The 221816-nt window shown below is 62.6% G+C and carries 228 protein-coding genes, 1 tRNA gene and 3 pseudogenes (1 of these 232 running past the window's edge); 116 read left to right on the forward strand and 116 right to left on the reverse strand.

Annotated elements, in window-relative coordinates; translation table 11 throughout:
* From OHD62_RS09410 to OHD62_RS09430, 5 genes are all read left to right on the forward strand, one after another.
* On the forward strand, positions 1-235 hold a 235-nt coding region (locus OHD62_RS09410; protein WP_412177363.1), incomplete at its 5' end, for a peptidylprolyl isomerase.
* 47 nt (positions 236-282) lie between these two features.
* Entirely contained in the window at positions 283-1275 is a 993-nt protein-coding gene (locus OHD62_RS09415; protein WP_263783837.1) for a HupE/UreJ family protein, read from the forward strand.
* A gap of 22 nt (positions 1276-1297) precedes the next feature.
* Positions 1298-2416 (forward strand): hypothetical protein, encoded by a 1119-nt coding sequence (locus OHD62_RS09420; RefSeq protein ID WP_263782348.1) that lies wholly within the window; start codon positions 1298-1300, stop codon positions 2414-2416.
* Positions 2417-2535: 119 nt separating this feature from the next.
* Positions 2536-4437: a DUF3604 domain-containing protein gene (locus OHD62_RS09425; protein ID WP_263783838.1), complete on the forward strand. Its 1902-nt coding sequence runs from the start codon at positions 2536-2538 to the stop codon at positions 4435-4437.
* Between the two features lie 164 nt (positions 4438-4601).
* Positions 4602-5390, forward strand: coding sequence for a hypothetical protein (locus tag OHD62_RS09430; protein WP_263782349.1), 789 nt, complete (start codon positions 4602-4604; stop codon positions 5388-5390).
* 404 nt (positions 5391-5794) lie between these two features.
* Here the strand turns inward: OHD62_RS09430 and OHD62_RS09435 are convergent.
* Positions 5795-5870: transfer RNA gene (locus OHD62_RS09435), tRNA-Ile, on the reverse strand.
* Between the two features lie 134 nt (positions 5871-6004).
* Between OHD62_RS09435 and OHD62_RS09440 the strand changes: the two genes are divergently transcribed.
* Entirely contained in the window at positions 6005-6715 is a 711-nt protein-coding gene (locus OHD62_RS09440) for an SIMPL domain-containing protein (protein WP_263782350.1), read from the forward strand.
* Positions 6716-6902: 187 nt separating this feature from the next.
* Here OHD62_RS09440 and OHD62_RS09445 read toward each other — a convergent pair whose 3' ends face one another.
* Both OHD62_RS09445 and OHD62_RS09450 read right to left on the reverse strand, forming a co-directional pair.
* Complete coding sequence (locus OHD62_RS09445) at positions 6903-7277, reverse strand: hypothetical protein (protein ID WP_263782352.1); 375 nt, start codon at positions 7275-7277, stop codon at positions 6903-6905.
* Positions 7278-7489: 212 nt separating this feature from the next.
* Complete coding sequence (locus tag OHD62_RS09450; RefSeq protein ID WP_263783839.1) at positions 7490-7936, reverse strand: YcgN family cysteine cluster protein; 447 nt, start codon at positions 7934-7936, stop codon at positions 7490-7492.
* Between the two features lie 198 nt (positions 7937-8134).
* On the opposite strand from OHD62_RS09450, the gene OHD62_RS09455 reads away from it, so the two are divergent.
* Positions 8135-10315 carry an OmpA family protein gene (locus OHD62_RS09455; RefSeq protein WP_263782353.1) on the forward strand — a complete coding sequence of 727 codons (2181 nt, stop codon included), beginning with the start codon at positions 8135-8137 and terminating at the stop codon, positions 10313-10315.
* Positions 10316-10630: 315 nt separating this feature from the next.
* Here OHD62_RS09455 and OHD62_RS09460 read toward each other — a convergent pair whose 3' ends face one another.
* Positions 10631-11497, reverse strand: coding sequence for an SDR family oxidoreductase (locus tag OHD62_RS09460; protein WP_263782354.1), 867 nt, complete (start codon positions 11495-11497; stop codon positions 10631-10633).
* Positions 11498-11681: 184 nt separating this feature from the next.
* Between OHD62_RS09460 and OHD62_RS09465 the strand changes: the two genes are divergently transcribed.
* Positions 11682-11948 carry a type II toxin-antitoxin system VapB family antitoxin gene (locus tag OHD62_RS09465; RefSeq protein ID WP_263782355.1) on the forward strand — a complete coding sequence of 89 codons (267 nt, stop codon included), beginning with the start codon at positions 11682-11684 and terminating at the stop codon, positions 11946-11948.
* Positions 11945-12334 carry a type II toxin-antitoxin system VapC family toxin gene (locus tag OHD62_RS09470; RefSeq protein ID WP_263782356.1) on the forward strand — a complete coding sequence of 130 codons (390 nt, stop codon included), beginning with the start codon at positions 11945-11947 and terminating at the stop codon, positions 12332-12334. Before OHD62_RS09465 ends, OHD62_RS09470 begins: the two co-directional genes overlap by 4 nt.
* 1 nt (position 12335) lies before the next feature.
* On the opposite strand, the gene OHD62_RS09475 is transcribed toward OHD62_RS09470, so the two are convergent.
* Positions 12336-13001 (reverse strand): helix-turn-helix transcriptional regulator, encoded by a 666-nt coding sequence (locus OHD62_RS09475; protein WP_263782357.1) that lies wholly within the window; start codon positions 12999-13001, stop codon positions 12336-12338.
* A gap of 7 nt (positions 13002-13008) precedes the next feature.
* Positions 13009-13881 (reverse strand): S1C family serine protease, encoded by an 873-nt coding sequence (locus OHD62_RS09480; protein WP_263782358.1) that lies wholly within the window; start codon positions 13879-13881, stop codon positions 13009-13011.
* A gap of 170 nt (positions 13882-14051) precedes the next feature.
* Between OHD62_RS09480 and OHD62_RS09485 the strand changes: the two genes are divergently transcribed.
* The gene (locus tag OHD62_RS09485; protein ID WP_263782359.1) at positions 14052-14999 is read left to right on the forward strand and encodes a S1C family serine protease; all 948 of its coding nucleotides are present in this window, start codon (positions 14052-14054) and stop codon (positions 14997-14999) included.
* On the opposite strand, the gene OHD62_RS09490 is transcribed toward OHD62_RS09485, so the two are convergent.
* Together OHD62_RS09490 and OHD62_RS09495 are read right to left on the reverse strand one after the other, a co-directional pair.
* Positions 14996-15907, reverse strand: a complete 912-nt coding sequence (locus tag OHD62_RS09490) for an arginase family protein (protein ID WP_263782360.1) — start codon at positions 15905-15907, stop codon at positions 14996-14998. The two genes, OHD62_RS09485 and OHD62_RS09490, sit on opposite strands and share 4 nt — an antisense overlap.
* Positions 15908-16016: 109 nt before the next feature.
* Positions 16017-16442, reverse strand: a complete 426-nt coding sequence (locus OHD62_RS09495) for a VOC family protein (protein WP_263782361.1) — start codon at positions 16440-16442, stop codon at positions 16017-16019.
* 66 nt (positions 16443-16508) lie between these two features.
* Here OHD62_RS09495 and OHD62_RS09500 point away from each other — a divergent pair, with 66 nt between their 5' ends.
* Entirely contained in the window at positions 16509-17135 is a 627-nt protein-coding gene (locus tag OHD62_RS09500) for a TetR/AcrR family transcriptional regulator (RefSeq protein WP_263782362.1), read from the forward strand.
* Here OHD62_RS09500 and OHD62_RS09505 read toward each other — a convergent pair.
* Positions 17068-18024: a LysR family transcriptional regulator gene (locus OHD62_RS09505; protein WP_263782363.1), complete on the reverse strand. Its 957-nt coding sequence runs from the start codon at positions 18022-18024 to the stop codon at positions 17068-17070. The genes OHD62_RS09500 and OHD62_RS09505 overlap by 68 nt on opposite strands.
* A 108-nt stretch (positions 18025-18132) precedes the next feature.
* Between OHD62_RS09505 and OHD62_RS09510 the strand changes: the two genes are divergently transcribed.
* Entirely contained in the window at positions 18133-18774 is a 642-nt protein-coding gene (locus OHD62_RS09510) for an FMN-dependent NADH-azoreductase (RefSeq protein WP_263782364.1), read from the forward strand.
* Positions 18775-18841: 67 nt separating this feature from the next.
* On the opposite strand, the gene OHD62_RS09515 is transcribed toward OHD62_RS09510, so the two are convergent.
* The 3 genes from OHD62_RS09515 to OHD62_RS09525 all read right to left on the reverse strand — a co-directional run bounded on the left by OHD62_RS09515 (position 18842) and on the right by OHD62_RS09525 (position 22097).
* The gene (locus OHD62_RS09515) at positions 18842-20023 is read right to left on the reverse strand and encodes an ROK family transcriptional regulator (protein WP_263782365.1); all 1182 of its coding nucleotides are present in this window, start codon (positions 20021-20023) and stop codon (positions 18842-18844) included.
* A 118-nt stretch (positions 20024-20141) separates the two neighbouring features.
* Positions 20142-21167 carry an SIS domain-containing protein gene (locus tag OHD62_RS09520; protein ID WP_263782366.1) on the reverse strand — a complete coding sequence of 342 codons (1026 nt, stop codon included), beginning with the start codon at positions 21165-21167 and terminating at the stop codon, positions 20142-20144.
* Between the two features lie 3 nt (positions 21168-21170).
* Complete coding sequence (locus OHD62_RS09525) at positions 21171-22097, reverse strand: BadF/BadG/BcrA/BcrD ATPase family protein (protein ID WP_263782367.1); 927 nt, start codon at positions 22095-22097, stop codon at positions 21171-21173.
* Positions 22098-22239: 142 nt separating this feature from the next.
* Between OHD62_RS09525 and OHD62_RS09530 the strand changes: the two genes are divergently transcribed.
* Genes OHD62_RS09530 through OHD62_RS09545 form a run of 4 tightly spaced genes read left to right on the forward strand, consistent with a single transcriptional unit; the run spans position 22240 to position 26272 of the window.
* Entirely contained in the window at positions 22240-23490 is a 1251-nt protein-coding gene (locus tag OHD62_RS09530) for an extracellular solute-binding protein (protein WP_263782368.1), read from the forward strand.
* 1 nt (position 23491) lies between these two features.
* Positions 23492-24427: a carbohydrate ABC transporter permease gene (locus OHD62_RS09535; RefSeq protein WP_263782369.1), complete on the forward strand. Its 936-nt coding sequence runs from the start codon at positions 23492-23494 to the stop codon at positions 24425-24427.
* A gap of 34 nt (positions 24428-24461) precedes the next feature.
* The gene (locus tag OHD62_RS09540; RefSeq protein WP_263782370.1) at positions 24462-25292 is read left to right on the forward strand and encodes a carbohydrate ABC transporter permease; all 831 of its coding nucleotides are present in this window, start codon (positions 24462-24464) and stop codon (positions 25290-25292) included.
* Positions 25293-25339: 47 nt separating this feature from the next.
* On the forward strand, positions 25340-26272 hold the full coding sequence (locus tag OHD62_RS09545) for a 3-keto-5-aminohexanoate cleavage protein (RefSeq protein WP_263782371.1): 933 nt from the start codon (positions 25340-25342) through the stop codon (positions 26270-26272).
* A 7-nt stretch (positions 26273-26279) separates the two neighbouring features.
* On the opposite strand, the gene OHD62_RS09550 is transcribed toward OHD62_RS09545, so the two are convergent.
* Complete coding sequence (locus tag OHD62_RS09550; protein ID WP_263782372.1) at positions 26280-26576, reverse strand: HlyU family transcriptional regulator; 297 nt, start codon at positions 26574-26576, stop codon at positions 26280-26282.
* Positions 26577-26779: 203 nt separating this feature from the next.
* Positions 26780-27466 carry a PadR family transcriptional regulator gene (locus tag OHD62_RS09555; RefSeq protein ID WP_263782373.1) on the reverse strand — a complete coding sequence of 229 codons (687 nt, stop codon included), beginning with the start codon at positions 27464-27466 and terminating at the stop codon, positions 26780-26782.
* A gap of 272 nt (positions 27467-27738) precedes the next feature.
* On the opposite strand from OHD62_RS09555, the gene OHD62_RS09560 reads away from it, so the two are divergent.
* Complete coding sequence (locus OHD62_RS09560) at positions 27739-27996, forward strand: DUF2798 domain-containing protein (protein ID WP_263782374.1); 258 nt, start codon at positions 27739-27741, stop codon at positions 27994-27996.
* Between the two features lie 11 nt (positions 27997-28007).
* On the opposite strand, the gene OHD62_RS09565 is transcribed toward OHD62_RS09560, so the two are convergent.
* From OHD62_RS09565 to OHD62_RS09595, 7 genes are all read right to left on the reverse strand, one after another.
* Complete coding sequence (locus OHD62_RS09565; protein ID WP_263782375.1) at positions 28008-28388, reverse strand: thiol-disulfide oxidoreductase DCC family protein; 381 nt, start codon at positions 28386-28388, stop codon at positions 28008-28010.
* Between the two features lie 188 nt (positions 28389-28576).
* Positions 28577-29212, reverse strand: coding sequence for a sulfotransferase family protein (locus OHD62_RS09570; protein WP_263782376.1), 636 nt, complete (start codon positions 29210-29212; stop codon positions 28577-28579).
* A 305-nt stretch (positions 29213-29517) separates the two neighbouring features.
* Positions 29518-29811, reverse strand: coding sequence for a GYD domain-containing protein (locus OHD62_RS09575; protein ID WP_008877544.1), 294 nt, complete (start codon positions 29809-29811; stop codon positions 29518-29520).
* Between the two features lie 42 nt (positions 29812-29853).
* Positions 29854-29994 (reverse strand): hypothetical protein, encoded by a 141-nt coding sequence (locus OHD62_RS09580; RefSeq protein WP_263782377.1) that lies wholly within the window; start codon positions 29992-29994, stop codon positions 29854-29856.
* 36 nt (positions 29995-30030) lie between these two features.
* The gene (gene rpoD / locus OHD62_RS09585; protein WP_263782378.1) at positions 30031-32058 is read right to left on the reverse strand and encodes an RNA polymerase sigma factor RpoD; all 2028 of its coding nucleotides are present in this window, start codon (positions 32056-32058) and stop codon (positions 30031-30033) included.
* 418 nt (positions 32059-32476) lie between these two features.
* A complete protein-coding gene (dnaG, locus tag OHD62_RS09590; protein WP_263782379.1) occupies positions 32477-34411 on the reverse strand; it encodes a DNA primase in 1935 nt (644 codons plus the stop codon).
* Between the two features lie 148 nt (positions 34412-34559).
* The gene (locus OHD62_RS09595) at positions 34560-34928 is read right to left on the reverse strand and encodes an RcnB family protein (RefSeq protein ID WP_263782380.1); all 369 of its coding nucleotides are present in this window, start codon (positions 34926-34928) and stop codon (positions 34560-34562) included.
* A gap of 389 nt (positions 34929-35317) precedes the next feature.
* Between OHD62_RS09595 and OHD62_RS09600 the strand changes: the two genes are divergently transcribed.
* Positions 35318-36982 carry a Na/Pi cotransporter family protein gene (locus OHD62_RS09600; RefSeq protein ID WP_263782381.1) on the forward strand — a complete coding sequence of 555 codons (1665 nt, stop codon included), beginning with the start codon at positions 35318-35320 and terminating at the stop codon, positions 36980-36982.
* Between the two features lie 97 nt (positions 36983-37079).
* Positions 37080-38261 (forward strand): MFS transporter, encoded by a 1182-nt coding sequence (locus OHD62_RS09605; protein WP_263782382.1) that lies wholly within the window; start codon positions 37080-37082, stop codon positions 38259-38261.
* 1 nt (position 38262) lies between these two features.
* Here OHD62_RS09605 and OHD62_RS35610 read toward each other — a convergent pair.
* Both OHD62_RS35610 and OHD62_RS09615 read right to left on the reverse strand, forming a co-directional pair.
* Positions 38263-38500 (reverse strand): annotated as a pseudogene (locus OHD62_RS35610) (heavy metal translocating P-type ATPase); the annotation flags it as partial.
* Positions 38501-38613: 113 nt separating this feature from the next.
* Entirely contained in the window at positions 38614-39063 is a 450-nt protein-coding gene (locus OHD62_RS09615; RefSeq protein WP_263782383.1) for a GatB/YqeY domain-containing protein, read from the reverse strand.
* Positions 39064-39317: 254 nt separating this feature from the next.
* Between OHD62_RS09615 and carA the strand changes: the two genes are divergently transcribed.
* Entirely contained in the window at positions 39318-40523 is a 1206-nt protein-coding gene (carA, locus tag OHD62_RS09620; protein ID WP_263782384.1) for a glutamine-hydrolyzing carbamoyl-phosphate synthase small subunit, read from the forward strand.
* A gap of 63 nt (positions 40524-40586) precedes the next feature.
* On the opposite strand, the gene OHD62_RS09625 is transcribed toward carA, so the two are convergent.
* From OHD62_RS09625 to mntR, 4 genes are all read right to left on the reverse strand, one after another.
* On the reverse strand, positions 40587-41855 hold the full coding sequence (locus tag OHD62_RS09625) for a TCR/Tet family MFS transporter (protein WP_263782385.1): 1269 nt from the start codon (positions 41853-41855) through the stop codon (positions 40587-40589).
* 164 nt (positions 41856-42019) lie between these two features.
* Positions 42020-42952: a neutral zinc metallopeptidase gene (locus tag OHD62_RS09630; protein ID WP_263782386.1), complete on the reverse strand. Its 933-nt coding sequence runs from the start codon at positions 42950-42952 to the stop codon at positions 42020-42022.
* Between the two features lie 193 nt (positions 42953-43145).
* Positions 43146-43334 (reverse strand): hypothetical protein, encoded by a 189-nt coding sequence (locus OHD62_RS09635; RefSeq protein ID WP_097572777.1) that lies wholly within the window; start codon positions 43332-43334, stop codon positions 43146-43148.
* A gap of 105 nt (positions 43335-43439) precedes the next feature.
* Positions 43440-43892, reverse strand: a complete 453-nt coding sequence (mntR, locus tag OHD62_RS09640; RefSeq protein ID WP_263782387.1) for a manganese-binding transcriptional regulator MntR — start codon at positions 43890-43892, stop codon at positions 43440-43442.
* Between the two features lie 245 nt (positions 43893-44137).
* On the opposite strand from mntR, the gene OHD62_RS09645 reads away from it, so the two are divergent.
* The 3 genes and pseudogenes from OHD62_RS09645 to OHD62_RS09655 all read left to right on the forward strand — a co-directional run bounded on the left by OHD62_RS09645 (position 44138) and on the right by OHD62_RS09655 (position 47203).
* Positions 44138-45505, forward strand: coding sequence for an Nramp family divalent metal transporter (locus OHD62_RS09645; protein ID WP_263782388.1), 1368 nt, complete (start codon positions 44138-44140; stop codon positions 45503-45505).
* A 60-nt stretch (positions 45506-45565) separates the two neighbouring features.
* Entirely contained in the window at positions 45566-46405 is an 840-nt protein-coding gene (locus OHD62_RS09650) for a protein-L-isoaspartate O-methyltransferase family protein (protein WP_263782389.1), read from the forward strand.
* Between the two features lie 145 nt (positions 46406-46550).
* Positions 46551-47203: pseudogene (locus OHD62_RS09655) on the forward strand (dihydrofolate reductase family protein).
* 18 nt (positions 47204-47221) lie between these two features.
* Here the strand turns inward: OHD62_RS09655 and OHD62_RS09660 are convergent.
* A complete protein-coding gene (locus tag OHD62_RS09660; protein WP_263782390.1) occupies positions 47222-48088 on the reverse strand; it encodes a LysR substrate-binding domain-containing protein in 867 nt (288 codons plus the stop codon).
* A 96-nt stretch (positions 48089-48184) separates the two neighbouring features.
* Here OHD62_RS09660 and OHD62_RS09665 point away from each other — a divergent pair, with 96 nt between their 5' ends.
* Positions 48185-48784 carry a LysE family translocator gene (locus OHD62_RS09665; RefSeq protein WP_263782391.1) on the forward strand — a complete coding sequence of 200 codons (600 nt, stop codon included), beginning with the start codon at positions 48185-48187 and terminating at the stop codon, positions 48782-48784.
* Between the two features lie 62 nt (positions 48785-48846).
* Here OHD62_RS09665 and OHD62_RS09670 read toward each other — a convergent pair whose 3' ends face one another.
* Positions 48847-49638 (reverse strand): SDR family NAD(P)-dependent oxidoreductase, encoded by a 792-nt coding sequence (locus tag OHD62_RS09670; protein ID WP_263782392.1) that lies wholly within the window; start codon positions 49636-49638, stop codon positions 48847-48849.
* Positions 49639-49839: 201 nt separating this feature from the next.
* Between OHD62_RS09670 and OHD62_RS09675 the strand changes: the two genes are divergently transcribed.
* On the forward strand, positions 49840-50304 hold the full coding sequence (locus OHD62_RS09675; RefSeq protein ID WP_263782393.1) for a MarR family winged helix-turn-helix transcriptional regulator: 465 nt from the start codon (positions 49840-49842) through the stop codon (positions 50302-50304).
* Positions 50305-50338: 34 nt separating this feature from the next.
* On the opposite strand, the gene OHD62_RS09680 is transcribed toward OHD62_RS09675, so the two are convergent.
* Entirely contained in the window at positions 50339-51517 is a 1179-nt protein-coding gene (locus OHD62_RS09680) for an MFS transporter (protein WP_263782394.1), read from the reverse strand.
* A 193-nt stretch (positions 51518-51710) separates the two neighbouring features.
* On the opposite strand from OHD62_RS09680, the gene OHD62_RS09685 reads away from it, so the two are divergent.
* The 4 genes from OHD62_RS09685 (at position 51711) to carB (ending at position 57789) form a co-directional block, all read left to right on the forward strand.
* Positions 51711-52067, forward strand: coding sequence for an ArsR/SmtB family transcription factor (locus OHD62_RS09685; RefSeq protein ID WP_263782395.1), 357 nt, complete (start codon positions 51711-51713; stop codon positions 52065-52067).
* Positions 52068-52153: 86 nt separating this feature from the next.
* Positions 52154-52912 (forward strand): metallophosphoesterase family protein, encoded by a 759-nt coding sequence (locus tag OHD62_RS09690; RefSeq protein ID WP_263782396.1) that lies wholly within the window; start codon positions 52154-52156, stop codon positions 52910-52912.
* 236 nt (positions 52913-53148) lie between these two features.
* Positions 53149-54069, forward strand: a complete 921-nt coding sequence (locus OHD62_RS09695) for an SH3 domain-containing protein (protein ID WP_263782397.1) — start codon at positions 53149-53151, stop codon at positions 54067-54069.
* 216 nt (positions 54070-54285) lie between these two features.
* Positions 54286-57789 (forward strand): carbamoyl-phosphate synthase large subunit, encoded by a 3504-nt coding sequence (gene carB / locus OHD62_RS09700; protein WP_263782398.1) that lies wholly within the window; start codon positions 54286-54288, stop codon positions 57787-57789.
* Positions 57790-57878: 89 nt separating this feature from the next.
* Here the strand turns inward: carB and OHD62_RS09705 are convergent, their stop codons facing one another.
* A complete protein-coding gene (locus OHD62_RS09705; RefSeq protein WP_263782399.1) occupies positions 57879-58838 on the reverse strand; it encodes a DUF4238 domain-containing protein in 960 nt (319 codons plus the stop codon).
* A 210-nt stretch (positions 58839-59048) separates the two neighbouring features.
* Between OHD62_RS09705 and OHD62_RS09710 the strand changes: the two genes are divergently transcribed.
* Positions 59049-60815 carry a hypothetical protein gene (locus tag OHD62_RS09710; protein ID WP_263782400.1) on the forward strand — a complete coding sequence of 589 codons (1767 nt, stop codon included), beginning with the start codon at positions 59049-59051 and terminating at the stop codon, positions 60813-60815.
* Between the two features lie 75 nt (positions 60816-60890).
* On the opposite strand, the pseudogene OHD62_RS09715 reads toward OHD62_RS09710, so the two are convergent.
* From OHD62_RS09715 to OHD62_RS09725, 3 genes and pseudogenes are all read right to left on the reverse strand, one after another.
* A pseudogene (locus tag OHD62_RS09715) lies at positions 60891-61049 on the reverse strand (RidA family protein); the annotation flags it as partial.
* Positions 61050-61088: 39 nt separating this feature from the next.
* Positions 61089-61550, reverse strand: coding sequence for a DUF6644 family protein (locus OHD62_RS09720; RefSeq protein WP_263782402.1), 462 nt, complete (start codon positions 61548-61550; stop codon positions 61089-61091).
* Positions 61551-61940, reverse strand: a complete 390-nt coding sequence (locus OHD62_RS09725) for a DUF6152 family protein (protein ID WP_263782403.1) — start codon at positions 61938-61940, stop codon at positions 61551-61553.
* Between the two features lie 198 nt (positions 61941-62138).
* Between OHD62_RS09725 and OHD62_RS09730 the strand changes: the two genes are divergently transcribed.
* A complete protein-coding gene (locus OHD62_RS09730; RefSeq protein WP_263782404.1) occupies positions 62139-62459 on the forward strand; it encodes a DUF1476 domain-containing protein in 321 nt (106 codons plus the stop codon).
* A 60-nt stretch (positions 62460-62519) separates the two neighbouring features.
* On the opposite strand, the gene OHD62_RS09735 is transcribed toward OHD62_RS09730, so the two are convergent.
* On the reverse strand, positions 62520-63266 hold the full coding sequence (locus OHD62_RS09735) for a DUF899 family protein (RefSeq protein WP_263782405.1): 747 nt from the start codon (positions 63264-63266) through the stop codon (positions 62520-62522).
* Between the two features lie 113 nt (positions 63267-63379).
* On the reverse strand, positions 63380-63799 hold the full coding sequence (locus OHD62_RS09740; RefSeq protein WP_263782406.1) for a lysozyme inhibitor LprI family protein: 420 nt from the start codon (positions 63797-63799) through the stop codon (positions 63380-63382).
* 198 nt (positions 63800-63997) lie between these two features.
* Between OHD62_RS09740 and OHD62_RS09745 the strand changes: the two genes are divergently transcribed.
* Complete coding sequence (locus OHD62_RS09745; protein ID WP_263782407.1) at positions 63998-64342, forward strand: hypothetical protein; 345 nt, start codon at positions 63998-64000, stop codon at positions 64340-64342.
* A gap of 307 nt (positions 64343-64649) precedes the next feature.
* Here the strand turns inward: OHD62_RS09745 and OHD62_RS09750 are convergent, their stop codons facing one another.
* Both OHD62_RS09750 and OHD62_RS09755 read right to left on the reverse strand, forming a co-directional pair.
* Positions 64650-65138 (reverse strand): GNAT family N-acetyltransferase, encoded by a 489-nt coding sequence (locus OHD62_RS09750; RefSeq protein WP_263782408.1) that lies wholly within the window; start codon positions 65136-65138, stop codon positions 64650-64652.
* Positions 65139-65143: 5 nt separating this feature from the next.
* A complete protein-coding gene (locus OHD62_RS09755; RefSeq protein WP_263782409.1) occupies positions 65144-66046 on the reverse strand; it encodes a lytic transglycosylase domain-containing protein in 903 nt (300 codons plus the stop codon).
* A gap of 168 nt (positions 66047-66214) precedes the next feature.
* Between OHD62_RS09755 and OHD62_RS09760 the strand changes: the two genes are divergently transcribed.
* Positions 66215-66784, forward strand: a complete 570-nt coding sequence (locus OHD62_RS09760; protein WP_263782410.1) for a methylated-DNA--[protein]-cysteine S-methyltransferase — start codon at positions 66215-66217, stop codon at positions 66782-66784.
* A 113-nt stretch (positions 66785-66897) separates the two neighbouring features.
* Here OHD62_RS09760 and OHD62_RS09765 read toward each other — a convergent pair whose 3' ends face one another.
* Positions 66898-67227 carry a hypothetical protein gene (locus OHD62_RS09765; RefSeq protein WP_263782411.1) on the reverse strand — a complete coding sequence of 110 codons (330 nt, stop codon included), beginning with the start codon at positions 67225-67227 and terminating at the stop codon, positions 66898-66900.
* Between the two features lie 296 nt (positions 67228-67523).
* Between OHD62_RS09765 and OHD62_RS09770 the strand changes: the two genes are divergently transcribed.
* The gene (locus OHD62_RS09770) at positions 67524-67736 is read left to right on the forward strand and encodes a cold-shock protein (protein WP_006338270.1); all 213 of its coding nucleotides are present in this window, start codon (positions 67524-67526) and stop codon (positions 67734-67736) included.
* A gap of 301 nt (positions 67737-68037) precedes the next feature.
* Here OHD62_RS09770 and OHD62_RS09775 read toward each other — a convergent pair whose 3' ends face one another.
* The 3 genes from OHD62_RS09775 to OHD62_RS09785 all read right to left on the reverse strand — a co-directional run bounded on the left by OHD62_RS09775 (position 68038) and on the right by OHD62_RS09785 (position 70497).
* Complete coding sequence (locus tag OHD62_RS09775; protein WP_263782412.1) at positions 68038-68649, reverse strand: glutathione S-transferase family protein; 612 nt, start codon at positions 68647-68649, stop codon at positions 68038-68040.
* A 109-nt stretch (positions 68650-68758) separates the two neighbouring features.
* A complete protein-coding gene (locus OHD62_RS09780) occupies positions 68759-69613 on the reverse strand; it encodes an EAL domain-containing protein (RefSeq protein WP_263782413.1) in 855 nt (284 codons plus the stop codon).
* Positions 69610-70497, reverse strand: coding sequence for an EAL domain-containing protein (locus OHD62_RS09785; protein ID WP_263782414.1), 888 nt, complete (start codon positions 70495-70497; stop codon positions 69610-69612). Before OHD62_RS09785 ends, OHD62_RS09780 begins: the two co-directional genes overlap by 4 nt.
* Before the next feature lie 199 nt (positions 70498-70696).
* On the opposite strand from OHD62_RS09785, the gene OHD62_RS09790 reads away from it, so the two are divergent.
* Positions 70697-71899 (forward strand): pyridoxal phosphate-dependent aminotransferase, encoded by a 1203-nt coding sequence (locus OHD62_RS09790; protein WP_263782415.1) that lies wholly within the window; start codon positions 70697-70699, stop codon positions 71897-71899.
* Between the two features lie 68 nt (positions 71900-71967).
* Here OHD62_RS09790 and OHD62_RS09795 read toward each other — a convergent pair whose 3' ends face one another.
* The gene (locus OHD62_RS09795; RefSeq protein WP_263782416.1) at positions 71968-72363 is read right to left on the reverse strand and encodes a cupin domain-containing protein; all 396 of its coding nucleotides are present in this window, start codon (positions 72361-72363) and stop codon (positions 71968-71970) included.
* A gap of 62 nt (positions 72364-72425) precedes the next feature.
* Positions 72426-73007, reverse strand: coding sequence for a methyltransferase family protein (locus OHD62_RS09800; RefSeq protein WP_263782417.1), 582 nt, complete (start codon positions 73005-73007; stop codon positions 72426-72428).
* Between the two features lie 201 nt (positions 73008-73208).
* Here OHD62_RS09800 and OHD62_RS09805 point away from each other — a divergent pair, with 201 nt between their 5' ends.
* The 3 genes from OHD62_RS09805 (at position 73209) to OHD62_RS09815 (ending at position 77667) form a co-directional block, all read left to right on the forward strand.
* Positions 73209-74075 carry an alpha/beta fold hydrolase gene (locus OHD62_RS09805; RefSeq protein ID WP_263782418.1) on the forward strand — a complete coding sequence of 289 codons (867 nt, stop codon included), beginning with the start codon at positions 73209-73211 and terminating at the stop codon, positions 74073-74075.
* A gap of 210 nt (positions 74076-74285) precedes the next feature.
* Positions 74286-76337, forward strand: coding sequence for an elongation factor G (locus tag OHD62_RS09810; RefSeq protein ID WP_263782419.1), 2052 nt, complete (start codon positions 74286-74288; stop codon positions 76335-76337).
* Between the two features lie 832 nt (positions 76338-77169).
* Positions 77170-77667 carry a methyltransferase family protein gene (locus OHD62_RS09815; RefSeq protein ID WP_263782420.1) on the forward strand — a complete coding sequence of 166 codons (498 nt, stop codon included), beginning with the start codon at positions 77170-77172 and terminating at the stop codon, positions 77665-77667.
* Positions 77668-77740: 73 nt separating this feature from the next.
* On the opposite strand, the gene OHD62_RS09820 is transcribed toward OHD62_RS09815, so the two are convergent.
* Both OHD62_RS09820 and trxB read right to left on the reverse strand, forming a co-directional pair.
* Positions 77741-78637 carry a LysR family transcriptional regulator gene (locus OHD62_RS09820; RefSeq protein WP_097572801.1) on the reverse strand — a complete coding sequence of 299 codons (897 nt, stop codon included), beginning with the start codon at positions 78635-78637 and terminating at the stop codon, positions 77741-77743.
* A 97-nt stretch (positions 78638-78734) separates the two neighbouring features.
* Positions 78735-79709, reverse strand: a complete 975-nt coding sequence (gene trxB / locus OHD62_RS09825; protein ID WP_263782421.1) for a thioredoxin-disulfide reductase — start codon at positions 79707-79709, stop codon at positions 78735-78737.
* Between the two features lie 252 nt (positions 79710-79961).
* Here trxB and OHD62_RS09830 point away from each other — a divergent pair, with 252 nt between their 5' ends.
* The gene (locus OHD62_RS09830; protein ID WP_263782422.1) at positions 79962-80432 is read left to right on the forward strand and encodes an Lrp/AsnC family transcriptional regulator; all 471 of its coding nucleotides are present in this window, start codon (positions 79962-79964) and stop codon (positions 80430-80432) included.
* Here the strand turns inward: OHD62_RS09830 and OHD62_RS09835 are convergent.
* The 5 genes from OHD62_RS09835 to OHD62_RS09855 all read right to left on the reverse strand — a co-directional run bounded on the left by OHD62_RS09835 (position 80429) and on the right by OHD62_RS09855 (position 84397).
* Positions 80429-81082 carry an HAD-IIIA family hydrolase gene (locus OHD62_RS09835; protein WP_318528593.1) on the reverse strand — a complete coding sequence of 218 codons (654 nt, stop codon included), beginning with the start codon at positions 81080-81082 and terminating at the stop codon, positions 80429-80431. The two genes, OHD62_RS09830 and OHD62_RS09835, sit on opposite strands and share 4 nt — an antisense overlap.
* A complete protein-coding gene (locus OHD62_RS09840) occupies positions 81075-81647 on the reverse strand; it encodes an SIS domain-containing protein (protein WP_263782423.1) in 573 nt (190 codons plus the stop codon). Before OHD62_RS09840 ends, OHD62_RS09835 begins: the two co-directional genes overlap by 8 nt.
* A 7-nt stretch (positions 81648-81654) precedes the next feature.
* Positions 81655-83148, reverse strand: coding sequence for a D-glycero-beta-D-manno-heptose-7-phosphate kinase (gene rfaE1 / locus OHD62_RS09845; protein WP_263782424.1), 1494 nt, complete (start codon positions 83146-83148; stop codon positions 81655-81657).
* Positions 83149-83310: 162 nt separating this feature from the next.
* Positions 83311-83943, reverse strand: coding sequence for a LysE family translocator (locus OHD62_RS09850; protein WP_263782425.1), 633 nt, complete (start codon positions 83941-83943; stop codon positions 83311-83313).
* A gap of 88 nt (positions 83944-84031) precedes the next feature.
* Positions 84032-84397, reverse strand: a complete 366-nt coding sequence (locus OHD62_RS09855) for a hypothetical protein (RefSeq protein WP_263782426.1) — start codon at positions 84395-84397, stop codon at positions 84032-84034.
* Positions 84398-84559: 162 nt separating this feature from the next.
* On the opposite strand from OHD62_RS09855, the gene rfaD reads away from it, so the two are divergent.
* Genes rfaD through waaC form a run of 3 tightly spaced genes read left to right on the forward strand, consistent with a single transcriptional unit; the run spans position 84560 to position 87461 of the window.
* Complete coding sequence (gene rfaD, locus OHD62_RS09860; RefSeq protein ID WP_263782427.1) at positions 84560-85510, forward strand: ADP-glyceromanno-heptose 6-epimerase; 951 nt, start codon at positions 84560-84562, stop codon at positions 85508-85510.
* Complete coding sequence (waaF, locus tag OHD62_RS09865; RefSeq protein ID WP_263782428.1) at positions 85483-86490, forward strand: lipopolysaccharide heptosyltransferase II; 1008 nt, start codon at positions 85483-85485, stop codon at positions 86488-86490. The genes rfaD and waaF overlap by 28 nt, the downstream gene beginning before the upstream one ends.
* A complete protein-coding gene (waaC, locus tag OHD62_RS09870; RefSeq protein ID WP_263782429.1) occupies positions 86487-87461 on the forward strand; it encodes a lipopolysaccharide heptosyltransferase I in 975 nt (324 codons plus the stop codon). Before waaF ends, waaC begins: the two co-directional genes overlap by 4 nt.
* 5 nt (positions 87462-87466) lie before the next feature.
* Here the strand turns inward: waaC and greA are convergent, their stop codons facing one another.
* Complete coding sequence (greA, locus tag OHD62_RS09875) at positions 87467-87940, reverse strand: transcription elongation factor GreA (protein WP_008877613.1); 474 nt, start codon at positions 87938-87940, stop codon at positions 87467-87469.
* Positions 87941-88226: 286 nt separating this feature from the next.
* On the reverse strand, positions 88227-88766 hold the full coding sequence (locus OHD62_RS09880) for a tetratricopeptide repeat protein (RefSeq protein WP_263782430.1): 540 nt from the start codon (positions 88764-88766) through the stop codon (positions 88227-88229).
* A 225-nt stretch (positions 88767-88991) separates the two neighbouring features.
* Here OHD62_RS09880 and OHD62_RS09885 point away from each other — a divergent pair, with 225 nt between their 5' ends.
* The 4 genes from OHD62_RS09885 (at position 88992) to OHD62_RS09900 (ending at position 92184) form a co-directional block, all read left to right on the forward strand.
* Positions 88992-89417 (forward strand): DUF3775 domain-containing protein, encoded by a 426-nt coding sequence (locus OHD62_RS09885; RefSeq protein ID WP_263782431.1) that lies wholly within the window; start codon positions 88992-88994, stop codon positions 89415-89417.
* Between the two features lie 76 nt (positions 89418-89493).
* Positions 89494-90477 (forward strand): extensin family protein, encoded by a 984-nt coding sequence (locus OHD62_RS09890; RefSeq protein ID WP_263782432.1) that lies wholly within the window; start codon positions 89494-89496, stop codon positions 90475-90477.
* A 110-nt stretch (positions 90478-90587) separates the two neighbouring features.
* A complete protein-coding gene (locus OHD62_RS09895; RefSeq protein WP_263782433.1) occupies positions 90588-91403 on the forward strand; it encodes an extensin family protein in 816 nt (271 codons plus the stop codon).
* A gap of 73 nt (positions 91404-91476) precedes the next feature.
* On the forward strand, positions 91477-92184 hold the full coding sequence (locus tag OHD62_RS09900; RefSeq protein WP_263782434.1) for an LssY C-terminal domain-containing protein: 708 nt from the start codon (positions 91477-91479) through the stop codon (positions 92182-92184).
* A 32-nt stretch (positions 92185-92216) separates the two neighbouring features.
* Here OHD62_RS09900 and OHD62_RS09905 read toward each other — a convergent pair whose 3' ends face one another.
* Positions 92217-93239 (reverse strand): zinc-dependent alcohol dehydrogenase family protein, encoded by a 1023-nt coding sequence (locus OHD62_RS09905; protein ID WP_263782435.1) that lies wholly within the window; start codon positions 93237-93239, stop codon positions 92217-92219.
* A gap of 128 nt (positions 93240-93367) precedes the next feature.
* Between OHD62_RS09905 and OHD62_RS09910 the strand changes: the two genes are divergently transcribed.
* A complete protein-coding gene (locus OHD62_RS09910) occupies positions 93368-94282 on the forward strand; it encodes a LysR family transcriptional regulator (protein WP_263782436.1) in 915 nt (304 codons plus the stop codon).
* Positions 94283-94356: 74 nt separating this feature from the next.
* Positions 94357-95667, forward strand: a complete 1311-nt coding sequence (locus tag OHD62_RS09915; protein ID WP_263782437.1) for a hemolysin family protein — start codon at positions 94357-94359, stop codon at positions 95665-95667.
* 98 nt (positions 95668-95765) lie between these two features.
* Here the strand turns inward: OHD62_RS09915 and atzF are convergent, their stop codons facing one another.
* From atzF to OHD62_RS09955, 8 genes are read right to left on the reverse strand one after another with little or no spacing between them, the layout of a single operon-like run.
* On the reverse strand, positions 95766-97565 hold the full coding sequence (atzF, locus tag OHD62_RS09920; RefSeq protein ID WP_263782438.1) for an allophanate hydrolase: 1800 nt from the start codon (positions 97563-97565) through the stop codon (positions 95766-95768).
* Positions 97562-97912, reverse strand: coding sequence for a cupin domain-containing protein (locus OHD62_RS09925; RefSeq protein WP_263782439.1), 351 nt, complete (start codon positions 97910-97912; stop codon positions 97562-97564). The genes atzF and OHD62_RS09925 overlap by 4 nt, the downstream gene beginning before the upstream one ends.
* Positions 97905-98573 (reverse strand): cysteine hydrolase family protein, encoded by a 669-nt coding sequence (locus OHD62_RS09930; RefSeq protein ID WP_263782440.1) that lies wholly within the window; start codon positions 98571-98573, stop codon positions 97905-97907. Before OHD62_RS09930 ends, OHD62_RS09925 begins: the two co-directional genes overlap by 8 nt.
* A complete protein-coding gene (locus OHD62_RS09935) occupies positions 98573-100096 on the reverse strand; it encodes an ABC transporter ATP-binding protein (protein WP_263782441.1) in 1524 nt (507 codons plus the stop codon). Before OHD62_RS09935 ends, OHD62_RS09930 begins: the two co-directional genes overlap by 1 nt.
* 10 nt (positions 100097-100106) lie before the next feature.
* Complete coding sequence (locus tag OHD62_RS09940) at positions 100107-100808, reverse strand: cysteine hydrolase family protein (protein ID WP_263782442.1); 702 nt, start codon at positions 100806-100808, stop codon at positions 100107-100109.
* Between the two features lie 16 nt (positions 100809-100824).
* On the reverse strand, positions 100825-101751 hold the full coding sequence (locus tag OHD62_RS09945) for an ABC transporter permease (protein ID WP_263782443.1): 927 nt from the start codon (positions 101749-101751) through the stop codon (positions 100825-100827).
* Entirely contained in the window at positions 101751-102875 is a 1125-nt protein-coding gene (locus tag OHD62_RS09950; protein ID WP_263782444.1) for an ABC transporter permease, read from the reverse strand. Before OHD62_RS09950 ends, OHD62_RS09945 begins: the two co-directional genes overlap by 1 nt.
* Before the next feature lie 18 nt (positions 102876-102893).
* Positions 102894-104021 (reverse strand): BMP family ABC transporter substrate-binding protein, encoded by a 1128-nt coding sequence (locus OHD62_RS09955; protein WP_263782445.1) that lies wholly within the window; start codon positions 104019-104021, stop codon positions 102894-102896.
* Positions 104022-104305: 284 nt separating this feature from the next.
* On the opposite strand from OHD62_RS09955, the gene OHD62_RS09960 reads away from it, so the two are divergent.
* Positions 104306-104992 (forward strand): GntR family transcriptional regulator, encoded by a 687-nt coding sequence (locus tag OHD62_RS09960; protein ID WP_263782446.1) that lies wholly within the window; start codon positions 104306-104308, stop codon positions 104990-104992.
* A gap of 133 nt (positions 104993-105125) precedes the next feature.
* Here the strand turns inward: OHD62_RS09960 and OHD62_RS09965 are convergent, their stop codons facing one another.
* Positions 105126-106670, reverse strand: coding sequence for an alpha/beta hydrolase (locus OHD62_RS09965; RefSeq protein WP_263782447.1), 1545 nt, complete (start codon positions 106668-106670; stop codon positions 105126-105128).
* 310 nt (positions 106671-106980) lie between these two features.
* On the opposite strand from OHD62_RS09965, the gene OHD62_RS09970 reads away from it, so the two are divergent.
* Positions 106981-107523 carry a class I SAM-dependent methyltransferase gene (locus OHD62_RS09970; protein WP_263782448.1) on the forward strand — a complete coding sequence of 181 codons (543 nt, stop codon included), beginning with the start codon at positions 106981-106983 and terminating at the stop codon, positions 107521-107523.
* 102 nt (positions 107524-107625) lie between these two features.
* Here OHD62_RS09970 and OHD62_RS09975 read toward each other — a convergent pair whose 3' ends face one another.
* On the reverse strand, positions 107626-108018 hold the full coding sequence (locus tag OHD62_RS09975) for a hypothetical protein (RefSeq protein ID WP_263782449.1): 393 nt from the start codon (positions 108016-108018) through the stop codon (positions 107626-107628).
* Between the two features lie 77 nt (positions 108019-108095).
* The gene (locus OHD62_RS09980) at positions 108096-108425 is read right to left on the reverse strand and encodes a MoaF-related domain-containing protein (protein ID WP_263782450.1); all 330 of its coding nucleotides are present in this window, start codon (positions 108423-108425) and stop codon (positions 108096-108098) included.
* A 210-nt stretch (positions 108426-108635) separates the two neighbouring features.
* Between OHD62_RS09980 and OHD62_RS09985 the strand changes: the two genes are divergently transcribed.
* On the forward strand, positions 108636-109676 hold the full coding sequence (locus tag OHD62_RS09985) for a LacI family DNA-binding transcriptional regulator (RefSeq protein ID WP_263782451.1): 1041 nt from the start codon (positions 108636-108638) through the stop codon (positions 109674-109676).
* A 115-nt stretch (positions 109677-109791) separates the two neighbouring features.
* On the opposite strand, the gene OHD62_RS09990 is transcribed toward OHD62_RS09985, so the two are convergent.
* Positions 109792-110772 (reverse strand): quinone oxidoreductase family protein, encoded by a 981-nt coding sequence (locus tag OHD62_RS09990; RefSeq protein ID WP_263782452.1) that lies wholly within the window; start codon positions 110770-110772, stop codon positions 109792-109794.
* A gap of 92 nt (positions 110773-110864) precedes the next feature.
* Between OHD62_RS09990 and OHD62_RS09995 the strand changes: the two genes are divergently transcribed.
* A complete protein-coding gene (locus OHD62_RS09995) occupies positions 110865-111266 on the forward strand; it encodes a winged helix-turn-helix transcriptional regulator (protein WP_263782453.1) in 402 nt (133 codons plus the stop codon).
* A gap of 55 nt (positions 111267-111321) precedes the next feature.
* Here the strand turns inward: OHD62_RS09995 and OHD62_RS10000 are convergent, their stop codons facing one another.
* Positions 111322-111927, reverse strand: a complete 606-nt coding sequence (locus OHD62_RS10000) for an NADPH-dependent FMN reductase (RefSeq protein WP_263782454.1) — start codon at positions 111925-111927, stop codon at positions 111322-111324.
* A 91-nt stretch (positions 111928-112018) separates the two neighbouring features.
* Between OHD62_RS10000 and OHD62_RS10005 the strand changes: the two genes are divergently transcribed.
* Positions 112019-112387 (forward strand): winged helix-turn-helix transcriptional regulator, encoded by a 369-nt coding sequence (locus tag OHD62_RS10005; RefSeq protein ID WP_165779628.1) that lies wholly within the window; start codon positions 112019-112021, stop codon positions 112385-112387.
* A gap of 49 nt (positions 112388-112436) precedes the next feature.
* Here the strand turns inward: OHD62_RS10005 and OHD62_RS10010 are convergent, their stop codons facing one another.
* The 6 genes from OHD62_RS10010 to OHD62_RS10035 all read right to left on the reverse strand — a co-directional run bounded on the left by OHD62_RS10010 (position 112437) and on the right by OHD62_RS10035 (position 119978).
* On the reverse strand, positions 112437-112739 hold the full coding sequence (locus OHD62_RS10010) for a hypothetical protein (protein WP_263782455.1): 303 nt from the start codon (positions 112737-112739) through the stop codon (positions 112437-112439).
* Positions 112740-112901: 162 nt separating this feature from the next.
* Positions 112902-113297, reverse strand: coding sequence for an acyl-CoA thioesterase (locus OHD62_RS10015; protein ID WP_263782456.1), 396 nt, complete (start codon positions 113295-113297; stop codon positions 112902-112904).
* A gap of 96 nt (positions 113298-113393) precedes the next feature.
* Positions 113394-114215, reverse strand: a complete 822-nt coding sequence (locus OHD62_RS10020; RefSeq protein WP_263782457.1) for an alpha/beta fold hydrolase — start codon at positions 114213-114215, stop codon at positions 113394-113396.
* Between the two features lie 352 nt (positions 114216-114567).
* Entirely contained in the window at positions 114568-116886 is a 2319-nt protein-coding gene (locus OHD62_RS10025; protein WP_263782458.1) for a glycosyltransferase, read from the reverse strand.
* Positions 116781-117239: a hypothetical protein gene (locus OHD62_RS10030; protein ID WP_263782459.1), complete on the reverse strand. Its 459-nt coding sequence runs from the start codon at positions 117237-117239 to the stop codon at positions 116781-116783. The genes OHD62_RS10025 and OHD62_RS10030 overlap by 106 nt, the downstream gene beginning before the upstream one ends.
* A gap of 648 nt (positions 117240-117887) precedes the next feature.
* Complete coding sequence (locus tag OHD62_RS10035; protein WP_412177378.1) at positions 117888-119978, reverse strand: caspase family protein; 2091 nt, start codon at positions 119976-119978, stop codon at positions 117888-117890.
* A 494-nt stretch (positions 119979-120472) separates the two neighbouring features.
* Between OHD62_RS10035 and OHD62_RS10040 the strand changes: the two genes are divergently transcribed.
* From OHD62_RS10040 to OHD62_RS10050, 3 genes are read left to right on the forward strand one after another with little or no spacing between them, the layout of a single operon-like run.
* Entirely contained in the window at positions 120473-122089 is a 1617-nt protein-coding gene (locus tag OHD62_RS10040; RefSeq protein ID WP_263782461.1) for a GMC family oxidoreductase, read from the forward strand.
* Positions 122086-123300 carry a mandelate racemase/muconate lactonizing enzyme family protein gene (locus tag OHD62_RS10045; RefSeq protein ID WP_263782462.1) on the forward strand — a complete coding sequence of 405 codons (1215 nt, stop codon included), beginning with the start codon at positions 122086-122088 and terminating at the stop codon, positions 123298-123300. Before OHD62_RS10040 ends, OHD62_RS10045 begins: the two co-directional genes overlap by 4 nt.
* Entirely contained in the window at positions 123297-124214 is a 918-nt protein-coding gene (locus OHD62_RS10050; RefSeq protein WP_263782463.1) for an NAD(P)-dependent oxidoreductase, read from the forward strand. The genes OHD62_RS10045 and OHD62_RS10050 overlap by 4 nt, the downstream gene beginning before the upstream one ends.
* A gap of 91 nt (positions 124215-124305) precedes the next feature.
* On the opposite strand, the gene OHD62_RS10055 is transcribed toward OHD62_RS10050, so the two are convergent.
* Entirely contained in the window at positions 124306-125244 is a 939-nt protein-coding gene (locus OHD62_RS10055) for a diacylglycerol/lipid kinase family protein (RefSeq protein WP_263782464.1), read from the reverse strand.
* Between the two features lie 748 nt (positions 125245-125992).
* Between OHD62_RS10055 and OHD62_RS10060 the strand changes: the two genes are divergently transcribed.
* From OHD62_RS10060 to OHD62_RS10070, 3 genes are all read left to right on the forward strand, one after another.
* Positions 125993-126427: a hypothetical protein gene (locus OHD62_RS10060; protein WP_263782465.1), complete on the forward strand. Its 435-nt coding sequence runs from the start codon at positions 125993-125995 to the stop codon at positions 126425-126427.
* 6 nt (positions 126428-126433) lie between these two features.
* Positions 126434-127564, forward strand: coding sequence for a hypothetical protein (locus tag OHD62_RS10065; RefSeq protein WP_263782466.1), 1131 nt, complete (start codon positions 126434-126436; stop codon positions 127562-127564).
* A 129-nt stretch (positions 127565-127693) separates the two neighbouring features.
* Entirely contained in the window at positions 127694-128209 is a 516-nt protein-coding gene (locus OHD62_RS10070; protein ID WP_263782467.1) for a hypothetical protein, read from the forward strand.
* A 218-nt stretch (positions 128210-128427) separates the two neighbouring features.
* Here OHD62_RS10070 and OHD62_RS10075 read toward each other — a convergent pair whose 3' ends face one another.
* The 5 genes from OHD62_RS10075 to OHD62_RS10095 all read right to left on the reverse strand — a co-directional run bounded on the left by OHD62_RS10075 (position 128428) and on the right by OHD62_RS10095 (position 134363).
* Positions 128428-130053 (reverse strand): FAD-binding oxidoreductase, encoded by a 1626-nt coding sequence (locus OHD62_RS10075; protein WP_263782468.1) that lies wholly within the window; start codon positions 130051-130053, stop codon positions 128428-128430.
* Positions 130054-130221: 168 nt separating this feature from the next.
* A complete protein-coding gene (locus tag OHD62_RS10080; protein ID WP_263782469.1) occupies positions 130222-130464 on the reverse strand; it encodes a DUF1344 domain-containing protein in 243 nt (80 codons plus the stop codon).
* Positions 130465-130844: 380 nt separating this feature from the next.
* Positions 130845-131816: a hypothetical protein gene (locus OHD62_RS10085; RefSeq protein ID WP_263782470.1), complete on the reverse strand. Its 972-nt coding sequence runs from the start codon at positions 131814-131816 to the stop codon at positions 130845-130847.
* A gap of 176 nt (positions 131817-131992) precedes the next feature.
* Positions 131993-133063 (reverse strand): CapA family protein, encoded by a 1071-nt coding sequence (locus OHD62_RS10090; protein WP_263782471.1) that lies wholly within the window; start codon positions 133061-133063, stop codon positions 131993-131995.
* A gap of 109 nt (positions 133064-133172) precedes the next feature.
* The gene (locus tag OHD62_RS10095) at positions 133173-134363 is read right to left on the reverse strand and encodes a clavaminate synthase family protein (RefSeq protein WP_263782472.1); all 1191 of its coding nucleotides are present in this window, start codon (positions 134361-134363) and stop codon (positions 133173-133175) included.
* A 103-nt stretch (positions 134364-134466) separates the two neighbouring features.
* Between OHD62_RS10095 and OHD62_RS10100 the strand changes: the two genes are divergently transcribed.
* The 7 genes from OHD62_RS10100 to OHD62_RS10130 all read left to right on the forward strand — a co-directional run bounded on the left by OHD62_RS10100 (position 134467) and on the right by OHD62_RS10130 (position 142520).
* Positions 134467-135396 (forward strand): LysR substrate-binding domain-containing protein, encoded by a 930-nt coding sequence (locus tag OHD62_RS10100; protein ID WP_263782473.1) that lies wholly within the window; start codon positions 134467-134469, stop codon positions 135394-135396.
* Between the two features lie 125 nt (positions 135397-135521).
* Positions 135522-138818 carry an excinuclease ABC subunit UvrB gene (uvrB, locus tag OHD62_RS10105; protein WP_263782474.1) on the forward strand — a complete coding sequence of 1099 codons (3297 nt, stop codon included), beginning with the start codon at positions 135522-135524 and terminating at the stop codon, positions 138816-138818.
* Positions 138819-138887: 69 nt separating this feature from the next.
* On the forward strand, positions 138888-139310 hold the full coding sequence (locus OHD62_RS10110; RefSeq protein ID WP_263782475.1) for a hypothetical protein: 423 nt from the start codon (positions 138888-138890) through the stop codon (positions 139308-139310).
* Between the two features lie 349 nt (positions 139311-139659).
* The gene (locus tag OHD62_RS10115) at positions 139660-141186 is read left to right on the forward strand and encodes an ABC-F family ATP-binding cassette domain-containing protein (RefSeq protein WP_263782476.1); all 1527 of its coding nucleotides are present in this window, start codon (positions 139660-139662) and stop codon (positions 141184-141186) included.
* Between the two features lie 161 nt (positions 141187-141347).
* Positions 141348-141536, forward strand: a complete 189-nt coding sequence (locus tag OHD62_RS10120; protein WP_263782477.1) for a hypothetical protein — start codon at positions 141348-141350, stop codon at positions 141534-141536.
* Between the two features lie 126 nt (positions 141537-141662).
* Positions 141663-142091, forward strand: a complete 429-nt coding sequence (locus OHD62_RS10125) for a VOC family protein (RefSeq protein WP_263782478.1) — start codon at positions 141663-141665, stop codon at positions 142089-142091.
* Between the two features lie 81 nt (positions 142092-142172).
* Positions 142173-142520, forward strand: coding sequence for a DUF1428 domain-containing protein (locus OHD62_RS10130; RefSeq protein ID WP_263782479.1), 348 nt, complete (start codon positions 142173-142175; stop codon positions 142518-142520).
* Positions 142521-142618: 98 nt separating this feature from the next.
* Here OHD62_RS10130 and OHD62_RS10135 read toward each other — a convergent pair whose 3' ends face one another.
* From OHD62_RS10135 to OHD62_RS10145, 3 genes are all read right to left on the reverse strand, one after another.
* Entirely contained in the window at positions 142619-144253 is a 1635-nt protein-coding gene (locus tag OHD62_RS10135; protein ID WP_263782480.1) for a tetratricopeptide repeat-containing sulfotransferase family protein, read from the reverse strand.
* 160 nt (positions 144254-144413) lie between these two features.
* The gene (locus tag OHD62_RS10140) at positions 144414-144680 is read right to left on the reverse strand and encodes a DUF1488 domain-containing protein (RefSeq protein ID WP_263782481.1); all 267 of its coding nucleotides are present in this window, start codon (positions 144678-144680) and stop codon (positions 144414-144416) included.
* 48 nt (positions 144681-144728) lie between these two features.
* Positions 144729-144902, reverse strand: coding sequence for a hypothetical protein (locus tag OHD62_RS10145; RefSeq protein WP_263782482.1), 174 nt, complete (start codon positions 144900-144902; stop codon positions 144729-144731).
* Between the two features lie 342 nt (positions 144903-145244).
* On the opposite strand from OHD62_RS10145, the gene OHD62_RS10150 reads away from it, so the two are divergent.
* From OHD62_RS10150 to OHD62_RS10175, 6 genes are all read left to right on the forward strand, one after another.
* A complete protein-coding gene (locus tag OHD62_RS10150) occupies positions 145245-145451 on the forward strand; it encodes a cold-shock protein (protein ID WP_107649779.1) in 207 nt (68 codons plus the stop codon).
* Between the two features lie 125 nt (positions 145452-145576).
* The gene (locus tag OHD62_RS10155; RefSeq protein ID WP_263782483.1) at positions 145577-145843 is read left to right on the forward strand and encodes a hypothetical protein; all 267 of its coding nucleotides are present in this window, start codon (positions 145577-145579) and stop codon (positions 145841-145843) included.
* Entirely contained in the window at positions 145840-146088 is a 249-nt protein-coding gene (locus OHD62_RS10160; RefSeq protein ID WP_263782484.1) for a hypothetical protein, read from the forward strand. Before OHD62_RS10155 ends, OHD62_RS10160 begins: the two co-directional genes overlap by 4 nt.
* Positions 146089-146252: 164 nt before the next feature.
* Complete coding sequence (locus OHD62_RS10165; protein ID WP_263782485.1) at positions 146253-146390, forward strand: hypothetical protein; 138 nt, start codon at positions 146253-146255, stop codon at positions 146388-146390.
* 95 nt (positions 146391-146485) lie between these two features.
* The gene (locus OHD62_RS10170; protein WP_263782486.1) at positions 146486-146707 is read left to right on the forward strand and encodes a hypothetical protein; all 222 of its coding nucleotides are present in this window, start codon (positions 146486-146488) and stop codon (positions 146705-146707) included.
* 130 nt (positions 146708-146837) lie between these two features.
* On the forward strand, positions 146838-148391 hold the full coding sequence (locus OHD62_RS10175) for an EAL domain-containing protein (RefSeq protein ID WP_263782487.1): 1554 nt from the start codon (positions 146838-146840) through the stop codon (positions 148389-148391).
* 144 nt (positions 148392-148535) lie between these two features.
* Here OHD62_RS10175 and OHD62_RS10180 read toward each other — a convergent pair whose 3' ends face one another.
* Positions 148536-148937, reverse strand: coding sequence for a Kazal-type serine protease inhibitor family protein (locus OHD62_RS10180; RefSeq protein WP_263782488.1), 402 nt, complete (start codon positions 148935-148937; stop codon positions 148536-148538).
* 540 nt (positions 148938-149477) lie between these two features.
* Here OHD62_RS10180 and OHD62_RS10185 point away from each other — a divergent pair.
* The 3 genes from OHD62_RS10185 to OHD62_RS10195 all read left to right on the forward strand — a co-directional run bounded on the left by OHD62_RS10185 (position 149478) and on the right by OHD62_RS10195 (position 150789).
* Positions 149478-149690, forward strand: coding sequence for a cold-shock protein (locus OHD62_RS10185; RefSeq protein WP_006202520.1), 213 nt, complete (start codon positions 149478-149480; stop codon positions 149688-149690).
* Positions 149691-149946: 256 nt separating this feature from the next.
* The gene (locus OHD62_RS10190) at positions 149947-150159 is read left to right on the forward strand and encodes a cold-shock protein (protein ID WP_006202521.1); all 213 of its coding nucleotides are present in this window, start codon (positions 149947-149949) and stop codon (positions 150157-150159) included.
* Between the two features lie 201 nt (positions 150160-150360).
* Positions 150361-150789: a BA14K family protein gene (locus OHD62_RS10195; protein WP_263782510.1), complete on the forward strand. Its 429-nt coding sequence runs from the start codon at positions 150361-150363 to the stop codon at positions 150787-150789.
* A gap of 58 nt (positions 150790-150847) precedes the next feature.
* On the opposite strand, the gene OHD62_RS10200 is transcribed toward OHD62_RS10195, so the two are convergent.
* The 3 genes from OHD62_RS10200 to OHD62_RS10210 form a co-directional block, all read right to left on the reverse strand.
* Positions 150848-151489 (reverse strand): MBL fold metallo-hydrolase, encoded by a 642-nt coding sequence (locus tag OHD62_RS10200; RefSeq protein ID WP_263782511.1) that lies wholly within the window; start codon positions 151487-151489, stop codon positions 150848-150850.
* A 231-nt stretch (positions 151490-151720) separates the two neighbouring features.
* Entirely contained in the window at positions 151721-152041 is a 321-nt protein-coding gene (locus OHD62_RS10205; RefSeq protein ID WP_006338484.1) for a hypothetical protein, read from the reverse strand.
* A gap of 145 nt (positions 152042-152186) precedes the next feature.
* On the reverse strand, positions 152187-153080 hold the full coding sequence (locus OHD62_RS10210) for a branched-chain amino acid aminotransferase (protein WP_263782512.1): 894 nt from the start codon (positions 153078-153080) through the stop codon (positions 152187-152189).
* Positions 153081-153329: 249 nt separating this feature from the next.
* On the opposite strand from OHD62_RS10210, the gene OHD62_RS10215 reads away from it, so the two are divergent.
* From OHD62_RS10215 to OHD62_RS10235, 5 genes are all read left to right on the forward strand, one after another.
* Positions 153330-153863 (forward strand): MarR family winged helix-turn-helix transcriptional regulator, encoded by a 534-nt coding sequence (locus OHD62_RS10215; protein WP_097572349.1) that lies wholly within the window; start codon positions 153330-153332, stop codon positions 153861-153863.
* Positions 153850-154569, forward strand: a complete 720-nt coding sequence (locus OHD62_RS10220) for a response regulator (RefSeq protein ID WP_107649772.1) — start codon at positions 153850-153852, stop codon at positions 154567-154569. Before OHD62_RS10215 ends, OHD62_RS10220 begins: the two co-directional genes overlap by 14 nt.
* Before the next feature lie 132 nt (positions 154570-154701).
* Positions 154702-156114, forward strand: coding sequence for an ATP-binding protein (locus OHD62_RS10225; RefSeq protein ID WP_263782514.1), 1413 nt, complete (start codon positions 154702-154704; stop codon positions 156112-156114).
* A 231-nt stretch (positions 156115-156345) separates the two neighbouring features.
* Entirely contained in the window at positions 156346-157368 is a 1023-nt protein-coding gene (locus OHD62_RS10230; RefSeq protein WP_263782515.1) for a glycosyltransferase family 4 protein, read from the forward strand.
* Positions 157369-157654: 286 nt separating this feature from the next.
* Positions 157655-159214 carry a hypothetical protein gene (locus OHD62_RS10235; protein ID WP_263782516.1) on the forward strand — a complete coding sequence of 520 codons (1560 nt, stop codon included), beginning with the start codon at positions 157655-157657 and terminating at the stop codon, positions 159212-159214.
* A gap of 123 nt (positions 159215-159337) precedes the next feature.
* On the opposite strand, the gene OHD62_RS10240 is transcribed toward OHD62_RS10235, so the two are convergent.
* The 3 genes from OHD62_RS10240 to OHD62_RS10250 all read right to left on the reverse strand — a co-directional run bounded on the left by OHD62_RS10240 (position 159338) and on the right by OHD62_RS10250 (position 160839).
* Complete coding sequence (locus OHD62_RS10240; protein ID WP_263782517.1) at positions 159338-159697, reverse strand: tRNA-binding protein; 360 nt, start codon at positions 159695-159697, stop codon at positions 159338-159340.
* 6 nt (positions 159698-159703) lie between these two features.
* Positions 159704-160204 carry a YbjN domain-containing protein gene (locus OHD62_RS10245; RefSeq protein ID WP_006338495.1) on the reverse strand — a complete coding sequence of 167 codons (501 nt, stop codon included), beginning with the start codon at positions 160202-160204 and terminating at the stop codon, positions 159704-159706.
* Positions 160205-160536: 332 nt separating this feature from the next.
* Complete coding sequence (locus OHD62_RS10250; RefSeq protein WP_263783840.1) at positions 160537-160839, reverse strand: accessory factor UbiK family protein; 303 nt, start codon at positions 160837-160839, stop codon at positions 160537-160539.
* Between the two features lie 146 nt (positions 160840-160985).
* Between OHD62_RS10250 and lgt the strand changes: the two genes are divergently transcribed.
* The 6 genes from lgt (at position 160986) to OHD62_RS10280 (ending at position 166759) form a co-directional block, all read left to right on the forward strand.
* The gene (gene lgt / locus OHD62_RS10255) at positions 160986-161825 is read left to right on the forward strand and encodes a prolipoprotein diacylglyceryl transferase (protein ID WP_412177379.1); all 840 of its coding nucleotides are present in this window, start codon (positions 160986-160988) and stop codon (positions 161823-161825) included.
* Positions 161822-162910 (forward strand): class I SAM-dependent methyltransferase, encoded by a 1089-nt coding sequence (locus OHD62_RS10260; protein ID WP_263782519.1) that lies wholly within the window; start codon positions 161822-161824, stop codon positions 162908-162910. The genes lgt and OHD62_RS10260 overlap by 4 nt, the downstream gene beginning before the upstream one ends.
* A 123-nt stretch (positions 162911-163033) precedes the next feature.
* The gene (gene pgeF, locus OHD62_RS10265; RefSeq protein ID WP_263782520.1) at positions 163034-163828 is read left to right on the forward strand and encodes a peptidoglycan editing factor PgeF; all 795 of its coding nucleotides are present in this window, start codon (positions 163034-163036) and stop codon (positions 163826-163828) included.
* Positions 163828-164979, forward strand: coding sequence for a M24 family metallopeptidase (locus tag OHD62_RS10270; protein ID WP_263782521.1), 1152 nt, complete (start codon positions 163828-163830; stop codon positions 164977-164979). The genes pgeF and OHD62_RS10270 overlap by 1 nt, the downstream gene beginning before the upstream one ends.
* A gap of 36 nt (positions 164980-165015) precedes the next feature.
* On the forward strand, positions 165016-165630 hold the full coding sequence (locus OHD62_RS10275; protein WP_263782522.1) for a hypothetical protein: 615 nt from the start codon (positions 165016-165018) through the stop codon (positions 165628-165630).
* 193 nt (positions 165631-165823) lie between these two features.
* On the forward strand, positions 165824-166759 hold the full coding sequence (locus OHD62_RS10280) for a ribose-phosphate pyrophosphokinase (protein ID WP_097572321.1): 936 nt from the start codon (positions 165824-165826) through the stop codon (positions 166757-166759).
* Here OHD62_RS10280 and OHD62_RS10285 read toward each other — a convergent pair.
* The gene (locus tag OHD62_RS10285; protein WP_263782523.1) at positions 166756-167646 is read right to left on the reverse strand and encodes an AraC family transcriptional regulator; all 891 of its coding nucleotides are present in this window, start codon (positions 167644-167646) and stop codon (positions 166756-166758) included. The two genes, OHD62_RS10280 and OHD62_RS10285, sit on opposite strands and share 4 nt — an antisense overlap.
* Positions 167647-167758: 112 nt before the next feature.
* Here OHD62_RS10285 and OHD62_RS10290 point away from each other — a divergent pair, with 112 nt between their 5' ends.
* On the forward strand, positions 167759-169003 hold the full coding sequence (locus OHD62_RS10290; protein ID WP_263782524.1) for an MFS transporter: 1245 nt from the start codon (positions 167759-167761) through the stop codon (positions 169001-169003).
* Positions 169004-169155: 152 nt separating this feature from the next.
* The gene (locus OHD62_RS10295) at positions 169156-170070 is read left to right on the forward strand and encodes an alpha/beta fold hydrolase (RefSeq protein ID WP_263782526.1); all 915 of its coding nucleotides are present in this window, start codon (positions 169156-169158) and stop codon (positions 170068-170070) included.
* Between the two features lie 76 nt (positions 170071-170146).
* Here OHD62_RS10295 and OHD62_RS10300 read toward each other — a convergent pair whose 3' ends face one another.
* The gene (locus tag OHD62_RS10300) at positions 170147-170989 is read right to left on the reverse strand and encodes an alpha/beta fold hydrolase (RefSeq protein WP_263782527.1); all 843 of its coding nucleotides are present in this window, start codon (positions 170987-170989) and stop codon (positions 170147-170149) included.
* A gap of 152 nt (positions 170990-171141) precedes the next feature.
* Here OHD62_RS10300 and OHD62_RS10305 point away from each other — a divergent pair, with 152 nt between their 5' ends.
* A complete protein-coding gene (locus OHD62_RS10305) occupies positions 171142-171570 on the forward strand; it encodes a MarR family winged helix-turn-helix transcriptional regulator (RefSeq protein WP_263782528.1) in 429 nt (142 codons plus the stop codon).
* 29 nt (positions 171571-171599) lie between these two features.
* On the opposite strand, the gene OHD62_RS10310 is transcribed toward OHD62_RS10305, so the two are convergent.
* The 5 genes from OHD62_RS10310 to OHD62_RS10330 form a co-directional block, all read right to left on the reverse strand.
* The gene (locus tag OHD62_RS10310; RefSeq protein ID WP_263782529.1) at positions 171600-171917 is read right to left on the reverse strand and encodes a MocE family 2Fe-2S type ferredoxin; all 318 of its coding nucleotides are present in this window, start codon (positions 171915-171917) and stop codon (positions 171600-171602) included.
* Between the two features lie 77 nt (positions 171918-171994).
* Positions 171995-172936 carry a substrate-binding domain-containing protein gene (locus tag OHD62_RS10315; RefSeq protein ID WP_263782531.1) on the reverse strand — a complete coding sequence of 314 codons (942 nt, stop codon included), beginning with the start codon at positions 172934-172936 and terminating at the stop codon, positions 171995-171997.
* Between the two features lie 114 nt (positions 172937-173050).
* Positions 173051-174058 (reverse strand): sterol desaturase family protein, encoded by a 1008-nt coding sequence (locus OHD62_RS10320; RefSeq protein WP_263782532.1) that lies wholly within the window; start codon positions 174056-174058, stop codon positions 173051-173053.
* A gap of 7 nt (positions 174059-174065) precedes the next feature.
* A complete protein-coding gene (locus OHD62_RS10325) occupies positions 174066-174857 on the reverse strand; it encodes a 3-methyl-2-oxobutanoate hydroxymethyltransferase (RefSeq protein ID WP_263782533.1) in 792 nt (263 codons plus the stop codon).
* A 76-nt stretch (positions 174858-174933) separates the two neighbouring features.
* Positions 174934-175941 (reverse strand): LacI family DNA-binding transcriptional regulator, encoded by a 1008-nt coding sequence (locus tag OHD62_RS10330; RefSeq protein ID WP_263783841.1) that lies wholly within the window; start codon positions 175939-175941, stop codon positions 174934-174936.
* A gap of 438 nt (positions 175942-176379) precedes the next feature.
* Here OHD62_RS10330 and OHD62_RS10335 point away from each other — a divergent pair, with 438 nt between their 5' ends.
* The 6 genes from OHD62_RS10335 (at position 176380) to OHD62_RS10360 (ending at position 181236) form a co-directional block, all read left to right on the forward strand.
* Positions 176380-177024 carry a 50S ribosomal protein L25/general stress protein Ctc gene (locus tag OHD62_RS10335; protein WP_263782535.1) on the forward strand — a complete coding sequence of 215 codons (645 nt, stop codon included), beginning with the start codon at positions 176380-176382 and terminating at the stop codon, positions 177022-177024.
* Positions 177025-177047: 23 nt separating this feature from the next.
* Positions 177048-177773: an aminoacyl-tRNA hydrolase gene (gene pth, locus OHD62_RS10340; protein ID WP_263782536.1), complete on the forward strand. Its 726-nt coding sequence runs from the start codon at positions 177048-177050 to the stop codon at positions 177771-177773.
* Positions 177774-177868: 95 nt separating this feature from the next.
* Positions 177869-178972, forward strand: coding sequence for a redox-regulated ATPase YchF (ychF, locus tag OHD62_RS10345; protein WP_263782537.1), 1104 nt, complete (start codon positions 177869-177871; stop codon positions 178970-178972).
* A gap of 225 nt (positions 178973-179197) precedes the next feature.
* Positions 179198-180172: a magnesium/cobalt transporter CorA gene (corA, locus tag OHD62_RS10350; RefSeq protein ID WP_263782538.1), complete on the forward strand. Its 975-nt coding sequence runs from the start codon at positions 179198-179200 to the stop codon at positions 180170-180172.
* Between the two features lie 120 nt (positions 180173-180292).
* On the forward strand, positions 180293-180772 hold the full coding sequence (locus tag OHD62_RS10355) for a MaoC family dehydratase (protein ID WP_263782539.1): 480 nt from the start codon (positions 180293-180295) through the stop codon (positions 180770-180772).
* The gene (locus OHD62_RS10360) at positions 180769-181236 is read left to right on the forward strand and encodes a MaoC family dehydratase (RefSeq protein WP_263782540.1); all 468 of its coding nucleotides are present in this window, start codon (positions 180769-180771) and stop codon (positions 181234-181236) included. The genes OHD62_RS10355 and OHD62_RS10360 overlap by 4 nt, the downstream gene beginning before the upstream one ends.
* A 49-nt stretch (positions 181237-181285) precedes the next feature.
* On the opposite strand, the gene OHD62_RS10365 is transcribed toward OHD62_RS10360, so the two are convergent.
* From OHD62_RS10365 to petA, 4 genes are all read right to left on the reverse strand, one after another.
* Positions 181286-181831: an adenine phosphoribosyltransferase gene (locus tag OHD62_RS10365; RefSeq protein ID WP_263782541.1), complete on the reverse strand. Its 546-nt coding sequence runs from the start codon at positions 181829-181831 to the stop codon at positions 181286-181288.
* A gap of 206 nt (positions 181832-182037) precedes the next feature.
* The gene (locus OHD62_RS10370; protein ID WP_263782542.1) at positions 182038-182910 is read right to left on the reverse strand and encodes a cytochrome c1; all 873 of its coding nucleotides are present in this window, start codon (positions 182908-182910) and stop codon (positions 182038-182040) included.
* Between the two features lie 26 nt (positions 182911-182936).
* Positions 182937-184238, reverse strand: coding sequence for a cytochrome b (locus OHD62_RS10375; RefSeq protein WP_263782543.1), 1302 nt, complete (start codon positions 184236-184238; stop codon positions 182937-182939).
* Positions 184239-184255: 17 nt separating this feature from the next.
* The gene (petA, locus tag OHD62_RS10380) at positions 184256-184816 is read right to left on the reverse strand and encodes a ubiquinol-cytochrome c reductase iron-sulfur subunit (RefSeq protein ID WP_263782544.1); all 561 of its coding nucleotides are present in this window, start codon (positions 184814-184816) and stop codon (positions 184256-184258) included.
* A 313-nt stretch (positions 184817-185129) separates the two neighbouring features.
* Between petA and OHD62_RS10385 the strand changes: the two genes are divergently transcribed.
* Positions 185130-185474 (forward strand): cupin domain-containing protein, encoded by a 345-nt coding sequence (locus tag OHD62_RS10385; protein ID WP_263783843.1) that lies wholly within the window; start codon positions 185130-185132, stop codon positions 185472-185474.
* A gap of 3 nt (positions 185475-185477) precedes the next feature.
* Here the strand turns inward: OHD62_RS10385 and OHD62_RS10390 are convergent, their stop codons facing one another.
* The 5 genes from OHD62_RS10390 to OHD62_RS10410 form a co-directional block, all read right to left on the reverse strand.
* Positions 185478-185792: a DUF6665 family protein gene (locus OHD62_RS10390; RefSeq protein ID WP_263782545.1), complete on the reverse strand. Its 315-nt coding sequence runs from the start codon at positions 185790-185792 to the stop codon at positions 185478-185480.
* Positions 185793-185800: 8 nt separating this feature from the next.
* On the reverse strand, positions 185801-187684 hold the full coding sequence (locus OHD62_RS10395) for an ABC transporter ATP-binding protein (protein WP_263782546.1): 1884 nt from the start codon (positions 187682-187684) through the stop codon (positions 185801-185803).
* On the reverse strand, positions 187681-189573 hold the full coding sequence (locus OHD62_RS10400; protein WP_263782547.1) for an ABC transporter ATP-binding protein: 1893 nt from the start codon (positions 189571-189573) through the stop codon (positions 187681-187683). The genes OHD62_RS10395 and OHD62_RS10400 overlap by 4 nt, the downstream gene beginning before the upstream one ends.
* 141 nt (positions 189574-189714) lie before the next feature.
* A complete protein-coding gene (locus OHD62_RS10405) occupies positions 189715-191601 on the reverse strand; it encodes an ABC transporter ATP-binding protein (protein WP_263782548.1) in 1887 nt (628 codons plus the stop codon).
* Positions 191602-191628: 27 nt separating this feature from the next.
* Complete coding sequence (locus tag OHD62_RS10410; protein ID WP_263782549.1) at positions 191629-192060, reverse strand: hypothetical protein; 432 nt, start codon at positions 192058-192060, stop codon at positions 191629-191631.
* 87 nt (positions 192061-192147) lie between these two features.
* Between OHD62_RS10410 and OHD62_RS10415 the strand changes: the two genes are divergently transcribed.
* From OHD62_RS10415 to soxR, 3 genes are all read left to right on the forward strand, one after another.
* Positions 192148-192411: a hypothetical protein gene (locus tag OHD62_RS10415; protein WP_263782551.1), complete on the forward strand. Its 264-nt coding sequence runs from the start codon at positions 192148-192150 to the stop codon at positions 192409-192411.
* Positions 192412-192523: 112 nt separating this feature from the next.
* Positions 192524-192982, forward strand: coding sequence for a tRNA (cytidine(34)-2'-O)-methyltransferase (locus OHD62_RS10420; protein WP_263782552.1), 459 nt, complete (start codon positions 192524-192526; stop codon positions 192980-192982).
* Between the two features lie 170 nt (positions 192983-193152).
* A complete protein-coding gene (gene soxR / locus OHD62_RS10425) occupies positions 193153-193596 on the forward strand; it encodes a redox-sensitive transcriptional activator SoxR (protein WP_263782553.1) in 444 nt (147 codons plus the stop codon).
* A 240-nt stretch (positions 193597-193836) separates the two neighbouring features.
* Here the strand turns inward: soxR and OHD62_RS10430 are convergent, their stop codons facing one another.
* On the reverse strand, positions 193837-194094 hold the full coding sequence (locus tag OHD62_RS10430; RefSeq protein ID WP_263782554.1) for a hypothetical protein: 258 nt from the start codon (positions 194092-194094) through the stop codon (positions 193837-193839).
* Between the two features lie 212 nt (positions 194095-194306).
* Here OHD62_RS10430 and hemF point away from each other — a divergent pair, with 212 nt between their 5' ends.
* From hemF to OHD62_RS10445, 3 genes are all read left to right on the forward strand, one after another.
* Positions 194307-195221: an oxygen-dependent coproporphyrinogen oxidase gene (gene hemF, locus OHD62_RS10435; protein ID WP_263782555.1), complete on the forward strand. Its 915-nt coding sequence runs from the start codon at positions 194307-194309 to the stop codon at positions 195219-195221.
* A gap of 249 nt (positions 195222-195470) precedes the next feature.
* Complete coding sequence (locus tag OHD62_RS10440) at positions 195471-195731, forward strand: DUF1344 domain-containing protein (protein ID WP_263782556.1); 261 nt, start codon at positions 195471-195473, stop codon at positions 195729-195731.
* A 191-nt stretch (positions 195732-195922) separates the two neighbouring features.
* Positions 195923-196108, forward strand: a complete 186-nt coding sequence (locus tag OHD62_RS10445; RefSeq protein ID WP_263782557.1) for a DUF1059 domain-containing protein — start codon at positions 195923-195925, stop codon at positions 196106-196108.
* 6 nt (positions 196109-196114) lie between these two features.
* Here OHD62_RS10445 and OHD62_RS10450 read toward each other — a convergent pair whose 3' ends face one another.
* Genes OHD62_RS10450 through OHD62_RS10460 form a run of 3 tightly spaced genes read right to left on the reverse strand, consistent with a single transcriptional unit; the run spans position 196115 to position 198655 of the window.
* A complete protein-coding gene (locus OHD62_RS10450) occupies positions 196115-197383 on the reverse strand; it encodes a CCA tRNA nucleotidyltransferase (protein WP_263782558.1) in 1269 nt (422 codons plus the stop codon).
* Positions 197380-198012, reverse strand: a complete 633-nt coding sequence (locus OHD62_RS10455) for a CoA pyrophosphatase (protein WP_263783844.1) — start codon at positions 198010-198012, stop codon at positions 197380-197382. The genes OHD62_RS10450 and OHD62_RS10455 overlap by 4 nt, the downstream gene beginning before the upstream one ends.
* A gap of 13 nt (positions 198013-198025) precedes the next feature.
* Entirely contained in the window at positions 198026-198655 is a 630-nt protein-coding gene (locus OHD62_RS10460; protein WP_263783845.1) for a DUF1285 domain-containing protein, read from the reverse strand.
* A gap of 147 nt (positions 198656-198802) precedes the next feature.
* Between OHD62_RS10460 and OHD62_RS10465 the strand changes: the two genes are divergently transcribed.
* Genes OHD62_RS10465 through OHD62_RS10480 form a run of 4 tightly spaced genes read left to right on the forward strand, consistent with a single transcriptional unit; the run spans position 198803 to position 205676 of the window.
* Positions 198803-199807 (forward strand): AAA family ATPase, encoded by a 1005-nt coding sequence (locus OHD62_RS10465; RefSeq protein ID WP_263782559.1) that lies wholly within the window; start codon positions 198803-198805, stop codon positions 199805-199807.
* A complete protein-coding gene (locus tag OHD62_RS10470; protein WP_263782560.1) occupies positions 199807-200766 on the forward strand; it encodes a DUF58 domain-containing protein in 960 nt (319 codons plus the stop codon). The genes OHD62_RS10465 and OHD62_RS10470 overlap by 1 nt, the downstream gene beginning before the upstream one ends.
* Positions 200763-203585, forward strand: coding sequence for a DUF4159 domain-containing protein (locus OHD62_RS10475; protein ID WP_263782561.1), 2823 nt, complete (start codon positions 200763-200765; stop codon positions 203583-203585). The genes OHD62_RS10470 and OHD62_RS10475 overlap by 4 nt, the downstream gene beginning before the upstream one ends.
* A 3-nt stretch (positions 203586-203588) precedes the next feature.
* Positions 203589-205676, forward strand: a complete 2088-nt coding sequence (locus tag OHD62_RS10480; protein WP_263782562.1) for a hypothetical protein — start codon at positions 203589-203591, stop codon at positions 205674-205676.
* A gap of 6 nt (positions 205677-205682) precedes the next feature.
* On the opposite strand, the gene clpS is transcribed toward OHD62_RS10480, so the two are convergent.
* From clpS to OHD62_RS10500, 4 genes are all read right to left on the reverse strand, one after another.
* Positions 205683-205988, reverse strand: coding sequence for an ATP-dependent Clp protease adapter ClpS (gene clpS / locus OHD62_RS10485; RefSeq protein ID WP_263783846.1), 306 nt, complete (start codon positions 205986-205988; stop codon positions 205683-205685).
* A gap of 147 nt (positions 205989-206135) precedes the next feature.
* Positions 206136-206495 (reverse strand): hypothetical protein, encoded by a 360-nt coding sequence (locus OHD62_RS10490; RefSeq protein WP_263782563.1) that lies wholly within the window; start codon positions 206493-206495, stop codon positions 206136-206138.
* A 176-nt stretch (positions 206496-206671) separates the two neighbouring features.
* Positions 206672-206899, reverse strand: coding sequence for a hypothetical protein (locus tag OHD62_RS10495; RefSeq protein ID WP_263782564.1), 228 nt, complete (start codon positions 206897-206899; stop codon positions 206672-206674).
* Between the two features lie 39 nt (positions 206900-206938).
* Positions 206939-207268, reverse strand: coding sequence for a hypothetical protein (locus OHD62_RS10500; RefSeq protein WP_263783847.1), 330 nt, complete (start codon positions 207266-207268; stop codon positions 206939-206941).
* A 237-nt stretch (positions 207269-207505) separates the two neighbouring features.
* Between OHD62_RS10500 and OHD62_RS10505 the strand changes: the two genes are divergently transcribed.
* Together OHD62_RS10505 and OHD62_RS10510 are read left to right on the forward strand one after the other, a co-directional pair.
* Positions 207506-208222, forward strand: coding sequence for a response regulator (locus OHD62_RS10505; protein WP_263782565.1), 717 nt, complete (start codon positions 207506-207508; stop codon positions 208220-208222).
* Positions 208219-209628, forward strand: coding sequence for an ATP-binding protein (locus OHD62_RS10510; protein ID WP_263782566.1), 1410 nt, complete (start codon positions 208219-208221; stop codon positions 209626-209628). Before OHD62_RS10505 ends, OHD62_RS10510 begins: the two co-directional genes overlap by 4 nt.
* Positions 209629-209645: 17 nt before the next feature.
* Here the strand turns inward: OHD62_RS10510 and choV are convergent, their stop codons facing one another.
* From choV to OHD62_RS10525, 3 genes are all read right to left on the reverse strand, one after another.
* Positions 209646-210827, reverse strand: a complete 1182-nt coding sequence (choV, locus tag OHD62_RS10515; RefSeq protein WP_263782567.1) for a choline ABC transporter ATP-binding protein — start codon at positions 210825-210827, stop codon at positions 209646-209648.
* Positions 210824-211684, reverse strand: a complete 861-nt coding sequence (gene choW, locus OHD62_RS10520) for a choline ABC transporter permease subunit (RefSeq protein ID WP_263782568.1) — start codon at positions 211682-211684, stop codon at positions 210824-210826. The genes choV and choW overlap by 4 nt, the downstream gene beginning before the upstream one ends.
* Positions 211685-211807: 123 nt before the next feature.
* Positions 211808-212743 carry a choline ABC transporter substrate-binding protein gene (locus OHD62_RS10525; protein ID WP_263782570.1) on the reverse strand — a complete coding sequence of 312 codons (936 nt, stop codon included), beginning with the start codon at positions 212741-212743 and terminating at the stop codon, positions 211808-211810.
* A 265-nt stretch (positions 212744-213008) separates the two neighbouring features.
* Between OHD62_RS10525 and OHD62_RS10530 the strand changes: the two genes are divergently transcribed.
* The 8 genes from OHD62_RS10530 to OHD62_RS10565 form a co-directional block, all read left to right on the forward strand.
* The gene (locus tag OHD62_RS10530) at positions 213009-213620 is read left to right on the forward strand and encodes a thymidine kinase (RefSeq protein ID WP_263782571.1); all 612 of its coding nucleotides are present in this window, start codon (positions 213009-213011) and stop codon (positions 213618-213620) included.
* Positions 213621-213683: 63 nt separating this feature from the next.
* A complete protein-coding gene (locus OHD62_RS10535) occupies positions 213684-214889 on the forward strand; it encodes a glycosyltransferase (protein ID WP_263782572.1) in 1206 nt (401 codons plus the stop codon).
* A 90-nt stretch (positions 214890-214979) separates the two neighbouring features.
* Positions 214980-215369, forward strand: coding sequence for a c-type cytochrome (locus OHD62_RS10540; protein ID WP_263782573.1), 390 nt, complete (start codon positions 214980-214982; stop codon positions 215367-215369).
* 300 nt (positions 215370-215669) lie between these two features.
* Positions 215670-216758 carry a hypothetical protein gene (locus OHD62_RS10545; protein WP_263782574.1) on the forward strand — a complete coding sequence of 363 codons (1089 nt, stop codon included), beginning with the start codon at positions 215670-215672 and terminating at the stop codon, positions 216756-216758.
* Between the two features lie 35 nt (positions 216759-216793).
* The gene (locus tag OHD62_RS10550) at positions 216794-217939 is read left to right on the forward strand and encodes a hypothetical protein (RefSeq protein WP_263782575.1); all 1146 of its coding nucleotides are present in this window, start codon (positions 216794-216796) and stop codon (positions 217937-217939) included.
* 24 nt (positions 217940-217963) lie between these two features.
* A complete protein-coding gene (locus OHD62_RS10555) occupies positions 217964-219874 on the forward strand; it encodes an AAA family ATPase (protein ID WP_263782576.1) in 1911 nt (636 codons plus the stop codon).
* Positions 219875-219883: 9 nt separating this feature from the next.
* The gene (locus OHD62_RS10560) at positions 219884-221188 is read left to right on the forward strand and encodes a DUF6638 family protein (RefSeq protein WP_263782578.1); all 1305 of its coding nucleotides are present in this window, start codon (positions 219884-219886) and stop codon (positions 221186-221188) included.
* 39 nt (positions 221189-221227) lie between these two features.
* Positions 221228-221816 carry the 5' portion of a DUF2333 family protein gene (locus OHD62_RS10565; protein ID WP_263782579.1) on the forward strand. The gene runs 536 nt beyond the window's last position, so 589 of the gene's 1125 nt are visible here — the first part of the coding sequence; the start codon lies at positions 221228-221230; the stop codon falls past the right edge of the window.

The raw sequence follows: 221816 nt of genomic DNA on the forward strand, positions 1-221816 counted from the left end.
GGTGAAATCCGGCTATGGCTTTCATCTGGTGCTCGTCACGCAGCACACGGCGACCGTGCTGAAGCCCTTCGAGACGGTCAGGGATGCGGTCCTTGCCGAGTGGCGCTCTGCGAAGCAGACCGAATTCAGCCGAGATTATCTAATCGCGCTGCGCAACAAGTATGGCGTGGAGCTGGACGACAGCACGAAAGCGACGCTCGGGCCAGAGACCACTCCGAAGGTGGCCGCGCAATGAACCCGCTGACCAAATGGTCTACACTCGTCCGAGGTGCCAGCGCCGCGATGGAGTGCGTTCGGCTGGTCGCACTGGCAGCGGCCATCGCCATGCTGTTCCCGGAGGTTGCCTCGGCGCATGAGGTGCGCCCCGCCTACCTCAGCGTTCAGGAAGAGGCGCCGAACGAGTACAGCGTGCTGTTCAAGACACCGATGCAGGGTGACGCGCGTCTGGCGCTGTCGGCAGCATTCTCGGGCAAGGTCGAGAACCTCACGCCGGTCATCTCGCGCCCGACCGGCGACGCAATGGTGCAGACCTGGCAGATGCGCGCGGTCGAGCCGTTGGAAGGCCAGGTGGTATCGATTGACGGCCTGCAAAACACGATGACCGATGCGCTCGTGCGCATCGAGTTCGCCAGCGGCGACGTGTGGATCGAGCGCCTGACGCCCGGCGCCCCGGAAGCGACGATTTCTGCAACCCCAAGCCGCTGGTCTACGGCCGCCACCTATCTCAAACTTGGCGTCGAGCACATTCTGCTCGGCTTCGATCATCTCCTCTTCGTGCTAGCCCTGCTCATCATCACCGCGGGTACGTGGCGGCTCGTCAAGACGATCACCGCCTTTACCGTCGCGCATAGCATCACGCTCGCGCTGGCGACGCTCGGCTTTGTTCACATCCCCTCACCGCCGGTCGAGGCCGTGATCGCGTTGTCGATCGCGTTCGTTGCCGTCGAGATCGTCCACGTGCGCCAAGGGCGCAGAAGTTTAGCCGCCCACGCACCCTGGCTGGTAGCCTTCGCTTTCGGGCTTCTCCACGGTTTCGGTTTTGCCGGAGCCCTGAGCGAGATCGGATTGCCGGCCGGGCAGATTCCGGTGGCGCTGCTGTTCTTCAACCTCGGCGTTGAAATCGGACAGCTTCTCTTCGTCGGAGCGGTCCTTGCACTCGTCGCACTGATCCGGGTCCGCAGGCGGTCGCTGCCGGCTTGGTTGGATCTTGTTCCGCCATACGCTATCGGCACGATTGCAATGTTCTGGGTGATCGAACGTGTCGCGACCTTTTGAGATTGTCAGAAAGGACGGCCATATGAACACCTCGCGCAGGGATTGGCGAACCGGGCCGACAAGCGCAGCACTGGCATCGCTGATATGCATGATTGCCGCGGCGTTCCTCCTGACGGCGACACCGGCGCATGCCTGCGTGCTCTGTATGCCCTATCCTCAAGAGACGAATGCCGACCACGTCATCGGGAGCGGCACGGCGGTTTTCGCAGGCGAGAATCCGGCAAGGCCTTTCTCTTACGTGGTGCTGGAAACACTGAAGGGTCAATACGACGGCAGCGCCATCCCTCTGTTCCTCGATTCGACGACGGCCCGCGCCCTCAAGCTGAACCCGGCTCTGCGGGTCATTCTTGTCCAGAGCGGTCCCGGCGGGGCCTGGAGGGCGCTAGGTATGGCTGGGGGGAACGAGTATCAAAATGTAGTGCGCCAGGTGGCCCGATGGGACAAGGGCTCGAAGACGCCGGCCGAACGCGCGATGTTCTTTGCCCGTTACCTCCGGCACGAAGATCCCAGGCTCGCGGAACTGGCCTTCCTCGAGGTCGGGCGCGCGCCCTACGCAACGCTGCGCGATCTCCAAACAAGTGTTGCGCGAGATGACATCTATCGAGTCGTCAACGACTTCTTTCATGTCGAATGGCATGGCCTCTACATCCTCATGCTCGGCATGTCGGACCGCCCCGACGACATCGCCTTCGTTCGCGGAAAACTGAACACCGCGGCGAAGTATGGGCTGACGACCAACCTCGCTGCTTACGCCACCGCGCTCATGGAGATGACCGGCGCGGTCGGGGTGACGCAGCTTGCGGAAGAATACCTCGTCGAGCCGGGCCGAAGCAGCGCCGAGCTGATCGAAATCGTGAAGGCGATGTCGGTGCAGGGGAAAGAAGGGGCTGCCGAACTGCGGTCCGCGATCGTCGAAGCTTACGGTCGCCTGCTCGCGCATCACCCCGAGCTTGCCGGGAATGTCGCAAATGACCTGTCCGATTGGAAAGTGGTTCGTTTCGTGCCTCGGCTGCGTGAAATTCTGAATGCGGGCGTCGGCCTGGACGAAGCATCGCATTTCGCGATCGCAATGTACCTTTCAAGCGCTGATGAAGGCGGGAGTTCCAAGGCCGTGTTCACGCGGTCCGGTGGTCTCCGATGACCAGTTTTCCAGGGAATAATTCGCGTTGGTATGCGCCAAACAATTGGAGGAGGACTATGATGATGAGAACGCTCGGACTTTTGCACTTTGTTTCGGTCGCCGCTCTTGGGGCTGCAAGCATGACAGGTGCGCTGCCCGCTGCAGCGCAGGATACCTTGCTGGATTCCGGCTCCCTGGACAAGGAGAGCGCCGACCAGCTCTTTCCGATCAAGCGGCCCTATTCGCCGTGGGCGGGGCGCAACTTTCCCACTCGGCCGTTGTTTGGCGACACGCATCTGCATACTTCGTTCTCGATGGACGCGGGCGCCTTTGGTGCACGCCTTGGCCCAAAGGACGCCTATCGCTTCGCGAAGGGCGAGGAGGTGACATCGTCGACCGGTCAGCCCGCAAAACTGTCGCGGCCGCTCGACTTCCTCGTCGTTGCCGATCACTCCGACAATATGGGCTTTTTCCCAGACCTCTTTGCCGGTAAGCCGAATATGCTCGCCGATCCGACAGGCCGCAAATGGTATGACATGATACAATCGGGCAAGGGAGCCGATGCGGCGATAGAGATCATCGTCGCTTTCTCGCACGGAACCTTCCCCAAGGATCTCATGTATTTCCCCGGCACACCCGCCTACCGTGGCGCCTGGCAGGAGACCATAGCCGCTGCGGAGGAGCACAACGATCCGGGACGCTTCACCGCCATCATAGGCTACGAATGGACGTCCAACACCAATGGCAACAATCTGCATCGCAACGTCATATTCCGCGACAATGGCGACAAGGCGAGCCAGGTTGAACCGTTTACGGTCTATCCGCCGATGGGCAGCGACAATCCCGAAAACCTCTGGAAGTGGATGGACGCATACGAAAGCAAGACCGGCGGCAATGTGCTGGCCATCGCCCACAACGGCAATCTGAGCAACGGCACGATGTTTCCGATCGTCGAGGCCTTCGGGAAGAAGCTCGACGGCCCGTACGCCGAGAGCCGGCTGAAGTGGGAGCGGCTCTACGAGACGACGCAAACCAAGGGTACTGGCGAATCGCATCCCTTCCTCTCGCCCAACGACGAGTTCGCCAATTTCGAAATCTGGGACAAGGGCAATCTCGACGGCAGCGTAGCCAAGACAAGGGACATGCTCGAGTTCGAATATGCGCGCTCGGCGCTGAAGAACGGGCTGAAGCTCGAAAAGCAACTGGGCGCCAACCCGTACAAGTTCGGACTGATCGGCAGCAGCGACGCGCACAATTCGCTGAGCGCGCTGGAGGAAGACAATTTCTTCGGCAAGACGGTGCCTCAGGAGCCGAGCCCGGAACGCACGAAAGCCGCGTTCATCGACAACAAGCGGACCGGCGTGAAGATCATGGACTGGGAGGTTTCCGCGTCGGGCTACGCGGCCGTCTGGGCGATGGAGAATACGCGCGGGTCGATCTGGGATGCGATGGAGCGGCGCGAGACCTATGCGACGACGGGGCCGCGCATGGCGGTGCGCCTGTTCGGCGGATGGGATTTCACCGCCGACGACGCCAACACGCGCAATCCCGCGGTCGCCGGCTACACGAAGGGCGTGCCGATGGGTGGCGACCTCACAGCCGCACCTGCGGGCAAGGCGCCGACATTCCTGGTTGCGGCTCTGAAAGACCCGATCGGCGCAAACCTCGACCGCTACCAAATCGTCAAGGGCTGGCTCGATGCGGCCGGCGAGGTGCATGAGAAGGTGTATGACGTCGCGTGGTCGGGCGACCGCAAACCCGGCGCGGACGGCAAGCTGCCGGCGGTGGGCAGCACGGTCGACCTCGCCAACGCGACGTGGAAGAACACGATCGGTGCGCCGGAACTGGTGGCGGTCTGGACCGACCCGGAGTTCGACCCCGCGCAGAGCGCCTTCTACTACGGTCGGGTGATCGAGATTCCAACGCCGCGCTGGACCGCCCACGACGCCAAATATTACGGCGTGACACCGCCGCCGGAAGCCACGATGGAACTCCAGGAGCGCGCGTACACCTCGCCGATCTGGTACAATCCGGCGAGCTGATCGAGTCGCATCGTGCAGGCAGCCAGCAACTGGGCTCGCTTCGTCGAATCCACAGGCCGTGCCGGTTATGTTGCGCCTGGATTTCGATGTGGGGAGCGAGCAATAATGAGTTTCGTTGACACCAGCCAGCACGAACCAATTGGGTCGAACACGAGGAGGGGAAATTGAAATTGACTGTGCTCGCGGCTGCTGGCTGCAGCCTTGCTGTTTCGATCAGCGCGGCTGCTGCTGCCGATACGATCTATCCCGGGGCCGAGACGGTCGAATATCAGGCCCCATCGGGCTGGACATTCACGGTCGCCGGCTATGGCTGGCTGGCTGGGCTTGAGGGCACAGTAGGGGCTGGCGGCAGGACAGCCCATGTCGACGCCAGCGTCGGGGACATACTTTCGAACTTCGATATAGCGGTCATGGGACTGGCCGAGGCGCGATACGAGCGGTTCGGCATCTTCACTGACTTCAACTACGTGCGGCTGTCGACCTCCTCGGATACCCCATTCGGCATTCTGGCCAGCAGTGCGGACGTCACGAGCCAAAGCCTGATGTGGACGACTGCGGCAGAGTATCGGCTTGTCGATGCGCCTGAGGTGAGTCTCGATGTGTTAGCAGGCTTCCGGCTCTACTCGCTCAAGAACGAGATCGATTTCAATGGCCCCGGCCTGCTGGCCGGCGTCTCCTTGTCGGACCAGCAAACCTGGGCCGATCCCATCGTAGGTCTGAAGGCCCGCTACTCTTTCACCCCGCAATTCTACCTTACGGGCTGGGGATTCGTGGGGGGTGGCGTCTCCGCCGACGTGACCTGGGACGTCATGGCCGGCGCTGGCTATCAATTCACCGACTCGTTCTCTGCCGTGCTCGGTTACCGCGCCTCGGGCGTCGACTACGAGAATGACGGCTTTGTCTACGACACCGTGCAGCAGGGTCCGATAGTAGGCGCAGTGTTTCGCTTTTGACGCATCAAGGGAGAGCGGTCCTTCGATTGAGTGCTGGAGGTCAGGACCTGGCGCAACCACGACCCTCAGCGAGGTTTCTTGGGATGTCGGCTTTCAGGAAGCGGCAATGCTGATCTCAATGTCCGACATGCGGCGCAAAGCTGCCGTTCACATCGCTCCCGACATAGCACGCCTTCGGTCAAAACCCGCCTATTCGCACGTCGTTGCCGCCGATCACCGCATGCACTGCCGGGAGATCTTTCGAAGCTAGAATTCTTGAGTTAGGTGTGGGTCCAGAGCTTCCAACGAGAAGGAGAAATTGACGGACAAAGCCCAACCAGTTTCATGGGAACGCTATGACGTTGGTGATGATCGTTACATCTGCTTGTGAAGAAGCAGATGTAAGTGATTGATGTTTAACATTTTGGTGGGCCCGGAGGGACTCGAACCCCCAACCAAGCGGTTATGAGCCGCCGGCTCTAACCATTGAGCTACAGGCCCCACACGCGGCTGGATTAATGTTTTTCCCCGAGCCGCACAAGGCTTTCCGAACGGGGTAGCCGAGATTGCCCAAATCAGCCCATATTCGCACCCTACTCGACACGGGCGACTGGATCGCAGACTGAGGAGTTTTCATGACCAGACATCTTTTGCCCTTGGCGCTCGCCGCCGCGATCGCATTTCCAACAATGGCCGGCGCTGCCGACACGCAACCCCCGCCCCGTATCGTCGTGTCCGGTGAGGGCCAGGCGACGGTGGCCCCCGACCTGGCGCTGCTTACGCTCAGCGTCATGCGCGAAGCCAAAACCGCGCGCGCCGCGCTCGACGCCAACAATGACGCCATGGCCGCCGTGATCGCGGCGATGAAATCGTCCGGCGTCAAGGACCGCGACCTGCAGACCGCAGGCATTCAGATCAACCCGCGCTACAACTACACCAACAAGCCGGATGGCAGCCAGGAGGCCGAACTCGTCGCCTACCAGGTCACCAACACGCTGTCGGTGCGCGTGCGCGACGTCGACAAGACAGGCGAGATTCTGGATAAGGCGGTGTCGCTCGGCGTCAATCAGGGTGGCGGCATCACCTTCACCAATGACAACCCGGCAGCCACGGTCACCGAGGCCCGCAAGAAGGCGGTCGCCGATGCGATGGCCAAGGCCAAGACGCTGGCCGAAGCCGCCGGCGTCAGCATCGGCCGGGTTCTTGAAATCACTGACCAGAACGTCGCGCCGCCGCCGATGCCGATCAACGCCAAGGCCTTCGACGCGGCCGGTGCATCGGTTCCGGTGCAGGCTGGTGAGAATTCCTACGCCGTGCAGGTCACTGTCACGTTCGAGCTGAAGTGATCACCCGCCCTGAACGGCCTGATCGCGATTGTCGTCGCGTAAAAAAGAACCCGGAGGACAGGTCCTCCGGGTTCTTTTTTGAGCCGCACCCTTCCGCCCTGGCGGAAAGGGGCTCCACTACTCCAAGCTGATCTTCCCAAGCTGATCTTTGCAGAAGATCATGCCTCCCGGCCGGTCGGCCGAACGCTTAGCGATAGAGGACCGGGCAGCCGCGCTCGTTGGCGAATACGATCACCACGCGGTCGCCGTACTGGCGACCCGCGACCTTGACCGTGCGGCGGTTGACGTCGATGAGGCGGGCACGGCGCAGGCCCATGCGCTCGGCTTTGTTAACGGCGCGTTCCGGCGAGCAGGACCGGCGCCAGTCGCGGTCGCGGCGCCAGTCGCGATCGCGGCGGTGCTCGCGGCGGTAGCCGTCATCGTCCCCGGTATAGACGCCGACGCGGGGGTCGTTGTCATTGCCGAAGCCGAGATAGATGCTGTCCGCATGAGCGGGAACCGCGGCAAGCGTGCCGAGGCCGATAAGGGCCGAAAGCGTCACCGTCTTGATCGTGTTGAACATTGTCTCTCTCCTTGTTGAGGGCTCATGCCCGCCTTGGTCGAACCGATGGTGGGAGAATGCGCTTGCGTATCTGAACTTTTTACGAACCTGTCGTTCATTTTCGGTTCATGTGGCAGCAAGAATTGTCGGCAGTTCTCTCCGCCTTCCGTCGGTTCTGAACAATCTGAATCTGGATGGAAACGCCCGGTCGCGCTGTCGGTTCCGGAACCCTACTAAGGCTCGTCGTCCAGCATATGCTCAAAATAATCGTCAGCTTCGGCAAGCTCGGTCTCGCTGGCGCTGACCCGGCCACGGATCGAGATGCCGGCCTCATGCACCGTCTCGGAACTTCCCGACACCAGCCTGTGCCACCAGTAGAGGTCTTGCCCCTCGGCGACCAGCCGGTAGGCGCAGGTTCTGGGCAGCCAGGTGATGGTACGCACATTCTGCGGCGTCAGCCCGACGCAGTCCGGGACTCGCGCCAGCCGGTTGGCATAGTCCGAGCAGCGGCAGGTATCGGCGTTGAACAGCCGGCAGCCGACACTCGTCCAATAGATCTCGCCGGTGTCCTCGTCCTCGAGTTTCGACAGGCAGCATTTGCCGCAGCCGTCGCAGAGCGATTCCCACTCGGCCGGGCTCATAGCCTCGAGCGTCTTGGCTTTCCAGAACGGCTTTTCCATCGTTGGGATGTGGCCCTCGCCTGCTTCAAGGTCAAGCGTGGCAACGGCCCGAAATGCGACCTTGCACCATACGAAAAACACGAAGTTGCCTTCAAAATGCCGGTCAACCGCCCTCCGCTGCCGTTAGTGCCCGCAAACCGGAACCAATCCGGTCGACGACAGTTTGGGCCGGGATGGGACGCCACAAGGAGATTTCAGATGAAACGCCAACCACGGGTACTGGCAGGCACGGCACTTGGCCTGTTGATGGCATCCGCGCCGTTGGGCGCGTTCCCGCTGCAAGGCAGCGCCACGTTCGGCCACTCGCAGCAGACCGCGGCACCGATCATCCTGGCGCAATCGGATTGTGCTGAAGGCGAGGCCTGCGCTCAGCAGGCAGAGCCGGAGCAGAAGCCGCGCAAGAAGCGCGATCAGCAACAGCAAACCGAATCGGCCCCTGCTGAACGGGCCGCCCCCGCAAACGATGAGCAGCAGCCGCGCAAGAAGAGGCGCGACCGGCAGCAGCAAACCGAATCGGCACCCGCCGAACAGGCCGCCCCGGCGATCGACGAGCAGCAGCCGCGCAGGAAGAAGCGCGACCGGCAGCAGCAAACCGAATCGGCCCCTGCTGAACAGGCCGCCCCCGCAATCGACGAGCAACAGCCGCGCAGGAAGAAGCGCGACCGGCAGCAGCAGATCGAGGCAGCGCCTGCCGAGCAGGCCGCCCCCGCCATCGACGAGCAGCAGCCACGCAGGAAGAAGCGCGACCGGCAGCAGCAGATCGAGGCAGCGCCTGCCGAACAGGCCGCCCCCGCCATCGACGAGCAGCAGCCACGCAAGAAGAAGCGCGACCAGCAAAGACAGATCGAGGCGGCCCCCGCGGAACAGCCCGCGAACGACAACGAGCCCCCCCGCAAGAAGAAGCAGGATCAGCAGATCGAAGCCACACCAGCCGAGCAGCCGCCGCGCAAGAAGGGAGCACCAGCCGGCGAGCCCGTTCCACAGGCCGAGCCGCTTCCAACCGACCAGCAAGCGGCTCCCGTCGAAGGCGAGCAGCCTAAGGACCAGACCACGAAGCGTGGCAAGAAGCCTGTCGGCGAGCAGCCGGTGACAGGAGAGCAGCCCGCGGCTGGCGAACAGCCCGCCACTGGCGAACAGGCGGCTCCGGCCCAGGGTGAAGCTCCGGCCCAGGGCGAGGCCCAGACCGATCCGAACGCCGCCCCCATTCTGGACAGCCAGAAGGATGTCCAGCGCAAGCGCAAGGGCGGCAAGGATCGTGGTGGCCAAGCTGAGGGCGGCCAGAACGCAGGCGGCCAGAATGAGAACATGCAAGAGGGCGGCCAGCCCGTCCAGCAAAACGGCGATCAGGCGCAAGCCCCGAAGCCGGCTCCGGTCGACCAGGGACCGCCGCCCACCGACGACAGGTCGGCCCAGCAGGAGATCAAGCCCGAGAAGATCGTTCCGGTTACGGAGGAAAAGGGCAAGCGCGTCGAGCGTGCGCCCGACGACGACGATGTTCGGCGTCGTCAACGCCCACGAGGCGTCAACGTCCTCAGGGAACTCGGCGACCGCGTCATCCTCCAGTTCAACAACCAGACGATCGTCGAGAGCAACGATGGCCCACGCATGCATCGCGGCGCCAGGAATGTCTATTACGAGGATTTGTCGGGTGATCGCAGGCGCGAAATTGTCGAGCGCGACAATGGTGTCCAGATCGTCACCATCCGCAACCGCTATGGTGACGTCATCCAGCGTTCACGCATCGCTCCCGACGGACGCGAATATGTGCTGAGCTATGTCGACGAGCGGAACTATGACGATGATGGCGACTGGCGCGATCCTGGTGACGACCTGCCGCCGATGCGGCTCACCATTCCGCGCGAGGAGTACATTCTGGACTCCGAGGAGGTCGAGGATCCGGACGACTACTATACCTTCCTCGAACAACCGCCGGTCGAGAGGGTCCAGCGCCTCTACTCGATCGACGAGGTCAAGCGCTCTGCCCGCGTGCGCGACATCGCGCGCCGCGTTGACCTCGACACGCTGAACTTCGAATTCGGTTCGGCTTCGATCTCGGACACCGAGGTGCAGAAGCTGGAGGGTGTCGCCACCGCCATGGAGAAACTACTGGCCAAGAACCCGGCGGAAACCTTCCTGATCGAAGGCCATACCGATGCCGTCGGCAGGCCGGAGGCGAACCTTGCATTGTCCGACCAGCGCGCCGAAGCGGTTGCTGAAGCCTTGACCAATGCCTTCGGCATCCCGCCGGAGAACCTGACGACCCAAGGCTATGGCGAGGAGTATCTCAAGGTCAACACGGCAGGACCCAACCGCGAGAACCGTCGTGTCGCCATCCGCCGCATCACCTCGCTGGTGGCGCCGGTCGCCAGCGCGAATTAGACAGCCGTTCCAGGAGCATAAACCGGTTTCTGGAATCGGAACGGCAGCAAAAGAGTCCATCCCGCGCCGGCGGGATGGGCGTTTACGGTCAAGGGTTTGAAGTTCAAGAAGAATTGAGCCGCGATTTGACCAGACTCATTGAATCGCAGGGCCTCCGCCCCCAGATTCCAGACAGGGCGTTCCCTGCCCTGTCCCGACTCCAGCGGGACACATGAGCCCCGCCGGTCCCTCTCCGGCGGGGTTTTTCTTTTGCGCTGCAGGCCTTGCCTGGGCAAGGACAAGAAGGCCGAGGAGCGAGAAGGCGTCCGATCCCCGTCAGTAGATACTTCTGATGTTGGTATCCGTCCGGGCAAACACCTCGTCCGGGACGAAGAAGTCGCCGGCGAGCGGGCCTGTCGCATCCGGCGCATAAACGGAAAAATCGCTGACGCCCTCGGCGCGCAGCACCTCCTCGTCGATGTAGAAATTGCCGGTCGCCTCACGCGCTGGCCGCATGAAGATCGCATGCGCGGCATCGGCCATGATGTCGGGCGAACGGCTCATTGCCGCCACCGTCGCACCGCCCAGAAGATTGCGCACCGCCGCCGTGTCGATGGTCGAGATCGGCCACAGCGAATTGACGGCGATGCCGTCCTTGGCGAATTCCGCGCTCATGCCCAGCGTGCACATCGACATGCCGAACTTGGCCATTGTGTAGGCAACGTGGTTCTTGAACCACTTGGCCTTCATGTCGAGCGGCGGCGCCAGATTCAAGATGTGAGGATTTTTTGCCAACTTCAGGTGCGGTATGCACATTTTGGAAACCAGGAAGGTGCCGCGCGTGTTGATCTGATGCATCAGATCGTAGCGCTTCATGTCGGTCTCCAGCGTGCCGGTAAGCTGGATGGCGCTGGCATTGTTGACGCAGATGTCGATGCCGCCGAACTTTTCGACCGTCCTGGCGACCGCCTCGGCAACCTGCCCTTCCTCGCGTATGTCGCACAGAACGGGCAAGGCCTTGCCGCCCGCCTGCTCGATCTCCTGCGCTGCCTTATAGATCGTGCCCGGCAGCTTCGGATGCGGCTCGGCGGTCTTGGCGGCGATCGTCACATTGGCCCCGTCGCGCGCCGCACGCAGCGCGATCGCTAGGCCAATACCGCGCGAGCCGCCGGAGATGAACAGCGTCTTTCCCTTGAGCGACATTTTCTTCCGCCTCCCATGTACCAGCCTCTTTGCGCGATCCTTGCCCTCGCCCGCCTGTGGACACAAGAGCCTCCCACTCGAAGCCATGGTGACGCTGCGGAGGCTGTTGCGCATGGTCACTCGAAAACCCGTTGGATTTTTGGAATGCCTGGTATATATTCTATAAAAAAAGGTGGATTATAGCATGGCGTTATCGATCAAGAACGTGGAAGTCGAGAAACTGGCGCGCGAACTCGCCCGCCGCCGCCATGTGTCAGTTACAGAGGCGATCCGCCAGAGCCTTGAGCGCGAGGTTGCGCGCGAGCGGTTGGTGCCACGCGACGACACCAGTGACCTGTTTCAGCGGTTGATGGCGATTTCCGACAGCGCGGGAAAGATCCCCAGACGCGAAAATGCGATGACCGATGACGAAGTCCTCGGTTACGATGAGTTCGGAATCCCGACGAAATGATCATCGATTCCTCGGCCCTCGTCGCCATTCTGCGCGCGGAGCCTGATCACGAGCGTTTCGTACTGGCGATCGCACAGGCCAAAAGGCGGCTGCTGGCAGCGCCAACCTTTCTTGAAACGACGATGGTGCTTGCGGGCGGTTGGCAGGATGAAATTCTTGATCGCCTCGACGATTTCCTGCGCGCCGCCTCGATCGAGACGATCCCCTTCACGGCCGATCACGCCGCCGTGGCTCGCCAAACCTTCCTGCGCTACGGCAAGGGCCGGCATCCGGCGGCGCTGAACTTCGGCGACTGCATTGCCTATGCCACTGCCCGGCTCGAAGCCATGCCGCTGCTGTTCAAGGGTAACGATTTCCGGCTGACCGACATCGAACCGGCTGTGTAGATCAGACCAGCACCAGGCCCTGCCGCATCGCGATAGCGATCGCATCGGTGCGGTTGGCGGCGCCGAGCTTGATCAGGATCGCCGCGACATGGAATTTTGCCGTGTGTACGGAAATGTTCAGCCGGCGCGCGATCACCTTGTTGGGCGCGCCTTCGGCCAGCAGCGCCAGCACCTCGCTCTCGCGCGGCGAAAGCGCCGGCCGAACGGTTCCATCATCGACCGGCTCCTCGTCCAGTGCGTCGCCGTCGTGGAAAGCGAAATCATCATGCCTGCCCGTCATGCGGCGGGGCCTGTCCGAAATCCGGTAACCTGCCGCGGCAAGCCGAACGGCAGCGGCGATCAACAGGTCGTCGACCGCCGCCGGCAGCACGGCGAAAAGATTGTCGGCTGGCGGCTCGTGGCCGGTCCGTCGCGATAGCAGCACCCGAGGTATGGCGGGGTCGATGGCCAGGCGTTGCAGGTTCCGCTCGTCGATGACAGCGACGTCCGCTCGCTCGCCGCCACCGCTGCTGCCGGCCGTGACCGGCAGAATATCCCCGCTCGCGGCGAGCGCCGAGGACAGGTGCTCGGCATGCGCCGCATCGCCAAGCGCGATCAGCACGATCAGCCGCCGTTCCGCGACCACGCCATCCGCGGTCCTGTCCCCTATGATCGCCTCAACAGCCATGGATGCCTCAGCTCAGCGGTTTCTCGGCGATTGTTACCGCGACTTCGCGGTGCTCGCCGCCGCGCACCACGCCGAGCGTCACCGGGGCGCCGGCGCTGTCTGGCCCAAGTCTGCGGATCAGCTCGCGCGGACCATGCACGGCCTCGCCATTCCACGCCACGATGATGTCGCCGAGCGAGAGGCCGGCCGCTTTTGCCGGGCCATTCTCGTCGAGGCTCATCACCATCGCGCCATAGGCGTCGCGATCGCGGACCGGATGCAGGCCGGCGCCGAGATAGCCGCGCGCGACATGGCCCTTCTCGCGCAGCGTCGCCACTGCCCGCTCGATCGTCTCGTAAGGCATGACCAGCGCCCGCCGGCGCGGCCCGAACAGGAGCATGCCGATCAGCGCGCCCTTGGCATCGAGCACCGGGCCGCCCTCGAAACGACCGCCGGCATTGACGGCCAGATTGATGCGCCGATCGATCGTGCCGCCGCGCATCGAACGCCAGGCAGGACCGACCTCGCCGACCGTGCCGAACACGGCAAGCGCGGCACCTTCGCTGTGGCCGATTGCGATGGCCAGATTGCCAGGCCGCACCGCATCCGCCCTGGCAAGCGCAGGCGCCGTGGCCGCACCGGCCGGCTTCAGCAGAGCCACGCCCGTCGACGGATCGCGGCCGACAAGCTCGGCCTTCACCGTCCCGCCCGAGGCCAGCGTCAGCTCGATCTCCTCACCGGTTTCCACCGCCTCCTCGGCGGTGACGAAGTAGCCGTCGCGCCAATGGAAAGCGCTGGCCGTGCGATGGTGATGCGTGGTGAAGCTCGCCGTCGCTGGTGCTGCTGTTGCCGCGATGTCGGCGATAGCCTCGGAAAACGCACTCAGGTTGAAGTCGCTCATAATTGGTCTCCTGGGTTTCTTCATGCCCCAGATATCGCTCGACAGCGCGCTCGGAGGTACTCGCCTGACGGCTAGTTGGCCGTTCGACTGGCCATGTGGTCAGGTCGCGGCCGCACGAGCCGCTCCGCACATATAGTTACAATTCAGCCCGACAACACGGAGCCCTGCCGATGGCCCTGCCCGCCCAGAAACTGCAACCCGATAACGACCTGCTCGATGCTTATTCGACGACGGTCGCCGATGCCGTCGACCGCATCGGTCCGGCCGTCTGCCGCATCGAGCGCATTGGTGGCGCCGGCGGCCATGGTTCGGGCTTCGTCATTGCCCAGGACGGACTGGTCGTTACCAACTTCCACGTCGTTGGCGATGCGCGCGCGGTGCGCGTCTCGATGCCGGACGGCGCCTCGCGGGAAGGCCGTGTGCTCGGTCGCGACCCGGACACCGATATCGCGCTGGTGCGGGCCGACGGCAACTTTGCCGATGTCGCGCCGCTTGGCGATTCCAAGCGTCTCAGGCGCGGCCAGATCGCCATCGCCATCGGCAACCCGCTCGGCTTCGAATGGACCGTCACGTCGGGCGTCGTCTCGGCGCTCGGCCGCTCGATGCGCGCCTCCACCGGCCGGCTGATCGACGACGTCATCCAGACCGATGCCGCCCTCAACCCGGGCAACTCAGGCGGACCGCTGGTGTCTTCGGCGGGCGAGGTCATCGGCGTCAACACAGCCATGATCCATGGCGCGCAAGGCATCGCCTTCGCGGTCGCCTCCAACACCGCCAATTTCGTCATTTCGGAGATCATCCGCTTCGGCCGCGTGCGCCGCGCCTTCATCGGCGTTTCGGCCGACACTACCAATCTGCCGCGTCGCGCAGCCCTTCTGTCGCAAGTGTCGAGCAGCACGGCGGTACGACTGCGCAGCGTCGAGAAGAACAGCCCGGCGGCCAAGGCCGGCCTGAAAGAGGGCGACATCATCGCCGCCATCGACGGCCGCCCGGTGACCGGCGTGGATGATCTGGTGCGCATGCTCGACGCCGAGCGCATCGGCCGCGAGACGCTGTGCACGGTCGTGCGCCGCTCCGGCATTGCTCAAGTCACGGTGACGCCGGTGGCACGCAGCTAACTCCGTACAAAGACCCGGCCAAGCAGCGAAACCAGCAGCACCGCCAACTCGCCGGTCGGATCGAGATCCGGATCGAAGATCGTCATGTCCATTCCAGCGCAGCGCGGATCCGCCACCAGCGCTGCCAGGATGACGACGAGATCGTCGGGGTCGATGCCTGGGCTGCCTGGCGAATCCACCGCCGGCATCACCGTCTGGTCGAGCGCATCGACGTCGAAATGCACCCAATACGGCCAGCCGGTTCGCGCCAACGTGGGCCGGGTCCTTTCCAGCACCTTTGCTGCGCCAAGCTCTCGCGCGGCAAAGACGTCGATCAGCGTCATCGCGGTCGAATTGATGTCCGGCCAGGCGAAGTCGGCGTCGCGGTTCTCGCGTTCGCCGATCTGGATCACCTGTTCGTCCGCAACAAGCGGCCCGGTGATATCAGGCCAGTCGGTCAGCAACGGTTCGCCGCGGCCGGTGGCGAGCGCAAGGTCCATGCCGGCGGCCGAACCGAGTGATGCGTTGATGTCGTAATTGCCGGGGTGGCGGAAATCGCTGTGGCCGTCGATATGGATCAACGCCAGCGGGCCGCAACGCCGCGCCGCGGCCAATGCGCCAAGCAGGACCGCGCAATCGCCGCCAACGACCAGCGGAAACTCGCCCCGTCTGAGAGCACCGGCAACGATCTCCGCAAGCTCAAGATTGAAGCTGCGTATCGCGTTACCGTTGCGCAACCGGGTGCCCGGCTGTGGCTCGCTGCTGTAGGCTGGCCGATCGAGGTCGACCACCTTGGCGGGCGAAAGCATATCGATCAAGCCGGCTTCGGTCAGCGCCTGCGGTGCACGCCACGTCCCCGGTACATGACCCGGCCGCAGCGAACGAAGGCCAAGATTGGAAGGTGCGCGGACAAGGCAGATTTCACGCATGGAACGGGTCCGAGGTTGCCAAGCTTACCATAGACCGCGAATGCCCGCCCGGTCACGCGACCGCACCTGTCGCCTCACCTCTGCCGACAGTTCCTGCCAGCGCCATCGTTCAGGCTCCCGCCGTCCCCTCAACAAACTGCGCCTGAAATTCCGGGCTCAACGGGATCGGCTTGATGACGTCGATCAGCACGCCATTAGGGTCTTTGGTGATGAAATGGCGCTGGCCGAAGGGTTCGTCGCGCAGGCTGCACAGGATCGGCAGGCCGGCGGCAAGGATCCGCTCATAGACCGCGTCCGGATCCTTGACCTCGAAATTGATCAGCAGCCCCGACGTGCGGCCGCGCCCCTCCTCAGGGATCGTTTCATGATCGCCATGGACAATGCCGAGATTGACCCGGCGATCCTCGACCGACTGCAGATGCACATACCAGTCGCTCTCGAACAATGGCTTGAAGCGGAAGTGATTGATATAGAATGATTTTGTACCTGCCACGTCGCCCGTCATCAGCACTGGGTAATAGCTCGTCGTCTTCATCTTTCCTTCTCCCGCTAGATAACATACAGTCTGCATGTAAATGTGGTTAACATACAGGCTGTATGTATGCAACAGGAATCCGCGCGCCGCTCTAACCGTGATCGCACCGAAGCGACGCGCGCCGACTTGATCGCGGCGGCGCGCAAACTGTTCACCGAAAAATCCTATTCCGAGACCGGCACACCAGAGATCGTCGCCGCGGCCGGCGTCACGCGCGGCGCGCTCTACCACCATTTTGCCGACAAGCAGGCGCTGTTTGCCGCCGTGGTCGAGCAGGAGGCGGCGGCTGTGGCGGAAGAGATCGAACGCGCCTCGCCGCCCTCGCTGTTTGCCCGCGACGCGCTGATTGCCGGCTCGGATGCCTACCTCGCCGCCATGCGCGCGCCCGGCCGCACGCGGCTCTTGCTGCTCGACGGGCCGGCCGTGCTCGGCCGCACTGCCATGGACGAGATCGACAACCGCCATGGCAACCGCACCCTGCGCGAAGGCCTCGTCGCGGCGATGCGCGAGCAGTCGATGACCAGATTCCCGGTGGAAGCGCTGACCGCACTGCTTGCGGCCGCCTTCGATCGCGCTGCTCTTGCGGTCGAGGCCGGAGCTTCGGCCGAGGACTATCGCGCCGTGCTCATGGCACTGATCGACGGGCTGTCTCCGGCTCCTCGTCGGTCCACAGGTCCGGCTCCATCTCGTTGAAACAGCCGAGCTGGCGCTTGAACTGGTCGATCAGCCAGGCCGCCGCCGGCTTCGGGCTGCTGTCATTGCGATGCATGGCAAACAGCGGCGAGCGCACCTCCCTGAAAAGCTCGAGGTCGATCTCCACCAGCCGGCCGCTTGCCAGGTCGTCGGCGATCAGCCAGCGCGGCAGCCCGCCCCAACCCAGCCCCTCCCGCATCAGCGTATGCTTGGTGCGCACATCCGTCAGCCGCCAGGTGCGATAGGCAAAAACACCAAAGTCGCGTCCCTTGGTGCGTTCGGACTGATCGGTGACGACAAGCTGCGTGTGTTCGCGTGCATCCTCGATCGCCACCGGTTTCGGCAGCAGCGCCAGCGGGTGGCTGGGTGCGGCAGCCAGCACGATCGACATGAAGCCGATGCGCACGAGGTGGATGTCAACCTCGCCCAGCATCCCGCCGATACCGAGATCGGCCTGCCCGCTGAGGACATGATCTGGAATGAGGCCGAGCGTGCCGATATGCAGGCGCAGCATCACTGTCGGAAACTGCGCCTCGAACGCCTTCAGCACCCGCACTAGCACCGACGAGGGCAGCGCCGCATCGACCGACAGCGCGACTTCGGCCTCCAGCCCCTGGTGATGACTGTCGACGCGCGAGCGGATGCGCTGCAGCACGCCGACCATGCGCCGCGCATCTTCAAGCATCGCCCGTCCGATATCGGTCAATTGCGGTTCGCGCGTGCCCTCACGCTCGAACAGTTTGAGCCCAAGCTGCGCCTCCAAATTGGCGATGCCGTAACTGATGACGGACTGGGCGCGGTTGAGCTTGCGTCCAGCAGCCGAGAAACTGCCGGTGTCGGCAACCGTCACCAGGATCTGCAACTGGTCGAGCGTCGGATTGGGTTGCATGATAGTATCTACTTTATGGATGGATTGTATATAGAATATACCAGTTTTTCGAATGGATCGGAAGCCCCATATGTGGCGGGACAATTCACACTTCTGGAGAAACCCGACATGTCCATTCTTCTTGTCACATCGAGCCCGCGTGGCGCCGCCTCGCACTCGACCCGTATCGCCACCGAGTTCGCCGAAAAGCTGCTTGCCGCCGACCCGTCGAACACGCTTGTCGTGCGCGACCTGGTCGCCAACCCGCTGCCGCATATCGATGCCGACTATTCGACCGGCATCTATACGCCGGCCGAATCCCGCACCCCGCGCCAGGCGGAAGTCGTCGGCGTATCCGACGCCGTGCTGGACGAGCTGTTTGCGGCCGACACCATCATCCTGGCCACCGGCTTCATCAATTTCGGCATCTCGTCGACGCTGAAATCCTGGGTCGATCACGTCGCCCGTTCCGGCAAGACCTTCTCCTATGGCGAGAATGGCCCCAAGGGCCTCGTCACCGGCAAGAAGGTCTATATCGTGCTCGCCTCGGGCGGCATCTATTCGGAAGGCGCGGCCGTGCAGTTGGACCACGCCATCCCGTATCTGCGCAGCGTCCTTGGCTTCATCGGCATGACCGACGTCGACGTCATCCGCATTGAAGGCGTCGGCATGGGGCCTGATGCAGTCGAAGCCGCGCTGGCCAAGGCGACCGCGAAGGTCAATGCCGTGGTGGCTGCGAGCGCAGGCGGGCAGGCCGCTGCGGCGGCATAGAGCGCCAGCCATCAGTCACCGAATTGAAAAAAGGCAGGCGCCTTGGCGCCTCCCTTTTCCGTCCACCCTATAACGGCGGCAACACCACAGCCGGATGGCGATCCTCACGCAGGAGCAGTCCGAGGCTGTAGTCCAGCGCGAGTTTCATGGCGCCAAGTGCCGTTCCGCCATCCTCCAGTGAACTGACCGCGATCCGTGTCGGCCAGGCAAGGTCGCCGGCGACGCGCTCGACCTCCGCGGTCATCAGTGCATTCCGGCCGACACCGCCACCAAGCACGATCAGGCCCGGGTCGAGCACGCCTATGCACCCGGCCGCCAGCCGGCCGATGTCGGCGGCGTGGCGCGCCACCATGTCAATGGCCGGTGGCGAGCCGGCCGTGGCTCGCTCGAACAGCTCCCTGGCCGAACCGGGCGGCTCGCCATGATCGGCCGGCCAGCCTTGCCGGCAACGGGTAATAAGCGCCTTGGAGCCGAGATAATGCTCCAGCCCTTCGCGAGTGGGCGTCTCGCTGACCGACCAGGGAAACGGCATTCGGCCAACTTCCCCCGCCGCCCCGCCCGCTCCCCGAAATAGCCGGCCTTCGCTCATGAAGCCAAGACCGACCCGCACGCCGACTTGCAGGAAGGCAAAGGTCTGGTGGCCCTGCGCGGCGCCGAAATGCATTTCGCCGATGGCTGCGCAATTGACGTTGTTTTCCAGGATGATCGGCACCTGGAAATGGCGGCGAAGGCCTCGAAGAACGGCGTCCGGGCCGTTCACCTGGTCGGCGCCAAGGCGGCTGGCGGACACAATGCGCGGCACAGCGACCGCAATGCTGCGCAAGACGCGAAAGCTCTTGCCGACCTTTGCCAGGATCGATCTCGCCACCGACAGGATGAGGGCGCCAACATCGTCTGGATCTGTCGTTCCATTGTCCGGGATCATCTCTTCCAATGCCGCCAGCGGCTGGGCATCCATCGAATAGGCGACGGCGCGGACCTGCGCCGCGCCGACATCGATACCAATTACGCATCCAGCTCCGGGGCCGACGCCATAGATCGTGGCGGTGCGCCCGATGGCGCCGCGCTCGACCCCGCGCGAGGCGACTAGGCCAAGTGCGCTGAGTTCAGAAACGGCCGCCGACATGGTCGGCTTCGACAGGTCGAGCATGGCGCCGAGCTTGGGCCGCGTGACCGGTCCGTGCGAAGCGAGCAAACGCAAGACAGCGCGGGCGCTTTCAGTCAGGCTGGGAATTTCCGGTGCAGCCATATGCGGTATTCAACCCACCCTGAAATGCCGTTGCGAGCGAAAGCCCCTGTGACGAATCAAACCACGAGCGCCCATTGTGAGGCGGTTTGGCAATTTCTGCGAACGCAGTCGAGAATGGCTAGAGCTCCGTCGGCGACCACGGCTTCAGCTTGGTGTCGGTCTGCCGATAGCGGAAGGTTATGTCGGTGAGGCCGGCGGCATCCTGCATGTCTCCGACGATGAGCTGAAGCGCGATGATGGTCAGAATGCCGTCCGCCATGTCGTTGCCCAGCGCCGGGATGGAGATTACGGCAAGCTTGTCGGTCGACGGAATATCCGTCCTGCGTGTGATCAAAACCGACGGGCAGCCGAAGGCGGCGACATCCAGGGCGATCCGCACTTCGCGGCCCTCGCCGAAGACGACAAGGCCGGTGCTCGCATCCTGCGATTCCATCGGCCCGTGCAGATAATTCAGCGTGTCCCAGCCAGAGGCGGGAATGCGCACCGCCTCGCGGATCAGCATCGCCGCCTCGCCGGCATTCGCAAAACCGATGCCTGCACCCACGATATCGATCGAGGTTCGACCTTCCATCAGGCGCGCAGCCTGTCCAGCAGAACCACCAGAGTTGGCCAGCACGGTGTCCACCGTCGATGGCAGAAGCGCCCAGTTGAAGGCCGGCGTGCTGCCAGCAATCCGCTCGATCAGCATGCCGAGCGCCAGCAATGTCCCGGTGTAGCCGGTCGAGCTGGCACCGTTGTCGGCGCCCGACGCCATCGCAATCACCGCGCCGGTGATGGCGGCCAGCGGATTGTCGGCGCCGCGGCAGATGGCGAGGCGGGGATAAGCGGCGGCCTCCTGCATGACATCGGCGATCTCGCGACTCTGCCCGGAGGCCGACAGCGCAATGAAGGCATCGGTGGCCGCATTCGTCCTGCCATAGAGATCGGTCGGCGTGTAGGCGAATGCCTTTCTGCCGAATGCGCGCAGATAGGCCGCGCCGGCGAGTGCCGCCTGATAGCTGGCGCCGATGCCGGCAAGCCCTATTGTCTTGCCGGTATAAGTAGAGATATCCAGGGCATCGAGGGCAGTAGCCACCGCCTGTATTCCTGTATCCAGACTCTCAACCTGGCGCGCCACCGCTGCCTTGTAGCCAATACGCTTCATCGTTCATGCTCCAATTCGGGAAGACGGGTATTGATCAGCGAAAAGGCGCCTGGCGAGCGCGACGGCGCCGATCACCGGCGGTTCACGCAGCAGCACGACCCGGCTTGCCGGCGATACCCCAGCCATTGCTTCCATGAACGCCTCCATCAGCATCGGCTGCTCAGCGATCACACCGCCGCCGGCCACGACCAGCGAGGCATTCGCGCCGCGTTCGATGAGCACTTCGACGAGCGCGGCAAGTGCCGCACCACCCTCGGCGATAACGCGGATCGCCAGCGGCGATCCGGCGACCGCGGCATCGAAAACAGCATTGGCATAGCGGCCCCATACCGCCGCGCCGCGTGTCTCGTTGAGCAGAATGCCGAGCTTCGTCTGGTCGTCCGTAGCGAGCTCGCGCATCAGCGCGGCGATCAGCGGATCGCCATGCAAGCCGCGGTCAAGCGCGCCGCGTATCGCCTTGGCCGCCTCGCGCACTAGTGCCGCCGCACTGCCCTCGTCGCCGAGGATCCATCCCCAGCCTCCGGCGGCCAGCATCTTGCCCTCTTCCGTCCGTGCCACCGCGATCGATCCCGTTCCGGCGACGACACCGATGCCGTCGACATAACCGGCGGCGGGAACCATCAGCTCCGCATCATTCACCACTTGCACTCTTCCGCCGGTCCTGGCCGAAAGCAGCGTCTGGAAGTGCCGGCATTGTTCGTCCGTGTCGCAGCCATGGGCGCCGACTGCCAGAGCGGCAGGCGCGACGCCTTCACAAAGGTCGGCGACGATTGAGGCAAGCCTCTCGGCGTCCGCTTCCATTTGCCGGATGCGCCAGGTCTCCGTCACCAGCACCTCGTCGACGATCGTCCGGTCATCGCGGCACGCCATCACCCGAGTCTTGGTGCCGCCGATATCCACGCCTGCAATGATTTTCTGGGTCACCAACATCCACCGTCGAGCCGAACGAAACAGGCGCTTCGCTCACAAATCGTTTTAGTTAGGAAACTTTACAAACTATCTTCCCAGACGGCAAGAACTATGATTTGATAATCGACGTGAAAGCGCATTCGGCGCACAGGGAGATTGGGAAATGAGCAGGAGAAGGATTGGTCTGACGTTTCTGGCCGCGTCTTTCGCGTGGGGTCTCGCAGCCAGCGCCGCGCGCGCCACCGATATTTCATTCTGGACATGGCGCCAGGAGGACAAGGCGGCCTACAACGAGCTCTTTACCGACTTCACCAAGCTCAATCCGGACATCCATGTGAAGTTTGAATCCTTCCCAGACGAGAACTACCCGACCATCGTCTCGACGGCGCTGGCCGCCGGCAAGGGCGGCGACGTGATCCACACCCATGCCTATGGCTGGCTCGAGCAGTTCGTGAAGGCCGGCTATTTCGAGCCGCAGGACGAAAAGACCGTGCCTTCGCTCGCCAACCAGCCGGCCGATGCCTTGATCTCGGGCACTTATCGGGCCGACAAGAAGGTCTATTCCCTGCCCTTCGCGTCGCAGACGCTCGGCCTGTTCATCAACAAGGACGTCTTCGCCAAGGCCGGCCTGACCCCGCCGGCGACCTGGGATGAATTCATCACCGTCAGCAAGGCGCTGAAGGAAAAGGACATCTATCCCCTCGCCAACGGAATGGGCACGAGCTGGTTCAACGAGATGTTCGTCGCCATCTTCACCAACCCCTTCCTCGGCCAGGACTTCGTCACCGATCTGACGACCGGCAAGACCACGTTCAAGGATCCGCGCTACGTCGCCGCCCTCGGCAAGCTGCTGGAACTGCGCGATTACATGCCCGATGGCTTCGAAGGCGTGGATTACACGACCGCGGGCCAGCTGTTCATCAGCGGCAAGGCGGCAATGCTGGCCGGCGGCAGCTTCGATATTGCCACCTACCGGTCGCAGAATCCGGCCATCAACATGGATTTCATCGCGCCGCCGATGGCAAAGGCCGGCGACGTGCCGCAAGTGACCAAGTTCTTCGACGGCGGCTATGCGGTGAACGCCAAATCGCCGAACAAGGAAGCCGCGCTCAAGCTGGTCAACTGGATGGGCACCAAGGAGTTCGGCGACAAGTTCTCCGCCCTGCTCGGCAACATCTCGCCGATCAAGGGCGTCGTCATCAAGGATGAGCTGCTGGCGCATGTCGCCAAGTTGAACGAAACGGCGATGCCCCATATCAATGTGGTGTATTTCCGCTTCCAGAAGCCGACCGGCTCGGAATTGCTGCAGGGCGACATCACCAAGATGATGTCCGGCAGCATCACGCCGGAGCAGCTGGCGGCCGATCTCACTGACGGCTTGGCCAAGTGGTACACCCCGTTCCAGGGCAAGTAGGATGACATCAGGCCGGCGCCGCACGACAAGACCTTTCCCGTGGCGCCGGTCGCTCTGGATCGCCTTCCTGCTGGCGCCGGCGCTCGTGGTGATGATGCTGTTCGTGCTCTGGCCGTTGCTGTCGGCCTTCCGTTTTGCTTTCTATGAGTTCAACGGATTACGGCCCTCCGGCTTCATCGGGCTGGAGAATTTCCGCCAGGTCCTGTTCGAGAAGCCGTTCAGCGACTGGACCTATAACGCCCTCAAGCACAACATCATCGCCTTCCTCGCCTTGATGGTCTTCGAGAACGGGACCGCCTTCCTAATCGCTTTCGCGCTTCTGAAGGCGTTGCCCGGGCATCGCGTGCATCAGGTCATCGTCTTTCTTCCGGTCGTTCTCTCGGCGGTCATTGTCGGCTTTCTCTGGAAGCTGTTCCTGCACCCGCTGTTTGGTCTGGTGAACCAGGCGCTGGCGCTGGTCGGCATTGGCGCCATACCGTGGCTGGGCAATGAATCGACCGCCTTGGGCAGCATCCTCTTCGCCAACATCTGGCACTGGCTTGGCTTCCCGACGCTGGTGCTGCTGGCCGGCATGCAGCGGATCAGCAAGGACGTGATCGAGGCGGCGCGCCTCGACGGCGCCGGCGACTATGTGCTGATGACGAAGATCGTCTGGCCGCTGATCGCGCCCAGTGTCACCATCGTCACCATCCTGACCTTCATCGGCAGCTTCAACTGGTTCGAGATTCCTTACGTCATGGCTGGCCTGACCGGCTCTCCGGGCGGTGCGACCGATGTGCTCGGCCTCTATTTCTACCGCACCGCTTTCGGCAGCACGACGACCGGCATCCAGGATTTCGGGCAAGGCAGCGCGCTCGCGGTCATGATGTTCATCATAGTCGCCGGCGTGACGGCAATCGCGCTTCGCTATCTGCGCCGCCGCGAGATCGAGCTGTGAACCAAGCCGCGAGTGCCGCAGCCAGGGCTGTGCCATGAAGGAGCGCGGCGAGCTGTTCAAGAACGGCGCCATTCAGCTCCTGCTGGCGCTCAATGCCGTCATCATGGTCTATCCGCTGTTCGTGATGGTGATCTCGTCGTTCAAGACGAATGCGGAGATCTTCTCCTCCCCTTTCGCCTTGCCGGCCAGCTTCTCACTGGCCAATGCCGAACGGGTCTGGAACGAGACCAATTTCGTTCGCTATCTGGCCAATTCCGTCGGCATCACCACGGCTGCGGTGGCGCTGATCCTGCTGTTCAGCACCATGGCCGCCTACGCGCTCGCCCGCTACCGCTTCAGGCTGAGCGCGCTGGTGCTGATGTTCTTCCTCAGCGGCATGACCGTGCCGCTGAAGCTGGCGATCATTCCACTGTTCATTCAGCTGGATTCGCTCGGACTGGTCGACAGCTATCTCGGCCTCGTGCTGGTCTATGTCGCGATGGGCATTCCATCGGCCGTCTTCATCATGACCGGGTTCCTGCGCACCTTGCCGCGCGAACTCGAGGAATCGGCGCGGATGGACGGCGCCAGCGAATTGCGCATCATGCGCTCGATCATGCTGCCGCTGGCGCGGCCGGCCCTGGTGATCGTGGCGATCCAGAACGCGGTTCCTATCTGGAACGATTTCTTCTTCCCGCTGGTGCTGATCACCTCCGACAATTTGAAGACACTGCCGCAGGGGCTGACGGTCTTCGTCGGCGAGTTCACCACCGACTGGGGCGTCCTGTTTACCGGGCTGACACTGGCGGCGCTGCCGATAACCCTGCTTTATGTCGTGCTGTCGAAGCAGTTCATATCGGGTATCACCCAAGGTGCAGTCAAATAGGGCGCGGTCAAATAGAGCGCCGTCAAACAGGGCAAGGAATTCGAGACGTGGCCAACCAGAACAAGATCATCATCACCTGTGCGGTAACGGGATCGATCCATACGCCGTCAATGTCGCCTCATCTGCCGGTGACCGCGCAGGAAATCGCGCAAGCCGCGATCGAGGCGGCCGAATCCGGCGCGGCCATCGTCCATCTTCATGCGCGCAATCCCGTCGATGGTCGGCCCGACCAGTCGACGGAAGCGTTCGCGCCTTTTCTGCAGGTGATCAAACAGCGCTCCGATTGCGTGGTCAACATCACCACCGGCGGCGCCGCGACCATGACCGTCGAGGAACGGGTCAAGCCGGCCGCGACCTTCGCCCCGGAAGTCGCCTCGCTGAACATGGGGTCGATGAATTTCGGCCTCTATCCGATACTGGAGCGGTTCAAGACATTCCAGCACGACTGGGAGCGGCCCTATCTCGAAGGCTCGCGCGACCGCATCTTCCGCAACACTTTCGGCGATATCGAGCATATCCTGCGGACCTGCGCGCAAAACGGCACTCGCTTCGAGATCGAATGCTACGACATCGGCCATCTCTATACGCTCGCCCATTTCGTCGAGCGCGGCCTGGTGAAGGCGCCTTTCTTCGTGCAGAGCGTCTTTGGCATATTGGGTGGCATCGGCGCCCACCCGGAAGACGTAGCGCATATGAAACGCACGGCTGACCGGCTGTTCGGCAAAGACTATCACTGGTCTGTCCTTGGCGCCGGCCGCAATCAACTCCCCATCGCCACACAGGCCATTGCGCTCGGCGGCAATGTCCGTGTCGGGCTCGAGGACTCGCTGTGGATCGGCAAGGGCCAGTTGGCAAAATCCAACGCCGATCAGGTGAGGAAAGTTCGCCAGATCATCGAGGGGCTCGGCGCCTCGGTCGCCACGCCTGACGAGGCGCGCCAAATCCTGCAGCTCAAAGGCGGCGACAAGGTCGCTTTCTGAACGGGAACTACCCGAAAATCTTCTCGCCCTGCTCGTCGACCAACTGGATGCCCTTCTTGATCGAGATATCGACGGCGTCGTCCAGCCCGGCAAAGCGGTCGGCGCGGATGAATCTGTGTTCCTTCAGCACGCCGTCGATCTCTTTCGAAACCACGCCGCAGGTCTGGTACTGGCCTTCCGCCTTGTAGGGCGTGGCGCTGATCAGGAATCCCTTGTGCTCGATCTGCTTCGCCGGCGCCGCACTTTTCGGTTCGCCAGCATCACTGCCACCACCGCCGCCGAAAAGACGTTTCAGAAAAGACATAGGGTATCCTCCAACGGCAATCACCCTGCACCACATAGCGCGGCGCAGGGTGATTTTCACTACCGTTCCTCAGCTGGACGAGCAAGGCCCGCATTAGAGCGACGTGCGTCCACTTGGACGCACAAAGTACGCTCTAACACTTTGTATCCGCGCATCGTGCTTCCGAAAATCGATTCCGATTTTCGGGCCGATGCGGCTGGCCGTCAGCGGCGCGATAGCGCCTCGAGCGCTTCAGCGGTGTCTTCCAGGATGCTCATCGCCTGGGCCTGTTTCTCTTCAGATGCGTCGACGATGTCGCTGAGCGCCGCGCGCAGGCGGTGGCGTACGGCGCGGAATTCGTCGCGCCTTTCCGAACGGCCGCGGCCGCGCCGCCCGCCGTCCTCGCCGTCGTCGTTCCAGCCGAACCAGTCGCGCGCCTTCGCCATCTTGCGGCCGAAGCGCTCGAGATGGTCGAGCACGTTGTCGATCATCTCGCGGTTTTCATTGAGATGGGCCTGCCCGGCCTCGGTGATCGAAAACACCTTCTTGTTGCCTTCTGCCGATGAGACGGCGTAGCCGGCCTCTTCCAGGAAGGTCAGCGTCGGATAGACCACGCCAGGACTTGGGCTGTAGACGCCGCTGGTGCGCTCCTCCAGCGCCTTGATAATGTCATAGCCGTGGCGTGGCGTCTCGGCCAGCAGCGACAGGGTGATCAGCTTGAGATCGCCGTCGGCCAGCATGCGCCCGGCGCGGAACATGTCGCCTGGCCCACCGCGTCCGCCACCGCGCATGCCATGGCCGAACGGGCCGAAGCCGCCACCACGGCCGCCGAACCTGCCGGCCATATGCATGAAGGCGCGCAAGGGATGCGCGTCGAAATGATGATGCCCGAAATTGTCATTTCTGTGCATCGTTTTCTCCTAAGTTATGTCTTACGATATATCTTAATTAGGGAGCAGCCTCAGCCAAGTCAAGATATATCTTACGATGTATCTGAAAACGACGCCAGCGGCATTGATATCATCGACAAGTCCAGCTAAGGGACGAGCGAGGGTCGAAGACCGCTCCGTAAGCGTCTGACGTCAAGCAACGCATCCATCCCGGTCTTTCCGGGCAGTTCAGCCGAGAAACCCGGCGAGCGGATGCCAATGCGACGGACCGGATACTTCAGGGAAAATCCCACATGATCATGACCCGCAAGCGCAGGAAGCTGCCTGCGCGCTACGCCGCTGTTCTCAGCCCGCTGGTGCTGTCGCTGCTGATGACCTTCATCGTCTCGTTCATCTCGACGCTGAAAAGCCTCGGTCTCCACCCTGCCCTGCCAGCCATCTGGCTGGCCGCCTGGGGCCTGTCCTGGCTGGTAGCGTTTCCGACGCTGCTGCTGGTGCTGCCGGTGGTGCGCCGCATCATCGGCTGGCTGTGCGAGTCTGCGGTCCCGTAGCCGGAGGGGCTCTACCAGCGCCCCTTGCGCCGGTTCCAGCCGTAGAGGAGATCGGCGAAGCGATCATAGCCAAAGCGCGTCAGCGGCAGCACGACAGGATTGCCGAACAGCGTTGCCAGCCAGCCCTCGCCCGGCGTGGCCTTCCAGACGGCAATAGCGACATCGGCGCCGACCAGCAGTCTGCCGTCGGCGTCGGTTGCATGCAGCCGGCGGCGGATGTCCTCAAGCGACACGCCGTAGCCGGCCAGTGCGGCGGGTTCGGCATTGATGTCGCGAAACGCGATGCGGCCGGCCTTGACCGTTTCGTTCAGCCGCCGCTTCTGCCTGCTAATGCCGGCATCGCAGACCGGACAGCGGGTGTTGTACCAGACGGTCAGCAGAGGCTTCGGCATATCAAAACGACCTAATGCATGTCGCGCAAAAGTGCGCAGCGGTTTTGCGATAACGACATGCATAAAAACAAGAACTTAAAGCGCGTCGCATGAATCCGTTCAAACGCGACGCAAACCACCCGGGACTATCCGGGAAACGCCGGTGCCCCGCAACAGGTCGCGCGACTGCACTGGTAGCGGGCGAGAAATCAGAATGCGTAGCCGAAACGCTCGATATCCCTGGAATAGAGCCGTCGGACGATGCTTCTGGCTTCGTCATCATAATGCGCGCGGTAGTCGAAAGGCGTGCTGGCGTTCGTCAGGGGAAGCTTTGTTTCGCCAGGCAGGTCGAGCCTGTCCACCACCATGTTGAACTCGTCGGCCAGCGTTTCGAAACGCAAGACCTCGTCGACGATCAGGTTTCCACGCCGGTCCGAAATCCAGCTCGTCTGATCCACACGTGCAAAGCGGTTCTTGCGTTCGAGATAGCGCAGGAACGTCTTGAAGTCCCAGTTCTGGGCCCGGTGACGCTGGTGGCGTGTCGTGCTTCTGCGCAAATGATGATAGTTGGAGACGGCCAGATCGAAGGGATTGCGCACCACGGCGAACTTGTAGGCGCCGTTATAGAGCGGATCGGGCAGCTTGCGCCGCACCCAGTCCGCTTTGTCGTGCTGTCTGAGCACGGCCTTTTCCGGCGTCTCGCGAACCGGCAGGTGCGACAAGAGGCGCCGCCACTGAGTCCGCTTCGGCTTCAGGCACCATGGTCTGAGCGCAAGCGTGATCGAGGTCCCGGCCGTCTTCGGGATGTGGATGAAAATGAAGTTCTTCTCGAGTGAGAGGAGCATTTTCCACTCATTAACGGCTGATATGGAGCCGTCAAGCAGCGCCCGATCCTCAATTGCCGGAAAAAATCTCCTTGTGCGTCATCCCTTACGAACCGACGGTCAGCGCTGCGAAGATTGGCATCGATTTTCGCTGCGCCGGACTGGCCGGCTCAGGTGCTTGAGTTTCCAATGCATGTCGCGCAAAAGCATGTCCTCGGGCTTGACCCCGTGGATGCGCAGCGGTTTTGCGATAACGACATGCACAAAAAACAAAACGTAAAGCGCGTCGCCTGATTCCGTTCAAACGCGACGCGCTTTGCGGCACCTCATCCGAGCGAAGCGATGATCTCGCGATAGGCAAATTCCGGGAAAGCCTTGAGCGTCCGCGTCTTCACGTTGCCGCCCGCCGCCAGGATCAGCGCGAAACGGGCGAGCACCGCGTCGTCCGGCGCCTCGACCACCGCCACCATGTCGCACTCGCCCATGGTCAGATAGAACGCCTTGAACGTGCCGCCCATGTCTCCCAGGAGCTTCTTGGCGGCATCGAGCCGCTTTGGCGAGTCGCGCACATTCTTGGCGCCCTGTTCCGTCCAGTTGATCAGCACGATGTAAGTCGTCATGGCACACCTCCCTCCGGGGCCACGGAGCACGGCAGCGGCCGTTCACGGCGACTTGCCGGGGCGGGCATCCGGGTTGTCGCCCAGAAATGCATCCGACGCGTGATTATCCTCCCATGGCAGGCGCGCCGCAAGCACAACCGCATCGTCCAGCAAACGTCGCTGCGCCATGAAAAAGGGCGCCATCGGCGCCCTTTGAAGTGCTCATATTCGTTGCCGGCCTCAGCTATCGAGGAAGCTCCTGAGCTTGCGCGAGCGGCTCGGGTGCTTGAGCTTGCGCAGCGCCTTGGCTTCGATCTGGCGGATACGCTCGCGGGTGACCGAGAACTGCTGGCCGACTTCCTCCAGCGTGTGGTCGGTGTTCATGCCGATGCCGAAGCGCATTCTGAGCACGCGCTCCTCGCGCGGCGTCAGCGAGGCCAGCACGCGTGTCGTCGTCTCGCGCAGATTGGCCTGGATCGCCGCGTCGATCGGCAGGATCGCCATCTTGTCCTCGATGAAATCGCCGAGATGCGAATCCTCCTCGTCGCCGACCGGCGTTTCGAGCGAGATCGGCTCCTTGGCGATCTTCAGCACCTTGCGCACTTTTTCCAGCGGCATGGCGAGCTTTTCCGCCAGTTCCTCCGGCGTCGGCTCGCGGCCGATCTCATGCAGCATCTGGCGCGAGGTGCGCACGATCTTGTTGATCGTCTCGATCATGTGCACCGGGATACGGATGGTGCGCGCCTGGTCGGCGATCGAGCGGGTGATCGCCTGCCGGATCCACCAGGTCGCGTAGGTCGAGAATTTGTAGCCGCGGCGGTATTCGAATTTGTCGACCGCCTTCATCAGGCCGATATTGCCTTCCTGGATCAGGTCGAGGAACTGCAGGCCGCGATTGGTGTATTTCTTGGCGATGGAAATGACGAGGCGCAGATTTGCCTCCACCATCTCCTTCTTGGCGATGGCTGCTTCGCGCTCGCCCTTCTGCACCTGGTTGACGATCTTGCGGAATTCCAGGATCGAGATCGCCGTTTCGGTGGCGAGGTTCTGGATTTCGGCGCGCAGGTCGCGGATCGCATCCTTCTCGTTCTTGGTGAATTCCTTCCAGCCGCGCGAGGTCAGGTTGCCGATCGAGCGCGTCCAGTTCGGGTCGAGCTCCGAGCCCTGATATTCCTTCAGGAACTCCTCGCGACGCACGCCGTAGCTTTCGGCGAGCCTGAGCAGCTTGCCCTCGTTCTGCACCAGGCGCTTGTTGATGTCGTAGAGCTGCTCGACCAGCGCCTCGATGCGCGCCGTGTTCAAGGACAGCGACTTGACCGCCTTGATGAGCTGGTCCTTCAGCTCCTTCAGCCGGCGATCCTGGCTGGGCGACAGCGTGCCTGCGGCGGCCAGCCGGTTCTCGACCTGCTGGTCCTGCAGCTTGCGCAACTTCTTGTAGGTGTCGGCGATGACGTCGAGCGTCTCCATCACCTGCGGACGCAGCTCGGCTTCCATCGCCGCCAGCGACAGGCTGGCCTCGTCCTCGTCTTCCTCGTCGTCGTCAGTCAGGCCGCGCGTGTCGCCGCCGACATTGGTGATGTCGTCTTCGTCCTCGCGTGAGGCACGGCGTGGCTTCTCCTCGACCTTGGGAGCTTCCTCGATACGCTCGACCACCGGCGCCTGCTTGGCTTCGGGGCCGGCATAGGTCGCCTCGAGATCGATGATCTCGCGCAAAAGGATCTTGGATTCGTTGAGCTCGTCGCGCCAGATGATGATGGCCTGGAAGGTCAGCGGGCTTTCGCACAGGCCCGCGATCATCGTCTCACGGCCGGCCTCGATGCGCTTGGCAATCGCGATTTCGCCCTCGCGCGACAAAAGCTCGACCGAGCCCATCTCGCGCAGATACATGCGAACCGGATCGTCGGTGCGGTCGGTCGGCTCTTTCTTGGTGGTGGTCGCGGCAACCGCGGTGCCGGTCTGCTCGGCCAGTTCGTTGGCGTCTTCCTCGGCGTCGGCAGCCGCATCAGCGGCTTCGGGCTCCTCGCCCTGCTCGTCGTCCTCGACCACGTTGATGCCCATGTCGGAGAGCATGGCCATCGTGTCCTCGATCTGCTCGGAAGTGACTTCCTCCGAGGGCAGCACCGAATTCAGTTCGTCCATAGTGACGTAGCCGCGCTTCTTGGCGGCCTTGATCATCTTCTTGACAGCATCATCGGAAAGGTCGAGCAGAGGGCCATCGGTGGCGCCTTCACGTTCGGTCTCGACCTCTTCCTTTTCCTTTGTCGCCATTCTTTATCGTCTCCAAGCGGCTGAGTATCTAAGCCGCGTAAGCTGCCGGGCCGGTCAAATCGTATGCGCTCGCTTCAAACGCACTTCACCGGGCCAGTAACCGCATCAAGTCTTTGTTTTTATGCATGCTGTACCCCAAAACCGGTTTCCACTTTTGGGCCTCATGCATTAAGTCCAGATTAACCCTGATATCTGTGGCAGGCCGGCGGCCTGTCCAGTGACCAGTACCTAACATCGCTCATTTCCCGTCGACGCCGGGCACGGGTTAACGTTTCGAATCGTCCTGATTCCGCCATTCTGCAAGAAGGTCAAGCGCCTCTCGCATGATTCGCATGAAAAAAGCGAATCAATTACCCGACTTAGAGGCGTCGATTCGACGCGCCGCCCATTTCCACTTCATTCCTTGCGCAGGTTTTACCTATGCGCGTCCAGCCCTGCCCGAGGACACGCCGAACCCTTCGATCAGCGCTTCCGTTGCTTGTACATCGTTGAATTGCGCCTGAATCTCGAGCAGATGCCGGAAGTTTTCGTCCGAGGGATCCTGATCGAGCGCTGCCTGCGCCTGTTTCAGCTCTCTATGTAAGGTGCGCGCGCTGCGCTGCAAGTGCAGCGCCTGGTTGAAGGCATCCCGAGCATCGTCAAGTCCCGCGCTTTCCAGCGCCGGCCATTGCCGCGCGCGTTTGATTAGCGCCACCGCGCGTTCCCAGATATCGCCGCAGCCGGCCCGCTCGATTGTCGCGATGACCGCATTGCGGTCGTCGGCCATGTCATGCGCCATCGCATCGAGGATTGCCGCGTGCAGCCGCCTCAGCTCGGTGTTGGCCAGATCGAGAAATTCGACATGCGCGAAATTCTCGTCGATCAGCGCCGGGTGGTTGACCAGCGCCACGATGATCGTCGCCTCGCGCACCGACATGCCCTCCGCACCGCGCCTGACCAGCGCCGACTGGCCGAGGCTTTCAGTAATCGCCATGCGGCCGCCACCGCCCTTGGCGAACTGTCCGCCCGGCGCAGCTGCCTTGCCTTGGCCTGATCGCCCTTCATGGCGGCCTTGCCGGGAGCCGCGCTGTGCGCCGAAGAAGCTCAGCACCCGCTCGCGCATCTCCTGTTGATAGTGATAGCGCAGGCTTTCGTCGCGGATGCGGCTGGTCAGTTCGCGCAGCGTCTTCTCAAGCTCCGCCCGCCGTTCCGGCGTATCGAATACGCCGCCCGCCGTCTCGCGCATCCACAACAGGTCGACCAGTGGCCGCGCGTCGGCCAGTACGGCACGGAATGCATCCGGCCCTTCGGCCTTGACCAGATCGTCGGGATCCTTACCTTCCGGCAGCAGCGCAAAGCGCGCCGAGCGGCCGGCCTGCACCGACGGCAGCGCCATATCCGCGCCCCGCCATGCCGCCTTCAGCCCGGCCTTGTCACCATCGAAGCACAGCACAGGCTCGGGCGCCATGCGCCACAACAGCTCGAGCTGGTTTTCGGTGAGCGCGGTGCCTAGCGGCGCAACGACATTCTCGAAACCGGCCTGCGCCAGCGCGATGACATCCATATAGCCTTCGACGGCGATCACCGTGCCGCCTTTGGCGAGCGCTTTGCGCGCGCGAGCGAAATTGTAGAGCACATTGCCCTTGTGGAACAGTTCGGTGTCGGGCGAATTCATGTATTTGGCCAGCGCATCCGGCGCCAGCGCCCGCCCGCCAAAGGCGATGATCTTGCCCCTGGAATCGGGGATCGGAAACATGATGCGGTCGCGGAACCAGTCGTAGGAGACCGGAATGTCGTCGCCATGGCGTACCAACCCGCAGGCCTCGATATCGGCCTTGGGAACGCCCTTGGCGGCAAGATGCTCCTTCAGCGCATTGCGGCTATCCGGCGCATAGCCGAGGCGAAACGACTGCTGCGTCGCCGGCGTCAGCCCGCGCTCTCGCAGATAGGCACGGGCCTTTGCGCCCTCCGGCCCTTGCAGGCGCTCCTGGAAGAAGGCGGTCGCCATTTCCATGACATCGGTCAGGCTGGCGCGTTCCTTCTCGCGCCGTTCCTCCTGGGCATCGCGCACCGGCATCGGCACACCTGCCATGTCGGCGATCTTCTCGACCGCTTCGGGAAAGCTCATCCCGTCGAGCTCGGTCAGGAACTTGAAATGATCGCCCGAAACCGAGCAGCCGAAGCAGTGATAGCGGCCCTTCTTGTCCTCGCAATGGAAGGACGGGCTCTTCTCGCCATGGAAGGGACAGCACGCCCAATAATCGCCGCGCGGCGCGTTGGTCTTCTTCCTGTCCCACGCGACGCGCTGGCCGATAACCGATGAAATCGGCACGCGGTCGCGTATCTCGTCAAGGAAGGCGGGCGGAAAGCGCATGGGGAACGGCTCGTTTCCCCTCCATATAATCATACCGGCGAAGCCCGACGACCCCTATTGCCGGCCATACCCGTTTTTCACAGGGCAAAAAAGCAAGGCGACCGTTGCAGGCCGCCTTGCTTCATCATTCCAGCAAGATGCCAGCCTGTTACTGTACGGCGATGGCGCCGAAGATGATGCCGGAGAGGACGCCGACCAGCACGTAGTCGTTACCGACGCGGATCCATTCCTGGCCGCGGCCCGGACGATGCAGGCCATAGCGACCATAGTCGCGGATCGGCTGATGGCGCTTCCAGCTGGAATATTTCTGGCCGTTGCGCCAATGGCTCCGCTTCACGACGACCTTCTTCTTCACGACCCGCTTCCTGACATCGACGTGCTTGCCGGGCTTCTTCCAGTCGACCTGGCTGTAGTTCGACTGCGAAGCATTCGGCGCATTGAGCGGCGCTGCCTGGCCCGTCAGGGACGTGGCGGCCAGCATCGAGAGGGCGACTGTGGAAAGAATTATGCGTTTCATGATGAGTACTCCTGGGTTGTCGATGCCCAAGGAGTAGCGCCCGAAAAATGAACCGAAACTGAATAGGCAGATTACGTTTTTGTAATGATTTCCTATGTTTACAACACCTAATTCAACACTCTTATCAACCCGGATCCGAAACCTGCCGCCCGCACTCGACCGAGCGGGCTGCGCAAGGCGGCAGGCGATGCAACCATTTTGTCATCCATTCATTTCCGACACGCCCTGTCGCGCGCCGGCCGCCGCCCAAATCGGGCAAAAATTATTACCCGGCTAATCGTAATCAGAGTAATCTCGGCCTTTGCAATGTCCATGATTCGAACCCTCGTCCGCCCGTTTGCCATCACGATGCCCGTGCCGTTGGTGCCCGTCGGATTGCCGAGGCCGGCATGAGCGGCTCCGTCGTCCTCTTGCATCTTGCCGGCGCGGTGGCGCTGATGCTGTTTGCCACCCGCATGGTGAAGACCGGCGTCGAGCGCGCCTATGGCGATGTACTGCGCCACAGGCTGCGCGCCACCATGCGCAATCCCTTTATGGCGGTCCTGGCCGGCTGCGGCCTGTCGATCGCGTTGCAAAGCTCCACCGCTGTCACCTTGCTGGTCGGCTCTTTCGCAGGCGCCGGCATCGTCAGCGGCATGTCGGGCCAGCTTGCCGTGCGCGGCGCCGAGATCGGCTCGGCGCTGGTGGTCAAGCTGCTCACCTTTGATCTCACGCTGCTGGTGCCGATCTGCCTTGTCGCAGGCACCATCATGTTCATGGCCACCGAGCGGCGCGACTGGCGCCAGTTCGGCCGCATCCTGGTCGGCATCGGCCTGCTTGTCCTGTCGCTGGAGATGATCGGCCAGGCGTCGGAGCCGTTGCGCCAGAGCACGCTGATGCCGGTCATCGTCAACTACTTCTCCGGCGACCCTGTCACCGCCTATCTGCTGGCCGCACTGGTCACCTGGCTGTTCCATTCCTCGATCGCCGCGGTTCTGCTGATGGTCACCCTTGCCGGCCGTGGCTTCATCCCGCCCGAACTCGGCATCGTGCTGGTGCTGGGCGTCAATCTCGGCTCGTCGATCATCGCGCCGCTGCTCACCCGCAATGCGGAACCGGGTGTGCGCGTCGTGCCGATCGGCAATCTCTTGATGCGCGGCATGGGCTCACTGGTCATGCTCATCCTGTTCCTGTCGCTCAAGCCGCCGGTCGCCTTTCTCGGCGCCACCGTGCCCGACCAGATTGTCAACGGCCACATCCTGTTCAATGTCCTGATCCTGCTCGCCGGCCTGCCGCTGGCCGGTCTCATCTACCGCGCCTCGGAGAAGATCGTCGCGCTGGGCACCAAGTCGGCGCCGGCCGAAGGGCTCGAAATCATCGAGCTGTCGGCGCTCAACGACAGCGCCCTCGACACGCCGAGCCAGGCACTGGCCAATGCCACCCGCGAGGTGGTGCGGGTTTGCGAGACGGTCGAGATCATGCTGAAACGCATCATCGAGCTTTACGAGAGCGCCGACGCCGGCAAGATCAAGGCGCTGGCCGCGCTCGACGATCGCGTCGACAAAAAACACGCGGCGATAAAGCTCTATCTCGCCAAGGTTACCAAGAACCCGCTCTCCGAGGACGAAGCGTTGCGCTGCCAGGAGTTGATCGGCGCCTGCGTCAAGCTCGAACAGGTCGGCGACATCATCGTGCGCAACATGCTGGTGCATGTCAGGAAAAAGCTCGAGCGCGGGCTGGAATTCACGCCCGAAGGCTGGCGCGAGCTCTCCGCCTTCCATGCCTCGGTGCTCGCCAATGCGCGGCTCGCTTTCAACGTGCTGGTGTCGCGCGACGCCGAAACCGCCCGCCAACTCGTGCTGGAAAAGGACCGGCTGCGCGACCGCGAGAAGGAGACCAGCGCCAGCCATTTTGTGCGGCTGCGCGACGGCAGCGCCAAGAGCGTCGAGACCAGCTCGATCCACCTCGACACGATCCGCGACTTGAAGCAGATCAACTCGCTGCTCGCCTCGATGGCCTATCCCGTGCTGGAAGAACGCGGCCTGCTTGGCGGCTCGCGGCTGAAGGCGGGCTGATCAAGAAAACCTAAAGCGGCCTCGACAATTTCTGCATTGCCCGCGGCTCTTATCCGTGATTTGAGGTCAACTCATTTCAGGATCGCTTTTCCGCGTCATGCTGCCCCTCTTTGCCCTGTTCTTTGCCGCCTTCGCCTTCGGCACCACCGAGTTCGTCATTGCCGGCGTGCTGCCGCAAGTGGCGCAAGGCCTTGGCGTTTCGGTTCCGACTGCCGGCTATCTCGTCTCCGGCTATGCCGGCGGCATAGCCATCGGCGGCCCCCTATTGGCCCTTGCCACCAACAGCATTTCACGCAAGGCCCTGCTGCTCGCTCTCGCCATCGCTTTCACCATCGGCCAGGCCGCCTGCGCGCTGGCGCCCGACTTTTCATCCATGCTGCTTTTGCGCATTGCCGTGGCCGTGGCGCATGGCGCCTATTTCGGTGTCGCCATGGTGGTTGCGGTCGGCCTCGTTCCCGAGGACAGGCGCGGCATGGCCGTGGCGGTCATCCTGTCCGGCCTTACCGTCTCCAACGTCATCGGCGTGCCGGCCGGCACCGCGATCGGCACTCTCTGGGGCTGGCGAGCCACCTTCTGGGTCATGGGCGCCCTCGGCGTGGTGGCGACCTTGGCCATGCTGGCGCTTTTGCCGCGCACGGCAGGCGCATCGAACCGGCCGGCAGGCCTGGCCCGCGAGGTGCGCGTTCTGGCCCGCCAGCAGGTCTGGACCTCGCTCATTCTGATGCTGATGTTGATGATCGGCCAGTTCACACTGTTCACCTACATCACGCCGACATTGCTTGAAGTCACCGGTCTCGACGAGAGTCTGGTCCCCTGGGTGCTGCTGTTCAACGGCGTCGGCGCCACGATTGGCGTCTTCCTCGGCGGCAAGCTTGCCGACTGGAAGCTGATGCCATCGCTGATCACCATGCTTTTCCTGCAGGCGGCCACGCTTGCCATCATCTACGCCGTCAGCCCCTATCCCGTGCCGATGATCGTCTCGATCGTCATCTGGGGTGGCCTCAGCTTCGCCATCGGCACGCCGATCCAGACCCGTATCCTGACCTGGACCGCGGACGCCTCCAACCTTGCCTCCTCGCTGATCCCGTCCGGCTTCAATGTCGGCATCGCGCTGGCCGCATCCTTGGGGGCCGCCATGCTCAATGCCGGCTACGGCTATCGCAGCCTGCCGGTGGTCGGCGCAATCGCCATGCTGGTCGCGGTGGCGGTCGCGCTCGCCTCGCATATTTCGGAATGGCGCAGCAACGCCGCCCCGCCGCTGTCGGCCGCGGCCGAATAGGCTACCCGTGCCAGCGCAGCAGGCGCATGGCGTTGGCGGTCACCAGCACGGTAGCGCCGGTATCGGCTAGGATCGCCGGCCACAGCCCGGCGATGCCGGATCGCCGCGTCGGCCGTCTCCGACGCCACATCCGTACCTCCACCCATGGCAATGCCGATGTCGGCGACGGCCGGCGCATCGTTGATGCCGTCGCCGACCTTCGCGGCCTTCAGCCCTTGCCGCTGCAATCCCCCGACTATGGACGGCAGGACCGTCGGCGATCAAGCGCCGGTTTGACGATTTCGACCATGAGTCATGCTCCGCTGCCCTACCCACGAGGGGCGGCGCAAAGAACCCTGCTGCAGCAGGCCCCCTACTGCAGCAGACCTTTGACGATGCCGCTGGCCTTGCCGAAATCCATCTGGCCGGCATATTTCTGCTTCAGCGCGGCGATCACCTTGCCCATGTCCTTCTGGCTGGTCGCACCGGTCGCGGCGATCGCCTCGCGGGCGGCGGCCGTGATGGCGGCGTCGTCCAGTTGCGTCGGCAGGAAGCCGCGGATGATTTCCATCTCGCCGCGCTCCTGCGCGGCGAGTTCTGGCCGCTTGCCGTCTTCGAAGGCCTTGGCCGATTCCTCGCGCTGCTTCACCATCTTGGCCAGGATCTGCAGGATCTCCTCGTCGCTGGCCGGCTCCTTGCCGGCGCCGCGATTGGCGATGTCGCGATCGTGGATGGCGGCCTGGATCAGCCGCAGAGTCGGCAGCCGGTGCTTGTCCTGCGCCTTCATCGCGCTCTTCAGGGATTCGGCGATTTTTGCGCGCATCATACTTTCTCCTTCGAACGCGGCGGAACATAGCCTCGCCGAAAGCACAAGGCAAATTCCGATGAGGCCGGCAAGCCACTGATATTGTTTGACGAAATAAATCGATGCCGGTCACTGGCTGTATGATTGACCGTTCTGGCGCCTTCCCTTATGTACTCGGCCTTGCATAAGACAATGAATTGATGCGCGGAGGCTCGAGAAATCGCTGCCGCGCTGTTTGCTGCGCACCGCACGCAGCCTTTAGGAGTGCCGCCATGGCGACGATGACCGCCCCTTGGGCCACCGAGAAACCCACCGCCTTGCTTGTGCTGGCCGACGGCACCGTCATCGAGGGCCGCGGCCTTGGCGCTACCGGATCGGCCGTCGCCGAAGTCTGCTTCAACACCGCACTGACCGGCTACCAGGAAATCCTCACCGACCCCTCCTATGCCGGCCAGATCGTCACCTTCACCTTCCCGCATATCGGCAATATCGGCACCAATGACGAGGACATCGAGGACCTCAATCCGGTCGCCCGCACCGGCGCTGTCGGCGCCGTGTTCAAGGCCGACGTCACCAACCCGTCCAATTACCGTGCCGGAGCCGGTCTCGATCAGTGGCTGAAGAAGCGCGGCATCGTCGCGTTGTCGGGCATCGATACCCGCGCACTGACCGCGCTGATCCGTGAAAAGGGCATGCCCAACGCCGTCATCGCGCATGCGCCCGACGGCGTCTTCGACCTCGACGATCTGAAGCGTCGCGCCGCCGCGTGGTCCGGCCTGGTCGGGCTCGATCTGGCCAAGGAAGTCACGTCGGGGCAGTCGTCGGTCTGGCGCGAGACGCCCTGGGTCTGGAACGACGGCTTTGGCGATCAGGCCGAACCGTCGATGCATGTCGTGGCCATCGACTACGGCGTCAAGCGAAACATATTGCGCCTGCTTGCCGGTCTCGGCGCCAAGGTCACCGTGGTGCCAGCCAAGACCGGCGCCGAGGAGATCCTCGCCATGCAGCCGGACGGCATCTTTCTGTCGAACGGTCCCGGCGATCCGGAAGCCACCGGCGATTATGCCGTGCCGGTCATCCAGGATCTGTTGAAGACCGACATCCCGGTGTTCGGCATCTGCCTCGGCCACCAGATGCTGGCGCTGGCGCTGGGCGGCAGCACCCAGAAGATGCATCAGGGCCATCACGGCGCCAACCATCCGGTCAAGGACCACACCACAGGCAAGGTCGAGATCGTCTCGATGAACCACGGCTTCGCCGTCGATGCCGACTCGCTGCCCGAGGGCGTCGAGGAAACCCATGTCTCGCTGTTCGACGGCTCGAACTGCGGCATCGCACTGACCGGGAGGCCTGTCTTCTCGGTCCAGCATCATCCCGAAGCCTCGCCCGGCCCGCAGGACTCGCACTATCTGTTCCGCCGCTTCGTCAACCTCATCCGCGAGAAGCGCGGCGAGGAATTGTTGGCGGAGCGGGCTTAGCGGCAGACCAGCCGGGCGGTGGAAGGACCGAAGCCAGCTTCGGTTTTCCGCGCGCCGCGCCGTTCAAGCCGTGTCAGTCACCGCTTCCTGCGCATGCATGCGCTCGGCTTCCTTCGGCGTCGGCTTGGCCACTTTCGTGACGAAGACGATGAGCGCCAGCGTCATGAAAATCGCGCCGAGCAGATAGGGTGCGCCACCGAAGGTCACCGGCGCGTTAGGCCCCGTAAACCAGGAAAAGATCGCCGTATAGAGCAGCGGCGTGATGATCGAGGTGATCGAGAAGATCGACGTCATCGCGCCCTGGAGTTCGCCTTGCGCCGAAGGCGGCACTTTGGCGGCAGCGAGGCTCCTGAGCGGCGGATCGGCCAACGCTTCGAGACAGCCGAAGACGATGACAGCATAGATCATCCAGCCTTGCCAGGCGAAGGCGTAGCCGAAGGCACTGAGTGCGGTAAACGCCAGACCGATTGCTGCCGTCTTCCATTCGCCAAGCCTGGGAATGACGCGCGGCAGGACTGTCGCCATGACGATCGCCCCGCACAGGCCGAAGGCGCCGAGCGAGAAGCCGATCTGCTGTTCGCTCCAGCCATAGCGGTAATTGGAGACGAACGACCAGACCGCCGGATACATCATGTGCCCCAGCGTCATCAGGAAGAAGACGAGCCCGATCCAGCCGATGCCTTGGTAGTTGCGCATCTGGATGAGCGTACCGACCGGGTTCGCGCGTTTCCACTCGAAGCGGCGACGGTGCTTGTCATCGAGCGTTTCCGGCAAGAAAAACAGCGCGATTAGGAAGTTCACGAAAGCAAGCCCGGCAGCGAAATAGAACGGCACGCGCGGCCCGAACGTGCCGAGCAATCCGCCCAGGACCGGCCCGATGACGAAGCCGACGCCGAAGGCGATGCCAAGCAAGCCGAAATTCTTCGCTCGGTTCTCGTCGGTCGAGATGTCGGCGATGAATGCGGATGTCGTGGAATAGCTGGCGCCGGAAATGCCGGCCAGCACGCGCCCGATGAACAGCATCGGGTAGGACCAGGCGATGGCGCAGATCAGATTGTCGATGGAAAAGGTGAGCACGGAGGCAAGCAGTATCGGCCGCCGTCCGAACCGGTCGCTCAACCCGCCCATGACAGGTGCAAAAACGAACTGCATCGCCGCATAGGCGAATAACAGCCAGCCGCCTTCGATCGCCGCTTCGCTGACGCCGACGCCGGTCAACTCCCTGAGATAGACCGGCAGCACCGGCATGATCATGCCGAAGCCGATTATGTCGAGCAGCAGCGTGGTAAAAACGAGCGCAAGGCCCCGCCTGGCGGTTTTGGGATCGATCATGATGATATCTCCTCGGGCCGCCCCGGGGCGAAGGCGGACGCACCTTATAGGCGAGCCCGCTCTTCGGAACAATAAGGGAACAACTGCAACTGCCTCATCCTGACATCAGTTGCCGTCGTCACCTGCTGATACCTACTGGACGGTAAAACGGAGGTTTCTTGGCGTCAGATCGGGTTGTTGAACGTATCGCAATCCGAGAGCTTGCCGCTCTTGTAACCGCGCGCCAGCCAGGTCTGCCGCTGCTGCGAGGTGCCATGGTTGAAGCTTTCCGGCACGACGTAGCCCTGCATCTTCTTTTGCATCGTGTCATCGCCGATCTGCTGGGCGGCGTTCAGCGCCTCCTGGATGTCACCCTGTTCAAGAAGGCCTTTCTGTGCGGTGAAATGCGCCCAGACGCCGGCGAAGCAGTCGGCCTGCAGTTCGACCTGCATCGACATATGGTTGGCTTCGGCCTCGCCCATCTGCTGGCGCATCTGGTTGAACTTGGGCAGGATGCCGGTGAGATTCTGGACATGATGGCCGACCTCATGCGCGATCACATAGGCCTGCGCGAAATCGCCCGAAGCGCCGAATTGCCGGTCGAGTTGCTGGAAGAAGGTGGTGTCGAGATAGACCTTGTGGTCGCCGGGGCAGTAGAACGGACCGGCCGCCGAAGAGGCGAAGCCGCAGGCCGAACGGATCTGCCCGCTGAACAGGACCAGCTTCGGATCCTCATAGGTCAGGCCCTCGGCCTGGAAAATGCCGGTCCAGGTGTCCTCGGTCTCGGCCAGCACCGTCGAGACGAACTGCTTCATCTCGTCGGAGGCCGGCGCACCTGTGCCACCGCCCTGCTCGCCGCTATTGTCGGTGATCTGGCCACCACCGCCCGGCATCAAGTCGCCGCCGCCGTTCAGTATCTGCATGGGATTGATGCCGAAAACACCCCACGCAATCAGGGCAATCACGCCGAGGATAATGAGGCTCGACAACGACATGCGGCCGCCACTGCTGCCGCCGACTGGAATGCGGAACTGACCGGGACTGCCGCCGCCGAATCCACCGCCCTGGCCGCGTTGATCCTCGACATTGTCACTCTGACGACGGCCCTTCCAGAGCATGGCAAATCCTTATGACGCACGTTTCCGGTCCATCGGGCGGTGATCAAGCCCAATCCCGTCAGACAATAATTATCCCAATGATGGTCCCAAGTCACAGCATTTCTCACGTTGGAAAACATGCGACGGGCCCCGCCGCTCTGTCCAAGACGCAAGCCAACTCGGGCCTGGCTGATCGTTCTAGAGGCGGCCTGGTTCAGCTCTTCTGCTTGGCACCAGCGCTCTTGCCGTCCGAGCTTTTCGAGCGCTCCTCGAAACGGGCGGCACCTTTTTTCAACGGGCGCCCGGTTTCTGCTTCCGTTTTGCGCTCGTCTTTCGCGGCAGCCTGCCTCAATCCCTTGGCGGCCTGCTTGCCCTTCGCGGTCGGTGCCTGTTCAACGCCCATGATATCCTCCTCGCCTCGCGACAATCGCGTGGCACGATATCAAACGCACCGGCGATATAGCGGTTCCGGTGGATCGAATAGAATGATACGGGCGAAAATCCGGAATCAGCGTGCCGCGATCATCGCCTTGCGGAAGGCTTCGAGCGTCTCGGCGCTGACATGGTGCTCGATGCCCTCGGCGTCGATGCGCGCCGTCTCGGCGCTGACTCCGAGCGAGCGCAGGAAGGCTTCCACCGTCTGATGGCGAATGCGGCTCTCTTCCGCGACCTTGCGGCCTGCCTCGGTCAGGAACACGCCACGATAGGGTTTCCTCGAAACCAGCCCATCGGTGCACAGCCGCGTCAGCATTTTGGCCACGGTCGGCTGGGCAACGCCGAGCCGCGCCGCGATGTCGACCTGCCGCGCCTCGTTGCCGTCCTCGATCAGGTCGGCGATGAGCTCGACATAATCCTCGACCAGCGCGCTGCGGCGCGCTTCTCGCGTCTGCCGGAATCCCTCCGAATGGATTTCAGCGTCGGGCAGCGGTTCGCGCGGGACTGGTTTCTTCTTCAGCGCCAATACGCGCTCCTCCTCGACTGTCGGCGGTAAGCCGGCATTGCACATTCATAGCACGGGCTTGCCTTGTCCTGGCCGTTTATTTGCATTCGTGGACAGGTGCAACCGGCGTTTGCGGTTATCCGTCTGGGCATTGATCGGGCACATCACAAAAGCATGACCAATGAATGAAACATAGCTTATTGCATAATGTTGAGTCGCAGCATAGATAGGAGGTGCAATCCTCCATTCAAGCGGAAATCCTCTCCATGTCTGAAGCCGAAGCCACATCTGCGTCCCGATCCATGTGGCGATTTGCCCGGCCTGAGGAAGACGAGCAGCCCAGCCTGCGTGAGGTCAACGCCTCGATCGCGGTGCCGAATTCCGGCGTCTGGTTTCGTCGCCTGTTCGCCTTCATGGGGCCGGGCTACATGGTTTCGGTCGGCTATATGGATCCCGGCAACTGGGCGACCGACCTCGCCGGCGGTGCCCAGTTCGGCTATACGCTGCTCTTCATCATCATGCTGTCGAACCTGATGGCGATCCTGCTGCAGGCGCTCGCCGCCAGGCTCGGCATCGCCACCGGCCGCGATCTCGCCCAGGCCTGCCGCGCCTATTATCCGCGACCGGTCAATTTCATGCTGTGGATCGCCTGCGAGCTTGCCATCATTGCCTGCGATCTGGCCGAAGTCATCGGTACGGCGATCGCCTTGCAGTTGCTGTTCGGCATTCCGCTGATCGGCGGCGCGGTCCTGACCGCCCTCGACGCCTTTCTCGTGCTGCTGCTGATGAACAGGGGCTTCCGCTACCTCGAGGCCTTCATCGTTGCGCTTTTGATCATCATCTTCGGCTGCTTCGCCATTCAGATCTTCGCCGCCGCTCCTCCGGTCGGCTCGATCCTGCATTCGATGTTTGTGCCGTCATCGGAAATCGTCACCAACCCGGCGATGCTTTACATCGCCATCGGCATCATCGGCGCGACCGTGATGCCGCATAATCTCTACCTGCATTCCTCGATCGTACAGACCCGCGCCTATGAGCGCACCGAGGCCGGCAAGCGCGATGCCATCAAATGGGCAACGACGGATTCGACCATCGCCCTCATCCTGGCACTGTTCGTCAACGCCTCCATCCTGATCGTATCGGCCGTGGCCTTTCATGGCACCGGTCATCAGGATGTCGCTGAGATTGGCCAGGCCTTCGAGCTCCTGTCGCCGCTGCTTGGCCTCGGCATCGCCTCGATCCTGTTTGCCGTGGCGCTGCTGGCCTCCGGCCTGAACTCAACGGTGACGGCGACCCTCGCCGGACAGATCGTCATGGAAGGCTTCCTGCGCCTGCGCATCCCGCAATGGGCGCGGCGCCTGCTGACACGCGGCATCGCCATCATTCCCGTCGTGATCGTCACCGCGCTCTATGGCGAGAAGGGCACCGGCCAGCTCCTCGTCTTCAGCCAGGTGGTCCTGTCGATGCAGCTCCCCTTTGCGGTGGTCCCGTTGGTGCAGTTCGTGTCGGACAAGAAGAAGATGGGCACGTTCGCCATTCCGCGCGCTGTCGCGGCTCTCGCCTGGGTGGTTGCCGCCGTCATCCTGGTGCTCAACTTCAAGCTGCTCTACGACACCATCGCCGGCATCGGCTGAAAGTTTCTCTCAGCCAGGACGGTCGCGACAAATCGGCAATCCGCGCTATCTTGCCTGGCCATGACGCAAATCGCCGAAGCTCGAAAATTCTACGCGCGGCTGCTGGCCGCCCATGCCGGCTCGGCCGATCCACGCCTCGAAGCGGTTTTCACTGAGGTGCCGCGCGAAGCCTTTCTCGGCCCCGGGCCATGGACGGTCATCGCCGGTAACGCCAAACTCGAAACGCCGAGCGCCGACCCGGTCCATATCTACCAGAATGTGCTGGTGGCGCTCGATGCCGAAAAAGGCATCAACAATGGCGAACCGGTCCTGCATGCGATGTGGATCGGCAAGGTGGCGCCAAAACCCGGCGAGGCCGTCACCCATGTCGGCGCCGGAACCGGCTATTACACCGCACTGCTTGCACGGCTGGTTTCGCCCGGCACCGTCACCGCCTTCGAGCTGGAGGACGATCTTGCCGCCTGTGCGCAGCTGAATCTCGAGCCCTATGGCAATGTGAGCGTCATCCATGGCGACGCGGTGACCGGCGAGCTGCCGCCGTCAGACATCATCTATGTCAATGCCGGCGTCGTGGCGCCGCCAGCCGACTGGCTGAAGGCGCTGAAGCCCGGTGGCCGCATGGTCTTTCCCTGGCGCCCGGCCGAGCGCATCGGCCTGGCGGTCACGGTGACCCGCACCGAGCGGGGTTTTGCCTGCGACCCGTTCATGCGGTCATGGTTCATCCCTTGTGTCGGCGCTTCACTCGCCGGCCCGGAGGCGAAAATCCCCGACCGCGACAAGGCCGCGCGCAGCCGCTCGATCTGGCTGACGGCCGACAAGGCGCCGGACCGCACCGCCATCGCCATCATCGGTGACGTCTGGTTCTCGTCGAAAGACATTCGCCGCCGGCCAGCAGGCTGAAATCATCGGGGGCGAGTGTGAGAGCTGAAGCGCCAGAATTTTTCCGGCCCTGTCGGATGAGCGCCTGCTCGCCCGTCCTTTGGCCGAAATCCGGCCCCGACGGTACGGGTAATGAAATACGGGTAATGAAAAGGGAGAACATCAAATGAGGAAGATCATCGCCTCGACATTTGTCAGCCTCGATGGCGTCATGCAGGCGCCCGGCGGACCGGAGGAAGATCCGGTCGGCGGTTTCGAGTTCGGCGGCTGGACGTTCCATTACTGGGATGATGTGATGGGCGCCGCGATGGATGAGACGTTCTCGAAACCCTTCGCGCTGCTGCTCGGCCGCAGGACCTATGACATCTTCGCCGCCTACTGGCCCTATCAGAAGAGCGGTCTGATCGCCGACAGTTTCAACGCCGCCACCAAATATGTGGCGACGCACAGGCCAGACTCGCTGTCCTGGCAGAACAGCCAGTCGCTTGGCGATGATGTCGTGGCCACGCTGCGCCAGCTCAAGCAGGAAGATGGCCCGGATCTGCTCATCCAGGGATCGAGCAGGCTGATCCAGACCCTGCTCGCCAATGGCCTGATCGACGAGATCACCCTGCTGATCTTCCCGCTGGTGCTGGGCAAGGGCAAGCGGCTGTTCGGCGATGACGCGCTGCCCGCCGCCTTCAGCTCACCAAGTCGCAGGCTTCGAGCACCGGCGTCGTCATGATGCGTTATCAACGCGGCGGCGAGATCAAGACCGGGTCATTCGCGACGGAAGAGCCTTCAGCGGCCGAGCTGGAGAGGCGCAAGAACTGGAAGTAGCTTTGCAGGACCTTGCACTCAAGCTGCCACCGCCCGCCGTGCCAATCCATCCCTGATATACCGCGCGAACTCCTGCGCAGCCGGAGCCGCGCCATGCTTCGGCAGATGCAGGTTGATCGAAAAATTCGGCAAGGCCGGCAGCCCGGGATCGGACAGAATGTCGAGATCCGCGGGCACGGTGGAGACCAGCCAGGTGGTGACGGCGAGGTCCGAGCGCACCGTCGCCGTCGTCGCGTCGATATTGCCGTTTTCGAACACGGTGCGCCATTCCAACCCATTCTCGTCGAGCGCCGAAATCACCGTCGGGCGGAAAGCACAGGTGTCTGCCACCATCGACACCGGCAACGGACGCTTGGCGCGAGCGACGCCGCCCTTGGCGCCGACCCAGACCAGCCGGTCGACCAGCAGGCATTCGCCGGCGGACGTGCCGACCCTTTCCTCGATGACGGCAAGGTCGATGGTTCCGGCCGCGAGCGCCGCGGCAAGCTCCGGCGAAGACGCGCAGACCAATGAAATTTCCACTTGCGGATAGATCTCGGCATAGGTCTTCAACACCGGCGCCAAAAGGGTGCCGACAAGGTCATAAGGCACGCCGATCCGAATCTCGCCCGCGACCGCATTGCCATTCATCTCGGCCCATATCTCGTCATTGAGCGCGAGCAGGCGCTTGGCCTTGCCGAGCAGCCGTTCGCCGGCGCGCGTCAATCGCAATCCGCGCCGGTCGCGCTCGAACAAGCCGCAGCCGAGAACCTCCTCCAGCCGCTTGATCTGCTGGCTCACCGCCCCTTGCGTCAGGTGCAACGCGTTCGCCGCCGCCGTCATGCTGGCTCTGTCGGCGACGGTGACGAAGGTTCGGATGAGGGCCGTGTCGAAGTTACGGGTCATGCTGGCATTATAGATGCTAATGCAAAGCATATCAAACATTGCATTTACTGATGGTCGACAACCTCTAGCATGCCGGTTTTCACAAAGGGATACGGCATGTTTGAGACCATCTTCCCACTTGTCCTGTTCGCGCTGGTCGCAACCTCCACGCCAGGCATGGCCACGACCTTGTCGACGGCGTCCGGGGCCCAATTTGGCTTTCGCCGCTCGGTTCCGCTGATGGCCGGAAGTGCGGCCGGTCTGGCCTCGGTGGCGGCCGCCGGCGCTGCCGGCCTCGCCGGCTTGCTGGCTGCCGCTCCGTTCCTGCAATTGGCGATGAAGATCGCCGGATCGCTCTACCTTGTCTGGCTTGCCGTCAAGATCGGCCGGAGCGGCCCTCCCAATCTCGACATGTCGATGGCAAAGCCCAGCAGTTTCTTCGGTGGCGCCGGCCTGCAATGGATGAACCCCAAGGGCTGGGCGATGGGGATGGGTGCGGCGGCATCGTTTGCGGCCCTCGCCGATGGACCTCTTCAGCTGGCGCTTTTGCTCGGCGCGGTCTTCGGCCTTGCCGCGGCACTTTCGCTGTCACTGTGGTGCATGGCCGGCACGCTGCTCGCCCGGCTGCTCAGGACCGAGTGGCAGTGGCGGGCGCTCAACATCGCGCTCGGCCTGCTGCTGGCCGCCTCGATCATCCCGATGTGGCGGCCAGCGTAGGACATGCATGATCCCGAAAAGTGGGTCGGGTTTTCGGAAAAGATCATGCTCAAACAAGGTGATCAGGCGGCGTAGCGTGCCGCCGGCTTGTCGGCATGCAGGCTGCCGTAGAAGGCTTGCCGGGCACCCAGGAATATGTCGAGCTTGCCCGCATCGGCAAGCGCCGGCACAGTGACGGCTTCGCCCTTGGCCAGGCCGACAAGTGCCGCATCGACCATGTCGTCAGCGGTCATGATGATTTCCTTCGGGAGGCTGTCGATGTCACTGCCGGCAAGTTCCCAGAAATCTGTGCGGGTGGCACCCGGCAGCACCGCCTGCACCTTCACATTGGTGCCCGCGACTTCGCGGTGCAGGGCCTCGGTGAAGTTGACGACATACGCCTTGGTGCCGCTGTAGATGCCGCCGAACGAAGTCTCATAGGCGAGTACCGAGGCGATGTTGACGATCGCGCCATGGTTGCGCGCGAGCAGTCCCGGCAACACGGCGCGCGTCAGCCTCGTCAGCGCCACGACATTGACCTTGATCATGCGTTCGGCCGCGTCGGCGTCGGCCGTTGCCACCACCTGCTGGCCGCCAAGGCCGGCATTGTTGACCAGCAGCGTCACGCTGTCGTCCGCCGCGATCGCCTGTTCGACGCGGCGCACATCATCGTCATTGGACAGATCGGCGGTGATCACGCTGACCTTGCGGCTGTAGGCATAGCGCAGCTTCTCAGCCAGTTCCTCGAGCCGGTCGGCACGTCGCGCCACCAGCACGAGATCATAGCCCTGCCCTGCCAGCCGGTCCGCATAGACCGCGCCGATGCCCGATGAGGCGCCGGTGACCACCGCCGTGCCCTTGTTCTGATTGCTCATTGTCCTGATCCTTCTGTTTTCGACTCTGGCCCTAAACGCGGCGGGCAACGCCCCCGCCTGTCTTAAAGCCACCAGACTCCATTTAGTGGCATATACCACTTTCTTCGAAATAGGTATATGCCACTATCTTGTCAATCGGACTGTCGAAGATTATTTCAGGGCGGAATGAGCGAACGCCGTTCGCCTCCAAGGAAGCACGCCATGACCCAAGCCGCCCTGCCCGGCCTGACCCTTTGCAACAACGCCTCGCTGCGCCGAGCGACACGAAAGCTCGGCCAGTTCTATGACGATATGATTGCCCCTTCCGGTCTGAAGGCCACGCAGCAGGGCCTGCTCTATCAGATCCATATCGGCGACGAGCCGGCGATGAGCGCCATTGCCGCTGCCTTGATCATGGACCTGTCGGCGCTCGGCCATACGTTGAAGCCGCTGATCCGCGACGGCTATGTCGAAACCTTCGCTGATCCAGACGACCGCCGCATCAAGCGTGTGCGGCTGACGCCGCAAGGCCTGGTCAAGCTCGATGAAGCCATGAAATTATGGAGCCTCGCCCAACAGCGTTTCGAGGCGATGGTCGGCAAGGACGAGGCGGCAAGGCTGCGCGCGGCGTTGGATGACATCGCCGCGCTGGATTTTGACAAGCCGTTTGCCGCTCCTTCGAGGTGAAGAAGCGGCCGGCAACCGGTCTCTACGGGCAGAATTACTCCGCCGGCATCGCGACCGGGCGGGCCAGCGCCCGTCCGGCAAGCACCACGCCCAGCCCGACGACCGGGAATATGGCTGCCACGAGCCCGAGATCGGCCGGCGCGCCGTAGCGCAGCACGGCACCGCCGACGACCGCGCCAAGTGCCACGCCGAGATAGAGCGCCGAGGCGTTCAGCGACAGCACGATCGGGGCGGCGTCTGGCGCCAGCTTGATGATGCGGCTGGCCTGCGCCGGTGGGAACGCCCAGCCGACAATGCCCCACGGCACCATCATGGCCATCAGCGCCGGTCCGGCGATGCTGTGCGGCAGGAAAGTCGGGATCAGCGAAAACGTGGCCAGCATGGCCGCGCTCAACCCCAGCGACCAGGCGACGGTGCGCGTCGCGCCGAAGCGGTCGGCGGCCTGCCCGCCGGCGATGTTGCCGATGACGGCACCAACACCGAAGGCCAGAAGCATGCCGGGCAGCGCCAACGGGCTCAAGCCCCCGCTCTGGATCGCCAGCGGCGCGATGAAGCTGAAGACGGTGAAAGCGCCGACCAGGGCCAATGTCGTCGTCGCCAGGATCGGCATCACGCCAGGACGCAGTGCCGCCGCCAGCCGCTGCCTTAGCGGCAGCCTGGTGCCGACGATGCCACGCGGCAGCCTGTACCACAGGATGGCGCCGGCCAGCGCGCCGAGCCCGGCGATGGCAAAGAAGGTGCCGCGCCAGCCGGCGATGGTCGCGACAAGCGCGCCGAGCGGCGCGCCGGCCGCCACCGCCACCGTGGTGCCGCCGACGACGACCGCAATGGCGCGGGCCCGGTGATGATCATCGACCAGCGCCACGGCGGTTCCTTGCGCGGTTGCCGCGAACAGGCCCGACGACAGCGCCATGACGATGCGCGCGATCAGCAGCAATTCGAACGAGGAACTCAACGCCGCCGCCAGATTGCCGAGCACAAAGAACACCAGCGTCCACAGGATGACGCGACGCCGGTCCCATTCGCCGGTCAGCGTCGCCAGGATCGGCGTGCCGACCGCATAGGCGAGCGCAAAGGCGGTGATCAGCGTGCCGGCCAGCGGAATCGAGATGCCGGCATCGGCGGCGATATCGGGCAGCAGGCTGGAGATGACGAAGCCTTCGGTCGAGATCGTGAACGATCCGAGCGCAAGCCAGAAGAGGCGCTTGTCCATGGCGGTATCCTTAGTTCAAAAGTTATTGAACAATTGGACATAACAGGGCATGATGTCAATGAAGCCGTGCACAAATAATCCAGCCCTGCTGACAGCCCTGTGTCAGGACAGGCCGGAGCAGCATCAAAGCCGGGTGCAGCAGCGAAGGAGGAGATACGTTGAAATCGGCCCCGATTGTGCTTAATTCCCGGGCATGACCTTGCCTCATCCCCATGCCGACCAGATCAGCCTGCCGATCGTGCTTGCAGTGCTCGGCGACCCGACCCGGCTCGCCATCGTGCGCTATCTCGCCAGCAAGGAAGGCGTGCCGCTGAACTGCAGCCAGTTCCTCGATCTCGGCTCCAAGACCAATCTCAGCTACCATCTGGCCAAGTTGCGCGAGGCCGGCGTCACCCGCGCCGAGGTGGTCGGCACCAGCCGTCTGATCACGCTGCGCCGCGACGATCTCGACGCCCGTTTTCCCGGCCTGCTCGACAGCGTGATTGCCGCCGCCGCTGAGGATACCGCGCTGCCCGCGGTCGGTGGCCACGAGGTCGAAATATCAGCCTGAGTGTGACGTCGTAAGCTTGCAGGACCCAGGCCCTGCAAAGTACGCCCTTCCCTGCCAGCCCATTCGTCAACTCACGGAGCTTCCTGATGCGCATTGCCGTCCTCGCCGATATCCACGGCAACGTCCTGGCGCTGGATGCCGTGCTCGACGATCTCAAGCAGCGCGGCGGCGCCGACTTAATCGTCAATCTCGGCGATTGCGTTTCCGGTCCGCTGTGGCCGCGCGAAACCATGGAGCGGCTGGAAGCACTCAACCTGCCGACGGTGCGTGGCAACCACGACCGCCGCGTCGCCGTCGACCCGGCCGACGACCAGATGTGGCCTTCGGACCGCTACGCGCAGGAGCGGCTGACGGCGGCGCAGCGCGAGGCGCTGTTTGCCCTGCCTCTTACGCTGGAGGTCGCGCCCGGCGTCATAGCCTTCCATGCCCGTCCCGACCATGACGAAAAATACCTGGCCGACGCGATCTCGGATGGCCAGCTCGTGCGCGCGCCGCTGGCCGCCATCAAGCGACGGCTGAAGGGGCTCGACCCCTCTTGCCGCATCGTGCTGTGCGGCCACAGCCATCGCAACGAGCTGATCCGCATTCCCGACGGTCCCGTCATCTTCAACCCCGGCAGCATCGGCTGCCCCGCCTATGACGACGATACGCCGCCGGCGCATGTTTCCGAGCAAGGCTCCCAGCATGCGCGCTACGGCATCATCGAACTCGGCCAACCGGGCCGTTCCGACCGTTTCGATTCCATCGCCGTCGACTACGACCACGAGGCGGCAGCGCTGCAAGCCGAACAGGCGGGACGGCCAGAATGGGCGCACGCGCTGCGCACCGGGTTTATGCCAGGCTGAGCGAAGCTCATGCCCCAGGTTGAACGAGGAACGAGTTCATACCCCAGGCTGAGCGCAACTCATACCCCCAGGCTGAGCCTGCCCATACCCCCACTGAACTAGGTCAGTTTGCTCATGCCGAGGCCATATTTTCCGACTTACATGGCGCCATGTCGTCCCTTATAAATCGCTCGGCATGCGGCAGCACTTCCGTGCCTGGCCGCGCCTTCCATAATACAATCGCCCACGGCCAGGTGATGAGGCGCAAACCTACGCTCCCAACGATACTGCTGCTTGCCGCGCTTTTGATGGCGATGCAGCAGATGGCGCTGCCGGCCAGGGCACAGGAGGCGCAAATCGTCTCCGTCGTCATGGGCCTCGCTCCCGATGACCTCTTGAACATCCGCGCCAAACCCTCGCCAGGCGGCAAGGTCCAGACGCGCTTGCCCAATGGGTCGAGCCTGAACAATCTCGGCTGCAACGATGTCAACGGCCATCAATGGTGCAAGGTCGCGGACATCGACAACCCGCAAAATACCGGATGGGCTCCCGCGCGTTACCTCACTCCAATCAATCCACAGCCAGTCGCTGAAATGGAAACGACCGGTGAAAGCGTGGCCTGGGCCGGAGCTGCGAACCCTGCGATGTCGGCCGCGCCGCTGCCCGACCTGACGCAACGTCTGGGCGGCGCCAATGCCGACGCCCCGCCGACGCCCGCCGAGGCAATCGGCAAGGCCGCCATCGAGGATGCCTACCGGCTGGCACTCGCCGCCGATGGGGATCCGCCGGCCGGCGACCCGGATGGGCAGGCGGCGCAGGCCGTGCAGAATCTCGCGGCCAATACGGCCCCTCCGGCCGACGCACAAACCGTTGCGCGGCTGCAGCCACCGGGGCCGCCAGCCGCTGGCGCCAGAAACAGGATTCCCTGCGCGCGTTATGTCGGCCAGCCGATGACCAGTTGCGAAGTGAGCATCTCGCGCCAGGGCGACAGCAAGGCCGCCGTCACCGTAACCTGGCCCGATGGCGGCACGCGCGTCATCAGCTTCGCCGCCGGCCTGCCGGCCAGCGCCGATGCATCAGGCGAGTTCCGCTTCACCCGCGAGGGCACGCTGAACATGATCCGCGTCGGCGTGTCCGAACGCTTCGAGATTACCGATGCGGTGGCGACCGGGGGTTAGGTGTTAGGCAGTAGGGAATAGGCAGTAGGCGCTTAAACCTCCAATCCCCTACTGCCTACTGCCCTACTGCCTAATCCCTCATTTTAGGGGGTTACATCCTCCAAAACTCTTCCCTATAAGGCCCTCCTAGCCTGATACCAGAATCGCGAGCACAACCGGCCGGGTCTTCCCGTCCCGGCTTTTCGTGCAAGCCGCCCGCCGACGGAACTCTTAAACATGCCAAGACGCACCGACATCAAGTCGATCCTGATCATCGGGGCCGGCCCCATCGTCATCGGTCAGGCCTGCGAGTTCGACTATTCCGGCACCCAGGCCTGCAAGGCGCTGAAGGAAGAGGGTTTCCGCGTCATCCTGGTCAATTCCAATCCGGCCACCATCATGACCGACCCCGAACTGGCCGACGCCACCTATATCGAGCCGATCACGCCCGAAGTCGTGGCCAAGATCATCGCCAAGGAGCGGCCGGACGCGCTGCTGCCGACCATGGGCGGCCAGACCGCGCTGAACACCGCGCTGTCGCTGCGCCGCATGGGCGTGCTCCAACGTTACAATGTCGAGATGATCGGCGCCGACGCCACGGCAATAGACAAGGCCGAGGACCGCGCGCTGTTTCGCGAGGCGATGAAGAAGATCGGCCTCGAAACGCCGAAGTCGATGCTGGCCAACGCGACCGACGTCAAGAACGCCGACCGCAAGACGCATGAGGCCGAACGCGCCGCGCTCAAGGCCGAGAAGCCGGCCGATCTCGACGCCGCGCTCGACGCGCTGGAGACGCGCTGGAACCTCGGCGAAGGCGACCGCAAGCAGCGCTATATCAGCCATGGCATGGCGATCGCCGCCCAGGCGCTCGACCATGTCGGCCTGCCCGCCATCATCCGCCCGTCCTTCACCATGGGCGGTACCGGCGGCGGCATCGCCTACAACCGCGCCGAATTCTACGAGATCGTCCAGTCCGGCCTCGACGCCTCGCCGACCACCGAAGTGCTGATCGAGGAGAGCGTGCTCGGCTGGAAGGAGTATGAGATGGAGGTCGTCCGCGACAAGGCGGACAATTGCATCATCGTCTGCTCGATCGAGAACATCGACCCGATGGGCGTGCACACCGGCGACTCGATCACCGTCGCCCCTGCCCTGACCTTGACCGACAAAGAATACCAGATGATGCGCAACGCCTCGATCGCGGTGCTGCGCGAGATCGGCGTCGAGACCGGCGGCTCCAATGTGCAGTTCGCCGTCAACCCGGCCGATGGCCGCCTGGTGGTGATCGAGATGAACCCGCGCGTCTCGCGCAGCTCTGCCCTGGCCTCGAAGGCGACCGGTTTCCCCATCGCCAAGATCGCGGCAAAACTCGCCGTCGGCTACACGCTGGACGAGTTGGAGAACGACATCACCGGCGGCGCCACGCCGGCGTCGTTCGAGCCGAGCATCGATTATGTCGTCACGAAAATCCCGCGCTTTGCCTTCGAGAAATTCCCCGGCGCCGAGCCGGTGCTGACCACCGCGATGAAGTCGGTCGGCGAAGTGATGGCCATCGGCCGCACCTTTCAGGAATCGCTGCAGAAGGCTTTGCGCGGACTGGAAACCGGCCTGACGGGTCTGGACGAGATCGAGATCCCCGGCCTCGGCCACGGCAGCGCGCCCGCCAGCCATGTCGACGACCGCAACGCCATTCGCGCCGCACTCGGCACGCCGACGCCCGACCGGCTGCGCATGGTGGCGCAGGCGATCCGCATGGGCACCTCGCTGGAAGACGTGCACGCCATGTGCAAGATTGACCCCTGGTTCCTCGAACAGATCGCCGGCATCCTCGCCATGGAGGATCGCATCCGCGAGCATGGCATTCCCGAGGACGCCGCCAATCTGCGCATGTTGAAGGCGATGGGTTTTTCGGATGCCCGTCTCGCCTCATTGACGAAGACCGACGCGGAAGAGATTCAGAAGATCCGCGAAAAGCTCGACGTTCATCCGGTTTACAAGCGCATCGACACCTGCGCCGCCGAGTTCGCCTCGCCCACCGCCTACATGTACTCCACCTATGAAGTGCCCTTCGCCGGCGCGCTCGCCAACGAGGCGCAGGTGTCCTCGCGCAAGAAGGTCGTCATCCTTGGCGGCGGCCCCAACCGCATCGGCCAGGGCATCGAGTTCGACTATTGCTGCTGCCATGCCGCCTTCGCCCTGCGCGATGCCGGCTTCGAGGCGATCATGGTCAACTGCAACCCGGAGACCGTCTCGACCGATTACGACACGTCGGACCGGCTCTATTTCGAGCCGCTGACGGCGGAGGACGTGCTGGAGATCCTGCGCGCCGAGCAGGCCTCGGGCGAGCTGGTCGGCGTCATCGTCCAGTTCGGCGGCCAGACGCCGCTGAAGCTGGCGGATGCGCTGGAGAAGGCCGGCATCCCGATCCTCGGCACCTCGCCCGACATGATCGATCTCGCCGAAGACCGCGACCGCTTCCAGAAGCTCCTGCACAAGCTCGGCCTCAGCCAGCCGAAGAACGGCATCGCCTATTCGGTCGAGCAGGCCCGCCTCGTCGCCGGCGAGCTCGGCTTCCCGCTGGTGGTGCGCCCCTCCTATGTGCTCGGCGGCCGCGCCATGCAGATCATCCATGACGAGGGCATGCTGCAGACCTATCTGCTCGATACCGTGCCCGGCCTGGTGCCGGAGGACATCAAGCAGAAATACCCCAACGACAAGACCGGCCAGATCAACACGCTGCTGGGCAAAAACCCGCTGCTGTTCGATACTTATCTCTCCGGCGCCATCGAGGTCGATGTCGACTGCCTGTGCGACGGCAAGTCGACCTTCGTCTCCGGCATTCTTGAACACATCGAGGAGGCCGGCATCCACTCGGGCGACAGTGCCTGCTCGCTACCGGTGCACTCGCTGCCTTCGGAGCTTGTCGACGAGTTGGAGCGCCAGACGGGGGCCCTCGCCCGCGCGCTCAATGTCGGCGGCCTGATGAACGTGCAATATGCGATCAAGGACGGCACGGTCTATGTGCTGGAGGTCAACCCGCGCGCGTCGCGCACCGTGCCCTTCGTTGCCAAGACCATCGGCCGTCCCATTGCCAAGATCGCCGCCCGCATCATGGCCGGCGAGAAACTGGAAGACGCATTCGCCCATTACGGCGCCATGCCAGACCCCAGAAATCCCGGTCACATCGCGGTCAAGGAAGCCGTCTTCCCCTTCGCCCGCTTCCCCGGCGTCGACATATTGCTCGGCCCGGAAATGCGCTCGACCGGCGAGGTCATGGGCCTCGACCGCGACTTCGCGCTGGCCTTCGCCAAGAGCCAGCTCGGGGCGGGTGTCGATCTCCCCCGCGCGGGCACGCTGTTCGTGTCGGTGCGCGACGAGGACAAGAAAGGCATCCTGCCGGCCGTCAAGCGCCTCGCCGGTCAGGGCTTCAAGGTCATGGCCACCTCAGGCACCGCGCGCTTCCTCGCCGAAAACGGCGTCGTCGCCGAGAAGATAAACAAGGTGCTGGAAGGCCGCCCGCATATCGAGGACGCCATCCGCAACCGCCAGGTGCAGATCGTCTTCAACACCACTGACGGCCAGAAGGCGGTGTCGGACTCAAAATCGCTGCGCAGGGCGACGCTGATGCAGAAAGTGCCGTATTACACGACGCTGTCGGGCGCGGCTGCTGTGGCCGAGGCGATTGCGGCGCTGCGGGCGGGGAGTTTGGAAGTTAGGCCGCTGCAGGAGTATTTTGCGTAGGCCATTAGCTTTCTTCTCCCCGTCCCTGTACGGGGAGAAGATGCTGGCTGGCAGATGAGGGGCAGCAGTTACCCAGACTCATGCAGCAGTTACCCAGACTCATGTTGAGCTGGAATTGGCAACTCGCGTAGAAGTTTTAAGACCTCATCGGAACGCGACCTTTGCAACACCCTCATGCGCTCGATGAGCGAAGGAACTTGAGCCTCTCCCATACGATTTTGGACGAAACGGCTTTGGCTATCAGACCTGCCGTAGACGAACTTGTCGGCAGCACCGACAACAGCAGCGTTTGTGCCGCTAACCAGCTTGTCCTCGCCCATACTCTTAATTCTTTCGATAAGCGTTCGGTCGTTGACCCCAATGAACATTCTTCGCGGCCCGATTGGCACTATAACATGCGAATCTGTTTGCCCCAGGACGTTCGTATAGATTACCGGCCGATCCGAAGTCAGTAACTCGTGGGCAGCTCTATCCACTGTCAACACCGACCATTCCATTGCGGCCAACCCAGATATCAATCTTTGGTTGGACATCAATCTTTTTGCATGCGTGATTACACGAGGCGCAGCTTTCGCCAGCAATTCTTCAGTCATTTGTTCGAAGGTTCGAACCTCATTTTCGGGTTTGAGTGCCTGAAATATACTCTCAAAACCTGGGACAATCGTCGAAAATAACTCCGTGATGCTTTCGTGCAGCGTTTTAATATCGGAAGGCATTCGCGACAAAAGCGTGGCAAGGAACCCCGCCCAGGCGAGCCGTTGCGTCGTTGAGAATTCTCCACCGTCAAGCATAGTATTAAGCGCATCAGCAGCCCTGCTATCGATTGGAGATAGAAACTCGCGCTCCATCTCGTGCGCTACTTCGTCGGGCAGACCTTGAATGGCGTAAAGCCTCGATATGTAACCAGTGCCCTCGGGGTGAACTCGCTTAGGCTTCACTTCATTGCCGAAAGGCTTACTGAATTCGACAAGCCGACCATCAGTTTGAGCCCAGCGCTTCAAGTAGAAAACTGGCAAGAAATGATGCTTGATCGGTTGACCTGCTCGCATTCTTGTTAGCTCTAGAAATCTGTGAATTAAAAGAGGATCAACCGCAAAGGACGCCAGTATCTGCGCATAGAACTCCCATTAGCACAACCGTATCTGTCCCACTCCTCCGCTACGTGTATGACCGTTTGAATCGCGGCGCTAAATCAAACAGGGAAGTGACACACGCAAGATTCCAATTACGCTGATACTTTGAGTCTGAGGGTCGCTCGCATGTCAACGAATCTGGTACGGCAGAAGATCGCTGAATTTTTGAAAAGTAGCGACCCCAGCGTGCTTTGCATCAGAGGCAATTGGGGAACTGGCAAGACCTATACATGGGACGACGAGCTGAAAAAGGCTGCAAAGGTCAAGGACGGCATCGCACTTGAGAAATATGCTTACGTGTCCCTATTCGGCCTCAACAGCATCGATGAAGTGCAGCGCCAGATTGCGACACAGACAATCAAGCGAGAGCGTATCGGTCAGCCGTTCGATTCCAGCAACCTCAGCGCTGCCTTCGAAGACGGCCTAACTCTGGCGAAGAAAACCGCTGGCAAGTTCAGCGGCCTCTTCGGCGATGGCTACTATGCCGCAGGCGCGGCGCTGATGACGATGCTCATCCGCAATCGCCTCGTCTGCATAGACGACCTTGAACGGAAGGGAGAGCACCTGCGCAGCGAAGACATCCTTGGCTTGATTTCGCAGCTTAAGGAGGAGCGCGATTGCAAGGTAGCCCTCCTGTTGAATGACGAGCGACTGGATGATCGCCCGCAGTTTGAGAGATTCCTTGAAAAGGTTGTCGACCTCAATCTGCGCTTCATACCCTCCGCAAGTGAATCCGCTGCGACCGCTCTCGATAACCTCAAAGCTACTCCAATTCCAACGGATGACGTTCGCGAGCAAACTATCCTGCTCGGAATCGATAATATCCGCGTCATTCGGAAGATTTACAGCATCGTAAGCGACATAGCTCCGATGCTCAAAGATTATAAGCCTGGCGTGTTGAAGGCGGTAACGAAATCACTGGTGCTATTCGGATGGTGTAACTACCAGCCTGAGATGGCTCCGACCCTGAATTTCTTAAAGGCGATTGGAGAGTATCCCTTCGCGACGCAGCCCCCGAACGAAGAGGTTGCGGGACTGCGGGAAAAATGGGAGCCGAAATTGAGGCAATATGGCTACACCCACACCGACGATTTTGACCTGGTCCTAATGGACGGCATTATCAATGGGTATTTCGATCCAAAGGTGGTGGCTGTTTATGCGACCGAACTCAATAAAATCGAGCAGTCCGCTGAGGCGAACGCCAAGCTGGAAAAGGCGTGGGATTCATATCGCAACTCGTTCGATGACAATGGAGAGGAATTAGTCGCTGAGCTTATGGAGTGCTTTGAAGCCAACGCACAGTTCTACTCATTGGGCACAACGTCGCAGCTCATCGACTTGTTTGGCAGGATTGGGCACCAGGAAGAGGCGAACAAGGTTTTTGACCTTTATGAAAAGGCGCACGATGGCGATGTAAGTGCTTTTGACGTTGAGCGCCTTTTCCGCTTTGGCATGGAACTGCCTAAAGACATCCTTGCAAGGGTGACCAAGGCTAGAGAGGGAGTGAAGCCTGACCTCTCCAATGATGCGCTTTTCCTGGGTTTGAAAGAGGCCGGATTCGATTCGGATATTGCAGCGCAATTGGCAAAACTGCCGGTAGAGGAATATGTGCGTGTGCTCACGAGCCATCGCGGCGACGAACTCAGGAAAATACGTGAAGGCCTCACGGACTATCTCAATGTCTCAAACCCGACCAATATCGCTATCGAAATCATGTACCGGGCAGCCGATGCGCTCCAGGTGATAGCAGCACGAAGCCCGCTGGACAGCGCCAGAGCGCACACTTGGCAGTTGATCCAATGGCAGAAAAAGTTTGGACGGCTGCCAGATGCAGAGCTGTCTGTCATTCCAGAAGCGACAGGCGCACAGGAAGAAGCTACGCCCGCCGCTTAATTGGTTGGGCGCCTAGGGCGAAGTGCATTTGTTGGTGACTAAGGCACGCAGTTCTCCGAGAAGGAAGTCGCATCTTTATGTCACCGCCACACACTCGATCTCGATATCAAACTCCATCGGCCATGACGCCACCGGCACGAAGGTGCGCGCCGGCGGGTTCACGCTGAAGTACTTCGCAGAGACCCGGTTGATGGCGTTGTAAAAACCGGAACTGACGGCGTAGATGCGCACCATCTCGCGCCTTAAAAGGGCCAGTGCTGAAGCTCGCCTCAGTTAGAGAAAACCAATAAACCGTCCGGCGAAAACCGCGGACGTCCACAGAACCATCGAGACCACAGCCAAGACGGGCGCGATCCCGCCGGCCGGGTCCTCACCACCTCTTGCGCGGCGCATAAAGACAACGAAGTTGACACCCGCGAGCAGGATGAGCCCCATCTTGGCGAGGAAAATCGGCATCGCGGCATACTCCCTCGCCCTGACCGAAAACAACAGCGCCCCGGTGACAAGCGCCCCCGCAAACGCGACCAGTGCCACACGGCGCAGGAGCGCGACGAACGCCGCCTGCGGCAGCGAGCGGAAGGCACCGATGATCCTGAGGTCCATGAGCATGACGCTGGTCAGCAGCGTGCCGATCGACAGGATGTGCAGCGCGTTGACGATGGGATAGGCGACGAAGGAGGCCTTCAGCCACCGCGCCAAGGCAAGTTGCTCGATGCCGGCCAGCAGCCCGTCCATTCAGGCCGGCGGCACGCGGTCGGGATAGACATCATACGTCTTACCGCCGACGATGATGCGCACTGCCTTCATGCGCTTTTCCTTCTCGTCGAGCGAGCGGTTGCCGATCGCGGTCACCTCGTCGCCGACCTTGGCGACCTCCTCGGTGAAGCCGGCGGCGATCGTGCGCGATGGCGGCGCCATCTCCACCCGCCAGGCCTCGCCCTCCGCGTCGACATCCAGCGTGGCGTGCGGATTGCCGATATAGATGGCCGTGATCTTGCCCCGGAGTTCGAAGAACCCGTCCTCAGTCCACGACCAGCCGTGATGGGCGTAAGCCGCGGTGCCGGCGGCAAGGATTGCCGCTGCTGCCAGCGTGACGCTCCGTATCCCGTTGAAAGGTGACTGCATTGCACGTCTCCTCGGTTCATCCCACTTGGAGAGTAGGTCACGGCGCGGCAACGTCAAATCATATCGAGAGCCTGGGTGCCGCCTGACAATCTGGCATCAACGCTTGCTTATGACATCCATGCCGGCCATTCTCGGTCTTACCAGCGGCTCTTCCCCAGACATCGGATGAAGGTCGGACTCACACCGAACGAGGCAGAGATGAGCAGCATGAGAGACCGTCAGGAAGGCTTCGAAAAGAAGTTTGCGATGGACGAGGAAACGAAGTTCAAGGCCATGGCGCGCCGCAACAAGCTGCTCGGCCTGTGGGCCGCCGAACAGCTCGGCAAGTCAGGTGCGGATGCCGACGCCTATGCCAAGGAGGTGGTGCGTTCGGACTTCGAAGAGGCAGGCGACGACGATGTGTTCCGCAAGGTGCGCGCCGATTTCGACGCGGCCGGTGTCGCCCAGTCGGATTCTCAGATTCGCGGCGCCATGGCCGAACTTCTGGTGACCGCGGTCGAGCAGATCAGAACGGGCTGAGCATCGCTCGGTCCGGCATTCCGCCCGGCGCCGACACGCCGATTTGCGCGCGTGCCCCTGTCAGTGGCAGCAACTCTCTCCATACTGCAGCTGTTCCTGCCAGGCCTGCGCTCTGCCCTTCGGCGTAAAATCCATCAGGTTCCACAGCGTCTCACAGGTGCCGATGCCGCGCGGGTCCTGGCCGGGCTCGGCTGGAGCGAAGTCCAGTTCCGACGACCAGAAATGGCGGATGCCGTCGGCATCGCGGCTGAACACCGACAGCAGCGGCAATTGCGCGCCGTCCTCGGCCTCGGCGTGGTAGTCGCGCTTGAAGTCGTTGCCGGCCGAGGAGATGAGCCGCATATTCGTCCAGCCGCGATCGCTGCCGAGCGTCAGCAGGTTTTCGAGCGCTGTCTTGCCGACCACGGCGAAGTTGAAACCGGCCGCCTCGAGATGGCCGACCGCGCCGTCGAACTGGTCCAGCAGCGCCGTGCAGGATGGGCACGGCTGGTCCGGCCGGGCGAGCTTCGCCGTGCCGCCGCTGGTCGCCACGTCGCGCGTCTCCTGCGGATGACGCGGAAACATCATGTTGTAGATGATCAGCGTGTCCTTGCCTGATGCAAACAGCTCCGACAGCTTTATGCGCGCCGGCTTGCCGTCGGGACCAAGCCCATCGAACACATAATCCTGCGGCACCAGCCCGCCCATGGGCAGCGCGCGGCGGGCGACGGCCACATCCTCCATGGCGCGGCGCAACTCGATCTCCTTGCGCAGCAATTCTTCGCGGGCGCTGCGGTATTCCTGGGATTCGTTGGGAAAGCTGATCATCGTCATCTCCATCTGTCGGGATTTTGACGACGCGCGCCAAGGGTCCGGCAACGCGCCTTGCCTCCCAAGGACGCAGGGCGAAGGACGGTTCCGACATTTTATGCAGACGAAAACTACTGCGCCGGCACCGGACAGCTCACCTCGCCCTCCGGGCAATTGAGATAATTCTCAAAGTCCCTCACCCGGTCCTTGGTGAGTGCCGCCTGGCAATCGGCGACCACCATCGGATACATGCTGCCGGCGTTTTCGCGCGGGCCGCCCTGGAAATTGCACTCGGCATCGCGGAAGGCGACCCAGGCCCGTTGCGCATCGACCAGCAGTTTCTTGCCCGCCGCATCGTCCTTCAGCCGGCCCTCGATCTGCCTGTAGGCGTCGTTGAGCTTCTTGTCAGCCGCGGTGAACGACTTGCCGGCGCATTCGTTCATGGTCGCCTGGTCCTGCGCGTTGGCGCAATCATCGGCGGCCCGCGCCGCATTAGTGAACAGCGGAACGGCGAGGATCAAGGTGGCGAGGCCGGTTCTGGAAAGCCGCATCGTGTTTCTCCGGTTTTCGAAAGCCCCCGTTGTAACAAAGCTTAACGGTGAGGCGAACACAGGCAAGATGCAGTCTGTCGCCTTGGTGGACAGTTCCTTTCAGATCGGCTCCGACGGCTGCGAAGCAATAGCGTTGCGGAACGGGATGCATCCCGCCGCATTCTTCGTTCAGTCTATAAGTCCTTATCGGGGGAAACCATGCGCGAAGCCGACAATGACGAAATCGACCTGCGCTGCCCGCAGATAGTCGCCGACAATGCCGCCAAGGGCCTCAGGCTGCGCGGCGTATTCGGCCGTGGCGGCACCGAGGTTGGCGTTGCACGAGCCACCCAGCTCAAGAACCGGGACAAGCTTTCGCCCTCCACTGTCCGGCGCATGGTCAGCTATTTCGCCCGCCACGAGGTCGACAAGAAGGGTCGCAACTACGGCAATGAGGCGGACCCGTCGGCCGGCTATATCGCCTGGCTTTTATGGGGCGGCGACGAAGGCCGCGCCTGGACGCTCGATCTCAAGCAGAAGATCGGCAACGCGCCCGATATTTGAACGATGCCCGATGTTTGAACGATGCCCGATATTTGAACGATGAATGGCATCTGAGCGATATACAAAGCAGCTTGGTCTTGGAAACAGCAAGATACCCGGTGGCGGATCCCGAAACCCCGCCTCGGGAGCAACCCCAACCTCGGGACCCGCCGTGGAGTGTGGCTGACACATGCCGGCGCAGCCCCCCTCCGATGCCTCTACGCTCGTAACCCCGACCGACCGGCGTGGCAGGGTGGTTAGCATTTGCCGTTGGCGATCTATGTGAAGCGCTTCACAAAGGATGCACTTTCCGCAGCGTAAGGCAGAACTAGCCTTCCCAGGCGACCTCGAACATTCCCAGCCGCTCGTAGAGCCTGACGGCGGCGGGGTTCTCGACCGTATTGGTCTTGAGATCGACATGCGTGGCGCCCCGCTCGCGAAATTCGCTGAAGGCGTGCCACATCAGCGCCTCGGCGATGCCGCGACCCCGCGCCTCGGGATGAACGGCAAGATCCTTGACGAAAGCCCTCGTCCAGCACAACGCCGCGCCCACCAGCCGGCCTTTGCCGTTGATGACCAGGAAGCACAAAGCGGGATCGAATTCCGCGTCACCCGAGACGCGCGGCCACCATTCGTCGAACGGCCCATCGGCGCCGTCTTCGAACACCTCGGTCAAAAGCGCGTGCAAGGCCGACGCATCGGCGGGTTCGAAGCCGCGCATGACGAAGCCTTCGGGCCAGTGCGGCGGAACCAGCGTCTCGTCGAGGATCTTGCGCAGCCTGATGTCGTTTGGCGCCGGCGGGCGCGGCTCAGGCATGGCTCTCAGGCATCGGGCTGCAGGCGACGCCGGCTGCGGTCACGGCCGAGGCCGGTTTCTTCCAGCATGCCCTTGCGCTTGGCGTCGTAATAATAGCCGGTCTGGTAGAGCCGGTCGGCGCGCTTGGCGTTGCCGTCGGACACCAGCCAGGCGCCACGCAGATATTTCACCGCGTATTTCAGATTGGTCTCGGCATCGAACAGTCCGCGCGCCGGCCCGTCATAGCCCATGCCGCGCGCCGTCGCGTGCTTGATCTGCATCAGCCCCCAATGGCCGCGATTATAGGCTTTCGGGTTGAAGGTGCTCTCGCGGTTGACGACATGGCGCACCAGGTCGACCGGCACCTGGTAGAACGCGGCATATTTCTCGATCAGCCGCTCGATCTCGGCGCGCGGTCCGCTCGCGGGTATTTCGGGCGAACCGACAGGGGCCAGGGCGGCGGGATTCTGCGGCACGACATAGGCCACCTGCTGAACCCCGGGCATGCCGGCTTTCCCAGCGGTCGCCGGCACGACAAGCCCGGCGGTGGTATAGACCGGCGCCGCGGCGTTGACCGGCAGGCCGGCAGGTCCGGCCTTGCTGGTCATGGCGGCATGCCCGGCCTTGGTGGTCATGACGGCAGGCACGGCTGCGGCCCCTGGCGTCGATCCGGCGAAAGCAGCGGCGGGCTCGACCGGCGGTGCGGCCGGCTCCGCCGACAGCGCAGCCGTCTGCACCGGCTTATTGCCGGAAGGCTCGGGCAGGACGGAAACCGTGTCCGGCAGCGCCAGCGCAAAGCCTGCGTCGGCGGCAGCGGCCGGTTCAGCGAAGGAAGGCGCCAGCTTGACCTGTGAGGTCGACTGACAGCCGGCCAGGCCGGCCGCCGCAAGGACCGCGCCGATCGCGATGAGATTGAGTTTTGCTGGCAAGCCGCGCTCGGGTCCGGTTCGTCGGTCGTTAAGAAATCCCTTACACCAGCGATTCCTGCCCGGCAATCGGGGCCGGCTGGTGGTTTTCGGGTGGCGGGACTCAGGCCGCAGTGCCATATTGTTCTGGATATGTACCTGTTTTTCGCCGTCTTGACTGGAGAACATGCCATGAAAACCCCCGCTTCGATCACCGCCGGCCACGCAGTGTTAGAAACAGTGATCGGCTTCATGGGCATTGCCTGGAGCGAAACCGGGCTCATCCGGCTTTGCCTGCCGCAACGCAGCCGCGAAGCGGTGGAGCGCCGGCTGCTGCGTCATCCCGGCGTTTCGCCCTCCACTGTCCAGCCACCATGGGTCGTCGAGCTGATCACCTCGATCAAGGCCTACGCGGCCGGTGAAGACGTCGATTTCTCCGGCGTGCCGGTCGATCTCGCCGGCGTCGATGATTTCCGCCTCGCCATCTACGACGCCGCCCGCAAGCTCGCCTTCGGCGAAACCACCACCTATGGCGAGCTGGCCAAACGCGCCGGCCATGCCGGGCTGGCGCGGGAAACGGGCGCCGCACTTGGCGCCAATCCGGTGCCGCTGATCATCCCATGCCACCGCATTCTTGCCGCCGGCGGCAAGATCGGCGGTTTTTCCGCCCCCGGCGGCTCGACCACCAAGGAAAAGATGCTGGCGATGGAAGGCGTGCGCGTCGGCCCGCCGCCGCCGGCGCAAGTGTCGTTCGGCTTCTGATCCGGCGCCTTAAAGCGCGTCGCGTTTGAACGGATTCATGCGACGCGCTTTAAGTTCTCATTTTTATGCATGTCGTTATCGCAAAACCGCTGCGCACTTTTGCGCGACATGCCTTAGTTGTGCCTGAGGATGCGGCGACGGAAATGCCGGTCGAAATCCGGCCGCTTGCACGTGTAGACGGGGCAGGATTTCGCATCGGCGCTGGGCACATAGGCCCGCGCCCTCACCTCGCCCATGTTGCAGAAGCGCTCGTCCCGCACATAGCGGTCGTAGAGCGGCAGGCCCGGCACGCGCGTCGACTGGTAGCGCAGGATCACCGCGCCCTGCCGGGCGATCGTCGCCTGCACCCTGCCGCAGCTCATGCGGGTCGGGTCATAGCGCGAGATCGCCTGCGCCTCGGCGGCCACCAGCGTCAGGCAGGCGGCAAGCAGAACAGTTTTCATCGTTCCTCTCCCAAAACCGAACCGGCGCCCGAAAGTGTATTGCCCCCTTCCCGACGCGCAATTCCTCAACGCTTTCATGCGATTGGGGCGGCCGTTGGGCGACGACGAGATCACGCTTTTCTCACGCAGTCTTGTTTTTTGCGCAAAACCGGCCTATATGCGTTCCATTGATATTTCGGCCGATCGATCCGGGCCTCGCGATATTCGCGTTTGCTGACGTCTATCTCCAAAATCTCGATGCACACCGGCTGGACTTCGGTCTGGTCAAATAAAAGCAAATGTGAAGGACTATCGAAATGGCAACTGGTACGGTCAAGTGGTTCAATTCCACCAAGGGCTTCGGCTTCATCCAGCCTGACGCGGGCGGCGCGGACGTTTTCGTCCACATCTCCGCAGTCGAGCGCGCTGGACTGTCGACCCTGGTCGAAGGCCAGAAGATCAACTTCGAGATCGAGCAGGACCGCCGCACTGGCAAGTCGTCCGCTGGATCTCTGAGCAAGGCAGCCTGATTTTGAAAATGGCGTGCGCCGGGCGAGAGCCCGGGGCGCGCGGCAAGTCACGGATGTACTGACGGTCGCGCGAGAAGCGCGCCGGAGCGGAAAGACCCCGACCAGTCGAAGCAGCAGATTGCTGCCGGCCCGGCCAAAACGCTCCAGTCAGGCTACCAAGCATGGGAAGGCGGGATTTTGTCCCGCCTTTTTGTTTGCGCGGATTTCAGGCGATTGGCGAAACCGGCAATGGCGGCGTCCTTCTCCTCGTCACTATACGGGGAGAAGGACGCTTTCACCTGAGCTTTTGCCAATCACCTGCCTAAGGCAGCCACTCTATCGGCACGTGCCCCTTGTCCGTCTCGACCCGCTTCAGCCAGGCCGCCACCGCCGGATAGGCGTCGAGCTGGAAGCCGCCCATCTCGGCCGTATGCGTATAGGCATAGAGCGCGATGTCGGCGACGCTGAACTCCGTGCCGGCGAAGAACCTGTTGCCTTCCAGATATTTGTTCATCACGCCAAGCGCCTTGTTGCCACGCTCCAGCGTTACCGCCAGCCGCTCCGGCGTCGCATCCCTGGCCCGTTCCGGAAAAGTCAGCAGCGCCTTGCGCACCGCGATGTAGGGCTCGTGGCTGTATTGCTCGAAGAACAGCCATTGATAGGCCAGCCCGCGCTCGTATTTGTCGGACGGCAGGAAGCGCGTGCCTTCGGCGAGATAGAGCAGGATGGCGTTGGATTCGGCAAGCCGCCTGCCGTCGTCGAGCTCGAGCAGCGGCACCATGGCGTTTGGGTTCTTGGCGACATAATCGGGCTTGCGCGTATCACCGGTATGCGAGCTCACCTCGACATTGGTAAAGGCGATGCCCAGCTTCGCCATCAAAAGGCGCGGCTTGTAGCAATTGCCGCTGTCGATCATTCCATAGAGTATGGTCATTCTGTTCCCCTGCGGCCATTCCGACGCAATTATGGTGGCGGCGGCAGCCCGATCCAGTGATTTGTTTTGGCGCGACCATCAGCGCCGCTGATGCATCACCCGAACCAGATCATCCGAACAGCGGGATGACCTTGTTGTCCATGCCGAGCAGCCTGTCGATGGACAGCGGCTCCTCGTCGAAAATCGTTCCGGCCAATGCCGGCCGCCCCAGATGAAAACCCTGCAAGAGATCGACGCCGCCATCCAGTGCGACGCGCAGATGGCCGGCCTGCTCGATCCCTTCGACCAGCACCTTGGTGCCGCGGTCGTGCAGCGCCGAAACCAGCGGCCGGAAAAATCGTTCGGCGGCGGCATGGCGACAGAATTCCGCGAACCATGTGCCGTCGATCTTGACGATGTCGGGCTGGACAAGCGCGACCCGCTCTTCCGTCGAATGCCCGGTGCCGAAATCGTCGATGGCGATGCGGATGCCGTCACGCCGCATCTCGCGCACCAGGCTGACGAGCAACTCGTCATCGGCCGCCTGCTCCGTGATCTCGCAGATCAGCATGCCTGGATGCAGGTCGAAATCGGCAAGGTGCCTGGTCATCAACCTGATCTCGGCCAGCGCCCGCCCCGGGTGATCGTTGATCAGTGGATTGTAGTTGAAGAACAGGTCGAGCCCGTCGACGCCGATGTTGCGGAAGTTCCTGAGATGCAGCACCCGGCACATCGTCTCGACGAACAGTCGATCGGCCGCGGGCAGGCTTTCGAAAAACACCGGTGGCGCAACCGGCCTGCCGGCACGGTGCGGCTCGATCAGGCCCTCGACCGCAACGGCCTGCAAAAACCTGCCGCGCGGCGCGAAAATCGGCTGATAGGCGCTCCTCAGCCGGAATGCGCCATAGACACCGTATTCGATCCCGACCTCGTCGGCAAAGATCGCCTCGCCGACATTGCGCCGCCTGTCTGGCCGCCCGTTCATTGTGCTACCCGGCGCCCGAAAGCCCGTGCCGGCCGCGGCGAAGATGCCACGGGCGCCGGCGCCTCTCCGACATTGGCGACGGGCATCCGCCCGTCCTTGCCGAAGACGTGAAAGCTGGTCGGCGCAAGCTCGGGACGCGCCAGTGTGAACCCCTGCACCATCGAGGCGCCCGACTTTTCGGCCAGCTCAAGCTGCCAGCCCTCCTCGATGCCCTCGAACACGGTGCGGATGCCTTGTTCCTCGAAGCTTGCCACCATCGCCGTCAGCAGCGCGAAACCCGCGCCGGAATCCATCAATTGCGTGATCCACTGGGCATCGAATTTGACGATATCCGGCCTGAGCTCCTTGATGCGGTTGATGTCGGATTCTTCGGCGCCGTAGTCGTCGACAGCGATGCGAAAACCATTGCCCCTGAGCGCCTCGACGAAATTGTAGAGGGTTTCCTGCGATGCCGATTTCTGCTCGGTCACCTCGCACACGACGCGGTGCGGATCGATGCCCGCTTCGTGCAGCACCAACCGCATCTCGCGCAGCGCCTTGTCGGCGATGCCGCGGTCGGTGAACACCGACGGGTCGAAATTGATGAAGATGGACGCCTCCCGCGGCAGGCAGGCGCCGGCGTTCAAAAGGTGCAGCGTCCTTGTCAGCGCCTCGATATGCAGGCGGTCGGCCGCCGGACACGTGCTGAAAAAACTCATCGGCGGTTGCGGCTCGCCATCGCGAAAGGGCCGGATCAGCCCCTCGAAGGCGACGACCGAAAGCTTACCATCCTTAAAGGCGAAGATCGGCTGGAAGGCGCTTTGCAGCGTGTAGATGCCCCAGACACCGCTGGCGGTGCCGTCATCATGGCGGATGATATGGGCAAGCCCGATGCTGCGCGACAAGGGTTCCTCGCTCCGCGAGACTGGCAAAATTGGATTGCGATCCTGCCACTCAAGGGTTTACCCATCGTTGATGAATTTATTGTTGCCGAGGATTTGAGCCCTGGCTCATCCGACTGCGCTTGCACTTCAGGGAATGATGCGACATGAGAGGCGCCGCAGCCATCCTCGGCCGCGCCGACACTCTTGGAGACACCTTGCCATGGCCTTTCTTGCCGACGCCCTTTCCCGCGTAAAGCCTTCCGCGACCATCGCGGTGACGCAGAAAGCGCGCGAGCTGAAAAACGCGGGCCGTGACGTGATCGGGCTGGGCGCCGGCGAACCGGACTTCGACACTCCGGACAACATCAAGGAGGCCGCCATCGAGGCGATCCGTCGCGGCGAGACAAAATATCCGCCGGTTTCAGGCATCGTACCGCTGCGCGAGGCGATCGCGAAGAAATTCAAGCGCGAGAACAATCTCGACTACAGGCCGGAGCAGACCATCGTCGGCACCGGCGGCAAGCAGATCCTGTTCAATGCCTTCATGGCGACACTCAATCCCGGCGACGAGGTCATCATCCCGCGGCCCTATTGGGTCAGCTATCCCGAGATGGTGGCAATCTGCGGCGGCACCTCGGTCTTTGCCGACACCTCCATCGACAGCAGCTTCAAGCTGACGGCGGCGGTCCTGGAAAAGGCGATCACGCCGCGCACCAAATGGCTGTTGATGAACTCGCCGTCCAATCCGTCCGGTGCTGCCTACACCGGGGCGGAGCTCAGGGCGCTGGCCGATGTGCTTTTGCAGCATCCGCATGTCTGGGTGCTGACCGACGACATGTACGAGCATCTGATCTATGGCGACTTCGTTTTCAAGACCATCGCGGAGGTCGAGCCCAAGCTCTACGAGCGCACGCTGACCATGAACGGCGTGTCGAAAGCCTATGCCATGACCGGCTGGCGCATCGGCTATGCGGCTGGCCCGGTGCCGCTGATCAAGGCAATGGACATGATCCAGGGTCAGCAGACCTCCGGCGCCTGCACCATCGCCCAATGGGCGTCGGTCGAGGCGCTGAACGGCCCGCAGGATTTCGTCGCCAGGAACAAGGCTATCTTCCAGGCCAGGCGCGATCTTGTCGTGTCGATGCTCAACCAGGCGCGCGGCATTTCCTGCCCGTCGCCGGAGGGCGCTTTCTACGTCTATCCGTCCTGCGCGCAGTTGATCGGCAAGAAGACCAAAGCCGGCAAGGTGATCGACAACGACGAGACTTTCTGCTCGGAACTGCTCGAAGCGGAGGGCGTCGCGGTCGTGTTCGGCTCGGCCTTCGGCCTCGGCCCGAACTTCCGCATCTCCTATGCCACGTCGGAGACATTGCTGGAGGAGGCCTGCACGCGCATCCAGCGCTTCACCGCCTCGCTGACCTGATCAATACATTGTTGCAAAAATGAAAATCCGGCCGTACGGCCGGATTTTTTATATCGGCTCTGGAAGGCTCAGCCGCCATACTGCGCGTCGGTCACTTTCTCCAGCCAGTCGGCATGGACGCCGTCGAGCGCCTCTTGCATGGCGATATGCGCCATTGCCGATTTCGGGGCGGCGCCATGCCAGTGCTTTTCATCTGCCGCGAAGGAGATGACGTCGCCAGCCCTGATCTCCTGTACCGGCTCGCCCCAGCTTTGCGCGAGGCCGGCGCCTGATATGACATAGAGCGTCTGGCCGAGCGGATGCGTGTGCCAGTGGGTCCGCGCGCCAGGCTCGAAGCTGACCATCACGGCCCTGAGGCGGGCCGGCGCCTCCTTCTCGATGATCGGCGTCTGCAACACACGGCCGGTGAAATATTTCTCCGGCGCAATGATGGTCGGCACGCTGCCGCAGGTAATAATCTTCATCGTCGACAGTCCTCAGGCTGGCGGCAGTTTCGTCCGATACCCGCCATGGCGCAACCGGCTGCTCAAGCCCGCAGCCGGAGGCTTCGCCAATCACGGTTCAAGCGCGGCCAGAACAGGCCTGTGCGTGCGCGATAGGCATCATAGGCGCCGGCGAGCGCCGTGCGCGAAAACTTCCTCTCTTCGTCCAGCGCGGCGATCGTGTAGATCGCGATGATCCCGGCGACAGGCACCACCGCCCAGATCGACCAGGTCGCGATGCCCCATCCGATCCAGAAGATGATGTAGGACGCATAGAACGGATGGCGGACATAGGCGTAAGGTCCGTCGGTCAACAGACTGTCGGGATTGTCGGCGTCGAATGCGAAGCGCAGCCGCGCCTTGCGGGAAATGACGATCGCCCACCAGAACAGGGCCGAGCTTACCAGTTCGATGGCGAGCCCGCCGAGCTTCGCCGCCACCGGCTGCCGCTCGATCCACAGGATAGCCATAAAGAACACCGCCACGCCGATCACCACGGCGGAAACGATCATGGCGCCTGGAGGCATGGTCGGCGACTGGAAATGGGCGCGCATGGACCAGGCATATTGACCGAGCGTCACGATGCTGCTGATTGAGACAAGAAGATCGAGCGCACCGTCCATCATCGGAATCCCTGGTTGTCGCATCAGCCCGAAAATCGGCATCGATTTTTGGAAATGCCTGGATTTAAAACATGCTCCCGCCCACAGATTCGCTCATCATACGCTGTTGCCGCAGAGAAATCCTTTCTTAACCACAAACCTAAACAACATAGTGACAGCAGAATGCGATGTTGGCCGTCAGGCAATCTGAGGGTCTAATCCAGCATGGTCGTTTCCCACCGGACGGTCCGCACCGAGCAAGCGGATTTGCGCCTCAGCCAGTCGTCGGGCTCCGGCATTCCCATTGTTTTGATCCATGGCTCGGGCAGTTCGCGCGCCGTATTCGCGCGACAGTTCGACAGTCCCTTGGCTGCCGCGCACCGTTTGATCGCCTTCGACCTTCCCGGCCATGGTGAATCGTCCGACGCCCGTGACCCTGCAACTGCCTATACGATTGCCGGCCTCGCTCAATCGGCTGCTCAGCTCCTCGACATCATGGGGATCGACCGCGCCGTCGTCTTCGGCTGGTCGCTCGGCGGACATGTCGCCATCGAGCTCGCGAGCTTTCACCGGGCGGTCGCCGGACTGATGCTGACCGGCGCGCCGCCAGTGTCGAAAGGACCATTTGGCATGCTGCGTGGCTTCCATGCCCATTGGGACATGTTGCTCGCGTCCAAGAAGATTTACTCCGACCGCGATGCCGAGCGCTTCGAAACGCTGTGCTTCGGCGACACTGCCGATCCTTCGTTCCGCGAGGTTATCCTGCGCACCGACGGCCGGCTGCGTTCCGCGGTGACGCGCGGCATGGTCACCGGCAAAGGCGCCGACCAGAAGCAGGTGGTCGAGCACGCCGCATTTCCGGTCGCGATCGTCAACGGCGAGAACGATCCGTTTGTCCGGCTCGGCTATTTCGAGACCTTGGCCTACGGTTCGCTATGGGAGCATTGCCATGTCATCCCCGGTGCCGGACATGCTCCTTTCTGGGAGCGTCCGGACCTGTTCAATCCGCTGCTGGCGCGCTTTGTCGAGACAGTGGCGAGGCAGGGCGTGGACGAAACCACTATGGCGCCGCGCCGAACCCAAGCGGGTTGATCAAGCGGGCTGATCTCCCTCACGGAAATTTGCCCACCCTGCGTCCGTGGTTGTAACGTCAGCGGTACACCGCCCCCCTCAAATCTCTTGCCCTGCCGGCTAACCCGTGGGACGATGCTTTCGGGTAGGTGGCGAACTAAACAAGCCCCGCCCGCGACGGTCGACAGGCCGGCCGCCGCTCCCAGGGAAACGCCTGAGTGGAGGTCAGTCATGGGAACTCGCGCCGGAGGACGACGCACGGGACCGAAATGCATTGCCATAGTCGGTCCCTTCGCAAGCGGTAAGACGACACTTCTCGAAGCAATACTCGCCCGCACGGGCGCCATCCCCCGCCAGAATCCCGTTTCGTCGGGAAACACCGTTTCCGATCATTCGCCCGAGGCACGCGCCCACGCCATGAGCGTCGAGGCGACCGTCGCCACCACCGATTTCATGGGCGAGCAGCTCACCTTCGTCGATTGTCCCGGCTCCATCGAATTTTCCTTCGAGGCCGAGCCGGTGCTGGCCGCCTGCGACATCGCCGTGGTCGTCGCGGAAGCCGACGAAAAGAAGATCCCTGCCCTGCAGCTCATCATGCGCAAGCTCGACGATCTTGGCGTGCCGCGCATCCTGTTCCTGAACAAGGTCGACAAGGCGATAGCAGGCGTACGCGACACGCTGAAGATGCTGCAGCCGGCAAGCTCGCTGCCTTTGCTGCTGCGCCAGATTCCGCTGCGCAAGGATGGCGTCGTCATCGGCTCGATCGATCTTGCGCTGGAGCGCGCCTATATCTATCGCGAATATGCCGAGAGCGAGGTCGCCGAGATTCCGGGCGACGAGAAGGCACGCGAGCTGGAGGCCCGCTTCTCCATGCTGGAAACGCTCGCCGACCACGACGACCAGTTGATGGAGCAGCTGCTCGAAGAGATCGAGCCACCGAAGGACGCGATCTTCGACGACCTTGCCGCCGACCTGCGCGCCGGCGCGGTGACGCCGGTGCTGATCGGCACCGCCGAGAAGGGCAACGGCGTGCTGCGCCTGCTGAAGACGCTCCGCCATGACGCACCCGACATAGAGGCGACCCGCAAGCGTCTCGGCGCACCCGATGGCAATGCCACCGTGGTCCAGGTGATGAAGACCATCCACACCGCGCATGGCGGCAAACTGTCGGTTTCGCGCATCCTTTCCGGACAGCTCGCCGACGCTTCCGAGCTCTACCTCTCGAATGGCGACACGGCAAAAGTGTCCGGCATCTACAGAATGCTCGGCAAGGACCAGACCAAGCTCACCTCGGCCAAGGCCGGTGACACAGTTGCGCTCGGCAAGCTGGACGACGTCAAGACCGGCCAGACGCTGAGCTCGGCCAAGGGAGGCATCAGGCCACTGGTGGCGCTGACACCGCCGCAACCGGTCTTTGCCTTCGCGCTGCGGCCAAAGGAACGCAAGGATGAGGTCAAGATGTCGGCGGCCATCCAGCGCCTTGCCGAGGAAGATCCCTCGCTCAGCCTGCGCCATAATCAGGATTCGGCCGAGACAGTACTATCGGGTCATGGAGAGATGCATCTGCGCGTCGTGCGCGAGCGGCTGGAAGGCAAGAACCAGATCCCGGTCGAGGGCCATACGCCGGCGGTGCCTTATCGCGAGACGATCCGCAAACCGGCGCAGCAGCGCGGCCGCCACAAGAAGCAGTCGGGCGGCCATGGTCAGTTCGGCGACGTGGTGATCGAGATCAAGCCGCTGCCGCGCGGCTCCGGCTTTCAGTTCACCGACACCATCACCGGCGGCGTCGTGCCGAAGACCTATATCCAGTCGGTCGAGACCGGCGTGCGCGACTATCTGAAGTCCGGCCCGCTCGGCTTCCCGGTGGTCGATGTCGCCGTCAACCTGTCCGACGGCTCCTACCATGCGGTGGACTCGTCGGACATGGCCTTCCAGATGGCAGCGAAGCTGGCGATGAAGGAAGGCATGGCCGCCTGCTCGCCGGTGCTTTTGGAGCCGATCATGAAGGTCGAGATCGTCACGCCATCCGATGCGACCTCGAAGATCATTGCGCTCATCCCGCAGCGGCGCGGCCAGATCCTCGGCTACGACGCGAGGCCCGATTGGCCAGGATGGGACGTCGTCGAGGCGACCATGCCGCAGGCCGAGATCGGCGACCTGATCATCGAGCTGCGTTCGGCGACCGCGGGCGTCGCCAGCTATCGTGCCGCCTTCGACCATATGGCCGAACTCACCGGCCGCCTGGCCGACGAGGCGATGAATGCCAACGGCAAGGCCGCCTGACGGCTCCGGCCTTTGCGGTGGTGTTGCACCGGCCAGGTAATGCATGTCGCCCAAAAGTGCGCAGCGGTTTTGGGATAACGACATGCATCAAAACAAGACTTAAGCGCGTCGCATCAATCCCATCAGACGCGACGCGCTTTAAACACAAGGAAACGGCGTCCGGGATGATCCGGACGCCGCTCTCTTGCGGACCGTCTTCGTGGGAGGCGAAACGGCAGGTCCGCCGCACATGCCGCCAGCGCCCGATGGCGTCGGCGGTGGAATTGGTTCGGACGCGGTAGCCGCCTGAGCCCGGATCGTTCGAGTGATGCCCCCATCTCCCGCACGAACCACACCGCGTCCTATCGTCTGCTTACTCGATACTGCGTGTCTGCAACATGTTACCTGGGGTTACATGTCACTGTTACGCGATAATTTCGGTCGTTTTTCCGAGCACTGCAGATTTCAGGCAACAAAAAAGCCGGATCAACGAAGATCCGGCTGAGTTTGATTGGAAGTGCCTGTTAAGGCTAACCTCCAGAGGGGAACACTCGAGGGCGCTAATGGGAGGAGAACGCGCCCAGGAGATGGACTATATATGTGCTCATCATGCCCAAGAAACAAGCATCTATTTTGCAACACTCGCATGCAAAAAGAGGCAGGCTGTGGTCTAACCCATTCCTTGGGCCCATAGGACCAGCAGAATCGTCGAAATGCAGCGCGTAGCGAGCCGGAATCGCAACGGGAGAAGCGTATCGGAATTGATTCCCGACCGAAAATGCAGAAAACGGCGAATGACGTGGAATCGGGCAGTGCGCGTTCATTTTTACGGCAATCGGGCAAGGAGGCATCGGTGCGGACACGTCAGGCGATTGCCGGCAGCGCACTGTTCTTCATTGTAGCGCCTGGCATGGTCGCGGGACTGGTGCCTTGGCTGTTGACCGATCATTATCGTCTGCCATGGTCGACCGTGCCCGGCTTTGCACCGATCGGCTCGGTTCTGATCGTCGCTGCCGCAGCCTTGCTGCTTCATGCCTTTGCCCGCTTTGCCCTGGAGGGTTTGGGCACGCCCGCCCCGGTTGCGCCAACCGAAAGACTGGTCGTCGGCGGCATCTACCGCCATGTCCGCAACCCGATGTATGTGGCGGTGCTGTCGATCACCCTCGGCCAGGCGCTGCTGTTTTCGAGCTTGGCTCTTGTCGCCTACGCCGTCATTGCCGCCGCCGCCATGGTCTCGTTCGTGAAATTCTATGAGGAACCGACGCTTGCCCGCCGCTATGGCGCCGACTACGAAGCCTACCGCCGCGCCGTGCCCGGCTGGCTACCCCGCCTGACGCCGTGGCGCGGGTGAGCCGGAAACCGCGCCGTTTCGGGGTGCGTTGAGATTCAGGTCAGGCCGGCATCACCTGAATATCGACATGCCCTTAGAACGACCAGCTTCGCGCCTTCGCAATAATGAAATCGCGAAAGACATGCAGCTTCGCCTGGTTCTTCATCGCATCGGGATAGGCGAAATAGGTGTCGAAGGAAGGCACTTCGGTCTCCGGCAGCAATTGCACCAGTCCCGAATCCTTGGAGATGACATAGTCGGGAAGCATGGCGATGCCGGCACCGCCCTGCACCGCGCGCTTGATCGACAATATGTCGTTGATCTGCAACGTCGGCACCCTCTGCCCGCCTTCGAAATCACCGACCGTCTCCAGCCAGTTCAGCTCCGACAGATGCGCGGGCACCGGCACGCCGAAGGTCACGATGCGATGGCTCTTCAGCTCGGAGATCGAAGCCGGCTTGCCAAATTTGTTGATATAGGAAGGTGCCGCGTAGAGATGGAAATGCACCGTGAACAGGCGGCGCTGGATAAGGTCCGGCTGTTGCGGCTGGCGCAGCCGGATAGCGCAATCGGCCTGGCGCATGGTCAGGTCGAGTTCCTCGTTCGCCAGGATGAGTTGCAGGCTGACCTCGGGATAGAGCTCGATGAATTCCTGCACGCGTTCGGTCAGCCAGCCGGCGCCAAGCCCGACCGTGGTCGTCACCCTGAGCACGCCCGAAGGCCTGTCCTTGGTCTCGGTCAGCCGCGACTTGATCGTCTCCAGCTTCATCAGCACGTCATGTGCCGTGCGAAACAGCATCTCGCCCTGCTCGGTCAGCACCAGGCCGCGGGCGTGACGGTTGAACAGCGGCACGCCGACGTCATGTTCGAGCGCGCTGACCTGCCGCGAGATCGCCGATTGCGACAAATGCAGGGTCTCGGCCGCATGGGTGAACGACCCAGCTTCCGCCGCAGCGTGAAACACGCGTAGCTTGTCCCAGTCCAACGCCATGGTGCCCCTCGTTCTTTCTTTGGCGTCTGCCTGTTTTTAGCTCCTGAATGAAAAATCAGGCTTTTGCACGGCTTTCCTCAGCCGCTTCTTGAACTTTTTACTCCGCCGCTTCGCGGTGAACCTCTATACCGGCGAGATATTTTTCCGCCTCGAGCGCAGCCATGCACCCAAGCCCTGCCGCGGTCACCGCCTGGCGATAGATGTCGTCTGTCACATCACCGGCGGCGAACACGCCCGGCACGTCGGTGCGGGTCGAATCCGGCGCTGTCCACAGATAGCCATTCGGCTTCTGCTTCAGCTTGCCGGCGAACAGTTCGACCGCTGGCGCATGGCCGATCGCCACGAACACGCCGTCGACCTGCAGATGCGTCACCTCACCGGTTGCCACATTGCGCAGCCTCAGCCCTTCGACCGACGGCGGCAGCGGCATCTTGCCGGGCTGGCCGGTGATCTCGTCGACGACCGTGTCCCAGATGACGCGGACATTGTCCTTCTTGAACAGCCGCTCGCGCAGGATGCGCTCGGCGCGGAAATCGCTCCGCCGGTGAATGACCGTCACGCTCTTGGCCAGGTTGGAGAGGTAGAGCGCCTCCTCCACCGCCGAATTGCCGCCGCCGATCACCGCGACATCCTTGCCGCGATAGAAGAAGCCGTCGCAGGTGGCGCAGGCCGACACGCCGAAGCCCATGAAGGTCTGCTCGCTCGGAATGCCCAGCCATTTCGCCTGCGCGCCGGTGGCGATGATCAAGGCGTCGGCGGTGTAAATGGTGCCGGAATCGCCCTTGGCGCGGAACGGTCGCACATTGAGGTCGACCTCGGTGATGATGTCGTTGACGACGTCGGTGCCGACATGCTCGGCCTGTTTGAGCATTTGTTCCATCAGCCAAGGACCCTGGATCGGATCGGCGAAGCCCGGATAATTTTCGACATCGGTGGTGATCATCAACTGGCCGCCCTGTTGCAGGCCGGCGACCAGCATGGGCTTCAGCATGGCCCGGGCAGCGTAGATCGCCGCCGTATAGCCGGCGGGGCCGGAGCCGATGATGAGAACGGGTGCGTGCTTGCTGCTCATGGACGGGCTTTCACAACAACCGGACGCGAGCGGGCGTCCGGCACAGGGAACGATATCGCGCCTAATCTAGGTGTTGCAGACGACGCCAGCAAGACGACCTGACCTTCGTCCCCGGAAAGCTTCGGCGCAAACAGACGATCCATGAACAACTTGCGCGGTGACTGCGAGAAAATCGCCGATTGAAGCGAGATACCGAAGTCGTTTAATTACAGGATCACGAAAGATTCTTGCGCGAAGCGCCGAAGGTAATCCATGCCGATCAAAGCCGACCTCGACGCCATCGACTGGAAGATCCTGCGCGAGCTTCAGCAGGACGGGCGCATGACCAATGTCGAACTGTCCAGCCGCGTCGGCATTTCAGCGCCGCCATGCCTGCGCCGCGTCAGGCGGCTGGAAGAGGCCGGCATCATCCGCGGCTACCGCGCGCTGCTCAATGCGCCGGCCCTTGGCATGGACGTCGTCGCCTTCTGCCTTATCGGCCTGCATCACCAGGCCGATGCCGAGCTCAAGACCTTCGCCGAGCGCACGCGCGGCTGGCCGATCGTGCGCGACGCCTGGATGGTGTCGGGCGAATCCGATTTCCTGCTGCATTGCGTGGCGAGCGATCTCGGCACTTTCCAGACCTTCGTCATCGAGCAACTGGCCTCGGCGCCGAACGTCGATACGGTGCGGACAGCGCTGACGATCCGCCGGGTCAAGGACGAAGGTCTGGTGGCGTTCTAAGCCACGCCCAACCCGGCAATTACATCGCATAGTCTGCGGTAATCATTGCCCGTCATCAGCTTGCGCGTCGTAAAACTGCCGTCCGGGGCCTTTTTGTTGAACCTGCCGCCGACCAGCCAGCCTTCCACCAGCCCAGCCCTTCGACCGGCTTCCATGTCGTCAGCCTTGTCGCCGACGATAATCGATCGACCGATGTCGACACCCAACAGATCACGAGCACGCAAAAGCATGCCGGGATTGGGCTTGCGCATCGGATGATCGCCTATTGCCAGTTCACCCGTGCCGCTCGAATGGTAGGCACAGGCAAGCACTATGTCGATACGGCATTGCTCGGCTTCGAGAAGTGCCAGCAGCCTGGCATTCACGGCGGCGAATTCAGGCCAGCCGAAGTAGCCGCGCGCAATGCCCGACTGGTTTGACACGATAATTGCGGGAAGGCCGGCAAGATTGGTCGTTCGGATCACCGGTAGTATTTCCGGCCGCAGGACGATGTCGGCTGGATCGTCGGGATAGCCGGTATCGACATTTATGGTGCCGTCACGGTCGAGGAACAGCGCCGGCAAACGCTCGGGAAAAACCCTATCGCCGATCCGCTCCACCCAGAGACCCGGCTCCACCAGCGGGTGCGGCGTCACCGCTTTGTCAGCCATCGCTGAGGCGCGCTTCGACCATCTCGCACAGATGATGATAGAGACACAGATGCCCCTGCTGGATGATCGGTGTCGACGTCGAGGGCACGTTGAGCAGGATATCGGAGAGCGGCTTGAGCTTGCCGCCGGTGTCGCCGGTCAGGCTGATCACCGTCATGTCCATCATGCGCGCCTGTTCGGCGGCGGCCAGGATGCTCGGCGAATTGCCGCTGGTCGAGATGGCAAGCAGCACCGCACCCGCCGCGCCATGCGCCTCGACCTGGCGCGAAAACACCGTATCGAAGCCGTAATCATTGCCCCAGGCGGTCAGCACCGCCGCATTGGCCGGCAGCGCGATGACGTTGTAGGCCTTGCGCTCCTTCAGGAAGCGGCCAACGAGTTCGCCGGCGATGTGGATGGCGTCGCTGGCCGAGCCGCCATTGCCGGCTATCAGCAGTGCCTTTCCCGACGAAAGTGCGGTGACGACGGCCGACACCGCGCGCTCCATCTCACCGGAGAGGTCGCGCTCGACCATCGCCGAGATCGCGGCTGCCGAGCGGGCCAGATAGTTGTTCAGTTCGGACATGAATTCCTCAATTGGCAGTGCCACCGGCACGCAATTTGCCGATAGTGCCGGTCGTGCTCTTGCCGGCGACGAGGTCGACCAGCACCACACGCCCGCCGGCCTTCTGCACCACATCGGCGCCAACCACGGTGTCGACGGTGTAGTCCGCACCCTTGACCAGTATGTCGGGCAGCAAAGCCTCGATCAGCGCGAGCGGTGTGTCCTCCTCGAAAACGACGACGGCGTCGACCGAGGCAAGCGCGGCCAGCACGCAGGCGCGGTCATGCTCATCGTTGACCGGGCGTCCCGGCCCCTTTAGCCGGCGCACCGAGGCATCGTTGTTGAGGCCCAGAACCAGCCGGTCACACTGGCTGCGCGCCGCATGCAACAGGCTGACATGGCCAGCATGCAAAATGTCGAAGCAGCCATTGGTGAAACCGACGCTCAAGCCCTCGTTCTTCCACGTCGCCACCAGCCTTGCGGCAGCGGCGGCATCGAGGATCGCGCTGTGATGGGCGACCGGTCCGTGCGAGCGAAACAGAGCGCCGGTCAATTCCTCGACCGTCAACCGCGCCGTACCACGCTTTCCCACCACCACGCCGCCCGCGGCATTGGCGAGGGAGGCGGCCATGACGCGGTCGGCGCCTGCTGCCAAGGCCAATGCAAACGTCGCGATGACGGTGTCGCCGGCGCCTGAAACGTCGAACACTTCCCGCGCCTGCGTGGCGATGTGCCGGGCATCCTCCGCCCCAACGACGCTCATGCCTTTTTCGCTGCGCGTCGCGACGACGAAGTCGAAGCCGTGCGCCGAGATCAGCTCACGCGCAGCAGTGACGATCTCGTCATCGGCAAAAACCGCGCGTCCGACGGCTTCGCCGAGTTCCTTGCGATTGGGCGTGATCGCGGTTGCCCCGGCATAGCGCGCATAGTCGCGGCCCTTCGGATCGACCAGAACCGGCTTGCCGGCTTCACGGCAAATCGAAATCAGCTCACCGGCGACGCCGTCGAGCAATATGCCCTTGCCGTAATCGGACAGGATGACGATGTCGGCTTGCGCCAGCGCTGCGCGGAAATGCCCGATCAGCGTCACTCGCTCCGTGTCGCTCAACGGCTTGATTTCCTCCTCATCAAAGCGCAGCACTTGCTGGTTGAGCGCGCTGAAACGGCTTTTCGACGAGGTCATGCGCTCGTGGTCCCGCGCAAGGCCATCGGTCCCGACGCCCAGCTCTCCCAGTATGCCTATCAGATTGTTGCCCGCATGGTCGTCGCCGATCACTGAAACCGGTATGGCGGCAGCGCCAAGCGAAACGATATTGGAGACGACATTGCCGGCGCCGCCCATCGCCAGCATCTCGCCACGCCCATGCAGCACCGGGATCGGCGCTTCGGGCGAAATCCGCTCGATCACGCCATTGACGAAACGGTCGAGGATGAAGTCGCCGACCACCAGCACGGTCACATTGCCGAACCGGGAAATGGCGCGGTGCAAGGGTTCGGGAGAAGGCGGATCGTGTTTGATCATGTCATTTGCAACGCGCGGGAAGAGCCGATCTCAATGCTCGTGGAACCATTCGCCGAAAGAATAAACCGGCGGGCCGGTCTTTCATGGCGAAGCCGATATACCGCAATTCCGCACAGCGCAACGGCGGGCGGCGGGCGGTTCCGGCCAACGCCGGTCGACGGATCAGCTTTTCTGCAAGGCGACATGAACGCCCAATCCGACGAGCACCGCGCCCCCAGCCCGCCGCATCAGGCGCTGCGCCTGGCTGGAGCGCCGTAGCCTGCCGATCACGGCGCCGGCCAAGAACACGCACACGACATCCGCCGAGGAAAACATCAGATTGACGATCGTTCCGAGCACGACGAACTGCAGCCAGACGGGAAATGCCGCCGACGCATCGACGAATTGCGGCAGGAACGCCATGAAGAAGATCGCTGTCTTGGGATTGAGCACCTCGACCGCGATACTCTCGAAGAAGGCGCGGCGGGCGGATTTCGGCTCAATGCCCGGGATGATGGCATCGCCTTCTGCCCTGGCGCGGAACAGCGAGATGCCGAGCCAGATCAGATAGAGCGCTCCGGCCAGCTTGACCGCCACGTAGAGCGTCGGCACGGCGTGGAAAAGCACCGATAGTCCCGCCGCGGCGGCGATGACATGCACATAGCCGCCGAGATGGATGCCGAACGCTGCCGTCAGCCCGGACCAGCGCCCGCGCGCCATGGTTTGCGCGGCGGCGTAAAGCATGGCCGGGCCAGGAATATAGGCGAAGATCGCGGTGGTGGCGAAGAAGGCGATAAGCAGTTCGGTCGACGGCATTTGCCTTGCTCCTGTGGAGAGAACTGCGGAGATCAAGTCGATCGGGGATCAGGTTCCATGGCTCCGCGCCGAATTGAGTCCAGGATTCTCAAATTTCTGAGAACCCGAACGCTGCCACCAATCGCTCGAAAGTCGGGGTGTCCTGCCTTTCACCGAAAGGCCGGACAAGTTGCCAGATGTCCTCGCTATACAGGAGCAGCATTTCCTCTGTAGTTGCGACGACCTCTATGTCTCTCGGAGCCGCGTAAAACGAAATTCCTTGGATACCATCCGGAGAAAGGGGCGCATAGTGCAGCCGAAATTCGCCGCTGCCGATTTGAATGCCATTCGTCGATGTTCCTTCGTATGGCTCAACAATTCGGCAAATGCGTCCGATCGATGACCTGCGCGCCTCTTCGATCGGTTTTCCATAATTTTCGTCCGGGAGAGACAGTATCCGGACGTAGGAACCCACGAACACTGCCACGCCGTGCCTATCGGTTGGCATAGTTCCTGAAGAATCTCGTGTCATTCATCAGTCCTTGCTACTCTCAGCCCAGCCCCTGCCTGCTTTATCGACAGCCCTGCCAACCTCCCTTATAAGGGCCGGAATCGGCAAACAAAACTAGAGGCCTTTATGATCATCGTCACGGGCGGCGCCGGCATGATCGGCTCCAACATCGTCGCCGCGCTCAACGCCGAAGGCCTCACCGACATTCTTGTCGTCGACGATCTCACCGACGGGCACAAGATCGCCAACCTCGCCGATCTCCAGATCGCCGACTACCTCGACAAGGATGATTTCCTGGCTCGGCTAGAGGCTGGGGACCTCGGCCGCATCGAAGCCGTTTTCCACCAGGGCGCCTGCTCGACCACCACCGAGTGGAACGGTAAATATATGATGGAGGTGAACTACGCCTATTCCAAGCGGCTGCTGCATGCCTGCCTGGCGTTGCGCGTGCCCTTCCTCTACGCCTCCTCGGCGTCGGTCTATGGCGGTGGCAGCGAGTTTCGCGAGGAGCCGCAATATGAGCGGCCGCTCAACGTCTATGCCTATTCCAAGAAATTGTTCGACGACTATGTCCGCCGCACCGTCTTCAATACCGACCATTCGCAAGTAGCGGGCCTGCGCTATTTCAACGTCTACGGACCGCGCGAGGCGCATAAGGGCGCCATGGCCTCGGTTGCCTTCCATCTGTTCAACCAGGTCGAGCAAGGCCAGAACCCGAAGCTGTTCGGCGCCCATGGCGGTTTCGGGCCCGGCGAGCAGAGCCGCGACTTCATCCATGTCGGCGATGTCGCCGACGTCAACCTGTGGCTGTGGAAGCGGGGCTCGAGCGGCATCTTCAACTGCGGCACTGGCCGCGCCCAGCCGTTCCGCGCCATCGCCGAAACGGTGATCGACACGCTGGGCCAAGGGCAGATCGAGTTCATCGACTTCCCCGACCACCTCAAGGGCAGCTACCAGAGTTTTACGCAAGCTGATATGTCCCGGTTGCGCGCAGCCGGCTACAATGGCCAATTTCGCACAGTGGAAACCGGCGTCAGAGACTATGTCGAATGGCTGAAAGCCCAACGATCCTCGTGATCGGCCCACGCTGGGTGGGCGACATGGTCATGGCGCAGTGCCTGTTTTCGGCGCTGAAAGAGCTTCACCCGAATGCCGCGATCGATGTGCTGGCGCCTGCATGGGCGGCACCGCTGGTCGCACGCATGCCCGAAATACGCCAGCAGATCGACCTGCCGCTGAAATCCGGCGCGCTGGAATTCCGCATCCGCCGGCGCTTCGGACGGCTGCTGCGCGGCCGCTACGACATCGCCTATGTCATGCCGGGAAGCTGGAAATCGGCGCTGATCCCGTACTTTGCCCGCATTCCGCGTCGTGTCGGCAATTTGCGCGAAATGCGCTACGGACTGCTGACCGACATTGTGCCGTTGCCCGACGCGGTGAAGCGGCGTACGGCGCAGGCCTATTTCGGCCTCGCCCAAGGTGGAAATTTCCGCGCCCCCCGGCTCTCCGTCGACACAACGAACCAGGCGGCATTGCTCGGCCGGTTCGGTCTGGAGGCGGAGAAATTCGTCGCACTGATGCCTGGCGCCGAATTCGGCCCGGCCAAACGCTGGCCGAGCGAACACTATGCCGGCCTTGCCCGCGACTTCATGGGCAGAGGTTTCGAGGTCGCGCTGTTTGGTTCTAGGAACGACACCGACGTGACCGCGGAAATCGCCACACTTGCGCCAGGCGTTGTCGACCTTGCCGGCAAGACACGCCTGGAGGACGCCATTGACCTGATCGCCGCCGCCAGGCTCGCCGTGTCGAATGACAGCGGGTTGATGCATGTCGCCGCCGCGGTCGGCACGCCGATCGTTGCGGTCTACGGCTCGACCTCGCCCGAGAACACGCCGCCGCTGGCGGAAAGGCGTGAACTGGTGTGGCTCGGCCTGTCCTGTTCGCCTTGCCATAAGAAGGTCTGCCCGCTCGGCCATCTCAACTGCCTGAAGACGCTCGAGGTCGCACGGGTCGCGGCGGCGGCGGATCGGTTGCTGGAAATGCCGGCCACCGCATGAAGGTGCTGATCGTCAAGACATCCTCGATGGGCGATGTCATCCACACCTTTCCGGCCGTCGAGGATGCGCGCCGCAACAGGCCCGAAATCTCATTCGACTGGTGCGTGGAAGAGGCTTTTGCCGCCATCGTCGCCTTGCATCCGGCGATCGGCACCATTCACAAGGTCGCTATCAGGCGCTGGCGCAAGAATTTGCTCGACCGCGAAACCTGGCGCGAGGCGGCGGGCTTGCGCCGCGCCTTGCGAGCCGGCCGCTATGACCTCGTCATCGACGCGCAAGGTCTGCTGAAATCCGCCCTGGTGGCGAAACAGGCAGCAGCACCGGTTGCCGGCTTCGACCGTCCGAGTGCGCGCGAACCGAAGGCCGCCTTGTTTTATGATCGCCGCTACACCGTGCCTCGCGACCTGCATGCCATCGAGCGGACAAGGCGGCTGTTCGGGCTGGCGCTTGGCTACGAGCCGGATCTTTCAGCACTCGGATCAGGCATTCAGCCGCCGGCTGGCGGTTCGACCCTTGTCGGCGAAAAAACCGCCTTCCTGCTGCATGGCACCAGCCGCGAGGACAAGAAATGGCCGGTTGGAGACTGGATCGAAACCGCCCGACTTCTGGTCGAAAGGGGGATCACACCGGTCACCACCTGGTCGAACGAGGCTGAAAAAGCGGTGGCCGAAGCAATCGCCAAGGCGGTCTCGCAGGCCGAACTTGTGCCGAAATCACCGCTTGCCGAGATCGCCGCGCTCATCGGCCGGTCAACCCTGGTGATCGGCGCAGACACCGGCCTGACCCATCTCGCCAGCGCCTTCGGCCTGCCGACGGTCGCCGTCTTTCTGGCGACTGAGCCGGGTCTGACAGGTCCGCGCGGACCATTCTCGTCGACGCTTTTGGCCCAGCCCGGCGGACGCATGGGCCCGGACGCGGTGATAGCGGAAGCCGAAAGGCTGCTAGAACTCAAATCGCAGGCCGCGGCGTAGAGGCCCTAAATAAACTGCACCTGGACGATCTCATACCCCCGTGCACCGCCGGGCGCGTTGACCTCGATCGCATCGCCGACTTCCTTGCCGATCAGCGCGCGCGCGATCGGCGAGGAGATCGAAATGCGGCCGGACTTCACATCCGCCTCCTGGTCGCCGACGATCTGGTAGGTCTTCTTCTCTTCGGTGTCCTCGTCGACCAGCACAACCGTGGCGCCGAACTTGACCTTGTCGCCGCTAAGCTTGGTGACGTCGATCACCTCGGCTCGCGCGATCAGGTCCTCGAGCTCGTTGACGCGGCCCTCATTGAGGCTCTGCGCCTCTTTCGCCGCGTGGTATTCAGCATTTTCGGACAGGTCGCCATGCGAGCGCGCTTCGGAGATCGCCTCGATGATGCGCGGGCGCTCTTCCTGCTGACGCCAACGCAGTTCTTCCTTCAATGACGCGAACCCCTCGCCTGTCATCGGGACCTTGTTCATGATGCCTGACCTTTCCTGCCGCCACCCCCGCATGTTCGGGGATAACCTTGTCGATGGGTACAAAAAGAAAACGGTCCGGCAGCCTCGGGCTAACGGAACCGTTTCACCACAATTTCCCAAGATATAGCAATCTTTGCGCGGTTTTCACGCCCAAAAAGTCGGGTTTTCAAAAATTCGTCCGCCATTTGTGGAAATGCCGTCGCGGCAGCGAGGCTGGCGGAGCGGGAGGCGACAAAAAAACCGGCCGCGGTAGCTCGCGGCCGGTTGAGGAGTATTGGGAATAGAATCAGCTTCTCATGAAATGGTCGATCTGCTCGGACAGCATGCCGTATTCGCGCGATCCCTTGCCGGTGCGCTTTTCGATCTCGCGGAGCTGTTCCTGGGCGCCTGCCAGGTCGCCGATCTGCAGATGCGCTTCGCCGAGATATTCGCGCACCAGCGTATAATCGGGATCGATGCGCAGCGCTTCCTCGTAGTAGCCAAGACCGACGATCACGCGGCCGGAATGGCGATGCGAATAGCCGAGATAGTTGAGGATACGCGGATCCTGCTTGTTGGCGGCCAGGCTGAGCACGGCGATCGCCTCGTCATAACGCCCGGCCATCGCCAGGTCGTGGCCCGCTTCATAGATATTGTTGTCGTCCAGCATGCCGTATTTCGGCGCGACACATTTCTGCTTCTTCTTGTCCCAGACCTGGCCCTTCTTGCATTGCGTGGAGCTTCCGCCGCTACCACCGCCTCCGCCCTCGCCAGCCGTGAAGGCGGGCACCACAAAGAGCGGCAGAGCCGCAACAGCCATGACCTGAATCAGCAATCGTCTGCGCATCGAAGCCTCCTTGAGAAGAACAATGCAACATTAACGCCGGGCGCAAGCCATTTCATCCCGCAAAAAGCCGGGAACCGACAACCAACCCTCGCTCCTCCGATCGAAGCTGACATGCAGTCAGGTCCGCGGGAATTTGCCAAAGATAAGGCTGCGAGCCGAACGTGACGTGACGCGCGCTGCAAATTCGCTATCATCCGGCAAAACGGAGTATGCGGAGAAAGGCCAGTGCAGCAGCGCCTTGAAAGGGAATGGGAGCTTTCGATCGGTCCCGACACTGTGCGCCTGTTCATCCTCAAGGCAAAGGCGCTCAGCGCCGCCGTCAACGAAGACTATGCCGATGGCGCCGAGCACGAGATAGAACTCGACGGTGAGGCCCACGACAACCACCATCATGACGGCTTGGCCGAGGAAAGTTCGGAAAACCTCACCGAGGAAGAGCTGCGCGAGTTGATCAACGACCTCAATGTCGACGAGGCCGCCGAACTCGTCGCACTCGCCTGGGTCGGCCGCGGCGACTATGACGCCTCGGAATGGGCGGACGCGCTGGCGGCCGCACGCGAGCGCGCCAATAAGCGCACCGCCAAATATCTGCTCGGCATGCCGCTGCTCGCCGACTGGCTGGAGGAAGGGCTGGAAGCGATCGGCGCGTAACGCTGCAGTTACTGATTGTGATCGGCCCACGCGCTCATTTCGGGCAACTTCCGTGGTCGCCCGCCGTTAGCGACGGATGGCGGCGCTGACCCTTATGAGATTGGCCGGATTGAGCGGGGCGGCGCTGCCTTTGGCGGCGGCGACGCTGTTCGTCGGAGCGGCCTTGGCCAAGTCTCCGAAATTGCCTGAAACCGTACCCGTCCCGGTGCTCAATCAATCGCAGCCTGCGCAAAAAGACGCTCCGGCCGACGTGCCGCTTCCTGAGCCGCGCCCCGCTGACGCGCCAAAGCCCGATCAACCCGCGACAAACGAACCCAGCCAGAAGTCCGGCCAGCACAAGGACCCCCGCCCGGAACCATCGGCAAATGCTCCAAGGCCGACCGAAAAGCCGACTGAAGCAGAACCCGAGGCGCAACCGCCCCCGATTGCCCCGCAACCGCCGGAGAAGCCGGCCGAGGCGCAAGAGGAAAAAATGCTGCCCGATCCGCGTTCGGCCGACCTGCCGGAAGGAAAAATGCCGGACGAGGAACTTGCCTGTCGGCGGCGGCTGAAATCGATGGGCGTCGACTTCGAGGAACACAAGCCCGAGCACAATCCGGAAATCGGCTGCTCGATCCCCTATCCGATCATGTTGAAGACGCTCGGCAAATCGATCGCCATCGGCCCGCAGACCGAGCTCAACTGTGAAATGGCCGAGGCTGCCGCGCGCTTTGCCGCCGATGTCATCCAGCCCGCTGCCAAGGCCGAATTCGGCGCCGATTTGAAATCGATCAGCCAGGCATCCGCCTTTGTCTGCCGGCCGCGCAACGGCACCAGGAAACTGTCGGAACACGCCTTCGGCAACGCGCTCGACATATCGAGCTTCACGCTTTCGGACGGCAAGAAGATCGAAATTGGCCCGGCGCCGCCGGAGAAGGACGGCAAGTTCCTCAATGCCGTGCGCAAGGCAGCCTGCGGACCATTCAAGACCGTGCTGGGGCCAGGCGCTGATGCCGACCACGCCTTGCATTTCCACCTCGACCTCGAACCGCGCCGCCACCACGGCACTTTCTGCCAGTGACCATAGTAGGCCCGCGTGCCGCAATTTGGCCGCAGGCCTGAACACCGGCGCTGAGTTTTCCTTTACCCTTGATCGTTAAAATGCCGGCTATCTGGAAAGGGATTCCACCGATGGACGGGATATTTCGCGCGGCGTCTGTGCTCGCGCGGCAATCGAGGCGCGTGCGAGTGGCCGCCGGCGGCCTAGCCGCCGGGCTTGCCCTTGCCGCGGTTTCGGCCTGCAATACCGGCAGCGTGCTTTCGCTGCAGCCAGCCGTCGACGTCGGCTCCCAGACAGCCGCCGTACCGCAATATTCCGGTATGCAGAGGCTCGTCCCATCCAATCCCGACATGATGACGGCCGCCTATCCGCGTATGGATGACCCGATGTCGCCTGTCGAGCAGATGCCGGCCAGCGAGACCGACTGCCGCCAGCAGCTGAAACGCCTCGATGTCGTCTACACCGATCTGGCGCCCATCCACGAGGGCCAGTGCGGCATCGACTATCCCGTCAAGGTCTCGGCCATCGGCAGCATCCAGATGAAGCCGGCCGCGACGCTGACCTGCGATATGGCCGCCACTTTCGCCGGCTGGACAAAGAACGAACTCGTTCCCGCCGCCCGCTGGCGTTATTTCTCGGGCGTCAAGACCATCCATCAAGGCTCGAGCTATTCCTGCCGCCGGATCGCCGGCGAAGGCGTGCTGTCGGAGCACGGCAAGGGCAATGCGCTCGACGTCATGAGCATCGAGCTCAACAATGGCGACGACATCGACGTGCGCAAGCCCGGCCTGTTCGCCTTCCGCACGCGCGGCTTCCTCAACAATGTGCGCGCCGACGGCTGCCAGTATTTCACCACCGTGCTCGGCCCTGGCTACAATTACGACCACCGCAACCATTTCCATTTCGACATCAAGAACCGCAGGAACGGCTACCGCGCCTGCCGCTGAAACCATAGTGGATCCCTCTGCCCAAGCGCCGCGACCCCACGTAAAGTGATGTGATATCGCGTGGGTGGATTTCGTGAGCCAACGAAGCCTTAAACGACGTGCAACGACCTGGCTGGTGGCATTCCTGGCCTTCTATCTCGTGCTCGCCTATTTCGCCGCGCCTGAATTCTGGACATTCCGCGACCGCAACTTCCGCACCCACAGCTTCGAGATGGTGACGTACACGCCGCAAGGCATTCCGGGGGATCCGATCAATGTCGGCCTTGTCGGCACCGAAAAGGAGCTCGTCCACGCCTTCGCCGTTGCCGGCTGGGACACCGCCGACGCCGTCACGCTGAAGACCGCGATCGAGATCGGCGAAAGCGTGCTGTTCGGCCGCCCCTATCCCGACGCGCCAGTCAGCCGGCTGCTGTTCGAAGGCCGCGCCCAGGATCTGGCCTTTGAAAAACCGGTCGGCGGCAGCGCCGACCAGCGTCATCATGTCCGCTTCTGGCATACCGATACGACCGGCGACGATGGCCGACCGCTGTGGCTGGGTTCGGCAAGCTTCGACCGCGGCGTCGGCCTCAGCCACGACACCGGCGCGATCACCCACCATATCGGCCCGGACATCGACGCCGAGCGCGATTCCCTGATCCACGACCTTTCCGCCGCTGGCATGCTGATCTCGACCAGCGAAATTCCTGGTATCGGTGCGACCAGGACCGGGCGGAACGGCGAAGGCGACCCCTATTTCACCGACGGCAAGGCGGTGATCGGCATATTGCGGCAACTGCCATGAGCGGGCGGAACCGGGATGTTATGGATCCGGAATCAGGACATGGCGATCACGATCTTGCCGAACGGTCCCGCCTCAAGACGTTCGAATGCCTGCGGCACCTCGTCGAAGCTGAAGACCTTGTCGATCACCGGCTTGATGGCAAGCGTCTCGACCGCCTGGTTCATCCGCTCGAAGGCGCGGCGATGACCAATCGATATGCCCTGCACGACAATCCGGTTGCGCATGAAGGGCAGGATCGGAAAACTGAGCTCCATGCTGCCCAGCAGGCCGATGACTGACAGCCGCCCGTCAGCGCCCAGCGCGTTGAGCGATCGCCGTGCATTGTCGCCGCCAACCATTTCAAGCACGTGCTTGACACCGACGCCATCCGTCAACGCGCGCGCGGCCTCGTCCCATGCCGGCTGAGTGCGATAGTTGATCGCCTGCCAGGCGCCAAGTTTCCTTGCCCGCTCAAGCTTCTCGTCGCTGCTGGATGTGACGATGGCGCGCAGGCCGAAGGCGGCGGCGAACTGGAGCGCAAACAGCGACACGCCGCCAGTACCCTGGATGAGAACGGTTTCGCCCGGTATCGGCCTTGTCGCCTCGACCAGAGCGAACCACGCCGTCAGCGCCGCAATCGGCAACGTCGAGGCTTCGGCATCGCTCAGCGACGCCGGCGCTACAACGACGGCATCGTCGCGCAAGAGCACATGGTCGGACAACGTGCCGGGCAGCGACGACCCTAGCGTATGTTTGTGCAGCACCGGCGGCGCGTCGCCATCCGGCCAATCGGCGATCACCTGGCCAAGCACGCGCTGCCCGACCCGGAAACGACTGACCTCACGTCCGACGGCCACCACTTCGCCGACCGCATCGGACGTTGGTACGAAGGGAAAGGTGAGGTCCGGGATCAGCACGCCGTCCACGATCATCCTGTCCTTGTAGTTCAGCGACACGGCTTTGATCCGCACCAGAAGGTCATGCGGACCGGGCTCCGGAACCGTTCCTTCCGCTCTCCGCAGCTTGGGCAGGCCGAAGCCTGTCATTTGCCAGGATCTGTTGATGTCAGTGCTCATCTCGTTCCGCGCTCCGCGATTGGTGGCCAAGTCGGACATTTACGCCGTTTCACTATGGAGAAAAGCGCTTCCATGCGGCATATTTGGAAACGAATTAGGGAATAAGACTCTACAATTGGAGGGCGTCATTGGAACCGGCTAGCTTGCAAGGCATTCTCGCATTCGTCCAAGCGGTCGAGGCCGGCAGCTTCACTGACGCTGGCAAACGGCTGCATGTGACCAAGTCGGCGATCGGAAAATCGATCGCGCAGCTGGAACAGCGATTGGGCGTTCGCCTGCTCAACCGCACGACCCGCAGTCTCAGCCCGACCAGCGAAGGTTTGGGGTACTACGAAGCCTGCGTCAGGGCACTCGCCGAGATCGAGGCTGCCCAGTCGTTGCTCGCCGCGCGTCGGCTGGTGCCTTCCGGCCGGCTTCGTGTCGACGTGCCCCTGGCCTTCGGTCGCCGCTGCGTCGCCCCTGTTCTGTTCGACATTTCCAGAAAATTTCCGGATTTGACGGTGGAAATCTCCTTCAACGACCGGCGCGTCGACTTGATCGAGGAGGGCATCGATCTGGCGGTCCGCATGGGCGATCTCGATGACAGCCTGTCGCTTGCGGCGCGTCGCATCTACGCCCAGCGCTCGGCCATCTGCGCGGCCCCTGCCTATCTCGAAGCGCATGGCCGGCCACGATCGATCGAGGATCTCGCCAACCACAGTGTCATCGGCTACGGTCGCGACGGCGTCGTGCGCCCCTGGGCCATAAGACATGCCGACGGCCATCTCGGAAAATTCGTGCCCAGGGCACGGCTTGTCCTCGGTCACGGCGAGCCAATGCTGGATGCCGCTCTTGCCGGCTGCGGCATCGTTTTTCTGCCGACCTGGCTGGCGGCCGACAGTTTCAAGCGCGGCGAACTCGAAATGGTACTGTCGGACTGTCTCGTCGAAGACATCGTCGTCCACGCCGTCTGGCCGGTGACGCGTAATCTCACGCCGAAGGTCCGCGTCGTCGTCGATGCCCTGGTCGAGCATTTCTCGTCGCCGTCCTGGGATGCGACCTGAATGGAACAGTCTTCATCTTGAAAAATGGCGGCCGTCTATTTTCGAAGACCACGCCGCAATGCTATTGACCGCTCATGCTTTATGCTGAAATCGCTATCGTGGTCGTCCTCATCTGCGTGAACGGCCTTCTGGCAATGTCCGAACTTGCCATTGTCTCGTCACGGCCTGCCCGCCTCAAGGCAATGATCGACCGCAACGTCACCGGTGCCGGCCGCGCCCTGGCACTTGGCTCCAACCCCGGCAAATTCCTGTCATCCGTACAGATCGGCATCACCCTGGTCGGCGTTCTCTCAGGCGCATTTTCCGGCGCCACGCTCGGCGAACGGCTGTCCGTCTTCCTGGCATCGACCGGCATCCGCGAAAGTCTTGCCGACCCAATCGGCGTCGGCATCGTCGTCGCCCTCATCACTTATTTCTCGCTGATCATCGGCGAATTGGTGCCCAAGCAGATCGCGCTGCGCGATCCCGAACGCGTCGCCGCCAGGGTCGCTCCGGCCATGACCATCCTCGCCACCGTGTCGGCGCCTCTGGTCTTCCTGCTCGACATTTCCGGCCGCGCCATCCTGTGGCTGCTTGGCCAGCGCGGCGAAAGCGAGGAGAAGGTCACCGACGAGGAGATCAAGATGCTGGTCGCCGAGGCCGAGCATCATGGCACCATCGAATCCGACGAGCGGCGCATGATCGCCGGCGTCATGCGGCTTGGCGACCGCGCCGTGCGCGCGGTGATGACGCCGCGCACCGAGGTCGACTGGATCAACCTGCAGTCCGACGATGCGGCGATCCGCAAGCTCTTGATGGATACCCAGCATTCACGCCTGCCGGCTGGCGATGGCGGCGTCGACGCCATGATCGGTGTCGTCCAGACCCGCGACGTGCTGGCCGCGATGCTTGGCGGTCGCGCGCTCGACCCGCGCCGGCATGTGCGCGCCGCGCCCATCGTCCATGACCAGGCCGACGCGCTGGATGTTCTTTCCAAGCTCAAGGAATCCGACGTGCCGATGGCGCTGGTCCATGACGAGTATGGCCATTTCGAAGGCATCGTCACCCCGGCCGACATACTGGAAGCCATCACCGGCGTCTTCCGCGCGGATCTCGACGCCGGCGACGAGGAAAACGCCGTCAAGCGCGAGGACGGCTCATGGCTGCTCGCCGGCTACATGCAGGCCGACGAGATGGCGGATGTTCTGGGCATCGACCTGCCGGAGAACCGCGACTACGAGACCGTTGCCGGCTATGTGCTGTCGCACATGCACCATCTGCCGGCGACCGGCGAATGCGTCGACGCGCAAGGCTGGCGGTTCGAAGTGGTCGACCTTGACGGCCGCCGCATCGACAAGCTCATCGCCACGCGCCTGCCAAGCGGCCATCGCGAGGTCGTACGGTGACGATCGACACACAGAATGTCACCACAAACAGACAAGTATGCCACCCGGCGGAGCAACCCTACTCCCAGGTGCCTGCGGTGATTCGACAGAACATAGGCTTACGAGGCCGCAGCGATAACAAAGCGGCGCCAGCCACCGAATGACGAGATATCGCAGGCGTCGGTCAGGCCAGCGGTTTCCACCAGAAAGCCCTTGGCCGCGCTGCCGTCCTCGAGTTCGATCGTGCCAATGCCAAGCGGCGGCGGAATGGCCGCGACGAAACGGCCGAAGGCGTCGGCGCAAAGCCGCCAGACCTCGACTTCGACCGCGGTGCCGCCATCGCCAACCCGGATCAGGCCGGGCTTGGGCACCGACTGGCCGGCAAGCGCATAGAGCCTGTAGGCCGCGGATGTCCTCGCCACGCGCGAAAACCGTGCGCCAAGCTGGCTGAGCTGGCCGTTGAGCGGCATGCCCGACAGGTGCGCGCCGACGACCACCAGATCGATCATGCCATCGTCGGTTGACGACGCTGCCGGGAGAATGCCCGGCTGCTGCCAGCCGGTTGCGCCGAGCGAAAGCCCGCTCGCGGCATGGATATCGCGGGCAAGTGCCGCGGTCAGGCCATCCCTGCCCGCCATGGCGAGCAAGGTCACGCTCATCGGCAGACCGTCGTCGCGCTTGCCTGCCGGCACTGCGATGCCGCACAAGTCGAGCAGATTGACGAAATTGGTATAGGTGCCGAGGCGGCTGTTGGTGACGATCGGGTCGGCAAGTACAGCATCGACCGTGTAATGGGTTGGCGCGGTTGGCACGCAGAACAGGTCGACCGAGGCGATGACCGGGTCGAGCTTCGCCTTGTATGCCTGCAAGGCATAGAGCCCGCGGAAGGCATCGGCCGCCGAGAGGTTGCGCGCGCCACCGATGATCTTGCGTGTTACCGGGTGCATGGCCGCCTCGTTGGCCTCCATGAAATCGGCAATGGCGGCGTAACGTTCGGCCACCCAGGCGCCCTCGTAGAGAAGATTGGCGGTGGCGTAGAAATCGCCGAAGGGGATTTCCACCAGCCGGCAGCCGAGCCGCGACAGCATGGCAAGCGAGGCCTCGTAGCCGGCCTGCATCGAAGCGTCGCCGAAGAATTTCAGGTCGGCTTTTGCCGGGACACCGACGCTCAGCACCGGCGGGCGCACAGCGAGCGGCTGGATGGCGATGTCGCGCGAATAGGGATCGGCTGCGTCGCGCGCCGCGGCGACGGAGAACACCTTATAGGCGTCGTCGACGGTCAGCGCGAACACCGAGACGCAGTCGAGCGTGCGGCAGGCAGGCACGACGCCGGCGGCCGACAGCGCGCCGACAGTCGGCTTCAGCCCGACGATGTTGTTGAGGCCGGCGGGAATGCGGCCGGAGCCGGCCGTATCCGTGCCGAGCGCGAAGGAGACGATGCCGTGCGCCGTCGCCACTGCCGACCCCGACGAGGAGCCGCCTGGCACTAGGCTGGCATCAACCGCGTTCTTCGGGATCGGGTACGGCGTGCGCACGCCGACAAGGCCGGTGGCGAACTGGTCGAGATTGGTTTTGCCCACCACCAGCGCGCCGGCAGCCTTCAGCCTCGCCACCACGGTGGCGTCTTTGTCAGGCGCATAGGCATATTCGGCGCAGGCCGCCGTGGTCGGCATGCCGGCGACATCGATATTATCCTTGACGGCGAAGGGCACGCCCCACAACGGCTTGGTCACCGGATCGAACGGTCCAAGCTTTTGCGCCTGCGCCAGCATCTCCGTCTTTCTGGCGAGATGAATGAAGATGCCCGGATCGTCAGCCGCCTCGATGCGCGCATGAACCATATCGATCACGGCAACGACACTGGTGCCGGCCGCATAGGCCGCGTGCAAACTGCCGATGTCGAAGCGGATCTCGCTCATTTGGCCTCCTCCAGAATGATCACCGGCAGGTCCCACTGGATCAGCACGATGCAGCCGTCTTTCGTCCATACCGAATGCTCGGTCCCGACCGGATTCAGGATCACGCTACCGGCCGGGTAGTCGCCGTTCTCGTCGCTCTGGGTGCCGTCAAGCACGACAATGGTCTCCAGCCCGACATGGCGATGGCGCGGCACACCGGCGCCTGGCCGGTAGTTGAGGATTGCGACCGACGGTTCGGCCGGCCCGCCCCTGAGCAACCAGTGCACCGTGATGCCGTCACGGAAATGCTCGAAGGCCAGATCGCGCCAGCCGCCATTGAGGAGGCCGGCAAAACTCAGATTAGGCATTGGCAATTCCCTCGAGCACCTGGCCGGTCGTCGCCGTCCAGCCGACGATGGCGCCTTGTGCCCTGATCATGGCCAATGCGGCTGCCTTGAATTCGGGAAAGTAGCTCTCGGTCGCGTCCTCGGCGAGCAGGCACTCATAGCCGCGGTCGTTGGCCTCGCGCATCGTCGTCTGCACGCAGACCTCCGTCGTCACTCCGGCAAAGACTAGCTGCCTTGCACCGAGCCGTTTGAGGTCATCACCAAGGCTGGTCGCATAGAACGCGCCCTTGCCAGGCTTCTCGATGACGATCTCGCCGGGCAAGGGCGCAAGCTCGTCAAGGATACGCGTGCCGGGCTCACCGGCGATCAGCACACGGCCCATCGGGCCGGCGTCGCCGATGCGGATCGACGGGTTGCCGCGATCGCGCTTGGCGGGAGGCAGATCCGAAAGGTCGGGCCTGTGGCATTCCATGGTGTGGATTACCGGCAGTCCGGCGGCGCGAAAGCCTTCGATCAGTCTCTTCACCGCCGGCACGATCGCCACCACCCGGCTGACGTCGTTGCCGAGGCTGGCGCCGAAGCCGCCCGGCTCGGCGAAATCGCGCTGCATGTCGATGACGATGAGCGCCGTCGCCTGCGGCTCGAAGGCAAAGGCAAATGGCAGGGCATCGATTTCCGCCATCAGTGATGCCCCGCCATGTGCTCACCGATCGTCTGCACACTCGCCAGCGCGATCGGCGTCTCGTAAACGAGCGCTCCGTCGGACATAACGAAGATGCGGTCGGAGAGCTCCAGCAGCTCGTCGAGATCCTCCGACATCAGAAGCACAGCCGCGCCGGCATTGCGCGCTTTCATGATGCGGGCGCGGATCTCGGCAACGGCCGAGAAGTCGAGGCCGAAGCAGGGATTGGAGACAATCAGCAGATCGACCTCGCCGGTCAGCTCGCGCGCCAGAACCGCGCGCTGCACATTGCCACCTGACAGCGAGGCGATGGGCGACGACAGCGATGCGGTCTTGACCTTGAACTGCTCGACCAGCCTGGCGCTGAATGCGCGGATGGCGCCGGCGCTGATCCAGTTCACCGGCCTGCCATTGCCGTCGATGTCGAAGGTGCGGAAGGAGATGTTCTCGGCCACCGTCATCCTTGGCGCGCAGGCGTTCTTCAGCGGCTCCTCGGGGATGAGGCGGACATTCAGCGCGCGTGCCTCGGCGCGCGTCGCTGCATAGGCAGTGCCGCGCACCATGACTTCGCCGGCATCGCGCGGGCGCTGCCCGGCCAGCACTTCCAGCAATTCCTTCTGGCCGTTGCCGGAAATGCCGGCGATGCCGACGATCTCGCCCGAGCGCACGCCGAGATCCTCGATCCGGATCGACTTCAGCCCGGTGCGGTCGGGCGCCTTCAGCGCCTTGACCTTGAGCACGATCTCGGCGTCCAGCTTCGGCTCGGCGCGACTGTCGAGCGCCGCGATCGGCTGGTCGCCGATCATCATCGCCGCCATCTGCTTGTGATCAAGATCGGCGACGCGGCCGGTGCCGGTCAGCCTGCCCTTGCGCAGCACACTGACATCGTCGGCGAACGCCGTCACCTCGTGGAACTTGTGCGAGATCATCAGCACGGTGAGGTCGCCGGCCTTGGTCATGGCGCGCACCAGCCCCAGCACTTCCTGCGCCTCGCCGGGGGTGAGCACCGAAGTCGGCTCGTCCAGCACCAGGAAGGAGCGGCCGAGATAGAGCTGCTTGACGATCTCCAGCTTCTGCTTCTCGCCGGCGGCAAGCTCGGCCACCTTGACGTCGAGCGGCAGCTTGAACGGCATGCGATCCATGAACACGGCGAGCTCGCCGCGCTCTTTGCGCCAGTCGATGATGCCGGGAACTTTCTCGCGCGAGATGACGAGATTCTCGGCGCCGGTCAGCGACGGCACCAGCGTGAAATGCTGGTAGACCATGCCGAGCCCGAGCGCCGAGGCGTCCTTCGGACTGGCGATCTTAACCTCGCGGCCATCGACCATGATGTCGCCGGAGGTCGGATGATAAAAACCCATCATGCATTTGACCAGTGTCGACTTGCCGGCGCCGTTCTCGCCGAGCAGCGCATGGAACGAGCCCGCCGGAACTTTGACCGAGACATCGTCGAGCGCCGTGAAGCCGCCAAAGCGCATGGTCATGCCGATGGTTTCGACGCCGACCGCTTTTCTGTCACTCATCGCGGCCTCCTCATGGCAGCTGCGCGACGAGCGCCTTCGAATTCGACACAGTACCGAACACGCCACCCTGCATCTTGATCATCTTGATGGCGGCCAGATGATTACCGAAATCGGTCGCGCCACAGCAATCCTCCAGCATCACGCATTCGAAGCCGCGGTCATTGGCCTCGCGCATGGTGGTGTGGACGCAGACATCGGTGGTGATGCCGGTGAGCACGATGTTTTCGATGCCGCGCTGGTTGAGGATAAGCTCGAGGTCGGTGGCGCAGAACGAGCCCTTCCCCGGCTTGTCGATGATCGGTTCGCCCTCGGCCGGATAAAGATCGGGGATGATGTCCCAGCCCGGCTCGCCGCGCACCAGGATGCGCCCGCACGGACCGGGATCGCCGATGCCGGCATTGATCCGGCGCGAGCGCCAGCGCTTGTTGGCCGGCAGGTCGGCGAGGTCGGGCCGGTGGCCCTCGCGCGTGTGGATGATGGTGTAGCCCTTGGCACGCATCGCCGACAGCACCGACTTGATCGGCTCGATCGGCGCACGCACCAGCGACAGGTCGTAGCCCATATGATCGACATAGCCGCCCGGCCCGCAGAAATCAGTCTGCATGTCGATGATGATCAGCGCCGTATTGTCGGGCCTCAGATCACCATTATAGGGCCATGGATAGGGATCGGCGTCGATGGTGCGCTGGGTGATCCCGGCTCTGGCGTTCATGGCAAAAACTCCGGTCTCATTTGGTGATCGACAGTTCGCCCGGCGCGCCGGCGAGCGAACGGCTGGGCGAGGAGGTGGCAATCATGATGATCAGGGTGAGGATGTAAGGAGCGGCGTAGAAGAGATAGTAGCCTTGCGTGACGCCGACTGACTGCAGCGCCGGGCCGAGCGCGCCGGCGCCGCCGAACAGAAGGGCGGCGGCAAAGCAGCCGAGCGGGTTCCAGCGGGCGAAGATGACCAGCGCCACCGCCATCAGGCCCTGTCCCGATGAGATGCCTTCGGTCCAACTGCCGGGATAATAGAGCGACAGATAGGCGCCGCCGATGCCGGCCAGGGCGCCGCCGACGCCGGTGGCGATCAGGCGCACCGTATCCGGATTGAGGCCCATGGCCCGCGCCGCGTCGGAACTGTCGCCGACGACGCGCAAGATGAGGCCGGCGCGGGTGTTTCGGAAGGCCCACCACAGGAACACCGCCAGTGCCGCGCCGATCAGGAACAACACGTTGACGTCGAGCGCGGCCTGCACCTGCGGAATGTCCGACCAGGCGCCGAAGGGAATGGCCGGCAGGTCGGGCGCCGAAGGCTGGATGAACGGCTTGCCGAAGAAGAAGGCGAGGCCCGAGCCGAACAGCATCAGGGCAATGCCGATGGCAATGTCGTTAACCCCGCGGAATTTGCAGATCCAGCCGTGAAACAGGCCGAAGCAGAGCCCGGCGAAGGCGGCGGCGGTGAGGCCGAGCCAGGGCGAGCCGGTCATCACCGCCACCGCATAGGCGGTCATGGCGCCGAAGACCAGCGTGCCTTCGAGACCGAGATTGATGCGGCCGGAGCGTTCGGTGATCGCTTCGCCGAGCGAGACGAAAATGAAGGGCGTGGAGACACGGATAGCGCCACCGAGGATGGCGAGCGGCACGCCCCAGAGCCCAATCTCGGTTGCGTCCATCAGGTGCTCCTCCGCCAGAGGTCGGGATTGAAGGCCTTGAATCGGCCATAGAAGGTTTCGCTGAACAGGATGACGATGAAGAGCAGGCCCTGCAGCACCAGCACGGTGGCGTCTGGCAGGTCCATGCGGCGCTGGATCAGCCCGCCGGACGCATCGATGCCGCCAAGCAGGAAGGCGACCGGGATGATGGCCAGCGGATTGTGGCGGGCCAGGAAGGCGACAAGGATACCGGTATACCCATAACCGGCGGCAAGCGAGGCGTTGGCGCTGCCCTGCACCGCCGCGACCTCCAGCATGCCAGCCAAGCCGGCGAAGGCGCCGGCGAGCCCTGTGAAGCCGACGATCAGCGAGCCGACGGCAAGCCCCTGCACCTGGGCGGCCCTGACATTGCCGCCGGCGATGCGGGCAGCGAACCCCCAGCGGGTCTTTTCGATCAGCACCCAGGACAGCACGCAGGCCAGCACGCCGACGGCAAGCCCCCAATGCACCTCCATGCCCGGCATGTTGTCGATGCGGTAGATGTCGGCCAGCGGCTCGGTCGACGGCTTGTTGAGCGAGGCAGGGTCGCGCAGCGGCCCTTCGACCAGCTGGTTCATCAGGGCAATCGCGATATAGGCCATCAGCAGGCTGGAGATGGTCTCGTTGACGGCGCGGTAGTGGCGAAGCGCGCCGACGGCACCTATCCAGATGCCGCCGGCGGCCATGCCCGCCACGCCCATGGCAAGAATGACGATGAAGGATGGCGCCCCGCTCAGCGCCACGCCGATGGCAGCGGCGGCGACGCCACCAAGCACGATGGCGCCCTCGCCGCCGATGACGACGAGGCCGAGCCGGGCCGGCAGCGCCACGCAGAGCGCCGCCAGTAGCAGGGGAGCGGCGCGCGACAGCGAGTTCTGGATCGAGAACCATGAGCCGAAGCCACCGCGCCACATCGTTTCATAGAGCTGGACCGGCGACTTGCCGACAGCCAGGATAAACAGGCTGAACAGGGCCATGCCGACGACCAGCGCCGCGAGCGGTATGACGACGGCCTCGGCGCGCCGGGCGATCCATTCGAGCGCCGCCGGATAACCCCTGGCGCCGAACGTCGCCGGCGCGCCGGCCCCTGCCACCGTGTCTGTCATCTTGCCGCTCCGTCCGATTCAGGCGGTCGAGCCGACAACGCCCTCGACGAGATAGTCCATGCTCTCGAGCTCGATGGCGGTTTCGGCGAAGGCCTGGCCTTCGGTCGCCACGACGCCGCCCTTGTTGCTCTTCAGCGGGCCCTTGATGACGGAGAAGCCGCCCTTCGTCATCTCGGCCAGCGTGGCGTCGAACTGCTTGCGGGCCGCCTCGGAGACGGCGGGGCCGAGCGGGCTCATCTTGACGAAGCCGTCGGCCAGTCCGCCGCGGGTGAAATTGGGCAGCGGCTTGCCGGCGACGAGGTCGTCGACGAACATCTTGTAGACCTTGGCCCAGTTCCACTCGGCGCCGGTCAGGTATTTCTCGGGCGCCAGCGGGCTTTGGTTGGCGTGGTAGCCGCAGACGAAGGCGCCGCGGCCGGCGGCCGTCTCGACCACGACCTTGGGGCTGTCGACGTGGCAGGTGACGACATCGATGCCCTGGTCGACCAGCGCGTTGGTGGCCTCCGCCTCCTTGACCGCCAGCGACCATTCGCCGGTAAAGATCACCTGGCAGGTGATGGTCGGGTCGACCGAACGCGCGCCAAGCAGGAAGGAGTTGATGTTGAGCAGGACCTGCGGGATCGGCTTGGCGGCGACGAAGCCGAGTTTCTTGGTCTTCGAGGTGTGACCTGCGACGACGCCGTTGAGATACTGGCCCATGCCGATATAGCCGAAATAGGAACCGGCATTCATCGGGTGCTTATCCTTGTTCCACATGCCGCCACAATGGCGGAACTGCACGTCGGGGAATTTCGCGCACATGGCCAGCATGTGCGGATCGAAATAGCCGAAGGACGTCGGGAAAATCAGCGAGGCGCCGTCGAGATTGATCATCGATTCCATCGTCTTCTGGACGTCGACCGTCTCGGGGACGTTTTCTTCCTCGACGATGTTGATGCCATCGATCCCCTTCAGCGCCGCCGCACCCTCGGCATGCGCCTGGTTGTAGCCATAATCGTCCTTCGGCCCGACATAGATGAAGCCGACGGTGGCGGCGGCAGCGAGTGCCCTGCTGATGGGAAAGGATGCCGAGGCCAGGCCAAATGCGGCTCCGGCGGCGGAGGTCTTGAGCAACTGGCGGCGGCTAAGCATGAATCTGTCGATCATCTCTTGATGCTCCCCTGTGGGACCCTTTCCGGGTCGGTTAACGCCTTCTCGAAAAAGTGCATGCAATCGTTGTGCCAACTCAAAAACCTAAATTTATTAAATAAAATCAATAGGTGTTTCAAAAGCGACTGCACATGGAGCAGGCAATTGCATGCACTTTTTGCCTTGAAAACAGACAGTTTGACAGGCAGATTAAAATTAAGGCATAGAGTGGCCCAGCCGAGTCGCGAGCCGCTCGACTCTGCAAAAGACTGAACGGAGGAGATTTGTCGGGAAAGCGCAGCTTGATCAGGTCGGGCACGACCGTGGATCAGATGGTGAGGGCGATCGGCGACCGCATCGTCACCGGCTTCCTGCGCCCCGGCGAAAAGCTCGACGAAGCCTCGCTCGCCGCCCGCTTCGACGTATCACGCACGCCGGTACGCGAGGCGCTCGGCCAGCTCAGCGCCATGGGTCTGGTCGAAAGGCGGCCCAACCGGGGCGCCATCGTCGCCGTGGTGACGCAGGAGCATCTCGCCTCGATGTTCGAAAGCATGGCCGAACTGGAAGCGATCTGCGCGCGCTTCTCGGCCGAGCGCATGACCAGCAGCGAGCGCCGCGCGCTGGAGATCGAGCATCAGGGCTCGGCGCGGCTGGTGCAGCTGCGTGCCGAGGAGGACTACGAATATTTCAACACCGAGTTCCACACCCGGCTCTATCGCGGCGCCCACAACGCCCATATCTACGAAATGACCGTGATGACGCGGAGCCGGCTGGCGCCGTTCCGCCGTGCGCAGTTCATGCTGCCGGGCCGGCTGGCGAAGTCCTGGCAGGAGCACGACGCGATCGTTACGGCAATCATGCGCGGTGACGGCGCTGCCGCGGGAAACGCCGCCAAGGATCACGTTTCCATCGTCAGCGAGGCGAGCGCCGTCTTTGCCGTCGGCGACCAGCCGAAAGTTGCAAGCACGATGCCGGTCACGGCCGGCTGAGAAGGGAATTCAACTGGTTCAGCAGAGCGCCCTGCAAAGAAACAGAGCCCCATCCCTGTTCCATCGGGATGGAATAGGCTCTAAGGCACCAGCACGACCTTGCCAGTCGAGCGGCGCTCGTCCAGCTGCGCGATCAACTGCGTCGTGCAAACGTGCTGATGCTGTCGAGCAGCTTCTGTTGGTCGTCGACCCAAAACCAGTGGTCGTCACCGACGACCTCAATGAACCGCGCGCCTGGGATCTTGGCCGCCAGGAAGCGCCCGGCCTCGACGCGCACGGCGCGGTCGCCGGAGCGGTGCAGGACCATCGTCCGGGCCGAGACTTTTGCAAGCAGATGACGGACATCGGTATCACGCAGCGCTTCGAGCAGGCCTGCGACCGCGCCGGGACTGGAGGCCGCCCTGAGCAATCCGGCCCACCAGTTCTCCGCCTGGCGGTCTCCGGCGAGGCTCGGGGCGAAAGTTTCGATTTCCGCCGGGCCACCCCAGTTGGCGATCAGGCGTCGCTTCCACAGGTCGTATTGCGCGGCGGTCAAGGCGAAGGGATAGTCGGGCGTGCGGCTGCCTTTCGCCAGGGAACCCCAGAGAACAAGGCCGGTCAGGCGATCGGGGTGATCTACGGCAAAACGGATACAACCCGGCCCACCCTCTGACGCGCCGATGAGCAAGGCCCGGCGGCTGCCGGCCGCATTCATGACTGCCAGAATATCCTGCGCCGTCGCTTCGACGGTGGGGCGGGCGCCGACGCGGTCGGAAAGTCCCATGCCGCGCCGGTCGAAGAGGATCAGGCGGCCCAGGCGCGAAACCGCTGATATCCAGGCGCGGCAGCTTCTGTCTTCCCAGATCCGCTCGACATGCGAAATGAACCCGGGAACAAGCACGATGTCCGGCTGGCCGCTGCCGACGATCTGGTACGCGAGATGGATGCCGTCCACGTCGACGTAGCGCGTTCTTGGCACGTCCAGGGTGGCATCGTGAGATGGCTCACGCAGCAGGGCAAGCGTGGCGGGGTCCGGCGCTATGCCGAGTTCTTCCCGCAGCAGCCGGACACAAGCTTCGATCTGGCGCTCGGCCGCCGCCCTGTCCTCAGCCGCCAGGTGGGCACGGATCAGGTGACGGTGCGCGCTTTCGCTCAAAGGATCCAGTCCTGCCAGGCGCGTCGCATGCACAACCGCAGTGCGAGGCTCGCCACCGGCGATCTTCGCTTCAATCAGCCGCTCCAGCGCCTGCACCAGCCGGCTGCGCAAGGCCTCGCGCCTGAAAAAGACCCATTCCTCGAATTCCGCACAATCCGGGAGTGAGAAACCGGCGAGATAGTCGTCCTTATAGATGTCGGCCGCCGCGTCGAGAGGACCGACATTGCAGGTCTGCTCGAACACTCGGGAGTCGACCTCGACGGACAGCGCCCGGTGCAGACTGAGGGAACCTCCGGTGGCAGCGATAACCTCGCTGCCGAACGCGATGCGGATTTTATACAGGGTGCGCCGAAGGCGTGCCCGTGCGGCTTCCTCGTCGGTTTCGGGCCACAGAAGCGTGGCCGCGACCTCGCGCGCCACGGGCCTGCCGGCCTCTGCGAGGTAGATGAGGAGCGCGGCCGCCTTGCGCAAGGCGAGTTCCACCGGCCGCCCGTTCAGGCGGAATTCCGGAAAACCCAGAAGTCGGAGTTCCAACCGCTCCATCGATCCGCAACGCGGCCGCGCAGGGACGTTGAGGGGACGCCGGCCATCTATCCATCCCCACGACGTCGGGCCGAATGGGCCCGATCAGGAGACTCCCTTGGAGCGAGAAATGTCACTGGTCAATACTCTCATCCGCCGTCGCACGTCCGAGGCCCTTGCCGGAGACGGCGGCCCGATTGGCGCCGCGAACACAGGGCAAGGAGGCTGAGACATGTGCCAATCCTGTCTCTCCTGGTACGCACGCTGCATTGCGCCCTACCTCGTTCACGCCGGCTGTTCGGCCAACGCATTCGCCCGCATGCGAAGGCGTGTGATCCCGCTGGCGGAAGGTATCGTCGTCGAAGTCGGCTTCGGGTCCGGCTTGAATCTTCCCTATTACGACGCCGCCAGTGTGGAGCGGCTGGTCGGCGTCGATCCCGACGGCACGATGCTCGGCCTGGCCGGACCGAAGAGCCATTCCTTGCCATTCGATATCGAATGCCTCCGGGCCAGCGGCGAAAGCCTGCCGTTGATTGATGACTTCGCCGACACGGTCGTGGTCACCTATGCCTTCTGCACCATTCCGGACCCTGAGGCGGCGCTCACGGAAATCCGGCGTATCCTGAAGCCCACAGGCCGGCTGATTTTCATCGAGCACGGTCGGGCCGAGGAGCCGCGTTGCCGCAGGTGGCAGGAGCGCCTGAACCCGCTATGGGGACAGTTCGCCGGCGGCTGCCAGCTCAACCGCGATCCGTTGCGCTTGATCCGCGGGGCCGGCTTCCGCCTCGTCGAAGAGCAGCGCGGGCGGTTTCCGCTGCTCTTCTGGCAGTTGGGAAGCCACCACGCCGGCGTCGCGGCACCCCCGACAAACTGACCGGCCGCCGCCGTCGAAACCTGCATTCCGAGAGCAGACAGTCGCACATGCACCATCTGCCGGCAGCGGGCGAATGTGTCGGCCGGCAGAGGTTTGTCCGTCCTAATACTTCATCTCAACGCGGATGCCATGCAGTGTCTTGCCTGAGGCGTTTAGCACGCGACCTGCCGGCTGGGGCGCCATGTGGACGACGAGGCAGCCCCGACCATCCCAAGCGTGGATCGCTTGAATGACATCTCGATTGGGCGGCATCATGGTCCCATCCGGCGCGAAATCATGGATCGGCCCTTGCACCTGATCGAATACGAAGACCGAAGGCCAGCGATGGTGGTGCGTTGGCTCTTCCTCGTTGGGCTCGAGGATCACTTCAAGCACGCGCAGTCGGTCGTTTTCAAACACGACCTTGTGGTTGGCGGGCGCCGCGATCACTGCGTCAAGCTTAGGATCCCATTGTCCCGGGTCGGTCTGGTCGATGATATCGGTGGTGATAACCATGGTGTCCTCCATTGATTGCAGCGCCGGGCCTCAGCGCCGGTGTGCGAAGGGTCGCGTAGCTCCGAATCCGGCGGCTCTCAGGCCGCCGGTACCGATTGAATTGCACCTTGGGCACAGAACAGCTGTCCGTCCGCCAGACGCGCGTAATTATGGACGACCTTGTTCTCGTGATCCTGAACCTGAACAATGAAGTTGCCGCTCTGCTCGGTCCAACTCATGATGAACAGGCCCGGGCGAACGCCCGTCAGATCGCTCTGAACCACTTCATCGATCTCAGTAGCACCGATCGTAGCCTGCACGCGCAATTCTGTCAGCGACAGGACCGTCAGCCTCGGCACGAACGGGCCGAACGCGCAATCGAAAGTCTTTCCGACGAGCGAGGTCGGAGCACCATTGGTCGCAGCCATGCTAATCCTCCTTCATGATTATTTATTTGGCGAACATTTCCAGCGTCAGGCACACTTAGCCGTCGCCGGCACAAAATACCGGAAAAATCTGCTTATTTTGCCGTTTTGGAGCGCTCCAAAGGTAAATTCTGACTTTTAGCTCGCGGAGTCAAGAAAAAACTTGGAGCGCTCCAAAAAATTGTCTAACTGAGGGAAATGAGCGCTTCCAAAATGCCAACCCTCGCTGACGTCGGCCGGCTTGCAGGGGTTTCCCGCGGCACTGTTTCCAATGTATTCAACCATCCAGACCTGGTGCGGGCCGACGTGCGCCAGCGCGTCGAGGCTGCCGCCCGCCAGCTAGGGTACGATGGCCCCGACCCAAGAGGACGAGTGCTGCGTGACGGCAAGTTCAACGCCATCGGCTTCATGCCGCCAGGGGCGTATGCCATTGCCGACGTGATCAGAAGCCCATACATGCGAGAGCTGGTGCTTGGCGTTTCGATTGCATGCGATGAGGCCGGAGCAACGCTGGGCCTGATCAATGGTACGGACGAAACGCGTACCTCCGCCATCAGAGAGGCATTGGTCGACGGCTTCATTCTGGGCCACAGCGCAGACATCGATCTGATCACATCGGCGCAGCGCCGGCGCCTGCCTTTTGTCATCCTGGAAAGTGAGGCCGGTCCGAACGTCAACTCAATCCGAATCGACGGCAGGAGCGGCGCTCTGGCGGCTGTCAGGCACCTGGCTGCGCTTGGCCATCGGCGTTTTGCGATCCTGTCCATCCGGCGCACATCCGGACCGCCGATCATCCATATTCCGGGCCGTGGCAAAGGCGCGATTAGCGCGGGATTTCAGCTCGACCACGAAAGGCTCCTGGGCTTCGCCCAGGGCCTGGCAGAGGTTGGTCTGTCGATCAACGATGTCCCGATAATCGAGACCACTCCAGGAGAACCCTCCGCCGGGGCTGTCGTGCTCGATCGAGTTCCGGAAGCAACGGCAATCCTGACCATGTCGGACTGGCAAGCAATCACCGTGCTCGATGAAGCAATTCGTCGTGGCATAAACATACCCGAGCAGCTGTCGGTGGTGGGTTTCGATGGCACCGCTGAATCTGCTCGCACCACGCCCCCCCTCACGACCGTAGCGCAGGATATCGCCAGGAAGGGGCGGCTTGCCGCCGACATGGTGTTCGCAAACGCCGCCCCGAAGCAAATTATCATGCCAGTTGAATTGGTGGTCCGTGGCTCGACCGCCCGCCCGCGCCGTTAAGTCTACTTGGCACGGAGGTCGGAACACTCCTGCAAGTGCAGTGGTGGCGTGCTCTTGACCGGAAGAACGGACGAATTCCACGATCGGCCTGTGAGCAATTCAATCGATCACGATGCTAAGGCACCAGCACGACCTTGCCCGTCGAGCGGCGCTCGTCCAGCAGACGATGCGCCTCGCTGGCCTGATCGAGCGGGAAGCGGCTGCCTGCCGTCACCAAAAGCCCACCGCTGGCGGCCAGATCGAAAAGCTCGGACAGGCTGTCGCGCAGCACATCTGGAGAAAGCAGCGGCAGCAGGGCGAACCCTCGCAGCGACTGGTTTCGATTGATCATTGCCTCCAGATCCGAGGCGCTGACCGCGTATCTGCCAAGAGCGGCAAACACCAGCTCGCCGCAAGGCGTGAGCGCGGCGAGCGTCGCTGCCGTCATCGAGCCGCCGACGGTATCGTAGACGATATCGACGCCGTCGCCGCCTGTTGCTCCCCAGACCTGCGCGGCCCAATCCGCCCTGGAGTAGTCGATGGCCGCATCGGCGCCGAGCGACAAGGCAAGGTCGCGTTTGGCCGCGCCGCCGGCAGCAGCGATCACGGCGCTGGCGCCTTCACGCCTGGCCAGTTGGACCAGCAACGAGCCGACACCGCCGGCGGCGGCCAGGACCAGCACGGACTTACCCTTCGGCGGGCTTTGCCGCAGCAGATGCAAGGCCGTCAGTCCCTGCACCATCAATGCCGTCGCATCCTCGAAGGAAAGTGCGTCCGGCAGCGGCACGGCCAGCTTGGCGCCGAGCGTCACATATTCGGCGTAACCGCCAAACGGGCGTGTCGATGCAAAGAGAGGTGCCGCCACGCGGGCGCCAAGCAGCCGCGCGTCCACGCCTTGCCCGAGCGCCTCCACCATGCCTGCGGCCTCAACGCCGAGCATCACCGGCAATTGCGGCGTCACCGCATAGCGGTCCGCGCGCATCAGCACCTCGAAGAAATTCACGCCTGCCGCACGAACGCGGACCAGCATCTCGCCGGCCTTCGGTTCAGGCTGCGGCACGTCCACGACATCGAGGACATCGGGACCGCCAAAACGGCTGAGTTGAATGGCTCTCATGGCAACCTCGCTATGGCAAAGGCTGCTGTTTGCCACTATCTGCGTGGCCCGGACTACACACTCATTTGTCCCCTGCTGACCGGAAGGTAACCATGACCGGCCCTATCAAGAGACTGCCGATGCTGCCAGCGGAACGCGCCTTGAAAGTGATCTCGGGCCGCTGGAAGGCGGTTATCCTCTACCACCTCTTCGACGGCCCCCGGCGATTGTCGATGCTGAAGTCGCTGGTTCCCACGATTGCCCAGAAAGTGCTGATCCAGCAGCTTCGCGAAATGGAGGAGCACGGCCTCGTCAGCCGCGAAATTTTCGCCGAGGTCCCCTCGCGCGTCGAATATTCCGCGACACCACTTGGCCTCAGCCTCGAGCCCATCCTGCTGGCGCTCTGCGAATGGGGCCAGCACCATGCGGACGAATTGAACGAGCAGCACCGCCTGGCCGATTGCATTATCAGGCCAAGGCAGCCGCAGCACGCACTGGCAGCTTCCGGAAATTGAAAAGGGCGGCGCAAGCGCCGCCCCACATCCTTGGGAGGATAATTCAAACAGGCGATCAGGCCGCCCTGGCTTCCTCGGAGATTGCATCGGCCTTGCGCGCCGCCTTCAGGACCTTCGCCCACCAGGCGACGTCGTTGACCAGCGCGGTTGCCGCCTGGTTCAGGTGTTCAAGCTCCTCAAGCTTCTTCTCGCCCTGGCGGACTGCGAGGAAATCGCCCCAGGCGATATGGACGGCGGACTTGACCGGCACCATCTGCAGCTCGACGGCATAAAGGCGGAGCTGCTCAACGGCACGCGAGCCACCGACGCTGCCATAGCCGACGAAGCCGGCCGGCTTCTTGTTCCATTCGTTGGCGGCGTAGTCGATGGCGTTCTTCAGCACGGCCGTCGGGCCGTGATTGTATTCAGCGGCGGTGAAGATGAAGCCGTCGAACCCGGCGACCTTCTTCTGCCAGCGCTGCGCCACTTCGTTCTGTGACGGCGCCCAGGCGGACGATGCGACCTCGTCGAAGAACGGCAGCGGGAAGTCGCGCAGGTCGACGACTTCGACATCGATATCGGCATGCGACTTGGCGATCTTGGCGATCCATTCAGTGGGGACGTCGGCGAAGCGTGCGGCGCGCGTCGAACCGACGACAATGGCGATTTTAGGTTTGGACATTTGGGGGCTCTCCTTGCGGGAAATTGTGGTATCGTTTGGATACCGGCGCTATATGAGATACCGCAAACTCGAAGTGCAAGGAGGCACGTTTTTGTTACTGAGGCACCCGCATAACACCGAGGACTGCCGCGCCGTCTCGGAGATCCTGCAGCGCGTCGGTGATAAGTGGACCGTGCTCGTCGTCGGCAAGCTTGGCGACGGCCCCCTGCGCTTCAACGAATTGAGAACGGCCGTCGGCGGCATTTCGCAGAAGATGCTGACCACCACCTTGCGCGGCTTGGAGCGCGACGGCTTCGTCACGCGCACCGTGTTTCCGACCATCCCACCACGCGTCGACTATGAGTTGACCGATCTCGGCCGCGAGCTGTTGGTGCCAGTCGCAGCACTCGGCGCATGGGCGCGCAAGAACACCGAACGTGTCAAGGCGGCGCGGGCGAAATTCGATGGGATTCACGCCTGAAACTCTTGCGCTGCAAGGGTTTGCGCGCGGTGCATAGCGTCGACGGATTCTACGGCTGCATCTGCATTCCGACCCGCGGACGGCTTTCGAGCCGCTTCGATTTCGGGGCCTGATTGACCACCTTGCCGTCGATGGCGCAGGCCGCCCTTTTACCGCAATTGCGCACAGCCATCGCACCGGTGTCGCACGTCGTCGCAACGCAGATTTCGCACCTGGTCGCTTGTCCCCTGAGGGTGTGGTTTTCGGAGGCGCAACGGACTTCGGCCTCTTCTCGTTTGACCTCGGTATAGGCGGTTGCGGCCAGCAGGCAGAACAAGGCTGCAAGCGCGCCCGCCAATGCGCCGTTCAGCAATCGTTGACGCATTGTCTTGTCTCCGGATCCGCTCGGACACGGTCACGGAAATTTGCGAACGCGAATATGAAAGGCATCACACATTTCGTTGCCCGCATCCCCCCTTGCGGGAGGCTGGCAGCGGCGTTGCCGTTCAATTTTAAGCTGACTGCATCCAGCCGCTCAGCCTTCCGCCGGAACCGCCTTCGGCTTGCCTTCGCCGTCCAACGCCACCATGACGAAATCGGCGTGGGTAACCTTTTCCATCAGGTCGGAGAGGTAGCGCTGCGCCCAGGCCTCGACCTTCAGCGTCATCGAGGTGCGGCCGACACGTTCGACATGGGTGTAGATGCACAGCGTGTCGCCGATCTTCATCGGCTTGGCGAACGACATCTCCTTCACCGCCGCCGTCACCACGCGGCCCTTGGCGCGCTCGGCGGCGCGGATGCCGCAGGCAAGATCCATCTGCGCCATCACCCAGCCGCCAAAAATATCGCCCGCTGCATTGGCATCGGAAGGCATCGCCAGGGTCCTCAGCGTAAGGTCGCCGAGCGGCCGGCCGTTCGCGTATTGCACCATGCGAAAATCCCCGAGATCGATAGCCCGATCTCGTATCGTTACGGCATCGACGCGTCAACGCGCCACCAGCATCGTCGCGCAGTCAAATTCGTTAGTTCAGCCGGCGCGAATTGTCCGCAGCGTCTCCATCAGCCACTCGCCAAAACGCTCCGCCTCAAGAATCATTCCTAGATGATTGCCGGGTGATTCGATGACGGAAGTATCGAATGCGCCGGCCAAAGCCTCAGCGGCACGGCGAGCGGGCTGACCGATGGAGGCCTCGCCTGCTGCGATAAGAATATGATCACCCGGCAGCCGTTCGGTAAGCGGATGATAGCGCACCGTCGCCGGCGCCATGGCATTCAGGAAAAAGCGATTCCTCGCACGCTCGGCGGGCGTACCCGGTGGTAGCTTGATCGGCTTTGGTCGAGGCGCGGCTTCGTAGGTGGTTTGAAATGTCTCAGTTAAGTCAGCGAACATTTGCATTCCGGCATCCGGGTCGTCAGCGGCGGTACGAAAGGCGATGTCCATTCTTGCCAGCAGCTCCATGCCTTCTGGTAGCAGGCCGAAGAGCGGAGGCTCGTGCAGCACGAGGTGCAGTACTGCTTCTGGATGAGCCGCGAGCAGTGCGAGTCCAGTTACCGCGCCGCCACTGGCGCCGAAAATCAGGACAGGCTCGTCGGTCATGCTCCGGATCAGAGAGAGCAGGTCTCCCGCCAGCAGTTCCGGCGTCGTGCTGTAATCGCCCGAAATCTGGCTTGCACCAACCCCTCTGGGGTCATGCGTCACCACAGTAAAACTATGGTCGAGTTTTGTCGCTATGCCGGCGAATTCAGAAATTCCAGCCGGCGCACCGACCAGGAACAGCAACGGACCGCTACCCTGAACGCAATAACCAAGGGCGAAACCGTGTTCGCCCTCCAGTTTCCGCAGGTCCATGCCGCTCGCTGCCCCTCACGACTGCCGTGGGGTGGAGCAGACAGCAAAACACCACTGCACACAAGTCGGTGGGAGCGAAAGGGGCTTGAGCGGTCGCGCAGCCCTCAGGCCGGCCGGCAGGGAAATCCGACATCGCCCGCGAACCGAGCCGAGATGCGCGCGCACCGACGATGTCTGTTTTCAGGCAGCGGCAAAGGCAGCTCAAACGGCCGACATGCGGCGCAAAGCTAAACTGCAGCCTTGGGCCGGAAGCGGCCGCAAGCCGTTCGGCGGCGACAGCAATTTGGTGGGTCAGACGGCCGACGACGACACCATTGGACGACACCAACAGAATATTTGCTCAGCCGCGACGTCAGGCACCTTTGGTGATGTCCCAGTCGGTTCGGAGAATCCTGGCGTGGTCTTCGATGAAGTCCGCGATCTGGTCGGCGCCGTTGGTCCAGATGATAGAACTGCAGCGCGCTGCCATGCTGTCGCGCTCGGTAGGGTCGAGCAGCCGCTCAACGAAGCTATCAACATGTGGGAGGCCATGGTCGCGCCGCATCAGTAGGCCAAAACCGCCGAGCTCGGCCCAGCGTGCACGGTTGAGCTGCAGGTCCATCTCGTCGGCCTCGTTGGGCACAAACAAAGTCGGGACTGCGCCAAGGATATTCTCATGGAAAGTGTTGTAGCCAGGCGCGACGACCGCGGCGTCGAATGCGTGGCTGTAGTGGAAACTCGGGAACAGCTCGACGATCCGATGCCTCGGACCGACCGGCTCGTCGGGTGCGAGATCAGCGCGGATCGGCGAGCGGATATCTAGCACCAGCGTATCCGGACGGTCGAGCAGAGCTTTAAGAACGCCGTTGCGGACGCCGCGCATGTCGAAATTGCTGCCTGAGCCGAGTTGCAGGGCGACGACGGTCATGCCTTCCGGCAGGTCGAGGAATAGGCGCGCAGCAGTGCGCTCCAGGCGCTCGTTGGGTTCCAGATGCAGGACCGGCGGGACCAAAAAGACCTTGTCGCGCATCTCCTTGGTCGGGCCGTGATCGAACTCGTCCGCCAACTCTCCTGGCTCTATCACGGCGTCAAAAACGTTCGCCATCTCCAGGAACCGTCGGTGCGATTCCCTCCACATCGGCCTGCGCACCCAGATCGAAAACAGGTTGGGGTCCATGGCCAGCGCTGCGGCGACACCGTCGAACACAGCTGTCGCGTCATAGGCAAAGACCGCTGGGCGCAGATGACTGATCAGGTCGAATAATTCCTCGGCAAGCACGTCGTTCCAGTCCTCGGGCGCGGCATCGATGCCGCGATGATAGGTTAGGAAGTGGGCGTGATAACCCTCATTGGCTGCAATTCTCATGGCGTAGGACATCGTCGCAAAGACGGGCTTCAGCCCCTCCGGCAACCGCTGAGCGACAGCCATCTGCTGTGCAAGATGCCCCATTCCGATGCCGTTGGTGGATGCAAACAGAACGTGACGTGTCGGCAATGGCTGGATCATCGACGCTCGCTCGACTGCCGAATCTCGTGGTCTGGCAATGCCGAACAATCTCTCAAGGCGTTGCTGGAAGAGGTCAGCTGAATGGTGTCGAGAAACGAAATCCTTGGCCAAGGCCGATTGCTGAGCGTAGGCCTCTACGTCGTTGATGAATTTGTCGATGACCCGCTCAACATCTCTCGGCGCCGCATAGATTGCTGCGTCACCGAATAATGGCTGGAAGTGTGTGGGGAGAATCGTGACGAGCCCTACCGCGAGCGCTTCGAGGATGGTGCGACCAAAAGCCTCCGACCAGGAATCGCTATGATAATAGACATAGAAATCGAGCCCTTGGAGAAACTCGGGGATGCCGGTCCATGCAAAGGGTAGTATTTCCCAGTTGGTCGGCAGCGGACCATAAAGTTCCTCGAGGAAGGAATCGCCGCCCAGAATCCTAATGGTGTAGCGTGATCGATCTGCAGGGTAGATGCGCATCGCATCGGCGACGCTGCTTGGCCATTTCAATTTGTCCGGACGGGCATGGCGGCCAATGACCACTGGATTATGCGGCGGGCCGTCTGCCCTGCGAGGCCAGTCGCCGAGATCGATCAGATTTGTCCAGTCTTCCGGCAAGAGTTCGGCGCCCGCAGGCAAACGACGGGGCAAAGCGTCGCGAACGATGGCGCTGACGGGGGCGAGCAAAACATTGACGCCAAACGCCCAACGGCAATTGTTGATGATGCGCGCTAGGTCATACTGCAGCTTGCCTAGCCGGTCGACCATAGGATGATGGAGAACCACGACCAGGTGTTTGGCCCGGATGCTGATCCGCCTGGTGACGCGGTTGGACATTATCGTCGGGTGGTGGAGTAGGACAAGATCGGCTTCGACCTTCGTTTCCGGGTCGATCCGTTCTGTAGCGCCGCCATCGAGCAGCGCCCGCAAGTCGGGATGCATCGGGTGGGGGTGACCCAGCAATGGTCCCTTCACTGCCAGCAAGCCGGTCTTGAGACCCGCGCGGGCGGCCGCTTGGATTTCCACCGCGAGCGCCGTGGACGTGCCACCTTCGAAGCGGACATCGGCGATGAACAGAATGTTCAGCTTCATGACTTGGGAGTATCCGGCCCCTTGCGGACGGTTGTCGCTGGCGCCGCTTCCAGGAAAGTGTCGATTTTCGTGCCGTAAGCCAGGACACGGCGGGGGCGCCATTTTGCAAGAAGGAGCCCCCAGCGCCCCTGCAAATAAGCCTGCCAGGGCATGTCGGTTGCGTGCAGCCGCTGTTCTATTAAAGGGGGCAGATACTCGAAAATTACGCCGTGACGGCGGAACATCGTGAAGTCCGGATTGTTGGTCAGATAAATGAGCCTATCGTTCTTTCCCGGAAGCCTGCGCTTGGTGGTGACGATGATTTCTTCTATAAGATCCGGATTTACATCAAAAGTTGTTATAATAATAGTCGAGATTTTTTCTTCTTTTGATTTGTATATATAAATATTACCTGGGTTTTCAACTTCCGGCTTTTGCTTACCCTTTCGAAGGAAAAGTTCTGTGAGTTTTCTCATTGATTGGCGCTCACTTTGGGGATGCTAGCGTAGCAATGACGATTTATGCGTGTCAAACGTTCAAGCTATGCGGCGCGCCTGTCTGGTGTTCGCTGTCTCGAACCAGTCTAGCAGCATATGCCACGGGGCGAAAAGCCCTCGCAACGGCGGCACACTCCAGTTACATGCCTTCGCCAAACTCCATCGGCGGCTTCGTCAATTTGCAAGGCCGGCGCATTCGCCTGCGTGGCCTTGACTGTAGGGCAGTTCGCGTATTTCTTGTTCTGGCGTGCCGTTGGAACTTCCTGATGCTGGGCAGCGGCCGTTCTACTTCGGCCAAGTCTTGAGGAGCGACGCAAATGGCAAGATCGCTGCTGTCACGGATGGCTTCGGCTGCCGCTCTGGTCTCCACTTCAGTCATGCTGAACGGCTGCGTGACGATTGCGGGGAGGCCCATTATCTGCGTTTTCGTCTCGGACGGACGGTGCGCTAAGGTCACCAAGACGAATGCGCCTCGACGCGACCAATCAGCGCCGAAGCGCCGCAGTTCTCAATATTGATCAATCGTCCCTTTCGTCGGCGTCGCTGGGAGCCGTTATGAATGGGTTTTGGCTTCTGACAATCGGTAGTGACGCAAGCATTTCGAATTCGTGTAATATTGGTCAGATGTTACGGTCCATTCTGTTTGATAAATAGTTCAACTTCTGTGTCTATTTTTTCTCGAGTTGCGCGGTTTATTTTCTCGGCGATTTCTGCCTTTGCCTGTTCCCCCTGATCGGCCCGCAGCCTCGCGGCGAGCGAGGCGTCGAAGTAAGCTCGTTGCAGGTTGGGCTTGCCCCCGGTGAATACACCGTCGCGATGCCCCCACGCGAGACGGACATAGGCGTACTCATTTCCCCTGTTTGCGGAAAGCTCAAGGAGGGTCAGGGCGCGGCGAGGATCGGCAGCCAGCTTGCGGTCGCCCTTCAGATATAGCTGTGCCATAAAATAGGGCGCGTATCTGTTGCCCATTTCGGTTGCGCGCTGCAACAGGTCGAGTCCTCGTGGCACGTCCTTTTTCACGCCTTCCCCCGCGATATAAGACTGTCCCAGATTCGCCATCGCATCGATCTGGCCGGTGTCGGCTGCTGCTGCATACAACGAGGCTGCCTGGACGAAGTCTTGCTTGACGCCGGTGCCGAGGCGGTAGGCGTCGCCGAGCGCGGTGATCGCATTCGCCCAGCCGCTTGATGCGGCCAAGCGATACCAAAGAACGCCTTCCTCCGGCAGCTTTGGCACGCCCTGGCCGGCAATATAGGCTGAGCCGATGTCGGTCCTGGCCCTGAGATTGCCAAGCGCAGCGGCCCGAACGTAAAAGTCGAACGCACGGCCGTAGTCGATCTCGCGCCCCATTCCGACACGTGCCATATAACCCATGTTTATGAGCGCAGCACTGTATTGCTGCTTGCCGGCAAGCTCATAGTAGTGCTCAGCCCAATCGTAGCGCCTGGCAATTTCCAGAACACGCCCGAATTGAAACTGCAGGCGCGGGTTGTTGATGTCGGCTGCAAGGTCGAAGCCGCATGCCCTGAGCGCATCGCGAACGTTGACCAGCCCATTGGTGACGCCAGGGACAGAACGCTGTGGGTCGTTGGGATCTGCCGCATAGAGGTCACAATTCGTCACGAGCGCCTTCATGCCCTTTTGAGTGTCGGGCAAAACCGATGGCCATACGCGAAACGTTTCACTGACGGCGCGTTCTCCTGCCTGTTGGAAAACAAACTCGGCGCTAGCCGCCTGGCTCTCACCGACGACCAAGATCTCGTCCTCGATTGAAGCGGATCTCAGAGGGCCGCTGACGAAGGCGCCGCGCTGGGAAAGCGACGCCAGTTGCACCTTGCTCTTCTCCGTTGCCTCTGCGGCAAAGCGGCTCTGCGGAAAGACTTTTGCGAAACGGCTAAAATCGTCCGGGTTGGGGCTATCCTTGATGAAGGCCCACAACACCGCGTCGATGGTCAGGCCGCCGCTTGTCTCAACCGGCGCCGGCGCCCCGCTGACCACTGCGCCACCGTGCTTGAACACAAATTTCGTCTCAATCGAACCGGTGATCCAGGGTATCTGAAACCCACCTGTTGCCTGGCGGACGTCGCCTCGCACCGTCCTGAACGTGTCGTAGACATCGAGGTCCGGCGTTTGCAAAGCGTTGGCGAGGGCGGAGGAATATGGGCTGTTTATGCCTGTGCCATCATAGGCGACTTCTCCAGCACTTGTCGCGAAGGCAATAAGCACCTGGCCGCTTCCCGATTCTGTGTTGGCCAGTCCCTCGTCCAGTCCCTTGTCCTTCGCGGCAGGGTTACTTCGGCAGGCGTCGAGGATGAAGAGCTTCACCCCAACCGGGTCGTCCTTGACGATATCGATAAGATCGTTGAGACGCATCGCATCGGCGACGATTTTCTTTGCGGAGGACGTGGCGGTGTCGACCGGCAGCAGCAGGTTCTGACGATCGAACTGCAGTGCATGGCCGGCGTAGTAGAATATCGCCATGTCTGCACCCACGAGATGCTCTGCAATTGCGTCCTTCAAGTCCTTGGTGGCAGCCTTTTTGACGTCGTAGAAAAGCAGCACATCGAAGCCGAGCTCGGTCAAGGTATTGGCAATAAGCTTGGCGTCGTTGCGGGGATTTGTAAGGGGAGCGAAGGCGTAGTCACCGTTACCGACGACAACGGCCGCGCGTCTCTCGGCGTGGGCCTCAGCGAGCCAAAGCAGGCTGAACGCGGTCATGAACGCGAACAGGAAGCCTCGCCTCAAATGATTGGAAAGCACTGTTGCAACCTGCCTTCCCAGCGTTTTTCCAAGGAAAGAATCCGCCCAATCATAGCCCGAACAATGGCAAAACTCCAATGGACCTCGTTCTGCTCTAGATCACTGCTTCGGGGCGCGCTTGGTTCGGTCGATAAGGAAGGTGCGCTTCTGAGAGGGCGGGGAATTTCTGCAATAGGGGCAACTGCGATGTCCGCGGTTCGCGCTGGCTACGTCTGCTATCGGGCGATAGCAAGATTGATTCAACAGCCGACGTGAGGCGCCAAGCAGCCATTCGCGGTAGGGGAGCGAGGGTCGCAAACGGGTCAGGGCTTGCCTCCTCCGGACGAAGCGCTGAAATTCAAACTGAGGACTGCCGGTCGCTTTTTTCACAACCGATGCCGGAAGGCACGGCGACTTGGGAAGCATGCGCCGTCTAGGCTGCGGCCAGATTTCCGGAGCCGCCCGCATCCATCATGCAGAGTTTTGATTTCATCATTGTCGGCTCCGGCTCGGCCGGGTCGGTCCTGGCGGAAAAACTGTCGGCCTCCGGCCGCTTCTCCGTGCTGGTGCTGGAGGCCGGCGGCACCGACCGCCGCTTCTACGTGCAGATGCCGCTCGGCTACGGCAAGACCTTCTTCGACCCGGCGGTCAACTGGAACTACAAGGCCGAGCCGGACCCCGGCCTCGGCGGCAATGCCGACCACTGGCCGCGCGGCAAATTGCTTGGCGGCTCGAGCTCGATCAATGCCATGGTGTGGATCAGGGGCGCGCGCGAGGATTTCGACGCCTGGGCAGCCGCCGGCAATTCCGGCTGGGGCTACGACGATCTCCTGCCTGCCTTCAAGGCGCTGGAAGACAATGAAGCTGGCGCCGACGGCTGGCGCGGCACCGGCGGGCCGCTGCACATTACCGACTGCTCGAATTCAGTCCATCCGCTGACCAGGCGCTACCTTGCCGCCGGCCAGCAGGCCGGCCTACCGCTCAATCCGGATTTCAACGGCGCATCGCAGGAAGGCGTCGGCGTCTACCAGATCTCCACCAGGAACGGCCGCCGCATGTCGGCCGCCCGCGCCTTCCTGCGCCCGGCGATGAAGCGCAAAAACGTCCTCGTCGAGATGAATGCGCTGGCGACCCGGATCCTGTTCGAGGGCAAGCGCGCCGTCGGCGTCGAATATCTGCAGAACGGCGCAACGAGAACCGCCCGCGCCGGACGCGAAGTGATCCTGTCCTGCGGTTCGGTCAACTCGCCGCAACTGCTGCAACTGTCCGGCGTCGGTCCCTCGGCGCTGCTCAAGGGGCTGGGCATTCCAATCGTTCATGCCAACGAGAATGTCGGGGCAAACCTGCAGGACCATGTCGGCATCAACTACACCTTCAAGGGCAGGCTGCCGACGCTCAACCAGATCCTGCGCCCGTGGTGGGGCAAGCTTCTGGTGGGCATGCAATACATTCTGCTACGCTCCGGCCCGCTGTCGCTGTCGATGAACAATGCCGGCGGCTTCTTCCGCACCGACCCGGCGGCCAGCCGCCCCAATATGCAGCTCTACTTCCAGGCCTTCTCGACAGTGATCCCGAAGAGCGGCGAACGCCCGATCCTGACGCCCGACCCGTGGCCGGGCTTCTCCATCGGGCTGTCGAACTGCCGCCCGTCGAGCCGTGGCGAGATCATGATCCGCTCCAACAACCCGCGCGACTATCCCAGGATCACGGCCAACGCCTATTCCACCAACGCCGATGTCGATGAAATGCTGGCGGCGGTGAAGTTCGTCAGGAAGATCGCTTCGATGCCGGCCATGGCCGAGATCATCGAGGAAGAGGTTTTGCCCGGTCCGTCGATCACTTCGGACACCGATCTGATTGCGGATTTCAGGAAACGCTCGGGCACCGTCTACCACCCGGTTTCGACCTGCCGCATGGGACCGGACCCCACGCGCGCTGTCGTCGATCCGCGTCTGAAAGTGCACGGCCTCGAGGGCTTGCGCGTCATCGACGCCTCGATCTTTCCCGATAATATCACCGGCAACACCAACGCCGCCTCGATCATGACCGGATGGAAGGGCGCCGAACTGGTTCTGGAGGACCAAAAATGAAAATCACCGACGTCAAGACCTGGGTTGTCGGCAATCCGCCGCCTGGTATCGGCGGCAAGTATTTCATCTTCGTCAAGCTCACCACCGATGGCGGCGTCGTCGGCTATGGCGAAGCCTATAACGCCACCTTCTCCGGCCACGTCACCGCGAAAATGATCGAGGACATGGCCGAGCGTTATCTCATCGGCCGCGACCCACACGATATCGAGAACTTCTTCCGCCGCGCCTATTCCTCGGGCTTCACCCAACGCCCCGATGTTTCTGGCATGGGCTGTTTCTCGGCGCTCGAAATGGCCTGCTGGGACATCATCGGCAAGGAAGCCAACAAGCCGGTCTACAAGCTGCTCGGCGGCCAGGTGCACGAGACCCTGCGCTCCTACACCTACCTCTATCCGCACACCGGCAGTGTCCATTCCGAGGATGCGCCGGACGGCAGGAACGTCTACAACGACCCCGAGATGGCGGCGGCCTGCGCGCTCGAATATGTCGAGCAGGGTTTTACTGCCGTAAAACTCGACCCGGCCGGTCCCTACACGGCTTTCGATGGCCACCAGCCGCGCCTGCTTGACATCGATGTCTCCACCCGCATGGTCAAGGCGATCCGCGAGGCGGTCGGCACCCGCGCCGACATCCTGTTTGGCACGCACGGCCAGTTCACCGCATCGGGCGCCCTGCGCCTGGCGCGTGCGATCGAACCCTATGATCCGTTGTGGTTCGAGGAGCCGGTGCCACCTGACATGCCGGAGGTAATGGCGCAGGTGGCGCGGGGCACGTCCATTCCCATCGCAACCGGCGAGCGGCTGACGACCAAGTTCGAGTTCGCCCGTGTCATCGAAAACCGCGCCGCGACCATCCTGCAGCCGGACCTCGGCCGTTCCGGCGGCATTCTCGAAACCAAGAAGATCGCCGCCATGGCCGAGGCCTATCACATCCAGGTGGCGCCGCACTGTTATTGCGGGCCGATCGTCGGCGCCGCCAACATCCAGCTTGCGGTGACGCTGCCCAACTTCCTCATCCTGGAATCGCTGAAGCAGTGGGACGGTTTTCACGCGACGCTGCTGAAGAAAAAGATCGAATGGCAGGATGGCAACGTCATCCCGTCGAAGGAGCCTGGCCTTGGCGTCGAACTGAATGAAGCGGTCTGCGAGGCGCATCCCTGGAACGGCAAGGACTTGCATCTGCAGATGATGCAGACGCCGCTGATGCCGTGAGTGAAAGCTACGCCTTCATCGGCCTTGGCCATCTCGGCGGCAACCTTGCCGCCAGCCTGATCCGCAACGGCTTTGCCGTCACCGTTTATGACCGCGACCGGGCAGCCGTTGATCGTCTTGTGGCACTCGGCGCCAACGCCGCGAACAGCCCGGCCGAGGCCGCCGCGCGTGCCGGCAACGCCATCACCTGCCTGCCGTCGCCGAAGGTAAGCGAAGAGGTGCTGGCCGGCCCTAGCGGATTGCTTGAAGGCTTGCCCAAAGGTGGCGCCTGGATCGAAATGTCGACCAACGGCCGCGACGAGATTGTGCGGCTCGCCGCACTCGCCTCGGCGACAGGTATCGAGACATTGGAATGTCCCGTCACCGGCGGCGTGCACCTGGCGGCTGTCGGAAAAATCACCGCACTGGTCGGGGGCGATGCGGCGCTCTATGCGCATCATCGACCGGCCATCGAAGCGATGTGCGCGAAGTCGTTCCTGATGGGTCCGGTCGGCTCTGCGGCGGTGATCAAGGTGATCACCAACATGCTGGCCTTCATCCATCTCGTCGCCGCCGGCGAAGCATTGATGCTGGCAAAGCAAGGCGGGCTCGACCTCGCCCAGTCCTATCACGCGATCGTCGCCTCCTCCGGCAACAGCTTCGTTCACGAGACCGAAAGCCAGCTCATCCTCAACGGCTCCTACGACATCGGCTTCACCATGGACCTGGCGCTGAAGGACCTCGGCTTCGCGCTTCGTATGGGCGAGGATTTCGGCGTGCCGCTCGACCTCGCCTCACGCGTCAACGCCATTTTCGAAGAGGGCAAGGCCGCCTATGGCGGCGGCGCCGGGTCGACCCAGATCGTCAAACTGCTCGAGGATGCCGTCGGCACCGACCTGCGTGCGCCTGGTTTCCCGGCAAAACTGGAAAGCTGACGTTGCGGAATTAGCAAGCGATTTCAGTGGATTGAATGGGTCGCCGGAATCACAGCCGGAACGACCTGAATCAATCTCTTAACGCGTTGAATCAACATCTGAGCGTCAGCGCGCCTGGCAGGATCTCGAATGTCGCCGGTATGCGCCCCGGCGACTCACCGTCTATGTCGACCAGCGCGCCGTTCTTATCCACATCGCCAAGCGGTTCGACAACCACTTTCTTGCCGCGCAGGATGGTGATTGCCGGATGGTTGCGGTGCCGGCCGCCATAGAGCAGGCGGATGTCCCAGATCAGCCTCAGCTTGCCGGCCGCGCGCAGGATGACGATGTCGAACTGCCCGTCGTCCAGCTCGGCATCCGGCGCGATCATCATGCCGCCGCCGAAGAATTTTCCATTGGCCACCGCCACAAGTGCCATGCGCGCCTCGACCGGGTCGCCGTCGTCGATGGTGATCCTGACGTCCTGGAACCGGTAGCGCATGAACTCGACCACAGTGCGCCAGAAGAACAGTGCCTTGACAGATACTTTGCCCTTGCGCTTGTCGGCATTGACCGCGCGGTCGGTGGCACCTGAAAGGCCGAGGCTGGCGATGTTGATGAAATGGCGGCTGGCCAGCGCGCCGTGATCGTCGATATAGCAGATGCGACCCGCATCGACCTTGCGGGCCTTGGCCCCGGCAATGCGCCTCAGCGTCAAGTCGACTTCATCAGACAGGCCGAGCCCGCGGGCGAAATCGATACCGGTGCCGCAAGGCAAGAGACCGAGCTCGGCCGTCCGGCCGTGTTCCTGAAACGCCTGCAGCAGCCCGTCGGCCGTTTCGCTGGCCGTGCCGTCGCCGCCCGCGGCGATCACCAGCTCGAAACCACTGGCGGCGAGATCGAGCGCCAGCCTCTCGGCGTCGCCTTCGGCTTGCGTCTCGCGCAACTCGAAATCGCCGAAATGCTTTCTCAGCGAAGCACTGACCTCGGGCCAATGCTGTTTCAGCCGGCCGCCACCTGCAATCGGATTGAGCACCACCCCGACCTTCAAGCAACCTCCCCCAAAGGACATCGAGGACGCCGCGGCCCTAGAATCCTTTGCCAGCATTGAAACCCGCGCCGGCCAGCGGAGCAAGCACCGAATGTCTGGCGATGCTCGTTCGCGGTGGATGTCCTTGCCGTGCCGGGTTCAGGGCCTGCGTCGAAAAACGCCCTGGTCGCGGAACTGGTCCCCGATAATCCCGCTATCCACAGGCTCTGGGCGGTTCCCCCAGACACTTTTCCCCCGTACATTGAACCCATCTCAGGCGGCTACCGATTGCCACGCCGAAAGGCAAAGCGAAACGGCGGATTTCCTGAGGCCCGTACGGCCCGGAACGAGAGCAGGCTTGCCTGTTTCAAGGGACGGATGCCGAGACTACGGGGCCGCGGAAAGCGTGCGAACGCCAACGGCGGACCGATGCTGCCATGAAGGACGGCAAAAACCTTCGATGGCGCGCTGGACGAAGCTCGCAAGGGTGAAGGCCGGCGTGGTCCCGAACGGACGCTGCTCTCGAGTAGCGGACTGGCAGGACCGTCAACATCAAGGCCGGCATGGCGCGACGTCTTTACGGAAGTTGCTGCCGCGACCGTGTCCTGAGCTGACAGGGAGGCGCTGGGAGAAATCCCGGCGCCGACTGTCTTTTCGGTCGGACATCCACGACCTGGCATCCCCCACAATTTTTACGGTCTTTCCGGTTGGGGCTGCAACTGACACCAAAATCAGCTAACGTTTAGCGTCACTTGGAGGGGGATACTTCATGACGTTGGTCCAGAAGCTTGCCATTGCATACGCATTCCTGTTCTTCGGCGTTGTCGCTATCGGCTATATACCGGCGTTCAACGACGCCAATGGCAATCTGTTCGGCCTGTTTTCGCTGCAATGGTATGACGACCTTCTGCACGCCTTCTCCGGCGTCTGGGCGCTGGCCGCCGCCTTCATCTCGCACCGCCAGGCGGTGTTCTATTTCAAGCTGTTCGGCTCGGTCTATCTGTTCGACGGATTGCTCGGCCTGATCACCGGTTCCGGCTGCCTCGACGCCGGCATCTTCATCAATGGCTTCCGCTCCCTGAACGACGTTGAATTCCCGGCCCGTTTCTTCGCCAACCTGCCGCACCTCGTCATCGGCGGCTTTGCCGTCTATGTCGGCTTCTGGCTGTCGAAGCGCGTGCACGATCATTTCGCCACGGCCTGAGCGGCCATGTTCCTGCTCCGCTGGCTGAAACGCATCATCAAGGCGATCCTCTGGCTGATCGTCATCGTCGTGCTCATCCCCATCACCGGGCTGGCCTATGGTTTCCTGACCACGTCGTCGCTCGACAGCGCACCTTTACCGGGCGTCGCCGACGGCGCCCCGCCCAAGGCGCTGGCCGACAAGGTGCGAGCCGAAATCCCCGGCTACCAACGGCCGGAGGAATCGACCTTCCTCACCTATCCGGAATGGGCGATCGTCTACGCCGCCCGCGACTATGCCGGCTTCGTCGACAAGAACCAGCCGAGCGGCTTCCCCTACTGGTCCTATATCGGCCGCTTCTGGCAGGACTATGCGATGGTCATCCGCGCCAGCTCCGACTACAAATTCAACCTCGCCAACCACCAGATGCTGGTGATCATCGGCACCAGCCATACGATCGAGCACGCCCTCCAATGGGCCTATGAGAACATGGTCGGCCGCATCACCGAGGCGACATCAGGCAAGCGGACCGCCGCCGACATCTATCAGGCCAAGGTGGCGGCCGAGTACGCAGGATTTCTCGATCAGGTGCCGTGGTACCAGTTCCCCTACGCCGAAAATCGCGCCGCGCTCTTTGCCGTCGAGCCGGCACCGGGCGACGGCGCCGTCCGCACCAGCGAACGCAAGCTGGCCTTCGGCCTCGCCGATACGATCAAACAGGGCTATGCCGACCTTATCAGCCAAGCGGTCGCCGCCACGTCTGACCCGGCCTTGCTTGACGTCCATGTCTGGGCCAAAGGCCCGGTCGGCGAAGCGACGCGCAACGAGCCGGACACCTTGCTGGAGCGCGACTACGGCGCCGACGGCACGATCTTCGTCACCAGGCGCTACCAGGTGTTCACCGACATGATCCCGCGCCTGATCGGCAAGGGCGTCTCTTTCGTCGAGATCGGCGGCAATGACGAGATCATGGTCACCATGCTTTCCAATGACGAGATCGCTGTTCCCGACGGCGCCCGCACCGTGTTCAGCTATGAAATCCCGGCGGAGTCGGCCACGCGCCGCACTGGGCTGACCGTCGCCGTGCGCAAGCTGCACACCGTGCTACCAGCGCTGATGAAGGCAGGCGCCAGACTGGAGCATGTCTACGATTACTGAGGTTTTTCGGTCACAGCCGAAATCCGTGAAACGTTGCGTAACGCTTCGCCATGCTCATTCCACAATCGCGGCCAAATCCCGCCTTGTTCCACGCCGATTGGTAAAGTGGGAACCTGAAGGGACAAGACCGTGATCAAGACCGCCCTTGTCGCCATGACGATCGTCGGCTGCGACTGCGACGCCAAGCTTTGCGAATATATCGGCGAGACGCCGGCCAAGTGGTCGACCATCGCCGAATGCGAAGCGGCGATGAAAAGCCAGATGCTGCACGAGCGCAATTTCAACTACCCGCTCATCTCCGGCATCTGCCGCGCGAAGGGCTCGTCATCCTCCTCGCAATTGGCCGCGACGGCGTCTCGCCCGGAACTGAAGCCCGCCAGCCGAGCCGTTGAACCCGAAAGCCCGCTGCCGCCGGAATTGAGCCACCGGCCGAGCGTCCCGGTCGGCTCGCCGACGACGGCCATGGAGGCCGCCGCCGCCCGGCCCGTCGCCTATGAGCAAGTGGTCGATGCCGGCGTGCTCTATCGCACAGAGAATGGCTATGCCGTAGTCAAGACCGATCTTGGCCGTGCCGCCTCGGCGACCGTCGACATGGCGAAACGCTCTGCGAACTGGCTAGCGGCGAAAATGCCGAGCGGCTTGTAAGCCGCGTTCAGAGACCGTTTCGAAACTCGCTCTGGCGAGTCATATGGTGGTGATTTCGAGAACCGGCCTTCGCCGGCCGAAGCCCTCATAGGCGCCTCCGTCCTATGAATGCTACGGCCGGCGTAGGCCGGAGCGCAGCGGACATTTGGGTCCGTGAGCACCGGAAGCGCAGAAAACGCCATCAGATGGCCGCCAGAGTAGAGTTTCCAAACGGTCTCTCAGGCGATCCCGCTCAGCGCCTTCAGTGCACGGTAGAAGGTCGAGGAGAACAGCTCGCCCGGGTCGTACTGCCGCTTCTTCGCCAGGAAGGAGGGCAGCTCCGGATAGGAGGCAAGCAGCTCCTTGCCGGTGTAGTGCAACTGGTAGGGCAGGAAGAACCGCCCGCCATTCCTGATCGTCAGGTCGATCAAGGCCCGTGTCAGGTCGCGCATCCTGGCGTTGCCGTCGGCATCGGTTGGCTGGTTGATGTAGAGCACCAGCGAATAGGCCGGCTCCGGTGCATAATTCAGCGCCACATCTTCCCTGTGCACGATACGCACCGAGGCGTTGAGCACCGGCAATGACTGGTTGCGCAGGATTTCGCGCGCCTCGGCGATGAACGGATTATAGGCCGCGCGCGGGATGAAATACTCGTGCAATATGTCGGTCTCATCCGTCAGGTCGTTGAACAGATAGGGCACCGAATCATGCATCGGATTGTTGCGCGTGACGAGGCAAGCCTCGCCCTCGGCCATCGCCGCCGTGCGCGCCACCGTGCAGCTCTCGAATTTCGGCTCCAGCGTCTTTTCGGTGAACCATTTCAACTCCTGGAACAGGCTGCCCCACTTGGCGAGATTCATGATCACCCGTTTCAGGCCGACGCCGACCGGCTCGCCGATATCAGGCTGGCCAGCCGGCGGCTGGTCAGCGACCTTGTCGTAACGGTAGACGATCATGTCCTCGAGGAAATTGCCCGGCGCTGTCGATAGATGTCCGTAAAACAGACCGATCGTCCTGTTCGGCTCCAGCACCTCGGCGAAGAACTTCGGAAAATCATCCGACTTGATGATCTCGCGCGAGGTCCGGTAGACGGCGTTGTCGACGATGTCGAGCGTCGCTTCCAGCACCACGCCGAACAGGCCGTAGCCACCGACGACATGGCGGAACAGTTCGACGTTCTCGGCTGCCGAGCAGGTCGTCACCGAACCGTCGGCGAGCATTACCCGCATCGAGCGAATCGAACCCGCCACCGAGCCGGCCTGATGGTCCATGCCATGCGCATTGACCGACAGCGAGCCGCCGACCGAAAAGATGTCGGTCGACTGCATCGCCTTCACCGCGAAGCGCGGATGTAGAAGGTTCTGGATATCGTGCCAGCATGCGCCGGGCTGCAAGGTCATCGCCTTGGCCGCCGCGTCGACACTGACCTTGTTGAACCTGCGCATGTCGAGCACCAGCGCATTGTCGTCGAAGGCGTGGCCGCCCATCGAATGGCGCACCGCGGCCACCGAGACTTTCAGGCTATTGGCGCGGGCGAAGGCCAGCGCTTTGGCGATGTGATCTTCCTCGCTGACTTCGACCACGCCATAGACCGGCGTCATCGACAGGCCGCTGGCATCGTTGATGGCGCCGCCCTTGGCCGACCATGGCAGCGAAGGGTCGAAGGCCGGTGCAGTCTCCGGCGGTTTCAGCGGCAAGGAGATACCGTCTATGTCTGCGATGCGCCCGGCATTCTTCTGTCTCGACGGACCGCGCGCCAGCCGCGCGACCGTCGTCCCGCCCCACAGTGCGACGCTACCGACGACCGCCGCACCAAGCAGCAGTCGCCGCGACAGGCGAAACCCCTTGCGTTCTTCGACCATCATGCACCCCCGCCTCAGGAATAGCGCGGGTTTTAGGCAAAAACCATGGCAGCGTGTGACGGAGCACGGTTGCGACATGAAAGCGGCCGGTCCGTCAAGGACCGGCCGTTGATGCAAAGATTCGTCATGGAAGGTTTTGACAGCAATCCTCTGCCGGGACCGGCGTCGCGCCTACGAAGCCTTCTCGATCGATGTCACCAAACCGGTCTTGTCGTCGACGGTCACTGCGACCTTGGTGCCGATCTTCAGTTGCTCGACCGCGGCCTCCGCCGGCAACTGGTAGATCTTGCCATCGTCAAGCGTGATCGACTTGGTCGTCGGGTCAACCGCCTGGATCGTGCCTTGAACGGTCGCGGCATAGGCGGTGCCAAGGAAGGCGAGCATGGCGGCGGTGGTTACAAGGATTTTCTTCATCGGTAAGTACTCCATTTCAGTTTGCCGGGAACGCTGCCTCCTGGAAGCGACAGCCACCGACGGCCTGAAACTGGTACGGGAGCCGGCCTTCAGCAAATCACGTTGAGTGAATTTCACAAACAGAATCATATACTTATTTCTGACACATTGCCTGAGGATCCATCTGCCCCGACCAATCGGCCGATCGTTTATGACAGCGCCTTTCCCATGAAAAGAGTCGCTTAGCGGCCAGAAACGACCGACTTGTAACCACCACGCGCCTGCCGCATTTTGCGGCCGCCGCCATCACGAAACCGGCCCGGAAAAATCATCAGGACACATTTTGTTTCATTGGATCAGCCGGAGCCGTCCACTTCCCGCGAATCTTAGCCGTGCTTAGGCTAACCCGCCTCTTCGTCCCTCGCCCCGATCTTTCGCACCAGTGCCGCCGTCGCCAGCATCGCGCCCATGTCCGATATCATCGGCGCGACATGCGTCTGATAGTCGAGCGGCACCGAGATATCGGGCAGCTCAAAGAAATTCTTCGGCTGCGGCAAGAGCAGAAAACCGTCGCTGCCGTTGAGTGCGACGCGCGCCGGATCGTCGGGCCATGTTTCGCCGAGCCATTTCAGCGCCTGCGCCAGCCGGCCGCTCACCAGCGGCTGGGCTGCTTGCGCATTGTCGGTGCGGAATTCATAAGCCGCATCGAGTTCCGGCACGCCGCTGGACAGTTCTTCCATCTTGCTGGCGAACATGCCGCGGAAAAAGCCGACGACCACATTGGCCCGGCGCGTCGCCACCAATATGCCGGGAAACGGCGCGATGGTCTCGAAGGCGACGATGACGCCCTTGAATGCGGTCGATGAGCCCTTGCCCGTCCCTTCCCGCAGTTCCGCTTCATAAAGTTCGAATGGAAACCCCTCATAGTGCCCGGAGACGATGTCGTCGAAAGCTTGCCGGTTGAAGGAACCAACCACACCGCGCGGCAGCCGGTCGAAGGAATTCGGCGTCACACCATGCTGGTAGCGCATCTCCTGGATGAAGCCGAAAATGATCGGCAGCAGCCTGTCGCGAAACGATTGCTGCAATCTGCTCGCCGGCTTGATCGCCTGGAAATAGAGCACGATCGCCGCCACGAAGCCGATGACATAGAGAAATACATGCGGCGTCGAGAACCACTGTTCGTTGGGATCGGCGATCTTGTTGAAGAGCCAGGCCACAAGCGCCACGAACACCAGCACCAGGCCGACGAACAGCGGCACCCGCCACCGAACCTGCCTGTAGGCTGAAGCTCTTTCGGCCTCGTAGGCATCGAGATTGCTTTTGACAGCGGCGATGTCAGCTTCATCAGGCATGAAATCTACAGTTTCCATCGCCACCCCCACTGTCGAAAACCTGCCTGTGCCTCGGCATGATAGCCGCTTTTGCGGGAAAGTCGCCAGCAGGGTGGGCCTTCTTACCTTGTGGGAGAAGGTGGATCGGCGCGCAGCGCCGAGACGGATGAGGGGTGCTGGAAGAGATGAAGCGTCGGCGTTCCGTCCAACACCCCTCATCCGACCGCTTCGCGGCCACCTTCTCCCACAAGGGGAGAAGGATAGATCGCACTCAACCGGCCTTCGACCTTGCTGCGCATTCGGCCTTCCAGCGCTTCGACCGGAACCAGCCGTTCGTGGTCGCCAGCCCGCAGCCGCACGAAAGCATGCAGCCGGTAGGCGGCGATCGCCCCGCGCGTGCCGGCGTCGGCGCTGACATCGACGACGAGAATGGCGCCGATCCGGCCGGGCCACGGTTGTCGGGCGAAGGCGGTGCCGAGAAAGTCACCCAGCCCATAGGCGACGAGCGCCTTGCCAATCCGCTCGACCGGCTGCACGACATGGGCATGGTGGCCGGCGATCAGCCCGACGCCATGTCCGGCCAGCCGCCTGGCCAGCGCCCGCGTATCCGGGCTGGGGAAATGCCGGAACTCCCAATCCCAATGCGACACCGCGCAGAGGAGATCGGGCCTGTCATCGCGCGGCCACTTCGCCGAATCGCCTTGCATCGAGACGCGGCTCGCGAACGAAGCCGCGCCGGCGTTACGCCACAGCGTGAAAGCGGCAAAGCCGATGCTGAGCGGCCCGACCGCAAAGTGCTCGACCGGTCCCCTACCCGCAGTGCCAATGGTGCGGATGCCGAGATGCTCTAGCGCGGCAACCGTCTCATCGAAGCCTTCGGCACCCTGATCGAGCACATGGTTATTGGCGAGCGACAGCACGAGCTTTTCACGCGCAATGCCGACGGCCGCCAACGCCTTGGCGAGAAACCGCTCGGTCATCGCATGATGGGTGCCAAGCCGCGTGCCCATCGCCGCGCTCGGCCGCTCCACCACCGGGCTTTCGCAATTGCCGATCACCAGGTCAGCGGAACCCAGCAGCGCCGCAATCGCCGGGTCGCAGTCCGGCGCGCCGCGATTGGCCACTCCTGAAATATCACCGACGAAGGCCAGCCTCACCGTTTGCGCCGGCAGCGGCTCGATCACCGTCGCGGCCGCCGGCGCGAAACCATAGGCGTCGCCGCCGAGCGAAGGTCGGAGGAAACGCGGCAGCCACGACAATTTGTAGGAAAGCGGATAGTTCGACACGCGCGGCCTGTCCCAGAATGGACGACCAAGGTAAACGAAGCGCCCGATACAGCGAAGCGCCTTCGGTCGAAATCGTGCGCTTAGCTTAGAAACCTGTCGGGCAGCTCATCTAGAAAATCGCGCCCTGATAGAGAACCGTCTCCGCTTCTTCGGGGGCGAAGCGGCGCGCCAGCGTGCGAAAGGCGCTGTGGACACCGTCGCGGTCGATGTTGCAGCTTCGCAAATGCCGCACCGCCAGTGTCGGGTCGAAAGCGCTGCGGCCATGCATGACACGCTGATTGTCGAAAACCAGCACCTCGCCCGGCTGAAGCTGATGCTGGAACTGGTTTTGCGGATCGCAGATCAGCCGCGTCAGTTCGGCCAGTGCTTCGATCAGCCCGTCGATCTCGTCTTCAGATGCAGTTTGCGGCGCAAGGCAGCGGTCATTGTAGCGGATGCCAGTAACCTGGCCGGCGGCATCGAGGCTGATGACATGCGCCTCGGTGCTGAAGAACACCTCGCCGGCATGCTCGCGATGGAAGGTTACGCCATGCCGCGTCAGCAGATCGAACAGGCTTGGCGTGTCGGCTCGCATCAGCTCGGCGACATGAAACCCGTCGACCATCAGCGAGGTGCCACCGGTGCCGGCGCCAGTCTTGATGGCGTGGAAGAAGATGAAGCCCGGTGGTGAATAGCGAAACGGCTCGTCCGTATGCGGGATCTGCGCACGTGCCGTTTCGCCGGCGACGCGCGCGTCAGGTCTTGAGATCAGGTCGAACACCTTGCCGTAGCTGGTCTCGCGGATCGGCCCATAGCGGCCGGCGACGCGCGCCGTCGCTTCCGTTTCGGCAGGAACCCCGGTCAGCATGGCGATGCCGTGGTCGCGCAGAGAACGCAACGAATGAAACAGCATCTCGTCGTCCTCGACCACAGCATCAAAGGCGAACCGGCCGAGACGCGCACCGAGATCCCGACTCCACAATTCGGGTTGGAAACGGGCCGCTCCTTGGCCGCCTCCGGCATGATTTGCCAGGAACCGGGCTTCGTAGCGCGAAACATGGCCGTCTTCCCAGGTGACGGTCACTGCGTAGGGCGAGGCGTCGATCGAGGCGGGGCGTATCCCCATAGGAACATCGCCCGGCGTCAGCCACCTTTTGCCGGACGCGGTGTCGCCGCAAATTTCGCATTCGCAGGCCAGCCGCAGCCAACGGGTGGAAAGCCACGCAACCTTGCCGCCATCGAAGTCGAGCGCGATGCGGTCGCCCTCGCCGCGCATGGCGCGCAGCGGCCGAACGTTGGAACTGGAAAGACTGTCGAGCATGGTCACCTCTCCTTAAATGTGAATTCTCCTCAATGACCGTATGAGACAGTATCCTTCTTATCAAACGAGTTCCCTTCGAAATATTTTGAGGTAAACTCAATCCATGACGACGCTTAGGGATCTTCCGCTGTCAGCGCTGCGAGCGCTTGCCGCCGCCGCTCGAACCGGCAGCCTGACGCGCGCCGCTAACGAACTGGGCGTGACGCCAGGCGCCGTCGGCCATCAGCTGCGGCAGCTTGAGGACGGACTGGGCGTCAAGCTGGTCCGGCGTGCCGGCAACGGCATCGTCCTGACCCGCGCAGCCGAAAACGCCCTGCCCGACATCGACCGTGGCTTCGACGCGCTGGCTTCCGGAATGCGACGGCTTCGCTTCGAACGGCAGGCCGAGACCTTCACCATCTGCGCCGATCCATCCTTCGCCTCGCTGTGGCTCGCGCCCCGCCTCGACAGGGTGCGTACGGCGCTTGCCGGGCTCGATGTTCGAATCGTCGCGTCGATCGCCCTCGATGTGATGCTGGAAGAAGGCGTCGACCTTGCCATCAGTTACCGCAAGGCCACCGCACAGGATCTCGCATCCGTCGATTTGTTCACCGAACGGGTGATCCCGGCCTGCGCGCCGGCGCTCGTCCAGGGCATTGCCAGGCCGGACGCGGCGACTGTGCTCGACAGGCTGCCGCTGCTGCATATCGACCCGACGATGGGCGACGATGTCTATCCGGCATGGCGGCACTGGTTCGCCGCCGCCGGGCGGCAGCCGAAGGGCATCGATCAGGGTCCGCGCTTCGGGCTGACGATCGTGGCGGCGCAGGCGGCCATTGCAGGCATGGGCGCGTTGCTGGCCAGCGAGCTGGTTCTGCGCCGGCACCTGGAGCCCGGCCATCTCATTGAGATCGCGCGCGACGTGCCGGCGCTGACGATCAGGCGCCGGCTGGTCTGGCCGCTGCATGGCCCGAAGGCACGCCGCGCGGCAGCGATCGCCACGGAACTTGCCGCGACCGTCGGTTTGATGATCGACGGGGCACTGCCGCAGTGAAACTGCCGAGCGCGCTCCGACGGCGACATCGCTCCTGACAGCCTTCTGTCAGCAGCTTTGCCTGGCACGGTGCCCCGCTTCACTCGGCTCTTTCCATTTTGGCCGATACCTCCCATATTTGGGCCATGGCCAAACCCTCCGATAAGAAGACGCCCTCGCCGGCGGGTGATATCAGCGCTTCGCTGCCCAAGCGGCGCAGCCCGCTTACCGATTTCCTCGATGCGTCGGAACCGCTGCACAAGGGCGGCTTTGCCGAAGCGCCGCAGGCCGAATTGTCCGGCACGCCGCTGACCGGCTCGATCGCCGACTGGGCCGAGCAGATCGAGCAGGAAGCGGAGAAGGAAGGGCGGAGAATCTCCCCCCTTGAGAGGGAGATGTCGCCAAAGGCGACAGAGGGGGTCGCCGGAGGCAGCGCGGGACGCAAAGAACCGCCGAGCCTGGACGCACCGACCCCACCCGGCGGCTCCGCCGCCACCCTCCCCTCGAGGGGGAGGGAAGGCGCCAAGTCGAAAAAGATTCCCGAACGCTCCACCTCCCCTGGCCGCACCGCGCGCGGCACTTCGATGGGTGGCGCAGCCTCGGCCAGGGAGAGAACCGCGGCTGGCCTCAACCCGGTCGCCGGCCTCGACATTTCTCTCGAAGACGCCGAGACCATGACCTCCAGCGGCGTCACCGCCACCGTGGCCGCCTTGTCCGCGCTGATCGAATCGGGCAATCCCTTGCACAAGGACGGCGTGCTGTGGACGCCGCACCGCCCTGCCCGGCCAGAGAAATCCGAAGGCGGCATCGCCATCAAGATGGTGTCGGATTTCGAGCCGGCCGGCGACCAGCCGACGGCGATCAAGGACCTTGTGGAGGGCGTCAACGACAACGACCGCACCCAGGTGCTGCTCGGCGTCACCGGCTCGGGAAAAACCTTCACCATGGCCAAGGTGATCGAGGAGACGCAGCGACCTGCCTTGATCCTGGCGCCCAACAAGACGCTGGCCGCGCAGCTCTATTCCGAGTTCAAGAAATTCTTCCCGGAAAACGCCGTCGAGTATTTCGTCTCCTACTACGACTACTACCAGCCGGAGGCCTACGTCCCACGCACCGACACCTTCATCGAGAAGGAATCCTCGATCAACGAGCAGATCGACCGCATGCGCCACTCGGCGACGCGCTCGCTGCTGGAGCGCGACGATGTCATCATCGTTGCCTCGGTGTCCTGCATCTACGGTATCGGCTCGGTCGAGACCTATACGGCGATGACCTTCCAGATGCAGATCGGCGACCGGCTCGACCAGCGCGCGCTGCTCGCCGACCTCGTCGCCCAGCAGTACAAACGCCAGGACGTCAATTTCGTGCGCGGCTCGTTTCGCGTGCGCGGCGACACGATCGAGATCTTTCCTGCCCACCTGGAAGACCGCGCCTGGCGCATCTCGATGTTCGGCGACGAGATCGAGTCGATCACCGAATTCGACCCGCTGACCGGGCAGAAGACCGGCGAGTTGAAAAGCGTCAAGATCTACGCCAATTCGCACTATGTGACGCCGCGCCCGACCTTGAATCAAGCCATCAAGTCGATCAAGGAAGAGCTCAAGCAGCGGCTGCAAGAGCTTGAAAAGGCTGGCCGCCTGCTGGAGGCGCAGCGGCTGGAGCAGCGCTGCCGCTTCGATCTGGAGATGCTGGAAGCCACCGGCTCCTGCGCCGGCATCGAGAACTATTCGCGCTATCTCACCGGCCGCCAGCCGGGCGATCCACCGCCGACATTGTTTGAGTACATCCCCGACAACGCGCTGGTCTTCATCGACGAAAGTCACGTCACCGTGCCGCAGATCGGCGGCATGTACCGCGGCGACTTCCGCCGCAAGGCGACGCTGGCCGAGTACGGATTCCGCTTGCCGTCCTGCATGGACAACCGCCCGCTGCGTTTCGAGGAATGGGACGCCATGCGCCCGCTTTCGGTCGCGGTTTCGGCGACGCCTGGCGGCTGGGAACTGGAACAGTCCGGCGGTGTCTTCGCCGAGCAGGTCATCCGCCCGACCGGCCTGATCGACCCGCCGGTCGAGGTGCGCCCGGCCAAGACCCAGGTCGACGATGTCGTCGGCGAAATCCGCGAGACCACCAAGGCCGGCTACCGCACGCTGGTCACCGTGCTGACCAAGCGCATGGCCGAGGACCTGACCGAATATCTGCACGAGCAGGGCATACGCGTCCGCTACATGCACTCCGACATCGACACGCTGGAGCGCATCGAGATCCTGCGCGATCTGCGCCTTGGCGCCTTCGACGTGCTGGTCGGCATCAACCTGTTGCGCGAAGGCCTCGACATTCCCGAATGCGGTTTCGTCGCCATCCTCGACGCCGACAAGGAAGGTTTTCTGCGCTCCGAAACCTCGCTGATCCAGACGATCGGCCGCGCCGCGCGTAATGTCGACGGCAAGGTCATTCTCTATGCCGACCAGGTCACCGGCTCGATGGAGCGCGCGATGGCCGAGACCAATCGCCGCCGCGAGAAACAGATGGAATGGAACGCGGCTAACGGCATCACCCCGGAATCGGTCAAGTCGCGCATCTCCGACATTCTGGACTCGGTCTACGAGAAAGACCACGTCCGCGCCGACATCTCGCAGTTCACCGACAGCGCCGGCGCGATGATGGGCAACAATTTGAAGGCCCATCTCGACGCCATGGACAAGCAGATGCGCGATGCCGCCGCCAACCTCGACTTCGAGAAGGCGGCCCGCATCCGCGACGAGATCAAGCGGCTGCGCGAGATGGAACTGTCGATCTCCGACGATCCGCTGGCGCGCGAGGTGGAAGGCCAAAGTCCCGCCTCAGGCCGCGAAAAGGGCAAGCACAACAAGGGCGTGGCCAAACATCGTACATCAGAGGAGCAGGAGCGTTTCCGCAAGCTCGACGAGACACGTGCCGCTGAAGAAGCGGCCAAGGCTGCCCGGCCCAACCTCTTCCGCAAGCCGGCGCTTGATGAGATGGGCGCCGATGGCGCCGTGCCGGTGAAGAAGCCGTTGTTCGCCAAACCCTCGATCGATGACATGGGGCCAGGCACCGATATGGCGACGCCGGCCGGCGCGGTGTCGCGCTCGCTGTTCAAGAAGCAGTCGGCGTCAGAGGCACATGGCTCCGACTTCGGCATTCCGGGTGAGCCAACCAAGCCGCTGTTCAAGAAGAATTCGCTCGATGAGATGACCGTGCGGCGAACCGAAAAACCGGTCGAAGGAAAAGTGCCGACGAAGCCACAGCCGATCTCCCCCCTTGTGGGGGAGATGCCCGGCAGGGCAGAGGGGGGCGCGAAGGATCGCGACGATTCCGGCAAGCCAGTCGTTCGTCAGCGCGCCGGCATCGGCTCCTACGAGGACCCAGGCGACGCCCGCCGCGAAAAGCGTCGTCCCGGCAAGACCGGCCGGCCGGGGAAGTAGCCGCAGTTCTACCCATGGCGCTCCTCAAGCGACACATGTAACTTCACGCCATCGCTTGGGTGGCTACAGATGATGACGCGTCGTTTCTTTGGACTTCTCGCCGCCGTTGCTGCAACTTTCCTGCCGTCCCGCGCGGCGTCTCAAACAACGAGCGCGCCGCGGCGCTTGCAGGATGACATTACGATAGCCGCGCAATGGATATCCAGCGCATTGCAAAGTTCGGGCTATCGCGCCGATTTCACGCCACAGAGCATATCGGAGGTGGAACGGTTCTTTCGCGAGCAGACGAAGGATGGAGAGCCGATCTCCGGCGGGTTAATGTCGCAAGACATCGGATCACGCTTGTTTGCGCTGGGCAGCTACTGCGGTGAGGTGCTTCGCAGGGAACTCGGTGGGCATTGGCTGACGGATGACAACGATCCCGAAGGGGAAATCAACGCGGCTCTCGAATTCGCGAGGGAGCCACCTGCTGGCCCATGCAACGGGTCATGAAGCGGCTGCGCAGCAGCGAGGACGACCTGGTGGCCTGGGCCGAAGGGATCAGGCGAGGCTGACACCCCGCGTTCCACCCCTCCCTTGCCATCGACCCTGCCCTTGGTGTAACCGGGTTGCGAACTCAAACGTCTTGAAAGGAGGGCTGCGTGACTTTCGACCACCACCGTCAGCGCGGCCCTGTCTGTGCCCTGCGAGCTTGCTTGCAGGGCTGACCAGGGACGGTCCGGGTTTTCCCGCTTCGATTTTTTGGTCTGCCCTTCGTGGTGCACAACGCCGAGCCTGATGGCCGGTATGCGCACCGTCAAAGTGCATTGAGCCGGACTCCGGCAAGACCAGAGAAATCAAAATGGCCCTGATCAGCCTCAAATCCCTCGGCGTCACCATGAGTGCGCCGCTGTTTTCCAATCTCGACCTCACCATCGGCGCCGGCGACCGGCTCGGCATCGTCGCTGCCAACGGTCGCGGCAAGTCGACCTTGCTCAAATGCCTGACCGGCGAGATGGAACCGACGTCAGGCGACATCACCCGCACGCGCGGCCTGCGCATCGGCCATGTCGAACAGTCCGTTCCGCCTGCTCTCCTCGACCACAGCTTCCATCAGGTGGTGGCTGACGCCCTGCCGCCCGAGCAGGCCGAAAGCGAGCTGTGGCGTGTCGACGTCGTGCTGGATTCACTCGACGTCCCCGAACCGATGCACGCGCGGTCGATACGAGCCCTGAGCGGCGGCTGGCAGAGGCTGGCACTGATCGCTCGTGTCTGGGTCACCGATCCGGATGTGCTGTTGCTCGATGAGCCGACCAACCATCTCGACCTCGCCAAAATCAGCCAGCTCGAGACCTGGCTGAACGCGCTGCCGCGCGAGGTGCCGGTGGTGATCGCCAGCCATGACCGGGCGTTTCTCGACGCGACGACCAACAGGACGCTGTTCCTGCGTCCAGAACAGTCGCCGGCGTTTGCCCTGCCCTATTCCAGGGCAAGGCAGGCGCTCGATGAGGCCGACGCCTCGGCCGAGCGAAAATTCCAGCGTGACATGAAGGTGGCGCAGCAATTGCGACGGCAGGCTGCCAAGCTCAACAATATCGGCATTAATTCCGGCAGCGACCTTCTGACGGTCAAGACCAAGCAGCTCAACCAGCGCGCCGAGCGCCTGGAAGATGCGGCGGCTCCGGCGCATCGCGAGAAATCGGCAGGCGCGATCCGGCTCGCCAACCGCGGCACCCATGCCAAGGTGCTGATCACGCTCGATGATGCGGCGGTGGAAACGCCCGACGGCACGCTGCTGTTCAGGACCGGCAAGCGCCATATCTGCCAGGGCGACCGCATCGTCCTGCTCGGCCGCAACGGCGTCGGCAAGTCGCGCTTCGTCACCCTGATCCGGAATGCCATCGCCGAACCCGAAACCGCGCAGAGCGTCAAGGTGACGCCGTCGACGGTGCTCGGCTATAGCGACCAGGCCCTGTCCGGGATGAGCAGCGACGACACGCCACTGGCGATGGTCTCGCGAAAATTCGATGTCGGCGAGCAGCGTGTCCGCTCGCTGCTCGCCGGCGCCGGCATAGTCATCGAGATGCAGGAGAAAAAGATCGGCGCTCTGTCGGGTGGACAGAAGGCGCGGCTGATGATGCTGGCGCTGAGGCTCGCCAATCCCAACTTCTATTTGCTCGATGAGCCGACCAACCATCTCGACATCGACGGCCAGGAAGCGCTGGAAGCCGAACTGCTGGCGCATCAGGCAAGCTGCGTCCTCGCCTCGCATGACCGCTCCTTCATCAGGGCGATCGGTAATCGCTTCTGGCTGATCGGGAAGCGGCGGCTGACCGAGGTCGACAGTCCGGAGGATTTCTTCCGCTCGGTGGCCGAAACAGAAGGTTGAAGGCGGCGCGACTGCGGTGATGAAAAGCCGGGCGGCGGCAATGTCGGCCCGGCGTTTCCCTGGCGGCAAAAAAATTCGCGCGGTCTGTCGGATCGTGGCTGCGGGCCGCGTCCTTGGGATGCCGACACGATGATGCCGGCTTCAACCAGGGAGAGTGCATCATGTCCATTCTGTCATCCATAGGCCGCATCGCGACCCGTTACTCGGCGAGCCGCGCCCGTTACCGCAGCGAGCGCGCGCTGCTTTCACTGCCGATCGAATTGCGCAAGGACATCGGCTGGCCCGAAATCCTCGATGCGCAAAACGAACGTCGCCTTGCCACGGCAACCGCGTTGACCAAGATAATATGAAGGCGACCTCTGGCCCGTGGCCTTTGATCTTGGCGTTCGAAAAAAAAACGGCGGCCATGTAGGATTGCCGCCGCCTCGTTCGTCCTTTGGTTGGCAACGCCAACCAAACGCAAAGAGGAGCAAGACATGAACGATCAGCCCCAAACCCAGCCCGCAGCGAAAGTCCTCGGCGGCCTGACGCCCTATCTTCAGCTGGATGGCGCCTTCAAGGCCGCTGAATTCTATCAAAAGGCCTTCGGCGCCGAGCAGGTCTTCTTCTACCCGCCGGATGAGCAGGGCCGCACCATGCACATCCACCTGCATATCAACGGTTCGACGCTGATGATCTCCGACTTCTACCCCGAGCATGGCATGTCTCCGGTGAAGCCGCAGGGCTATACCATGCAGCTCCATCTCGGCAGCGACGACATCGATGCATGGTGGCAGCGCGCTGTCGATGCCGGCTGCGAGGTCGTCATGCCGCTGCAGGTGATGTTCTGGGGCGACCAGTGGGGCAATATGCGCGATCCGTTCGGTGTCGAGTGGGCGATGAACGCGCCGGTGAAAAAAGCCTGACTTTTCGCGAATGGCGAGGCGCCCTCACCGGCCGATGCCGGTGGGGCATCCCTTCAAATGATCCCCAAGGAGGAGACCAAGATGTCCTATGTCGACGGCTTCGTGCTCGCCGTGCCCAAGGCAAATCTCGATGCCTACAAGAAAATGGCGCAAACGGCCGGCATCGTCTGGAAAGAGCATGGCGCGCTCGCCTATGTCGAATGCATCGGCGACGACGTGCCCTATGGCGAGTTGACCTCGTTTCCGCGTGCCGTGCAGGCCAAGGACGACGAGATCGTCGTCTTTGCATGGGTGGTCTATGAATCCAGGCAGAGCCGCGATGCGGTCATGGCCAAGGTGATGGCCGACCCGCGTTTGGACTCGCAGACGATGCCGTTCGACGCCAAGCGCATGATCTTCGGCGGCTTCCAGCCCTTCATCGAGCTTTGACCCATCGCTTCGTCATCCTAGGGTCTTCGCGACGGAGCTGCGCTCCTGCTTCGCCCTAGGATGACGAAGCTGAGATGCTTCGGCCGCTGACCAGCACGCTACGCCAGCCTGTCGAGCAGCGGCTTCAGCCGGTCGCCATAGCGTTTCCACAGATCGACCGAGCCTTGGTACATCGGCTGGCGTACCTGCGCGGCCGAAGCCGTGCGAACCGGCCGGTCGGTCTCATGGAACGACAGCACCGCATCGTCCCAAGGCAGGCCGAGATGGGTGATCAATGCCCGCGACTGTCCTTCCTGGTCGGCGACGAAATCCTCGTAACGCACATCGTGCACGACACCGGGCAGCACGCTGTGCCAATGCGCCATGATGTCTGTGTAGAGATTGTGGAAGTCGGCGAGTTCACCGAGATCGTAGCCATAGCGGTGACTGTCGCCGCGGAAATGCACCTTGTAGATCGACAGGCAGGTCGCCGCCGCATCGCGGGCGCAATGGATGATCCTGGCCTTCGGCAGCATCATGTGGATGAAACCGATAAGCAGAAAGTTGCCTGGCATCTTGTCGGTGACATGGCGCACATGCGGATAGCGGGCATGCAGCATGTCGAGATAGGCGTGCCCGGCTTCAGCAAAATCCGCGTCGGCTACATCAGATACTCCCCACGGGAAGCCACCTGGCATGGTCGACGGGAACTGCTTGCCGACCACCGTCTTCAAGATGCTCAGCTCGCCCGCGCCATAGACCTGGGGATGGCTGGCGATGATCTGTTCGACCAGCGTCGTGCCCGAACGCGGCATGCCGACGACGAAGATCGGCGCGTCATCAGCGATTGAACTTGGCTTGTGTTTTTCGAAAAAGCCGGCGTCGAACACCGTCTTCATCGCATCGAATTCGGCCCGCGTCCTCACCGGGTCGTAGTCGATGCCCTTGCGGCGGATGGCGTTGCCCTCGGCGAAATAGTCGAAGGCGCGCGGATAGTCTTTCAGATCGTCATTGGCCTTGCCGAGGCCGAAGGAGAGCTGCATGCGCGCCAGGCTGTCCTGCGGCGCCTTGGCGTGCTGTGCTTCCATGCCGGCAAGCTCGGCGTCGCGCTCCTTCTGACGCTTGACCTGCGTCAGCATCAGCCAGGCTCGCGCCATGCCGGGATTGACTGCCAGCGCCTGGCGGAAAAGGTCGGCCGCTTCATCGAGCTTGCCCTTTTCCATCAGCCCGACACCCAGCCCGTGCAGCAGATCTGCGTCTTTCGGCCGGATCGTCAGCGCCTCGCGGAACACGGCAAGCGCCTCGTCCAGCCGCCCGGCCTCCTGCAGCGTTTCGGCAAGCCCGATGCGGGCGCGGACATGGAACGGATTGCGGCCGATCGTGCCGCGATAGATCTCTTCGGCCTCCTCGAACTGGCCGAGCTGCTTCAGCGACGAGCCGAGATTGTCGCGCGCCGCAAGCTGGTCCGGGCGGATATCGACCGCGCCGCGGAAGAAATCGACGGCCGCCGCGACGCGGCCGAGATCGCGCATGACTGTGCCTAAATTGTTTAGGAAATCCGGATTGGTCGGCTGCAACTGCACCGACTGTTCGAGAAGATCCATCCCCTCGGCGCTGCGCCCGGTCTGATGCAGCAGCAATCCGAGGAAATGCGCCGCGGCCGCGTGATTGGACTTACGCGCCAGCACCTGTCGGTAAATCGCCTCGGCTTCTTGCCGGCGTCCGGCCTGGTGCAGTTGCAGCGCCTGCTGCACATACTGGTCGAGGCCTAACGGTGGCTGGCCGCCAGTGCCAGACCTCGCTCCCGCGCCCGCCGCTCTTCGTTGATCTCTGTTAATGGGAAACCTGCCGTGTTTGTCTGCCTGTGGCGATCTAGGCCATTGGCGCAGCGGGTTCAAGGGTTCGCGAGCCAGCCTACCGGAAATCGGCCTCGGTCAGCACATACATGTTCTTGCGACCGTGCGAATAGGCTTCCCGCGCGACATCCTGGATCGACGAGCGCTTGGCATCGAACGCGCCGAGATATTCGGCTTCCGCTCCGGTCGTGGCCGGACTGGCCGACGAAAGCGCGGCAATCTCCACGAAGAAGGGCACTTCGAACATGCCATCATGTCCGGTGAAACGAATGCGCTTCGCCGCCGCGTCATAGGAGCGGCTGGGATTGGGGAAATTGAGCGTCATCATCGATCTCCTCGGCACATGATCCCGGCAAAGGGACACGTGGCGCCATCAGATCAGGCGATTGCTTTCGGCAAGCTGACGTGCCCGCCGCAGCGTGCCGTCGGTGTCGGCGATCTTTCGCCGTGCCGCTTCGTCGCTTCTTATCGTCAGGCGCGCCGACATGACTTTCGGGAACTTGGCGATCGGCTTGATCGTCATGGCCGGACGATCGGGTGTTTTCATGAGTCTCATAGATTTTTTGCCCTTTCTGGGAAAATAAGTCCAGACACCAGAATAATTATCCTGGCGATCTCAATAAGATTTTTTTGATATTATTGGATCATAGCAGCACTTTATAAAATTTTGTATGGGCAAATTTCGAGGCCATCCGAATTATCTCGGAAATTTTCTTGAATAAACCACAATTTCGGGATATTGGCGTGAGGTCGTTTTTGGGCCAAGCTTGGCATCTCGCGGCGTCAGAGGTTCTCGACCCGCCAAACTCATTCCAAATCCCCGATCCCGATACAGGAACGCGCGGCGCATTTTGCCCGGCGTTCATTTCTCTCTTTGAAAGACACTCACATGAACACGGGAACCGTGAAATTCTACAACGGCCAGAAGGGCTTCGGCTTCATTCAGCCGGCCGATGGCGGCAAGGACGTTTTCGTCCATGTCAGCGCGCTCGAACGCGCTGGCTTCCCCGGCCTGGCCGAAGGCCAGAAACTGCAGTTCGATCTGGAGCGCGACACCAAGGGCCGCGAGTCGGCCGCCAATCTGCAACTGATCTGATCCGGTCGAATTCGATGAACGCTGACCACGGATGTACTGGCAGCTCTCGAAAGAGGCTCATTTCCAGCGATTGCCGGAGATAGAAAAAGCGAGGTTCGTCCCCGCTACCTCGAGGTAAAAAAGCAATGTCTGGCCGCACCACCCATTCCATCGCGCATTTCGAGGCACCCTTTGTGCTCGGCGGGGTGGAAGGAACGTTGCCGTCAGGAGACTACGATATCGATCACGACGAAGAGCTGATTGACGGCATGTCATGGCTTGCCTGGCGCCGTGTCGCCACCTTCATCTATCTGCCGGCAAGGACGGTGAAAAGCTCGACCAGCCAGCTTGTCGCCATCGACCAAGCCGAACTCGAAACAGCGCTGAAACACGACCGGGAGAACGCAGCATGATCCGCTTCCAGCAGAATGCGCGGCCGCGCACCGACACGCCCGCGCATCTTTTCATCATCGGCCAGACAGTCCGCATGAAGAGCCGTACCGGCCTTGTCCAGCAAGCCGCGGAACTGTTCCAGATCAAGAGCAGGCTGCCGGTCAAGGACGGTTCGCCGCAATACCGCATCCGCAGTGACCAGGAGACCCATGAACGGGTGACCACGGAAGACAATCTCGAAGCGGCCGACAATCCGGCCACCTAATGCATGTCGCGCAAAAGCATGCCCTCGGGCTTGACCCGAGGGTGCGCAGCGGTTTTGCGACAACGACATGCATAAAAACAAGAACTTAAAGCGCGTCGTATGAATCCGTTCAAACGCGATGCGCTTTTAGCCAGCATCAACCGCCAACATTCGAGGGATCAGAGATGGCCAAGGGTCAACAGCGCAGCAACCGCGAGACACGCAAGCCCAAGAAGGACAAGACGGCGGCAAAGCCTGTCTCACCCTTCGGCTCGGCCGTAAAGCAGGCGGAAGCCGGTTTGAAGCCGAAGTCCAAGAGCTAGCGCTTCCGCGCGCCACGCGACCATCTTCGAGCCTGGCGCGACGCGTGCACCGGAGTTGGGTGCCACGGCTTCCTGGTCGCAACATGGAGGCATGCTTGAACTTCGTCGTCGAGTTCTATCGGTCACGCGACACCGACGAAGCGATGCTCGACAGGGTGTCGCTCGAAGCACCGAACCTGCGTGCCGCACTGCAGGGCGCTACCGCGCTGTTCCGCACGCTGGCGATGCCACAGATCCCCGACCGCCTGCGCATTTCCGATCAGGATGGCAGTGAACTCTATGCCGGTCCGGCGGATGGCACCTATCCGGCTGGATAAGAACACGGCGCGGACGGCATTAAAGCTCACGTAACGTCGAGGCCATATAAGGGTCCGCTGGAACGAGGCTCGGTGCCCCGTCCCGGCGGGAAACCGGCAAGTGATCGCCGGCCGAAGGCAGGAGGCGCATATGGACAGGCCGCGCATCATCGTGACTGCGGTGGTGTTGGCCTTGCTCGGCGCCATAGTCCCCATCGCGGCGATGTTTCACTTTTCATGGGTTCTGGCGGTTCAGGAAGAACACGATCGGCTGGAACTGTTCGCCAACCGCGCGATCGCCAGGGCCGACATATCGCTCAAGGATGCGACCCACGCACTGCGCGAGATCGACCGGTTCACTGGTGACCGCTGCTCGGTTGGCCATATAGCCCGCATGCGGCAACTCACCATCAACACACGCTCGATCGAAGAAATGGGCTATTTCGAAAATGGCCTGCTCAAATGCACGTCCTGGGGGGCGACCGAAGGAAGCGTTGCGCAAACCGCTCCGGATTTCACCACGGGGGACGGCGTTGCCGTCACCGCCCGCATGCAGCCCTTGGCCAACCCGGACCATCCGCTGATGGCGCTGCGGTACAAGGATCACAATGTGCTTGTCGATCCCGTGCGCTTTGTCGACGTCATCGTCGATCCCGACATTCAGCTCGCTTTGGCGACGAACCAGGGCATCCTGCTCGGCACGCTGAACGGGCCTGATTCCGCCCGCATCGGCAAGATCATCGGCGGCACCGGCAAAGGCCTGGACGACGGCCATTTGTTCGCCACCGCACACGGGACGGACTGGATCGCCATAGCCACCGAACCGGAAAGCCAGATCGTGGACGACGTGCGCAGGCAGCGATTGCTGCTGCTTCCGCTTGGGGCTTTCATCGCCGCCTTTGCCATCGGCATGGTTGTCTGGCTGTCGCGACGGCGACTGTCGCCGCTGAGAGAGCTGCAGATTGCCGTCCGCAAGCGCGAATTCATCGTCCACTATCAGCCGATCGTCGAACTCAGGACCGGCAGATGCGTGGGGGCGGAAGCTCTGGTGCGCTGGAGGCGCCCGGACGGCTCGCTGGTCCGGCCCGATCTGTTCATCCCGCTGGCCGAAGAGAGCGGCCTGATCGCGCCGATCACCGACCAGGTGGTCGCCCATGTGGTTCTCGACCTGAACCGGCTTCTGGTCGCCAATCGTTCCCTCCACATCGCGGTCAATCTCAGTCCGGCCGACGTCGAAACGGCCAGGATCCTTCCAGTCATAGAAAAGGCCCTGCAGCACACGGGAATTCGGCCTCGACAGATCTGGCTGGAGGCGACGGAGCGCGGTTTTGTCAATATCGATTCAGCGCGCTCGACCCTCATCCGCGCCCGCGAGCTTGGTCATGCGGTTGCAATCGACGATTTCGGCACCGGCTATTCCAGCCTCTCCCATCTCGAAGGACTGCCGCTCGATGCGCTGAAGATCGACAAGTCGTTCATCGACACGATCGCCACGAATTCCGCCACCAGTTCCGTCACGCCGCATATCATCGACATGGCCAAGACGTTGAAGCTGAAGATCGTTGCCGAGGGCGTGGAGACGCAGGCACAGGCCGACTATCTGCTGGAGCGCGACGTCGATTATGGTCAAGGCTGGCTGTTTGCCAAGCCAATGCCCGCGGCCGAGTTCATCGCCTATTGCCGCAAGGTGAAACCGTCGGCCTAATGCATGTCGCGCAAAAGTGCGCAGCGGTTTTGCGATAACGACATGCATCAACGCAAGAACTAAAGCGCGTTGCAACGCGCTTTAGAGGCAGCCACGCGATCAGCCCTATCTCCCCGTCATGGGGGAGATAGGAGAGCCGTGCTCTCAGCAGGGACCGTCGTCGACCACCCGATAGTCCGCGGCACGGGCCTCGCATGCATTGGGGAAGGTGCGCAATTCACCACGGCGGCGGGCGCAGACCGGAGCATATTCGCGCGTGCAGAATGTCTGCTCTTCGCCACCGCCACCACCGCCGTCACGGCATTGGCCGTCGCGGATGATGCGATATCCGGCCCGCTCTGCAAGGCAGGCATTGGCGAAGGTCTGGCGGTCGCCGCCGCGCCGGGCACAGACCGGGTCATACTGCTTGGTGCAGAATTGCGGTCCCGGCCTTGGCGGACGCGGCCCCGGTCCTTCATCCACCACGACGGTGCAGGCGGCAAGAATTGCCGACAACAACAGGACGGCAAAACCCTGACGCGAAAAGATTGCCGCAAGAAATCTCATGACTATATCTCCCTCGAGCCCCTGCTCCGGCGCAAAACGCGCTCCGCTCCGGCGCATGACCCCGAAAATCTATTTTCGGAAAGGATCATGCGCAAAATCAAACTGGATCGATCCTCGTCATTCCATCGGCAAATGCAATCCCTCGTTTTTGGGCGGCTGCAGGAAACAAACCGACGCGTCGCAGATGCCGCCCGGATATCGCTCACTGGACCATGCGTGGCCGGGTTCTGGCCGATGACCGAGCAAGGACCCGGGTCTATCGATGCGATGCGTCGGGACGCGCAATGGGCGGCCCGCGGCACTATCTTGCAACCATCACGTTTCCGTGCGATAAATTTTGTGTTCGGGCATTTGCGACCCGGAGAGCGGAACGTTTTGGACGACCTTTCCCCGATACTGTGAATCTCTGACGGCCCCGTTTTTCGGCGGGGGGTTTGACCATGCGCCAATGCATGACTGCCGAAGCAACCACCGGGACTTGCCCACGGCGCCAGGCAGCGGGCAAACCACAAGACTGACACGGGTGAAGGAGTTTCCCCAATGGCCCAGACCGGCACCGTTAAATTCTTCAACGCTACCAAAGGCTTCGGCTTCATCACGCCAGACGGCGGCGCCAAGGACGTGTTCGTCCACATCTCGGCGATCGAGGCTTCGGGCCTGCGCACCCTCGTCGACGGCCAGAAGGTCACCTTCGACGTCGAGCCCGACCGCATGGGCAAGGGCCCGAAGGCGGTCAATCTCCGCGCGGCCTGAGCGGTCGGCGCGTCGCAAGTCCGTTCGGACATGCGCAACGTCCATCAGCCTCTCCAGGGGCTGCGCCGGCTTCCAGAGCCGGATCTGAGTTTTCGAAGGCGCGACGGTCACCGTCGCGCCTTTTTCATATCGAGGGCGGCAAGCCAAAATGCCCCGCAAAAACTTTCTCTTGCCGATAGCGCTAAAATAAAGGACAAATTTCACTCGGGCATTTGCCGGCCCGAGACTTGACTTGATGGGATCAAAGGAGCTTCCCATGCCGCAGACCGGCACCGTCAAATTCTTCAATCATGCCAAGGGCTTCGGCTTCATCACGCCGGATGATGGCGCAAAGGATGTCTTCGTCCATATTTCGGCCGTGCAGGCGTCGGGTCTTCCCGGTCTTGAGGATGGGCAGAAAGTGACATTCGACACCGAGCCGGACAAACGCGGCAAGGGTCCGAAAGCCGTCAACCTGTCGATCGGCTGAGCCGGCTCAAGACAGCACCCGAACGGTTCCCGCGCACAGGCTCGCTCTCCATGAGCGTGCGATATTTGCGGCCCATGGCACGGCCGATCATCTGATTTCGGCCCGCCAATTTGTTCAGCCCCCGTTCAGCCACGGTCGCCTATTAGTCTTCGATAAAGCCGGACCGCATCCTACTACCGGGCCGGCACGAAGGAGACCGCTATGAATCGAATTTTCAAGACCGCCATCCTGTCCGCCGCCGTCGTGGCAACCACGCTTGCGACCTTGCCTGCGGCCAGCGCCGATGATTGGCGTTACCACCGCCATTATCGTGGCCATGACCACGGCGACGCCGTCGCCGCTGGCGTCCTCGGCCTCGCGGCCGGCGCCCTGATAGGCGGCGCGCTCAGCAATCCGCAGCCCAGCTACTACGACCCCGGCTATGACGATTATGGTCGCTATCCTCGGCCGCGACCGGCCCCGGTACGCCGTTACTACGTGGAGCCACGGGTTGCCTACAATGACGGCTACGCCGAGCCATGGACCCGTGGCTGGTACGAATACTGTTCGGATCGCTACCGCAGCTTCAATGCCCGTACGGGCACGTTCACAGGCTATGACGGCGAACAGCATTTCTGCACCGCCAACTGATGCTTCTTGCCCAAAAGGCGCTGGCCGCGAGGCCGGCGCCTTTTGTTTCGCGATCTGCCTAAACTAGAAACGGATTGGTCCGCCGTTCCTCGCCGAAACGGCCGCCAGGACCATGGCCGCAGATGAAGCCGATGTCGTCGCCAAGTGGCAAAAGCTTGGTCTTGATCGAGGCGATCAGCGCGGCATGGTCACCGCCCGGCAGGTCGGTGCGCCCGACGGAGCCCCGAAACAGGACGTCGCCGACATGGGCGAATTTGGCCGCACGGTTGTAGTAGACGACATGGCCCGGCGCGTGGCCGGGGCAATGAAAGACCTCAAACGCGTGCTGGCCGAACGAGACGGTGTCGCCTTCGCTGAGAAAACGGTCGGGCACGCAATTGCGCACGGCATCGGTGATGCCGTAAAGTTTCGCCTGGCTCTCGAGGTTGGCGAGCAGCGGACGGTCGGCCTCATGCGGGCCGATGATCTCCACCCCGAGCGCCTCCTTCAGCTCCATTGCGCCGCCCGCATGGTCGATATGGCCATGCGTGATCCAGATCGCGCCGGCGGTGATCGCATTGTCCTTCAGCACGGCCAGCACCTTGTCGATGTCGCCGCCCGGATCGACGACAACGCCTTGTTTGTCGTCCATGTCGAAGAGGATGGTGCAGTTTTGCTGGAAGGGCGTGACCGGCACGATACCGGCATTGAGTTGACCCATGATCGTCCTTTCGTGATCGCGTCCCTGATCTAATGCATGTCGCGCAAAAGTGTGCAGCGGTTTTGCAATAACGACATGCATAAAAACAAGAACCTAAAGCGCGTCGCATGAATTCGTTCAAGCGGCGCGCTTTAGGGGCGCATTCGACCGGCGTCCACCGACGTGACGGGCCGGGCTAAAACGGAAATGGGCGGCCGAAGCCGCCCATTTGAAAGCCCGAAACCGCCAAGCTTATTTCTTCATCGCATTCATGACCGCGCCGATGATACCGGTCAGAATGGCGCCACCGCCGGCACCGCCGATGATGTTTTGCAGATTAAGCGCACTGCCCAATCCGCCCGTTGCCGCTGCTGCCGCTGCCGGATCGACCGGTGCGCCACCGCCGAGCAGGCTACCGAGGATGGCCGCGCCGCCGACGCCGCCAACGGCGCCACCAAGGATCTTGGGAAGCTGACCCATCGCCGCCGTCTTGATCGCCGCGCCCACCGCCTGACCACCGATGACACCCGTAATCACCTGAATAATGATCGGAAGAAGCGTGTTCATGTCCATAGTACCAGTCCCTCCATAGCTGCCAGCCTCCCGGGCCGACAGCATCATGAGACGCCGAATTGGACGAAAGTCAAATGCAGAAATGCTTAAATAAAAGGGGCGGCCCGAAAACCGCCCCTACTTGTTAAAAAAGCTGTGACTTTCGTTATTCTGCGGCGATCGCGTGCTTGGGTTGAACGGCTGCAGAATAGTCGTTCATCAGCGTCTTGGCGATTTCTCCGACCTCGAATCGGTATGGACCGATCTCCGAAACCGGCGTCACTTCGGCTGCCGTCCCGGTAAGGAAGCACTGCTCGAAGCCTTCGAGCTCTTCCGGCATGATGGCGCGCTCGATCACCTCGAGGCCGCGATCCCTGGCAAGGCCGACGACTGTACGGCGAGTGATGCCGTCGAGGAAGCAATCGGGCGTCGGCGTGTGGATCTTGCCGTCCTTGACGAAGAAGATGTTGGCGCCCGTTGCTTCGGCGACTTGCCCGCGCCAGTCGAGCATCATGGCGTCGGCATAGCCCTTGGCTTCGGCGGCATGCTTGGACATGGTGCAGATCATGTAGAGGCCGGCGGCTTTCGACTTCGACGGTGCAGTGCGTGGATCGGGGCGACGCCATTCCGCCACATCGAGACGGATGCCCTTCAGCTTCTGCGCGGGGTCGAAATAGCTCGGCCACTGCCAGATGGCGATGGCGCAGTTGATGCGGTTGTTCTGCGCCGAAACGCCCATCTGTTCACTGCCGCGCCAGGCGATTGGGCGCACATAGGCGTCCTGGAATCCCTGCTTCTTCAACAGCGTGCGGCAAGCATCGTCGATCTCGGCAATCGAGTAGGGAATCTTGAAACCAAGCAGGCGCGCCGATTCATGCAGACGTTCGCTATGCTCTGTCAGTTTGAAAATCTCGCCGCCATAGGCGCGCTCGCCCTCGAACACCGCGCTGGCATAGTGCAGGCCATGGGTCAGGACGTGGATCTTGGCGTCGGTCCATTTGACGAACTCGCCGTTCATCCAGATAAAGCCATCCATTTGGTCGAAGGGAACGGATGCCATGGTAACCTCCCGCGGGCGACGGCCCGCATATCATTGTGTCGTTGCGTTTTTCGTGTCGGCCGCACCCGGCGGCCTGTGTCTCGAAGCGTAAGCGGATATTTGAGGTCTGGCAAACTCAGGAAGTTCCGGAAAAACGGCCTTCCCTTGCCTTTTCGTTCGCAATCCGCCGAAAAGCTTGTCAAAAATTACCATCGCCGGAAAATTACGTCAATAGTACTGACATAATTTCCCATTTCCCGCGGAGAAAAGATGACGGATCGCAGCCACCCAGCCGGAAAACCGATCAGGACGGCGATCGCCGACGAAGACGGCATCGACTTCGCAATCATCGAATTGTTCTTCTTCGCCTATCGCGATTTCACCTCCGATCCGGACCAGATCCTCGCCGACTATGGTTTCGGCCGTGCCCATCACCGGGTCCTGCATTTCGTCAATCGCAGGCCGGGCCTGACGGTCGCCGAACTCCTCGATGTCCTGAAAATCACCAAGCAGAGCCTGGCGCGCGTGCTCAAGCAATTGATCGACACCGACCATGTCGTCCAGTTGCAAGGCCCGCGCGACCGCCGGCAGCGCGAACTCTACCCCACCGCCAGGGGCCGTGCTCTGGCACTGGCGCTGGCGCGGCCACAGTCGCGCCGCATCCGTGCTGCATTGGAAGATTCCGGAGCCAGCGAACGCGCCTTGATCGAACGCTTCCTGGAAGCGATGGTTAATCCGGAACTAAGGGCGCAGATCGACATTGTGCCCGCAAAAATGTCAGGGAAAAGCCATGGAGACCATTGAAAAGGTTGATCAGCCGGCAGCACCGGACGACGATGCACCGCATCTGCTGGTGGTCGATGACGACACCCGTATCCGCAATCTTCTCAAGCAATATCTGACCGAAAACGGCTTTCGCGTCACCGTTGCCGGAAATTCCGGCGAGGCGCGGCGCAAGCTCGCCGGCCTCGACTTCGATCTGCTCGTGCTCGATGTCATGATGCCGGGTGAAACCGGCGTCGATCTCACCAAGGCTCTGAGAGCCGAAAAGAACGTGCCGATCCTCATGCTCACCGCGCTGTCGGAAACCGACAGCCGCATCACCGGACTTGAGGCCGGCGCCGACGACTATCTGCCGAAACCTTTCGATCCGCGCGAATTGATCCTGCGCATCAACAACATCCTGCGCCGCGGTGGCCCGGCGACGACGCCGAAAGTCGAGCAACTGGTCTTCGGCCCCTACACGTTCCAGATCGCCCGGCGGGAGCTCAAGCGCGGCGGCGAGGCCCTCAAGCTGACCGACCGCGAACAGGAGATCCTGGCGATCTTCGCGGCGCGGGCGGGCGAGACGATACCGCGCCATGAACTTGTCGGCGATGATTCAGAAGTCGGCGAACGCACCATCGACGTCCAGATCAACCGGCTGCGCCGCAAGATCGAGCGCGACCCGTCCAATCCGGTCTGGCTGCAGACCGTGCGCGGTATTGGGTATCGGCTCAGCGTGGAATAGACTGCTGCAATGCGTGTCACCCAAAAGTGCGAAACGGTTTTGGGACGACGACATGCATAAGTCGAATATTGCAAGCGCAGCACGGCGCCTGCGGGCCCTTGTTGAGCGGCCCGTAAATGAGCAAAAGGGCGAATGGCGACCACGGATCTGGAAGGGCCGGGAGATAACGGCTTGAGTGCACGCGCCACACGGGCGCTCAAGGCCATGCCGCGCGCCTGGAACCGGTTCTGGCGTTACGTCGCACTTTACATGCCCAAGCGGCTCTATGCCCGCTCGCTGATCATCGTCATCGCACCGATGATCCTGCTGCAATCAGTGGTCGCCTTTGTGTTCATGGAACGCCACTGGCAGACCGTCACCCAGCGCCTGTCGCAGGCCACGATCAGCGACATTGCCGCGATCATCGATCTGATCGAAACCTATCCGCACGACGCCGATTATGCCAACATCATCCGCATCGCCCAGGACCGCCTGCAGTTGAAGGTCGATCTGCTGCCGCCCGACCCATTGCCACCGCCCGGTCCAAAACCTTTCTTCTCGATCCTCGATGAAATCCTCTCGTCCGAGATCACGCGTCAGATCAACCGTCCGTTCTGGATCGATACGGTCGGCAATTCCAACATCGTCGAGGTCCGTGTCCAGCTTGAGGGCAAGGTGCTGCGCGTTTTCGTGCGTCGCAGCCAGGCCTATGCATCGAACACCCACATTTTCCTGATCTGGATGGTCGGCACCTCGCTGGTGCTGCTGATGATCGCCATCCCCTTCCTGCGCAACCAGATCCGGCCGATCCTGACGCTGGCCGAGGCGGCCGAGAGTTTCGGCAAGGGCCGGCCGATGCCGCGCGATTTCCGTCCGCGTGGCGCCGAGGAGGTGCGCCGCGCCGGCTTTGCCTTCATCCAGATGCGCGAGCGCATCGAACGCCAGCTCGAACAGCGCACCGCCATGCTGACTGGCGTCAGCCACGATCTCAGAACCATCCTCACCCGCTTCAAGCTGCAGCTCGCGCTGACCGGGACCAAGGCCGACACCGAGGCGCTTGGCCAGGACATCGACGACATGCAGTCGATGCTGGAAGGCTATCTCGCCTTTGCCCGCGGCGAAGCGACGGAAGACACCGGCCGTTTCGATCTTGAGGCCTATTTCGAGAAGCTCGGTGAAGAGGCAACGCTGCGCAAGCGCAAACTGTCGACCACGCTTGCCGGCGATCCGCATGTGCAGGTGCGGCCTCGCGCCTTCGCCCGGCTGCTGTCCAATGTCGTCGGCAACGCCTTCCGCTATGCCCAGACGGTGGAGATCAACGCCAACCACGACCACGGCTCGCTGCTCGTCACCATCGACGATGACGGTCCGGGCATTCCGCCCCAGAAGCGCGAGGAGGTGTTCAAGCCGTTCGTGCGGCTTGACGAGGCCCGCAACCTCGACGCCAGCGGCACCGGGCTTGGCCTCGCCATCGCACGCGACATCGTCCGCAGCCATGGCGGCGACATCATGCTGGACGACAGCCCGCTCGGCGGCTTGCGTGCGGTCATCAAGGTACCGGCCTGACCTGCGCTCCGGCATTCTGAAGTGTGCTTGCGGGTTACGCTTTCATCCGCCCGTCATGAAACCATGCTGAAGAGCGCGCATGAAGTGCGCGACCTCTATCGATTCGGCCCCTCGGCATCGATTCGACCCCGTGCCCGCCCGGGTGCGCTGGAGCGAAGCGGGAGCCGCGGCCTGGTCGCCATTCAGGCATCGCGGCAAGGCAACCGACGACTTCCTGGGCAAGGGGCCGCCATGCGCATCCTGATGGTCACCGACGCCTGGCGCCCGCAAGTCAATGGCGTCGTCCATACGCTGGAGCGGCTTTCGGAGACTCTGAAATCCTTCGACGTCGAAGCGGACTTCCTGACCCCGAACATCTTTCGCACCTTGCCCTTGCCGACCTATCCCGACATCAGGCTGGCGCTGACGACGCCGGGCCATGTCGCGCGCCTGATTGCCGAGCGCAAGGCGGATCACATCCACATCGTCACCGAAGGCCCGCTCGGCATCATGGCGCGGCGCTACTGCCGCAACACGGGCCGGCCGTTCACGACCAGCTATCACACGCGCTTCCCGGAATATCTGAGCGCGCGGCTGCCCGTGCCGGAAGCCTGGGCGTATCGCTGGCTTCGCGATTTCCACAATTCCGGCCAAGGCACGCTGGTCGCCACCCAGTCGCTGGCCGACGATCTTGCCGCGCGCGGTTTCACCAAGCTGAGGCCGTGGACACGCGGCGTCGACACCGATCATTTCCGGCCGGACAAGAGGAAGGATCTGGGTCTCGAGGGACCGATCTTCCTCTGCGTCGGCCGCGTCGCGATCGAAAAGAACCTGACCGCTTTCCTCGACCTCGAATTGCCGGGCAGCAAGGTGATCGTCGGCGAAGGCCCGGAACTGGCCAAGCTCAAGGCCAGATATCCCGATGCCCATTTCCTCGGTCACCGCCCGAACGACGAACTGGCCGAAATCTATGCCTCGGCCGATGTCTTCGTCTTCCCCAGCCGCACCGACACCTTCGGCAACGTCATCATCGAGGCGCTGGCCAGCGGCACGCCCGTCGCCGCCTATCCGGTCACCGGCCCGATCGACATTGTCGGCGACGGCATTGGCGGCGCGGTAGCGGATGATTTGCGGCAGGCAGCACTTGCCGCCCTTCACGTCGACCGCGCCGAGGCGCGTCAGCGCGCAATGCGCTACAGCTGGAAAGCCTGCGCGGAAATGTTTCTCGACACGGTCGAGGAAGCACTGGGCACGACGCGAAAGCTCGCTGCCTGACGCCACCTTTGTGGTAGCTCATGATCAACCTTTGGTCCGCCACGGAACCTTGCGTGCATACGCCACCGCCTAAAGGGGCAGCTTCGGGCTATGGCTATGTCAATTCGGAACTCTACCCAGATCAGGTGATACTGAAGTCCCGGACTGTGCGGTTGTACGCTTCCATCCAGCCAATCCATAACGGAGACGCCGCTATCTCACCCCGCTGAAGGCATAGGGTTCCTGATCCTCTATCGGCACCAAAATTTACCATTTTTGCCTACTTTGCGGTATGTTCGAAACAACATTGCCCGCCAAACCTGACCATTCCGCGAGCCATTTTATCTGGCTCAAAGGCTTCTTGCTGTTGGTTGTGCTGGTAGTGGCTTTCTTGCCCGTCATGATCGTCGACATCCCGGCTATGGCGGACTATCCAAATCATCTCGCAAGAATGTCGATCCTGATGCGTGCCGGCACGCCCGAGGCCCATCCGTACTATGAAGCCGCCTGGGCACCCTACCCCAACTTGGCCATGGACCTTATTGTCCCATTCGTTGGACGCTTTATCGGGATCGAGTTAGCGTCAAAGCTCTTCTATCTGGTCTCGCAAATGCTGGTCGTTAGCGGAGCAATGGCCATCGGAGCGGCCGCACAAGGGCGTGTGATCATCAGTGGCTTCATTGCATCGCTTTTCCTCTATGCCATGCCTTTCGCTTTCGGGTTCGTGAATTTCGAATTTGCGTTCGGGATAGCCCTTTGGGCCGTTGCGGTTTGGATTTGGCTCGCAGACAGACCTTTGCCGCAGCGCCTTGCCACCCACGCTGTCTTCGTCGTGGTTTTGTATATCTCTCACCTATTTGCGCTTGGCCTGTATGGCGTGGTGGTGGGGCTCTATGAGCTCTCGCGCTGGCCCGAGCATATTGAGAACTGGAAACGCACGGTCTTGCTGGTTGCCGGAATGGCTGCCCCTGCCATTATAGTTGGAGCCCTTGCGCTCGCCTTTGGCGGCAAAGTGGGTGGCAACGGAACAGAATGGGCCCTGTCGGCAAAGCTGTTGGCGCTGGTTCAAGTCAATGGCTTCAGCAGATACACGTCCTCAGCCGTGACCGTGGTGCTGATGATTCTCACTTACCTTGTCGTGAAGCACAAGATGGTCACGGTCTCCCACGCCGGCTACTGGATAGGCTTTGGACTCCTGTGCTTGTTCATTGTCATGCCGTTTCGCGTTGCGGACACGGCCTTTGTCGACGGGCGCGTTCTCTTGGCGCTTGTTCTGATCCTGCCTGCCTTCATCACGATCAAGCGTCCGCAAGGGGCACGCGGGTTGGTTTTCGTAGCGCTAATGGTTGGCGTTGTGCTCGCAAACAGCAGCGTCACGATCTGGGCGCAATTGTCGTGCCGCAGCGATTATCGTGCGCTGACAACCGCGTTCGACGACATTCCAATGGGTTCGCGAATCCTCACTGGTATGGATGGCCCCCCAGAAGACCCGCCATCGGATTTACTTCTTTATCCGATGTACAACGCCGCCGCGCTGGCTGTAGTCACACGCGACGCACTGATGCCAACGCTGTTCACCTATCCGGGAAAACAGCCGGTGAGGCCCCGGCCGGAAATAGCGAGCCTGACCGTACCGCAAGGCGGGCCTATCCCGATGTCGGAACTGGAGGCCTATGCCGCCGGTGCATCCCCACCTGTCGAGGCTGCGTATGCAGCGCATTGGACCCGTGACTTTGACTACTTGCTGGTGATCGCACCGGGGATTGGCTCATCACGACATAGCAATCTTGAATTGATCGCCACGGGCAAGCAGTTCAAATTATACCGGATCAGGAAGTTGGCCGACACAGACACGGAAAGCGGATGATGTTCATACCCGCCACTCATTTCACGTCCTGTGCATCCATGCTCAAGCATCAGTCGAAAAGGATCAGACCACTCTATCCCGGTCCGCCTGAAGACGTGGGCTCCTGGTCCCCTATCGGGGACTCTAAAACAACCTTCCTCCATTCGGCACCTTGCGCTCTATGGCACCGAGCACGACGGCGCCCTCTTCGTCGGGAAAGCCAAGCGTCAGCACTTCCGACATGAACGGCCCGATCTGTCGCGGCGGGAAATTGACCACCGCGAACACCTGCCGGCCGATCAACGTCTCGGGCGCATAATATTTGGTGATCTGCGCCGACGATTTCTTTACCCCGATGTCGGCGCCGAAATCGATCTTCAGCTTGAATGCCGGCTTGCGCGCTTCGGGGAACGGCTCGGCCTCGACGATCGTGCCGGCGCGGATATCGACACGATCGAAATCGGCGAAGCTGATCTCGGGCTTGCGCTGGTTATTGGAACTCATCGAGGATCAGGCGTTTCCGTAGGTCTCGAACAGGACGCCGGCCAGCGCATCCTTGGCCGAGGTTCCCGACCAGACGACGAACTGGAAGGACTGGAAATAGCACTCACAGGCCTCCAGCGCCGACGACAGCAGCACCTCGACCTGCTGGCTCGACGGCTCGACCCCGCCGGCGAGCAGCAGCGACTGGCGGAACATGATCGCGCCTTCCTGCTCCCAGAGGTCGAAATGGCCGAACAGCATCTGCTCATTGATCAGCGAAAGCAGCCGCATCACTTCGAGCGCACGCGCCTCCGGCACCTTGATGTCGAAGGCGCAGGCCAGATGCAGCGCCTCGAAATCCTCCATCCAAGAGAATGAAACGTGATAGTCGGTCCAGCTTCCGGCAACCGAGATCGAAATCTCGTCGTCGCCGGCCCGCTCGAAGGACCAGTCGTTGTTGTGAGCCACCTGCTCGATGACATCCACCGGATGGATTTCGCGGGAGAATTCGAGTTCGAGAAGTTCCATCAATGCTTCCTGTCGTTCTGAGGAGCGCCTTCACACGCTCCGCGGGAGGGCACACACAACGAACAATCCTGTCTAGAACTCGGACGGCCAGGACTTCTCAACGCAAAGACCCCTGACCGGACCCCACCGCCCGGCGCATGACCCTGCTCCGAATCATGCAACAAATTCAGTCTATTGATCGGGAGTCGCGTGACCAGCCCAATTTTTCGCACTGCGTTATCAGCATGTGGAAAGGCACTGTCACAAAGATTCACGCAATGCCGGTAAGCGATTCACGACAAAGCACTTTTTGCGATGGCGCTTTGTGGAAAAGTTTAACGAATATTTTTTGATTATTTTTTTGGACGGGGCTTGGCCCCGGTGGCAGGCGCGGCCTGTCCGGTCAATTCGGCCAGTTTGGCCTCGAGTGCTTCGATGCGGGCAGCAAGGCGGGTGTTTTCTTCCCTGGCCTTCACCGCCATATCGCGGGCTGCCTCGAACTCCTCGCGCTGCACCAACTCCATGGAGTTGAGAATGCGCTCGGCCTGCCCCTTGAAGGCGGTCTCCACTTCGCGCCGCACCCCTTGCGCGGCACCCGCGGCGTCAGTCATCAGCTTGGCGAATTCATCGAGAATGCGGTTCGGTCCGGTCGACATGGCAAATCCTCGCTTGCTCGAATTGACGTAGTGGCGCACGGCGCCGAATGCAAGCATGGGCTTGCCTTGACCGTGCCAAAACCCTGCCGCATGGTCCGCGCCCGAACGCGATCGCAACCGGGAGATCCTTGTTGAGCCAACACCTTATGCTGCCGCTGGCCGCCCTGCCCTTCCCCAATATCGACCCGGTCATTGTCCAGATCGGGCCGTTGGCGGTGCATTGGTATGGCGTCGGCTACATCGTCGGCATTCTCTTCGCCTGGTGGTACGCCAAGCGGCTTGTCACCAACAAAAGCCTCTGGCCCGACGGCACCTTGCCGATGAAGCCCGAGGATCTCGACGATTTCATCGTCTGGGCCGCCATCGGCGTGGTGCTTGGCGGACGCACCGGCTACGTGCTGTTTTACGATCTGCCGCGCTACATTGCGCACCCGCTGGATATCTTTGCCGTCTGGCAGGGCGGCATGTCGTTTCATGGCGGCTTGCTCGGCGTCATCCTCGCCATGACGTTGTTCTCCTGGTCGCGCGGCATCCGCACCTGGTCGCTGTTCGACGTGGTGGCGGCCGGCGTACCGGTCGGCCTAGGCCTTGTCCGCGTCGCCAATTTCATCAATTCAGAACTCTGGGGCAGACCGACCGACGTGCCCTGGGCTGTCGAATTCCCCAATGGCGGGCCATTTTCGCGCCATCCGAGCCAGATCTACGAGGCGTTGCTCGAGGGCCTTGTGCTGTTCCTGGTCCTGCGCTTTCTCACCCATTCCAGGCTCAAGCTGAAGACGCCGCGCTTCGTCGGCGGCGCCTTCATTTGCGGCTACGGTCTCTCGCGCATCTTTGTCGAGTTCTTCCGCGAGCCCGATCAGCAGCTTGGCTATCTCCTCGGTACCAACTGGCTGACCATGGGTATGATCCTTTCCACGCCTATGGTGCTGGCAGGCATCTGGGCGATGGCGACGGCGAAACCGATGACACAGCCGCAGCCGGCATGACACGGTTGAAAACCCGCATCGCCGAGCTGATCGATGCGGTAGGTCCCATTCCCGTCAGCGAATATATGGCGCTTTGCCTGTTCGACCCTGAGGACGGCTATTACACGACACGCGAGCCGTTCGGCGCCGCCGGCGACTTCGTCACCGCGCCGGAGATCAGCCAGATGTTCGGCGAGCTGGTCGCCATCTGGCTCTACGAAGCCTGGCGGGCGACGGGCCGGCCGCTGCCGGTCACCATTGCCGAGATCGGCCCCGGCCGCGGCACGTTGATGAAGGATATGCTGCGCACCCTTTCGCGGCTCGACACGGCGCTGACCGCCGGCGCTTCATTCGCCATGATCGAGACCAGCCCGCGGCTGGCGGAAATCCAAAAACAGACGCTTGCCGGCACATCGGCCACTATTCGTTGGCATGAAACCATCGATACGCTGCCGCGAACCCCGCTGCTCATCGTCGGCAATGAATTGTTCGACGCAGTGCCCATGCGCCAGTTCGTCCGCGCCGGCACAGGCTGGCGCGAACGGATGATCGGGCTCGACGACGCGGGCGAATTGCGCTTTTTCGCCGGCGCCGGCTCGGTCGATCCAACGCTGCTGCCGGGTGATGCCGAAGAGGCCCCGCAAGGCGCGATCGCCGAGATCGCGCCGGCCCGCGCCGCCTTGATGGCGACCATCTCCGAACGAGTGGCCCGGCTTGGCGGCGCCGGCCTGTTCCTCGACTATGGCCATCTCCAGCCGGGGATCGGCGATACGTTGCAGGCCTTGCGCAAGCACGATCACGAACATGTGCTGGCCAATCCCGGCGAGGCCGATCTCACCGCCCATGTCGATTTCGCTGCCCTCGCTGCCATCGTCCGGGCGCATGGCCTTGACGCCCATCTCGCCACGCAAGGTGAATTCCTGGTGAGGATGGGGCTTCTCGAACGTGCCGGCCGGCTCGGCGCCAATGCCAATGAGGCGGCCCGTGAAAAGATCGCCAGCGACGTCGACCGCCTCGCCGGCCCGCAAGCCATGGGCGAACTCTTCAAGGCACTGGCCATCCTGCCCACCGGCATAGCAGTTCCGCCCTTTCCACCAGCGGATTGACTTTTCACTATCGCCTCTCCCACTCTCCTGACCTGCCGTTCACTTTGGATTGCCGCCCGACTTTACTGCCGCCCGATCTCACTGCCGCTTGACGAAATCGCCCGCACGGACAACAACGCCCGCATGTTGAATCAGGCCAAACCGGATCCCGTTCGGTCACCCTCGCTGGAAAAGGCGCGGGCGCAAGGCATTCGCCACGGCTATTTCACGCGCGTTGGCGGCGTCTCCGGCGGCATCTATCAGGGCCTCAACATCGGCACCGGCTCGAGCGACGACCAGACATTGGTCGCGGAGAACCGTCGCCGCGTCGCCGACTGGATGGGCGTGCCAGCCAGCCATCTCTTGACAGCCCACCAGATCCATTCACCCGACGTCGTCGTCCCCAGGGAGCCTTTTTCCGGCGAGCGGCCGAGGGCCGACGCCATTGTCACCGACCGGCCGGGCATCGCCATTGGCGCCTCGACCGCCGATTGCGGACCGGTCCTGTTCGCGGATGCCGAGGCGCGCATTATCGGCGCCGCACACGCCGGCTGGAAGGGCGCCTTCACGGGCGTTCTGGAAAATACCATTGCCGCGATGGAAGGCCTCGGCGCCCGGCGCGAGCGCATCGTTGCGGTTCTGGGCCCTTCCATCAGCCCTGACAATTACGAAGTCGGACCGGAATTCATCGCCCGCTTCATCGAGGCCGATGCCGGCAATGCCAGCTATTTCGTGCCCTCGGCGAAATCGGGACATGCAATGTTCGACCTCAATCGCTACACAGTCGATCGGCTTGCCAAGGCCGGCGTGACGGCCGAGGGGCTCGGGCGCTGCACCTACGCCGAGGAGGATCTGTTCTATTCCTACCGACGCACCACGCATCGCAAGGAACCGGATTACGGGCGGCAGATTTCGGCAATTGTTTTGGAGAAAGAGTAATGGCGTTGCATTTCGAACGGTCGGAATTTGACGCGCGGCGCGACCGGCTGATGATCGAACTCGCCGAGAAGAAGCTCGACGCCGTCCTGCTGTTCGCGCAGGAGAGCATGTATTGGCTCACCGGCTACGACACCTTCGGTTTCTGCTTCTTCCAGTGCCTGGTGGTGAAGGCCGACGGCTCGATGGTCCTGCTCACACGCTCGGCCGATCTGCGCCAGGCGCGCCACACCTCCATCATCGACAATATCGTGCTGTGGACGGACCGCGACGGCGCCAATCCGGCGATTGACCTGCGCAATCTGCTCAACGAGCTCGACCTGCTCGGTGCCCGCATCGGCGTCGAATACGACACCCACGGCCTGACCGCCTACAATGGCCGCCGCCTGGACGAGCAATTGCAGACCTTTGGCCAGATCGCCGACGCGTCCGGCATCGTCAGCCGGCTGCGCCTGTTCAAGAGCCCGGCAGAGATCGCCAAGGCGGAGAAGGCGGCAAATCTCGCCGACGACGCGCTGGACGCGGCCCTGCCGCTGATCAAGCAGGGCGGCGACGAAGCCTTGATCCTGGCCGCCATGCAGGGCGCGGTCTTCGCCGGCGGCGGTGATTATCCGGCCAACGAGTTCATCATCGGTTCCGGCACGGACGCGCTGCTTTGCCGCTACAAGGCCGGACGCCGCAAACTGACCAAGAACGACCAGTTGACGCTCGAATGGGCCGGCGTCTTCCACCACTATCATGCCCCGATGATGCGCACCGTACTGACCGGCAAGGTATCGAAGCGTCACCAGGAGCTTTTCGATGCCGCGCGCGCGGCACTTTTAGCCGTCGAAAAGGCGCTGACGCCGGGAAATAGCTTTGGCGACGTGTTCGACGCCCATGCCCGCATGCTGGAAGCCCACAACCTGACCAAGCACCGGCTGAACGCCTGCGGCTATTCGGTCGGCGCCCGCTTCACGCCGTCCTGGATGGACATGCCAATGTTCTATCAGGGCAATCCCGAACCGATCGCGCCCAACATGACGCTGTTCGCCCATATGATCATCATGGATTCGGAAACGGAGACCGCGATGACGCTTGGCCGCACCTATCTGACCACCGAATCGCAGCCGAAGCCGCTGTCTCGCCATGATCTCGACTTGATCGTGCAGTGAATCCATAATGGGGGTGGTCATCGGAGTTTCAGGCAAATGAGACGATCGCATGTGACGACCGTGTCATTGCTCGCGGCGCTTGCACTGGCCGCCTGCACCAATGCCAAGGACGTTCTCGAGCCCTCGGCCATCGCCCCGCAATCGACACAGTCCGTGGCTGGAGGCGGCACGACACCCCCGGCAACCGCCGCGCAGCCTGCCGCAACCGCACAGCCCTCGGCCACCCCCGCGCCAGCCACGGCGCCGACCGTGCCGTCCGCCAAGAGCGCCTCCGCCATCGCGAGAACCCGCCTGCAAGTGGCGCCGATCGTCGGCGCCTCGGTGGAAGCGGCGACGCCATTGACCGCGGAGCTTCAGACGCGCGCCAAGCAACGCGGCATCACGCTTGCCGGCAGCACCGACCAGACCGCCACCCATGTGCTGAAAGGCTATTTCTCGACGATGTCGGAGGGCAAGGACACCACCGTCATCTATGTCTGGGACGTCTATGACCCCTCGGGCAACCGGCTGCATCGCATCAACGGCCAGCAGAAGGCGCCCTCGGCCGATGGCGCCGAAGGTTGGGCGGCGGTCGCGCCGGCGACCATGCAGTCGATCGCCGATCAGACGATCGACCAGTTCGCCGCATGGCTTGGCGGGCAAGCGGGCTGACAGGGTGCCGGCTGACGGCATGCCAGCCTCAGTCCTGTCATGTTGCCGGCTTTCATCGCTGTAAACGTTTATTGAGATTAGCCGGCGGATTCCCGATCACGACGCTTGCAATACCGGCACGGGCCGCTAAAAGCCCGACTAAGAGGCTCAAGCCGAGTCTGTTAGGATCTCCATCCTTCGCCAGGAACGGTGCATGAAGCTCTTCGCGGGCAATTCCAACAGGGTGCTGGCCGAAGCGGTCGCCCGCTATCTCAATATTCCTCTGGGCAAGGCCAGCGTCAGACGCTTCGCCGATCAGGAAATCTTCGTCGAAATCCAGGAGAATGTGCGCGGTGAGGATGTCTTCATCCTGCAGTCCACCTCGTTCCCGACCAACGATCACCTGATGGAACTGCTCATCATGATCGATGCCTTCATGCGCTCCTCGGCCAGGCGCATCACGGCGGTCATTCCCTATTTCGGCTATGCCAGGCAGGATCGCCGCGCCTCGGGCCGCACGCCGATCTCGGCCAAGCTGGTGGCCAATATGATCACCCGGGCAGGCGTCGATCGCGTGTTGACGCTCGACCTCCATGCCGGTCAGATCCAGGGCTTTTTCGACATCCCGACCGACAATCTGTTCTCCGTGCCGGTCATGGCCCGTGACGTGAAGGCGAAATACAAGCAGCTTGGCAATGTCGTCGTCGTTTCGCCCGATATCGGCGGCGTGGTGCGGGCCCGCGCGCTGGCCAAGCGCTTCGACGCGCAACTCGCCATCGTCGACAAGCGCCGCGAACGCCCCGGCGAATCCGAAGTCATGAACATCATCGGCGCGGTTGCCGGCAAGGATTGCCTGTTGATCGACGACATCGTCGATTCGGGCGGCACGCTCTGCAACGCCGCCGATGCGCTTTTGGCCAATGGCGCCACCAGCGTCACCGCCTATATCACCCATGGTGTGTTGTCGGGCGGGGCCGTTGCCCGCATCAGTGGCTCGAAGCTGCAGGAACTGGTCATCACTGATTCCATCCAGCCGACGCAAGGCGTGCTCGACGCCCCCAACATCCGCGTCATCTCCATCGCCGACCTGATGGGCGAGGCGATCTCGCGCACGGCGACCGAGGAATCGGTGTCGAGCCTGTTCGACTAAACCCCGGAAGACAGCAATCTGGTTCCCGTGTCGGGCGTTGCCCGCCGTGCGGCATCAACGCTGTCGCGCGCGCCGCGCATATAGCCACGCGGCGAGGCCCCCAGCATGCGCTTGAACATGGTGATGAAGGCCGGCACGCTGTCGTAGCCGAGATCGAGCGCCACCCTGGTGATCGGCTCGCCATCGGCCAGTCGCGGCAATGCCGCGAACAGGCAGGCCTGCTGGCGCCAGGTCGACAGCGACAGCCCGGTCTGGCGTTGGAACGCACGGGTGAACGAGCGCCGGCTCATGCCGACAGCGTCGGCCCATTCGTCGATCGTCGCATGTGGCGAAGGCGCCGCAACGAAGCGCCGGCATAGCGCCGCAAGCCTTGGATCCGAAGGAAAAGGCAGGCCGAGCGGCCGTTCCGGCAGGTTCGGGATTTCATGCAGCAGAAGATTCATGATCAGCCCGCCGCGCCCCTCCAGCTCCGCGCCCTGCGGCAGCTTTTCCGATTCCACGATCAGGCTGTGCATCAGGTCGGTGATGCCGACCACGCGCAAGCCGTCCGGCAGCCCGGAAATGGCATCAGGCATGACATAGACCGAGCGCATGCTGACATCGCCCAGCATCTCGACGGAATGCTCGGTGCCGGCGGGGATCCACATGGCGTGATCGGGCGGCACCATCCAGCGCCCGTGCCGTGTGCTCACCAGCACGACGCCGACAAGTGCATGCAGCAACTGGCTGCGGCTATGGCGGTGTTGCGGCACGTGGTAGCCGTCCGGATATTCGGTCGGCAGGGCCACCGCCGGCCCGACGGCCTCTTCCAGCCACTGCCAGCGGCTCTGGTGCAGACGCCCTAATTCGGCGGCATCACCTCTGAAAATTTCCCTGCCATGTGGCATTGGATGTGGCCCACTTGCGAAACTATTGGACCAAACCACGAAAGAAGTCGCTTGGCAACCGTCCTATAAGGCTGCCTGCGGTTCGCCGCCAGAAAGACCTCGGAGCATTGCCTTGACCGACACCACAGCCACCACCGTCGCCACGCCAGCGACGGCCAGCCACAGCTCGGCGCAAGCGACGGCCTTCACCGTCATCCTTGCAGTGAGCTTCTGCCACTGCGTCAACGATATCATGCAGTCGCTGCTGTCGGCCATCTATCCGCTGCTTAAGGACAATTACGGCCTCGATTTCTGGCAGATCGGCCTGTTGACCTTCACCTTCCAGGTGACGGCCTCGCTGCTGCAGCCGGTCATCGGCGCAATCACCGACAAGCGGCCGATGCCCTATTCGCTGCCCTACGGCATGGCGTCCTCGCTGATCGGCCTGATCGTACTCGCCCATGCCGGGCACTATTGGCTGCTGTTGGTCGGCGCATCGCTGATCGGCATCGGTTCGGCCATCTTCCACCCGGAATCCTCGCGCATCGCCCGCTTCGCCTCGGGCGGACGCTTCGGCCTGGCACAGTCGCTGTTTCAGGTCGGCGGCAATTTCGGCCAGGCCATGGGACCGCTGCTCGCGGCCTTCATCGTCGTACCCTTCGGCCAGACCAGCATATCCTGGTTCGCAGTTGGCTCGCTGATCGGCATCGTCGTCCTCTGGCAGGTGGGCGGCTGGTACAGCCGCCTGCGCGCTTCGCTCGCCAACCGCAAGGCAGCAAGCTTCGTCTCGCCCTTCCCGCGCCGCAAAGTCATGTGGGCATTGGCGGTGCTGACCCTGCTGGTGCTGACCAAGAACGCCTACATCGCCAGCCTCTCCAGCTACTACACCTTCTACGCCATCCATAAGTTCGGCGTGTCGGTGCAGATGAGCCAAGTCATGCTGTTCCTGTTCCTCGGCGCGTCGGCGCTGGGCATCTTGATCGGCGGCCCGTTCGGCGACCGCTACGGACAGAAGGCGATGATCTGGTTCTCGATCGTCGGCGTTCTGCCCTTCACACTGGCCCTGCCCTACGCCAATTTCGAATGGACGATGGTGCTGACGGTGCTGATCGGCCTGATCCTGTCCTCGGCCTTCTCCAACATCGTCGTCTTCGCGCAGGAACTGGTGCCCGGACGCGTCGGCATGATCGCCGGCATCTTCTTCGGCTTCGCCTTCGGCATGGGCGGCATCGCCGCCGCGGTGCTCGGCGTCGTCGCCGACATGAAGGGCATCGATTTCGTCTTCCAAATCTGCTCGTATCTGCCGCTGCTTGGCCTGCTGACTGTCTTCCTGCCCAACATGAAGGAAGCCAGGAAGGCGCAGGTAGCGGCCAGCTAAAACCATCGATCTTCAGGACTAGAATAAGGGCGTGGCAGTTGCCATGCCCTTATTGATTCTTTCCCCATGCGCCAGGTGAAAAGCCTGTTAGTGTTCGAAACGCGTGCGCGGAGCGACGCTGCCGCAGATACTCAACGCCTTTGGAGAATGATATGCGCAAGATCGTGTTGGCCGTGTTGGGTGTGCTTCTTGTTACCTTGCCGGCTACGGCACGCATCGTTCCTTTTCCCCCGGGATTCAAAACGCAGTCCGTCGAAACCAACGGCACCAAACTCTATGTGCGCGTCGGCGGAAAGGGTCCAGCCATCGTGCTGCTGCACGGCTTTGCCGATACCGGAGACATGTGGGGCGCGGCGGCGGTGGCACTTGCGAAGGACCACACCGTCATCGTGCCGGATCTGCGCGGCATGGGTCTGTCTGCCCACCCGGAAGCGGGCTACACCAAGAAGAACCAGGCCGTCGACATCGCCGGCGTGTTGGATGCCCTGAAGATCGACAAGGCCGACCTGGTCACGCACGACATCGGCAACATGGTCGGCTATGCGCTTGCCGCGCAATATCCCAAGCGCATCACCAAATGGGTCATCATCGATGCGCCGCTGCCCGGCATCGGCGACTGGGAAAAGATAAAGCAAAGCCCGCTGCTTTGGCATTTCAACTTCCGCGGCCCGGATATGGAGCGGCTGGTCGCGGGGCGCGAACGTATCTATCTCGACCGCTTCTACAACGAACTGTCGGCCGACCCCAAGAAGATCGACGAGGCAACGCGCAAGCACTACGCCAAACTCTATGCCCGCCCGCATGCCATGCATGACGCTTTCGAGCAGTTCAAGGCCTTTGACCAGGACGCGATCGACAACCAGGCGATGCTCGCCGCCGGCGGCAAACTGACTATGCCGGTGCTGGCTGTTGGCGGCGAAAAATCCGCCGGCACCACGCAGGCCGATATCCTGCGGCTTGTTGCGACCGACGTCTCGGGCGGCATCGTGCCCGACTCCGGTCACTGGATCATGGAGGAAAACCCCGACGCCACCGTCAAGCTGATCACGGGTTTTCTCTTCAAATAGGCCCCACGGACATTTCGATGAAAGCACAAGCCACCCGCCTGACGGCGGGTGCCTTGCCTATTCCAAGTTGACAGTATTAGGCCTTGATGAAGGCCAGGAGGTCGGCGTTGATGACGTCGGCGTGGGTAGTGGCCATGCCATGCGGGAAGCCCTTGTAGACCTTGAGCTCGCCCTTCTTGAGCAGCTTGACCGACAGCAGCGCCGAGTCCGCGATCGGAACGATCTGGTCGTCGTCGCCATGCATGACCAGCACCGGCACGTCGATGGCCTTCAGATCGTCGGTGAAGTCGGTTTCCGAGAACGCCTTGATGCAATCATAATGCGCCTTGGTGCCGCCCATCATGCCCTGGCGCCACCAATTTTCGACCACAGCCTGCGAGACTTGGGCGCCGGGACGGTTGAAGCCGTAGAACGGGCCGGCCGCAACATCGTGGAAGAACTGGGCGCGGTTGGCGGCCTGGGCGGAGCGGAAACCGTCGAAGACCTCGATCGGCAGGCCGCCGGGATTGGCCGGCGTCTTCAGCATGATCGGCGGCACAGCGCCAATCAGGACAGCCTTGGCGACACGGCCGCCCGAGCCGTACTTCGCGACATAGCGCGCCACTTCGCCGCCACCGGTGGAATGGCCGACATGGATGGCGCCCTTGAGGTCGAGATGCGCCACAAGTTCGGCGACATCGGCGGCATAAGTGTCCATCTCGTTGCCGGTATCGGTCTGGGTCGAGCGGCCATGGCCGCGCCGGTCATGGGCAATGACGCGGTACCCCTTCGACAGGAAGAACAGCATCTGGGCGTCCCAGTCGTCGCTGCTCAGCGGCCAGCCGTGGTGGAAGACGATGGGCTGGCCGGTCCCCCAATCCTTGTAGAAAATCTCGGTGCCGTCCTTGGTGGTGATCGTGCTGCTGCCGGGCTTGGTCATCTCAATCTCCATTTATTGTCTTTCGCGATAATCAATATCGCGATAACGATATGACTAGCGCAGATCGAAACCCTTGTCTACAGAAAATATGTATCGCGATATCATTTTTCGTGGTACATATCGAAAACGCTCAGTCGGCAAAGGAATGTGTCGTGCCTCTCCCGTTGGACAATCAGCTCTGTTTCACGCTTTACGCCACCAGCATGGCGATCAATCGCACCTACAAGCCGATGCTGGACGAGATGGGGATCACCTATCCGCAGTATCTCGTGCTGAACGCGCTGGGAGAGGCCGACGGCATGTCGGTTGGCAGCATCGCGCACAGGCTTGCGCTGGAATCGAGCACCGTCACGCCGCTGGTGAAGCGCATGGAACAGGCAGGGCTCGTCACCCGCCAGCGCAGCCAGACCGACGAGCGCCAGGTACAGGTTGATCTGACCGCCGCCGGGCGCGCACTGCTCATCCAGTGCAACTGTCTGAACGAAACCCTGATCGAGCGCTCAGGCATGACGCTGGCCCAGATTGATGCCCTGAACCGGCAGGTCCAGGCGCTGCGCAATGCCTTGAGTGGTGACCTATAGCCAGCCCGCCATATGCCCGCCTGGGCTCATCACTGGCTGATCGCAATCAGCACCGAGCCGGATTCCACCTTTGCCGGATAGGTCCTGAGATTCACACAGGGTGGCAGTCGCTTTGCCGCGCCGGTGCGGTAGTCGAAGGCGCCCGCATGCTTGGGGCATTCGATCTCATAATCCATGACCAGCCCGTCGGCGAGATGGACGGCTTCGTGCGTGCACAGCCCATCGGTGCAAAAGACCTCGTCGTTTGGCGAGCGGAAGACAGCGTAGGTTCGGCCTTCATGGTCGAAGCGGCGGGCGCCTTCCTGTTCGATGTCGTCGAGGTTGCACGCCCTGATCCAACTGGACATTTTTTCTCCTTGGCGATGGCCCGCGCGAATCCGCCGGGGGCGGCCGTCGCGACCGTCCCGGGAGGCCTTGCCTCGAGCTAGTTCTTGTTGAGGTAGTCGTTCATGTTCGCTGGCGTGACCAGTTCGAACGGGACGTAGACAACGCGATCGACCTTCTCGCTCTTGGCCAGTGCGAGTGCGGCGTCGACGCCGCCGCCGCCTTGCGCCTTGGCATTCTGGAACACGGTCACCGCGAGATCGCCCGCCTTCATCGACTGCAGGCCGTCCTGGGTGGCATCGATGCCACCAACCACGACGCTCTTCATGTCGACGCCGTTTGCCTTGAGCGCCAGGATCACGCCGATGGCGGATTCGTCATTGTTGGCGATGACCGCGTCTGGCGCCGGCCCGGCCGTCAGCCAGTTCGTCATCAGGTTCTGCGCATTGTCGCGCGACCACTCGGACGACTGCTTGTCCGCAATCTTGATGAAATTGCACATGTCGGTGCCGAAGATCTGCTCGACGTCCTTCGTCCGCTGCAACGCTGCCTGGTGAACCAGGCTGCCCATCACGACATAGGCCGTGGCGCCGCCCGACTTGCCCCTGGCGCGCAGCATCTTGCACACTTCAAAGGCCTCGAGGGTTCCGGACTCGGCCTCGTTGGAACCGACATAGACCTGTTTGTCAGGAAGATTGGCCATGTCGTTGGGCTCGAGATTGACAAAGACGAGCGGGATGCCGGCTTTCGCCGCCTCGTCGCTCAGGGTCTTGGACGCATTGGTATCGACCGGGGTGACGACGATGGCGTCGACCCCGCTGGCGATGAAATTCTTCACTTGGTCAAGCTGCTTGGCGACGTCGTTCTGCGCGTCCTCGACCTGAATGCCGACGCCCTTTTCCTTGGCGCGGTCCTGCATGCCATGCATCAGCAGCGTCTGGAAATTATTGTCGAAATTGACAATGCTGACACCGATCTTTTCGGCCATTGCGCCGGTCGACATCATAGTTGCCAACGCCGCTGAAAACAGAAGACTTTTCATGGATTTCCTCCCTCTGGATTGGAGTGCCGGCTCACTCCTCTTTGTTGACCGGCCCTTTCGGGATGGCTGAGTGAGACGGCCGCGGCCGTCTCGCTTTGCCGTCTGTTCGGGCTGTCATTTGACCGTAGCGTTGGCGCGCGTCTTCTTCATCTCGTAGCGAGCCTGCATGCGAGCTTCGCCTTCCTTACTGCCGTCATGGAAAGTGCCGAACCACCGGTCGAACGGAATGAGGCCGTCGCCATAATTCACCTCGAAATATTTGTGGTGGAGGTAGTGGATGTAGGCGTGGCTATCGACGGCGGTGTCCTCGCCGAGCTCGACCTTGTCGAAGCCGACATGGCCGGGGATGGCGCCAAAGCCGGCGAAGTGGAGCTGGTAGAGAGCAATCAAGGGATTGGACGGAATGACCAGATGCCAAAACGCCACGCCGAGATAGCCGAACTGTTCGACCGGATGCATCGACAGCGACGACCAGGGCGACGGGTTCACCGAATTGTGGTGGACCGAATGCACCCATTTGTAGAGCGGCGCCCAGTGGATGGCCCTGTGCAGCAGGAAGAAATGGGTCTCGTGGATTATCGGCACCGCCAGCGCCAGGCAGAAGAGATAGATCGGGTGCTCCGCAAAAGTCAGCCACGGCACATAGCCATTGGCATAGGCATAGAGGATCGCGATCTCGATCGCCGTCCAGATCGGCATGCCGGTACCGAAGGTGCGCAGCATGTTGTCGAGGTTCTGGCTTTTGAAGAAGAACGCCTTGCTCTTCTGCTCGGACGGCCATTTGCCGTTGTATTTGAAGCGGCTGCCCTGGGCTCTCAAAATGTAGAGTCTGAGCTCGAAGGCGCCGAAGAACAGAAGAAGTGCGGCGCAGTTGACGAGAAACAGCCTGGCGATCCAGCCCCACGAGAGAGTCTTCATCACCTCAACGTCGGGCAGCACGAAATGCCACCAGACCACCGCCGAAATCGCGAACAGCAGATTGTATGGCAAGAAGTAATGCGGCAGCCATTTCAGCAGTGCTAGCGGGCGCGGCGGGAAGGTGAATAGCGGCGCGGTGCCGGCCGGCTCGTCCGGCGTCCAGTCGCCGCGCTTGTTGCGCTTGCCGTACTTCAGGTCGTCCATATCGATCTCACAAGGCCTGAGAGAGGGTCAGGAAGCGGTCATAGGCGGCATCGTCCATGTCCACCTGGTGCTTCGCTTCAGGGTAGCTGCCCGCAGCCACGTCGCGGCCAAAGGCGCGGAAGGCGGCGATGCGCTTTTCCTGCAGCTCGGCTTCCAGCGTGACGAAGTCGGCATAGCGCCTGGCGTGGCGGGGGTAGTGGCCGGTGTGGGTGCCCAGCACGTCGCTGGAAAACAGGTACTGCGTGTCGCAGGCAGCGCCGCAACCCATGCCCATGGTGATCAGCGGTGTCGCGCGGGTGATGTGCTCGGCAAACCTGACCGGCACCACCTCGACCTCGATGCAGGCAGCGCCGGCATTTTCGAGGTCCTTGGCGGCGCGCAAGACCTTGAGGGCCTCCTCGGCGGTCCTGCCCACGGCGCGAAAATTCGTCCAGGTGGCGCGGTTCGGCACCAGGCCAACATGACCGGTCACGGGAATGCCTTCCGCCGCCATCGCCTCGATGAAGCGCGGCGAATGCGATGAATAGACCGCATCGGCGCCGCGCTTCATCATTGCGAAGCCGAGCCGCACCGCCTCATCGGGCGAGGCGACCGCGCCATGCGGCATGCCGACGGAGAGGAAAGCGAAGGGTGCTGCCTGGCGGATGGCTTCCAGATTGTGATCGGGCTCGCAGGACAGGATGGTGATGTCGCAGGCCACCGCCGCGGCCGCCTCGACCGGCGTGTCGACATGCAGCTGCAGCCATTTGCGGCTGCCCTTGGCGCTGCTCAGATCATAGGCCGTCAGCCGTCTGGTCACCAGTCATCCTCCCGTTTTGCGATAGGGGATAACATCCCAGCCGGCGGACAGCCGCTTGTTCCTTGATCAAATCAGATCAAAGGTTCTCAGCGGTGAAGGTGACAAAACGGATCGGCGGATTTTCGACCGGCAGGTCGTGCAGGTTGAGCGTGGCCAACACGAGATCCATGGCGCGCCTCGCCTGCGCTTCGGGCGTCTGGTCGAGCACGACATCCATTGTGCCCTGGCGCAAGGCGGCGGCGCTGCGCTCAGTGAGCTCATGGCCGACAAAGAAGATGTCGCGACCACGCGGATGACGCTTCAGCACGTCGTTGAGCGCTGCATTGGCACCGCCGGCATTGTAGAGGCCGGCAAGGTCCGGCCAACGCGTCAGCGCCTCGACCAACTGCCCGGCATTGCGGTCGCCCTCGTCATGGCCAAACAGGGCTGCGACCGGTTCGAAATCTCCGGCGCCGGACTGCATCAGATAGTCGAAGAAGCCGCGCACCCGGTCGCGGTGCACACGGTAGATCTGGCTATGGCAGATCGCGACCACCTTGCCCGGCCGCCTTTGCATGCGCGACGTCAACAGGCCGGCCATGCGCCCGGCCGCGTAATTGTCGATGCCAACATAGGCGCCGCTGGTGCCGGAGATCTGTGTGACGATCTGCACCGTCGGGATCTTCTGCGCCTCCAAACGCCTGAGCGCCGCGCCGACCAGCGGATGGTCAGGCACGGCGAGGATCAAGGCCGCGCGACGCATCTCGGGCTCAAGGACCCGCTGCGCGATGGCCGCCGGGTTGGCTTCATCGAGAAACGTCCGGTGGACCGCGATCGTACGGTCCAATGTGGCCGCGATGCGCTCGAACGCGCGCGACAGGCGGGCAAAGAAAGTGGCGTCGGGGCGCACCAGGATGACCTCAATACGGATCACGCCGCGATGGGCCTCCGGCAAGCGGCGCGGATAGTCGAGCGAGCGCGCGGCAGCGACGACCTTCTCGACGGTAGCAGGCCGAACCCCGCCCCTGCCGTTCAGCACGCGCTCGACCGTAGCCGTGCCGACCCCGGCACGGCGGGCAATCTCAAGGAAGGTGGGCTTCGGAATCTTGGTTCCCCACTGTCACGACGCCGAAGCCTAGCCACTCGCATGCGCCTTTCCAAGGTGGATGCCTTCGTCCCGAAGAATCCCACCTGGTCCTTGGATCGGATGCAACGGCTGTCGGCAGTCGATTGCACCCGGACTCCTGTATTGCACCCGGGCTCCTGTAATGAGAGTCTCGACTCTGGCTTCCGGGAAGGCACTCAGTGTGCCCTTGCCTGCCATGACTTGCACCCTTTCCCGCCTTCGGCTATAGAGCCGCCACCCGCGTAGACACCCTTGGAGGCAACGCGGCGGAAGGCTGCCTTCCCTTGTGATCCCGAACAAAGCTCCGCTTGCTTATGCGGCTGCCGGCTTTCGGACATCCAGGTCTGGCGGCTTTCGACGTTTACGGCCCAGCCACGCTGACCGTGAGCGCTCCAGAACAACGCGAAAGGAAATGCCATGAGCCACGATACTTACGAGCTCAAGGCCGAAGCGCGCGAACAGGTCGGTAAGGGGTCCGCCCGTGCAGTTCGCCGCAACGGTAAAGTGCCTGCAGTGATTTACGGCGACAAGCAGCCTCCCCTGGCGATTGCGCTGACTTACAAGGACATCTACTACAAGATCCATGGCGGCGGGTTCCTGACCACGATCGCCACGATTGATGTCGACGGCAAGAAGATCCAGGTCCTGCCCAAGGACTTCCAGCTTGACCCGGTCAAGGATTTCCCGGTTCATGTCGACTTCCTGCGCATCGGCAAGGACACCGAGGTCAATGTCGACGTGCCTGTCCACTTCATCAATGAGGACAAGTCGCCCGGCATCAAGCGCGGCGGCGTGCTCAACATCGTGCGGCACGAAGTCGAGTTCCACTGCCCGGCCAATGCGATCCCGGAATTCATCACCGTGGATCTCACCGGCGCCGATATCGGCGATTCGATCCACATCTCGGCGGTTACGCTGCCGGCCGGTGTCAAGCCGGTCATCTCCGACCGCGACTTCACCATCGCGACCATTGCCGGCTCGTCGGCGATGAAGCCGGAGACCGAAGAGACGGTCGAAGCGGCTGCACCCGAAGCGGCTGCGCCTGCCGCCGAAGAGAAGTAAATTCTTCCCGCCCGGAGGTGACGATGCTGCTGTTTGCAGGCCTCGGCAATCCGGGCGCGAAATACGCCAACAACCGGCACAATGTCGGCTTCATGGCGGCGGACGCAATCGCCCGCCGCCATTCCTTTTCACCCTGGTCGAAGAAGTTCCAGGGGCTGATCGCCGAAGGCATGCTCGGTGGCGAAAAGATTATCCTGATCAAGCCGCAGACCTTCATGAACCTGTCCGGCCAGGCGGTCGGAGAAGCGTTGCGCTTCTACAAACTCGCTCCGTCAGCACTTACCGTCTTCTATGACGAGATTGACCTTCCCGAGCGCAAGCTCCGCGTCAAGACCGGCGGCGGCGCCGGCGGCCACAATGGCATCCGTTCGATCGACGACCATGTCGGCAACGCCTACCGCCGCGTGCGCATTGGCGTCGGCCATCCCGGCGTCAAGGAACTCGTGCATGGTCACGTGCTGAGCGATTTCGCCAAGGCCGACCGCGAATGGCTGGAGCCGCTGCTCGATGCCATCGCCGCCAACGCCGAAATGATCGTCAGGGATGACGAGCCAGGCTTCATGAACAAGGTCAGCGTTGCCGTCCAGGGCAAGGCAGCGCCCGAACGCGAAAAAACCGGGCCGAAGCAAGAGAGCCCCAAACAGCAGAGCCACATCCGCCAGGCGCGGCCGCAGCAGCCGGCGGTCAAGCTTCCCGAAACCGGCCCGATGGCCGCCATGCTGAAGAAGCTCTTCGGCGGCAAGAACTGAGCTTCGGCGCGATCAAGCCCGGAGGGCTTGACGATCATCGGCCCTTTCCCCATAGCCCTCATCAAATTTCGATTTCCCGATAGGACCGGACAAAAATGGGTTTCAAATGCGGCATCGTTGGCTTGCCCAACGTCGGCAAGTCGACGCTTTTCAACGCGCTGACCAGAACGGCGGCGGCGCAGGCCGCCAATTATCCGTTCTGCACCATCGAACCGAACACCGGCGAGGTGGCGGTGCCCGACCCGCGCTTGCAGAAGATCGCCGCCATCGGCAAGTCGAAGGAGATCATCCCGACCCGCATCTCCTTCGTTGACATCGCCGGCCTGGTGCGCGGCGCTTCCAAGGGCGAAGGGCTGGGCAACCAGTTCCTGGCCAACATCCGCGAGGTCGACGCCATCGTCCATGTGCTGCGCTGCTTCGAGGATGACGACATCACCCATGTCGAGGGCCGCATCGACCCGGTCGCCGACGCCGAGACGGTCGAGACCGAATTGATGCTTGCCGACCTCGACAGCCTCGAACGCCGTATCGTGCAATTCCGCAAGCGTGCTTCCGGCAAGGACAAGGAAGCGACGACCGTGCTGCCGATGATGGAAGCAGCGCTCGAATTGCTGCAGGCTGGCAAGCCGGCGCGCATCCTGCTCAACGGGATTTCCGCCGAAGACCTGCGCATCCTGCAGGGGCTGAACCTTTTGACCTCGCATCCGGTGCTCTATGTCTGCAATGTCGCTGAGGCCGACGCCGCCACCGGCAACGAGCACACCAGGGCCGTGGAAAAGATGGCCGCCGCCCAGGGCGCCCGTACGGTCGTCATTTCGGCTGCGATCGAAGCCGAGGTTGCCCAGCTCAGCGACGAGGAGGAAATGGAATTCCTCGCAACGCTTGGGCTCGATGAGCCGGGCCTGAACAAGGTCATCCGCGCCGGCTACGAGCTTTTGCAGCTCATCACCTATTTCACGGTGGGGCCGAAGGAAACGCGTGCCTGGACCGTGCATAAGGGCGCCAAGGCGCCGCAGGCGGCCGGCGTCATCCACACCGATTTCGAACGCGGTTTCATCCGCGCCCAGACCATCGCCTACAACGACTTCGTAGCACTCGGCGGCGAAGTGGCGGCCAAGGAAGCCGGCAAGGCCCGCGACGAAGGCAAGGAGTATATCGTCCAGGACGGCGACATCATGCTGTTCAAGTTCAACACCTGAGCCGGCAAACAGTCTCGCTGCTGCCGGCCCGACGGCGGCCGATCACAGCTTCGTGCGCGCCGCGTAAGTGACTTTCCGCGCCGCTTGACTACCCCTGGCACCCGGTCTAAGGGGCGTCTGCATGCGGCCCGCGCTCCCCGTCGGAGTTGCCCGTGCCCCGCAATCCGAAACGACGCGTCGCTATCGAACGAAACCTCTTTGGCCCCCAGCAAGGGAGACCCGGCGATGATCAAGGCCTTCGTCGTGGAGAATGACCGCCTGCGCGTCGTCGACGATCTCCTGGCAAACAGCGACAGGGTCGTATGGGCCGATCTGCTCAACCCGACCAAGGAAGAGGAAGCTTCGATCGAGAGCTGGCTCGGCGTCGCCATTCCAACGCGCGAGGAGATGGAGGAGATCGAGATTTCCAGCCGCCTCTATGTCGAGGACGGCGCCTACTACATGACCGCCACGCTGCCTGCCCAGACCGAGGTCGACGATCCGCTGATGTCGCCGGTCACCTTCGTGCTGGCCGGCAACAGGCTGGTCACCGTGCGCTATCACGAGCCCAAGGCCTTTACGACCTTCCCGATGCGTGCCGAGAAGGTGGCGACCGGCTGCACCAGCAGCGACACCATCCTGATCGGCCTGCTGGAGGCGATCGTCGACCGCCTGGCCGACATTCTGGAACGCGCCGGCCGCGATATCGAGGTAATCTCGCGCGACATCTTCGAGGCAAGGTCGACCAAGGTTTCCAAGCGCAACCGCGATTTCCAGGAGCTGCTGAAAGCCATCGGCCGCAAGGAGGACATCGCCTCCTCGATCCGCGACAGCCTGATTTCGCTGCAGCGCCTCGCCGGCTTTCTCGCCCATGCCTCGACGCAGACCAAGATGAGCAAGGACATCCGCGCGCGCATCAAGACCGTGTCGCGCGACGTGCTGTCGCTGGCCGACCACGCCACCTTTCTGTCGCAGAAGATCTCCTTCCTGCTCGACGCGACACTTGGTATGATCTCGATCGAGCAGAACGCCATCATCAAGATCTTCTCCGTCGCCGCCGTCATCTTCCTGCCACCGACGCTGGTCGCCTCGATCTACGGCATGAATTTCAATGTCATGCCCGAACTGACCTGGCACTTCGGCTACCCTTTCGCCATCGGCTTGATGATCCTGTCGGCGATCCTGCCCTTCTGGTATTTCCGCCGCCGCGGCTGGCTCTGATCGCTGTATTTCTGACCGAAGGCGCCCCGCTGGCGCAGTAGAATTCACTTGACCGAAGGCCGTCCGACCTGCATCCGGGAACGCCGTAGGATCGTAGAATCTTGAACCGGATTCCAGACCATGACCGGAAAGACCTGGGCCGTCGGGAAGACTTGGGCCTATGAGGATTTCGCCGAGGGCGCATCGCTCGACCTCGGCACCAAGCTGGTAAGCGCTGCCGAGATCATCGAATTCGCGACCGAATTCGATGCGCAGCCGATGCATCTCGACGAGGCGGCGGGCAAGGCCAGCATCCTTGGCGGCCTGGCGGCCTCCGGCTGGCACACTTGCGCGATGTTCATGCGCATGCTGTGCGATGCCTTCCTGCTCGATTCAACCTGCCAGGGCGCGCCCGGGGTCGACCAGGTCCGCTGGAAGAAGCCGGTGCTGGCCGGCGACATTTTGAGCGGCAGCACCACCGTCCTTGCCAAGCGCCTGTCCAAGTCAAAACCACAACTCGGCTTCGTCACCATGCGTTCCGAACTGTTCAACCAGCGCGGTGAAAGCGTCTTCGATCTCGAAAACACCGTGATGTTCCTGACCCGTGAGGCCACCGCGTGACCCTCGACGAGTTTTTCTGCATCGGCACCGTCGTCACGCTCGGCTCGCACAAGTTCGAGGCCGATGCGATCAAGGCCTTCGCCAGGAAATACGATCCGCAAATCTTCCATCTCGACGAGGAAGCGGCGAAGAAGAGCGTGCTTGGCGGGCTTTGCGCGTCGGGCTGGCACACCGCCGCCACCTGGATGAAACTGAACCTTGAGACCCTCATGGTGACCGAGGACGATTGGACCGGCCCCGGGCCTCTGCCCGAATTCGGCCCCTCGCCCGGCTTCAAGAACCTAAAATGGCTGAAACCCGTCTATGCCGGGGAAACCGTCACCTTCACCCGCACGGCTCTTGGCCATCGCCCCATGGTCTCACGCGCCGGCTGGCGAATGCTCTCGCTGCGCTGCGAGGCCTTCGATACGACCGGCGACAAGGTTATTGAGTTCGACAGCGCGGTGCTGGTGAAGGTGGGGTGAGCAACGCTTCTTCCTTCTCCCACACGGGGAGAGGGAAGAGCCGCTCCCCTCAATGGCCTTCAAACCCGATCAGCGTCCTGACCGGCACGCCGAGCGCCTCGAGTTTCTGGCGGCCGCCGAGATCCGGCAGATCGATGACGAAGCAGGCGGCGAGGATGTCGGCGCCGATCTGCCTGAGCAGCTTGACCGCCGCTTCCGCGGTGCCGCCGGTGGCTATCAAGTCGTCGACCAGGATCACCTTTTCGCCGGGAGATACGCCGTCCCTGTGCATCTCCATCTCGTCCAGCCCGTATTCGAGGCTATAGGCGACGCGCACCGTCTCGAAAGGCAGCTTGCCCTTCTTGCGGATCGGCACGAAGCCTGCCGAAAGCTGATGGGCGACGGCCCCGCCCAGGATGAAGCCCCGCGCCTCGATGCCGGCGATCTTGTCGATCTTCTGGCCGGCATAGGGATGCACCAGCTCGTCGATGGCGCGGCGGAAGGCGCGCGCATTGCCGAGCAGCGTGGTGATGTCGCGAAACAATATGCCCGGCTTGGGATAGTCGGGAATGGTGCGGATCGAAGCGAGCAGCGTGTCTTCGAGCGAAGATTTCATCAGGCAGCTCTCCGGGCCATTCATCAGGTTCGATTAAGAGACGTGGAAAAGAACTTTGGCCAATCGTAACCCGGTCCGGCCGGCGACGGCTACCACCCATGTGGCGTCTGACAGTAAATTGTCCGGCAAAGGACTGAACTCGATGGCCTTCGGAAATGCGAAAGGGCGCCTCTCGGCGCCCCCGCATTTTCGTTTTCCAACACCGCTCAGTGCGCCACGCCAGCCCACACTTTGCGCTTGGTCAGGTAGACCAGCGCGCCGAAGAGAAGCAGGAACACCAGCACGCGAAAGCCGGTCTTCTTGCGATCCTCCAGATGCGGCTCGGCCGCCCACATCAGGAAGGCCGAGACGTCGCGGGAATACTGGTCGACCGTCTGCGGCGAGCCGTCGTCATAGGTCACCTGCCCGTCGGAGAGCGGCTTGGGCATCTTCAGCGACACGCCGGACAAGAAGTACGGATTGTAGTGCGTGCCCTCCGGTATCACCATGCCCGCCGGCGGCGTCTCGTCGTAGCCGGTCAGCAACGAGTGGATATAGTCCGGACCGCCCTGCGCATACTGCGTGAAGATGTCGAAGACGAAGCGCGGAAAGCCGCGCTCGACGCCGCGCGCCTTGGCCAGCAGCGACATGTCGGGCGGCGCGGCACCGCCATTGGCGGACGCGGCTGCCTGCTCATTGGGGAAAGGCGCCGGAAAATAGTCGGACGGCTTGCCGGGGCGATCGAACATGTCGCCGGCATCGTTGGGACCGTCATGGATAGTGTACTCGGCCGACAGCGTCTTGATCTGCGCTTCCGAATAGCCAAGGTCCTCCAGCGTGCGGAACGCCACCAAATTCATCGAATGGCAGGCCGCGCAGACTTCCTTGTAGACCTTCAGTCCGCGCTGCAACTGCGCCTTGTCGTAGGTGCCGAACGGCCCGGCGAAGCTCCAGTCCATTTCCTTCGGCTCGTCGATCGGGAAATGCGTCGGCGCGGCAGCGTTATGCGCCTCCTCTGCGGCGATGGCCGCGGTGCCCGCAGCCCCAATGCCGGCAACGACTAGGCCGAGCAGCGCCAGCGAGGTGAGAATCTTCTTCATGCCAAATCCCCTTGAGATTCTCGCGCTCAGCCTTTGATTTCCGGCGCGGCCGTAGCCCCCGCAGGATGGTGACCGCCACCCTTGTTCTTTTCGAGCACCGCCTCGGTGATCGAATTCGGCAAGCGGCGCGGCGTCTCGATCAGCCCGAGCACCGGCAGCACGACCAGGAAGAAGGCGAAGTAGAACAGCGTCGCCATCTGCGCCATGAACACATAGCTGCCCTCGGCGGGCTGCGAGCCCAGCCATCCGAGCAGGACGGCATCGGCCACGAACAGCCAGAAGAACAGCTTGTACCAGGGCCGGTAGACCGCCGAGCGCACCTTCGAGGTGTCGAGCCACGGCACCAGGAACAGCATGGCGATGGCGCCGAACATGCACAGCACGCCGCCGAGCTTGGAGTTGATCGGCCCGATGTTGAAGGTGATGGCGCGCAGGATGGCGTAGAAGGGTAGGAAGTACCATTCCGGCACGATATGGGCGGGCGTCTTCAGCGGATTGGCGACCGTGTAGTTGTCGGGATGGCCGAGAAAGTTCGGCAGGTAGAAGACGAAATAGGCGAAGATGAACAGGAACACGAGCATGCCGAACGCGTCCTTGATGGTCGCGTAAGGGGTGAAAGCGACGGTGTCGGTTTTCGACTTGACCTCGATGCCGGTCGGGTTCGACTGGCCGACCACATGCAGTGCCCAGACATGCAGCACGACGACGCCGGCGATCATGAATGGCAAGAGATAGTGCAGGGCAAAGAAGCGGTTCAGCGTCGGATTGTCGACGGCGAAGCCGCCGAGCAAAAGCTGCTGGATCCAGTCGCCGACCAGCGGGATGGCGCTGAAGAAGCCGGTGATCACGGTGGCGCCCCAGAAGCTCATCTGGCCCCAGGGCAGCACATAGCCCATGAAGCCCGTCGCCATCATCAGGAGGTAGATGATGCAGCCGAGGATCCACAAGAGCTCGCGCGGCGCCTTGTAGGAGCCGTAATAGAGGCCACGGAAGATGTGGATATAGACGGCGACGAAGAAGAACGAGGCGCCGTTCGAATGCAGGTAGCGCAACAGCCAGCCCGAATTCACGTCGCGCATGATCTTCTCGACCGAATCGAAGGCGAGAACGCTGTCCGGCGTGTAATGCATGGCCAGCACGATGCCGGTCAGGATCTGCGCCACTAGCATGATTGCCAGGATGCCGCCGAAGGTCCAGGCATAGTTGAGGTTGCGCGGCACCGGATAGGCGATGAAGCTGTCATAGACCAGCCGCGGCAGCGGCATGCGGGCGTCGAACCAGCGTTCGATACCGGTCTTGGGCGTATAGGTCGAGTGTCCCTCGCTCATCGAAATGTCCCCTAGCCTCAGCCGATACGGATCTTGGTGTCGGAAATGAACTGGAACACCGGCACCAGCATGTTCTCCGGCGCCGGTCCCTTCCGGATGCGGCCGGCGGTGTCGTACACGGAGCCGTGGCACGGGCAGAACCAGCCGCCGAATTCGCCTTCCTGGCCGAGCGGAATGCAGCCGAGGTGGGTGCAGACCTGAACCATCACCATCCAGGCTTCCTTACCCGGCGTGGTGCGGTTGGCGTCGGTCGCCGGCGCGTCGGCCGGCAGATTTTCATTGCGGGCGATCGGATCCTTGAGGTCGGCCAGGTTGACCGCCTCGCCATCCTTCATCTCCTGCTCGGTGCGGTTGCGCACCACGACCGGCTTGCCGCGCCATTTCACGACGAGCGACATGCCCGGCGTCAGCGAGGCGACATCGACCTCGACCGAGGCCAGCGCCAGCGTCGAGGCGTCCGGGCGCATCTGGTCGATGAACGGCCATGCGACGGCGCCCGCGCCGACCACTGCGGCCATGCCGGTGGCGACGTAGAGAAAATCGCGACGGTTGGGATCGTGGATGTCGGTTGCGCTCACGGGTGCCTGATCCTTTCGCCTCTTCCGTGCCGGTGGCCGAGCCTTGCTCCCCGCTCGTCTACGCCAACCCGACAGCGCATGGCGAACAGGCTAGCGAATTCCTCCGGCATTTGGAGTTCGGTTTATGCGTGAAGCCCGTTTTTGTCCAGACGGGTGAAGGCACAAGGGCAGATTGTCGCGGGGACACAGCGCGGCTTGGCGGAGCGCTGTGCCGATTGCCCGCCCGACGCCGCGTAACAACCGGAAATCCGGCGCGAAATCGACGCCTGTCCTTGCCTCGACAGCGAGCGCTGGCGGGGTCTATTCTTCACTCATGGCGCATGTCATCAACCCTGACCGCTGGGCGAAAGCGCCCGACCACTGGCAAGGCGAGCTGGAGTGCGGTGCCTACGGCTCCAACAGCTGCCTGATCTTCAACTATCTGCCCGGCATCGGCGGCGGCCCACGCCTGCACCAGCATCCCTACGCCGAGATCTTCATCATCCGCACCGGCACCGGCCTGTTCATTGTCGGCGATCAGGAAATCGAGGCCGCCGCCGGTCAGATCCTGATCGTGCCGCCCAACACGCCGCACAAATTCACCAATCTGGGACCCGGTCCGCTCGAAACCACCGATATCCACGAGAACGGCAGCTTCATCACCGAGTGGCTTGAGTGATATCTACTTCGCGCCGAGCCTGACAAGTACGGCTTTCGGTATGTTGTATTCGCGGATCACCGCGTCGTGCTTGCGCAGGCCGCATAGTTCGCGCTGAATGAAATAGCCGTGGACAGCATCGGCCGCATCCCTGAGCAACCGAGGTCGATGTTCCGCATCGTCGCCATTTTCGCGCAACCTCGCCAGCGTTTCCTCGACGCGCTGCCCGGCGCGGCCAAGTGCCGCCGCTTTTTCGGCAAGGATTTCGTGGCCGAGCAGATCGAGCGCGCTCTCCTGCGCACCCGAGCGTCCAAAATTCGAAGGCATCCGCACCGACATGGCTCGTCCTACTCTGCTGGTCTCGTCTCTTCCAGGGCGCTTTCCTCGTTAAACAGGAACCCGCCGGACTGCCGCTTCCACAGCCGCGCATAGAGTCCGTCGAGCGCCACCAGTTCGTCATGCGTGCCCTGTTCGACGATGCGGCCGCCATCGAGCACCACCAGGCGATCGAGGGCCGCAATGGTCGACAGCCGGTGGGCGATGGCAATGACTGTCTTGTTCTCCATCAGCCTTGCCAGATTCTCCTGGATGGCCGCCTCGATGTCGGAATCGAGCGCCGACGTCGCCTCGTCGAGGATGAGGATCGGCGCGTCCTTGAGGAAGACACGGGCAATCGCCACGCGCTGGCGCTGGCCGCCCGACAGTTTCACGCCGCGCTCGCCGACAAAGGCCTCGTAGCCCTGACGATCGCGATTGTCGCGCAAGCTCAGGATGAATTCGTGCGCCTCGGCCTTCTTCGCCGCGGCGATCACTTGCGCCTCGGTCGCGTCAGGCATGCCGAGCTTGATGTTGTCGCGCAGCGAACGGTGGAACAGCGCAGTATCCTGGCTGACGACGCCGATATTGGCGCGCAGTGAGTTCTGCGTCATCTTCGAGATGTCTTGGCCATCGATCAGTATCTTCCCGCCTTCGAGGTCATAGAGCCGCAGGATCAGATTGGCGAGCGTCGTCTTGCCGGCGCCGGACGGCCCGACCAGCCCGACCTTTTCGCCCGGCCGCACGGCAAGATCGATGCCATTGAGCACGCCGGAACCCTTGCCGTAGTGAAACTCAACATTTTTCACATCGATCCGTCCGCCGGTCACGACAAGCTCTTTTGCGCCCGGCGCGTCGATCAGGCCAAGCGGCTGCGAAATCAGCGCCTTGGAGTTTTCCAGCACGCCGAGATTCCTCAGGATGCCGTTGAGCTGCATCATCAGCCGTCCGAGCAGCATATTGAGCCGCAGCACCAGCGACAATGTGAAGGCCACGGCGCCGACGGTGATCGAACCCTCGACCCAGAGATAGACGGCAAAGCAGCCGATGGCGGTGATCATGATGCCCGACAACGTCGTCAGCGCCATGCGCACGCCGGTCAACCGGCGGGTGAACGGGCGAAGCGCGTCGAGGTAAATGTCGAAGCCGTTCCTGATGTAGTGGTCGTCGCCGTCGGCCGAGAACAGCTTCAGCGTCTGCACATTGGAATAGGAGTCGACGATGCGCCCATTGATCATTGAGCCAGCTTCAGCCGTGGCCTCGGCATGCTTGCGGATCGCCGGCACATAGAGCTTGGCCAGGAAGCCAAAGGCAGTGATCCAGATCACCACCAGCAGCGCCAGCCTCAGATCGAGGCCGGCGACCAGAGCCAGCGTCGTCACCGTATAGACGATCATGAACCAGACGACCTCGATAAAGCTTTCCATCAGGTCGCCTGTCGCCTGCCCCGCCTGCCAGACCTTGGTGGCGATGCGGCCGGCGAAGTCGTTCTGGAAGAAGGCGTAGGACTGGCGCGAGACATGGCGGTGCGCCTGCCAGCGCACCAGATTATAGAAACCCGGCGTGATCGTCTGTTCGTCGACCAGCGCCGACAGGCCGACGACGATCGTGCGGATGACCAGCACGACGACGGCCATGAAGACAAGTTCGGGGCCGGCGGCAGTCCACAGAGCGTGCCAGCTACGCTCGCCGGGAAGCTGGTCGAGGATGTCGACCAACCGCCCGACGAAATAAAACAGTCCGGCTTCGACCAGCGGTGCGATGCCGCCGATGACCAGCATGGCGAAGAAGGCGAATTTCGCCTGCCCGACATAGTGCCAGAGGAAGCCGCCGACGCTGGCGGGTGGCCGAAGATTCGCGGGCTCCCGGAACGGATAGACCCAGTTCTCGAACCAGCGATAGACGGCAGTCATCATGCGGCGGCTTCACCTTTTGTCGGCAGGTCGTCGGCGGGTGGCCTTTCCTCAAGCAGGAACCCGCCCGACTGGCGCTGCCAGAGCTGGGCATACAACCCGCCTTTGGCGACCAATTCCTGATGCGAACCGTCCTCGACGATGCGCCCTTTATCCATCACGACCAGCCTGTCCATCGCCGCGATGGTCGACAGCCGATGGGCGATGGCGATGACGGTCTTGCCTTGCATGAGTTTATAAAGGTTGTCCTGAATGGCGGCTTCCACTTCCGAATCGAGCGCGGAAGTCGCCTCGTCGAGAATAAGAATCGGCGCATCCTTCAGCATAACGCGGGCAATGGCGATGCGTTGCCGCTGGCCGCCTGACAGCTTTACACCACGCTCGCCGACGAGCGCGTCATAGCCGCTTCGACCGTTGAGGTCGGTCAATCCCGCGACCACATCGGCGATCTGGGCGGCTTTGGCGGCGCTGAACATCTCTTCATCGCTGGCGGACTGGCGCCCGTATTTAAGGTTCTCGCGAACCGACCGGTGCAGAAGCGACGTGTCCTGGTTGACGAAGCCAATGGCCGCGCGGACGCTCTCTTGCGAAACGTCGCGAATGTCCTGTCCGTCGATCAGCACCTTGCCGTCCTGCACATCGAACAGCCGCAAGGCGAGGTTGACCAGTGTCGACTTGCCGGCCCCGGAACGCCCGATCAGGCCCACGCGCTCACCTGGCGCGATTTTCAGCGACAGATTGTCGATGACGCCGCCCTTGCCGTCACTGCGCCAGTAGTTGAAGTTCACCCGGTCGAATTCGATGCCGCCGGCGGTCACGATGAGCGCCGGCGCGCCTGGTCTGTCCTGCATGGTGATCGGACGCGCGATCGTTGTCATAGCATTGCCGGCGACACCGATCTGCCGGAAAACATTGGAGCCGACGTCGAGTATCCGGCCGGAGATGTTGGTGATCTGCAATGCGAACGGTATAGCTGTCGCCACAGCCGCGGTCGTCATCTCGCCGGCGTTCCAGGCGGCCAGCGCCAGCCAGCTTATGGCGATAAGCAGCGCTGCGTTGAGGACGAACAAGGTCGACCACATCAGCGTGAAAACGCGCATGAGTTGGTAGAATGTGTCGGCATGCTCGATCACCGCCTGCGAGACATATTTGTCCTCATGTTCGCCCGTCGAGAATGTCTTAAGCGTCAGGATGTTGGTGTAGCTGTCGACCATGCGGCCGCTCACCACCGACCACCGCTCCGACAAGGCGGTCGACCACCGCGTGATCCGCGGCATCGAAAACCAGAACAGCAGGCAATAGAGCACCAGCCACAGTGTGACCGCCGCCAGCAGGATCGGGTCAAGCTGCGCCAGCACCGCTATGGCCACGGCGACGAAGACCAGCGCGTACCAGACGGCGTCGATGGTGAGGTTGACGCTCATCTCCACCGAGTCGCCGCTTTGCATGACCTTCGTTCCGATGCGGCCCGCGAAGTCGTTCTGGAAGAAGGACCAGTCCTGGCGCGCGACATGCCAATGGCTCTGCCAGCGCACGAGGTCGATGAGATTTGGCGCAATCGCATGGTTGCGGATTAGCGCGTCGACGATCATCGAGAGCGGACGCAGCAGCACCACGAACGCCATCATGGCGAGCAGTGGGCCATGTGCCGCAAAAAAATTCCCAGGCCTCGCATCGGTGAGCGTGCCGACGATCAGGCCGACGAAAATCGGCAGCATCGCGTCGGCAACGGCGCCGACGGCAACGATGAACATGCGCAACAGATAGGCGACGCGAAACTGCCTTATGAAATAGCCGTAGAACTTCCTAAGCCCCATTGGCGGCTGCCGGTCGTCGGCGAGCGCCACCGGCGAATAACGGCTTTCAAACCAGGCAAATATGCGATCGAACATTTTTCTCTCGTGGTCGCCGCAATCGGCCGCGTCCTGGTCCGGTGTCGGTCTGGGTTTGTGCCTCGACTGTGTTTCAATCGCGGGCGGCGGTTGCGCCCGCAATCGTCGTTCATGCGGACCGTATGCCAAGCGCACACGGTGTTACTCGGCGGCCATCTCGGATTTGGACGGCAACGTCTTGGCGTCGGCCTCGGCCGACCCGTCGTCGAGCAGGAAGCCGCCGGACTGGCGTTGCCAGAGCTGCGCGTAGAGCCCGCCGGCGGCAACGAGCTGCTCATGCGAGCCTTCCTCGATGACGCGGCCCTTGTCCATGACGACGAGCCGGTCCATCGCGGCGATGGTCGACAGCCGGTGGGCAATGGCGATGACGGTCTTGCCTTGCATCAGTCTGTAAAGATTCTCCTGGATGGCCGCCTCGGCCTCTGAATCGAGCGCGGACGTCGCCTCGTCGAGAATGAGAATCGGTGCGTCCTTCAGCATAACACGGGCAATGGCGATGCGTTGCCGCTGGCCGCCGGACAATTTGACACCGCGGTCGCCGACATGGGCGTCGAAACCCTTGCGGTCTTTCGCATCCTGAAGCCCGGCGATGAAATCCAGTGCCTCGGCGCGGCGTGCCGCCTCCAGCAGCATCTCCTCACTGGCATCGGGCCGGCCATAGAGGATGTTCTCGCGTACCGAACGATGCAGCAGCGAGGTGTCCTGCGTGACCATGCCGATCTGGGCGCGCAGCGAATCCTGCGTCACCGAAGCGATTTCCTGGCCGTCGATCATTATCCGGCCAGCTTCCAAGTCGTAGAAGCGCAGAAGCAGGTTGACCAGCGTCGACTTGCCGGCGCCCGAACGGCCGACGATGCCGACCTTTTCGCCCGGCTTCACCGTCAGCGACAGGCTCTCGATCACACCCTTCTGCTTGCCATAGTGAAAGCGGATGTCGTCAAAACGGATCTCGCCCTTGGTGACGGCAATGTCCTTCGCATCAGGCCTGTCCTCGACCAGGCGCGGCAGCGAGATCGAACCGATGCCGTCCTGGACCGTACCGATGTTCTCGAACAGGCCGGACATTTCCCACATGATCCATTGCGACATGCCCCACAGCCTGAGCACCAGGCCGATGACGACAGCGACGGCGCCGATCGTCACCGCCTGGCCGAGCCACAGCCACAGCGAGATCGCGGTGACCGAGAACAGGAGCAGCGAGTTGAGGACATAGAGCAGGCCGTAAAGCACCGTCACCAGGCGCATCGACCGGTAGACCGTATCAAGAAAACCGGCCATGCCTTCCCTGGCGAAGGACGCCTCGCGCCGCGCATGGCTGAACAGCTTGACTGTCTGGATGTTGGAGTAGCTGTCGACGACACGGCCGGTCATGGTCGAGCGTGCATTGGCCTGCTCCTCGCCGACCTTGCCCAGCCGCGGGATGAAGTAGCGCAAGAGCCCGATATAGCCGGCAAGCCAGACGGCAAGTGGCGCCGCCAGCCGCCAGTCGGCCGAGCCGACGATGAACAGCATGCCGAGGAAATAGACGACGACATAATTGAGCACGTCGATGAGCTTGATGACGCATTCGCGCACGGCGAGCGCCGTTTGCATCAGCTTGGTTGCGATGCGCCCGGCAAACTCATCCTGATAGAAGGCCATCGACTGCTTGAGCAAATAGCGGTGGACCTGCCAGCGGATGCGCATCGGGTAGTTGCCCATCAGCGTTTGCTGGTTGAGCAGCGAATGCAGCCACACGGTGCCCGGCAGCGCGAACAGCACGATGAAGGCCATGCCGGCGAGCTTCCAGCCCTCGGTTTGCAGGAATGTCTCGCGATTCTGCGCCGACAGCCAGTCGACGATCCGGCCGAGGAAGCCGAACATCCACACCTCGGCAATGGCGATGGCTGTCACCAGCACCGCATCGAGAGCGATGTAGGGCCAGGCACCGCGCGTATAGTGCACGCAAAAGGCGATCAGAGTCTTCGGCGGCTCCACCGGTTCCGCAGCGGGGAACGGATCGAGCCTTTTTTCAAACCAGCTAAACATGGCGATGCTCACAAATCTCTTTTCCGCTCACGCGGCACGGCGATGGTCGACGTCCCCGGAGCGCGTAGCGTCCCCGGAGCGCTTAGCGTCTCCGGCCCGCATGGCGTCAAGGACCGATGGCCCGGAATCACCCGGGCCATCGGTCCTGCTTCGCGCAATATAGGGTGTCGCGGACTTTTCGCCGACAGGTTCGTTTGACGATCCTGACGGCGCGGTGTCAACGACCCGGATCTTCGCGCCCGGCCTGACCAGCCTGATGATGCGGCGCACCAGCGAAGGACGGCTGTGGTCGGGCACGGCGCGTGAGAAGTCGACATCGGGCAGCATGCCGCGATGCGGACGCCGGCGCGTCTCGGCGTGGACCGCCGACGAATAGGTTTCGCCGATCAGCAGCGCCCAGGTCGCCATCTTGCGCTCGTGCAGGCTTCTTGAACCGGGTATTTTATAGGGATCGAACATTGGTCCGTCCTCCATGTGAAGATGCGATAAAAAGGGTGAAGCAAGCTCGACCACCGGCATTCGGCCAAAGGCAGGGATGGCGTCGGCGTGCATCGCTTCAGTCCGGACATGACGGCGAGCGTCAGTCCGGACAGATCCAGGTGGGGCGTCGAGCCCTTTTTGCCGTTTGAAAAACATCGCAGGATTCCTTCGAAGACCGAAAAAGGTTTCGGCAAAGAATCGGTGCGATCGTGTCTAAAAAGTCAGGAGAATCGTCGTACCGAAACCGCCGGCAGGCAGGTAAGCCCACAAGAGGGGCGCTGGATGTGCATGGTCATCATCATGAATTACCCCTCCTTCGGTTCGGGTTGACAATGAGAGGCGTATACTCGACTTCGCAGAAAATGGCCACCCGCAGGTCCAGGAATTTCCAAAACCGCGAAATGCCTGTGGCCGATCTGCCACTTATTAGGAAGACGCGGAAATGAACGACCGTCTCCGCATCGCGCTCTACCAGCCTGATATCGCCGGCAATACCGGAACAATCCTGCGCTTTGCCGCCTGCCTCGGGCTTGACGTCGACATCATCGAACCGGCCGGCTTCCCGATCTCCGACCGCTCGCTGAAACGGGCTGGCATGGACTATCTCGAAATGGCGGCGCTGACCCGGCATGTCGACTGGCAGGCCTTCGAAAACTGGCGCCGAAGCGAAGCGCGGCGGCTGGTCCTGCTGTCGACCAAAGCCGCGACCGCCTACACCGATTTCGCCTTCGCCGCCGGCGACATATTCCTGTTCGGCCGCGAATCCGCAGGCGTGCCGGATTCTGTCCACAAGGCGGCTGATGCGCGATTGACGATCCCGATGCAGCCCGGCGCGCGCAGCATCAATGTCGCGCTTTCCGTCGCCATGGTGGCCGGCGAAGCGATCCGGCAGCTTGGCTAATATCTGCAGATTGTTGGCGGGCGTCACGATCACGGCCGCTTTCTGGCCGGCGACCGCGCCCTCTCTTGTCATTTTCACCCAGGCGCACATCGCCTTCTCCTGCGGTTTGCATGTCCAGGGTTTCTTGGTTACAAGCTCAACTTAACTTGAGGTCAAGCGGAAAAATTCGAATGGCTCCGGTAACGGAATTGACGGTCGGTCAAGTGGCGGCGCGCAGCGGGGTGGCGGTATCGGCGCTGCATTTCTACGAAGCGCGCGGACTGATCCGCAGCCACCGCACGTCCGGCAATCAGCGGCGCTACGGGCGCGATGTGCTGAGACGCGTGGCGATCATCAGGATAGCACAGGAGGTCGGCATCTCGCTGGCCGAGATCGGTGCGGCGCTTGAATCGCTGCCTGAAGGCCGCACGCCGACGCGCGAGGACTGGAATCTGCTTTCAACGGCTTGGCGCGACGAGCTCGATCAGAAGATTAGCCAACTGAAGAAGCTGCGCGACGGGCTGACCGACTGCATCGGCTGCGGCTGCATGTCGATCGACAAGTGCCCGCTGAGGAACAAGGACGACCGGCTGGCAAGGGAAGGGACTGGGGCGCGGAGGTTAATTGCACCCTGAATGGAATGCGACGCGACAAAGGAGGAAACGTCTGTGCTAGGACACCTAATCCAAGCAGAAGAAGAGACACAACTCATCACTATCTACCGGATCGACTCTGGCGGCATGCCAACCCTCTATACCTCCGTTAGCTTCGAGGAGGCGCGGAAAATGGGCCTGGAAAAATTCGGCAAACTGCTTGGCGAGAACCTAATCTTCGACTCTCCAAAATTGCGCGATCTATTCTCGTCGTGACAGCGGTCAATCCGCGGCCGGCAACCGCCTGATGGTGAATTCGATGAGGTCGCCCGGCCGTTCGAACCAGCTCTCGATCTCGGTCCAGTAGGCCTGCTTGGGAAAGCGCTCGAACCATTCTTGTGCCTTGAGACGCGCATCGGGGCGCGGCAGCACGAAAGTCTCGCGCAGGAAGCCGTCACGCGGCATGCGCTCGCGCTCGGCGCGCGAACGATCGAGCCTTTTCTTCAAGCCATCCAGCGGCGGTCTTGCCGGGGTGCGCATGAAAGAACTCCTAGAGCAATTCCAGGAAAAGTGCGTAGCGGTTTTCCGTCCGGAATTGCGTAAAAACAAATACCTAGAGCGGGTCGGCGATTCTATCAAAGCTGAACCGCTCTAGGGCCTGAACCAGATGAGACTTGACCCTTGCCCCTAAGAGATTAGGGATCGCGCCCGGAAAAGACGAGTCATTTGTCGGCTGCAACTGGAGACAACATTTGGAACGACCTGAAATACCCGTGGGGCTGCCGGCCGACATCGAACAGAAGAAAATGAAGGCCAGGCTTTGGTTTGAGACTTTGCGCGAACGCATCTGCGCCGCCTTCGAGCAGATCGAGCAGGACCTGCAGGGGCCGCTGGCCTCGTGGTCGCCCGGCCGCTTCGAGAAGACGCCGTGGGAGCGAGACGAAGGCCGCGGCGGTGGCGGCACCATGTCGATGATGCATGGCCGGGTTTTCGAGAAGGTCGGCGTCCACACCTCGACGGTCTATGGCGAGTTCTCGCCGGAGTTCAGGAAGCAGATGCCGGGTGCCGAGGAAGATCCCAGCTTCTGGGCGAGCGGCATTTCGCTCATCGCCCATCCCTGGAACCCCAACGTGCCGGCCGTGCACATGAACACGCGCATGGTCGTCACCTCGCGCCAATGGTTCGGCGGCGGCGCCGACCTGACGCCGGTGCTCGACCGCCGCCGCGTCCAGGACGATCCCGACACGCTTGCCTTCCACCGGGCCATGCAATTCGCCTGCGAGAAGAACGCCGGCGTCGCCGACCATGTGAAATTCAAGGCCTGGTGCGACGAGTATTTCTACCTGCCGCACCGCAACGAGCCCCGCGGCACCGGCGGCATCTTCTTCGATTGGCTGCATTCGGGCGAGGACAAGGGCGGCTGGAACGCCGATTTCAACTTCGTCCAGGATGTCGGGCGGTCTTTTCTCGTCGTTTACGGACACCTCGTTCGGGCCAACTTCAATGACAACTGGACCGACGGCGACCGCGACGAGCAGTTGATTCGCCGTGGCCGCTACGTCGAGTTCAACTTGCTTCACGATCGCGGCACCATCTTCGGACTGAAGACCGGCGGCAATGTCGCCGCGATCCTGTCCAGCCTGCCGCCGGAGGTAAGGTGGCCGTAAAATAATGGTGAGCGGGGCGTGAACCGCATTCGGGTCGCATTCGCCGAATCTTGACGCGCAATGTGGCGCTACGAATATCTTTTTCGTCTAATACACAATTGAAACAATTGGATTATCTGTCGTTTCCGGGCCGGGAAACGTCGGCGGTTCTCTCCTCCTCTGGAACCGCGACCCGACGCGACCGGACGGCCCATAATTGAGTGGGGCACCTGCCCAAACGGGTGCCCTCATTTTCCAGGAGAGCATGCCATGCGCAAGCTTATTATGACGGCTGCGGCTGCCGCCGTTCTCGCCTCTGGTGGCGCCGCGTTCGCCGCAGTCAAGCACACCACGGGCACGGTCAAGACCTATGATGGAACGGCTATGAGCCTTGTTCTGGATGACGGATCTACCTTTACGCTGTCCAAGACCTTCAAGGATCCTGGCCTGAAGGCCGGCGAAAAGGTCCGCGTTTCGTGGGACATGAGCGGCAAGAACAAAGTTGCCGAGGCAGTCAAGATCGTGAAGTGATGGCCTGCCCGCTGGAGCAAGACACAGTCTTGTCTCCTGGACAGCGTAAGAGGGGCGGAGCAGCGCTGCTCCGCCTTTTCTGCCCTTTCGGATGACCCCGACCAGGATCCCAGTGATGCCCGCGCTGCTATGCAACTGATTCCACCGACATGTGTTATGCTAGTCCTTCAACGAGAAAAGGGAGAAATCCAATGAAGGAATTTCAGTGCGGGTCGCTCGTTCCCGGCTGCGAGTGGCATACGCGCGCCGGTGAGGAAGCTGAAGTCATGCGCCGTGCCGTCGAGCATATGCGCGAGACGCATGGCGAAACGGTTATCCGCGAGACGATGATCGAGGCGATCCGTTCGCGAATCCAGAAGGTCCGAGACGCGGCCTGATCCTGCTTACACCTCAAGCGCTTTTGCGGCGCGCTTGAGCAGCGCGCCGCGGTCGAGCGCAAAGCCGGACTCGACCCATTCCCTTTCGAGATTTTTCAAGGTTTCGCCGAGTTTGGGTCCCGGCGATGCGCCAAGCGCCGTCAGATCGGCGCCCTTGAGCGGAAAGTCTGGCTTTTGCCATTTTCCGGCGTATGCAAGAAGGCGCGAAAAGCCACCTGCTTCGAGCAGCGCGTCATTGTCCTCGACCGCCCGCGTCCGCGCGGAAGCGAGCGAAAGCCGCAGACGGTCCACAAAACCTTGACGGTCGCCACGGTAGAGTTTCTTGGCGAGCTCCGCTTCGCTGAGCTTCGGCTCGACGGCATCCGTCAGCGCCCAGTGGCGCAAGCGCTCCGCCTCGCCGCCGGAGAATTTCAGCCGCTCGGCGAGCGTCTTCATGCGCTGGGCGTCCGGCGGCACGATCGCTTCCAGCCTGAGCAGCGGGTCCGGCGTCCAGCCCAGATCCTTCTCGCTCCTGGTCAGTCCGTGAATGGCGTCGATGCCCCATTTCTCGCTCTCCGGCAGGACGCTGCTGAGCACGCTGGCCTGGCGCATCCACAGCAAGGCGCGCGACGGATCCGGCGCCGACAGGAGCTTCTTCAGTTCGGACCAGATGCGTTCGGCCGAAAGCCGGTCGAGCCCTTCCTTGAGCCGGGCACAGGCCTTCAGCCCTTCGGCATCGGGCCGGCCGTCGCCATACCAGGCGAAGAAGCGGAAGAAGCGCAGGATGCGCAGGTAATCCTCGCGGATGCGGGCTTCCGGGTCACCGATGAAGCGCAGCCGGCGCGCTTCGATGTCGGCGATGCCGCCGACCAGGTCGACGACCGTGCCGTCGGCTTCGGCATAGAGCGCGTTGATGGTGAAATCGCGCCGCTGCGCGTCTGCCTTCCAGTCGCGCCCGAACGAAACCTTGGCGCGCCGCCCGTCGGTCTCGATGTCGGCGCGTAAAGTGGTGACTTCATATGGCTTCCCACCGGCGACGACCGTTATTGTGCCGTGCTCGATCCCGGTCGGCACCGCCTTGAAGCCCGCCGCCTCGGCTCGGCGGATGGTCTCCTGCGGCAGGCAAGTGGTGGCGATGTCGATGTCGGCGACCGACTGGCCGATGAGCGTGTTGCGCACCGCGCCGCCGGCGACACGCGCCTCTTCGCCGTCCTCCGCCAATATGGCCAGCAGGCGCTGCAGATGCTTGTTGCCGAGCCAGTCGGCCCTGCCCGCGAGGGACACGCTGCCGCTCACGTATAGAGCCTCTCATAGAGTGTCCGGATGATGCCGGCGGTGACGCCCCAGATGCGTTGCCCGCCATAGGGCATCTCGTAGAAGAACCATTCAAGATCGTTCCACATGCGGCTGTCCCTGGTGTGGTTGGCCGGGTCCATCAGGAAGCGCAGCGGCACTTCGAAGGCGGCGTCGACCTCTTCGGAATTCAGCGTCAGGGAAAAGCCCGGCCGCACCATTGCCAGCACAGGGGCGATGCGATAGCCGCTGCCTGCGACATAATCGGGCATGCGGCCGATGATCTCGATCCGGTCCTGGCCGAGCCCGATCTCCTCGAATGTCTCGCGCAGGGCCGCCGCTTCGGGCGTGGGATCGGTCGGATCGATCGTGCCACCGGGGAAGGCCACCTGCCCTGAATGATTGCGCAGCTTCTCCGCCCGCTTGGTTAAAAGGACCGTGGCGTCGCGACCATGGTCGACCACCGGGATCAGCACGGCGGCATCGCGCAGCGCTTTGACCAGCTTCATCCTGGGATGACCGGGGTTGAAGCGATGGTCGCCGAAATCGTCGCCGGCATGGGCTTGCGGCTGTGCCGCGACGCGGGCGCGAAAATCCTCGGCTGAAAACGGCGTGGGCGTCACCTGGTCCATCATCTGTTGTCCGTCACGCGCTCAGCCGATTGAGCTTTTCCGCCGGCATGATCGGGTAGACCGCGCCTTTCGAACGCACGGCAAACATCCTTCTGCCGTCGATTTCGATCTCTTCGCCATGCTCGACCAGCTCGTACATCACTGGTCGCGCCACCAGCGCTTCCAGCCGCCCGCGCACCAGAACATAGGGTTTCAGGCCACCGGTCGCATCCTCGTCGACGAAGCGCAGCGGATGGCCAGGCCCGGCCTCGACCACATCGCCGACGTTGGTGCGAAAGGTGATGATCTGCCCGTCGCCGCGACCGGAAACATCCATCTCGACGGCGACGAAGGGTGCATCGACGACACGGATGCCAACCCTTTCCACTGGCGTCACCAGATAGGTCCTGCCGTCTTCGTCCTTGCGCAGCACCGAGGAAAACAGCTGCACCAGCGGCATGCGACCGATCGGCGTACCCAGATAGAACCAGGTGCCGTCCTGCTTGATCTCCATGTCGAGATCGCCGCAGAAGGTCGGATTCCAGCGCTCCACCGGCGCCGGGCCCTTGCCCGCGCGGGTCGCGCGGGAGACGAGCGCTTCCAGCCCCCGCGCCTCGGTAGCGGCCGTCAAACTATCCTGGCGAAGGTCGGTGCGTTCCGTCATGGTCACGAAATAGTCACTGTTGTTCCGCTTGTCAGCCTAAGTCTGTGATTTAAGTTCAAAGAGGCACGCCACGCGAGGCCGAATCGCGGCATTCTGCGGCACTGTGAGGTGCAAGCCGGTATTTCCAACCAGAAGGATCGATGCTGCATGAGCGTGATGATCAAGGAAAGCCCGATCAGCGAGAAGGACATGATCGCCGATGCCGAGAAGGCGCTGGCCGACATTTCCAGGGTTCGCGAGGGCGTTGGCCGCGTCATCTTCGGCCAGGAAAGCGTCGTCGAGCGCACGCTGGTGGCGCTTCTGGCTGGCGGCCACGCGCTGCTGGTCGGTGTGCCAGGCCTCGCCAAGACCAAGCTGGTCGAGACGCTGGGTATCGTACTCGGCCTCGATTCCCGCCGCATCCAGTTCACACCCGACCTGATGCCGTCCGACATTCTCGGCTCCGAGGTGATGGAGCAGGATGAATTCGGCAAGCGCTCCTTCCGCTTCATCTCCGGACCGATCTTCGCGCAGCTTTTGATGGCCGACGAGATCAACCGCGCCTCGCCGCGCACCCAGTCGGCGCTTCTGCAGTCGATGCAGGAATACCACGTCACCATCGCCGGCGCCCGTCATGACCTGCCGGCGCCCTTCCACGTGCTGGCAACGCAGAACCCGCTGGAGCAGGAAGGCACCTACCCCCTGCCGGAGGCGCAGCTCGACCGTTTCCTGATGCAAGTCGACATCCTCTATCCCGACGTCGAGGCGGAGCGCCGCATCCTGCTGGAGACCACCGGCGTCGAGGACGCGAAGGCGCAGAATGTGCTGCAGCCGGCACGGCTGAAAGAGATCCAGACCCTGATCCGCCGCATGCCGGTACCGGAAAGCGTCGTCGAGGCGATCCTCACGCTGGTGCGCTCGGCGCGCCCCGGCCAGGGCAATGCCGAGACCGACAAGCATGTCGCCTGGGGCCCTGGCCCGCGCGCCAGCCAGGCGCTGACACTGTGCGCCCGCGCCCGCGCCCTGTATGATGGACGGCTGGCGCCGTCGGTCGACGATATCAGAGCACTGGCCGAGCCGGTGTTGCAGCACCGCATGGCGCTGACCTTCGCCGCCCGCGCCGAGGGTACGACTGTGCGCGACGTGGTGGCGAAACTGGCAAAAGGTATCTGATGGGGCGCATAGGCGAGGTCCAGGCACCGGCTGCGACGCGCGACGCGCTCGCCCGTGGCCGGTTGCGAGCCTCGCTGGTGCCGGATCTGCTGGTCGAGGCGCGCCGCATCGTCAACACGGTGATTGCCGGCTGGCATGGCCGCCGCAAGCGCGGCATCGGTGAGAATTTCTGGCAGTTCCGGCCCTATGTCGAAGGCGATTCCTCGCGCATCGACTGGCGCCGCTCGGCCCGCGACGATCACACCTATGTGCGCGACCGCGAATGGGAGGCCGCCCATACGGTATGGCTATGGGCCGACCCCTCGCCCTCCATGCTCTACAAATCGACCGGAGCGACCGTCTCCAAGGAATCGCGCGCGCTGGTGCTGGCGCTGGCCATGGCCGAGCTTCTGTCGCGCAGCGGCGAGCGTATCGCCTGGCCGGGCCTGACCGATCCGTTCACCGCCCGCAACGGCGCCGAGCGCATCGCCGCCCAGCTCACCCATGCCTCCGGCCTGCCAGCAAAGCCGGACCTTTCCGGCATCCGCCGCTTTTGCGACATCATCCTCATCAGCGATTTCCTCGACTCGGTCGAGGACACCATGGCCTGGCTCGACGTGCTCGCCCGCCATGGCGTGCGTGCCCATCTGATCGAGGTCGCCGACCCGGCCGAAGAGACCTTCCCCTATGCCGGCCGCACCGAATTCACCGATCCCGAGACCGGCGAAAAGCTGACCGCTGGCCGCGCCGAAACGCTGGGCGATGAATACCGCCTGCTCTACACCGCGCGGCGCCAGGAGCTGGCCGGCTGGTGCAAGCGGCTCGGCTGGAGCTTCACCGTCAACCACACCGACCGCCTCGCCTCCGAGGCGCTGGTGCGCATCCACATGGCGATGACCGCCGGTGGCGGTCATGCCGGGCTGACCGCAGGTCATGCCGGGCCGGCCGCTGGCGGCCATGCCGGAAGGATCAGCGCATGAGTTGGCTGCCGCTTTCCTTCGGCGCGCCCATGGTGCTGTGGGGCCTCCTGGCATTGCCGGTGATCTGGTGGCTGTTGCGGCTCACCCCGCCCAAGCCGCAGACCGAGACTTTCCCGCCGCTGAAGATCCTGGCCCGCGTTTTGAAGCGTGAGGAGACGCCGCATCAAAGCCCGTGGTGGCTGACGCTGCTCCGGCTTTTGATGGCGGCTCTGGTCGTCGCGGCACTTGCCGAACCCGTCTTCAATCCACGCGAAAAACTGCCGGCCGAGGGCGCAGCGCTCGCATTGGTCATCGACAATGACTGGGCCAGTGCCGCCGACTGGGGCAAGCGCGTCGCCACCGCCGAGCGGCTGATCGCCGATGCCGGGTCCAATGGCGTGCCGGTCATCATCGCCTTCACCGCGGAAAAGCCGAATGCCGAGATCGGCCCCTTCGACGCTGCCGCCGCGCTCGACCGGCTGCGCGCGGCAAAGCCGCGGCCGATCCCGACCGACCGCCCGGCCGTCTATGCCCGCGTCGCTGGGACGCTGGAGAGCTTGCCAGGCGCCAGCGTCGCCGTGCTCGCCGACGGTCTGGCGGCGAAAGGCGACGAGGCCGCCTTCAACACGCTTTTATCGAAGAACGCGGCGCGTGTCGTCTGGGCCGTCTCCGACCGGTTGACCTTGACCGGGCTGACCGGCGCCGACAACCAGGTCGACGGCTTTGCGCTGACTGCCATCCGCGCGCCGGGCGACCCGGCGCCGGCTCAGGTGACCGCCGGCGCTTTCGACGACAAGGGCCGCCGCATCGCCGACGCGACGCTGACCTTCGCGCCGGGCGAGGCCACCGCCACCGGCACGATGACGGTGCCGTTCGAACTGCGCAACGACTTCGCTTCGATCGCGCTCGACGGCGAGCGCCAGGCCGGCGCCGTGCGGGTGCTCGACGAGAATTCCAAGCGCCGCCGCGTCGGGCTCCTGTCGCAGGCCGAAGCCGATCAGGCGCAGCCGCTTCTGTCGCCGCTCTACTATATCAGGCGCGCGCTGCAGCCCTTCGCCGATCTGGTCGAACCGTCAAGCGCCGACCTCGCCGACGCCATCCCGCAGCTCCTCGACCAGAAGCCGGCGATGATCGTCATGGCCGATATAGGCATCATTCCCGAGCAGGTGCGGCAAAGACTGGTCGACTGGGTAGACAATGGCGGCACGCTGGTGCGCTTTGCCGGTTCACGGCTGGCCGCCGCCGGCAATGACGACGACCTGCTGCCGGTCCGCTTGCGCACCGGCGAACGCTCGCTTGGCGGCGCGCTGTCATGGACGACCCCGCAGCCGGTAACGGAATTTCCGAAGACCGGCCCCTTCACCGACCTCGCGCCGCCCGCCGAAGTCACCGTCACCAGGCAGGTCCTGGCCGAGCCGACGCCCGACATCGTCGAGCGCACCTGGGCCACGCTGGCCGACGGCACGCCGCTGGTGACCGGGCTGAAGAAGGGCAAGGGCACGCTGGTCCTGTTCCATGTCACGCCGGAAGCGACATGGTCGAGCCTGCCGATCTCCGGCAGCTTCGTCGAAATGCTGCGGCGCATCGTGCAGCTGTCGCGCAATCAGGGCGCGGCGGTCGCCAATGCCGAAGCCGCCGCCACCTCGCTGGCGCCCTATCGCATGATATCAGCCGATGGCACGCTGGTGCCGCCGACACCCGATGCAAGGCCGCTGGTGCCGGGCGCCGGCCCGCTGCCGGTGACGTTCGAGAACCCACCCGGCCTCTACGGTTCCGAAACCGGCGTCTTCGCCCACAATCTGCTCGAAGGCGGCAGCACTTTCGCACCGCTGGTCCGCCCTCAGATCACCGTGCCGGTCACCACCGTCCAATACGCCTTCGATGAATCGCATGATCTGAAAGGACCGCTGGTGGCGGCGGCTCTGGCTTTGATGGTGCTCGACACGCTGGCCGTGTTCTGGATGGGCGGCCTGTTCTCGCGCCGGCCACGCCGTGCCCGGACTGCGGCAACCGCGGCCGCCCTGCTGATTGCGCTCGGCGCCTTGCTCGGCCACGCCGACATCGCCCGCGCCGACGATGCAAAGCCCGGCGACACCCAGGCGATCGAGGACATTTCGAAGACCAGGATCGCCTATGTGCTGACCGGCGAGCCCGGCGTCGATTCGATCAGCCGCGCCGGGCTCGAAGGCCTGACCCGTTTCCTGATCGAGAAGACCGCGCTCGAACCCGGAGCGCCGGCCGGCGTCGACATCTCCAAGGATGAACTGTCCTTCTACCCGCTGATCTATTGGCCGATCGACTCCACCGCCCCGATGCCGAGCGAGGCGGCGATCGCCCGCATCGACGCCTATATGCAGCAGGGCGGTACGGTTCTGTTCGACACGCGCGACCAGTTCGCCAACGGCATCGGCGCCGATTCGACCAGCCCGGCGACAGAGCGGCTGCGCGACATCCTCGGCAATCTCAACGTGCCGCCGTTGGAACCAGTGCCGTCGGACCACGTGCTGACCAAGTCCTTCTACATCTTGCCCGAGTTTCCCGGCCGCTTCGCCGGCAGCCCGCTCTGGGTCGAAGCGTCGCTCGAAGCCAGCAACACCGAGAACCGCCCGGTGCGCACCGGCGACGGCGTCTCGCCGATCATGATCACCGCCAATGACTTCGCCGGCGCCTGGGCGGTCGACGAGAATGGCGACCCGCTTTTGCCGACCGTGCCGTCGGACCCGATGCAGCGCATCTATGCGCTGCGCGCCGGCGTCAACATCATGATGTACATGCTGACCGGCAACTACAAATCCGACCAGGTGCATGTGCCGGTGCTGCTCGAACGGCTGGGGCAGTAAGCCATGAACTGGTCGCTCTCTCTCGAACCGCTTCTCTCCTGGCCGCTGCTTGGCCTGGTGCTGGCGCCGCTGTTGCTGCTGGCGCTGGTCGGCTTGTGGTTTCGCCAGCGCGGCTCGGTCTTTCGCTTCGCCGCCCTGCTCGCGCTGGGCGCCGCCCTCGTCAACCCGGTGTTCCTCGACGAGGAGCGCGAGGCGCTGAAAAGCGTCGTCGCCGTCATCGTCGACCGCAGCCAGAGCCAGGACATCGGCGAGCGCACCAAGCAGACCGACGAGGCGCTGGCCGGGCTTCAGCAACGCCTCGGCCGCTTCAAGCAGTTCGACGTGCGCGTCGTCGAGGCCGGCAAGTCGGAAGCCGCCGACGAGCGCACCGAAACCAGGCTGTTCGGCGCGCTTGAAGGCGCTTTCCGCGACGTACCGCCTTCGCGCATCGGCGGCGCCATCATGATCACCGACGGCGAGGTGCATGACGCACCCGCCGGCACCCCCGACTTCAACGCCCCGCTGCACGCGCTGATCACCGGCAACGACCACGAGAAGGATCGCCGCATCCGCTTCGAGAACGCGCCGCGCTTCGGCCTGGTAGGCAAGCCGCTCGACATGACCTATCGCGTCATCGCCACCGGTAACCAGGCCGGCCAGGTCGATGTCCGCGTCTCGGTCAATGGCGAGCAGGTTGCGGTCGAGCAAGCCACCATCGGCCAAGCCATGCCGTTGCAGGTGACCATCCCCGGCGCCGGCCGCAACATCATAGAACTCGCCATCGACCCCGAGCCGGGCGAACTGACCGACACCAACAACCGCGCCATCGCGCTGGTCGACGGCATCCGCGAGAATTTGCGTGTGCTGCTCGTCTCCGGTGAGCCGCATGCCGGCGAGCGCACCTGGCGCAACCTCCTGAAATCCGACGCCTCGGTCGATCTCGTTCACTTCACCATTCTGCGGCCGCCGGAAAAGCAGGACGGCACGCCGATCAACGAATTATCGCTGATCGCCTTTCCGACGCGCGAACTTTTCGTCGAGAAGATCAAGGATTTCGACCTTATCATCTTCGACCGCTACCAGCATCGCGATGTGCTGCCGATCCTCTACTACGACTACATCGCCGAATATGTCGAAAAGGGCGGCGCGCTGCTGATCGCGGCCGGCCCCGAATATGCCGGCGAAAGCTCCATTGCCCGAACGCCTTTGATGGCGGCACTGCCGGCGATGCCGACCGGCGAAGTCGTCGACAAGGCATTTTATCCGCGCCTCACCGATCTTGGCCAGCGCCATCCGGTGACGCGCGGGCTCGACGGTTCGGCGACCGACCCGCCGCACTGGAGCCGCTGGTTTCGCACCATCGGCGTCGAGAATCCTGAGGGCGAAGTGGTGATGAAGGGCGCCGACAACCGGCCGCTGCTTTTGCTTGACCGCAAGGGCGAAGGCCGCGTCGGCATGCTTCTGTCCGACCAGGGTTGGCTGTGGGCGCGCGGCTTCGAAGGCGGCGGCCCGCATGTCCAGCTCTACCGGCGCATCGCCCACTGGCTGATGAAGGAGCCCGAACTCGAGGAGGAGCGGCTGACCGCCGACGGCCGCGGCATGATGCTGGAAATCCGCCGCCAGACGATGAGCGATGATCCCGGCCCGGCCCAGGTCATCACGCCCTCCGGCAAGGCGCTGATCGTCAAGCTCGAAAAATCCGAGCCCGGCGTTTTCCTAGGCAGTATCGAGACCAGCGAGATCGGCCTTTATCAGGTCGGCAATGGCAATTTGACCGCCCTTGCCCATGTCGGCCCGGTCAACGCGCCGGAATTCTCCGACGTCATCTCCACCGAGAACCGGTTGAAAGCACCGACCGAGGCCACCGGCGGCAGCGTGCGCCGGCTGGCTCCGTCATCGACGCTTGGCGGCCTCGCCAGCGGCGTGACGCTGCCTTCGATTGTCCCGGTTCGCTCCTCGGGCGCGGCCGCCGGCAACGACTGGATCGGCTTGCGCACCACCGACGACAGCGTGCTCAAGGCGGTGTCGCGCGTGCCGCTGTTCGGCGGCTTCCTTGGCCTCGGCCTGTTGCTGCTGGCGATGGGCTCGATGTGGTACCGCGAGGGAAGATAGTGTTCCTTACTCCTCCGGCTCCGTCGTGAACATCAGCGGATAGCCCTTGGCTTTGCCGGCATCGGTCGCCCGCGCCGCCTTGGTCTCGGCGACGTCCCTGGTGAAGACGGCGACGACGCAGACACCGCGCTGATGCGCGGTGATCATCACCCGTCGCGCCTGGTCTTCGCTCAGCTTGAACTCGCCCTTCAGCACCGTCACCACGAATTCGCGTGGCGTGAAATCGTCATTGACCAGGATGACCTTGTAGAGCTTTGGCCGTTCGGTCTTCGGTTGCGTCCTGGTGCGGGGTTTTGTCGTGATTTCAGGCATCGGAACCGACAGTTGCATGCGAGAATGTCGCTGTCACTCTGGCACGGGCGAAAGCGATCGTCCATTTTGAACGGCGTGCAAACGACCCTCAGGGCAGCCGCGGCCATTCACAAATCTGTGGTCTATGTGGGAACTGTCGGCTGTGGTTCAACGGCCCTGACGGCCGAAGCCGCGGCCAGCCGGAAATTGCCGCGCAGTCGGGACGGGCGACGCGCTTTTCCTCGGTCCGGCCGCATCCATCCGCCGTTCCAGCCAGGCAACGACAGGCCATGCGACAAAGCAGATCAGCACCGTGCTGGTGAGCACAATGAGCAGCATGGTCTGCCAGGTGGTGATGTAGTCCCAATCGGTGGAGATCGGAGGCGCAAACAGGACCGGCTCGATGCGCCCGCTGGCCGGATCTGGAACCGGGCTGGCGGTCAACTGGATCAGTACCCTGGCCAGCGCGGTGACCACCAGGCCGCCAATGACCATCGAGCGCAGAATGGACGAGGGCCGCTTGTTCATGCGGATGTCTCACCGGGTCGGCATTGCGATCGGAGTTGGCTCAACGGTGCTTATGAACGGTGCCGAGGGGCGGGCTCGACCCGGATCTGGCCTTCCCACGCAAGAAAGACGACCGCTCCAGGCAAATCGCAACTGGAGCGGTCCTCTCATGGGGCAAGAGATGTCCCCGGTCAGGATCAGGCCTTCGGAGCCGCCTTCGGGGCAGTCTTCTTGTGCTTCTTGACCTTCTTGACGATCTTCTTGGCAGCGACCTTCTTCACGGCCTTGGCCGGCGCAGCGGTGGTCATCGTGGTCGTCGTGGCCGCGGTCGTGCCAGCAGCGTTGGCGCTGGTCGTGCCGAGGACCGGCATCGAGAAGGCGAGCGCGATGGCGAGACCGAGAGCGGAGAGGAGGGACTTTTTCATGGCTTCACTTCCTTTTTTCTTGCAGATCGAATTTGAGCGTCACTGAACGGGGTCGATCGGTGTCACTCCAAGCAGCTTCAAAGCATTTGCGAGCATCCGGATTCCCTGTGCCTGTTTCTTGCTGGCGCAGTACCGGTTTCCCTTTCTTTGAAGTGCCTTCGCCGCGGTGACCTGCGTTGCCGTGGCATGGGTTTCAAGGGCTTCGTCGAATTGACGGCTCAGATCGCTGCAACGCTCGCTGCGGGTGATGGCCGCCTTTGTGTCGGCCACCTTTGCATCGGCTACCTTTGCATCGGATTGTTCGACCGCGGCCGCGACGAGCGAAATGCCGAGCAACGCACCCATCAGGCTGATCGAGAACCTTTGCATTGGTTTGTCCGTAATCCCGTAACGTTTGTCGCAGCCGATAACCTGACCGCCACGACACCACTTATGCCTTTGTTTTTTTTCGGGAGTTTTTCCGAACTGTAGAATTTTGTTTCTGGATTGTTTCTGTCGAATCCGCTTTTGGGCCTGACATCGCCACTGGCCAACATATGGCCTGGATTCTATCGTGTGGGTGATGCGCGAATGAGCGCTTGAGCGATCCACCATGGCAGGTTTTCCGTGAAATCCGACGCACACATACTGATCGTCGACGACGACAAGGGCATCCGCGACCTGCTTCAGGAGTTTTTCCAGAAGCGAGGGCTGCACACCTCCGTCGCCGCCGACGGGACCGAGATGGAAACCATCCTGCGCCGGGTACAGGTGGACCTTATCGTTCTGGACGTCATGCTGCCCGGAAAGAGCGGGCTGGAGCTCTGCCGCGAGCTTCGCGCCAATTATGCGACACCGATCATCATGCTGACTGCGGTCAACGAGACGACCGACCGGGTGGTGGGGCTGGAGATGGGCGCCGACGACTATGTGCCCAAACCCTTCGATCCACGCGAGTTGCTGGCGCGGATCCGCGCTGTGCTGAGGCGCAACGGCGCCGCCGAGCCGCGCCGCCCCACCTCGAAACAGATCTACCGTTTCGCCGGCTGGACGATGGACTTCTCGCGCCGCCGGCTGATGGCGCCGGGTGACGTCAGGGTCGAGCTGACGATGGCGGAGTTCAACCTCCTGCAGACTTTCGTCAGGAGTGCGCAGCGCGTGCTGAGCCGCGAGCAGCTCATCGAATTGTCGGGCGGCGACAGCGGCTACAGCTTCGACCGCAGCGTCGACATTCTGGTCAGCCGGCTCCGGCGCAAGATGGAGGACGACCCCAAAACGCCGAAGCTGATCCTGACCGTGCGCAGCGGCGGTTATCAGTTCCTGCCCGAAACGACGTCCGAATGAGACGCATCCTGCCGCAGACCCTGCCGGTCTGGGTTCTGCTCATCGTCATTGCCGGCTTGCTGATCAGCCAGGTCGCGACCCTCTACATCGTCTCGCGCGACCGCGCCGCCGCCAATGATGTGGTCGATCTCTACCGGCTCAACGACCGTGCCTTCTCGCTGGTGCAGTTGATGCATGACGCGGCGCCTGAAGAACGCAAGGCCATTGCCTCCGGCCTGTCCAACGCAACCTATGCGCTCACCGTGTCGGATACACCCGCTGTCATCTCGTCGATCGCCGGCGATGACGAGCTGGCCGAACTGGAAGACATATTGGTCGGGCGGCTGTCCAAATTCGGCGTCACCGACGCACGCGTCCGGCGCGACCCGGCAACGCGCGAAGCCGACGATGCCGGAGGCCAGGTCGATCATCGCGATCTCGGCCAGGTCGAGCGCGACCTCCTGGTGCTGGCGGCCGATTTCGCCCAGAGCGACAAGCTGACGGCCTCGCTCCGCTTCGCCGACGGCCAATGGCTGAACTTCACCGAGCCGAATACGCCGGTCGGCCCCATATTGAGCGTTGACAGCCTGCCGCTCTATGCCCTGATCGCCGGGCTGGTGGTGGTCTCCTCGATCTGGTCGCTGCGCCGGCTGACCGCGCCCTACCGGATGATGGAAACCGCGGTGAAGCGGATCGGCAACGACCTCAAGAGCCCGCCGATCGCCGAGACCGGCAGCCGCGAGGTCCGTACCGCCGCCAGGGCGGTCAACGCCATGCAGGCGAGGCTGCGCGACTATGTCGAGGATCGCGAACATCTTGCGGCGGCACTGGCGCATGATTTGCGCACGCCGCTGACCAGGATGCGGCTGCGTCTCGAACTGCTGAGGAAAACGACCGCTCGCGAGGCGCTGGCGCATGACCTTGCCGATATCGAGGAGATTGCCAGCTCGGTCATCGACTTCGCCACCTTCGAGGTGACCGAGGAAAAGAGCGAGAGGATCGATTTCTGGTCGCTGGTGGAGTCGATCGCCGACGGCTTCGAGGAAGTCTCCTTCGACAATGAGGATACGCGCTCGCGCGGCCTGATCTGCATCGCGCGCCCGGTTGCGCTGCGGCGCTGCGTCACCAATCTCGTCCAGAACGCCGTTACCTACGGCAAGAAGGCGCATCTCAGCCTGCAGCAATCGGGCAAGATCATCACGCTGGCCATCCGCGACGAGGGGCCGGGCATTCCGCAGGCCGAGCTCGACGCCGTGTTCGGCTCGTTCGTGCGCCTGGAGCAGTCGCGCAACCGCCAGACCGGCGGCCTCGGTCTCGGCCTGACCATCGCCCGCAACATCGCCCGTGCCGCCGGCGGCGAGGTCAGCCTGTCCAATCACCCCGGCGGCGGCCTGCTGACCGAGTTGAGATTGCCGCTCGCGGCATAAGGCCGGCCTGGTGAAAATTACCTTCTCAACACCGCGCTCAGCACGTCCCTGATGCCGATGGCGCCGACGAAGCGCGACTGGTCGTCGAACAGCGCCACCGGTGCCGTCTGCGAACGGTGCATGGCCAGCATCACCGTCTTCAGCGAGGTGCCGGGGTTGGCCCAGAACACCTGGGCGGCCTCTTCGGGCTGGCCTTCGACATCGGCGCAGGAGACCCACACCGCCGGCTTGCCGTCGCGTTCGGCCGCCGCCACCAGCCCGTGCTCGTCGATCTTGAAGCGCGTCGTCTTGCGCCGGTCGAGCCATACCCAGCCGTCCTTGCCGTGTTCGAGGTCGCGGCGATCGCGCATCACGTTCCAGGCCGTCAGGACGGATAGCGGATTCACATTGGCAATGAAGTCGCGGACATAGTCGTTGGCGGGTCTGAGCACGATGTCTTCCGGCGCGCCGGTCTGCACGATGCGCCCGCCCTCCATGATGGTGATGTGGCTGCCGATCTTCAGCGCTTCCTCGAGATCGTGGCTGACGAAGATGATGGTCTTCTTCAGTTCGGCCTGAAGCTGCAGCAACTCGTCCTGCAGTTTGGTCCGGATCAGCGGGTCGAGCGCCGAGAAAGGTTCGTCCATCAACAGGATCGGCGCTTCGGTGGCAAAGGCGCGCGCCAGCCCGACGCGCTGCTGCATGCCGCCGGAAAGCTCATGAGCGTATTTCTTCGACCACTGGTTCAGATGGACGAGCTCCAGCTGCTTCTTGACCCGCGCCTTGCGCTCGGCTTCCGGCATGCCGGCGAGCTCGAGGCCGAGGCCGACATTCTCCTCCACCGTGCGCCACGGCAGCAGGCCGAACTGCTGGAAAACCATCGCCACCTGCTTCTGCCGCAGCCTTCTCAGCGTTGCCTCGTCGCAGGTGACGACATCGACCGTGCCGTCGCCGTCCTTGACCAGGACCTGGCCGCGCGAAACGACGTTCAGCCGGTTGACGGCTCTGAGCAGGGTCGACTTGCCGGAGCCGGACAGGCCCATGAGCACGGAAATCTCGCCCTCATGCACCGTGAGACTGGCCCCTGCGCAACCCAGCACATTGCCGGTCTTTTCGAGGATCTCGGCCCGGGTGGCGCCGCTGTCGATGAGCGCCAGTGACCCGGCCTGGTCGGCGCCGAAGACGATATCGACATTCCTGAAATCGACGGCGACGGTCATTTCTTGCCTCCAACGCCAATGCGGGTCATCCGGTCGAGCACGATGGCGAGAACGACGATGGCCAACCCGGCCTCGAGCCCGAGGTCGATGCGCCGCGAACCGAGCGCCCGGTTGATTTCGGTACCGAGGCCGCCGGCGCCGATCAGGGCCGCGAACACCACCATCGACAGCGACAGCATAATCGACTGGGTGAGCCCGGCCATGATGGTGGGTAACGCCGAAGGCAGCTCGACCTTCCACAAAAGCTGCCTCTTGGTGGCGCCGAAGGACTCACCGGCCTCGATGATCGATTTCGGCACCGAAGTGATGCCGAGATGGGTGAGCCGGACCGATGTCGGGATGACGAAAATGATGGTGACGATGAGGCCGGGCGCGTTGCCCAGCCCGAACAAGGTCAACACCGGGATCAGGTAGACGAAGGTCGGCAGCGTCTGCATCAGGTCGAGCACCGGCAGCATGAAGCGGTAGACCTTCGGCTTGTGCGCGGCCCAGATGCCGAGCGGCACGCCGATGGCCATCGAGGCGGCGGCGGCGGCAACCACCAGCACGAGCGTCTCCACCGTCTGCTTCCAGAGGTTCTGGTTGAGGATGAACAGCAGTCCGATGAAGACGGCGAGCGCCAGGCCTTTCGAACGCTGCAGGAAATAGGCAAGCAGCGCGATCAGCGCGATGAGCAGAACGGGTGGCAGCAGCAGCAGCCCGTCCACGATCCCGTCGAGCAGGAAATTGAGGCTGTTGGAAAAGGCCCTGAAGACCGTGTTGAAATTGTCGGTGAGGAAGGTGAAGAAGGCCTTTCCCCAAGGGCCTATGGGGATTCTGTGGCTTTGGTCGGCCAGGAATTTTGAAATCGGATCCATCTTCCCCTCTTCCGTTGGCGCCGTCCTTGCCGGACGGTCATCTTGTCACAGGATATGAAAAAGGGCAGCCTTTTCTACAGCGGCTGCCCTTCTTAATCCGGTCACACCGGATGCAAAGTCGGCTCAGCTTCCGAGTGCGGTCTTGACCGCCGCGGCCGCGTCGCCGCCGTCGAAAGTGGTCACACCGGCAATCCAGGGTGTGACCGCGTCCGGGTTTTTCTTCAGCCAGTCGGTGGCGACCGTGTTGGCGTCGCCGCCCTTGAGGATGGCGTCCATCATCTCGCCTTCCATGTCCAGATTGAACTTCAGATTGGCGATGAACTTGCCGGCGTTCGGGCATTCGGTCATATAGCCCTTGCGCACATTTGTGCTGACGGTGGCGGCGCCGAAGCCGCTGTCGCCCATGCCTTCGAGATAGGTGATCTTCATGGCGCCCATCACCGGATGCGGCGTCCAGCCGAGGAAGGCGATCCATTCATTGTTCTTCATCGACTGCTCGGCCTGGGTGAGCATGCCGGCCTCCGAGGATTCGACCAGTTCAAAGCCTTCGAGATTGTCGGCCGGGTTCTTGATCATGTCGAGGATGATCCGGTTGCCGTCATTGCCGGCCTCGATGCCGTAGATCTTGCCGTCGAACTTGTCCTTGAACTTGCCGAGGTCGGTCAGCGTCTTGACGCCGGCGTCCGCCACATAGGTCGGCACGACAATGCCATAGCCGGCGCCGCTGAGGTTTTCGCTGACGGTCTCGACCGAGCCATCGGCGGTGTAGTCCTTGATGTCATTGGTCATCGACGGCATCCAGTTGCCGAGGAAAACGTCAAGATCCTTGTTCTTCAGCGACGCATAGGTCACCGGCACCGAAAGCTGGATCACCTGCGGCTCGTAACCAAGCGCGGTGAGCAGCACCGAGGCGACGCCGGTCGTCGCCTGGATGTCGGTCCAGCCGACATCGGAAAGACGCACCGCCTTGCAGCTTTCCGGATCGCCGGCGAAAGCTGCGCTGGTGGACAGAAAAGCCGCCAGGCCAAGGCCGGCGGCGAAGGAATTCATGCGCGACATAGTTATTCTCCCATTTCGATTCTTTGGCGAAGCGGATTTCTTGCGCCGCCTTTGTTTCATCAGCCAAACACCATTCTGGTGCAGTTTCAAGCACTAAGGCAATCACGATCAACGGCGCGGGCTGGCCGATCAGCGACACGCTTGCCGCTTTTTAAGCAGGAATTTCTCCGGTCAGGCAGGAATTTCTCCGATGAAATGCCCTTTTCTGGTGGAATGTCGGGACGCCCCCTCCCCGCGCCAGGACAAGTCGGCTTAAAAGGGCGGCATGGCCAAGCTTTACTTCCACTATGCGACGATGAATGCCGGCAAGACGACGATGCTCTTGCAGGCGTCGTACAATTACCGCGAGCGCGGCATGACCACGATGCTGTTCGTCGCCGGCCACTACCGCAAGGGCGATACCGGCCTGATCTCGTCGCGCATCGGCCTGGAGACGGAAGCCGAGATGTTCCGCGATGGCGATGATCTGTTCGCTCGCGTCGCCGAGCATAATGACCATACGACAGTGCATTGCGTCTTCGTCGACGAAGCGCAATTCCTCGAAGAGGAGCAGGTGTGGCAGCTCGCCCGCATCACCGACCGGTTGAACATCCCGGTCATGTGCTACGGCCTGCGCACCGATTTCCAGGGCAAGCTGTTTTCCGGCTCGCGCGCTCTTCTGGCGATCGCCGATGAATTGCGCGAGGTGCGCACCATCTGCCGCTGCGGCCGCAAGGCGACGATGGTGGTGCGCCTCGGTCCGGACGGCAAGGTGGCAAGGCAGGGCGAACAGGTGGCGATCGGCAAGGACGTCTATGTCTCGCTCTGTCGCCGCCACTGGGAGGAAGAAATGGGCCGCGCCGCGCCTGACGACTTTATCGGCTTCACCAAGGGCTGAAAGGCCTGACCGCTACCTATTCCGGTTTCATTCGCCTCCGATTACGATGCGTGCGGGGGCAACATGAAAATTCTTCAGTTCACGGTTGATTGTCCGTTTCCGCCGGTGTCCGGCGGTGAGATCCGGAACGCCGCCAATGCGCGGGCGCTCGCAGGGCTGGGCGAGGTTCTGATCGTTAGCTTCACCGGCGCGCCCGCGCCGGCGCTGCCGCCGAACATCCGGCACCGGATCATCGAGGCAGCACGCGGCCGCGGCCCCTGGCACAGACGCAGCCCACACCCGACCGTACATGTGATCCCGGCCGATGAATTGGCCGAAGCAGCCTCGATCTGGAAAGCGTTCGCGCCCGACCTCGTGGTGATCGAAGACATCGCACTTTCGCAATTGCTGGCGCTCGCGCATGAGCATGGCGGACAGACCGTCATCGACCTGCACAATGTCGATTCGCGCACGGTGGCGGACCGCATCGGCTCGCTGTCCCTATGGCAGCGCTGGTGGCGCTTTCGCGAGCACCACCGCAGGATGGCCCAGGCGCGCGAAGCCGATATCCTCGCCGTCAAGACAGCCGACCAGGTCTGGGTCTGTTCGGAGGCCGACCGGGCGGCGCTGGGACCGATCGATGGCATCAAGGCGTCCGGCAGCAAGGTGATCGACATCAAAGTGATCGCCAATCCCATCCCCGACGAGACCGTGCTTTCCCTGCCGATTGCCGCCCGGCGCTACGAAGAGCTCCGCCTCTGCTTCATCGGTCATCTCGGCTATTTCCCCAACATCGACGCGGTCAAGCAGATCGGCCGCAAGATGGTGCCACGCCTGGTGGCGTCCGGTCAGCGCTGGTCGATCACCGTCGCCGGAAAGAATCCGCGCGACATCGTGCGCCATGTCTGCGCAACGCACGGGCTGCATCTTGTCGAGAACCCGCCGCACGTGCCGGATCTGCTTGGCCGTGCCGGCTATGCGCCGATCCCGCTCAGGTTCGGCGGCGGAACCCGCATCAAGGCGCTGGAAGCGATGGCCGCGGGACTGGTCGTCTGCGCGACAGAAAAGGCTGTCGAGGGCCTTGGCCTCGAAGCCGGCACGCATTTCCTGTCCGGCCGCGACGCCTGCGAGCTTGCCGCGAAGATCACGGCACTCGCCGCGGAGCCGCAGCGCGCCGCCGCGATGGCCAACGCCGGCCGGGCCTTCGTCCGCGACAGGCATTCGCTGGCGGCTATCGAACAGGTAATCCTGCAGGCGCTCGAAAGTCTGGAGGCGCGCCGGCCGGGTTGAGCCTGTCTTCCGCAATCCCGCAGCATGCGGCGTTTGTTAAGGCCTGCTGCTTATTTTGGCAGCTTCAGCCAGAACTTGTCGGGATCAGCAATGTTTCGAGCCATTTCGTTCGCCGGTGTCTTTCTCCTTGCCGGCGTCCTTGCCGCACATGCCGGCGGCGATGCCGTCCTCGGCAAGAAGGTTTTCAACCGATGCCTGGCCTGCCACGAGGCTGCGACCGACCGCGACAAGGTCGGCCCGCATCTGATGGGCGTCGTCGGCCGCATCGCTGGCACCGCGCAGAGCTTCCTCAGCCGCTACTCGCAGGCGATGAAGGACGCGGGCGCCGCCGGCCTGATCTGGGACGAGGCGAACCTTGCCGAATATCTGCGCGCGCCCCGGCAAAAGGTCCCCGGCAACAAGATGGGCTTCACGGGCCTCACCAGCGACGACGACATCGCCAATGTCATTGCCTACCTGAAGGCAGATCCCAAGCCCTGAGCCTTTCGGTTCGGCTTGGCCACCGCCATTGGTGGAGTTCCTTCATTGTTTTGCAAATTTGAAGGAAGGGGCGCAGGCGGAAATTGCGTGCTTCATTGTCGGTCCGGCCGCGCAGAAGTCCTTTGGTAAATGAAAGGCACCAGGCGACCCAGTATTGGTGCAGTGATCCTCTCATTCAAGGCGAGTGCGGTTTTTTGTTTTCGCGCCGCGTCCTGTCTTCGATCTTTCAATCCTTGGAAGCCCCACATATATTCGCCGCTGTTCGCACTCAGCGACCTGATGCCGAAGCGGGAGGCCTCCATGGCGACATTGCAGAATTTCGATGCCGAAATTGCCAAGACCAAGCAAGTTGTGCAGGACATGCGCACCAAGATCGAGCAATCCGGCACCGTGCTCGACACGCTCGCCAAGACCGACAAGAAGATCGGCGACGCCAATTTCGATCTCGAAAACGCTCGCATCGAGGACGTGCTGAAGCAGCAGAAGATCATGGAAGGCAACATCGCCGACCTGATTATCGGGCTGGAGGACGCCACCAACGTTTTTGGCGCCGAATTCGAGAGCATGAAGAACTACACCGGCTGGGAAAACTTCATCGGCATCTTTTCAGATCAAAGCAAGCAGCGCATGCGCACCGACCGTGTCCGCAACATGTCGCTGGCCGGCAATCTGCAGGAGCTTCTGGCGAAATCCGACACCATCGTCGGCATCCTCAAGGCGCAGAAGGAGGTTCTCGACCAGCGTTACAAGACCTCCGAGGCCAGCCTCGCCCAGGTGATCGAGCGTCGCAAGACCACCATGTCCAATCTCGAGGCTGTCCAGAAACGCATCGAGGAATTGAACCCGATGCTGCTCGACATCGAGAACAAGATCGCCGCCTCGACCAGCCAGAAGGAGCGCACGCAGCTTGAGGGCGAGCGCTCGAAACTGGCCACGGAATACAATGAGAAGCAGGCCAAGGAGCAGGAGCTGCTCGCCGAAAGCCAGACGCTGGAACGCTACACCTCGATGTTCCAGACCTTCGTCGATTCGCTCAACAACCAGATCGCGGCGCAGTCGACGCTGATCAACAAGCTGACCATCGATACCGAGCAGCGCATCGTGCTCTACAAGGCGCTGGAAGATTCGCTGAAGACCGCCGCGCAGCAGGACGTCGCCCACAAGATCAACACGCTGGGCAGCCAGGTCGACAACACTGCCGAAGAAACCATGGCCGGTATCGGGGCTGCCTCGCAGAAGCACATTGGCGATCTCCTCGAAATGCACGAGAAGAATATGGTGGCCACCGCCGACATCCAGCGCCGCAAGAAGCTGGCCGATGATGCCTTCGCCCGCCGCTTCGACGACGTGATGAAGAAGCACAATTCGGCTAATTACGTGCAGTCGTAATTGCTGCACGCGCATCGCACTCTAAGGCTGGCTGCATGACCCCCGAAAACGAAGCGGCTGCGCGCTATTTCTCGGCGATCACGGCGGCGCTTAGCGGCCTCGAAGTGTTCATGCGCGACGACCGCTCGCCGCTCTACCGGCACGGCATCGTCGCCAAGATCGTCGCCGAATACATCGCGCGGCTCGACAAGTCCTTTTCCTGCTGGCGCAACCGGCTGGGCTTCATGGACACGTTCCGCATCTCACGCGCCGAAAGCGGCTTTCCGGTCTTCCAGAACCTGCTCGAATTGGAGAACGATCGTCGCCAGGCAGATGCACGGCTTGCCAACATCCCGCTGGCCGGCGAGTTGCGCGAGGAAATGGCCGACTTCATCCTGCGCCACAAGGAGTTCCCCGAAGCGCTGCAGAAATCGATGGCCGAGCGGCTCTACCTCGAGGACGTGAAAAGCGAGACCACCTTCGGCCCGTTCACCCTGGCGCAGACGGCAAAGGTCTCGGTCAATCCGAAGACCGGGCGACCCTATTATCTGGTTCACTGGGCCGCCTTCGACGGCAGCGCCAATCTGCCGCTGGTCTATATGGCGACGGTGGAGGATTCCTCCGAGACGATGATCCGCCAGCTTGTCGACGAAAATGGCAAGCTCAATGACCAGGTGGACATCCCACTGCCGGTCGACGGCCTGCTCAATCCCGAGCTTGCCCATCGCTTCGACGACTTCACCGAGAAGAACTCGGCCTATACGCTGTCGCCGGCGACGATTGCCGTGAACCTCGACAAGGATTTCGAGCCGCTGCACCCCAAGCAATTGCGCCGCGTCGTGCTCGGCCCCTTCTATTCCTCGGGGATCACCGACAACAATTCGACGGTCACCGAGGTGCTCGCCAAGGTGCGCAAGCCCGAAAATGCCTGGCTTTTGACCTGGACCATTCAGGAAGTCTATTCAAAGGCCGAGAAGCCCGGCCGCAAGGGTCTGTTTTCGAGCGAGAAGACGACGCAGGAATTCTTCATCAACACCGACGACCTGGAAGCCGCGCGCCAAGGCGTGTCGAGCTACGAGAACCATGCGCTGATCCCGCACGAGGCCTATCAGGCGCTCTACGCCGCCGGCGAGGCGCAGAAGATCTTTTCCGGCTACAAGGTCCACATCCTGTCCAAGGGACAGGTCATCAGCGACGTCTGACCGTCAAACCGCGGAGTATCCTTCATGGACACCGGCCTGACCACGATTTCGGAAGCGGCAATCGAAAAGCACCGTGCCACCGCGCAGAGCTTCATTACCCGCATCGTCGTGCTGGAGGATCCGTCGCGCGAATACGGCACAGAGCTGGCCGGCACCAACCGTCGCTTCGTCTCGACCGTCTCGGTCGGCTCGGTGCGGCGCACGCGCGAGGTCGAGCTTGCCAAGACCGTCGCCGCCGTCCATCCCGACGACCAATTGCTCAGCATTGCGCAGCATACGCTCTTGTTTCGCGCCCGGCGCGGCGCGGCCATAGCGCTGGCCATATCCGACGTCTTCGCCGAAGGCTCCGACCTTGAAAGCTTGCAGGCAAAAAATGCCCGCGCCCCGCTCGAAGGCGACGAAGCCGCCACCTTCAAGAGACTTCTGTCGGCCTCGGCCTACATTTCCGCCTTCAGCCTCGCTTCCTATCTGTTCCAGCTCATCGACAGCGACGGCGAGGCACCCAACGACACGCCCGAGCCGGACTTCCTGTTCGACACGCAGCAGGATGCGGTGAAGTCGATCCTGGCCGGTCTCGACAGGGCGATATCCGGCGCGAAGGACGATGCCGAGCTGATGACCCGGGCGCGTGCCTTTGCCCGCGTCGCCATCGACGGACTTTTGGCGCGAAAGGGCCGTTTCGACGGCATCGGCCCGTTCGAGAACGCGCATATCCGCATCGACGTCGACGATTTCACCCTCGACGGCTTCGACGTGGCGCCCGGCAAGCGTTCGAAACCGCTGGTGATGACCTTCAAGAAACCGGAAGAGGTCGTCGGCAACCACATCGCCAAATACCAGTCGGTCAAGCTCGCCAAGATGCTGATGACCTATGATTTCGACCGCGAGCTGAACCCCTTCGTCGAGCTTGGCGGCTTCCTCTTCACCTTCATCGGCGACGGCGCGCCCGGTACCGGCAAGACGACGCTGATCCAGATGATCGCGGGCCTCGTCAGCGGTTACTGCCAGGTCGCCGGCTATCCCTTCGCCTACGAGAACTTCGGCGTCGACCAGATTTCCTCCTACCAGGGCAAGTCGGGCCAGAATTGCCGCCAGTTCATCAACAATGTCTTGAACCCGCGGGTCATCGGCTTCGGCACCATCGACGATATCGATCAGGTGGCGGCGCGCCGCTCCGACGACCGCGCCTCGGCCGGCCAGCAGGAAATCACCGGCGTCTTGATGGACGCCTTTGCCGGTGCGTCGACCGTCGTACGCGGCAATTGCTCGTTCGGCATGTTTTCCAATTATCCCGAAAACGTCGATGATGCGTTGCGCCAGCGCGCCGGCGCCCGCTGGCTGGTCGACGGGCCGCAGAGCCGCGACGATTATATCGACATCTTCGTGCTGCTGGCCGGGAAGAACCACAAAATACCGCTCGGCGACCACAAGCTCTATGCCGCCCAAGAGATCCAGCGCGCGGTGATGGAAGCCTATGAGGAGCACGAGAAGCCACAGGAAGACGGCTTGATGAAGGTCTATGAACGCTACATGAAGGAGAATGGCGCGCCGAAGTCGATGGCCGACATCGGCACCTATTTGCACATGATCAAGGACGCCGAGCCGCGCTTCACCGGCCGGGCCATCAAGAACGTCACCGATGCGATCAAGATGCGCGCCATGGACATCGAGCTTCCCGACGAGTGGTTCGAGAAGCCGGAAGTCTTCATGCACAAGGGCTATGACGATAAGAAAGCGATGATCGAGGAACTGCGCGGCCCGTTCTCGATGGACATGGTCATGCAGGAGATCAACCGCTACGCCGATTCCGAGTTCCGCTATTCCGACAAGTCCGACGACGCGGCGGTGACCAAGATGATCCGCGACACCCGCCTGCGCGACCGCGCGGTGCGCGAGATCGAGGAGATGAAGAAGAAGGGGCTGTGGAATGCGTAAAGGTACGCAATGACCCCCGCCAAGAAACCCGACCTTTTGCGCGACAATGAGCTGATCTATGGCCGGCTGCTGACGGTCGACGAGCCGCATCTCATCCAGCGCTACAACAAGGCGCTTGCTGCCTTCGGCCTGCAGCCGACGAAGCTCAAGAGCTTCGACATCGACCGCACCGGCTTTTCGCCCGAGGTGGCCGAGGAATGCGGCGACTATGGCTATCTCGACCCCAATGAGGTCAACCGCCGCTTCATCATCCTGACGCCGTCGCAGATCGACCTGCCGGTCGTGCACACGGCCTTTTCCAACACCTCGCAACTGATGTTCGAGTTCATGTCGAAGAACCAGCGCGCCATCGACGCGCTGACCATCAAGGATGTCATCTATGGCGAGATCGAGGATTCGGTCCCCAGGGTCAACGACATCGAGGATCTGCTGTCGATCAACCAGGTCGAGTTCAAGGTGCTGTCGGCGGAGGATGTACTCGGCAAGGCGGCCGAACTCGGCAAGCTCGTCGATCGGCTGAAGCAGGAGCCGGACGCCTGGCGCGACAACGCCATGCTGACCCGCATGGTGGAGCTGGCCAAGATCTGCGGCGACATCCGCGAGAACGCACTGGTGCCGGATCAGGTGATCTTTCGCCACAACGCCTACTGGACCAGCCATTTCGGCGGGCTTTATGTGTTTGTCGACCCCGACATGACGACCGTCATCAGTGACCCGGCCGCACCCGGCTTCCGCCGCTCGCGGCCGTGGCAGGTGAGCTATCTCTCGATCAATGATGCCGACAAGGTGTTCAAATTCCTCGCCGCGACCGGCCGCATCGAACTGCCGCGCGCCTCATGGATCGAAACCTCGGGCTATCTCGAACATCGCGCCGAAATGGTGGTGCGCGCGCTGATCCGCGACACCGAGCCCGACCGCAATCTGACCGACGTCGACAAGGTCTGGCTGCAGACCTGGATCCACGGCCATACCGACCTGATCACCAGAGACGGCAATTTTCCTTTCCTCAACGCTGCCAAGCGCGAGATCGCCCAGCTCGGCCACCTCAAGATCGAGGACGTGTTCCCGCAGCAGCGCTTCCTGGTGATCCGAGCCAAGCCCGACCATCCCGACGCCTGGTTGACCAACCAGTTGATCTCGGATTTCGTGCCGCAGGACTTCGTCTCGCGCTACGTCTTCAACAAGCCGGGCTTCTACAAGGACTTTGACAGCTACAGCGACGCCTGGCGATCGCATGTTGTGGACGTTTTGAAAACCACATATCTGAAAGACAAGGTGGCGTTTCGCTCACGCCTCTACGGCCTGACTGATTGAATTGATTGAACGTTTGACAGACTGAGGGGTGACATCGCCATGCTTGATCCGATCGTGAACTTCTTCACCTGGATTTTCCAGTGGATCGGCCGCGGCATCGGCGTCGTCATCGGCGTGATCCTGTGGCCGTTCCTATGGGCCGGACGCTGGTACACGCAGCGCGGCTGGATCCTGAAGGCGGTGCTCGGCCTCGCTTTGCTCGTGCTGATCGGCCTCTATGCCAATTTCTTCTACGCCACCCAATGGTGGAACAATTTCAACCCGAACTATCCCGACACCTATACGTTTGAGAAGCGCAACATCTCGGCTGGCGAGCAGACAACGGCAGGCGCCGGCACCGACACCGCCAGAACCTGCGGAAACTCGGGCATAGCCCAGGTGGCGGCCGATCTGACCGATTTCAACGTTAACCAGAATGCCTGGATCTCGTCGATGATCCTCTACAAGCTCGGCCTGTTCGGCGTCGACTGGGACCACACGCCGTGGATGGACAACAAGGCCTCGTTCCAGCGCGGCATCAACCAGGCGGTGCGGCGCACGGCGACCGAGCTTGCCGACAATCTCGGCCGCGTCCGCACCACCTCGCAGATCGATGCCGACCTGCAGGATGCGCGCGGCAATCTGCAGT

Source organism: Mesorhizobium sp. YC-39 (genome assembly GCF_025753795.1).
Taxonomy (GTDB): Bacteria; Pseudomonadota; Alphaproteobacteria; order Rhizobiales; family Rhizobiaceae; genus Mesorhizobium.

Excerpts from the sequence above, each read along its gene's own strand:
- OHD62_RS09470 (WP_263782356.1), top strand. The coding sequence starts at position 11,945 with ATGATCATCGATTCCTCGGCCCTCGTCGCCATTCTGCGCGCGGAGCCT.
- OHD62_RS09580 (WP_263782377.1), bottom strand. The coding sequence starts at position 29,994 with ATGGCGCCCTTTTTCATGGCGCAGCGACGTTTGCTGGACGATGCGGTT.
- pgeF (WP_263782520.1), top strand. The coding sequence starts at position 163,034 with ATGTTGAATCAGGCCAAACCGGATCCCGTTCGGTCACCCTCGCTGGAA.
- OHD62_RS10310 (WP_263782529.1), bottom strand. The coding sequence starts at position 171,917 with ATGTCCAGTTGGATCAGGGCGTGCAACCTCGACGACATCGAACAGGAA.
- OHD62_RS10095 (WP_263782472.1), bottom strand. The coding sequence starts at position 134,363 with ATGCTCGACAGTCTTTCCAGTTCCAACGTTCGGCCGCTGCGCGCCATG.
- OHD62_RS10175 (WP_263782487.1), top strand. The coding sequence starts at position 146,838 with ATGGACAGGCCGCGCATCATCGTGACTGCGGTGGTGTTGGCCTTGCTC.
- OHD62_RS09475 (WP_263782357.1), bottom strand. The coding sequence starts at position 13,001 with ATGGCTGTTGAGGCGATCATAGGGGACAGGACCGCGGATGGCGTGGTC.
- OHD62_RS09650 (WP_263782389.1), top strand. The coding sequence starts at position 45,566 with ATGACGCAAATCGCCGAAGCTCGAAAATTCTACGCGCGGCTGCTGGCC.
- OHD62_RS10065 (WP_263782466.1), top strand. The coding sequence starts at position 126,434 with ATGTTCCTGCTCCGCTGGCTGAAACGCATCATCAAGGCGATCCTCTGG.
- trxB (WP_263782421.1), bottom strand. The coding sequence starts at position 79,709 with ATGAGCAGCAAGCACGCACCCGTTCTCATCATCGGCTCCGGCCCCGCC.
- OHD62_RS09955 (WP_263782445.1), bottom strand. The coding sequence starts at position 104,021 with ATGATCGACAGATTCATGCTTAGCCGCCGCCAGTTGCTCAAGACCTCC.
- OHD62_RS09510 (WP_263782364.1), top strand. The coding sequence starts at position 18,133 with ATGTCCATTCTTCTTGTCACATCGAGCCCGCGTGGCGCCGCCTCGCAC.
- OHD62_RS10260 (WP_263782519.1), top strand. The coding sequence starts at position 161,822 with ATGACACGGTTGAAAACCCGCATCGCCGAGCTGATCGATGCGGTAGGT.
- OHD62_RS09645 (WP_263782388.1), top strand. The coding sequence starts at position 44,138 with ATGTCTGAAGCCGAAGCCACATCTGCGTCCCGATCCATGTGGCGATTT.
- OHD62_RS10165 (WP_263782485.1), top strand. The coding sequence starts at position 146,253 with ATGGCCAAGGGTCAACAGCGCAGCAACCGCGAGACACGCAAGCCCAAG.
- OHD62_RS10420 (WP_263782552.1), top strand. The coding sequence starts at position 192,524 with ATGAACGACCGTCTCCGCATCGCGCTCTACCAGCCTGATATCGCCGGC.
- OHD62_RS09765 (WP_263782411.1), bottom strand. The coding sequence starts at position 67,227 with ATGAAAACTGTTCTGCTTGCCGCCTGCCTGACGCTGGTGGCCGCCGAG.
- OHD62_RS09880 (WP_263782430.1), bottom strand. The coding sequence starts at position 88,766 with ATGCGCAGACGATTGCTGATTCAGGTCATGGCTGTTGCGGCTCTGCCG.
- OHD62_RS10295 (WP_263782526.1), top strand. The coding sequence starts at position 169,156 with ATGCGCAAGATCGTGTTGGCCGTGTTGGGTGTGCTTCTTGTTACCTTG.
- OHD62_RS10085 (WP_263782470.1), bottom strand. The coding sequence starts at position 131,816 with ATGGAAACTGTAGATTTCATGCCTGATGAAGCTGACATCGCCGCTGTC.
- OHD62_RS10155 (WP_263782483.1), top strand. The coding sequence starts at position 145,577 with ATGTCTGGCCGCACCACCCATTCCATCGCGCATTTCGAGGCACCCTTT.
- rfaE1 (WP_263782424.1), bottom strand. The coding sequence starts at position 83,148 with ATGATCAAACACGATCCGCCTTCTCCCGAACCCTTGCACCGCGCCATT.
- OHD62_RS10205 (WP_006338484.1), bottom strand. The coding sequence starts at position 152,041 with ATGGACATGAACACGCTTCTTCCGATCATTATTCAGGTGATTACGGGT.
- OHD62_RS09935 (WP_263782441.1), bottom strand. The coding sequence starts at position 100,096 with ATGAGTGACAGAAAAGCGGTCGGCGTCGAAACCATCGGCATGACCATG.
- OHD62_RS10300 (WP_263782527.1), bottom strand. The coding sequence starts at position 170,989 with ATGACCAAGCCCGGCAGCAGCACGATCACCACCAAGGACGGCACCGAG.
- OHD62_RS09455 (WP_263782353.1), top strand. The coding sequence starts at position 8,135 with ATGAAACGCCAACCACGGGTACTGGCAGGCACGGCACTTGGCCTGTTG.
- OHD62_RS10145 (WP_263782482.1), bottom strand. The coding sequence starts at position 144,902 with ATGAAAACACCCGATCGTCCGGCCATGACGATCAAGCCGATCGCCAAG.
- OHD62_RS09440 (WP_263782350.1), top strand. The coding sequence starts at position 6,005 with ATGACCAGACATCTTTTGCCCTTGGCGCTCGCCGCCGCGATCGCATTT.
- OHD62_RS10280 (WP_097572321.1), top strand. The coding sequence starts at position 165,824 with ATGAAGCTCTTCGCGGGCAATTCCAACAGGGTGCTGGCCGAAGCGGTC.
- OHD62_RS10445 (WP_263782557.1), top strand. The coding sequence starts at position 195,923 with ATGAAGGAATTTCAGTGCGGGTCGCTCGTTCCCGGCTGCGAGTGGCAT.
- OHD62_RS09740 (WP_263782406.1), bottom strand. The coding sequence starts at position 63,799 with ATGCGGCTTTCCAGAACCGGCCTCGCCACCTTGATCCTCGCCGTTCCG.
- OHD62_RS09465 (WP_263782355.1), top strand. The coding sequence starts at position 11,682 with ATGGCGTTATCGATCAAGAACGTGGAAGTCGAGAAACTGGCGCGCGAA.
- OHD62_RS10455 (WP_263783844.1), bottom strand. The coding sequence starts at position 198,012 with ATGGACCAGGTGACGCCCACGCCGTTTTCAGCCGAGGATTTTCGCGCC.
- OHD62_RS10180 (WP_263782488.1), bottom strand. The coding sequence starts at position 148,937 with ATGAGATTTCTTGCGGCAATCTTTTCGCGTCAGGGTTTTGCCGTCCTG.
- carA (WP_263782384.1), top strand. The coding sequence starts at position 39,318 with ATGGCGACGATGACCGCCCCTTGGGCCACCGAGAAACCCACCGCCTTG.
- OHD62_RS10335 (WP_263782535.1), top strand. The coding sequence starts at position 176,380 with ATGAGCCACGATACTTACGAGCTCAAGGCCGAAGCGCGCGAACAGGTC.
- OHD62_RS09685 (WP_263782395.1), top strand. The coding sequence starts at position 51,711 with ATGACCTTGCCTCATCCCCATGCCGACCAGATCAGCCTGCCGATCGTG.
- corA (WP_263782538.1), top strand. The coding sequence starts at position 179,198 with ATGATCAAGGCCTTCGTCGTGGAGAATGACCGCCTGCGCGTCGTCGAC.
- OHD62_RS09680 (WP_263782394.1), bottom strand. The coding sequence starts at position 51,517 with ATGGACAAGCGCCTCTTCTGGCTTGCGCTCGGATCGTTCACGATCTCG.
- waaF (WP_263782428.1), top strand. The coding sequence starts at position 85,483 with ATGGCTGAAAGCCCAACGATCCTCGTGATCGGCCCACGCTGGGTGGGC.
- OHD62_RS09980 (WP_263782450.1), bottom strand. The coding sequence starts at position 108,425 with ATGGCTGCGACCAATGGTGCTCCGACCTCGCTCGTCGGAAAGACTTTC.
- OHD62_RS10465 (WP_263782559.1), top strand. The coding sequence starts at position 198,803 with ATGAGCGTGATGATCAAGGAAAGCCCGATCAGCGAGAAGGACATGATC.
- uvrB (WP_263782474.1), top strand. The coding sequence starts at position 135,522 with ATGGCCAAACCCTCCGATAAGAAGACGCCCTCGCCGGCGGGTGATATC.
- OHD62_RS10500 (WP_263783847.1), bottom strand. The coding sequence starts at position 207,268 with ATGCAAAGGTTCTCGATCAGCCTGATGGGTGCGTTGCTCGGCATTTCG.
- OHD62_RS09490 (WP_263782360.1), bottom strand. The coding sequence starts at position 15,907 with ATGCGTGAAATCTGCCTTGTCCGCGCACCTTCCAATCTTGGCCTTCGT.
- OHD62_RS10355 (WP_263782539.1), top strand. The coding sequence starts at position 180,293 with ATGACCGGAAAGACCTGGGCCGTCGGGAAGACTTGGGCCTATGAGGAT.
- OHD62_RS09915 (WP_263782437.1), top strand. The coding sequence starts at position 94,357 with ATGCTTTATGCTGAAATCGCTATCGTGGTCGTCCTCATCTGCGTGAAC.
- OHD62_RS10245 (WP_006338495.1), bottom strand. The coding sequence starts at position 160,204 with ATGGAACTTCTCGAACTCGAATTCTCCCGCGAAATCCATCCGGTGGAT.
- OHD62_RS09480 (WP_263782358.1), bottom strand. The coding sequence starts at position 13,881 with ATGAGCGACTTCAACCTGAGTGCGTTTTCCGAGGCTATCGCCGACATC.
- OHD62_RS09485 (WP_263782359.1), top strand. The coding sequence starts at position 14,052 with ATGGCCCTGCCCGCCCAGAAACTGCAACCCGATAACGACCTGCTCGAT.
- OHD62_RS09505 (WP_263782363.1), bottom strand. The coding sequence starts at position 18,024 with ATGCAACCCAATCCGACGCTCGACCAGTTGCAGATCCTGGTGACGGTT.
- OHD62_RS10385 (WP_263783843.1), top strand. The coding sequence starts at position 185,130 with ATGGCGCATGTCATCAACCCTGACCGCTGGGCGAAAGCGCCCGACCAC.
- OHD62_RS09705 (WP_263782399.1), bottom strand. The coding sequence starts at position 58,838 with ATGCGAGCAGGTCAACCGATCAAGCATCATTTCTTGCCAGTTTTCTAC.
- OHD62_RS10015 (WP_263782456.1), bottom strand. The coding sequence starts at position 113,297 with ATGGTGCAATACGCGAACGGCCGGCCGCTCGGCGACCTTACGCTGAGG.
- OHD62_RS10240 (WP_263782517.1), bottom strand. The coding sequence starts at position 159,697 with ATGAGTTCCAATAACCAGCGCAAGCCCGAGATCAGCTTCGCCGATTTC.
- OHD62_RS09710 (WP_263782400.1), top strand. The coding sequence starts at position 59,049 with ATGTCAACGAATCTGGTACGGCAGAAGATCGCTGAATTTTTGAAAAGT.
- OHD62_RS10270 (WP_263782521.1), top strand. The coding sequence starts at position 163,828 with ATGGCGTTGCATTTCGAACGGTCGGAATTTGACGCGCGGCGCGACCGG.
- OHD62_RS10200 (WP_263782511.1), bottom strand. The coding sequence starts at position 151,489 with ATGGGTCAACTCAATGCCGGTATCGTGCCGGTCACGCCCTTCCAGCAA.
- OHD62_RS10210 (WP_263782512.1), bottom strand. The coding sequence starts at position 153,080 with ATGGCATCCGTTCCCTTCGACCAAATGGATGGCTTTATCTGGATGAAC.
- OHD62_RS09605 (WP_263782382.1), top strand. The coding sequence starts at position 37,080 with ATGCTGCCCCTCTTTGCCCTGTTCTTTGCCGCCTTCGCCTTCGGCACC.
- OHD62_RS10215 (WP_097572349.1), top strand. The coding sequence starts at position 153,330 with ATGACGGATCGCAGCCACCCAGCCGGAAAACCGATCAGGACGGCGATC.
- OHD62_RS09540 (WP_263782370.1), top strand. The coding sequence starts at position 24,462 with ATGAAGGAGCGCGGCGAGCTGTTCAAGAACGGCGCCATTCAGCTCCTG.
- OHD62_RS10100 (WP_263782473.1), top strand. The coding sequence starts at position 134,467 with ATGACGACGCTTAGGGATCTTCCGCTGTCAGCGCTGCGAGCGCTTGCC.
- OHD62_RS09550 (WP_263782372.1), bottom strand. The coding sequence starts at position 26,576 with ATGTCTTTTCTGAAACGTCTTTTCGGCGGCGGTGGTGGCAGTGATGCT.
- OHD62_RS10460 (WP_263783845.1), bottom strand. The coding sequence starts at position 198,655 with ATGACGGAACGCACCGACCTTCGCCAGGATAGTTTGACGGCCGCTACC.
- OHD62_RS09735 (WP_263782405.1), bottom strand. The coding sequence starts at position 63,266 with ATGATCAGCTTTCCCAACGAATCCCAGGAATACCGCAGCGCCCGCGAA.
- OHD62_RS10315 (WP_263782531.1), bottom strand. The coding sequence starts at position 172,936 with ATGAAAAGTCTTCTGTTTTCAGCGGCGTTGGCAACTATGATGTCGACC.
- OHD62_RS10495 (WP_263782564.1), bottom strand. The coding sequence starts at position 206,899 with ATGAAAAAGTCCCTCCTCTCCGCTCTCGGTCTCGCCATCGCGCTCGCC.
- dnaG (WP_263782379.1), bottom strand. The coding sequence starts at position 34,411 with ATGCGCTTTCCGCCCGCCTTCCTTGACGAGATACGCGACCGCGTGCCG.
- OHD62_RS09890 (WP_263782432.1), top strand. The coding sequence starts at position 89,494 with ATGGCGGCGCTGACCCTTATGAGATTGGCCGGATTGAGCGGGGCGGCG.
- OHD62_RS10480 (WP_263782562.1), top strand. The coding sequence starts at position 203,589 with ATGAACTGGTCGCTCTCTCTCGAACCGCTTCTCTCCTGGCCGCTGCTT.
- waaC (WP_263782429.1), top strand. The coding sequence starts at position 86,487 with ATGAAGGTGCTGATCGTCAAGACATCCTCGATGGGCGATGTCATCCAC.
- OHD62_RS09895 (WP_263782433.1), top strand. The coding sequence starts at position 90,588 with ATGGACGGGATATTTCGCGCGGCGTCTGTGCTCGCGCGGCAATCGAGG.
- OHD62_RS09500 (WP_263782362.1), top strand. The coding sequence starts at position 16,509 with ATGCAACAGGAATCCGCGCGCCGCTCTAACCGTGATCGCACCGAAGCG.
- OHD62_RS09745 (WP_263782407.1), top strand. The coding sequence starts at position 63,998 with ATGCGCGAAGCCGACAATGACGAAATCGACCTGCGCTGCCCGCAGATA.
- OHD62_RS10540 (WP_263782573.1), top strand. The coding sequence starts at position 214,980 with ATGTTTCGAGCCATTTCGTTCGCCGGTGTCTTTCTCCTTGCCGGCGTC.
- OHD62_RS10545 (WP_263782574.1), top strand. The coding sequence starts at position 215,670 with ATGGCGACATTGCAGAATTTCGATGCCGAAATTGCCAAGACCAAGCAA.
- OHD62_RS09835 (WP_318528593.1), bottom strand. The coding sequence starts at position 81,082 with ATGGCTGACAAAGCGGTGACGCCGCACCCGCTGGTGGAGCCGGGTCTC.
- choV (WP_263782567.1), bottom strand. The coding sequence starts at position 210,827 with ATGACCGTCGCCGTCGATTTCAGGAATGTCGATATCGTCTTCGGCGCC.
- OHD62_RS09675 (WP_263782393.1), top strand. The coding sequence starts at position 49,840 with ATGACCCAAGCCGCCCTGCCCGGCCTGACCCTTTGCAACAACGCCTCG.
- OHD62_RS10550 (WP_263782575.1), top strand. The coding sequence starts at position 216,794 with ATGACCCCCGAAAACGAAGCGGCTGCGCGCTATTTCTCGGCGATCACG.
- OHD62_RS09630 (WP_263782386.1), bottom strand. The coding sequence starts at position 42,952 with ATGCTCTGGAAGGGCCGTCGTCAGAGTGACAATGTCGAGGATCAACGC.
- OHD62_RS10025 (WP_263782458.1), bottom strand. The coding sequence starts at position 116,886 with ATGGCGCCCCCGCCGTGTCCTGGCTTACGGCACGAAAATCGACACTTT.
- OHD62_RS09810 (WP_263782419.1), top strand. The coding sequence starts at position 74,286 with ATGGGAACTCGCGCCGGAGGACGACGCACGGGACCGAAATGCATTGCC.
- OHD62_RS09770 (WP_006338270.1), top strand. The coding sequence starts at position 67,524 with ATGGCAACTGGTACGGTCAAGTGGTTCAATTCCACCAAGGGCTTCGGC.
- OHD62_RS10525 (WP_263782570.1), bottom strand. The coding sequence starts at position 212,743 with ATGTCGCGCATGAATTCCTTCGCCGCCGGCCTTGGCCTGGCGGCTTTT.
- OHD62_RS10275 (WP_263782522.1), top strand. The coding sequence starts at position 165,016 with ATGAGACGATCGCATGTGACGACCGTGTCATTGCTCGCGGCGCTTGCA.
- choW (WP_263782568.1), bottom strand. The coding sequence starts at position 211,684 with ATGGATCCGATTTCAAAATTCCTGGCCGACCAAAGCCACAGAATCCCC.
- OHD62_RS09560 (WP_263782374.1), top strand. The coding sequence starts at position 27,739 with ATGATCATGACCCGCAAGCGCAGGAAGCTGCCTGCGCGCTACGCCGCT.
- OHD62_RS09820 (WP_097572801.1), bottom strand. The coding sequence starts at position 78,637 with ATGGCGTTGGACTGGGACAAGCTACGCGTGTTTCACGCTGCGGCGGAA.
- OHD62_RS10320 (WP_263782532.1), bottom strand. The coding sequence starts at position 174,058 with ATGGACGACCTGAAGTACGGCAAGCGCAACAAGCGCGGCGACTGGACG.
- OHD62_RS09565 (WP_263782375.1), bottom strand. The coding sequence starts at position 28,388 with ATGCCGAAGCCTCTGCTGACCGTCTGGTACAACACCCGCTGTCCGGTC.
- OHD62_RS09775 (WP_263782412.1), bottom strand. The coding sequence starts at position 68,649 with ATGACCATACTCTATGGAATGATCGACAGCGGCAATTGCTACAAGCCG.
- OHD62_RS09420 (WP_263782348.1), top strand. The coding sequence starts at position 1,298 with ATGAACACCTCGCGCAGGGATTGGCGAACCGGGCCGACAAGCGCAGCA.
- pth (WP_263782536.1), top strand. The coding sequence starts at position 177,048 with ATGCTGCTGTTTGCAGGCCTCGGCAATCCGGGCGCGAAATACGCCAAC.
- OHD62_RS10475 (WP_263782561.1), top strand. The coding sequence starts at position 200,763 with ATGAGTTGGCTGCCGCTTTCCTTCGGCGCGCCCATGGTGCTGTGGGGC.
- OHD62_RS10185 (WP_006202520.1), top strand. The coding sequence starts at position 149,478 with ATGGCCCAGACCGGCACCGTTAAATTCTTCAACGCTACCAAAGGCTTC.
- OHD62_RS10000 (WP_263782454.1), bottom strand. The coding sequence starts at position 111,927 with ATGTCCAAACCTAAAATCGCCATTGTCGTCGGTTCGACGCGCGCCGCA.
- OHD62_RS10285 (WP_263782523.1), bottom strand. The coding sequence starts at position 167,646 with ATGCCACATGGCAGGGAAATTTTCAGAGGTGATGCCGCCGAATTAGGG.
- OHD62_RS09530 (WP_263782368.1), top strand. The coding sequence starts at position 22,240 with ATGAGCAGGAGAAGGATTGGTCTGACGTTTCTGGCCGCGTCTTTCGCG.
- OHD62_RS09830 (WP_263782422.1), top strand. The coding sequence starts at position 79,962 with ATGCCGATCAAAGCCGACCTCGACGCCATCGACTGGAAGATCCTGCGC.
- OHD62_RS09460 (WP_263782354.1), bottom strand. The coding sequence starts at position 11,497 with ATGTCGCTCAAGGGAAAGACGCTGTTCATCTCCGGCGGCTCGCGCGGT.
- OHD62_RS10490 (WP_263782563.1), bottom strand. The coding sequence starts at position 206,495 with ATGAACAAGCGGCCCTCGTCCATTCTGCGCTCGATGGTCATTGGCGGC.
- OHD62_RS10510 (WP_263782566.1), top strand. The coding sequence starts at position 208,219 with ATGAGACGCATCCTGCCGCAGACCCTGCCGGTCTGGGTTCTGCTCATC.
- OHD62_RS09670 (WP_263782392.1), bottom strand. The coding sequence starts at position 49,638 with ATGAGCAATCAGAACAAGGGCACGGCGGTGGTCACCGGCGCCTCATCG.
- OHD62_RS10220 (WP_107649772.1), top strand. The coding sequence starts at position 153,850 with ATGGAGACCATTGAAAAGGTTGATCAGCCGGCAGCACCGGACGACGAT.
- OHD62_RS10035 (WP_412177378.1), bottom strand. The coding sequence starts at position 119,978 with ATGACCGCGTTCAGCCTGCTTTGGCTCGCTGAGGCCCACGCCGAGAGA.
- OHD62_RS10250 (WP_263783840.1), bottom strand. The coding sequence starts at position 160,839 with ATGTCGACCGGACCGAACCGCATTCTCGATGAATTCGCCAAGCTGATG.
- OHD62_RS09730 (WP_263782404.1), top strand. The coding sequence starts at position 62,139 with ATGAGCAGCATGAGAGACCGTCAGGAAGGCTTCGAAAAGAAGTTTGCG.
- ychF (WP_263782537.1), top strand. The coding sequence starts at position 177,869 with ATGGGTTTCAAATGCGGCATCGTTGGCTTGCCCAACGTCGGCAAGTCG.
- OHD62_RS10470 (WP_263782560.1), top strand. The coding sequence starts at position 199,807 with ATGGGGCGCATAGGCGAGGTCCAGGCACCGGCTGCGACGCGCGACGCG.
- OHD62_RS10120 (WP_263782477.1), top strand. The coding sequence starts at position 141,348 with ATGTCCATTCTGTCATCCATAGGCCGCATCGCGACCCGTTACTCGGCG.
- OHD62_RS09965 (WP_263782447.1), bottom strand. The coding sequence starts at position 106,670 with ATGGAGCGGTTGGAACTCCGACTTCTGGGTTTTCCGGAATTCCGCCTG.
- OHD62_RS09660 (WP_263782390.1), bottom strand. The coding sequence starts at position 48,088 with ATGACCCGTAACTTCGACACGGCCCTCATCCGAACCTTCGTCACCGTC.
- OHD62_RS09615 (WP_263782383.1), bottom strand. The coding sequence starts at position 39,063 with ATGCGCGCAAAAATCGCCGAATCCCTGAAGAGCGCGATGAAGGCGCAG.
- OHD62_RS10150 (WP_107649779.1), top strand. The coding sequence starts at position 145,245 with ATGAACACGGGAACCGTGAAATTCTACAACGGCCAGAAGGGCTTCGGC.
- OHD62_RS10040 (WP_263782461.1), top strand. The coding sequence starts at position 120,473 with ATGCAGAGTTTTGATTTCATCATTGTCGGCTCCGGCTCGGCCGGGTCG.
- OHD62_RS10125 (WP_263782478.1), top strand. The coding sequence starts at position 141,663 with ATGAACGATCAGCCCCAAACCCAGCCCGCAGCGAAAGTCCTCGGCGGC.
- OHD62_RS10365 (WP_263782541.1), bottom strand. The coding sequence starts at position 181,831 with ATGAAATCTTCGCTCGAAGACACGCTGCTCGCTTCGATCCGCACCATT.
- OHD62_RS10020 (WP_263782457.1), bottom strand. The coding sequence starts at position 114,215 with ATGGACCTGCGGAAACTGGAGGGCGAACACGGTTTCGCCCTTGGTTAT.
- OHD62_RS09950 (WP_263782444.1), bottom strand. The coding sequence starts at position 102,875 with ATGACAGACACGGTGGCAGGGGCCGGCGCGCCGGCGACGTTCGGCGCC.
- OHD62_RS10530 (WP_263782571.1), top strand. The coding sequence starts at position 213,009 with ATGGCCAAGCTTTACTTCCACTATGCGACGATGAATGCCGGCAAGACG.
- OHD62_RS09800 (WP_263782417.1), bottom strand. The coding sequence starts at position 73,007 with ATGATGGACGGTGCGCTCGATCTTCTTGTCTCAATCAGCAGCATCGTG.
- OHD62_RS10160 (WP_263782484.1), top strand. The coding sequence starts at position 145,840 with ATGATCCGCTTCCAGCAGAATGCGCGGCCGCGCACCGACACGCCCGCG.
- rpoD (WP_263782378.1), bottom strand. The coding sequence starts at position 32,058 with ATGGCGACAAAGGAAAAGGAAGAGGTCGAGACCGAACGTGAAGGCGCC.
- OHD62_RS09690 (WP_263782396.1), top strand. The coding sequence starts at position 52,154 with ATGCGCATTGCCGTCCTCGCCGATATCCACGGCAACGTCCTGGCGCTG.
- OHD62_RS09725 (WP_263782403.1), bottom strand. The coding sequence starts at position 61,940 with ATGCAGTCACCTTTCAACGGGATACGGAGCGTCACGCTGGCAGCAGCG.
- OHD62_RS09905 (WP_263782435.1), bottom strand. The coding sequence starts at position 93,239 with ATGAGCACTGACATCAACAGATCCTGGCAAATGACAGGCTTCGGCCTG.
- OHD62_RS09665 (WP_263782391.1), top strand. The coding sequence starts at position 48,185 with ATGTTTGAGACCATCTTCCCACTTGTCCTGTTCGCGCTGGTCGCAACC.
- OHD62_RS10535 (WP_263782572.1), top strand. The coding sequence starts at position 213,684 with ATGAAAATTCTTCAGTTCACGGTTGATTGTCCGTTTCCGCCGGTGTCC.
- OHD62_RS09570 (WP_263782376.1), bottom strand. The coding sequence starts at position 29,212 with ATGCTCCTCTCACTCGAGAAGAACTTCATTTTCATCCACATCCCGAAG.
- OHD62_RS09760 (WP_263782410.1), top strand. The coding sequence starts at position 66,215 with ATGAAAACCCCCGCTTCGATCACCGCCGGCCACGCAGTGTTAGAAACA.
- OHD62_RS09575 (WP_008877544.1), bottom strand. The coding sequence starts at position 29,811 with ATGACGACTTACATCGTGCTGATCAACTGGACGGAACAGGGCGCCAAG.
- OHD62_RS09595 (WP_263782380.1), bottom strand. The coding sequence starts at position 34,928 with ATGAAACGCATAATTCTTTCCACAGTCGCCCTCTCGATGCTGGCCGCC.
- OHD62_RS10400 (WP_263782547.1), bottom strand. The coding sequence starts at position 189,573 with ATGTTCGATCGCATATTTGCCTGGTTTGAAAGCCGTTATTCGCCGGTG.
- OHD62_RS10430 (WP_263782554.1), bottom strand. The coding sequence starts at position 194,094 with ATGCGCACCCCGGCAAGACCGCCGCTGGATGGCTTGAAGAAAAGGCTC.
- OHD62_RS10410 (WP_263782549.1), bottom strand. The coding sequence starts at position 192,060 with ATGTTCGATCCCTATAAAATACCCGGTTCAAGAAGCCTGCACGAGCGC.
- OHD62_RS09790 (WP_263782415.1), top strand. The coding sequence starts at position 70,697 with ATGGCCTTTCTTGCCGACGCCCTTTCCCGCGTAAAGCCTTCCGCGACC.
- OHD62_RS10370 (WP_263782542.1), bottom strand. The coding sequence starts at position 182,910 with ATGAAGAAGATTCTCACCTCGCTGGCGCTGCTCGGCCTAGTCGTTGCC.
- OHD62_RS09515 (WP_263782365.1), bottom strand. The coding sequence starts at position 20,023 with ATGGCTGCACCGGAAATTCCCAGCCTGACTGAAAGCGCCCGCGCTGTC.
- OHD62_RS09990 (WP_263782452.1), bottom strand. The coding sequence starts at position 110,772 with ATGAGAGCCATTCAACTCAGCCGTTTTGGCGGTCCCGATGTCCTCGAT.
- soxR (WP_263782553.1), top strand. The coding sequence starts at position 193,153 with ATGGCTCCGGTAACGGAATTGACGGTCGGTCAAGTGGCGGCGCGCAGC.
- OHD62_RS10440 (WP_263782556.1), top strand. The coding sequence starts at position 195,471 with ATGCGCAAGCTTATTATGACGGCTGCGGCTGCCGCCGTTCTCGCCTCT.
- OHD62_RS10130 (WP_263782479.1), top strand. The coding sequence starts at position 142,173 with ATGTCCTATGTCGACGGCTTCGTGCTCGCCGTGCCCAAGGCAAATCTC.
- OHD62_RS09850 (WP_263782425.1), bottom strand. The coding sequence starts at position 83,943 with ATGCCGTCGACCGAACTGCTTATCGCCTTCTTCGCCACCACCGCGATC.
- OHD62_RS09495 (WP_263782361.1), bottom strand. The coding sequence starts at position 16,442 with ATGAAGACGACGAGCTATTACCCAGTGCTGATGACGGGCGACGTGGCA.
- OHD62_RS09995 (WP_263782453.1), top strand. The coding sequence starts at position 110,865 with ATGACCGGCCCTATCAAGAGACTGCCGATGCTGCCAGCGGAACGCGCC.
- OHD62_RS10075 (WP_263782468.1), bottom strand. The coding sequence starts at position 130,053 with ATGATGGTCGAAGAACGCAAGGGGTTTCGCCTGTCGCGGCGACTGCTG.
- OHD62_RS09445 (WP_263782352.1), bottom strand. The coding sequence starts at position 7,277 with ATGTTCAACACGATCAAGACGGTGACGCTTTCGGCCCTTATCGGCCTC.
- OHD62_RS09985 (WP_263782451.1), top strand. The coding sequence starts at position 108,636 with ATGCCAACCCTCGCTGACGTCGGCCGGCTTGCAGGGGTTTCCCGCGGC.
- OHD62_RS09600 (WP_263782381.1), top strand. The coding sequence starts at position 35,318 with ATGAGCGGCTCCGTCGTCCTCTTGCATCTTGCCGGCGCGGTGGCGCTG.
- OHD62_RS09525 (WP_263782367.1), bottom strand. The coding sequence starts at position 22,097 with ATGTTGGTGACCCAGAAAATCATTGCAGGCGTGGATATCGGCGGCACC.
- OHD62_RS10190 (WP_006202521.1), top strand. The coding sequence starts at position 149,947 with ATGCCGCAGACCGGCACCGTCAAATTCTTCAATCATGCCAAGGGCTTC.
- OHD62_RS09975 (WP_263782449.1), bottom strand. The coding sequence starts at position 108,018 with ATGGTTATCACCACCGATATCATCGACCAGACCGACCCGGGACAATGG.
- OHD62_RS09805 (WP_263782418.1), top strand. The coding sequence starts at position 73,209 with ATGGTCGTTTCCCACCGGACGGTCCGCACCGAGCAAGCGGATTTGCGC.
- OHD62_RS09720 (WP_263782402.1), bottom strand. The coding sequence starts at position 61,550 with ATGGACGGGCTGCTGGCCGGCATCGAGCAACTTGCCTTGGCGCGGTGG.
- OHD62_RS09945 (WP_263782443.1), bottom strand. The coding sequence starts at position 101,751 with ATGGACGCAACCGAGATTGGGCTCTGGGGCGTGCCGCTCGCCATCCTC.
- OHD62_RS10060 (WP_263782465.1), top strand. The coding sequence starts at position 125,993 with ATGACGTTGGTCCAGAAGCTTGCCATTGCATACGCATTCCTGTTCTTC.
- OHD62_RS10405 (WP_263782548.1), bottom strand. The coding sequence starts at position 191,601 with ATGTTTAGCTGGTTTGAAAAAAGGCTCGATCCGTTCCCCGCTGCGGAA.
- OHD62_RS09535 (WP_263782369.1), top strand. The coding sequence starts at position 23,492 with ATGACATCAGGCCGGCGCCGCACGACAAGACCTTTCCCGTGGCGCCGG.
- OHD62_RS10140 (WP_263782481.1), bottom strand. The coding sequence starts at position 144,680 with ATGACGCTCAATTTCCCCAATCCCAGCCGCTCCTATGACGCGGCGGCG.
- OHD62_RS09930 (WP_263782440.1), bottom strand. The coding sequence starts at position 98,573 with ATGGCGGAAATCGATGCCCTGCCATTTGCCTTTGCCTTCGAGCCGCAG.
- OHD62_RS10225 (WP_263782514.1), top strand. The coding sequence starts at position 154,702 with ATGGCGACCACGGATCTGGAAGGGCCGGGAGATAACGGCTTGAGTGCA.
- atzF (WP_263782438.1), bottom strand. The coding sequence starts at position 97,565 with ATGAGCGAGATCCGCTTCGACATCGGCAGTTTGCACGCGGCCTATGCG.
- OHD62_RS09555 (WP_263782373.1), bottom strand. The coding sequence starts at position 27,466 with ATGCACAGAAATGACAATTTCGGGCATCATCATTTCGACGCGCATCCC.
- OHD62_RS10555 (WP_263782576.1), top strand. The coding sequence starts at position 217,964 with ATGGACACCGGCCTGACCACGATTTCGGAAGCGGCAATCGAAAAGCAC.
- carB (WP_263782398.1), top strand. The coding sequence starts at position 54,286 with ATGCCAAGACGCACCGACATCAAGTCGATCCTGATCATCGGGGCCGGC.
- greA (WP_008877613.1), bottom strand. The coding sequence starts at position 87,940 with ATGAACAAGGTCCCGATGACAGGCGAGGGGTTCGCGTCATTGAAGGAA.
- OHD62_RS09695 (WP_263782397.1), top strand. The coding sequence starts at position 53,149 with ATGAGGCGCAAACCTACGCTCCCAACGATACTGCTGCTTGCCGCGCTT.
- OHD62_RS10395 (WP_263782546.1), bottom strand. The coding sequence starts at position 187,684 with ATGATGACTGCCGTCTATCGCTGGTTCGAGAACTGGGTCTATCCGTTC.
- OHD62_RS09450 (WP_263783839.1), bottom strand. The coding sequence starts at position 7,936 with ATGGAAAAGCCGTTCTGGAAAGCCAAGACGCTCGAGGCTATGAGCCCG.
- OHD62_RS10045 (WP_263782462.1), top strand. The coding sequence starts at position 122,086 with ATGAAAATCACCGACGTCAAGACCTGGGTTGTCGGCAATCCGCCGCCT.
- OHD62_RS10110 (WP_263782475.1), top strand. The coding sequence starts at position 138,888 with ATGATGACGCGTCGTTTCTTTGGACTTCTCGCCGCCGTTGCTGCAACT.
- OHD62_RS09780 (WP_263782413.1), bottom strand. The coding sequence starts at position 69,613 with ATGAACGGGCGGCCAGACAGGCGGCGCAATGTCGGCGAGGCGATCTTT.
- rfaD (WP_263782427.1), top strand. The coding sequence starts at position 84,560 with ATGATCATCGTCACGGGCGGCGCCGGCATGATCGGCTCCAACATCGTC.
- OHD62_RS10390 (WP_263782545.1), bottom strand. The coding sequence starts at position 185,792 with ATGTCGGTGCGGATGCCTTCGAATTTTGGACGCTCGGGTGCGCAGGAG.
- OHD62_RS10195 (WP_263782510.1), top strand. The coding sequence starts at position 150,361 with ATGAATCGAATTTTCAAGACCGCCATCCTGTCCGCCGCCGTCGTGGCA.
- OHD62_RS09750 (WP_263782408.1), bottom strand. The coding sequence starts at position 65,138 with ATGCCTGAGCCGCGCCCGCCGGCGCCAAACGACATCAGGCTGCGCAAG.
- OHD62_RS10560 (WP_263782578.1), top strand. The coding sequence starts at position 219,884 with ATGACCCCCGCCAAGAAACCCGACCTTTTGCGCGACAATGAGCTGATC.
- OHD62_RS09425 (WP_263783838.1), top strand. The coding sequence starts at position 2,536 with ATGACAGGTGCGCTGCCCGCTGCAGCGCAGGATACCTTGCTGGATTCC.
- clpS (WP_263783846.1), bottom strand. The coding sequence starts at position 205,988 with ATGCCTGAAATCACGACAAAACCCCGCACCAGGACGCAACCGAAGACC.
- OHD62_RS09625 (WP_263782385.1), bottom strand. The coding sequence starts at position 41,855 with ATGATCGATCCCAAAACCGCCAGGCGGGGCCTTGCGCTCGTTTTTACC.
- OHD62_RS09795 (WP_263782416.1), bottom strand. The coding sequence starts at position 72,363 with ATGAAGATTATTACCTGCGGCAGCGTGCCGACCATCATTGCGCCGGAG.
- lgt (WP_412177379.1), top strand. The coding sequence starts at position 160,986 with ATGCTGCCGCTGGCCGCCCTGCCCTTCCCCAATATCGACCCGGTCATT.
- OHD62_RS09940 (WP_263782442.1), bottom strand. The coding sequence starts at position 100,808 with ATGAACGCCAGAGCCGGGATCACCCAGCGCACCATCGACGCCGATCCC.
- OHD62_RS09925 (WP_263782439.1), bottom strand. The coding sequence starts at position 97,912 with ATGCCTAATCTGAGTTTTGCCGGCCTCCTCAATGGCGGCTGGCGCGAT.
- OHD62_RS10115 (WP_263782476.1), top strand. The coding sequence starts at position 139,660 with ATGGCCCTGATCAGCCTCAAATCCCTCGGCGTCACCATGAGTGCGCCG.
- OHD62_RS10080 (WP_263782469.1), bottom strand. The coding sequence starts at position 130,464 with ATGAAGAAAATCCTTGTAACCACCGCCGCCATGCTCGCCTTCCTTGGC.
- OHD62_RS10030 (WP_263782459.1), bottom strand. The coding sequence starts at position 117,239 with ATGAGAAAACTCACAGAACTTTTCCTTCGAAAGGGTAAGCAAAAGCCG.
- OHD62_RS09415 (WP_263783837.1), top strand. The coding sequence starts at position 283 with ATGGAGTGCGTTCGGCTGGTCGCACTGGCAGCGGCCATCGCCATGCTG.
- OHD62_RS09840 (WP_263782423.1), bottom strand. The coding sequence starts at position 81,647 with ATGTCCGAACTGAACAACTATCTGGCCCGCTCGGCAGCCGCGATCTCG.
- OHD62_RS10375 (WP_263782543.1), bottom strand. The coding sequence starts at position 184,238 with ATGAGCGAGGGACACTCGACCTATACGCCCAAGACCGGTATCGAACGC.
- OHD62_RS10230 (WP_263782515.1), top strand. The coding sequence starts at position 156,346 with ATGCGCATCCTGATGGTCACCGACGCCTGGCGCCCGCAAGTCAATGGC.
- OHD62_RS09635 (WP_097572777.1), bottom strand. The coding sequence starts at position 43,334 with ATGGGCGTTGAACAGGCACCGACCGCGAAGGGCAAGCAGGCCGCCAAG.
- OHD62_RS09520 (WP_263782366.1), bottom strand. The coding sequence starts at position 21,167 with ATGAAGCGTATTGGCTACAAGGCAGCGGTGGCGCGCCAGGTTGAGAGT.